This is a genomic window from Marinobacter psychrophilus (assembly GCF_001043175.1).
Lineage (GTDB): Bacteria > Pseudomonadota > Gammaproteobacteria > Pseudomonadales > Oleiphilaceae > Marinobacter > Marinobacter psychrophilus.
In genome coordinates, this window is record NZ_CP011494.1 from 1,266,956 (window position 1) to 1,497,641 (window position 230,686).

General features: G+C 53.4%; 186 protein-coding genes, 5 tRNA genes, 3 rRNA genes, 1 pseudogene and 1 riboswitch (2 of these 196 cut by a window edge). Of the genes and pseudogenes, 111 read left to right on the forward strand and 84 right to left on the reverse strand.

Annotated features, from left to right (window positions below; all coding sequences use genetic code 11):
- The 3 genes from ABA45_RS05630 to ABA45_RS05640 all read right to left on the reverse strand — a co-directional run.
- Positions 1-391 carry the 5' end (the start) of a BCCT family transporter gene (locus ABA45_RS05630; protein WP_048384667.1) on the reverse strand. 1,232 nt of this gene lie to the left of the window's left edge, so 391 of the gene's 1,623 nt are visible here — the first part of the coding sequence; its start codon is at positions 389-391; its stop codon lies beyond the left edge, outside the window.
- A gap of 77 nt (positions 392-468) precedes the next feature.
- On the reverse strand, positions 469-1,446 hold the full coding sequence (locus tag ABA45_RS05635; RefSeq protein WP_048384668.1) for a dipeptidase: 978 nt from the start codon (positions 1,444-1,446) through the stop codon (positions 469-471).
- A gap of 13 nt (positions 1,447-1,459) precedes the next feature.
- Positions 1,460-2,899 (reverse strand): aldehyde dehydrogenase family protein, encoded by a 1,440-nt coding sequence (locus ABA45_RS05640; RefSeq protein WP_048384669.1) that lies wholly within the window; start codon positions 2,897-2,899, stop codon positions 1,460-1,462.
- 112 nt (positions 2,900-3,011) lie between these two features.
- On the opposite strand from ABA45_RS05640, the gene ABA45_RS05645 reads away from it, so the two are divergent.
- Entirely contained in the window at positions 3,012-3,896 is an 885-nt protein-coding gene (locus tag ABA45_RS05645) for a LysR family transcriptional regulator (protein ID WP_048384670.1), read from the forward strand.
- A 124-nt stretch (positions 3,897-4,020) separates the two neighbouring features.
- Here the strand turns inward: ABA45_RS05645 and ABA45_RS05650 are convergent, their stop codons facing one another.
- From ABA45_RS05650 to ABA45_RS05680, 7 genes are all read right to left on the reverse strand, one after another.
- The gene (locus ABA45_RS05650; RefSeq protein WP_048384671.1) at positions 4,021-4,209 is read right to left on the reverse strand and encodes a YgaP family membrane protein; all 189 of its coding nucleotides are present in this window, start codon (positions 4,207-4,209) and stop codon (positions 4,021-4,023) included.
- Between the two features lie 336 nt (positions 4,210-4,545).
- On the reverse strand, positions 4,546-5,895 hold the full coding sequence (locus ABA45_RS05655) for a hypothetical protein (RefSeq protein ID WP_048388729.1): 1,350 nt from the start codon (positions 5,893-5,895) through the stop codon (positions 4,546-4,548).
- Positions 5,896-5,966: 71 nt separating this feature from the next.
- Positions 5,967-6,608 (reverse strand): 3-oxoacid CoA-transferase subunit B, encoded by a 642-nt coding sequence (locus tag ABA45_RS05660; protein WP_048384672.1) that lies wholly within the window; start codon positions 6,606-6,608, stop codon positions 5,967-5,969.
- Positions 6,595-7,278 carry a 3-oxoacid CoA-transferase subunit A gene (locus tag ABA45_RS05665; RefSeq protein ID WP_048384673.1) on the reverse strand — a complete coding sequence of 228 codons (684 nt, stop codon included), beginning with the start codon at positions 7,276-7,278 and terminating at the stop codon, positions 6,595-6,597. Before ABA45_RS05665 ends, ABA45_RS05660 begins: the two co-directional genes overlap by 14 nt.
- Before the next feature lie 27 nt (positions 7,279-7,305).
- Entirely contained in the window at positions 7,306-9,249 is a 1,944-nt protein-coding gene (locus ABA45_RS05670; RefSeq protein ID WP_048384674.1) for a TRAP transporter permease, read from the reverse strand.
- A gap of 77 nt (positions 9,250-9,326) precedes the next feature.
- Positions 9,327-10,484, reverse strand: coding sequence for a TAXI family TRAP transporter solute-binding subunit (locus ABA45_RS05675; RefSeq protein ID WP_048384675.1), 1,158 nt, complete (start codon positions 10,482-10,484; stop codon positions 9,327-9,329).
- 336 nt (positions 10,485-10,820) lie between these two features.
- Positions 10,821-11,699: an IclR family transcriptional regulator gene (locus ABA45_RS05680; protein WP_227506137.1), complete on the reverse strand. Its 879-nt coding sequence runs from the start codon at positions 11,697-11,699 to the stop codon at positions 10,821-10,823.
- 415 nt (positions 11,700-12,114) lie between these two features.
- Here ABA45_RS05680 and ABA45_RS05690 point away from each other — a divergent pair, with 415 nt between their 5' ends.
- The 5 genes from ABA45_RS05690 to ABA45_RS05710 all read left to right on the forward strand — a co-directional run bounded on the left by ABA45_RS05690 (position 12,115) and on the right by ABA45_RS05710 (position 17,665).
- Positions 12,115-12,732, forward strand: a complete 618-nt coding sequence (locus tag ABA45_RS05690; RefSeq protein ID WP_048384678.1) for a Crp/Fnr family transcriptional regulator — start codon at positions 12,115-12,117, stop codon at positions 12,730-12,732.
- Positions 12,729-15,596, forward strand: coding sequence for an intermembrane phospholipid transport protein YdbH family protein (locus tag ABA45_RS05695; RefSeq protein ID WP_227506138.1), 2,868 nt, complete (start codon positions 12,729-12,731; stop codon positions 15,594-15,596). The genes ABA45_RS05690 and ABA45_RS05695 overlap by 4 nt, the downstream gene beginning before the upstream one ends.
- 24 nt (positions 15,597-15,620) lie before the next feature.
- Positions 15,621-15,836 carry a YnbE family lipoprotein gene (locus tag ABA45_RS05700; protein WP_048384680.1) on the forward strand — a complete coding sequence of 72 codons (216 nt, stop codon included), beginning with the start codon at positions 15,621-15,623 and terminating at the stop codon, positions 15,834-15,836.
- A gap of 113 nt (positions 15,837-15,949) precedes the next feature.
- Positions 15,950-16,294 (forward strand): YdbL family protein, encoded by a 345-nt coding sequence (locus tag ABA45_RS05705; RefSeq protein WP_048384681.1) that lies wholly within the window; start codon positions 15,950-15,952, stop codon positions 16,292-16,294.
- 96 nt (positions 16,295-16,390) lie between these two features.
- Positions 16,391-17,665 carry a DUF5610 domain-containing protein gene (locus ABA45_RS05710; protein ID WP_048384682.1) on the forward strand — a complete coding sequence of 425 codons (1,275 nt, stop codon included), beginning with the start codon at positions 16,391-16,393 and terminating at the stop codon, positions 17,663-17,665.
- Positions 17,666-17,687: 22 nt separating this feature from the next.
- Here ABA45_RS05710 and ABA45_RS05715 read toward each other — a convergent pair whose 3' ends face one another.
- Positions 17,688-18,392: a dienelactone hydrolase family protein gene (locus ABA45_RS05715; protein ID WP_048384683.1), complete on the reverse strand. Its 705-nt coding sequence runs from the start codon at positions 18,390-18,392 to the stop codon at positions 17,688-17,690.
- A 329-nt stretch (positions 18,393-18,721) separates the two neighbouring features.
- Here ABA45_RS05715 and ABA45_RS05720 point away from each other — a divergent pair, with 329 nt between their 5' ends.
- From ABA45_RS05720 to ABA45_RS05730, 3 genes are read left to right on the forward strand one after another with little or no spacing between them, the layout of a single operon-like run.
- On the forward strand, positions 18,722-19,039 hold the full coding sequence (locus ABA45_RS05720; RefSeq protein ID WP_048384684.1) for a hypothetical protein: 318 nt from the start codon (positions 18,722-18,724) through the stop codon (positions 19,037-19,039).
- A 28-nt stretch (positions 19,040-19,067) separates the two neighbouring features.
- The gene (locus ABA45_RS05725) at positions 19,068-19,559 is read left to right on the forward strand and encodes a hypothetical protein (RefSeq protein ID WP_048384685.1); all 492 of its coding nucleotides are present in this window, start codon (positions 19,068-19,070) and stop codon (positions 19,557-19,559) included.
- Positions 19,560-19,874, forward strand: a complete 315-nt coding sequence (locus ABA45_RS05730) for a hypothetical protein (RefSeq protein WP_198147127.1) — start codon at positions 19,560-19,562, stop codon at positions 19,872-19,874. It abuts the gene before it with no gap.
- 187 nt (positions 19,875-20,061) lie between these two features.
- Here the strand turns inward: ABA45_RS05730 and ABA45_RS05735 are convergent, their stop codons facing one another.
- The 3 genes from ABA45_RS05735 to ABA45_RS05745 all read right to left on the reverse strand — a co-directional run bounded on the left by ABA45_RS05735 (position 20,062) and on the right by ABA45_RS05745 (position 23,426).
- The gene (locus ABA45_RS05735; protein ID WP_048384687.1) at positions 20,062-20,733 is read right to left on the reverse strand and encodes a DUF1826 domain-containing protein; all 672 of its coding nucleotides are present in this window, start codon (positions 20,731-20,733) and stop codon (positions 20,062-20,064) included.
- Positions 20,730-21,941, reverse strand: coding sequence for a zinc metallochaperone GTPase ZigA (gene zigA, locus ABA45_RS05740; RefSeq protein WP_048384688.1), 1,212 nt, complete (start codon positions 21,939-21,941; stop codon positions 20,730-20,732). Before zigA ends, ABA45_RS05735 begins: the two co-directional genes overlap by 4 nt.
- A gap of 258 nt (positions 21,942-22,199) precedes the next feature.
- Positions 22,200-23,426: a D-amino acid dehydrogenase gene (locus ABA45_RS05745; RefSeq protein ID WP_048384689.1), complete on the reverse strand. Its 1,227-nt coding sequence runs from the start codon at positions 23,424-23,426 to the stop codon at positions 22,200-22,202.
- A gap of 163 nt (positions 23,427-23,589) precedes the next feature.
- A riboswitch (glycine riboswitch) is annotated at positions 23,590-23,689 on the reverse strand.
- Between the two features lie 531 nt (positions 23,690-24,220).
- Here ABA45_RS05745 and ABA45_RS05750 point away from each other — a divergent pair.
- Positions 24,221-25,669, forward strand: a complete 1,449-nt coding sequence (locus ABA45_RS05750) for a tyrosine-type recombinase/integrase (protein WP_048384690.1) — start codon at positions 24,221-24,223, stop codon at positions 25,667-25,669.
- A gap of 253 nt (positions 25,670-25,922) precedes the next feature.
- Here ABA45_RS05750 and ABA45_RS05755 read toward each other — a convergent pair whose 3' ends face one another.
- Positions 25,923-26,834 carry a DUF2971 domain-containing protein gene (locus tag ABA45_RS05755; protein WP_048384691.1) on the reverse strand — a complete coding sequence of 304 codons (912 nt, stop codon included), beginning with the start codon at positions 26,832-26,834 and terminating at the stop codon, positions 25,923-25,925.
- 703 nt (positions 26,835-27,537) lie between these two features.
- On the opposite strand from ABA45_RS05755, the gene ABA45_RS05760 reads away from it, so the two are divergent.
- From ABA45_RS05760 to ABA45_RS05840, 16 genes are all read left to right on the forward strand, one after another.
- A complete protein-coding gene (locus tag ABA45_RS05760; RefSeq protein ID WP_157035526.1) occupies positions 27,538-28,152 on the forward strand; it encodes a hypothetical protein in 615 nt (204 codons plus the stop codon).
- A 492-nt stretch (positions 28,153-28,644) separates the two neighbouring features.
- Positions 28,645-28,860, forward strand: coding sequence for an MbcA/ParS/Xre antitoxin family protein (locus ABA45_RS05765; protein ID WP_048384693.1), 216 nt, complete (start codon positions 28,645-28,647; stop codon positions 28,858-28,860).
- Between the two features lie 203 nt (positions 28,861-29,063).
- A complete protein-coding gene (locus tag ABA45_RS05770) occupies positions 29,064-29,273 on the forward strand; it encodes a helix-turn-helix transcriptional regulator (protein WP_048384694.1) in 210 nt (69 codons plus the stop codon).
- Positions 29,274-29,616: 343 nt separating this feature from the next.
- A complete protein-coding gene (locus ABA45_RS05775) occupies positions 29,617-29,859 on the forward strand; it encodes a hypothetical protein (protein ID WP_048384695.1) in 243 nt (80 codons plus the stop codon).
- Positions 29,860-30,447: 588 nt separating this feature from the next.
- A complete protein-coding gene (locus tag ABA45_RS05785; RefSeq protein WP_048384697.1) occupies positions 30,448-30,651 on the forward strand; it encodes a helix-turn-helix domain-containing protein in 204 nt (67 codons plus the stop codon).
- On the forward strand, positions 30,644-31,432 hold the full coding sequence (locus ABA45_RS05790; RefSeq protein WP_048384698.1) for a hypothetical protein: 789 nt from the start codon (positions 30,644-30,646) through the stop codon (positions 31,430-31,432). The genes ABA45_RS05785 and ABA45_RS05790 overlap by 8 nt, the downstream gene beginning before the upstream one ends.
- Positions 31,419-31,967, forward strand: a complete 549-nt coding sequence (locus tag ABA45_RS05795; protein WP_048384699.1) for a BREX protein BrxB domain-containing protein — start codon at positions 31,419-31,421, stop codon at positions 31,965-31,967. Before ABA45_RS05790 ends, ABA45_RS05795 begins: the two co-directional genes overlap by 14 nt.
- A gap of 15 nt (positions 31,968-31,982) precedes the next feature.
- A complete protein-coding gene (gene brxC, locus ABA45_RS05800; RefSeq protein ID WP_048384700.1) occupies positions 31,983-35,420 on the forward strand; it encodes a BREX system P-loop protein BrxC in 3,438 nt (1,145 codons plus the stop codon).
- A gap of 59 nt (positions 35,421-35,479) precedes the next feature.
- A complete protein-coding gene (locus ABA45_RS05805; RefSeq protein ID WP_048384701.1) occupies positions 35,480-37,189 on the forward strand; it encodes an ATP-binding protein in 1,710 nt (569 codons plus the stop codon).
- Between the two features lie 110 nt (positions 37,190-37,299).
- The gene (locus tag ABA45_RS05810; protein WP_048384702.1) at positions 37,300-40,803 is read left to right on the forward strand and encodes an Eco57I restriction-modification methylase domain-containing protein; all 3,504 of its coding nucleotides are present in this window, start codon (positions 37,300-37,302) and stop codon (positions 40,801-40,803) included.
- A 1-nt stretch (position 40,804) separates the two neighbouring features.
- Positions 40,805-42,499: a DUF262 domain-containing protein gene (locus ABA45_RS05815; RefSeq protein WP_048384703.1), complete on the forward strand. Its 1,695-nt coding sequence runs from the start codon at positions 40,805-40,807 to the stop codon at positions 42,497-42,499.
- A 37-nt stretch (positions 42,500-42,536) separates the two neighbouring features.
- Positions 42,537-43,826: a hypothetical protein gene (locus ABA45_RS05820; protein WP_048384704.1), complete on the forward strand. Its 1,290-nt coding sequence runs from the start codon at positions 42,537-42,539 to the stop codon at positions 43,824-43,826.
- Positions 43,827-44,807 (forward strand): DUF3644 domain-containing protein, encoded by a 981-nt coding sequence (locus ABA45_RS05825; RefSeq protein ID WP_048384705.1) that lies wholly within the window; start codon positions 43,827-43,829, stop codon positions 44,805-44,807.
- Between the two features lie 25 nt (positions 44,808-44,832).
- Positions 44,833-47,175: a BREX-1 system phosphatase PglZ type B gene (pglZ, locus tag ABA45_RS05830; RefSeq protein ID WP_048384706.1), complete on the forward strand. Its 2,343-nt coding sequence runs from the start codon at positions 44,833-44,835 to the stop codon at positions 47,173-47,175.
- Positions 47,175-49,217, forward strand: coding sequence for a protease Lon-related BREX system protein BrxL (gene brxL / locus ABA45_RS05835; protein ID WP_048384707.1), 2,043 nt, complete (start codon positions 47,175-47,177; stop codon positions 49,215-49,217). The genes pglZ and brxL overlap by 1 nt, the downstream gene beginning before the upstream one ends.
- A gap of 776 nt (positions 49,218-49,993) precedes the next feature.
- A complete protein-coding gene (locus tag ABA45_RS05840) occupies positions 49,994-51,022 on the forward strand; it encodes an integrase domain-containing protein (RefSeq protein WP_048384708.1) in 1,029 nt (342 codons plus the stop codon).
- A 370-nt stretch (positions 51,023-51,392) separates the two neighbouring features.
- Here ABA45_RS05840 and ABA45_RS18255 read toward each other — a convergent pair whose 3' ends face one another.
- The 4 genes from ABA45_RS18255 to ABA45_RS05865 form a co-directional block, all read right to left on the reverse strand.
- Complete coding sequence (locus ABA45_RS18255) at positions 51,393-51,764, reverse strand: antitoxin Xre/MbcA/ParS toxin-binding domain-containing protein (RefSeq protein WP_053076129.1); 372 nt, start codon at positions 51,762-51,764, stop codon at positions 51,393-51,395.
- 174 nt (positions 51,765-51,938) lie between these two features.
- Entirely contained in the window at positions 51,939-52,145 is a 207-nt protein-coding gene (locus tag ABA45_RS05855) for a helix-turn-helix transcriptional regulator (RefSeq protein WP_048384710.1), read from the reverse strand.
- A gap of 375 nt (positions 52,146-52,520) precedes the next feature.
- A tRNA-Pro gene (locus ABA45_RS05860) sits at positions 52,521-52,597 on the reverse strand.
- Between the two features lie 155 nt (positions 52,598-52,752).
- Entirely contained in the window at positions 52,753-54,396 is a 1,644-nt protein-coding gene (locus ABA45_RS05865; protein WP_048384711.1) for an FMN-binding glutamate synthase family protein, read from the reverse strand.
- A gap of 149 nt (positions 54,397-54,545) precedes the next feature.
- On the opposite strand from ABA45_RS05865, the gene ABA45_RS05870 reads away from it, so the two are divergent.
- Positions 54,546-56,138: a BCCT family transporter gene (locus ABA45_RS05870; RefSeq protein WP_048384712.1), complete on the forward strand. Its 1,593-nt coding sequence runs from the start codon at positions 54,546-54,548 to the stop codon at positions 56,136-56,138.
- 116 nt (positions 56,139-56,254) lie between these two features.
- Here the strand turns inward: ABA45_RS05870 and ABA45_RS05875 are convergent, their stop codons facing one another.
- From ABA45_RS05875 to ABA45_RS05885, 3 genes are read right to left on the reverse strand one after another with little or no spacing between them, the layout of a single operon-like run.
- Positions 56,255-57,202 (reverse strand): alpha-L-glutamate ligase-like protein, encoded by a 948-nt coding sequence (locus ABA45_RS05875; protein ID WP_048384713.1) that lies wholly within the window; start codon positions 57,200-57,202, stop codon positions 56,255-56,257.
- A gap of 1 nt (position 57,203) precedes the next feature.
- Complete coding sequence (locus ABA45_RS05880) at positions 57,204-58,721, reverse strand: inactive transglutaminase family protein (RefSeq protein ID WP_048384714.1); 1,518 nt, start codon at positions 58,719-58,721, stop codon at positions 57,204-57,206.
- Complete coding sequence (locus ABA45_RS05885) at positions 58,718-59,548, reverse strand: ATP-dependent zinc protease family protein (protein ID WP_227506139.1); 831 nt, start codon at positions 59,546-59,548, stop codon at positions 58,718-58,720. Before ABA45_RS05885 ends, ABA45_RS05880 begins: the two co-directional genes overlap by 4 nt.
- 218 nt (positions 59,549-59,766) lie before the next feature.
- On the opposite strand from ABA45_RS05885, the gene ABA45_RS05890 reads away from it, so the two are divergent.
- On the forward strand, positions 59,767-61,173 hold the full coding sequence (locus ABA45_RS05890) for a DNA recombination protein RmuC (RefSeq protein ID WP_048384715.1): 1,407 nt from the start codon (positions 59,767-59,769) through the stop codon (positions 61,171-61,173).
- Positions 61,154-62,038 (forward strand): hypothetical protein, encoded by an 885-nt coding sequence (locus ABA45_RS05895; RefSeq protein ID WP_048384716.1) that lies wholly within the window; start codon positions 61,154-61,156, stop codon positions 62,036-62,038. The genes ABA45_RS05890 and ABA45_RS05895 overlap by 20 nt, the downstream gene beginning before the upstream one ends.
- Before the next feature lie 17 nt (positions 62,039-62,055).
- Here the strand turns inward: ABA45_RS05895 and ABA45_RS05900 are convergent, their stop codons facing one another.
- The gene (locus ABA45_RS05900) at positions 62,056-62,829 is read right to left on the reverse strand and encodes an enoyl-CoA hydratase (RefSeq protein ID WP_048388735.1); all 774 of its coding nucleotides are present in this window, start codon (positions 62,827-62,829) and stop codon (positions 62,056-62,058) included.
- Between the two features lie 203 nt (positions 62,830-63,032).
- On the opposite strand from ABA45_RS05900, the gene ABA45_RS05905 reads away from it, so the two are divergent.
- Positions 63,033-64,547: a fumarate hydratase gene (locus ABA45_RS05905; RefSeq protein WP_048384717.1), complete on the forward strand. Its 1,515-nt coding sequence runs from the start codon at positions 63,033-63,035 to the stop codon at positions 64,545-64,547.
- Positions 64,548-64,592: 45 nt separating this feature from the next.
- On the opposite strand, the gene ABA45_RS05910 is transcribed toward ABA45_RS05905, so the two are convergent.
- Complete coding sequence (locus ABA45_RS05910; RefSeq protein ID WP_048384718.1) at positions 64,593-66,050, reverse strand: protein adenylyltransferase SelO; 1,458 nt, start codon at positions 66,048-66,050, stop codon at positions 64,593-64,595.
- Positions 66,051-66,454: 404 nt separating this feature from the next.
- Between ABA45_RS05910 and ABA45_RS18430 the strand changes: the two genes are divergently transcribed.
- From ABA45_RS18430 to ABA45_RS05945, 6 genes are all read left to right on the forward strand, one after another.
- Complete coding sequence (locus ABA45_RS18430; RefSeq protein ID WP_198147068.1) at positions 66,455-66,820, forward strand: hypothetical protein; 366 nt, start codon at positions 66,455-66,457, stop codon at positions 66,818-66,820.
- Positions 66,807-66,992, forward strand: coding sequence for a hypothetical protein (locus tag ABA45_RS05925; protein ID WP_227506141.1), 186 nt, complete (start codon positions 66,807-66,809; stop codon positions 66,990-66,992). Before ABA45_RS18430 ends, ABA45_RS05925 begins: the two co-directional genes overlap by 14 nt.
- A gap of 362 nt (positions 66,993-67,354) precedes the next feature.
- Positions 67,355-68,170, forward strand: a complete 816-nt coding sequence (locus ABA45_RS05930; RefSeq protein ID WP_048384722.1) for an HAD-IIB family hydrolase — start codon at positions 67,355-67,357, stop codon at positions 68,168-68,170.
- A 20-nt stretch (positions 68,171-68,190) separates the two neighbouring features.
- A complete protein-coding gene (locus tag ABA45_RS05935) occupies positions 68,191-69,414 on the forward strand; it encodes a glycosyltransferase family protein (protein ID WP_014870435.1) in 1,224 nt (407 codons plus the stop codon).
- Entirely contained in the window at positions 69,411-71,141 is a 1,731-nt protein-coding gene (locus ABA45_RS05940) for a sugar phosphorylase (RefSeq protein ID WP_048384723.1), read from the forward strand. Before ABA45_RS05935 ends, ABA45_RS05940 begins: the two co-directional genes overlap by 4 nt.
- A 14-nt stretch (positions 71,142-71,155) precedes the next feature.
- Positions 71,156-72,325 (forward strand): tRNA-queuosine alpha-mannosyltransferase domain-containing protein, encoded by a 1,170-nt coding sequence (locus ABA45_RS05945; RefSeq protein WP_048384724.1) that lies wholly within the window; start codon positions 71,156-71,158, stop codon positions 72,323-72,325.
- Between the two features lie 39 nt (positions 72,326-72,364).
- Here ABA45_RS05945 and ABA45_RS05950 read toward each other — a convergent pair whose 3' ends face one another.
- Complete coding sequence (locus tag ABA45_RS05950; RefSeq protein ID WP_048384725.1) at positions 72,365-73,261, reverse strand: DUF1853 family protein; 897 nt, start codon at positions 73,259-73,261, stop codon at positions 72,365-72,367.
- 112 nt (positions 73,262-73,373) lie between these two features.
- On the opposite strand from ABA45_RS05950, the gene ABA45_RS05955 reads away from it, so the two are divergent.
- The 3 genes from ABA45_RS05955 to ABA45_RS05965 all read left to right on the forward strand — a co-directional run bounded on the left by ABA45_RS05955 (position 73,374) and on the right by ABA45_RS05965 (position 75,672).
- Positions 73,374-73,814 (forward strand): VOC family protein, encoded by a 441-nt coding sequence (locus ABA45_RS05955; protein ID WP_048384726.1) that lies wholly within the window; start codon positions 73,374-73,376, stop codon positions 73,812-73,814.
- A gap of 59 nt (positions 73,815-73,873) precedes the next feature.
- Complete coding sequence (locus tag ABA45_RS05960) at positions 73,874-75,235, forward strand: hypothetical protein (protein ID WP_048384727.1); 1,362 nt, start codon at positions 73,874-73,876, stop codon at positions 75,233-75,235.
- A gap of 62 nt (positions 75,236-75,297) precedes the next feature.
- Positions 75,298-75,672: a hypothetical protein gene (locus ABA45_RS05965; protein WP_048384728.1), complete on the forward strand. Its 375-nt coding sequence runs from the start codon at positions 75,298-75,300 to the stop codon at positions 75,670-75,672.
- 112 nt (positions 75,673-75,784) lie between these two features.
- On the opposite strand, the gene ABA45_RS19670 is transcribed toward ABA45_RS05965, so the two are convergent.
- A complete protein-coding gene (locus ABA45_RS19670) occupies positions 75,785-76,375 on the reverse strand; it encodes a cold-shock protein (RefSeq protein ID WP_048384729.1) in 591 nt (196 codons plus the stop codon).
- A 122-nt stretch (positions 76,376-76,497) separates the two neighbouring features.
- On the opposite strand from ABA45_RS19670, the gene ABA45_RS05975 reads away from it, so the two are divergent.
- Positions 76,498-76,716, forward strand: a complete 219-nt coding sequence (locus tag ABA45_RS05975) for a SlyX family protein (RefSeq protein ID WP_048384730.1) — start codon at positions 76,498-76,500, stop codon at positions 76,714-76,716.
- Positions 76,717-76,772: 56 nt separating this feature from the next.
- On the opposite strand, the gene dapE is transcribed toward ABA45_RS05975, so the two are convergent.
- Genes dapE through map form a run of 6 tightly spaced genes read right to left on the reverse strand, consistent with a single transcriptional unit; the run spans position 76,773 to position 83,979 of the window.
- Positions 76,773-77,921, reverse strand: a complete 1,149-nt coding sequence (dapE, locus tag ABA45_RS05980) for a succinyl-diaminopimelate desuccinylase (protein ID WP_048384731.1) — start codon at positions 77,919-77,921, stop codon at positions 76,773-76,775.
- A gap of 11 nt (positions 77,922-77,932) precedes the next feature.
- Positions 77,933-78,961, reverse strand: coding sequence for a 2,3,4,5-tetrahydropyridine-2,6-dicarboxylate N-succinyltransferase (dapD, locus tag ABA45_RS05985; RefSeq protein WP_048384732.1), 1,029 nt, complete (start codon positions 78,959-78,961; stop codon positions 77,933-77,935).
- Positions 78,962-79,016: 55 nt separating this feature from the next.
- On the reverse strand, positions 79,017-79,361 hold the full coding sequence (locus tag ABA45_RS05990; RefSeq protein ID WP_048388737.1) for an ArsC family reductase: 345 nt from the start codon (positions 79,359-79,361) through the stop codon (positions 79,017-79,019).
- Positions 79,361-80,566 carry a succinyldiaminopimelate transaminase gene (gene dapC, locus ABA45_RS05995; protein ID WP_048384733.1) on the reverse strand — a complete coding sequence of 402 codons (1,206 nt, stop codon included), beginning with the start codon at positions 80,564-80,566 and terminating at the stop codon, positions 79,361-79,363. Before dapC ends, ABA45_RS05990 begins: the two co-directional genes overlap by 1 nt.
- The gene (locus tag ABA45_RS06000; protein ID WP_048384734.1) at positions 80,563-83,208 is read right to left on the reverse strand and encodes a [protein-PII] uridylyltransferase; all 2,646 of its coding nucleotides are present in this window, start codon (positions 83,206-83,208) and stop codon (positions 80,563-80,565) included. The genes dapC and ABA45_RS06000 overlap by 4 nt, the downstream gene beginning before the upstream one ends.
- Positions 83,209-83,979, reverse strand: coding sequence for a type I methionyl aminopeptidase (map, locus tag ABA45_RS06005; RefSeq protein WP_014870448.1), 771 nt, complete (start codon positions 83,977-83,979; stop codon positions 83,209-83,211).
- A gap of 268 nt (positions 83,980-84,247) precedes the next feature.
- On the opposite strand from map, the gene rpsB reads away from it, so the two are divergent.
- From rpsB to ABA45_RS06085, 16 genes are all read left to right on the forward strand, one after another.
- On the forward strand, positions 84,248-84,991 hold the full coding sequence (rpsB, locus tag ABA45_RS06010) for a 30S ribosomal protein S2 (protein ID WP_048384735.1): 744 nt from the start codon (positions 84,248-84,250) through the stop codon (positions 84,989-84,991).
- A 127-nt stretch (positions 84,992-85,118) separates the two neighbouring features.
- The gene (gene tsf, locus ABA45_RS06015) at positions 85,119-85,988 is read left to right on the forward strand and encodes a translation elongation factor Ts (protein ID WP_048384736.1); all 870 of its coding nucleotides are present in this window, start codon (positions 85,119-85,121) and stop codon (positions 85,986-85,988) included.
- Positions 85,989-86,178: 190 nt separating this feature from the next.
- Positions 86,179-86,907 (forward strand): UMP kinase, encoded by a 729-nt coding sequence (gene pyrH / locus ABA45_RS06020; protein WP_014870451.1) that lies wholly within the window; start codon positions 86,179-86,181, stop codon positions 86,905-86,907.
- Positions 86,908-86,997: 90 nt separating this feature from the next.
- Complete coding sequence (gene frr, locus ABA45_RS06025) at positions 86,998-87,555, forward strand: ribosome recycling factor (protein ID WP_048384737.1); 558 nt, start codon at positions 86,998-87,000, stop codon at positions 87,553-87,555.
- Between the two features lie 66 nt (positions 87,556-87,621).
- Complete coding sequence (gene uppS / locus ABA45_RS06030) at positions 87,622-88,389, forward strand: polyprenyl diphosphate synthase (RefSeq protein WP_048384738.1); 768 nt, start codon at positions 87,622-87,624, stop codon at positions 88,387-88,389.
- Between the two features lie 24 nt (positions 88,390-88,413).
- Positions 88,414-89,256: a phosphatidate cytidylyltransferase gene (locus ABA45_RS06035; protein WP_048384739.1), complete on the forward strand. Its 843-nt coding sequence runs from the start codon at positions 88,414-88,416 to the stop codon at positions 89,254-89,256.
- A complete protein-coding gene (gene ispC / locus ABA45_RS06040) occupies positions 89,253-90,446 on the forward strand; it encodes a 1-deoxy-D-xylulose-5-phosphate reductoisomerase (protein ID WP_227506144.1) in 1,194 nt (397 codons plus the stop codon). Before ABA45_RS06035 ends, ispC begins: the two co-directional genes overlap by 4 nt.
- 39 nt (positions 90,447-90,485) lie before the next feature.
- Positions 90,486-91,835, forward strand: coding sequence for an RIP metalloprotease RseP (gene rseP, locus ABA45_RS06045; protein ID WP_048384741.1), 1,350 nt, complete (start codon positions 90,486-90,488; stop codon positions 91,833-91,835).
- Positions 91,836-91,877: 42 nt separating this feature from the next.
- A complete protein-coding gene (bamA, locus tag ABA45_RS06050; protein ID WP_048384742.1) occupies positions 91,878-94,199 on the forward strand; it encodes an outer membrane protein assembly factor BamA in 2,322 nt (773 codons plus the stop codon).
- 49 nt (positions 94,200-94,248) lie between these two features.
- Positions 94,249-94,746: an OmpH family outer membrane protein gene (locus ABA45_RS06055; protein WP_048384743.1), complete on the forward strand. Its 498-nt coding sequence runs from the start codon at positions 94,249-94,251 to the stop codon at positions 94,744-94,746.
- 52 nt (positions 94,747-94,798) lie between these two features.
- Positions 94,799-95,839, forward strand: a complete 1,041-nt coding sequence (lpxD, locus tag ABA45_RS06060) for a UDP-3-O-(3-hydroxymyristoyl)glucosamine N-acyltransferase (RefSeq protein WP_048384744.1) — start codon at positions 94,799-94,801, stop codon at positions 95,837-95,839.
- Positions 95,836-96,273 (forward strand): 3-hydroxyacyl-ACP dehydratase FabZ, encoded by a 438-nt coding sequence (fabZ, locus tag ABA45_RS06065; protein WP_048384745.1) that lies wholly within the window; start codon positions 95,836-95,838, stop codon positions 96,271-96,273. The genes lpxD and fabZ overlap by 4 nt, the downstream gene beginning before the upstream one ends.
- Positions 96,273-97,064: an acyl-ACP--UDP-N-acetylglucosamine O-acyltransferase gene (lpxA, locus tag ABA45_RS06070; RefSeq protein WP_048384746.1), complete on the forward strand. Its 792-nt coding sequence runs from the start codon at positions 96,273-96,275 to the stop codon at positions 97,062-97,064. The genes fabZ and lpxA overlap by 1 nt, the downstream gene beginning before the upstream one ends.
- Before the next feature lie 15 nt (positions 97,065-97,079).
- On the forward strand, positions 97,080-98,267 hold the full coding sequence (gene lpxB, locus ABA45_RS06075) for a lipid-A-disaccharide synthase (protein ID WP_048384747.1): 1,188 nt from the start codon (positions 97,080-97,082) through the stop codon (positions 98,265-98,267).
- A gap of 20 nt (positions 98,268-98,287) precedes the next feature.
- Positions 98,288-98,941 carry a ribonuclease HII gene (rnhB, locus tag ABA45_RS06080; RefSeq protein WP_406564648.1) on the forward strand — a complete coding sequence of 218 codons (654 nt, stop codon included), beginning with the start codon at positions 98,288-98,290 and terminating at the stop codon, positions 98,939-98,941.
- A gap of 88 nt (positions 98,942-99,029) precedes the next feature.
- Positions 99,030-99,106: transfer RNA gene (locus ABA45_RS06085), tRNA-Met, on the forward strand.
- Between the two features lie 629 nt (positions 99,107-99,735).
- Here the strand turns inward: ABA45_RS06085 and ABA45_RS06090 are convergent.
- Positions 99,736-100,824, reverse strand: a complete 1,089-nt coding sequence (locus ABA45_RS06090) for an ADP-ribosylglycohydrolase family protein (RefSeq protein WP_048384749.1) — start codon at positions 100,822-100,824, stop codon at positions 99,736-99,738.
- A 1,094-nt stretch (positions 100,825-101,918) separates the two neighbouring features.
- Positions 101,919-103,175, reverse strand: coding sequence for a glycerophosphodiester phosphodiesterase family protein (locus tag ABA45_RS06100; protein WP_048384751.1), 1,257 nt, complete (start codon positions 103,173-103,175; stop codon positions 101,919-101,921).
- Between the two features lie 302 nt (positions 103,176-103,477).
- Here ABA45_RS06100 and ABA45_RS06105 point away from each other — a divergent pair, with 302 nt between their 5' ends.
- The 3 genes from ABA45_RS06105 to ABA45_RS06115 are packed head-to-tail and all read left to right on the forward strand — an operon-like array spanning position 103,478 to position 107,060.
- Positions 103,478-104,437, forward strand: coding sequence for a TAXI family TRAP transporter solute-binding subunit (locus tag ABA45_RS06105; RefSeq protein WP_048384752.1), 960 nt, complete (start codon positions 103,478-103,480; stop codon positions 104,435-104,437).
- A gap of 20 nt (positions 104,438-104,457) precedes the next feature.
- Positions 104,458-105,015 (forward strand): DUF1850 domain-containing protein, encoded by a 558-nt coding sequence (locus tag ABA45_RS06110; RefSeq protein ID WP_048384753.1) that lies wholly within the window; start codon positions 104,458-104,460, stop codon positions 105,013-105,015.
- Positions 105,016-105,041: 26 nt separating this feature from the next.
- Positions 105,042-107,060, forward strand: a complete 2,019-nt coding sequence (locus tag ABA45_RS06115; RefSeq protein ID WP_048384754.1) for a TRAP transporter permease — start codon at positions 105,042-105,044, stop codon at positions 107,058-107,060.
- Between the two features lie 61 nt (positions 107,061-107,121).
- Here ABA45_RS06115 and ABA45_RS06120 read toward each other — a convergent pair whose 3' ends face one another.
- Positions 107,122-108,114, reverse strand: a complete 993-nt coding sequence (locus tag ABA45_RS06120) for a GlxA family transcriptional regulator (RefSeq protein WP_048384755.1) — start codon at positions 108,112-108,114, stop codon at positions 107,122-107,124.
- A 93-nt stretch (positions 108,115-108,207) separates the two neighbouring features.
- On the opposite strand from ABA45_RS06120, the gene ABA45_RS06125 reads away from it, so the two are divergent.
- A complete protein-coding gene (locus tag ABA45_RS06125) occupies positions 108,208-108,759 on the forward strand; it encodes a cysteine hydrolase family protein (protein WP_048384756.1) in 552 nt (183 codons plus the stop codon).
- Positions 108,760-108,828: 69 nt separating this feature from the next.
- On the opposite strand, the gene ABA45_RS06130 is transcribed toward ABA45_RS06125, so the two are convergent.
- Positions 108,829-110,946, reverse strand: a complete 2,118-nt coding sequence (locus ABA45_RS06130) for a NosR/NirI family protein (RefSeq protein ID WP_048384757.1) — start codon at positions 110,944-110,946, stop codon at positions 108,829-108,831.
- Positions 110,947-111,710: 764 nt separating this feature from the next.
- Here ABA45_RS06130 and ABA45_RS06135 point away from each other — a divergent pair.
- Positions 111,711-112,307: a CBS domain-containing protein gene (locus ABA45_RS06135; RefSeq protein WP_048384758.1), complete on the forward strand. Its 597-nt coding sequence runs from the start codon at positions 111,711-111,713 to the stop codon at positions 112,305-112,307.
- A 207-nt stretch (positions 112,308-112,514) separates the two neighbouring features.
- Here the strand turns inward: ABA45_RS06135 and ABA45_RS06140 are convergent, their stop codons facing one another.
- A complete protein-coding gene (locus tag ABA45_RS06140; RefSeq protein ID WP_157035527.1) occupies positions 112,515-113,309 on the reverse strand; it encodes a response regulator transcription factor in 795 nt (264 codons plus the stop codon).
- A 96-nt stretch (positions 113,310-113,405) separates the two neighbouring features.
- On the opposite strand from ABA45_RS06140, the gene ABA45_RS06145 reads away from it, so the two are divergent.
- The 4 genes from ABA45_RS06145 to ABA45_RS06160 all read left to right on the forward strand — a co-directional run bounded on the left by ABA45_RS06145 (position 113,406) and on the right by ABA45_RS06160 (position 118,718).
- The gene (locus ABA45_RS06145; protein WP_048384759.1) at positions 113,406-113,759 is read left to right on the forward strand and encodes a zinc ribbon domain-containing protein; all 354 of its coding nucleotides are present in this window, start codon (positions 113,406-113,408) and stop codon (positions 113,757-113,759) included.
- A gap of 258 nt (positions 113,760-114,017) precedes the next feature.
- Positions 114,018-115,124 (forward strand): porin, encoded by a 1,107-nt coding sequence (locus tag ABA45_RS06150; protein WP_048384760.1) that lies wholly within the window; start codon positions 114,018-114,020, stop codon positions 115,122-115,124.
- Positions 115,125-115,369: 245 nt separating this feature from the next.
- Positions 115,370-116,533 carry a nitric oxide-sensing protein NosP gene (gene nosP, locus ABA45_RS06155; RefSeq protein WP_048388741.1) on the forward strand — a complete coding sequence of 388 codons (1,164 nt, stop codon included), beginning with the start codon at positions 115,370-115,372 and terminating at the stop codon, positions 116,531-116,533.
- Positions 116,505-118,718 (forward strand): PAS domain-containing hybrid sensor histidine kinase/response regulator, encoded by a 2,214-nt coding sequence (locus tag ABA45_RS06160; protein ID WP_048384761.1) that lies wholly within the window; start codon positions 116,505-116,507, stop codon positions 118,716-118,718. Before nosP ends, ABA45_RS06160 begins: the two co-directional genes overlap by 29 nt.
- Before the next feature lie 57 nt (positions 118,719-118,775).
- On the opposite strand, the gene ABA45_RS06165 is transcribed toward ABA45_RS06160, so the two are convergent.
- The 5 genes from ABA45_RS06165 to ABA45_RS06185 form a co-directional block, all read right to left on the reverse strand.
- The gene (locus ABA45_RS06165; protein ID WP_014870491.1) at positions 118,776-119,453 is read right to left on the reverse strand and encodes a response regulator; all 678 of its coding nucleotides are present in this window, start codon (positions 119,451-119,453) and stop codon (positions 118,776-118,778) included.
- 311 nt (positions 119,454-119,764) lie between these two features.
- Positions 119,765-120,568, reverse strand: a complete 804-nt coding sequence (locus ABA45_RS06170; RefSeq protein ID WP_048384762.1) for an ABC transporter permease — start codon at positions 120,566-120,568, stop codon at positions 119,765-119,767.
- Complete coding sequence (locus ABA45_RS06175; RefSeq protein WP_048384763.1) at positions 120,565-121,290, reverse strand: ATP-binding cassette domain-containing protein; 726 nt, start codon at positions 121,288-121,290, stop codon at positions 120,565-120,567. The genes ABA45_RS06170 and ABA45_RS06175 overlap by 4 nt, the downstream gene beginning before the upstream one ends.
- Positions 121,287-122,261: a YVTN family beta-propeller repeat protein gene (locus ABA45_RS06180; protein WP_048384764.1), complete on the reverse strand. Its 975-nt coding sequence runs from the start codon at positions 122,259-122,261 to the stop codon at positions 121,287-121,289. Before ABA45_RS06180 ends, ABA45_RS06175 begins: the two co-directional genes overlap by 4 nt.
- Before the next feature lie 42 nt (positions 122,262-122,303).
- Complete coding sequence (locus tag ABA45_RS06185) at positions 122,304-123,479, reverse strand: ABC transporter substrate-binding protein (protein WP_048384765.1); 1,176 nt, start codon at positions 123,477-123,479, stop codon at positions 122,304-122,306.
- A gap of 313 nt (positions 123,480-123,792) precedes the next feature.
- Between ABA45_RS06185 and pedF the strand changes: the two genes are divergently transcribed.
- The 13 genes from pedF to ABA45_RS06245 all read left to right on the forward strand — a co-directional run bounded on the left by pedF (position 123,793) and on the right by ABA45_RS06245 (position 138,312).
- Positions 123,793-124,221 (forward strand): cytochrome c-550 PedF, encoded by a 429-nt coding sequence (pedF, locus tag ABA45_RS06190; RefSeq protein ID WP_048384766.1) that lies wholly within the window; start codon positions 123,793-123,795, stop codon positions 124,219-124,221.
- Between the two features lie 78 nt (positions 124,222-124,299).
- A complete protein-coding gene (locus tag ABA45_RS06195; protein WP_048388743.1) occupies positions 124,300-125,256 on the forward strand; it encodes a substrate-binding periplasmic protein in 957 nt (318 codons plus the stop codon).
- Between the two features lie 209 nt (positions 125,257-125,465).
- Positions 125,466-127,241, forward strand: coding sequence for a PQQ-dependent methanol/ethanol family dehydrogenase (locus ABA45_RS06200; protein ID WP_048384767.1), 1,776 nt, complete (start codon positions 125,466-125,468; stop codon positions 127,239-127,241).
- A 192-nt stretch (positions 127,242-127,433) separates the two neighbouring features.
- Positions 127,434-128,954 carry an acetaldehyde dehydrogenase ExaC gene (exaC, locus tag ABA45_RS06205; RefSeq protein WP_041635106.1) on the forward strand — a complete coding sequence of 507 codons (1,521 nt, stop codon included), beginning with the start codon at positions 127,434-127,436 and terminating at the stop codon, positions 128,952-128,954.
- Positions 128,955-129,268: 314 nt separating this feature from the next.
- Positions 129,269-129,340, forward strand: a complete 72-nt coding sequence (gene pqqA, locus ABA45_RS18445) for a pyrroloquinoline quinone precursor peptide PqqA (protein ID WP_007153157.1) — start codon at positions 129,269-129,271, stop codon at positions 129,338-129,340.
- Positions 129,341-129,396: 56 nt separating this feature from the next.
- The gene (pqqB, locus tag ABA45_RS06210; RefSeq protein WP_048384768.1) at positions 129,397-130,332 is read left to right on the forward strand and encodes a pyrroloquinoline quinone biosynthesis protein PqqB; all 936 of its coding nucleotides are present in this window, start codon (positions 129,397-129,399) and stop codon (positions 130,330-130,332) included.
- Positions 130,329-131,084, forward strand: a complete 756-nt coding sequence (gene pqqC, locus ABA45_RS06215; protein WP_048384769.1) for a pyrroloquinoline-quinone synthase PqqC — start codon at positions 130,329-130,331, stop codon at positions 131,082-131,084. Before pqqB ends, pqqC begins: the two co-directional genes overlap by 4 nt.
- The gene (gene pqqD / locus ABA45_RS06220; RefSeq protein WP_048384770.1) at positions 131,084-131,377 is read left to right on the forward strand and encodes a pyrroloquinoline quinone biosynthesis peptide chaperone PqqD; all 294 of its coding nucleotides are present in this window, start codon (positions 131,084-131,086) and stop codon (positions 131,375-131,377) included. Before pqqC ends, pqqD begins: the two co-directional genes overlap by 1 nt.
- Positions 131,374-132,531: a pyrroloquinoline quinone biosynthesis protein PqqE gene (pqqE, locus tag ABA45_RS06225; RefSeq protein WP_048384771.1), complete on the forward strand. Its 1,158-nt coding sequence runs from the start codon at positions 131,374-131,376 to the stop codon at positions 132,529-132,531. Before pqqD ends, pqqE begins: the two co-directional genes overlap by 4 nt.
- Positions 132,532-132,601: 70 nt before the next feature.
- Positions 132,602-134,407, forward strand: coding sequence for an alpha/beta hydrolase family protein (locus tag ABA45_RS06230; RefSeq protein WP_048388745.1), 1,806 nt, complete (start codon positions 132,602-132,604; stop codon positions 134,405-134,407).
- 49 nt (positions 134,408-134,456) lie between these two features.
- Positions 134,457-135,620: an alcohol dehydrogenase-like regulatory protein ErcA gene (gene ercA / locus ABA45_RS06235; RefSeq protein ID WP_048384772.1), complete on the forward strand. Its 1,164-nt coding sequence runs from the start codon at positions 134,457-134,459 to the stop codon at positions 135,618-135,620.
- Positions 135,604-137,352, forward strand: a complete 1,749-nt coding sequence (locus ABA45_RS06240; protein ID WP_048384773.1) for a PAS domain-containing hybrid sensor histidine kinase/response regulator — start codon at positions 135,604-135,606, stop codon at positions 137,350-137,352. The genes ercA and ABA45_RS06240 overlap by 17 nt, the downstream gene beginning before the upstream one ends.
- 210 nt (positions 137,353-137,562) lie before the next feature.
- Complete coding sequence (locus tag ABA45_RS06245; RefSeq protein WP_048384774.1) at positions 137,563-138,312, forward strand: CLCA_X family protein; 750 nt, start codon at positions 137,563-137,565, stop codon at positions 138,310-138,312.
- 29 nt (positions 138,313-138,341) lie between these two features.
- Here ABA45_RS06245 and ABA45_RS06250 read toward each other — a convergent pair whose 3' ends face one another.
- Entirely contained in the window at positions 138,342-138,701 is a 360-nt protein-coding gene (locus tag ABA45_RS06250; protein ID WP_227506147.1) for a hypothetical protein, read from the reverse strand.
- A 193-nt stretch (positions 138,702-138,894) separates the two neighbouring features.
- Between ABA45_RS06250 and ABA45_RS06255 the strand changes: the two genes are divergently transcribed.
- Both ABA45_RS06255 and ABA45_RS19280 read left to right on the forward strand, forming a co-directional pair.
- A complete protein-coding gene (locus tag ABA45_RS06255; protein WP_048384775.1) occupies positions 138,895-139,185 on the forward strand; it encodes a DUF6482 family protein in 291 nt (96 codons plus the stop codon).
- Between the two features lie 159 nt (positions 139,186-139,344).
- On the forward strand, positions 139,345-139,809 hold the full coding sequence (locus ABA45_RS19280) for a fibronectin type III domain-containing protein (protein ID WP_227506148.1): 465 nt from the start codon (positions 139,345-139,347) through the stop codon (positions 139,807-139,809).
- A gap of 36 nt (positions 139,810-139,845) precedes the next feature.
- On the opposite strand, the gene ABA45_RS06265 is transcribed toward ABA45_RS19280, so the two are convergent.
- From ABA45_RS06265 to ABA45_RS06275, 3 genes are all read right to left on the reverse strand, one after another.
- A complete protein-coding gene (locus ABA45_RS06265; RefSeq protein ID WP_227506149.1) occupies positions 139,846-141,483 on the reverse strand; it encodes a FecR family protein in 1,638 nt (545 codons plus the stop codon).
- A complete protein-coding gene (locus ABA45_RS06270) occupies positions 141,473-141,745 on the reverse strand; it encodes a hypothetical protein (RefSeq protein WP_048384776.1) in 273 nt (90 codons plus the stop codon). Before ABA45_RS06270 ends, ABA45_RS06265 begins: the two co-directional genes overlap by 11 nt.
- A 117-nt stretch (positions 141,746-141,862) precedes the next feature.
- The gene (locus ABA45_RS06275) at positions 141,863-144,037 is read right to left on the reverse strand and encodes a DNA topoisomerase III (RefSeq protein WP_048384777.1); all 2,175 of its coding nucleotides are present in this window, start codon (positions 144,035-144,037) and stop codon (positions 141,863-141,865) included.
- Positions 144,038-144,218: 181 nt separating this feature from the next.
- On the opposite strand from ABA45_RS06275, the gene ABA45_RS06285 reads away from it, so the two are divergent.
- Both ABA45_RS06285 and ABA45_RS06290 read left to right on the forward strand, forming a co-directional pair.
- On the forward strand, positions 144,219-144,569 hold the full coding sequence (locus ABA45_RS06285) for a BolA family protein (protein WP_048384779.1): 351 nt from the start codon (positions 144,219-144,221) through the stop codon (positions 144,567-144,569).
- Positions 144,566-145,186 carry an L-threonylcarbamoyladenylate synthase gene (locus ABA45_RS06290; RefSeq protein ID WP_048384780.1) on the forward strand — a complete coding sequence of 207 codons (621 nt, stop codon included), beginning with the start codon at positions 144,566-144,568 and terminating at the stop codon, positions 145,184-145,186. The genes ABA45_RS06285 and ABA45_RS06290 overlap by 4 nt, the downstream gene beginning before the upstream one ends.
- A 12-nt stretch (positions 145,187-145,198) precedes the next feature.
- Here ABA45_RS06290 and ABA45_RS06295 read toward each other — a convergent pair whose 3' ends face one another.
- Entirely contained in the window at positions 145,199-145,852 is a 654-nt protein-coding gene (locus tag ABA45_RS06295) for a hypothetical protein (RefSeq protein ID WP_048384781.1), read from the reverse strand.
- Between the two features lie 276 nt (positions 145,853-146,128).
- Between ABA45_RS06295 and ABA45_RS06300 the strand changes: the two genes are divergently transcribed.
- Positions 146,129-147,742: a methyl-accepting chemotaxis protein gene (locus ABA45_RS06300; protein ID WP_048384782.1), complete on the forward strand. Its 1,614-nt coding sequence runs from the start codon at positions 146,129-146,131 to the stop codon at positions 147,740-147,742.
- A 26-nt stretch (positions 147,743-147,768) separates the two neighbouring features.
- On the opposite strand, the gene ABA45_RS06305 is transcribed toward ABA45_RS06300, so the two are convergent.
- Entirely contained in the window at positions 147,769-148,851 is a 1,083-nt protein-coding gene (locus tag ABA45_RS06305) for a YeiH family protein (protein ID WP_048384783.1), read from the reverse strand.
- Positions 148,852-148,967: 116 nt separating this feature from the next.
- Between ABA45_RS06305 and ABA45_RS06310 the strand changes: the two genes are divergently transcribed.
- Positions 148,968-149,876: a LysR substrate-binding domain-containing protein gene (locus tag ABA45_RS06310; protein WP_084708282.1), complete on the forward strand. Its 909-nt coding sequence runs from the start codon at positions 148,968-148,970 to the stop codon at positions 149,874-149,876.
- Positions 149,877-149,890: 14 nt separating this feature from the next.
- On the opposite strand, the gene rnk is transcribed toward ABA45_RS06310, so the two are convergent.
- A complete protein-coding gene (gene rnk, locus ABA45_RS06315; RefSeq protein ID WP_048384785.1) occupies positions 149,891-150,274 on the reverse strand; it encodes a nucleoside diphosphate kinase regulator in 384 nt (127 codons plus the stop codon).
- Positions 150,275-150,716: 442 nt separating this feature from the next.
- Positions 150,717-151,358: a DUF938 domain-containing protein gene (locus ABA45_RS06320; RefSeq protein ID WP_048384786.1), complete on the reverse strand. Its 642-nt coding sequence runs from the start codon at positions 151,356-151,358 to the stop codon at positions 150,717-150,719.
- Positions 151,359-151,511: 153 nt separating this feature from the next.
- Here ABA45_RS06320 and ABA45_RS06325 point away from each other — a divergent pair, with 153 nt between their 5' ends.
- Positions 151,512-152,675 carry an ADP-ribosylglycohydrolase family protein gene (locus ABA45_RS06325; protein WP_048384787.1) on the forward strand — a complete coding sequence of 388 codons (1,164 nt, stop codon included), beginning with the start codon at positions 151,512-151,514 and terminating at the stop codon, positions 152,673-152,675.
- Between the two features lie 40 nt (positions 152,676-152,715).
- Positions 152,716-153,381 carry a membrane protein gene (locus tag ABA45_RS06330; protein WP_048384788.1) on the forward strand — a complete coding sequence of 222 codons (666 nt, stop codon included), beginning with the start codon at positions 152,716-152,718 and terminating at the stop codon, positions 153,379-153,381.
- Between the two features lie 570 nt (positions 153,382-153,951).
- On the opposite strand, the gene ABA45_RS06335 is transcribed toward ABA45_RS06330, so the two are convergent.
- The 6 genes from ABA45_RS06335 to ABA45_RS06360 form a co-directional block, all read right to left on the reverse strand.
- The gene (locus ABA45_RS06335) at positions 153,952-155,238 is read right to left on the reverse strand and encodes a glycine betaine ABC transporter substrate-binding protein (protein WP_084708283.1); all 1,287 of its coding nucleotides are present in this window, start codon (positions 155,236-155,238) and stop codon (positions 153,952-153,954) included.
- Between the two features lie 16 nt (positions 155,239-155,254).
- Positions 155,255-157,906: a molybdopterin-dependent oxidoreductase gene (locus ABA45_RS06340; protein ID WP_048384789.1), complete on the reverse strand. Its 2,652-nt coding sequence runs from the start codon at positions 157,904-157,906 to the stop codon at positions 155,255-155,257.
- 59 nt (positions 157,907-157,965) lie between these two features.
- Positions 157,966-160,668: a molybdopterin-dependent oxidoreductase gene (locus tag ABA45_RS06345; protein ID WP_048384790.1), complete on the reverse strand. Its 2,703-nt coding sequence runs from the start codon at positions 160,666-160,668 to the stop codon at positions 157,966-157,968.
- Between the two features lie 8 nt (positions 160,669-160,676).
- Positions 160,677-160,937, reverse strand: coding sequence for a Rieske (2Fe-2S) protein (locus ABA45_RS19285; RefSeq protein ID WP_227506150.1), 261 nt, complete (start codon positions 160,935-160,937; stop codon positions 160,677-160,679).
- A gap of 324 nt (positions 160,938-161,261) precedes the next feature.
- Positions 161,262-162,611 (reverse strand): cytochrome-c peroxidase, encoded by a 1,350-nt coding sequence (locus ABA45_RS06355; RefSeq protein WP_053076130.1) that lies wholly within the window; start codon positions 162,609-162,611, stop codon positions 161,262-161,264.
- Positions 162,612-162,620: 9 nt separating this feature from the next.
- Positions 162,621-163,745 (reverse strand): cytochrome-c peroxidase, encoded by a 1,125-nt coding sequence (locus ABA45_RS06360; RefSeq protein WP_048384791.1) that lies wholly within the window; start codon positions 163,743-163,745, stop codon positions 162,621-162,623.
- Positions 163,746-164,090: 345 nt separating this feature from the next.
- Here ABA45_RS06360 and ABA45_RS06365 point away from each other — a divergent pair, with 345 nt between their 5' ends.
- From ABA45_RS06365 to ABA45_RS06385, 5 genes and pseudogenes are all read left to right on the forward strand, one after another.
- Positions 164,091-166,487: a HEAT repeat domain-containing protein gene (locus tag ABA45_RS06365; RefSeq protein ID WP_198147070.1), complete on the forward strand. Its 2,397-nt coding sequence runs from the start codon at positions 164,091-164,093 to the stop codon at positions 166,485-166,487.
- Positions 166,488-166,553: 66 nt separating this feature from the next.
- Positions 166,554-168,782 (forward strand): two-component system sensor histidine kinase NtrB, encoded by a 2,229-nt coding sequence (locus tag ABA45_RS06370; protein ID WP_084708284.1) that lies wholly within the window; start codon positions 166,554-166,556, stop codon positions 168,780-168,782.
- A 4-nt stretch (positions 168,783-168,786) separates the two neighbouring features.
- Complete coding sequence (locus ABA45_RS06375) at positions 168,787-170,139, forward strand: sigma-54-dependent transcriptional regulator (RefSeq protein ID WP_048384794.1); 1,353 nt, start codon at positions 168,787-168,789, stop codon at positions 170,137-170,139.
- 204 nt (positions 170,140-170,343) lie between these two features.
- Positions 170,344-171,058: pseudogene (locus ABA45_RS06380) on the forward strand (XdhC family protein).
- Positions 171,042-171,671 (forward strand): nucleotidyltransferase family protein, encoded by a 630-nt coding sequence (locus tag ABA45_RS06385; protein ID WP_227506151.1) that lies wholly within the window; start codon positions 171,042-171,044, stop codon positions 171,669-171,671. The pseudogene ABA45_RS06380 and the gene ABA45_RS06385 overlap by 17 nt, the downstream one beginning before the upstream one ends.
- Positions 171,672-171,709: 38 nt before the next feature.
- Here ABA45_RS06385 and amt read toward each other — a convergent pair whose 3' ends face one another.
- From amt to ABA45_RS06400, 3 genes are all read right to left on the reverse strand, one after another.
- A complete protein-coding gene (gene amt, locus ABA45_RS06390) occupies positions 171,710-175,111 on the reverse strand; it encodes an ammonium transporter (RefSeq protein ID WP_048384795.1) in 3,402 nt (1,133 codons plus the stop codon).
- A gap of 293 nt (positions 175,112-175,404) precedes the next feature.
- The gene (locus tag ABA45_RS06395) at positions 175,405-175,980 is read right to left on the reverse strand and encodes a demethoxyubiquinone hydroxylase family protein (protein ID WP_053076131.1); all 576 of its coding nucleotides are present in this window, start codon (positions 175,978-175,980) and stop codon (positions 175,405-175,407) included.
- Positions 175,981-176,263: 283 nt separating this feature from the next.
- Positions 176,264-176,340 (reverse strand) — tRNA-Arg (locus ABA45_RS06400).
- 98 nt (positions 176,341-176,438) lie between these two features.
- Between ABA45_RS06400 and ABA45_RS06405 the strand changes: the two genes are divergently transcribed.
- Positions 176,439-177,152, forward strand: a complete 714-nt coding sequence (locus ABA45_RS06405) for a TIGR04283 family arsenosugar biosynthesis glycosyltransferase (RefSeq protein WP_048388761.1) — start codon at positions 176,439-176,441, stop codon at positions 177,150-177,152.
- The gene (locus ABA45_RS06410) at positions 177,142-177,783 is read left to right on the forward strand and encodes a TIGR04282 family arsenosugar biosynthesis glycosyltransferase (RefSeq protein WP_048384796.1); all 642 of its coding nucleotides are present in this window, start codon (positions 177,142-177,144) and stop codon (positions 177,781-177,783) included. The genes ABA45_RS06405 and ABA45_RS06410 overlap by 11 nt, the downstream gene beginning before the upstream one ends.
- A gap of 29 nt (positions 177,784-177,812) precedes the next feature.
- On the opposite strand, the gene ABA45_RS06415 is transcribed toward ABA45_RS06410, so the two are convergent.
- Both ABA45_RS06415 and ABA45_RS06420 read right to left on the reverse strand, forming a co-directional pair.
- Positions 177,813-180,737: an insulinase family protein gene (locus tag ABA45_RS06415; RefSeq protein WP_048384797.1), complete on the reverse strand. Its 2,925-nt coding sequence runs from the start codon at positions 180,735-180,737 to the stop codon at positions 177,813-177,815.
- A 1-nt stretch (position 180,738) separates the two neighbouring features.
- Positions 180,739-181,038 carry a hypothetical protein gene (locus ABA45_RS06420; protein WP_048384798.1) on the reverse strand — a complete coding sequence of 100 codons (300 nt, stop codon included), beginning with the start codon at positions 181,036-181,038 and terminating at the stop codon, positions 180,739-180,741.
- Positions 181,039-181,212: 174 nt separating this feature from the next.
- On the opposite strand from ABA45_RS06420, the gene ABA45_RS06425 reads away from it, so the two are divergent.
- Positions 181,213-183,198, forward strand: coding sequence for an SDR family oxidoreductase (locus ABA45_RS06425; RefSeq protein WP_048384799.1), 1,986 nt, complete (start codon positions 181,213-181,215; stop codon positions 183,196-183,198).
- 80 nt (positions 183,199-183,278) lie between these two features.
- Here the strand turns inward: ABA45_RS06425 and rnt are convergent, their stop codons facing one another.
- Positions 183,279-183,923, reverse strand: coding sequence for a ribonuclease T (gene rnt / locus ABA45_RS06430; RefSeq protein WP_084708286.1), 645 nt, complete (start codon positions 183,921-183,923; stop codon positions 183,279-183,281).
- A 47-nt stretch (positions 183,924-183,970) separates the two neighbouring features.
- Positions 183,971-185,002 (reverse strand): dihydroorotase, encoded by a 1,032-nt coding sequence (gene pyrC / locus ABA45_RS06435; RefSeq protein ID WP_048384800.1) that lies wholly within the window; start codon positions 185,000-185,002, stop codon positions 183,971-183,973.
- Positions 185,003-185,267: 265 nt separating this feature from the next.
- On the opposite strand from pyrC, the gene ABA45_RS06440 reads away from it, so the two are divergent.
- Positions 185,268-186,173: a flagellar protein MotY gene (locus ABA45_RS06440; RefSeq protein WP_227506152.1), complete on the forward strand. Its 906-nt coding sequence runs from the start codon at positions 185,268-185,270 to the stop codon at positions 186,171-186,173.
- Positions 186,174-186,189: 16 nt separating this feature from the next.
- Here the strand turns inward: ABA45_RS06440 and ABA45_RS06445 are convergent, their stop codons facing one another.
- A complete protein-coding gene (locus ABA45_RS06445) occupies positions 186,190-187,116 on the reverse strand; it encodes a histone deacetylase family protein (protein ID WP_048384802.1) in 927 nt (308 codons plus the stop codon).
- Between the two features lie 184 nt (positions 187,117-187,300).
- Between ABA45_RS06445 and ABA45_RS06450 the strand changes: the two genes are divergently transcribed.
- Positions 187,301-190,045, forward strand: a complete 2,745-nt coding sequence (locus ABA45_RS06450; protein WP_048384803.1) for a bifunctional acetate--CoA ligase family protein/GNAT family N-acetyltransferase — start codon at positions 187,301-187,303, stop codon at positions 190,043-190,045.
- A gap of 27 nt (positions 190,046-190,072) precedes the next feature.
- Here the strand turns inward: ABA45_RS06450 and rdgC are convergent, their stop codons facing one another.
- The 10 genes from rdgC to ABA45_RS06500 all read right to left on the reverse strand — a co-directional run bounded on the left by rdgC (position 190,073) and on the right by ABA45_RS06500 (position 201,077).
- Positions 190,073-191,026 carry a recombination-associated protein RdgC gene (rdgC, locus tag ABA45_RS06455; protein ID WP_048384804.1) on the reverse strand — a complete coding sequence of 318 codons (954 nt, stop codon included), beginning with the start codon at positions 191,024-191,026 and terminating at the stop codon, positions 190,073-190,075.
- 94 nt (positions 191,027-191,120) lie between these two features.
- Positions 191,121-191,321: a DUF2788 domain-containing protein gene (locus tag ABA45_RS06460; RefSeq protein ID WP_048384805.1), complete on the reverse strand. Its 201-nt coding sequence runs from the start codon at positions 191,319-191,321 to the stop codon at positions 191,121-191,123.
- A gap of 105 nt (positions 191,322-191,426) precedes the next feature.
- Positions 191,427-192,206, reverse strand: a complete 780-nt coding sequence (gene yaaA, locus ABA45_RS06465; protein ID WP_048384806.1) for a peroxide stress protein YaaA — start codon at positions 192,204-192,206, stop codon at positions 191,427-191,429.
- Positions 192,207-192,218: 12 nt separating this feature from the next.
- Positions 192,219-192,452: a glutaredoxin family protein gene (locus ABA45_RS06470; protein WP_014870683.1), complete on the reverse strand. Its 234-nt coding sequence runs from the start codon at positions 192,450-192,452 to the stop codon at positions 192,219-192,221.
- Complete coding sequence (locus ABA45_RS06475) at positions 192,452-193,201, reverse strand: YciK family oxidoreductase (protein ID WP_048384807.1); 750 nt, start codon at positions 193,199-193,201, stop codon at positions 192,452-192,454. The genes ABA45_RS06470 and ABA45_RS06475 overlap by 1 nt, the downstream gene beginning before the upstream one ends.
- A 79-nt stretch (positions 193,202-193,280) precedes the next feature.
- Complete coding sequence (locus tag ABA45_RS06480) at positions 193,281-193,946, reverse strand: HAD-IA family hydrolase (protein ID WP_048384808.1); 666 nt, start codon at positions 193,944-193,946, stop codon at positions 193,281-193,283.
- Positions 193,936-194,688, reverse strand: a complete 753-nt coding sequence (ubiG, locus tag ABA45_RS06485) for a bifunctional 2-polyprenyl-6-hydroxyphenol methylase/3-demethylubiquinol 3-O-methyltransferase UbiG (RefSeq protein WP_048384809.1) — start codon at positions 194,686-194,688, stop codon at positions 193,936-193,938. The genes ABA45_RS06480 and ubiG overlap by 11 nt, the downstream gene beginning before the upstream one ends.
- A 60-nt stretch (positions 194,689-194,748) precedes the next feature.
- On the reverse strand, positions 194,749-196,089 hold the full coding sequence (locus ABA45_RS06490) for a TRZ/ATZ family hydrolase (protein WP_048384810.1): 1,341 nt from the start codon (positions 196,087-196,089) through the stop codon (positions 194,749-194,751).
- 122 nt (positions 196,090-196,211) lie between these two features.
- Positions 196,212-198,392 (reverse strand): carboxy terminal-processing peptidase, encoded by a 2,181-nt coding sequence (locus ABA45_RS06495; protein WP_048384811.1) that lies wholly within the window; start codon positions 198,390-198,392, stop codon positions 196,212-196,214.
- Positions 198,393-198,581: 189 nt separating this feature from the next.
- A complete protein-coding gene (locus tag ABA45_RS06500) occupies positions 198,582-201,077 on the reverse strand; it encodes a DUF349 domain-containing protein (RefSeq protein ID WP_048384812.1) in 2,496 nt (831 codons plus the stop codon).
- A 189-nt stretch (positions 201,078-201,266) separates the two neighbouring features.
- Here ABA45_RS06500 and ABA45_RS06505 point away from each other — a divergent pair, with 189 nt between their 5' ends.
- Positions 201,267-201,740, forward strand: coding sequence for a regulatory protein RecX (locus ABA45_RS06505; RefSeq protein WP_048384813.1), 474 nt, complete (start codon positions 201,267-201,269; stop codon positions 201,738-201,740).
- A gap of 27 nt (positions 201,741-201,767) precedes the next feature.
- Here ABA45_RS06505 and mltF read toward each other — a convergent pair whose 3' ends face one another.
- Positions 201,768-203,219: a membrane-bound lytic murein transglycosylase MltF gene (mltF, locus tag ABA45_RS06510; protein WP_406564662.1), complete on the reverse strand. Its 1,452-nt coding sequence runs from the start codon at positions 203,217-203,219 to the stop codon at positions 201,768-201,770.
- Between the two features lie 333 nt (positions 203,220-203,552).
- Here mltF and purL point away from each other — a divergent pair, with 333 nt between their 5' ends.
- Both purL and ABA45_RS06520 read left to right on the forward strand, forming a co-directional pair.
- The gene (purL, locus tag ABA45_RS06515) at positions 203,553-207,458 is read left to right on the forward strand and encodes a phosphoribosylformylglycinamidine synthase (RefSeq protein WP_048384815.1); all 3,906 of its coding nucleotides are present in this window, start codon (positions 203,553-203,555) and stop codon (positions 207,456-207,458) included.
- A gap of 409 nt (positions 207,459-207,867) precedes the next feature.
- Positions 207,868-208,179, forward strand: coding sequence for a Nif3-like dinuclear metal center hexameric protein (locus ABA45_RS06520; protein ID WP_048384816.1), 312 nt, complete (start codon positions 207,868-207,870; stop codon positions 208,177-208,179).
- Here the strand turns inward: ABA45_RS06520 and ABA45_RS06525 are convergent, their stop codons facing one another.
- Positions 208,180-208,734 (reverse strand): NUDIX hydrolase, encoded by a 555-nt coding sequence (locus ABA45_RS06525; RefSeq protein WP_048384817.1) that lies wholly within the window; start codon positions 208,732-208,734, stop codon positions 208,180-208,182. It abuts the gene before it with no gap.
- 106 nt (positions 208,735-208,840) lie between these two features.
- Between ABA45_RS06525 and ABA45_RS06530 the strand changes: the two genes are divergently transcribed.
- The 9 genes from ABA45_RS06530 to rrf all read left to right on the forward strand — a co-directional run bounded on the left by ABA45_RS06530 (position 208,841) and on the right by rrf (position 217,276).
- A complete protein-coding gene (locus ABA45_RS06530) occupies positions 208,841-209,425 on the forward strand; it encodes an NUDIX hydrolase (RefSeq protein WP_048384818.1) in 585 nt (194 codons plus the stop codon).
- A gap of 58 nt (positions 209,426-209,483) precedes the next feature.
- Positions 209,484-210,017, forward strand: a complete 534-nt coding sequence (locus ABA45_RS06535; RefSeq protein ID WP_014870698.1) for a gamma carbonic anhydrase family protein — start codon at positions 209,484-209,486, stop codon at positions 210,015-210,017.
- Positions 210,014-210,196, forward strand: a complete 183-nt coding sequence (locus tag ABA45_RS06540) for a DUF1289 domain-containing protein (protein ID WP_048384819.1) — start codon at positions 210,014-210,016, stop codon at positions 210,194-210,196. Before ABA45_RS06535 ends, ABA45_RS06540 begins: the two co-directional genes overlap by 4 nt.
- A gap of 41 nt (positions 210,197-210,237) precedes the next feature.
- On the forward strand, positions 210,238-211,440 hold the full coding sequence (gene purT / locus ABA45_RS06545) for a formate-dependent phosphoribosylglycinamide formyltransferase (protein ID WP_048384820.1): 1,203 nt from the start codon (positions 210,238-210,240) through the stop codon (positions 211,438-211,440).
- A gap of 545 nt (positions 211,441-211,985) precedes the next feature.
- Positions 211,986-213,526, forward strand: a 16S ribosomal RNA gene (locus ABA45_RS06550).
- Positions 213,527-213,636: 110 nt separating this feature from the next.
- Positions 213,637-213,713 (forward strand) — tRNA-Ile (locus ABA45_RS06555).
- A 16-nt stretch (positions 213,714-213,729) separates the two neighbouring features.
- Positions 213,730-213,805, forward strand: a tRNA-Ala gene (locus tag ABA45_RS06560).
- Positions 213,806-214,170: 365 nt separating this feature from the next.
- A 23S ribosomal RNA gene (locus ABA45_RS06565) occupies positions 214,171-217,063 on the forward strand.
- A 99-nt stretch (positions 217,064-217,162) separates the two neighbouring features.
- Positions 217,163-217,276 (forward strand): 5S ribosomal RNA (gene rrf / locus ABA45_RS06570).
- Together the 16S, 23S and 5S rRNA genes with 2 tRNA genes alongside form the textbook arrangement of a ribosomal RNA operon.
- Before the next feature lie 124 nt (positions 217,277-217,400).
- On the opposite strand, the gene ABA45_RS06575 is transcribed toward rrf, so the two are convergent.
- From ABA45_RS06575 to ABA45_RS06610, 8 genes are all read right to left on the reverse strand, one after another.
- Positions 217,401-218,075 carry a sensor histidine kinase gene (locus ABA45_RS06575; protein WP_048384821.1) on the reverse strand — a complete coding sequence of 225 codons (675 nt, stop codon included), beginning with the start codon at positions 218,073-218,075 and terminating at the stop codon, positions 217,401-217,403.
- The gene (locus ABA45_RS06580; protein ID WP_048384822.1) at positions 218,072-219,733 is read right to left on the reverse strand and encodes a response regulator; all 1,662 of its coding nucleotides are present in this window, start codon (positions 219,731-219,733) and stop codon (positions 218,072-218,074) included. Before ABA45_RS06580 ends, ABA45_RS06575 begins: the two co-directional genes overlap by 4 nt.
- Before the next feature lie 8 nt (positions 219,734-219,741).
- Positions 219,742-223,248: a hybrid sensor histidine kinase/response regulator gene (locus tag ABA45_RS06585; RefSeq protein WP_048384823.1), complete on the reverse strand. Its 3,507-nt coding sequence runs from the start codon at positions 223,246-223,248 to the stop codon at positions 219,742-219,744.
- A 73-nt stretch (positions 223,249-223,321) separates the two neighbouring features.
- Entirely contained in the window at positions 223,322-223,825 is a 504-nt protein-coding gene (locus tag ABA45_RS06590) for a hypothetical protein (protein ID WP_048384824.1), read from the reverse strand.
- 95 nt (positions 223,826-223,920) lie between these two features.
- On the reverse strand, positions 223,921-225,687 hold the full coding sequence (locus tag ABA45_RS06595) for a sodium:solute symporter family protein (protein WP_048384825.1): 1,767 nt from the start codon (positions 225,685-225,687) through the stop codon (positions 223,921-223,923).
- Between the two features lie 5 nt (positions 225,688-225,692).
- On the reverse strand, positions 225,693-225,956 hold the full coding sequence (locus ABA45_RS06600) for a DUF4212 domain-containing protein (RefSeq protein WP_014870706.1): 264 nt from the start codon (positions 225,954-225,956) through the stop codon (positions 225,693-225,695).
- Between the two features lie 183 nt (positions 225,957-226,139).
- The gene (locus tag ABA45_RS06605) at positions 226,140-226,838 is read right to left on the reverse strand and encodes a 3'-5' exonuclease (protein WP_048384826.1); all 699 of its coding nucleotides are present in this window, start codon (positions 226,836-226,838) and stop codon (positions 226,140-226,142) included.
- 15 nt (positions 226,839-226,853) lie between these two features.
- Positions 226,854-228,770 carry a putative nucleotidyltransferase substrate binding domain-containing protein gene (locus tag ABA45_RS06610; protein WP_048384827.1) on the reverse strand — a complete coding sequence of 639 codons (1,917 nt, stop codon included), beginning with the start codon at positions 228,768-228,770 and terminating at the stop codon, positions 226,854-226,856.
- Between the two features lie 128 nt (positions 228,771-228,898).
- Between ABA45_RS06610 and smrA the strand changes: the two genes are divergently transcribed.
- The 3 genes in view from smrA to ABA45_RS06625 are tightly spaced (at most 40 nt apart) and all read left to right on the forward strand, a layout consistent with a single transcriptional unit that may run on beyond the window.
- Complete coding sequence (gene smrA, locus ABA45_RS06615; protein ID WP_048388766.1) at positions 228,899-229,483, forward strand: DNA endonuclease SmrA; 585 nt, start codon at positions 228,899-228,901, stop codon at positions 229,481-229,483.
- Between the two features lie 40 nt (positions 229,484-229,523).
- Positions 229,524-229,730 (forward strand): hypothetical protein, encoded by a 207-nt coding sequence (locus ABA45_RS06620; protein WP_048384828.1) that lies wholly within the window; start codon positions 229,524-229,526, stop codon positions 229,728-229,730.
- Positions 229,730-230,686, forward strand: partial view of a DUF3080 domain-containing protein gene (locus ABA45_RS06625; RefSeq protein WP_227506154.1) — the 5' portion only. 171 nt of this gene lie beyond the right edge of the window; the window shows 957 of its 1,128 coding nt (coding positions 1-957); its start codon is at positions 229,730-229,732; its stop codon lies off the right edge, out of view. The genes ABA45_RS06620 and ABA45_RS06625 overlap by 1 nt, the downstream gene beginning before the upstream one ends.

Consider the following 230,686-nt stretch of genomic DNA (forward strand, 5'->3'; position numbering starts at 1 on the left):
CCGGCGGGGTCACCACAAAGTGATAGATGGGCTCGCCTGCGGCGAAGAACACGCCGCCACCGGCCAGCAGGGTACACATAATAATAGACAACCAGCGAAAGGTGCTCATTTCCGGGCGGTCGAGATTGCCGATTTTGGCTCGGCCGGCAGGGCTGCAAGCAACGCCGATGGCAATAAAAAAGGTGGCCAGCAACAGTATCTGGAAGTAAGTGCCAAAGACTTTCGCGGTCCAGGCAAAGCCGGTACCAATGAGATCTGCGACGCCTTTCAGGTCAAACAATGAGAACCCGACAAACAGCACAATAAAGCCCACACTGAGTGCCAGTAATACTGGGTCGCCGAGTTGGGCAATAGAGTAATCACCGCCTGCCTTGATGTTGTTATTTTTCATCACGCTTACCTTTTTTTGTTAAGACACCCTGGTTTAATGGTTGGTGTTGCGCCCGCCAGTTTTCTGTTCGCCGGTCTTTAAATTGCCGGCGTGGTGCCCTCTTCAAGTTGTTTAAGCCAATTCAGGCCCATGATTTTTTGTACGTCGGTCTCGTTGAACCCTTTTTTACGCAACCCCTCTATAATGGCAGGAAAATCGCGATTGTCCTGAAACCATGTTAGCGGTCTTGGCCAGCCGGCGTTGCCTTTGTTGCCCTCGCCAAAATCCATTTCCTTTGACCAGCGCCCGTTGCGCATCCAATCCAGCACCGTTTGCGGCTGGCCTTGGCACAAATCTGTACCCAGCCCTATGTGCTCAATACCCATCAGATTGGCGGTATCGGCCACCATGTCGCAGAAGCTTTCCAGGGTGCAGTCCGGCCCGTCTTTCAGATGGAACGGGTACACCGAGAAGCCCAGCAGTCCGCCGCTTTCGGCGATGGCTTTTAGAACCTTGTCTGATTTATTGCGCTTCGCCGCATGGAACGTCGACGGATTGGCGTGGGAAATAATGACCGGCCGGGTCGACAGCTTGATGGCCTCCAGCGTCGATTTTTCCGAGCTGTGGGACATATCGATTATCATGCCGGTACGGTTCATTTCCGCGATAGCTTGGCGGCCAAAGCGGGTGATGCCGTTGTCTTGTGCTTCGTAGCAACCCGTTGCCAACAGGCTTTGGTTGTTGTACGTCAGCTGCATGATCATCAGGCCCATACGGCGCATGACCGCGATCATGTCGATGTCGTCTTCAATGGGTGAGCAGTTCTGCGCACCGAAGAAAACGCCGATGCGGTTGCTTGCGTGGGCACGCTGGATGTCAGCCGGCTCGTACACCGGCATGATCAGGTCCGAGTGCTGCTCAAAACGCCGATTCCATTCGCCAAAGCGGGTCAGGGTTTCGCGGGTGTTCTCGTGGTACACCAGCGTGGCGTGCACGGCGGTAACTCCGCCGGCGCGCATTTGCTCGAATATCTCACGGGACCAGTTGGAGTATTGCAGTCCGTCTATGGTCAGCATGACATGGCCCTCGTTATGCCCGCACGTAGCAGGTTTTTACCACGGTGTAGAACTCGCGCGCGTACTGGCCCTGTTCGCGGGGGCCAAAGCTGGAGTTTTTACGGCCTCCGAAGGGCACGTGGTAGTCGGTGCCTGCAGTGGCCAGGTTCACCATTACACAACCGGTTTCGGCACGGGCTTTGAAATCAGACGCCAGCTTCAGGGAGTTTGTAATAATGCCCCCGGTCAGGCCGTACTGGGTGTCGTTCAGAGTGGTAAGGGCGGCTTCATAATCCGCTACGCGGATAACGCAGGCGATAGGGCCGAACACTTCGTCGCGGTTAATGGCCATGTCGTTGGTGGTGTCGGTGAACAGCGCGGGCTCCATGTAATAGCCTTCGGTTGCCATTTCAACGCGGTTGCCACCAAAAACCAGGGTGGCGCCGTCGGCCTGGGCGCGTTCAATCCACGCCATGTTGGAGTCCAGCTGGCGTTTGTCGGCGATGGGCCCGATCTGAACGCCTTCGTGCAGGGCGTGGCCAACGGTGGCTTTTTCCAGGCGGGCAATCAGCTTGCTGACAAACTCGTCGTGAACGGCATCGGTCACAATCAGGCGTGACGAGGCCGTGCACTTCTGGCCGCTGCCAGAATAGGAGCCGTTAAAGGCGGCTTCTACGGCCAGGTCTACATCGGCATCGTCAACCACGATCAACGCATTTTTAGAGCCCATTTCGAGCTGGCATTTCACCAGGTTGGCAACGGTAGCAGACGCTATGCGGCGACCTACTTCCAGGGAGCCGGTAAAGGTCAGGGCCTGAATCTGCGGGCTGTTAATCAGGGCTTCACCGGTTTCGCCGCCGGAACCCATTACCAGGTTAAATGTGCCTGCCGGAAATTCCTGGCGGCTGATGATTTCAGTCAGCGCCCAGGCGCTGGCGGGCACCAGGTTGGCGGGTTTAAAGACGACGGCGTTACCAAACGCCAGAGCCGGTGCAATTTTCCAAACTGCGGTGGCCATAGGGAAGTTCCACGGGCTGATAACGCCCACCACGCCCAACGGCTCGCGGCGAACATCTATTTCTACGCCTGGGCGCACGGAGTCTGCACGTTCGTCAATCTGGCGCAGCACTTCGGCGGCGTAGTAATGGAAAAACTGACCGGAGCGATACACTTCGCCTTTGCCTTCGGCCAGGGGTTTACCTTCTTCCCGCGATAGTAATTCACCCAGCTCCTGCTGACGCGCAATCAGCTCGTCGCCAATGGCCATCAGAACCTTGTAGCGCTGTTCCAACCCGCTTTTGCTCCACTGCGCGAAGCCCTGTCGGGCGGCGCTAATGGCCTGTTGGGTCTGTTCGGCGCTGGCCTGGTCGTACTCGCCGATCACATCGGTCAGGTCAGACGGGCTGGTGTTGGTGATGCGCTTGGCGCCGGTGACCCATTGGCCATTAATGTAAAGTGGGTGGGACGTGCTCATGAAGTTCTCCTTTAGTCTTTGTACCTATACTACTGCGGGTGGCATAATAAGAATAATCAATAAATAAGATTTTTTGATAAGAAACCTTTATTGGTTCACTGGGGAAACCGGTATGCCGCCCGAGCTTAAAATCCAGCAGTTGCGCTATGTGATTACGGTGGTGGAAGAGGGAAGTTTTCACGCTGCGTCACGACGTTTGCACCGTACCCAGCCGGCGCTGTCGATGGCGGTGCGGGAGCTTGAGCAAAAGTTGGGGCAGAATTTGCTGGAGCGGGGCAGCAAGGTGCGTCTGACGCCGTTTGGTGAATATTGCCTACCAAGGTTTCGTGATCTGGTGAACCAGCACGACCGCATGACGCGGGACGTAGCCGCTCACGCAGATGGTCGCGAGGGACACATTCACATTGCCACAGTGCCGTCGGTGGCCAGCCGAATCATGCCGTCGTTTCTGGCGCGCTTTATTACCCGTTTTCCCGATGTGAATATCAGCCTGCACGACGAAAATGCCCATTACGTGTGCCAGATGGTGACTAACGGCGAGGTGGACCTGGGTATTACCAGTTTGTGGCAAAACAGTGAGGAGCTGCACTATCGCCATTTGTTCGAGGATAAAATTGGCGTGGTGTGTCGTCGTGACCACGCGCTGGCGCAGCATAAAACTCTGGATTGGCAGCACCTGCGCGGCGAAAAGCTGATTGGTAATGGTACCTCGCGGTTATTGATGAGCACGGCGGCGGCCGAATTGGTGGAGAACAGCGCCTTCTATATATCGAATATGATTTCTCTGCTAGCGATGCTTGAAGCCGGAGCCGGCGTGACCACCCTGCCGCAGTTGGCGTTCCCCGAACAGAGTGCCAGCTTGTGTTTTATCCCGCTGCACAATCCGGACGTAGTGCGCCGCATTGGTCTAGTGAAATCTGCCAACCGCACCTTGGCACCGGCGGCCCAAGCGATGGAGGCGTTTGTGCTGGAGCAGCTTTGGGCAGATGCGGTTTAGTGGGAAGGGGGCGGATTTGAAATTCGTCCCCGGTTGTTGCATCGATGTTTTACGGCAACGAAAGGCTGGCACAAAAAAAGCCGCAATGGCGTTACCCGTTACGGCCTTTTTGCACGCCTGGTGTTTACTGCGTTTTGCAGGTTTTAATGCCGAGCAGTGAGTAGGCAGGGCAGTTACCGATCAGCGCGGTGGCCAAGGGTACAACACCAAACCAGCCCCAAGACGTTTGTGGGCCGACAAATACCAGTGCCAGAAGGACAACGCCGATGAGTGCACGGATGATTCGATCTGCAGATCCTATATTAACGCTCATAGTCTGATCTCCTTGTATTGGAGCAGTACAACGCCGACGAGTTTACGAGTGATTCGATTCGCAAGTCGCATATTAACGGTCATCGTCTGATCTCCTTGTATTGAGGTAGTGCGACGATGCGAACTTTAGTCCTGCCGCCTTTGTAAGTCAGTGATAAAGTCACAGTGGAGGCTTGGGAAAGGTCTGCTGAGTCGTAACGGCTGTGAATTCTCAGGGGTTGGCGGTGGAAGGTGATGATCACAAGTCAATCTGGGAGCGAGGCGCGTCTATGCCGGGGCACTCCGCAACCGGTAACAAAGCAGTCGGTAAAACGTCCGGTTAGAGGCTACCGTCGGATCAAAGCCCAGTCTTCACCAGGGTAATGGCGGCAGCCAAGGCGCCTGCAAACAACAGGCAGCATACCGACAACGCCATATTCCAGCGCAAAGAGGCGACTTGGGCACTGTAACCGGTCAGGCGCTCCAGTAGCAGTGAATTGGCCGAGTACGGCGTACCCGCAGTGGTAAGGCCCCAGCCAGAGACCATGGCGATACCCAACCCAAGAACCGCGCTCACGGGCCAGATAGGCCCGAGCACACCGCCAGTCAGGGTGCCGATAACAATCGGGTTAAATCCAATCATACCGCCCAGAAAAAACACCGATGGAATCACGAATGCGACCATCGGATAGGCCCAGCCCGGCAGGTTGAACCCTGCACCCAACCACTGAATAGCAAAGGTGCTGATCAGTACCCCGAGAAAGGCTGAGCCTCCAACTATCACCAGTTCATTGCTTATCGGCGCCATCGACGGCAGGGTAATTTTGCTGCCCTGTAAACGCCGATGCGCCAATCCGATCACTACTGCACCGAGGCAACTCAGCGTCACCGCCCGCGAGTAGCTGAGATCAAAGTAGCCACTGAAGGCGAATGTGGCCCCGCAAATCGCCCCAATAACGGCGGCAAATCTCAGCCAGGGCGCCATACGGGCCAGCCTTGTGCTTTGCTCGGGTGCTTCGACAGGCTGGTATCCTGGTGATTCGGGTTCAAGAAACAGCGCCCCTATTAGCAGATAACTCACGGCCAGTGGCAGACTTATCGCAATAATTTGCCAGCTGTGCAGGGCGGGTACCAAGGTCACGGTCAGCACAATGGAAATCGATAGCGGTGAGAAAATCGGCGATGCGCCAAAACCGCGCAGTGCACCGCGAGACGCATTGCGAGTGATGGCAGAGTCGCCTTGCTGGTCTTTTTCACTCTGGATCATGGTGGCGACCACACCGACCGAGCCAAAATTCAGCGGCATCGACAGAAAGGCGGTGCCGAATGTCACGCTGTAGTAGCGGGCTAGCGGCGAGCCGGTAAACAGGCTCTTGGAAATCAGTCCCAGATCAGCGGATTTACCCAGCATGGAGGACAGCAGCATTACCGTTATGATGAGCGCCGTCAGACGGGTCATGCTGGTAGCCGCGCCGATCAGCGCACTCGGCTCAATAGCGATCGCAATGATCGTCATTATCGTGAGCAGGCCGAACAGCAACCGTGCTACCAATCGAAGGTCTCGCCAGCCCAGGATAATGGCGCTGAAGATCGCGATCGCACCCAAAACCCCGAGCTCCGGCAAAAATGACAGCACTCCGGCGCCCAAGGCCAGGTAGGTAAGCGTGGAGCGCAGGTTCAGCAGGGATGCGGCGGTATTCCGGCTCATGAGCTCAGGCGGGGCAAAACATCTGTCCATCCAGTGACCAAGAGGTATCTTCCTTTAAAGGTAATATTTCTCTACAACGGTGGTAATAACGTCGCCGCCGTCAGCGCCTGAACCTCAGCCAGGGTATTGTCGCCATAGAGTTCCCGCACCCGTAAACCCTCGTCGGTAACATCGATAACCGCGAGATCGGTGTAAATGCGCTTGACCACGCCTGCTCCGGTCAGTGGGTACTCACACTGCTCCAGAATCTTGGGCTCGTTGGTCTTTGTGGTGTGGCGCATCAGCACGAACAACTGTTTTGCACCCACCGCCAGATCCATGGCACCGCCAACAGCCGGTGGAAACTTGTCGTCGTTGGTGGCCCAATTAGCCAGATCGCCGGTTGCCGAAACTTGAAATGCACCCAGCACCGCAATATCCAGATGGCCGCCGCGCATCATCGCAAAGGATTCGGCGTTGTCGAAGTAGCAGCCGCCTTTGAGCAGCGTCACATACTGCTTGCCGGCATTGATCAGATCCGGATCAATTTTGTCAGGCTCTGGCGCCGGCCCCACGCCAAGAATACCGTTTTCGCTTTGATAAATAACCTGTTTATCATCAGACACAAAGTTGGCAACCGAGGTCGGCATGCCAATGCCAAGATTGACATAGGCGCCGTCTGGAATGTCCTGGGCCACCCGACTAGCCATCTCATTCATATTAAGCCGTATCATGTTGCTGTACCTTTTGAACCACTACGCGATCAACAAATATCCCCGGCGTCACCACGTGCTCCGGGTCAAGCTCACCGACCTCAACCACGGCGTTAACTTCGGCAATGGTGATTCGGGCGGCGGTTGCCATGATGGGATTGAAATTACGACCGGCTGTGTTGTAGATCAAATTGCCCCAGGCATCTCCCCGGTGCGCTTTGATCAGTGCCACATCAGCAGGCATGGCGGTTTCCAGCACGTAGCCCTTGCCATTGATCACCTTAGTCTCTTTACCGTCGGCCAGCCGGGTGCCATAACCGGTGGGTGTATAAACCCCACCCAAACCAGCACCAGCGGCGCGGATACGCTCCGCCAGGGTGCCCTGTGGCACCAGCTCCAGCTCAATTTTTCCCTCTTCGTAAAGGCGCTCAAACCAGATCGAGCCGGACGAGCGTGGGAACGAACACACCATCTTACGCACCAGACCGTCCCGCAATAACGACGCAATGCCTTCTTCAGCGGTGCCGGCATTGTTGGAAACAATGGTCAGCTCACGGGCACCGTGCAGGCGAAGCGCTTCGATCAGCTGCATCGGAATACCGGAATTACCGAAACCGCCGATCATCACAACACTGCCGTCTTCAATATCGGCAACCGCGGCTCGCAGGGATTCACAGATTTTGTTAATCACGATTGTTCACCATTGCATGGGTTGCGGTTAACCGGGTTTGAGCGACATAGGCCGCCGTACCCATTGGTGCCACGCGTAGATCAGTCCGGCCAGACTAAAGCCAATAGCATCCGTCACGATGTCGGGATAGATCAGCACGACACCGGAGATCATCACCAGTATTCGCAAGGGCCAGGCCAGAACGCCGACCCGGTAAAGATACCCCTCCATAGCGGAGGCCATCAGCCAGATCGCGGTTACGGCTGTCACCACAGAGACCAGAATGTCGCTCAGGGCGCCCTGAAGAATCAGCGACGGGTTAAGCACGAACAGGAACGGAAGGATGAATAGGATGCCCCCAAGCCGCATGGCATATAGCCCGGTCTTGCTGGCGTTAGCACCGGCAACGCCGGCAGCAGTAATCGCCGCCAGGGCAACCGGCGGCGTGATGTACGACATCATGCCCCAATACAGAATGAACAGATGGCTCGCCAGCGGATTCAGACCGGCATTGACCAGCGCGGGCGCCAGCAGAATGGAGAGGAAGATGTAGCACGCACTGACGGTCATCCCCATGCCCAACACAAAACTGGTCACTGCACCGGCCGCCAGCATCAGCGGGATGCTGCCATCGGCGTAGAGTAGCAACTCGCGGGAAAAGGCACCGGCCACCCCGGTGTAGGACAAACCACCGACCACCAGGCCAATGCCGGCCAGAATAGCCACCAGGTTTGAAACACTGGTGGTCAGATCCAGGATAAACGCCAGCGCGCGCTTGAGATTGAGCCGGTGCCGGCGCTTGAACATTGAGATGCCTAACAGCACCACTGTGGCGTAGTAAGGCGCATAGGCCTCCAGCCGCATGAACAGCAACATGTAGATCAGCATGGCCAGGCTGAACAGGTAGGGCCAACCGTCTTTCAGGGTCTCTTTCATGCTCGGTATGTCCGCTTCCGGCATGCCCTTGAGACCTCGCTTGGCGGCGTAGATATCAACCTGAAAAATCAGTGCGAGATAGAAAAGCAGCGCCGGCAGGAAAGCGGCAATGATGATCTCCGAGTATGGTACCCCCAGAAACGACGCCATGATAAAAGCCACTGCTCCCATAATCGGCGGCATAAGCGTGCCACCGGTAGAGGCGCAAGCCTCAATCGCAGCTGCGTAATGGGCGGGGTAGCCGGTCTTCTTCATGGTGGGAATGGTAATTGGGCCGGTGGTCAGGATGTTGGAGATCACGCTCCCTGACAGGCTGCCAAGAATACCACTGGATAACACGGACACTTTGGCCGGGCCACCGCGACTGCGGCCCATGAGTGCCGTGGAAAAGCGCATGAAAAACTCGCCCCCGCCGGTAACCGTCAACGCAGCACCAAACACCACAAAACCGATGACGAGTTGCGCCACCACCTGCATGGGAATACCGATAATGCTCTCGACACCCATAACGTGCGCACGAATGGTTTCGGCCAGGCCATATTCATTGCCCCACAGAAAACCGGGCATGGAACCGGCGTAAAGTGGGTAGGTGCCGAATAGTAACGCCACTGCAAGCAGCGGCCAGCCACCGCAACGACGAACACCTTCCAACACCAGTACCAGCAATACTGCAGAAGCAGCAGTCGCCTCGATTGGCGCCATATAATCCCAGCCCAGCTGGATCATGATCAAGCCGTGGTAGCCCAGGTAACCACAGGCGCCCAGAGCCGCCAGCGCCAGTGGCCAGTCGTACCAGGGGACCCGATGACGAGCTCCCGACCAAGCCGGAAAACAGAGGAAGGCAGCCGCAAGAAAAACACCGATCAGATAATAAAGGTAGGCGTTGCCCAGCGGCTGGAAACCGAGAATTTTCAGGTTAAACGTTTGGTTAATCGCCATCAGCAAACCCAGCGTACCCAGACCCATAGCGCACCAGTAGGCGAAGCCCTGGAGACGGCTAGAAGGAGATTCAGGCGCATTGGAAGGTTTGGCGGTGACGTCCGATGAGGCTTTCATATAGAGAATACTCTGGGAAAAGGGGCCAAACCGGAAGACTGCGGAGCGCTCCCGGTTGGCGCTTGTTCAGTTAAAAATCACAAGGAACTCAAAGTTTCCAGACGATGCTTTTCCCAGATAGTCGCGAACTCTTCGTCGCTTTTGCCTTCCGCTTCGGCCAAGGCCTTAGGCCAGGCATCCCGCAGTGCGTTCAGGCGCTCGGTACGCTGATCGTTCCAGGCCTGGTGCTCCTCGGTCCAGATACCTTTTTCTTTCAGGTAACGGATGGCGCCGGCGTGAAAAGGCACATCGATAGCCGGGGTGCCGGCTTCAGACAGGCGCCAGCGGGGCATAACCGCAGTGGCGTCCTTATACATGTCGTAGGTCTCATCCAGTGCCTTGATGAAGGTATAGACAAGCTCCGGATCAGTGTCCGCACGAACGGTCAGCACCGGGTAACGGTAAGCCAGAATATCCACCGGGTTCTCTTCGCTGATGCCTGCACCAATCGTCTCGGTGGAGGGTTGGAAGAATGGTGCCACTGCCTTCAGACGCGCCCAGCCTTCCGTGTCTTCAGCCGGCACTTCCAGCCAGCGAATGCCACGGGGCGATTCGGCCAACTCGTAGACATGACTTGGCGTGGTGGTGGTGCAGGAAGCATCAGCTTCATTGCGGGCTAGTGCGCTCATGGTGTTGCCGTAAGTGGGAAACATGATGGCTTCTACGTCGTCCCGGGTCAGACCGGCAAAGGCCAGGAATGCATCGCACTTGACGTTGATCGACGGGTTGCCTGCAACGTAGGCAAAGCGCTTACCTTTCAAGTCTTTCAAGGTTTTAATATTGGCATCGGCGGCGGTGAAAATACCGAACGACGACGGTCGGCCAGCAACAGCACGAAGATCCTGAGGGCCCCAACGGCGGGTGGAGAAGTCGTGGATACCTTCAGCCGCGAAAAACGTTTCGGTGGCCAGGAAACTGAAGTCGGCACGTTCGCTGATCAATGGCTGCAGGCGACCAATGGCAGAACCTGATGGTTGAATGCGTATACGGGTGCCGTATTTCTTACCAAACGCATCGGCAATGGCGGAGGCTTCGGCATAACCTGCCGATCCAACGTCATACGACGACCAGGTCATGGTGTCAGGCAGCGCGGTTTCGGCGCTGACCGCGGTCGCGCCGAGGGTCATCATGGTGGTGAGCACAGTCGCGGCGGTTGCTGTTAGCAACGGGCGGCGCAGAGCAAAGGAGTGAATCATTGAGGGTTCCCTACATTATTGTTTTACGGTCTTGAACTCTTTCTGCCAGCCCGGCATTGAATGCAATACCACAGCAAAAAAAACCGTGAGGCAGGCAGTGCAAATTGAAAGTAGACCGTAGTACTGACCCTAGTCAATAATTTTCTTAAACTGATGAATTATTTTATTGTATATTGAGAAAATAACTTAAAATAAATGAATGAATTTGCACAGAATTATTCAAATAATTCTATTTTTCTGTTAAAAAACAATTATTTATATTTTATTTTAAAATAGTTTTCTGTGAAATCAAGAACTACAAAGCAAATCTATAGTTTGCAGAGCGAAATACAGGGCTTACTCAAGCGAATGTTGGAAGTGGCTTCCAACACAGCTTCCAGTAAGCGCCGGGTGATCCACCGTTTGCGAGATCCACTGACGAATCTCATCTCGAATGACGCCGATAACGAGTTGCCGGCGCTCGGCGTGCATACGAGACACCACGGACGCAACACTGATAGCGACACGATGCTCGCTATCCGGCACTTTAAAAGCCACCCCAAGCGCTGCGACTTCCGGCACGATACGCCCGTTGTTAAATGCAAAGCCCAATCGGCGGCACTCGCTCAGGCCGTACCCCACCTCGGCCGGGGTAATGCCAGAGTAGCGTTCATAGCGCTCCTGGTTCTTTATCACCATCTGGTTACCTTCCTTAAGAGGCAAAGCGGCCAGCAGTGCCATTGCGCCTGCACCTATGCCCAGGGGCCTTCGTGCACCCGCCACTAGGGTATTGGCACTGATGGGATACGTGCCTTCGGCGAGGTCAATGCACACGGAATCGCGATTGGCGAGTATGGATAGGTAGGTGGATTCTTCGGTACGCCGCGCAATGCTGGCCAGCATCGGTCGCAGGTGGTGACGTAACTTTAAGTCCGGTGCTACCGCTTGTGCTGACTCGGCAATTTGCAGCAGCTCAAAGCCGACATGATAGGTTTTGGCGTAAGGATCAAAGTTGAGTAACCCTTCATGAGCCAGCGCTGTCAGCAGACGATGCGCTGTGGCCGTGTTCATTCCCACTTCCCTGGCAATGCGGGACAAGGTGCCTCCAGTCGGGAAGATTTTCGCAACCGTGCGCAAAAGCAGTGAGGCTTTCGCCAGCGTTGTGCTGGACGTGAACGGCCGAACTTTAGTCTGATTGTTTTCGGTGGTCATGGTTAATCTGTCTACTAGAGTCATTTGTTTTACCGGGCGGAAATTCGCCGGTAATTCATATTTACCATATGTTGATAAGATTATCTCAGTTAATAAGATAGTATCGGAATGATTGGGAAATCTGATATGAACAGGTCAAAAAAGACCGAAGTAGGAGCAAGAAAAGAAGACAAAATGGTTAAAAACGACGACATCAAAGCTTGGGTGCTTTTCGCAAACAGCGCCTGAGCGACTCCAAAAAGCCGTCTTTTTAGGGGGTCCGAGTTGCCCGGGAAGTGAAGCATTCCTTGGTCGATGCGGGCTATCATGAAGAAGAAGGTCTTCAGGCCCTGAAAGAGAGGGGCCGCGTCCGGCAACACAAATCAATGCTCAAAACGCTTCTGCCGCGTTGTCTTTTAGGCCAGCGCTGCGGTGAGTACCCAAAACCCAGGAAGGATTTATGTCGCAACACAGTATTCTGCACACCTTGGCGCCCCAGCTACGGCAGCAGTTTGCAGAGCAGACCCAAGTGATGACATTCCCGTCTGGCCAGGTTCTGTTCAATCCTGGCGAGCGTTGCCAAGGCTTGCCACTGGTGCTCAGCGGGGTTGTTAAAGTGCAGATGACCGGCGCTTCCGGCAACAGCATTGTGCTTTATCGCATGGGCGCGAACGATATCTGCACGCTGTCTATCGGCTGCTTGATGACCGGTTTTGGCTACCGCGCAGAAGCCAATGTGGAAGACGAAGCCGAAGTGATCATGGTGCCGCGGCCTTTGTTCGACCGGTTGATGGACCAATCTGACGGTTTTCGCCAAGGTATTATGGAATCTTATGGCCGCCGTTTGGATGATTTGATGCTATTAGTGGAAGAGGTGGCTTTTCGCCGTATGGATGAGCGCCTGAACGAATGGCTGCAAGCGCGGGCCGAGCGCAGCCCGCTGTTGATTACCCATCAGGATCTGGCTATTGAGCTGGGCACCGCGCGAGAGGTGGTTAGCCGTTTGTTGAAAGAACTGGAGCGTAAAAATCAGGTGCGTCTGGCGCGGGGCCGCATCGACATACTGATGGACAAATGAGGGAAGGCCTCCGAATGAACGCCGGGCGCAAACACAAAATCCGTCCGCGGGTGATTATTCTGCTATTGATTGTGTTGCTGGCGTTGCTGACAGGTGCTTTTTGGGTGAAGCATAGCTGGGAAGCGATGCTGGCGAAGAACAACATTGAGCAGGTTCAGTGGCGGGGTACCCGGTTGGGTCTGTACGGCGTGTCGGTCGCCGAGCTGACGGTTATTCAGCTAGGCCATGAACGCCGCCTTACAATAGACACTCGCGATATCACTCTGGGCTGGCGCTGGGGAGACGGCAGTCAGTGGCAGTGGAAAAACGGGTTGCTGCAGTTGAGTACTTTTAACGCGCAGCAAATGGAACTCGAGATTGTTGCGACAGAGCCTGCGCCAGCGGTTGATGCTTTTTCTGCCACACCCGCTTTCTCCGTATTCGAACACATGCCGCCGCAACTACCTCTCCAACTACCCTCGTGGCTGCCCTCACGCATCCGTGTCCAGCAATTTCAGGCCATTCTTCCTTGTGTCAGCGGCAGCTGCTTGCTGCAAGGGGCCTTGGATATTCAGCAAAGCGCGCAAGAAACAGGCAATGGTTTCCCTATAAATGCGAGTTTGTCTCTGGAGCACCAAGGGCATCGGGTCGATTTTGTTGCAGAATTCGCTGCTATTAAAGAACTCTCCTTGATTAAGGGGCCTGTTTCAGTCAAAGAAAAGGCCTTGATTGAAGGAAGTGCCTTGATGGGCAAGGATAGTGCTGCACCCGGTGAGCAGGGACTGCAGATGTCAGCAACCGTTGATATTGACCGTACGCGGAATCTGACTCTTGAAACACGCTACCGCCCGCTTGTGTCGGGCACAGAAATACACTGGCAAGGGTCGCTTGCTGTGCCGGAGCTGCCCAACGCAGAGTGGCTGATTGCCTGGGTGCAGAGCTGGACCCCGTTGCCCCGGGAGGCGAGTTTTGCCCAGCCAGAGCAGGGCTCGGTAAACGTCCGTTGGGATTTGCAGGGGCCACGCCAGAGCTTTTTCGCGAAGGCGACAGGCACGGTCAATGCCGAAGCCCGGGTGCCACAGCCCTGGCCGGTGCCGGGCTTGGGCAGTGTAAAGGGTAATTTGGCTCTGACGTTGGCGCTTAGCCAGGGCAACTGGCAACCACAAACCCTAAGCGCAGACCTGGTACTAACGCAGCCAGCGCAGTGGGCCGCGACATTGCCCGCGCAGTTGCGCCCGCAACAGCTAGAACTGTCTGTGCGCCCGGCCTCTGCTTTATCTGGAACGGCATCTGCACTGCCTGGCGTAAATGAAACGGGTGTAAACAAAAATGCAACGAATGCGCCCCTTCCGCTGCAAGTCGCCCTACGCAGCCGCGGCGCAGCTGATATTAACGTTGATGCCCACTTGGCTATTTCTACTTCGGCGCCCTGGCAGGTGCAGCTGGCCCGATCCCGGCTTACAGCAAACCGGGATCGGTTGGATATTGGCCAGTGGCGTATTGATAAGCCCAAACTGGATTTGCTGATGAGCGGCGAACTGACATTGACAGGGGCAAATCTGACCTTCGCACCATCATCTCGTGTTTCTGCCACTCAGGTTAAATCGCTGGACGGCGAAGATGCCGAGGCGCTTGAGCTACAAAATCCGCAATTGACACTGACTGGCAACAACCTGTCGGCAGGCTTCAACACCGCCCAGGCGACGTTGGAGAGCCTGTCATTTGGCGGGCCTTTGGACATAAGCGTTGAGCAAATAAAACATCCTCAGTTGCTGACGCAAGGCTGGAAATTTAACGGCAAAACGAAAACCGATACCAATAGCCTTCAATGGTCGGGAATAGCCAGAGCGAACAGCGGTACCTCCGCTAATATCGACCTAAAAGTTCCTTATGGCAGCGCGGCCTCGCAAGCCGTTGACATGAACGCGCAAACGCGTGTGAGCGGTAAACGGGAAATTGACGGCTTGGGGCGGGTGCTTGTGGCCTGGCCGGAATTGCTGGACGCCAGCGGCGGCACTATAAGTGCCAACGTGAACGCACAGCGGCTGCCCGGCCAACCGTTGGTTGTCGATGGCAAGCTGGTGTTTCTGGACGTTGGTGGTACCTGGGATCGCACCGCATGGCGCAACATGAATGGCACCGTTGAAGTCACGTTGAAGTCTGACCAGTTTCAGGTGTCGACATCGCAGTTGACCTTGGACGAAATCAATCCCGGCGTTCCAATCGGGCCCGTCGTCCTGGCCGGGGATTACCTTGCGCCAGCACAGCAGCCAATGGCGGGGCAGCTTACCTTAACCCAGGCCAATGCCGGTGCCTTGGGTGGGCAGTTGAACATCGCGTCGGGCCGTTGGGATTTGGCCTCAGCTCCGGTCACCGTGCCGCTGGAATTAGACCGTTTAGATCTGGCGCAGTTGCTACGGGTGTACCCGGCAGAGGGCCTGGCTGGCAGCGGAATGCTCAGTGGTTCCATTCCGCTGCTGATAGACTTGGCCACGGGTGTACGGGTGAAACGTGGCCGCCTGGGTGCGTTGGAACCGGGTGGCGAGCTGCAATTGAGTGCCGAACGGCTGCGCGCCCTGGGGCGAAAAAACGAAACCATGGAGTTAGTAACGAGAGCTTTGGAAAACTTTCGTTATTCCGCCCTCAGCAGCGATATTGATTACGACGAAAACGGCACCTTGATGCTGGGCCTGCATTTGCGAGGTAACAGCCCGGAGGTGGGTGATGGCCGTGCTGTGGTGTTGAATATTACGATCGAAGAAAATATCCCCGCCTTGCTGACCAGCTTACAGCTAAGCGGCCGGGTGACAGATGCGGTAGCCGAGCGGGTAGAAAAGCTGCTTGAAAAGCGCGAGCGCGAAGCGGCGGAAGACCTGATAAAGTAAGTGGCAATACAGGAGCATATTATTATGACGTACGCTGGTTTGAATGCTTTTCGCCCGCTAACGGCGATGCTTGCGGGCTTGTTGCTGGCTACTGTGGTGTCTGGTTGCACGCCCACGGTGCGGGTGCAGGCACCCCAAGAGCCGATTACAGTCAACCTGAACGTAAAGATTCAGCACGAAATTTATGTGAAGATCGATAAGGATGTGGACGAGTTGTTCAGTGAAAAAGGCCTGTTCTAGGTTCGCAGTCCTGTTACAAACATTGGACGATAGCGGGTGTAGGTACCAAACAATCGAGAGTGTGCGTACCCAAGAACAAAGTGTGTACGCATATGATAATCAAGGAGTTAAACATGACTATTTACCAGCGCATCGCTGCCTTGCTGTTAACGATGAGCCTGAGTATTCCAGCGTTTGCCATGAGCCTCGATGAAGCCAAAAATGCTCTGGATTCTGCAAAAAGCCAGGGTTTGTTGGGTGAAACGCCGTCGGGTTATCTGGCTCCGGTGACGCCTGATACCCGAGCCCGCGATATTGCAGAGGCCATCAATGATGCCCGTCGCGAAGCGTACACAGGCATTGCTCAGAAGAACGGCATTGCAGTGTCAAAAGTGGAAGCTGTGGCTGGCCAGAAAGCGGTTGAGAAAACTCCGGCCGGGCAATACATTGAAATGGACGGCCGCTGGGTAAAAAAATAAACCGGTTAAAGTTTGAGCGCTTGGTGCCGATACCCGTTGCAACAGATCCTGCTGTTTGTGAATTGCAGCCTGAACGTTTGAACGAGGTTTTTTGCCATGGTTTCGCCTTTATACGGTCCGCTTTTGCCGTCATCATCACAGCCATCACTTCAGTCGCGGTCTCAATCGCCGTCTCAATCAAGCGCCACCAACGAGGCACAGGCGCAACGCCGTGGCTCCCCGTTCTCTGGCCAGGTAAATAACGGCCAGGCCGGTGATGGAGCGAAAGCCACAGAATCTGCCAGCAAATCCCAGCCCCAGGTTATTCGCACGCCTGAAGATGCCATCAACGTGCTGCGTTCGCGCTTGCAGCAGCAGATGGAGCAAAGCCTGGGCAAGCTTGAAGGCCCCGGCGCCGCGGCAGCGCGCAATCTTGGCGGTGGCTTTCAGCCGCCGTCCGCCGCGGACGTGGCGGGCACTGTCCTGAGCTTTATTCAGCTGCGGCTGGAACAGGAAGCAGCGGCCGGAGCCGACCCTGAACGCCTGGCTAATCTAATGGAGCAAGCCCGCTCTGGTATTGAAAAAGGCTACGGCGAAGCCCGTGAGCAAATTGAAGCCTTGGGGTTGATGAATCCTAAGTTGGCGAGCGAGATTGATGACGGCTTCAACCGCATTCAGAACGGCTTGGACAAACTCGCCGAGCGCTTTTTGGGCCAGCCGGCACCCGCTGGCGGTGCCGAAGCGGTTAGCCGCAGCGGTATGCAGGTTGAATCCGCCTCCCGCGGCGCCTTCCGTTTTGAAGTGACCACTGCCGATGGCGACAAAGTGTCCATTTTGATGGAAGAGAGCCGTTACTCAGCGGTTCAAACCCGTTCAACAAGCAGCGAGAGTGGTGAGTCGAATTCACTGACTGCAATCAATGCTTCTGCCGGGCGCTACTCGTTCAGTGTGGAAGGTGATTTAGACAGTGGCGAACGCGAAGCCATTGCCGGCTTACTGGAACAGGCGCAGGGCGTTGCCGGGCAGTTTTTCCGCGGCGATGTTCAGGGTGCGTTTGAATCCGCACGGGGCTTGAATCTGGGCGGTGAAGAATTGGCCAGTTTCAGCCTGAACCTGTCTTCCAGCCGCACAGTATCGACCACGGCCTATGAGTCCACCTCTGGCCAGCCGTCGCTGGCCAGCCAGTTGAGGCCGTTGGCCGGGTTGGCTCAGGATGTTCGCGAGCTTGGGCAGGGTGGTATCGACAAGGGCCTTGATACCACCACGCTGAATGATCTGGTGCAGAGAATGCTGGACGACCAGCAAGATGCGATTAACGAAAGCGCGACCAGCGATCGCCCGATGATGGACGAATTCATTGGCGCCATCCTCAACGGTTTGCAGCCCGGTTAAGCTTAGCTCAACCCAGCTCAGCTCATCCCGCCAGGTGCTGAGCCAGAAACACCAGCGTGCGGCCGCGGGCCAACGCCGCCGCACGCTGGTTGTAAGCCGGTCGCCCCCAACAGTTAAAGCCGTGATCCACTTCCTCGTAGTTGTGAATGCTGGCGTGTTTCTGGCCGTTAAAAGCCCTGCGCACTTGATCGACGGCGCTGGTCGGTATTAATCCGTCTAGCCCGGCGTAATGGAACAATATGGGTTGGCTTATCTGCCCTGCCACGTTCAGATGGTTTTGAATCCCGCCACCGTAATAGCTGACAGCGGCGTCTGGCTTGCCGCTGGCGGCGGCCCGATAGGCCAACTGCCCGCCCATGCAAAAACCAAGCACACCCACTTTGCCAGACACTTGCGGCAATCCCCGTAGATGTTCAATGGCGGTCACAACGTCTTCTGCTGCCTGGCTGAAGTCGGTGCCTTTCATCAGTTCAAACGCTTCGGCGGTGCCCGCTTCGGTATAGCCCAGATTGGTTCTGGTTTGTTGGCGCCAGAACACATCTGGCGCCAGCACCACAAAGCCGTCCAGCGCATACTGCTCAGCCACGGCACGAATGTGATCGTTTACGCCCCATATTTCCTGAATTAGCACCAGGCCAGGGCCTGTCCCAGCTGGTGGCAATGCCAGGTAGCCGGAAAACGTTTTTTTATCGGCGGGTGAAATCGTAATCCATTTTTCTGATGTCATTTCGATGCCTTTCAATAGCTGCCGGTTAACATTAGGCGCCTGTAAACAGATGCCGGTGAAATATGGCGAAATGTGGCGTTCGAGTGAATTATTCTGCGAATACGTTGGTCACCATGGCTAGCTTTGGAGTGTTCGTCCATCATTGCAGCTAATAGTCCTCTGATGGAACAGGATCTCGCTATGCGTTATTTATGGTTTGTGGTTGCGCTTTTCCTGTGTTCAGCCGCGCCCTTGTCAGCCCAAGGCCAGCAATCCTCTTGCCGTGATTCAGGTTGTGAAGACACAGCGCAAGCTTCGCCAGCCCAGAAAAGCTGGCAGGCAAACCGATTGTGGATGAGTACGCCCAGGCCGGTGGCCGCGCTGAAATACGTTTTCCACTGCTGACCCAACCCGATTTGAGCGCAGACCTGCGGCCCTATATTCAGGTAGAAGATGCCCAAAGTGGCTCTTCTGTGCCTTTTGGCGTGCTCACTTGCGAAAAGCTGCTGCTGCTCACCGGGCTTGAACCAGTGACGGCCTACACGATCAGGTTCCGCAAAGGGCTGCCATTAAGTACGGGCTTGCTGGCATCGGAGCAGCTTAGCGAAAAAGGGTATTTCGACAATAACGAAAGCAAGCTGTTGCATCAGCAAGTGATTACGCTGTAACCGAATGTTCATGGCGAAGCCAGCCTGAATGTCGAAAGGTCGATATCGCGCGCAATTGCTGTTGGGTGAGACTCAATTGGCCAGCAGCCATTTTCAAGTGGAAGATTTCGTATCGGAAACCATGAAAGTGAACATTACCGGGTTACCGGCGTTTGCGGCTATTGATCAGGCGCTGGTCTTTTCAACCGAAAGCCTGTTTCTGTTTGGCGCGCCGGGTGCCGTTAGGCCCATTTCTGAACAGCTACCAGCCAATCCTACACGCCAGCCTTTCGACGCATTCGACGGCTTTGAACGTGGTGGGCTAGACGACAATTACCAGCAGCAAGCTCTGCGGGACTCGCAAACCCTGAAAATATCGGAGGCCGGCCTGGCGGATTTCGAATTCATCGCCAGTGCGTTTGAGTCCATCGCCAACAGCGAACTGCCCCAACGCGTAACGGTTGGAGTAGAGCTGGAAGAAGTCCCAGGCCGGGTGACCCGCCAAAAAGAATCGGTGTTTGTCGCCACCCAATCCAGCTGAATAGGGTTAAAGCCGGCCGCCGCCCAAAGCGGATATGGCAGCAGCCCCGAGTTTTTGCTGACCAGTGTGAATGCTCGCAGCGGTCAGGTTCATTCGGATGCCTTGCGCTGGCGGCTGATTGAGGAAGAGTGGGACTATTACTGGACTCGCAGCGTTGAAGACTGGGATTACCGCATTGAGTATTACGAGCAGGGCGTTCGCGCCAGCGGCATGGTTGGAGTGAACTCAGTCAGTAATCTTGGCCAAGCGACACTGACCTTGCTGGCTTTGAGTCACGGCCGTTACAAGTTGGAGCTGTTGCCGGAAATGGGTTAACCCGCCCAGACTCGCCAGCGGCAACATTGCCGTGAGCACAGGGCAACCGTTACTCGTTAAAGCCGAAGATTTTGGTTTGGCCGGTGGTATAAAGGCTCTGCGTGAAATAGCGGGTCTATCCTCTATAGCCACTGCCGTGCCGGTAACGGAAAATTTGGTGTTTCGGGTTAATAAATAGCATCAATTTTCATGGATTAGCGGGCGAAAGAAAATCAAAGGAGATCAGCAATCGATGCTCGTCGAGATTCATAGAAGGCGAACGATGAACCATACCCGCGCCTTCGTTACCTTCCCACAGTTCGCCTTTTAATAAAGCGACATCTCCCGGTAACAGCGTTTCGATATGGTTTCCCGAAGGGTACAGGCCGCTTTCTTCGTCGCTGAGCCCGCCGTTGCCGGCGCCAAGCTTGCTGCGATTGACACTTTGGTGGGGCAGCCAGTCAGTGCCTGTGCCCAGATAGGTGGTAATCAGACGGCAAGGTATTCGATCAACATGGAACCTTGGGCACATGGCACGGGTAGGCGTCGCAATGCGAAGGCCAACCATGTTGAGCTCAAATAGGCAGCCAAACATATCAACCAAAAAGCCGATATCTTTTTGCAGGTGAGGATAGGCCGCCAGATGGGGCAGAGCTTCTTCAACATTAGGCGTATTTGCCACGGATATTATGGTTCGATGACTGCTGATGCCTTTTTTCTGGCTCAGGGCCTGAACTTCCGCAATCAACTTGGCCCCCACGGGACGCCGCCAAACAGCCATGTTGACATCGTCTCGATAGATTTCAGCAAGGACATCAGGCAAGTCCCCAAAAACAGCTTGACGTGTTCGCGATAGATTTGGTGATGCCTTTACCGTCATACCTCGGCCTCCCAGATTGGAAACGGATCGGCCAAGTGTTGCCACTGAGTCGGCCCGGCTAGCAATTCATCGTCGGTCAGCAAGCAGTCGTCGAGCGCTTGGTTAAACTGCGACTGATCGAGATTTTGGCCTATAAACACCAATTCTTGTCGCATATCGCCGAATGGGTCTTGCCAGTTCTTCTGAATCTCGTTGAGGGAGTCTTCATCTTCCGGCCATTGGTCTTTTGGCACCGCCTTCCAGAACATACCGGCAAAACCATGGCGAGCCATGCCGCCTGCCTGGCTCCAGTGTCCAGCGAAGTCGGGCCGACTAGCGAGCCAAAAGTAGCCTTTGGAGCGAATCAGTTTGCCTTCGATACTGTTACTGTGCAGAAAGTCGTAAAACTTTTGGGGATGGAAGGGTCGGCGTGCAGTGTAAGTAAAGCTGCCGATGCCGTATTCTTCGGTTTCCGGCACGTGCTCGCCACGCATTTCCTTTAGCCATCCGGGAGCCTGCTGCGCGCGCTCGAAACTGAATTTACCTGTGCCCAACACTTGGTCGACATCTACCTGTCCTTTCTGGATAGGCACAATTTCCGCTTCGGTATTCAGCGCCTTCAGTATGGCGATCAAGCGTTTCAGTGTGCCTTCGTCAACCAGATCGGTTTTGCTGATCAGGATAACGTCGGCAAATTCCACTTGATCCACCAGTAAATCGGCAACGCTGCGCTCATCCTCTTCGCCTAGGTGTTCAGCGGTTTCCTGCAAGTCTTTGGCTTCGTCATAATCCGCCAGGAAATTCAGGGCATCCACGACTGTCACCATAGTGTCCAGCCGAGCGATATCAGACAAACTATTGCCGTCTTCATCTGCAAAGGTGAAGGTCTCCGCCACAGGCAAAGGTTCGGAGATGCCGGTAGATTCAATCAATAAATAATCAAATCGGCCTTCATCAGCCAGCTTGCGTACCTCCAGTAACAAGTCCTCACGTAAGGTACAACAGATGCAGCCGTTGCTCATTTCAATGAGCTTTTCCTCGCTACGGTTTAACTGCACCTCGTTTTTCACGGCACTGGCGTCAATGTTGATTTCGCTCATGTCGTTGACAATCACTGCCACTCGACGGCCCTCCCTATTGTTCAGCAGGTGGTTTAAAACCGTCGTTTTGCCAGCACCAAGAAAGCCCGATAAAACAGTGACGGGCAGTTTTTTACCAGTATTTCTCATAAAGCTCCGCTGCTTCTGATAAGAATTAAGAATGTTATAACATATCATAAGCCAGAGGCAAGAATAGGACAACGGTTGTATTGACAATACTTTTGACGGGGCACGAAGCTTCGCCTACCGAGTCGGTAGGCGAATTCGCACGTCTACGTTTATTTATAAAAATGCGGTATGTGGGCGTGACCCGGGTGAGGTGATTGTTCTGTACATCGCCTCATAGCAAGACTGAAAAACCGCCCGGGATCGAATGCTGTTTCAGTGTTATTGGTAAGCAGGCGCCGTTTCAACGGCCTCTGCCAGCATCTCGGCAGTAATGGGTGACAGCGTCCAGCCCAAGTGGCCGTGGCCAGTATTGTAGAATACCGTTGGCAGGCGACCCGGACCAACTCGCGGCATCATGGTGGGAAGCATGGGGCGCAGTCCTGCCCATGGCACAACCCGTCGGGTACAGACCCCGGGGAAGCATTGCTCAACCCAACGGGTGAGCGGGCGAATGCGGTCATCTCGAATGTTGCGATTGTAGCCGTTGAATTCTGCTGTGCCGGCAATGCGGAAACGATCATCGCCCAACCGGCTGGTGACCAGTTTGGTGGCGTCGTCTAGCAGACTAACGGTTGGCGCCGCTCGTCGGGAAGCTTCGTCGTCCAGCTCAACCGTGATGGAGTAGCCTTTTACCGGATAAATATTAACGCGGTCACCCAGTTTCGCAGCCAGTTCCCTGCTGCCAACGCCTGCACAAACCACGACACCATCGAAGGTGTTACGAATTTGTTGTTCGCCATCAAAAGATGTTATCCAGGCATGGGACTGATCTGCGCTCAGTTCAGTAACCGTGTGGCCGTAACACGTTTTGACACCGCGGCGCTGAATGGCATCTGCCAGCCCGCTGGTAAACTTGTGAATATCACCGGTGGAATCACTTTCGGTGAAAAAGCCACCGTAGAAGTTGCCAGCCAGGGTGGGCTCAATTGCTTTCATTTCATTGGGAGTGACTGCTCGGCGCTCCAGGCCTCCTGCTGCCAGTAATTTCGAGACGTTTGCCGCGTGGTCGAAGCCGGCTTTGTCGCGATAGATGTGCAGGATGCCCTGTTCCTTCAGGTCGAAATCGATGCCTTCTTCTTTTGCCCATGAAAACAGATGCTCACGGGCAGCGATCGCCAGGCGGGCGGTTTCGGTGGTGTTTTTTTCGTACTGGGGAATGGCCGCCATGAACTCAGTAAACCAGCTCAATTTGTGCCAGGAGGGCTTTGGATTAACCAGCAGCGGTGCATCGCTGTGGAACATCCATTTCATGCCTTTGATCACGGTCTGCCAGTTGTTCCAGACTTCTGCATTGGACGCCGACAATTGACCGCCATTTGCGAAAGACGTTTCCATAGCCGCATAACGATGCTTTTCGTAAACAGTGACGCCAAAGCCGCGCTTGGCCAAAGAATAGGCGGTGGTGATACCGGTGATGCCACCGCCAATAACTGCAATGTGCTTCATAACAATCTCCAGAGAGCGCCCAGCGTTAGTCAGCTACCTAAAATGGTAGAAGCACCCCTTCCGTCTCTGAACCTGAGAGATTCACAAGCCGGTGCAGTGAAACCGGCCGTTTGCTCCTTCGGTGTGCCGAGTGACGCAGTCATCGGCAGCTCTTCGGAAAGTTATCGTGTTAGCGGTCCTTTTTGCCTGAGAGTTTCCGGGGCAGTTGCTCCTTCGGCGCCGGCCACACAGCTGTGTGGCGCAGTCTCTCCCGCTAACACCTTTTGTCTGCAGTTTACGTCAGCTGGATGCGCAACAAAAAAGAGCAGGCTCGTTTTCCGCATTGGTTGAAGCAAGCGCTGATGTTGCTTCAGGAATTCATTTATTACAAGCCCGATTTGCGTCTGACAGTCGACCGCGCTCAACGAGCTTGGCCGAATTGGTTGAGTCACTCAGTACAAATGGTATACGAAACGGCGATGGGAAGAGCTATCTTAATAAACAAAAAAGCTCGGACCTTTTGGTGCCGAGCTAAGTTGTTGAAAATATGGTCGGGACGGTAGGATTTGAACCTACGACCCCTTGCACCCCATTGAGTTCGTGTAGTGTTTCTTTTCGGTTCATTCAGTTTCATTTCGTTTCCGTTTTAGCTTATTAACTATATGTTTTAATTGGTTTTTTGTAGAATTTTCTGTGTTGGAAAGGTTCAGGTGGTTTCAGGCTGTTTCATCGGTACCCAGCAAGTACCCACGCCAAAACCTGTACCCGACATGTACCCAAGATTCTTTAAAAACCAGCTATAACGGAGAGATGACATGGCAGTAAAAAACAAGGAACTCCTTCCTCGGAGTGCCGATTCGTCAGATAAAACCATCCAGAAAATGCGCGCTGAGCAGAAAGATGTCTACATCCACGATTCTGCTGTGACAGGTCTGGTTTTGCGCGTGACGCCGAGTGGCAAACGATTGTGGCACTTGAGATACAGCACTCAGGTTGGCTCCGGCCAGTGGGTTAGTCGAAAGCACTCTCTCGGGGCATTTGATGATGGCCTAAAAACACGTGCTGCACGTGAACTGGCAGAAGCCTGGCGAGTCCGCATTCGACAGGGAGAAGATCCGCAAGAAGAGAAAAAGCGCGTCGCTGAGGAGCGTAAGCAAACGGAAATTCGAGAAATTGCAGCGCAGAAAGCCATGAAAACATTAGGTGATGCTGCTAATGCGTATGCGATAAAATTGGCCAATAAACAAAGTGGGCATACTGATGGTGGCAAGCATGTTATGAGTATTTTGAACAATCACTTGCTCAGCCGTTACGGTGACATGCCAATAAAGGCCTTCAGGCGGGAACATATTTTTGATGTTGTAGACCCGATTCTTGCTCGTGGAAACAACGTCATGGCGAATGCTGTCCTGACCAATACGAAATCAATGTTCCAGTATGCTATTAAAAGGGAATTTATCAAATATTCTGTATTAGACTGTTTAGCGAAAAAAGATGTGGGAGGCCCGGATAAGATTAGGGAAAGGGTTCTTTGTGCAACTAAGTTTAAGCAAGATGAGTTGCGAGAGTTGTATATTATTCTTCCAAATGCAGGACTGGCATTAAATCAACCAATCGCAATCCATATTTTGTTGGGAACAGCTTGTCGAGGAATAGAACTTTTTAAAGCGAGGTGGGATCAAATAAACTTTGATAAGCGCGAATGGATCATTCCTTCAGAGAATGCTAAAAATGATGATCCGATTGCTGTTTTCTTGTCGGATTATTCTTTGTATTGGTTTAAGCAATTGCGTGAAGTCACAGGCTATTCTGATTGGATGTTCCCGGGGCGATCAACAAAACGGCCTTACATGCTTCCTAAAGTGCTCAGTAAGGCCGTTGGCGAGCGACAGCTTAGTCCGGATGTTCCGCCAAGAAAGGGAAGAACGAGAGATCATTCGACTCTAATACTGCCGGGAGGTCGCTGGACCGTTCACGATCTTCGACGTACTGCTTCGACAGAAATGCAAATGCTCGGAATTTCCCCACACATCATTGACGCGTGTCAGAACCACCGTCCCCCAGGGAGTGTTCAGCGTCGTTATCAACATGGCGAGGACACCGAGAAAATGCACATGGCGTGGGATTTATTAGGACGTTCATTAAACTCGATGTGTCGAGCATCACCTGTGAGTGTGCTGATGGCGCAAGTAGACGGAATTTCTAAACCCATTGATAACGAGCATCGAAGCGTGATGTGTGAGTGTTCAGCTACCGTTATGTAATGTTGGGATTGCAAGGTGGGGTTTAGATGTAACCTTACGGAAAACCCATCTTGAGGCTGAAGCAATAGCCTCAAGATGGGTTTTCCGGACGCTTAGGATTTAGCCTATGCTGTAACGATAAGCTAATACTGCGAACAAAGTCTGGATTTTTTTTATGAAAGTGGTGAGAGCCGTTTAACTTAGCGCCCATCCCAGCTCTGGTAGCCTTTAAAAATCTTTAGTCTTAAACTTTGAAACTTCTGAGTACACAAGCTCATATATGATTCGTGGTTCGATATTGGTGTTCTGATCTGCTGATCGGTAAATCATGAGGAAAGCCTAATTCTATTAGAGTTTCGCGAACATCCGCTTCCTCCAAAGTGCAGTTCCTGCCGAGCATTACTTCGCGTACCTGCTCAACCAAAAAATCATGTTTGTAATACAGGCGGCGACTGCCGTGCACTATTCTGTGCGCATAGTTCTCGGTCAGAAATCCTGGATCGAATAACTCATGATCCTGCTGAAAATAATCCCGAAAATTCTTGATAAGACGGATTTCTTTCTCTACCTGATAAGACTTCTTTTTTAAAGTGCACGCGGCGCGAATTAGATGAAACCCAACGGACAATACTCTTGTGTCTATTTTTGCTCGCGGTGGTAGTACGGACAAACATTTATCAATCAGTGCTTGTTCTGGATAGTCTTCGTATTGAACGTGTTCCAAAAACAGGTTCGGAATATCCCGAAGCACAATATTTGACGGTCTCCCTCCGATACTTTTTTTATTGGCTTTGCGCATCTCCATAATCCATTTATAGGCATCTCGGTCATCCGGGCGCTTGTGGATGCGGCAGAGTGTTATCGCGTCAAAGCCAATTGAAAGCCCAGTTGTGTCGCCTCCGTAGAGTCGCCAATTCGTCAGGGAATCTCTCTCATTGGAGAAACAGGCAATCCCAAAGCGTTCAGGTTTTATTTTGCAGAGCATGGAGCGAACGATAGGTTCCATTTCTGGGAATTCGAATTTCCCCTCCGAAATCATCCGTTCAAAAGACTCTGTAAAGTGGGTTATCTCAGTTTCGTCGTTTAGCGCAGTGGCTTCCGTCAACCACAGTTGTTTCGACTTCAAAACTAAGGGGAACGCTTCCTTTGACGTGTAGTGATAAATCGTTGGAATATCAACGCGCATCCTTGTCCTCCTCGTTGATTTAAAGATCTATAAATAATAATAGTATAATCCCAATTGAGACGCTGTCAGCTTAGAAAAAACGTAAGCAGCCGATTGTCAAACTCTTCTAATGATCGCAGATGTCCAGTTGTGCGGTAGCAACTCACCAATGGGTGTTCTTTTGCGCAGGCAGTCTCGTCAGCATATCTTTTCGATATGTTGACGAGACTGCCTATTCAGTTTGGCAGAATGCATTAGTGTCACGAGCGCAGTCCCACATTATCCGCTTCTCAGTGAACCCGCGAATAGCCAATTTTTGCGACCCTATTCCCAAGGCCGGGTCTGATTTTCCATCTAGCTGGTATCCATTGGCACTGCACCTTCGTCCAAGTAGCGCGTGAGGTCAGCACGGTCCATCGATTTTAGGCTGTAACCGAGGGCTTTGGCCGTGTCAGAGCAATCCAGCTCTTTCTGTGGGTGCGCCAACTGCTGCCTTCCGATCTATTAGCGTAAAAAACCTGAGGCAAGTTTGCGGTGCGATATCTGCCCCGCAGTTGAATTGCTGTTGGCAGCGCTACTAGGTGTCGTTAATAGACTACTGCTCTTTTCCTGCTGTTCATCACCGACGTAGTTTACCGCCTGACGTTTCGCGACTTAGAGGCCAGTACGCCACACAATCGAACCCGAGCAACACCAAACCACCCCACACAATATGGAAACCATTGTGAGCACAATGAACAAATTCCGCTTTATCAGCTCTGCCCCTAACACCGACCAACTACACGCCATCATTATTGAATCGCGGAACCACGAACAGGCTCTAGGCTCCATGCGGGCCAAGCTGACCCAGGACGAGAAAGTCGTGTCCGTCAATGTTCACCAGGATGGCAACTGGCTTGTGATCGAGGGGGAGCCACTAGAGGCAAGCCAGATCATCTCACACCCCGATTACGAGAACCCGGGCGCATTGATTGAAGGCCCGGCCATCGCATCCGAAGATGTTAAAAGCACTGCAGTGGTCACCCAACCCGAGAAACGCGGCAGGGGCTTCAAAGTCTCCGGCTCGCCCACACCTTCCCTGCCAAAGCCTGGCGCTATCGGCGTTTCCGGAGAACCGTTGATCGTGGTCATCATGGGGTCCGTAAGTGGACTGCTCCTCATTGCGGCACTGATTGGCGCTGTAGCGATTAACTGGTTATACGTACCCAGTGCACCACTCATGATGCTGACGCTCTTCTCTCCACCTCTGGCCGCCCTCGTAATCACCTTTATCCTGAAGTACCTCGCCGGTATCCTCGCCACACTGCTTCGCATGGAAGTAGCCAACAAAGCCGAATAAACGGAACCGCAGATACAATCAATTGATCAGGCCGGGAGGCGAAAGCCAACCGGTCTCATGTCAGAAGGGCGAAAGCTTTTTCTAGTTATTGGTGTTCGTTAGTCTAACGCGCCTGCCCCTCTGATCTACGGAACGACTTGTGCCATTAACAAACAGTCATCCAGTGCCCTTTGGGGCCGAGATAGCTCTGACAAACTCTGATTAAACTCAGCCTGTTTGTGAGGTCTGATCAGGTGGTCAATCGGCATGAGAACCGCCGGACAATGACTGCCACCCAGCGTGCACTAGGCAATTTAAATGGAGTAGCCCTCCACCGGACATCGGTACAACCTTCAAAAAATAACTGTGAAGCTATTTTCCGGGCTGGGAAGCCCCCGATGTTCGGTCTAAATGCGCGCAATTCGTAATTGGAGGCATATCAGCCAGTTTTTTTCTTGCAGCGGGGCCTAGTTATGAAAGACTGAGTTGGAATTCAAAGCTGGAGCGTTTGATATGAATGAAGAGAAGACTCTTGCTGAACTCCGGGAACTTACCTATCTGGAGGTTCTTGAACTGTTTGACGGAGACCAGGTCGCTGCTGGTCAGTGGTTATCATCATCCATTCGTGCCCTTGGCAACCACCCACCAATCTCGCTCATGGGAACTAAACCGGGCCTCCAAAAAATCCGGAATTTGGTAAGGAAATGGGGAGAGGGTGCAGTTTCATAGATGTGTCCCCCCCAGATCGGTAGTGGCAACAGATTGGAACTAGCACTCTACCACCAGAATTCACCGCGCCAAAAAATAAACCCCGTTTGATCAGTTTTCGACGAAATACCTGCCTTATTGCAATTTTCGCTTAATTACACCGCCCAACGATTGCTTGAGTTTCCGTAATATTGAACTGCATTCAATACTAATCGGAGACAAAGATGGAAAAACCAAAATTGCAAATGTACTTCACCGATACGGAAGTGGGGGACTACTCGGTATCCTCTGGCATCATCCGGCGCTGGGTACGTGAAGGCCAATTTCCTCAGGGAAAAAAGCTTAGCTCAGGGTCAACGCGGTGGCTAAGAGCCGATATTGAAAAATTCGATCAGGAGGTGCTTCGTCGAAATGATACGGCGTTCACGGAGTGAACGTTGCACCTAGGGCAAGGAATTCGTCTAGATTGGCAGGTTGTGAGGTGAGTCTCGTGACCGGGTAATATAAGTGGCAACATGCATGGCCCGAAATACCAGAACAGTCGTTATCCGCCAAAAAACACTGCTGGAGATGCCTCATCTCTCCAGCAGTCGTCTCTCTACTCTACCTTGTCGACTGCCGACAGAAACGTTCTTCGTCGTCGAGAGTCGACGAAAAAACTCTTTTAAAAACAACAATTTGTAACAAATCTACCTCTTGCACCTCCGATGATTTCCGATAGTTTTAAGGTGTACCCCGGATGCCGGGATTAACCTGAAATCATTAGAGGTAACCTATATGACGAACACTATTGAAGAAATCAACGAGCTGTTAATCCAAGCCCTCGCACTCGCCCAGAATATTGATCGTGTCAAAGAGATCGAGGTGGTTCTGACCTGCCACAAAATCCAGGGACAGGGGTTCGTACTCCAAAAGCAGCTTAATGAACAAAGCAGAACCAACTTAATCCCAAGAACTCCTCAGGATATTGGTGATCAGCTGGGCTCAATTAAGAAAAACACCTGGTTCAGGGTTGCTTGAACGAAATGTCCGGCAGGGACGCCGGACTCTATTTTGCGAGGTGATATTATGGAAATTCAAAAACAGGCAGAAATACTCCAGACAATCCTAACAGCCGACCCGGATATCAGTGAGATACATCTCATCTTCCACCTACGCTGGGACGACTGTACGGCTACCGTAGAACTTTTCTGGAGCGTCGATGAGCCAGACCGGCATTACATGGCCATTGATTTCGATATGAGGAACGACTGGTATCCTCTCGGAAGCTGATTCGTCGTTTTGCAAAGCTCTCCGCATGCCTTTTATGTGCGGGGAGTCTCCCGAACTCCTCGCAAGATACATACCATATTTATCGGCCCTCCTTGATTCAAAACACTCCTCGAACGTGAAACGCCTCATTAGGTTGTAAAGAGCGACTTTTTTGTCGCAGTACTGGCGTAAAATTCGTACAAACGCCCAACATTTTCGCTCTATGTAGGTCTATACCGGCCAATGCGGTTGTTACGTTTGAACTAGCGCTATATATTGGTTGCTCATTATTTTGGGCGCTTTCCAGTCGCCCAATCGCTTGTGAACAGCGCTATGCAAGAACAGGGGAACGAACCCATGACCGAACTGGATGATCGATGGTTGTCAGTCAGCGAAATCGCCAAGTATCTGGGGGTCAGCAACGATACGGTATACAGGTGGATTGACAAGCAAACGATGCCGGCTCACCGCGTAGGCCGGGCATGGAAGTTTAAAAAGGACGAAGTCGATGGATGGGTTCGCAATCGCGGCGCAAGCGATGGAAATAGCGCCAATGCCTAACGATAAACAGCTTGCCCGTTTTGGGTTTCGATTTGAGCGCGGCGGCACCCACAGCTCGCGAACCATGATGCTAGACGAATTGACGGCGCTACTGAGCTACGTTGATCGCTCAGAGGCAGAAAAGGCTGACTACCTGCACGCCATAGAGGCAGACAACTGCTTGGGCAAACGCTCAGGTAAAACTCGCCGCCTCACCTACAGGCACTTGGCAGAGTTGTATTCTCTCGACACAAACCATCTACTCTTCCGCACCTTGCTTTATTTCTGGCAGCGTGATGAAGAAGGAAGACCAATGCTGGCGCTTTTAGCAACTTACGCCAGAGACTCTATTTTTCGCACCAGTGCGTCGTTGATTCTCAAAGCACCGGAAGGCTCAATCATCACCCGTGATTCGGTCGAAGAACGTATAGACAGCCTGGAACCAGGCCGCTTCAGCAAAGCTACTCTAAAATCCACAGCCCAGAACATCAACTCCAGCTGGACTAAATCTGGCCACCTGACGGGGCGAAACAAGAAAACAAGAAGCCGGGCCATTCCGACACCGAGCAGCGCCGCCTATGCATTGTTGCTGGGTTACTTAACCGGCGCCCGTGGGCAAGGTTTGTTCAGCACTGAATATACAAAGCTGCTGGACTGCTCCAAGGAGCAAGTCATTGAATTGGCCGAACAGGCCTCCCGCAGGGGATGGATAACCTATAAGCGGGTTGGGAGTGTTATCGAGGTCTTGTTCCCCAGCCATATTAATCAGCAAGAACAGGAGTGGTTACGTGAGCAGGGTTAAACGCCTGATTCAATCGTATGGACGGCACATTGCTGTCCCCTGGCGAGATGACGCCGCAGCCGCTCAGCGGGTTATTTTCTGCGTCTATAACGAAAACGAAGAGCGATGGCTCAGAGCGAGGGTAGACGAATTTGAAATAGTCACCCGTCAGTCGGGACACGACTGGGCGTTGTTCGATCTGACCAACAGCTTCGCCAGTTGGCTAAGCACCCAACGGTATGCCAAAAGCTATTTCCAGAAACCGCACCTGCTGGCCACTGTTTTGCCCAAATACCTCGACTACATCGTCAGCGATTTAGAGCGTGTTCTGAAAGAGAAGAATGCAGACAACAACACCGTGGTAGCCGTACAAGGTGTTGGCTCCCTGTTCGGATTTCTCAAGGTCAAAGACGTTGTAGATAAGCTGGCGCCCCTGGTACAGGGGCGGCTGCTAGTTTTGTTCCCCGGCAGTTATGAAAACAACAACTACCGGTTATTGGACGGTTACGACGGGTGGAACTATCTCGCAGTGCCGATAACCGCAGACAAGGATTAAGGAAAGAGGCTGTTCATGAAGAATCGTGAGATTTATCAGAAAGATCCGACCACCCGCAAATTGGTTAACGAAGGGGTGGCCACTGTTAACGATGACACCACTAGTCAGGCCCTGGCGGTGCTCCGCTATGAGCTGGAAACCTTTGTGTGCGATGGCCAGTACGAAAAGGGCATGTCTCACATTCTGGAAACCTACCTGAAAAACATCGATCAGGCACAGCAGCCAGCAGTATGGGTAAGCGGGTTCTACGGTTCTGGTAAATCCCACTTGGTTAAAATGCTGCGAACTCTGTGGGTCGATAGCCAGTTTGAAGACGGTGCTACTGCCCGGGGCATCGCTAACCTGCCCCAAGGGGTCCGCGACCATTTACAGGAACTAAGTACCCAAGCTAAACGCCATGGAGGCTTGCACGCCGCATCTGGAACCCTCGGTTCTGGCGCCAGCGGCAGCGTGCGACTAGCGCTGCTGCGCATTTTGTTCAAGTCTGCAGGGCTGCCCGAGCAATATCCGGTCGCCCGCTTCGTGATGTGGCTGAAGCACGAGGGTATTTACGACCAGGTGCGCCAGAGCGTCGAGTCTAAAGGTTACGAATGGCAGGAAGAGCTGGATAACTTCTACGTGGCTGAAGGCCTGCATGAGGCTCTGGTTCAGGCCAAGCCTGCGCTGTTTTCGTCGCCCACATCCTGCGTGGAAACCCTCAACAACCTTCATCCGTTTGTTCAGGACATCTCCAGCGACGATATGCTCAAAGCAATCCGCCTGACACTAACCAAAGACGGTAAATTCCCGCTCACATTGATCGTTCTGGACGAGGTGCAGCAGTTTATCGGCGAAGACAGTCAGCGTTCCATCGCCGTACAAGAAGCCGTAGAGGCGTGCTGCAAAAACTTTGGCGGCAAATTGCTCTTCATCGGTACCGGCCAAACAGCCGTCACCGGCACCAGTAACCTGAAGAAACTCGAAGGCCGTTTTACCATCCGCGTTGAGCTGTCCGATGCCGATGTCGATGCGGTTATCCGGCAGGTCATTCTGGCCAAGAAGCCAGAAGCCAAGACACGTGTCGAACAAGTTCTGCAAACCAACGTAGGGGAAATCTCCCGACACTTGGCCGGCACTACCATCGGCCATCGCCAGGATGATTTGCCATATTTCCCCCAAGACTACCCGATTTTACCGGTACGCCGGCGCTTCTGGGAAAACACCCTGAGAATACTGGACCAGACTGGTACCGACAGCCAGTTACGCAACCAGCTCAGCATGATCCACAAAGTCATTCAGACCAACTTGGATGATCCGCTCGGCCATGTGGTACCGGCGGACTACCTCTACTTCGACTCCGCCGACAAGTTGCTTCAGTCTCGTATCTTGCCCCGCAAGGTGCATGAAAAAACCATGAGCTGGATAAAGGGTTCGGAGGATCAGCGCCTGATGGCTCGTGCCTGCGGTCTGGTTTTCCTGATCAATAAATTGGGCGGACAAAACAACGAAATCGGCATCCGGGCTAACGTGGACTCCCTGGCAGACCTGCTCGTGAAGGATCTTTCCAATGGTAGCAGTAGCTTACGTAGCAAACTGCCCGGGCTGTTGGACAACTGCGAACTACTGATGAAAGTGGGTGAGGAATACCGCATCCAGACCGAAGAAAGTGCCGCCTGGACCGACGAATTTCTCAGCCAACGCTCAGCACTCTCTAACGAAGCGCATCGTATTCACGCGGAACGCGATGACCGAATACGCCGGATGTTCGGCGATGTGACTCGCAAGCTGTCATTGATGCAAGGTGAAGCCAAAGTTACCCGGGATATTTACCCGGTGTTTGATGCCCAGCTTCCGAACGATGCCCGCCAGCGCATCTACGTGTGGATAAGGGATGGCTGGAGTGGTGATGAAAACTCCGTTCGGGCCGATGCTCGGCAGGCCGGCAACCAGTCGCCAACGATCTTTGTGTTTGTTCCCAAGCGTTCCGCAGACGACCTGCGCCACCACCTGATCGACTTCAAAGCGTCCAGTGCCACCCTGGATAAACGCGGCTCTCCTAATACGCCGGAAGGCACCGAAGCCAAAGCTGCCATGGAAACCATCAAACAAACAGCAGAGGGCAAAATCCGCGAGCTACTCAGTGAAGTTTTCTCCGGTGCCCGGGTATTTCAAGGCGGAGGTAACGAAATTCTCGGCAATAACTTGCAGGAGATGGTGCTAGAAGCGGCGAATAATGCCCTGCAGCGCCTGTATCCTAATTTCCATATTGCCGATCATAGTGGCTGGCAAAAGGCCTACGAGAAAGCCCAAAAGGGTGCACCAGATGCCCTTAAAGCTGTGGGTGACGACGGTGATCCCGCAAAGAACTCAGTGTGCAAGACTATTCTGGGCTTTATTGCTGGCGGCAAAAAAGGGACAGATATTCGCGATAACTTTGAGGGCTCGGGTTATGGGTGGTCGCGCGATGCTGTAGATGGTGGCCTTCAGATACTGCTGGTAGCAGGGGTGATTCGCGCCCAGGATGATCGCGGGCAGGTGGTTGAACCCTCCGCACTAGAACGCAAGAGCATCGGCAAAGCCTTTTTCAAAGTCGAATCGGCCAATGTCACGACACCGCAGCGCATCCAGATCCGCAAACTGCTGCAGAAAGTCGGCGTATCCGCCAAACAGAGTGAAGAGCTGGCCCATGTGCCGCTGTTTTTGCAGAAGGTGTCTGAACTGGCCGACAAAGCCGGTGGGGAGGCGCCCAAGCTGGAACGCCCGGACACCCAGTTCCTGGATGATATTCGACTGACCACCGGTAACGAACAACTATTGGCGCTCTATAACCGGCGGGATGAACTAATTCAAAGTATTGAGCGCTGGGAAAGCCTTGCCGAACGGATCCAGCAGCGTTGGCCCATCTGGACTACCCTCAAGCTCCTCGTAAACCACGCCAATGGCCTGAGTGATGCCGATGTCTACCGTACCCAAGTCAGCACTATCGAACAACAACGGCAACTGCTGGAAGACCCGGACCCGATCGCCCCGCTGATTGCCAGCCTGACCCAAAGCCTGCGGGATGCCCTGAACACACTGAACCACGACTACCAGGCCCGGCATAAGCAGGGCATGAAACGCCTGGAGACGGATGCTAACTGGCAGCAGCTGGAACCAGAACAGCGCAATCAGTTGCTCGCCAGGCAGAAACTGACCCTTGCCGACCAACCTAAAGTAGCGGTCCAGTCCACCGACGAGGTGCTGAACACCCTAGACCATTACTCCCTGGCCACGTTCGCCGACCGGGTAGCGGCCCTGCCCAGCCGCTTTGATAACGTAGCGGTATCCGCTGCTGAGCTGTGTGAACCGGAAATCCAGTTTGTATCGGTACCACGACGTACCCTGAAAACCGAGGCAGACATTGATACCTGGGCTGAAGAGGTGAAAGACCAGCTCAAAAACGCACTGGCAAAGGGCCCAGTCTCGGTCAAATAACGGTCAATCAAAGAAAGAACTATCAAAAAAGGACCGCCAAAAAGAGGACTGCCAAAGCCATGCGAACCCTCACTAATATTGAGGAACTGCTGCCAGAGCTGGATCACTGCATAGCCGATGAGCTGGAAGACCAGGATCTCGACTTCAAGCAGTGGGAACTGAAAAGCCACGACAACGCGGTAAAAACCGTGGTTCAGATGGCCGTGTGCATGGCCAATGGCGGCGGTGGCACCGTGGTGTTCGGCGTGGCCGATCGCATACAAGGCAGAAACAACGCCATTTTGGGTGTGCCACCGGAAATCGACGGGAATATGTTGAAAAAGGCGGTATACGACCAGACCGACCCGAAAATCATGCCGGTGTTTGAGGAATTGGCCGTACCCGAAGGCACAGGCCGCGTTTTGCTGATGCAGGTCCACCCCGGCATGCCACCCTATACCGACACCGCAGGCCGAGGCACCATCCGTGTCAGCAAAGACTGCGTGCCCTTAACCGGCACCGTCCGCCGCAAGATTGGTGTGGAAACCGGTGAAACCGATTACACGGCAGAGGCAGTTGCACCTGTAGACAACACCTTGCTGTCTGCTACTGCGCTGGAAGCCCTGCGCAATCAGGCCAGCAGAGAACGTGCGCCAGATGACCTGCTGAGGCAATCGGATGCCGAACTCCTATCCACTCTGGGGTTAATCAAACAGGGCAAGCTGACCCGTGCGGCCATCTTGCTGGCAGGTACTGAAGCGGCTATTCGTGAATACCTGCCCGGCCACAACTGGACCTTTCTGCAGATGACGTCCGATACGGACTACGGTATCCGGGAAGATCGCGTCAGCGCATTGCCTTTGTCCGTCCAGCGCATTGAAGAACTATTGGTACCCTTTAACCCAATCACCACCTATAAGCAGGGCATGTTCCACTACGAATACCGGACCTGGCCAGAAGTCGCCGTGCGCGAGGCCCTGATGAACGCGTTCTGCCATGCCGACCTGCGTATTGCCGGGCCGATAATGGTCAAGCTGTATTCAGACCGGCTGGAAATCAGCAATAACGGCGGATTTATCGCCGGCATTACCGCCAATAACATTCTGCACCACCAACCTGCAGCCAGAAATCCTTCACTGGTTGAGGCACTTACCCGCCTGCGCCTGGTTAACCGTAGCAATCTGGGCATTAATCGCATGTTTTCTGCGCTGTTGATGGAAGGTAAAGAGCCACCCCAGATCAGGGAAGTGGGGGATTCCGTGCAGGTGAGCTTTCCCAAACGCGAGTTGAACGCCACCTTCCGCTTATTTGTGGCAGATGAAAGCGAGCAGGGTCGCAAGCTGGGAGTGGACGAACTGATGCTGCTGCAGTACCTACTTCAGAATCCGGAGGTAGACACCAACACTGCCGCTACCCTATGCCAGCGTGGCGAAGCAGAAATACGCGAAAAGTTATCCACAATGGAGTCGGCCGGATACATCGAACACGGCGGTACCGGGCGGGGAGCTTACTGGTGTATTCAGCCCGAATTCTACAATCGCCTCGCCGAGGATGGCCAGAGTGGCGCCCGCCGACGAATCGACTGGGACGCCGCGAAAACGCGCGTGCTCAGCATTCTGATGGAGCGGGCGAAACGGGGCGAGCTGGGGCTGAGCAACAAGGAAATTCGACAGATCACACGTTTTGACCGCAACCAGGTGCATCGATTGATGACCGAACTTCGACAGGAAAACCCCAACCTGCAGCCACCGGGAAGAGGCAAATACGCGCGATATGAATTCAGGCAATGATGCATTAATTGCATTTGAGCATTAAAGACAGCATTAGATTTTTTTAACGCTCGATTTATTGCAGAGTGAGCAATGAAGCGAGCGTTATAGAACGAAAGGATGGAAAAAGTATGCAGCCACTGGACAAAATCCTCAGACACCAACTGGAACGCGCCGTTAAAAGCGCCCGCGACACCGCCGAAAACGGCGCTGGTGCCGCGCTAGGCCAGTTGGGCGTGGCCGACCCCACACCGGCCGCACACCTGGGCGATGCCGAGCGCGACCTGCGTCGCCGCCTGCGTGCCCATGGCCGCCAATTAGGGGACTCTCTGAACGGGGGTAAAATTCAGAGCATGGATCGCCTGGTGGAAGAAGTAGCCTACGAGCATTGGCACCGCATGCTATTTGCCCGCTTCCTGGCCGAAAACAACCTGCTGATGTATCCAGACCCGGACGACCCGGTCGCAATCACCCTGGAAGAATGCGGAGACCTAGCCGCCGACGAAGGCGCCGCCAACGGCTGGGAACTGGCAGCCCGCTACGCCGCCCGCATGTTGCCGCAAATCTTTCGACTGGATTCTCCGGTGTTCCAGCTCACCTTACCGCCGGAGCACCAGCAGAAGCTGGAACACCTGGTTTCCAGCCTGCCGCTGGAAGTCTTTACCGCCTCCGACAGCCTGGGCTGGGTATACCAGTTCTGGCAAGCCAACAACAAAGAGCGCATTAACAAATCCGAAGTGAAAATTGGCGCCCGGGAACTACCCGCCGTTACTCAACTCTTTACCGAGCCCTACATGGTCAGCTTCCTGCTGGACAACTCCCTGGGTGCCTGGTGGGCAGCCCGAACGCTCACGGAAGACGACCTCAAAAACGCGCAGAGTGAAGAAGAACTCCGCCAGAAGGCTGCCATTTCCGGTGTCCCCCTAGAATACCTACGCTTCGTCAAAATCCCCTCTCCCCTCGCGGGAGAGGGCCAGGGAGAGGGGGATAAGATTTGGACCCCCGCCGCCGGCACCTTCGACGCTTGGCCAGAAGAATTTGCCGACCTGAAAACCCTCGACCCCTGCTGCGGCTCCGGCCATTTTCTGGTGGCCGCTTTTATGATGCTGGTACCCATGCGCATGGCGCGCGATGGCTTGTCCGCGCAGGACGCCGTCGATGCAGTGTTACGAGAGAACATTCACGGCCTGGAGCTGGACCAGCGTTGTGTGGAACTGGCCGCTTTTGCCCTGGCTATCACCGCGTGGATTTACCCGAGCGCCGGTGACTATCGACCGCTGCCAGAACTGCATCTGGCTTGCACCGGCCTGTCTGTCAGCGTGGCTAAGGAAGAGTGGAAGCAGCTGGGTCTTGGTAAGCACAACCTCACCATCGCTCTGGACTGGATGCATGACACCTTCCAGGATGCACCCGTACTGGGCAGCCTGCTGAACCCGGCAAAGACCGATGCCGCCAAACTGGTGAAGTGGAAAGAACTGTCCAGCACACTGAACCAGGCGCTGGATACAGAGCAGCCGGAACAAGACGACAGCCAGCAGGAAGCCGCAGTGGTGGCTCAGGGGCTGGCTAAGGCAGCCACCCTGTTATCTGGCCATTATCAGTGGGTCATCACTAACGTACCCTATCTTGCCCGGGGCAAACAAAGCGACCGTCTGAGGGAATTCTGCGAGCTTAACTACCCAGAAGCCAAAAATGATCTTGCCACGGTATTTCTCGACCGCTGCCTGGAGTTCTGTACCCAAGGCGGCACGGCTAGCATTGTGTTACCGCAGAACTGGCTGTTCCTCACCAGCTATAAAAAGTTCCGCGAAAAGCTATTGGAGAACGATACTTGGCACTTGATTGCTCGCTTGGGCGAGGGTGGGTTTGATTCATCAGCAGCGGCCGGGGCATTTGTTGCAATGATTAGTCTCAGCCGTGGCAACAATGTTCAGACATCCGGCGGGCTGTTTGGTGATGCGGAAAATTCTAACCAGATACGTGGTGTGGATGTGTCTGAACTGCGAACGGCGGCTGAGAAGGCTGCGCAGTTGCTGGCTTCAGAGGTTAAGTCTGTAGAGCAGGTTAAGCAGTTGGAGAACCCGGATGCGAGGGTGACTTTGGAGGATTCTTCCAAATTAGAGTTACTGAGTACAAAAGCGATCTCGTCAATAGGCTTATCCACGAGTGATACGCCTCTTTTTGTTCAGTTTTTCTGGGAACATTTGTCGCTTAGTAATGGTTGGGAGTTCCATCAAAGTTGTGCTGAACGGACTACGCACTGGGCTGGTTGTGAGCGAATCGTCCTCTATGAAAATGGGCAAGGAATGATGAGAGAACTCGCTGCCAACCAGGACCTTGATAGAGGCAGGGATAGACAAGGAGTTAATGCTTGGGGGCAGTCAGGCGTTTCAGTTGGTTTAATGCGCAGTCTTCATTCGTCTCTTTATTTAGGTACAAAATTCGATAACAACATGGGGGTGCTAACACCGCGCGATCAGAAATTTTTGGAAGCTATATGGTGCTACTGTTCGTCTTCAAGTTTTAACGAGGAAATTAGGAGAATTGATCAAAAACTAAATGTTACTAATGGCACTTTAACGAAAGTTCCATTTGACATTGACTACTGGGACAAAGTCGCTAAAGAAAAATACCCCAATGGGCTGCCCAAACCATACGCCGATGCCCCTACCCAATGGATCTTCCATGGCCACCCCTGCGGCTCAGTCGTATGGGACGAGGAGCAAAAGTGGACTGCCGAAGGCCCACTGCGTACCGATAATACAGTACTGCAAGTCGCCGTAGCCCGCTTGCTTGGCTACCGCTGGCCCGTCGAGTTGGATGAAAAGATGGAACTGGCCGACGAGCAACGCGAGTGGGTGAATCGTTGCGAGTCGCTGCTGCCCTTGGCCGATGAAGACGGCATTGTCTGCATTCCCCCGGTGCGAGGCGAAGCCTCCGCCGCTGATCGTTTGCTTAATCTTCTGGCTACCGCCTACGGCGAGGCCTGGTCTAACGACGTACTGGCAGAACTGCTGAAAAATGTAAGCCATGCAGGCAAAACTCTGGAAACCTGGCTGCGGGACAAGTTCTTCACCCAGCACTACAAACTGTTCCAAAACCGTCCCTTTATCTGGCACATCTGGGACGGCCTGCCCGATGGTTTCTCTGCTCTGGTCAATTACCACAAGCTGGATCGCAAGAACCTAGAAACCCTTATCTACACCTATCTGGGTGACTGGATCAGCCGCCAGAAACAAGACATTAACAACAGTATCGACGGCGCCGAAGAACGCCTCGCCGCTGCTGAAGCCCTGAAGAAAAGCCTGGAGCAGATTCTCGAAGGCGAAGCACCCTACGACATCTTCGTGCGCTGGAAACACATAGAACAACAACCTATCGGTTGGGAGCCAGACCTGAACGATGGCGTCCGCCTAAACATCCGCCCCTTTGTGACCGTGGACGACGTTAAAAAGAAAGGCGCCGGCATCCTGCGCGACAAAGCCAACATCAAATGGACCAAAGACCGTGGCAAGGATGTGGAATCCGCGCCCTGGTATCACACCTTTGGTGGTGAGCGTATTAACGATCACCATCTGACTCTGGTCGAGAAATGGGCTGCGCAAGAACAAAACAACAAAGGGAAGGATGTCTGATATGGCTAAGAAGATCAGTGGCGCTGAGTACCCATTGGCGAAAATTTTCAGCTCCGAGTTTGAATATGCCATCCCTTCTTACCAGCGCCCCTATGCGTGGACGGTGGATCAGGTATCTGAGTTGTTTGATGACCTCTACGATTTTTATTGTTCAGAGCCGGGTGAGGGATATTTCCTCGGCAGCATCGTGTTGATCAAAGAGGAAGGAAAACCGGCCGCAGAAGTCATAGATGGCCAACAGCGGCTGACAACGCTCACCATATTGCTTGCGGCATTGGCTGCGCGCTCCGCTGCTGATGACCGCGCCCTTCTGAAAACCTATCTTGTAGAGGCCGGAAACAAGTATGAGCAGTTGGCCGCAAAGCCACGCCTGACGCTTCGTGAGCGAGATAAAGATTTTTTTGCCAGGTACGTGCAAACCCTTCAGTTTGACGAACTGCTTGAGCTTAACCCTGAGTCTCTTCAGAACGAATCTCGAAAAAACATACAGGCCAACGCCCGTTTATTGCTGAACCGTATTGACCGGTCCTTTGGTGGCAATACGTCTTCACTTGAGGGCTTTGTTGGTTTCTTGCTGCAACGATGCTTTCTGGTAGCGGTTTCAACACCCAGCCAGCAGTCTGCATTTCGCGTTTTTTCGGTTATGAACAGCCGTGGTCTTGACCTGCAGCCCACTGACATCATTAAGGCCGACATTATCGGCGCGATTGAAACCACGGAAGAACAGGAACTTTATAACGAGAAATGGGAAGACATGGAGGTTGAGCTAGGGCGTGGCGGCTTTAACGATCTGTTCGCCTACGTTCGGATGCTTTATGCCCGCGAAAAAGCTAAGAAAGCGCTGTTGGAAGAGTTTCGCCAACATGTTTTGTCTAATGTGGCATCGCCTAAAGCTCTTGTGGATGATGTACTGGAACCCTATGCGGAGGCCTTATCAATTCTGCGTACTGCAAGCTATCAGGCTGAAGTGGATGCTCAGAAAATCAATGCTTACCTGCGTTGGCTCAACCGGATAGATAACTCCGACTGGGTGCCATCGGCCATGCTGTTCCTGGCGCAGCAAAAGAACAGGCCCGACTACGTGCTGTGGTTTATGGAAAAGCTAGAGCGACTGGCCGCGTGTCTTCACTTGACTGCAAGGAATGTAAACGAGCGCATCGAACGGTATTCGACTCTGATCTCAAGTTTGATGGATACCCATAACATTGATAACCCCGTACAGGCTGTTTTGCTTACTGAAAGCGAAAAGAAAGCGATGCGCAACGTGCTGAATGGCGATATCTACACGCTCACTGCCAGAAGAAGAAACTACCTTATTCTGCGTCTGGATTCGTTTCTGTCAGACGGAGCCGCAACTTATGACGCCAGTCTTTTAACGATTGAGCATGTGTTACCGCAGACCGTAGACGAAGGTAGCCAATGGGAAATTGACTGGCCGGAATCGGACGAGCGCGAGGCGTGGGTCCATCGGCTGGCGAACCTCGTGCCTTTGAATAAACGCCGAAATTCACAGGCCCAGAATTACGATTTTGATCGCAAAAAGAATGCCTATTTTAAAGGCCGCTCGGGTGTTAGTTCCTATACGCTGACGACACAAGTTCTGAATGAACAGGAATGGACGCCGGACGTTGTATTGAACAGACAAGAAGAGCTTATGGGGCTTCTTGCGGAGAAGTGGGAGCTGACAGCGTGTTAATAGGTTCCCACGAAATTTTTGAGCTGGGAACCGTGAAGTGACTACGGCTGCCAAACTTACTAAGTGGGCTCAGAAGAAACCTCTGATCTTGATCCGTCTCGATGAGGCGCAGTCAGAATTTTTGCACAATTCGAGGCAGGGGTTCGAGCAACTAACATTGATAAAACCCCACTCTGCACTTCAGGCTGTCAAGTTGCCAACGCTTTGTTTGCTGGAGATTCACGAGGACGATGCATCAAAGTGTTATCTAGCCACCGCAACCGGCAAAGCTGCGGTGAGCACATTTGATACGCGGCTAACTCTCAAAAAGTTGATAGCGGTGAAACCAGACTCACTGCAAATCTTGGAGACCCTAGTTGCCGACGCTCGTATGAAGCGCTTGTTGAATGATCGCCTCCCTGACAACGGGGAAATAAAAAACCTTTCGCCCAAGCTCAGTGCGTACCTAGTAGGAATTCTGGCTGCTGATTCCCGCAACCAAGCTGCAATGGAAATGGCCCTTTCCCAGCTTCCACAATTGAGACGAAGAGACGATGCCAGCTGGGCGCAGGACGATGCCATTCATGCGGCAATGTCTGCTTTTGGAATCCGGAGCGGTGTCTTACCGGATCAGATCGTCCTGAAGAGTGGCGCCTCATCTGGCCTAGGACTAATTGGAGCTCACCTCTACGAGGATAATGTGGTGCATCATGATGCATTGCGATTGCCTGGATTCGATGCAATTTCATCTGATGTGACAGGAAGAGCTGTTTTCCGAAAAAGCGATGAGCAGCTTGTGATTTACACAGCCAATAAATTGCCTTTGGAAAAAATGCTTGGCGTTGACCTCATATATGTCAACGAAACGCGGGGCAGCATTGTGATGATTCAATATAAAATGTTGGAACAGCACAGACAAAATCAAACGAACACTGACTGGATATTTCGGCCTGACCAGCAGTTACGTGATGAAATAGCCAGAATGCGCATTCCGAACATTGAAAATACCCCAGACGACTATAGGCTTAGTCGCAATCCATTTTTCTTCAAGTTTGTAAAACGCAAAATTGTAGATGACTCTCATCAGTCGTTTTTCGTGTCAATTGGTCATCTAAACCAGATTCTGGCTTCCCAAAACGCAAAAGGCCCAAGGGGTGGCGTTCGAATAAGTTACGAGGCTCTGAGAGGGACTTACCTCCGTGAAGCCGACATGCTTAGCTTGATCCGTTCAGGATATGTTGGGACGCACAAGGTGGAAACAGAGGCACTTCACACGATTATTCATGAGGTGGCGAAAGGGAACAATGCCATCGTGCTCGCATGGCAGCAGAAAATTCAGGAAAATTGAATGGGTAAGCGGATTCGGCGTGTTGGTTCCATCAAAGGTGAACTCCTCAAGAAGTCTCGTGAAGCAGCTCTTGCTTCTGTTCAAATTTTCAACAATCCGAATATCAGCTTCAAATCGGAATCCTATGTGGTTTTGATGATTATCGCTTGGACGTATCTTCTCCATGCATATTTCAGGGGTCAGAAAATTGAGTATCGATATTCGCAACAGAGAGGGCAGCGCCGTGAATTCGACAAAACCAAACATGGTGCTTACAAGTACTGGGAGCTTGAGCGCTGTTTGAATGATGCCCATTCTCCACTCGACAACGATACGACTAATAATCTGCGTTTTCTGATCGGATTGCGCCATGAGATTGAGCACCAGATGACAACACGGATAGATGATGTCTTGAGCGCTCGTTTTCAGGCATGTGGGCTGAACTATAACGAATACATAAAAAAACTGTTTGGGCCCAACAACGGTATTGAAAAACACCTATCGTTTAGTCTGCAGTTTTCAACGATATCTACTGAACAAAAAGAACTTCTTGAAGACCAGCCTGGCCTACCGGCTAATATTGAGGGCTATATTAAAAGCTTCGATGACAGTCTTTCTGACGACGAATTTTCCAATGCTCACTATGCTTACAGAATTTTGTTTGTGGCAAAAACGGCTAATAGGAAGGGGCAAGCAGATCGAGTGATTGAATTTGTAAAAAGTGACTCTGCCTTAGCTGAAACCGTAAACAAGGAATATGCCGTTATTAAAGAAACGGAAAAGACAAAGTATCTGCCATCGCAGGTCGTAAGTTTAATGAAGGCAGAGGGATATCCCAGATTTTCAATCCGCTATCACACGGAACTATGGCAGGCTCTCGATGCCAAGAGTCCCTCTCAAGGCTATGGGACATTGGTAGCCGGAAAATATTGGCATTGGTACCAACGCTGGGTCGATGAAGTCAGAAAACACTGCCATGAGAACAGGAAGCGCTATTCATGAGTCAATTACCCTTGGGACAAACCGCATGAAACTGTTAGACCATCTCTCGAAAGCTGTAAGAGAGGCTGGAGTTTACAATCCGGACATCCAAGTCGCTCCAGCCTGTATCTTATGGCCAGACCGAGATCGGCAGTGGGAAGCCGTAATTCCGGTGCTGCAAGCGGAACTGCCGGAACTTATGGTTTTGGGCGACAACGCACCTGAAAAGTGCACCGGCCCGGCTATCTGGCTACGCTACGCCATTTCAGGCTTTGCTGAAGATATTGAGCTACCGAAGGGCAAAGCACCGATTCTATATCTGCCGGGTGTTAGCCGGCAGGATCTGCGGGCAGTGGAAAGCTGCCCGGATGAGCTGAAGCCTTTGGCAGAGCTGCAATATCGGGGGGTGATCTGGTCTCAGGTTAATGCTAAAGACTGGACCATTTTGGCCTACTTGAAATCTGACCAGGGTGGCTTGGGCCTGGATGTCGCTCAAGACAGCGAAAGCCGTCACGCCATGCAGCTGGCACTCTACCGTTTGCTGGATGAAGAGGTGGAGCTACTGCGGGGCAAACGGCTGGATAAAGACTACTTCAACACGCTGCTGACCGGGGGTGATCCCATTCGGGACCTGTTGTTGTGGCTGGACCAGGGCGAGACGTTTCAGGCCTCACGGGGTGAAAACGAGTGGCAGGCTTTTGTTTCGGTATGTCAGTCCCAGTTGGCGTTCAATCCCCAGCAAGACGGTATTCTGGCCGGTTGTAACAAACTCGCCAACCACGAAGGCCCCTGGCAGGCCGTGTGGGAACGCTTTCGTGAAGCGCCTAACCGGTATCCCCACATTCCGGACCAGATCCGTAAGTGTCAGCCGCCGTCTTTCGATTTATTCGCTGATGAATCCGTAGCCGGTGGCTGGCCACAGTGGAACCAGAGCCAGGAAGAACACTTGCGCCGGGATTTGCTGGCACTGAGTAATATGCCGGCCCATAAAGCTATGGCCCAGCTGAAAGAGCTTGAGCAGGTACACGGTGGCCGCCGTGCAGTGGTGTGGGCCGAGCTGGGTGAGGCGCCTCTGGCGCTGGCGTTGAAGCACCTGGCCTCAATGGCAGACCATGCCCAAACGGCACTAGCGGCCGGTACAGTGACAGATCTTGCCAACGGGTATGCAAGTACAGGCTGGAAAGTGGATGACAGCGTGATGCGTGCCCTGGCCAACGTGAACGGCTCAGAGGATCTCGCAGCAGTTACCTCAGCAATCCGATCCGTTTATCTGCCCTGGATTGAGGACTCGGCGCGTTACCTGCAAAAACATGTAGATGGTGACAGTTATCCGGGAGGCTCTTACCAGAGTGCGCCGTCTCTCCCAGCGATCCAGGGCGATTGTGTTCTTTTTGTGGATGGCTTGCGATTCGATACCGGCAAGCGCCTGGCCGAACGATTGGGCGCGGCTGGCCTAGAGATTGCGGAAACTGTGGTTTGGACAGCGCTGCCAAGCGTGACCGCCACCGGCAAGGTGGCCGTTTCTCCAGTACGGGACAAAATCAGAGGCGACGATAGCAGTGCTGATTTTGAGCCGGCTGTGGCCGCGACAGGCCAGTCTCTAAAGGGTGGCTATCACCACAAGAAACTCCTTAAAGATGCGGGCTGGCGAGTGCTGGATCGAACTGATAATGGCGATGGCCAGGGTTACGCCTGGTGTGAGTTCGGCGACATCGATCATGAAGGCCACGACCGGGGCTGGAAACTGGCTAAACACTTGGACAACCTGCTTCAGGAAGTTCAAACCCGAATTACCGAGTTACTGGCCGCAGGCTGGAAGCGTGTTCGCGTGGTAACAGACCATGGCTGGCTGTTATTGCCCGGGGGCTTACCAAAAACAGAATTACCCAGCGTGCTTGCAGACAGCAAGTGGGGCCGCTGTGCCGCCCTCAAACCAGGCGTGGAGACACAAGAACGCTTATTCCCCTGGTATTGGAACCCAAGCCATTATTTCGCCCTTGCTGATGGTGTGAGTTGTTATAAAAAGGGTGAAGAATACGCCCATGGAGGCCTGAGCCTGCAGGAATGTTTGACCTTGCAGTTGGTTGTGACCGGCGGCGCAGCATCCCAGGCGGCGATTGAGTTTACCGATGTAGTTTGGAAGGGCCTTCGCTGCACAGTGGCGGTGGAGGGCCAGTTCAAAGGATTGAAACTGGACGTACGCACCCGTGCAGGGGAAGCCGCCAGCAGCGTGGTGTTGAGCGCCAAAGCCCTGAAAGAAAGCGGTAGCGTATCGGTTGTAGTGGAAGATGAGGATCTGGAAGGCAGGAACGCCGTGGTGGTGTTATTGGATGATAACGGGGCTCTGGTAGCTCAAACCGACACAAGGATTGGCGGGGGAGGTGTGTAATGGAATTGGACAATATTGATAACAAAGCAGTAGCCGCTTTAGACGGTTATCTGGTGCGCAAAGACCTGGTACGAACGTTTAGCCGCCAGTTTCCGGTGCCGACCTATGTGGTGGAGTTTCTGCTGGGGCGTTACTGCGCGAGTACCGACCAGGAAGAGATCGATGAAGGCCTGGAGATTGTTCAGCGGCAGCTCAAGTCTCGCACGGTAAGGGCGGGTGAAGAGGAGCTGTTCAAAGCCCGCGCTAGAGAGAATGGTGAGGTTAAGATTATCGACCTGATCACCGCTCGCCTGGATGCCAAAACCGACAGTTATATTGCGACATTGCCAAGTCTGCGCCTGACGGATGTTCGTATTTCGCCGGAGTTGGTGAATGAGCATGAGCGCATGCTGACCGGCGGCTTCTACGCTGAACTAACCCTCAACTACGACGCCGCTATTGCCCAGGAAAATAAGGGCCGGCCTTTTGGACTGGAGTCTTTGCGGGAGATTCAGCTCTCCAAGCGAGATGTGCTGGATACCTTGGCGGACGCGCGTAAGAGTTTCACCACAGATGAATGGAAAACCTTCCTGCTACGCTCCATCGGTATTGAGATAGATGAGTTATCCAATCGACAGGTGGATGCCATGCTGTTGCGCATGGTGCCCTTTGTAGAGCGCAACTATAACCTAGTGGAGCTTGGCCCACGGGGCACTGGTAAAAGTCATCTTTTCCAGCAGGTTTCACCCTATGCGCACTTGATTTCCGGCGGTAAGGCGACGGTCGCCAAGATGTTTGTGAACAACTCAAACGGACAGCGCGGCCTGGTCTGTCAGTACGACGTCGTTTGTTTTGACGAGGTTTCCGGCATCTCCTTCGACCAGAAGGATGGCGTGAACATCATGAAGGGGTTCATGGAATCCGGTGAGTTTAGCCGCGGCAAGGAAAGCATCCGCGCAGACGGCAGCATCGTGTTGGTGGGTAACTTCGAAGTGGATGTAGAGCATCAGCAGCGCATCGGTCATTTGTTTGGCCCCATGCCACCAGAAATGAAGGACGATACCGCCTTCATGGACCGTATTCATGCCTTCCTGCCGGGCTGGGATGTGCCTAAAGTCAGTAAAGAACTGCTGACCAATCATTTCGGTCTGGTGAGTGATTTCCTTTCCGAGTGCTGGAGCCAACTCCGTAATCAGAGCCGCCTCAGCGTGATTCAGAACCGGGTGTTCTTCGGTGGAGCTTTGTCGGGACGAGACACCAATGCGGTTAACAAAACCATCAGTGGGCTACTGAAACTCTTGTATCCCGGCGAAGGACAGGTTCCCGACGAAGATATTGAGTGGGCAGTGCGGATCGCTATGGAAGCCCGACGCCGGGTGAAAGAACAACAAAAGCGTATTGGCGCTGCAGAGTTTCGCAACACTCACTTCAGCTATGTGATGGGCGAGGACGGTGTGGAGAAATTTGTATCCACTCCCGAGTTGCATAGTGAAAATAGCATTGGCGACGATCCGTTGGAGCCTGGACAAGTGTGGACTATCTCTCCCGGAACCGGAGAGGAACACCCAGGCCTTTACCGTATCGAAGTTAATGAAGGGCCAGGGTCTGGTGTGAAGGTTCTAAATAAGCCCGTGCCGCCAGCATTCAAAGAAAGTGTTGGCTACGCCGAACAGAACCTCTATGCCCGGTCAGTTCAGTTGGTAGGTGATAAAGATCCCCGCCAGCACGAATTCACCATTCAGCTACGGGCGTTTGATGCCTCAAAATCCGGTGCCAAACTTGGTATGGCCTCACTGCTCGCGTTGAGTACCGCACTGGTTAAAAAGAGCGTTCGTGGTGGCCTGATCATTGTGGGCGAAATCAACCTGGGTGGCTCTGTCGAGCCTGTGCATAACCCGGTGACCATCGCGGAGATCGCGGTAGAGAAGGGCGCAACAGCGCTGTTGATGCCCGTTTCCTGTCGGAGGCAGTTGTTTGACTTGTCTGATGAAATGGCAACAAAGATTGATATTCAGTTTTATTCTGATGCCCGGGATGCGTTGATTAAAGCGATGGTGGATTAGAGATTGAATAAATCACAGAAAATCACGGTTTTTTGAGTTTACGCTGAAAACTAGAGTTTACCCCGCTTGATACTAACTTGATTTGGGGTAGACTTTAATTTCGGTAGTACGTGGTAGCTGGCTACGCAAACAAACAGCATTTTTTCCTGCACCGCTGCAGGGCATATCTAAAAATCTTCTTGATCACCTCCCCAAAAGCAGCAGACTTTGTCTCTGCACATTCCAAACGGCCAGTATTTTCTGGCAACGCACTGCAACGCCATGCTCATCTTTTTACCAGCCTATGCTGTGTTTACCTAATGAGATGGCAATGTAAAAAAGGACTGAAATTGCTTTGGTGTCAAAGGATTACAGGCCCTAAACAATGACCGGAACTTGCGGAAAAGCCCTACGTTAACCCCGCAACCGAGCAGCAAGGAAAAGCTTTCGACGCCAATCATCGTCGGTTACTCACCTGTTTCAGTTATCCCACCGCCCTCGGGCAATCCCCACCTTGCGTTGTCACGCTGATTTCGTTGACGCCGCGCCTCGTCCGCCTGGTCGATTCTCGACTGGGGCCGGTTCACGGCTTCGTGATGGTGACGAAATAGTGCTGTGTACAGCAGCACGCTGGATGCTCCCACCAGTCAGGCTCTCAGCCGGGCTTTTCACACTTAATGTGGCCCACGGGGCGGAGCATCAGCGCGGGGGCCTGCTCTGCCCTGAGGGTCACAAGGAGCTTTATATATGGCTCGCCGCGCACATCTGTACATTCATTTGATAATCAGGAGATAACCATGAGTAACAAACAGGTAGGGAAAGGGCGGCGGTCTTCCCCGAAAAAGAACCCCAAACGCCAGAAAAACTATGGCAAAGGGGAGAGTTTGGGCTATGCAGCCAATGTTGCCCTCGATGATTTTTACACCCGAGCATCGCACTTCAGTACCCGCGCCACTCACAAGCAGCGAGCGAAAGCGTTCGTGAAATACTGCAAGCGACAAAAAATGCGTGATGTTCGGGATATTGACAAGCCGTTTGTTTTGCAGTTTGGCGCCTATGTCAAAACCCGACTCGAAGTAGGCTATTGGTGGCCGGATGGGAGCATTGATAAGCCGGTCAGCGTTGCTTACGCACACAACTTGATCAGCACCGTGAATATTTTGATGCGCGCGTTTCGCGGCGATGACGAGCTGAAAGTTTCTGCCCGAGAGGTGCTTGGTGTGTGTCGGAACTCGATGCGCACAAGAGAAATACAGGCCGATATTGTCGATACGCAACATGCAGCAAACCTTGCCATTGCGAAAGGGTTTGAGCGGGGTGCCGCTGTAATGATGTTGGATCGCGCCTGGGGTATGCGAGTGCGGGAGGCTATTCTGCAGGATCTGGATCGAATGAAACGGGAGGTCCTCGCTACGGGTGAGGCCGCCATACTGGAAGGGTGTAAAGGCGGACGGAAATGCAGGAGCCGTACGATTAAGGTCAACGAGTTTCGACTGGAGGCGCTGAACTATGCAATCGAAGTTCGACCGCAGGGGTCACGGAACCTGTTGTCGGAAACCGACACAGTGAAACGTTTTCTGCTGAGAGAACTTAACCCGTGCAGGCCGCTGCTAAAAAGCGCTGGCGTACCGACATTTCATGAGCTGCGGGCTGGGTTTGCCCAGGATATCTACGAAGAAGTCATGCAAGGCCCCAGTCCTCTGAAACAGCCTATACGCGATAAGGTAATGGACAGGGTTGCCCGTGATGAAGTGGCCCGTCAACTTGGTCATAACCGTCGTGGTGTTGCAGGAGCTTACGTGGGAGGGGTGCGCAATGCGGCTTGATCATATTTTGAATCAGATTGATTTCGGCAAATTGAGGCCGATGGAGCGCACTCGCTACATTAACCGTATTAAGAACGTTGTGTCGGTAATTGAGGAACGTTTTCCTCACGTACAGCGCCCAGAACAGATTCAACTCAAACACGCGCAGTACTACCGGAATATCTGGCTGCCGGCACACTCCCCATCAATGCGCACGCAGGATGAGCATATGCGTGCTCTGGGGCTGCTGGTAAGGGCTCTGGGGCGGGACGACAGTTGGCTGGGAAAGCTGGGCCTCACGAGTCATTCGTCGACGGGTGGGAGGCCCACACAGATCAAGATTCGAAATTCCAGAAAGCACTACAGATGACAGAGGGGGGTGCTTTGGCTATCAGTTGAAAACACCATGCTCCAGGCGCCCGATAACATCAAGCATCTTACGAACGCTTTCGGCAGACTCCATGCAGTCGACGGGCCGTTCATATCCAATGGCGCGAAGTGGGCGATTGAGCCAAGCATCGGCAGCACCTAAATCGCCTTCGAACAGCTGTTGAGATGCTGCGACTAGGTCGGCTTGCAGTTCGCCGAGAGTTTTGTCTGGTTGCTTCATGGCGTTGAGTGCCTCTGTGTCGTCCATACTCAGCATAACGTCGAATGCGGACAGACGACACATTTTAGTCTGTGAATCTTGTGTCAAAACCAGTACCTGGGATTCGATCCAGGCCAAGTAATCTGCATCGGTGTATTTTTCAGGTCGTGCCATTGTAGTTCTCCTATAAGTTAATTAGTAAGTACATTCAAAGCTCACTTACTAATTAACCTTCGGATTGATGTTGTCGTTTCGTGAGAGTTGATGAGAAGGTCATGGTAGTGCCCGCTCAAAACTGTGGACGGTAGTCCTGGCAGCTCTTGGAGCGTTTTTGGCTTTTTGAAGTGACTAAACTTCCACCAACTCATTTTGTCGCCGAACTTTCTCGTCGTGCTGTTCGAGGTCTGACCTGTGCCAGCGGCTAGATCCGGAGCTGAGTTTCAAGGGGTGAGGGAATTTACCTTCCCGAACCCAGCGCCAGATGGTGAACCGGGACACTGAGTAATAGTTCCCCACCTCAATATCTGTGAAGTACATCTGCAGTTTGATTTTCATTTTCATCACCGTTTGGTTTGTGGGTACAGCTTAATATTACGGAGATGCAACCGGTGTTTGGGACGTGTAACTTTCTGGAAAATGCAATTAGACGAGAATGTCGTAAATAATTTATGCGGGATCGGTAAATCTGGGGAGTAAACTTTGGATAGCATGCAATAGCTGAAGAGGGCCGCGTTTTGGTCGCGACTTTAGTGCATGCTAAAGTAGCAATGACGGAAACAAAGAAAGCTTGGATGAAAACGAGATGCTTCGGCTCGATGTCACAAGCAGTGACACCAAGAAAATGGCGGTTTTGGGTTTGTGTACCCTACAAGTACCCAGCCAGAAACGAAAAAGGGCACACCCGAAGATGTGCCCTAAGTCGTTGATATATGGTCGGGACGGTAGGATTTGAACCTACGACCCCTTGCACCCCATGCAAGTGCGCTACCAAGCTGCGCTACGCCCCGATTTGCTAATTTATGCCTGTTCAAAACGATGTTTTGGTGGCACCGGCCATTGAGACTTAAAGAGAAATCTCAGTGGCTTAGCGGGAGCGAATATTACACGAGCGAATTCCAAAAAGAAACACCAACAGGCGAAATTATGTGGGTTTTAGCGCGCATTAACGTAATTTTGTTTCCCGCAGTTTGGACACGAATTCGGGTGGAACGAAGCTATCCGGATTGGATGCTCCCCAGTACTTGTCGAATACGGTCAGACCGGTGTCACCTTGCAGCAGTGCGCCAGGCTCGATAAACGGAAACAGGTCCAGATAAGAGCTAACCTCGGTTTTCGATACCCGGCGAATGATGTGTTCCGGGCCTAGCTCGGAGGTGTGGTTCAGCCCACCCGCTTGTAGCAGATTTTGTAGGGCTTCCATGGTGTTTTTATGGAAGTTGTAAACCCGTTCGCTTTTCAGGGGTACATCGATTTTTTCACCGCGTCTTGGGTCTTGAGTAGCAACGCCGCTAGGACAGCGGCCGGTGTGGCAGTTCATGGCTTGAATACAGCCCAGCGAGAACATATAGCCGCGCGCTGAGTTACACCAGTCGGCGCCAAGTGCCAGTGTGCGGGCGATGTTAAACGCCGATGTAATTTTTCCAGCGGCGCCGATTGCGATGTCTTCACGCAGATTGCAACCTACCAGGGTGTTGTGCACCAGTAGCAGGGCATCGGTCATTGGCATGCCCAGGCGGTTGATAAACTCAAGCGGTGCCGCGCCAGTGCCACCTTCGCCGCCATCTACGACGATAAAGTCAGGCCGTCTTCCGGTTTTCAGCATGGCTTTTACAATGGCAAACCACTCCCACGCGTGACCCAGGGCGAGCTTGAAGCCCACCGGCTTACCTCCAGACAACTCACGCAACTGATCAATAAACTCCAGCATTTCGATGGGCGTCGAAAACTCTGAATGCGCTGCAGGTGATACGCAGTCTTTACCCACTTCAACGCCACGGGCTTCAGCAATCTCCGGTGTTACTTTTGCACCGGGCAAGATACCGCCGTGCCCTGGTTTGGCGCCTTGAGATAGTTTGAGTTCAATCATTTTTACCTGATCGAGTTGGGCGTTTTCAGCAAAGCGTTCGGCATTAAAGCTGCCGTCTTTGTTGCGGCAGCCGAAGTATCCGGAACCGATTTCCCAAACCAGGTCGCCCCCTGGCTGGCGGTGGTAGCGGCTGATAGAGCCTTCGCCGGTGTCGTGGTAGAAGTGGCCTTTTCTGGCACCGGTGTTCAAGCTGAGGATGGCGTTCGCCGACAGTGAACCAAAGCTCATGGCCGAAATGTTGAATACGCTGGTGCTATAGGGCTTTGCGCAGTTTTTGCCGACGGTAATGCGAAAGTCACAGGTGTTTAGCTGGGTAGGAGCTATTGAATGGCTCATCCACTCAAAGCCTTCCTCATACATATTCAGCTGAGAGCCGAACGGGCGCTTGTCGAGAATGTTTTTTGCACGCTGGTACACAATGGTGCGCTGCTCGCGAGAAAATGGTCGTTCGTCGGTGTCGGACTGGATGAAGTACTGACGGATTTCCGGGCCAATAGCCTCAAACAGATAGCGGAAATTGGCCATAATCGGGTAGTTGCGGCTAATCGTATGGCGACGCTGTAACAGATCGTAGGTGCCAAGGGCTGCAAACAGGCCAAATGCCAGAGGAATCAGATAGGCGTCACCAGTCCACGCGCTGACAATCAGCGATATCAGAAATCCGACGAGGCTCAGCGCATACGCGGTGTACCGCAAAGGGAAGGTCTTACATCTGTTCATAGGCTCCTCGCCACGACTTTGATGTTTTGAGCCCAAAGCATTACCATATTGGGCTTGTTATTTTTTAAGGCTATTTGTTGCATTTATCGGTCGAAATCCTTACTCGGACAGCCTGAATGTAATGTTAATGACTGAAAGAGGCGCCAATTGTGGGCAAAATTGTAAGAGACGAATATCAAACAGATTACGTAGCCGGGCAGGATAATATCCAGCCGTTTGGGCTAGACCTTCACGCACCTGTGTTTCCGATAACCGCCATTATAGTGGTGTTATTCATTGTCGGTACCCTAATGTTTCCCGCTCTCGCCATAGAACTGCTCGATGGTGCCAAGCTTCAGATTATCAACACATTTGACTGGTTCTTTATGCTCAGTGCAAACGTGTTTGTTATTGTCTGTATAGCACTGATTTTTATGCCCGTGGGCAAAATCAGACTGGGTGGAATGGATGCCAAACCGGATTTCTCTACCCTGTCCTGGTTTTCGATGCTGTTCGCGGCGGGTATGGGTATTGGCTTAATGTTTTGGGCGGTGGCAGAGCCAGTCGCCTATTATACCGGCTGGTACGGCACGCCGTTTAATGTCGAACCCAACACGCCTGAAGCTTTGGGCCTGGCCATGGGCGGCACCATGTTTCATTGGGGCCTGCATCCTTGGGCGATCTACGCCATTGTGGCCTTGTCACTGGCGTTTTTCTCGTTCAACAAGAATATGCCGCTGACCATTCGTTCCGCCTTTTTCCCGCTGCTGCGTGACAAGGTGTGGGGCTGGCCCGGGCACATCATCGATTCTTTGGCGGTGATTGCGACTATTTTTGGGCTGGCAACGTCTTTGGGTTTTGGTGCCCAGCAGGCCGCTGGCGGTTTGAACTATTTGTTTGGTGTGGGTTCAGGTATCAATGTACAGATGGCGATTATTGTGGGTGTTACCGCATTGGCGCTGTTATCTGTGCTGCGTGGGTTGGACGGCGGCGTTAAGGTGCTAAGTAATATCAACATGGCCCTTGCGGGTATCTTGCTGTTCTTTATTATCTTTGCCGGTCCGACCATGTCGATTCTGGAAACCCTCTGGATAACCACCACCAGCTATGCGACCAACGTGGTTGCCTTTAGTAATCCGTTTGGCCGCGACGATGAAGTTTGGATGCAAGGCTGGACGATATTCTATTGGGCCTGGTGGATCTCCTGGTCTCCATTTGTAGGCATGTTTATCGCGCGGGTTTCTCGCGGTCGCACCGTGCGTGAATTCATCATCGCAGTGCTGCTAATTCCCACGGTGATTACCGCCGTATGGATGAGCGCGTTCGGCGGTGCGGCGCTGGAGCAGATTCAGCAAGGCGTGGGCGCTCTGTCTAGTGAGGGCTTGACCGACGTCAGCCTGGCGACTTTCCAGATGTTCGCCAATCTTCCGCTGACCGGTATTATTTCCTTTATTGGCATTGTGCTGGTACTGGTGTTCTTTATCACGTCGTCGGATTCCGGCTCGTTGGTTATCGACAGCATTACCGCCGGTGGCAAAACCGATGCGCCCACGGCTCAGCGTGTGTTCTGGGTGGTAATGGAAGGTGCTATAGCCGCTGTGCTGATATTCGGTGGTGGCGATGATGCGCTAGGCGCTATTCAGGCTGCTTCGATCAGTGCCGGCCTGCCGTTTACGCTGATTCTGTTGGTCATGACGTGGGGCTTGCTGAAAGGTTTGACCCTCGAGCGCAAGCTGCTGATTCAGAGCGGGGAAATGACGTAATTTGCTGAGAGATTGGCGGATTAAATCGTAAAAAGCCGGAAAGCGTGTATGCGCTTTCCGGCTTTTTTTTGGCTGAGCAGATGCGCGCTGGGCCTGTCAACGCATGCCGATGTGCTCTAGCGCTTGTGAAATTCTTCCATTGCAAAGCGAGCGCGGTCACCGGGGGTGAAGTGGGGGCGTTTCAAATTTTCAATGGCACGCAAGCGCGGCAGTAGGCCGCAGCCGTTGGCCATTTGAATGGCCAGCCCGGGGCGCGCGTTTAACTCCAGCAGCAGCGGGCCTTCCTCCACATCCACCACCAGGTCTACGCCCATATAGCCTAGCCCGGTCGCCTCATAGCAGCGGGAGGCCATTTCCAGCATTTCATCCCAGGCGACAATATGGATATTGCCCAAAGATAAGCCGGTGTCCGGGTGCAGAAGAATGGGGCGGTTGAACTGAACCGCGTTCAGACTTTTTCCTGTGCCGATGTCTAGGCCCACGCCCACAGCGCCTTGATGCAGGTTGGCCTTGCCGTCTGACGCTTTGGTGGCAAGCCGCAGCATGGCCATTACCGGGTAGCCCTGAAACACGATAATGCGGATATCTGGAACGCCTTGAAACGAATAGCGAGCCAGATCCGGTGTGGACTGCACCAGGTTTTCGACAATGGCCACGTCAGAGGCGCCCGCCAGCGAATACAGCCCCGCCAGAATGTTGGTCAGGTGCCGTTCCAGTACATCCACGCCAATACGGGCGCCGGAGGCTTTGACGAATTCGTCGCCATCGCGCCCGGTGACAACGGTGATGCCTTTGCCGCCAGATCCTTTGGCCGGCTTTATGGCAAAGCCCGCCAAATCCGCGGACATTTCACGGAAGTGGGAAATTTCGTGTTGTTGGCGAACCACCTGCAGAAGCCGCGGTGTTTTTACACCGTACTCGGCCACCACCAGTTTGGTTTTCAGTTTGTTGTCGACCAGCGGGTAGGCTGAACGATCATTGTAGCGGGCAATATAGTCTACATTGCGCCGGTTCATGTTCAACATGCCCAGGCGGTTCAGCGTAAACGGTGATATCCAGCCCATATTAGTCGTAAACCTTCATTGGTGTGAAACGGCGCAATTCGCTGAGTTTGTAGCCGGTGTAATTACCCATCAGCAGAATCAGGCCCAGAATAACCAGGTGCAATTCGGGGAAGTTGAAGGTCAAGTGTCCAGCCAGCGGTGCGCTCATCAGCAGGTAAGCGCAAATGGCGACAAACAGACTTCCTGTGCCTTGCCTTATGACTTCCCGTGCGCCTTCCTCCTCCCACAAAATCGACATCCGCTCAATGGTCCAGGCGATGATAACCATGGGGAAGAAGGTCACCGTCATGCCGGTATTAAAGCCCATCTGATAACCGACAACGCTCAAACCGGCGGTAATGAATATCACCAGGATGATCAACGCCGAGATCCGTGAAACCAGCAGCAGGTTCAGGCTGGAAAGGTAGCTGCGCATTAACAAGCCAATGGCGACCACCGACAAAAATGCCACTAGCCCGGGTATCAAAGTGGTCTGCACAAACGCTACCGCAATCAGTACGGGCATGAAGGTTCCGGACGTGCGAATACCGATCAACATGCGCATGAAGGCCACCACCAGTGCCCCCAAAGGCAATAACAGCAGCATGCGGAACATGCCTTGCTCTTCAATTGGCAGTTCGTAAAAACTCAGAAAGCCGAGCCCGGTTTCTTCAGATTGCATGGCTGCCAGCTGAATGGCGGGAATGGTCTGGCGCAGCATAGAGAAGCTGATCTCGGAGTTGGCGCCGCCCACCACGTCCAACAGCGACGCGGATCCCTGGCGCCACAACAACAGGTCTTCCGGTACGCCCTGTTCAGCGGTGCGGGGGTCAAAGGTCAGCCATTCTTCGCCGGTGTGAATTTGCAGGAACGCCAGCAGCGGCTGGCGCCGGCGAGCGTCTTCCAGCTTCAGGCCATCGGCCGCGCGAGCGGGTATGCCAGAGAAATTCAGCATATCGACCAGTAGGTCGAGATAATTTTCGCCGGTCGTTAAAAGGGTGGTGTTTTGGGCACCGGTATCTGGTTGCATCAGCCGAATCAGTTCGCGGGTCATGCTTTGTGGGTTACTGGAGCGTTGTTTGGCCTGCTCCAGTATTTCCCGAACAGCAGTGGCTTCGGGTTCTGCCCAAAACACAGTGCGTGCCACCGGTTTTACTTTAGCGGGTATGCTGCGAACGTCTGGGTCTGGTATCAACTGGACTTTGTAATACAGCGTTTGTGGACCGGTAACGTCGCGCTTGGTCCACTCGGCGCGGCGCATGCCAGCTTGCTCCAGAATAGAAAAACCGTAGCCGGGGGAGGCTGCTAGTTCGCTCAGAGTATGGAAACCCGGAGGCTGATCGGGCACGTTCAGTGCAGCCGTTACGGCGCCGCCTGTGGCGTCAAAATCCACCCGCGCTTCTACCATCCAAACCGGCCGTTGTTCGCCGGTCAGCCAGGGAATTCCCAGTTCGATGTGGCGCCATACGGCGAGGGAAATGCCAGTAGCAATAATCAGAAAAATCGCAATATAGAACGGTGTGCGCGACCGGGTACTCATAGCGTGTCTCTGATAGCATCGCGGTAGCTGCTGTTACCGTTGATCATGGTGTCGGGCAGTTCGGTAGCAAACTCTTTGCCGACATCAATCAGCATCACATCGCGCAGTACGTTGCGGCCAATCAACACCTGATGGGTAAGGTGCGAACGGTCGGTCAGAGTGAATTCGGCCACTTGCGTATGGTTGCCTATCACAAATTGCAATTCCACCACTACCCGGCGTTCAGGGTCGTCGACGTTTGATTGGAGAATTTTTACCCGTCGCGAGATCTCTTTTTCCAAGGTCAGCAGCCCTTCACTGCCGGGTACGGGCACATCGAAGCGTACCCAGTTGCTGCCGTCGCGCTCGAATCTCACAATATTTCGTGCATCAATGGAAGAGGTCTCGGCGCCGCTGTCGACCCGGGCGTCGTAAACAGTTTCTGCCGCGGTCAGGAAGAGCTTTTCAACTTCGCCGACAATGAGTTTGCCTTTGAGCTGGCTGGCCACGGCCTTGGCTGCGGTGGCCGCGGGGCAAGCCTGCCGTTTCGGCACGGGGGGGCATTCTGGTGCTTTAACTTGGGCGCTTATGGCTTGTAGAATGATTTCGGTGGACGCAGTTTGATCGTCGATTGTTTGCTCAAAGCGTACCTTTGCATTGTTTTCCATGGTGACCAGAGTCGCCCGCTGGTTTTGCACCGAGGCGTTCACGGTTTCCAGATTGGATTTGGGTACCATAAAGTACTGATCTGCCGAACAGCCGGCCAGGCCCGTCAGTATAACCAGCAATGGCAGTGCCAACGGGACGCTGCCATTAGGCTTTGACCCCATGAAACCCTTGAAACCCATGAACTACCCCCGAGGAAAATGACAAAAAAAAGTGCCAGAACTGACAGGTCAGCGGCACAAAACGACTGTGTGATGGTGTTTGGGCTCAGTATACAACAACTCATGTTAGCGATTTGTTTACAGATGATTAAGGCGACGTGTATCCCGTCAGCAACAATGGCAAATGAATAGGTTAAACTTGTCAGCGAACGGTTCTAATGGTTATACCGCAGGAGTAAATGCCCGTGCTTGAAACTTTCAGCCAATGGGTGGCTGACCAACCCGTGCTTGTGCTCTCGCTGATGGTGGCGATTTCAATTCTGGTACTGATACTAGCCGGATTGCTGCAGCGTGCAGGGCAAAATAACCGCCGCTTGTTGGCCGACTACAACGATCTTAAATTAGCACTAAGAGAGCAGCAGATTATGCTGGCCCATGAGCGTCAGTCGGCGGCGGAGAAATTGGCACTTCTGGAACACAATCGCGATGCGCTAAAACATGAATTCGAGAATTTGGCGAACCGTATATTCGATCAGAAAAGCGAGCGTTTCAGTCAGCAGAACAAAAGCAGTATAGATACGCTGTTAAAACCGTTTCGTGATCAACTCAGCGATTTTCGACAGCGTGTCGAAACAGTACACACCACCGAAACCCGCGACCGCCAGGCTCTGCGCAGCGAAATAAAATCGTTGCAGGAACTCAATCGGCAGATTACTGAAGAAGCCTCTAATTTGACCCGAGCGTTAAAAGGCGATAAAAAAATACAGGGTAACTGGGGCGAGTTGATTCTGGAGCGGGTGTTGGAAAGGTCCGGGTTGCGCAAAGGTATTGAATACGAGACCCAAGGCAGCTATCGCGACAGCGATAACCAGCTGCTGCGGCCAGATGTGGTGGTGCACCTGCCGGATAACCGCAACCTGGTGGTAGATTCCAAGGTGTCGCTGATGGCTTACCAGCAGTGGGTTATCAGCGACGAAGGCAGCGCCCGTGATGCGGCGCTAAAGCAGCACATGGACGCCGTGCGCAATCACATTCGCAGCCTGAGCGATAAAGATTACAGCCAGCTCAACGGTTTGCGTTCACCAGATTTCGTGTTTTTGTTCATGCCCATTGAACCGGCTTTTGTGGCAGCTTTCCAGCACGATGACAGTCTGTTTTCAGAAGCTTTTGATCGTAAGATTATTGTGGTGACGCCCACCACCTTGCTGGCCACTCTGCGCACCATCGAAAACATCTGGCGTTACGAGCGCCAGAGCCAGAACGCCCGACTGATTGCGGAACGAGCCAGCGCAGTTTACGATAAATTACGGGTATTTGTCGAAGCTATGGAGCGCCTTGGCGGCCAGTTGCATACCGCGCAGGGCAGCTACGATAGTGCGATGAATACCCTGACCCGCGGCCGCGGCAACTTGATTTCACAGGCCAACCGCTTTGTCGAATTGGGAGTGCGGGTGAAAAAAGAACTGCCCAAGGCCGTCACCGAACAGGCCGAAGTCGACCCTGAAGCTGACTTTGGCCTTGATTCTGCCTTTGACTCGGAACCGGCCCTTGACCGTAACAAGAACGTCTCCGACACGCCGGGGAACACTGAGCCGGGCGCCGGCGAATCCATTGAGGAAAACAGTTATGGCAGCAACACCGTTTAAATTTTTTGGTTGCCGGGCGTTGCTCGTGTGTGCCGTGTTGTACGCGGGCAGTGCTATTGCGCTGCCCGTGGAACACGAAATTCGCCGCTTGATGCTGGCAACCGAGCAAGCACTGGCCGCCGAGAACTGGGACGACGCCAGTGAATATCTGGGGCGTTTGCAGCAGCTAGACGGCGAGCGCCCGGTGGATTTTTATTTTTACCGCGGCCGAGTGATGCAAAAGTCGGATCTGTTAAACGAGGCTCAGGACTCGCTTGAGGTATATGTCACTCGTGCAGGCAAAGAGGGCCAGTACTACGAACAAGCGCTGGAGCGCATTACCGAGATAGAAAAACGGCGCAAAGACCGTGCCTTGGCAGCGGTGACCAACAATCCGGCAACACCGTTGCAGCCGCGAATAGCCATCATTGAATCCGCTGGAGGGCAAAGTGCGGCTGATCTGAAAAAACTGTATTTGGCAGACAGCGAGGAGCAGGCGTTATTGATGCATCTGAACAGTGTGTTGCAGTTGTCAGGTTGGCGTGAAGACAGAGCTATTGTGCAGTTAGACCAACCGGCAGACATTCGCTACCAGGTTGAAAAGCGCAACAGCAGCCTGCTGATTCAGCAGACTACCCGTCAGCAAGGCACCATGCTGCGCAAAAGCCAACAGATTGACGTTTACGGCATTAGCCCGTTGGTCAAATGGGATTGCGAACCAAGCCTGGCCACTTGCTGGGTGTATGATCCCAGAGATGGTTCGCGGTTGTTTCAGTTAGGCGTTAACCAAGGCCAGGCAGAAGACATTGCTCGCACGCTGGGACGTCTCATTCGCAACCTGCAGGCCGCTGGTAAGCAGGTGGCTTTGCCACCTGTGTCCAGTTAAGTGCTGTTTTAGCAAACTCAGCTAAAGCGTGAGAAGTCTGGTTTACGCTTTTCGACAAAAGCACGAAAGGATTCGGCTGCCTCCGGCGATTTCAGGCGTTCACCGAACAGCGCGCCTTCTACCCGCATAGTTTCTTCCAGAGCTTCCATGTTCGGCCGTTTTAGCAGTTCTTTGGTCGCGCGAATAGCCGCTGGTGCTTGTGCAGCCAGTTTCTGACAGGCCTCCCAGGCTGCGACTTCTGTGTCACCAGGTTCGCACACGCGATTGATGATGCCCAGGCGTAAAGCCTCTTCTGCACTAAAACGACCACCTAGCATCAGCAATTCAGCAGCCCGCACACGGCCAATCCACATCGGCAGTAAAAGGCTGGAGCCACCTTCGGGACACAGGCCAAGGCTGGCAAATGGCATTTGGAAAGCGGCGTTGGTGCCTGCCATGACCATATCGCAGTGCAGCAGCATAGTCGTGCCAATGCCTATCGCCGGCCCGTTAACCGCCACAACCACTGGTTTGGTAGCGTTAACCAGCACAAAGAGGAAACGGCCTACTGGAGTCTCGCGGAAATCACCGGGTAAGCCCTTGGTGAAATCGTTAAGATCGTTACCGGCGGTGAAGCACTCATTGTTGCCGGTAAACAGAATGCAGCGAATGTCCTTGTCGGCCTCGGCCTGATCGATTGCATCGGCCATGCTGGTGTACATAGCTTGGGTAAGGGCGTTCTTGCGCTCCGGGCGATTTAGGCGAACAATTAAAACCTGGTCCTTTTTCTCAGTCAGAATACGGTCTGTCACGGTGTCTCCCAATACTTCTTTGTTAGTTTGCAATGCATCTTAACCGCTTTTCATCGCATTCTTCACCAATTTTAACGTTTTTAAATCATCAGAAAGCACAGCGAATTGGCCTGCAGTCGCATCCCGCGCGTGGATGAATTTCTGGTAAACTTTGCCCTCTGATTTGCCAATATATTCTTAAAACGACCGTTGATGAGGCGACTATGACCACCCTGATCCGCCAGGAAGACCTGATTGAAAGTGTAGCCGACGCGCTGCAGTTTATTTCCTACTATCACCCGAAGGATTTTATTCAGGCGGTGTACGAGGCTTATAAAAAAGAAGAATCCCAAGCGGCGAAAGACGCTATGGCGCAGATTCTGATTAACTCGCGGATGTGTGCCGAAGGCCACCGCCCGATCTGCCAGGATACCGGTATTGTGACGGTGTTCGTGAATGTGGGCATGAACGTGAAGTGGGATTTTGAAACCTCGCTGGATGATGTCATCAACGAAGGCGTGCGTCGCGCTTATACCCATCCGGACAACATGCTGCGGGCGTCGATATTGGCAGATCCGGACGGCAAGCGTGAGAACACAAAAGACAACACACCCGCCATCATTCATTACAAAATTGTGCCGGGCAACACCGTAGACATTCACGTGGCGGCCAAAGGCGGTGGCTCTGAAGCCAAGTCTAAGTTTGCTATGTTGAACCCGTCAGATTCGGTGGTGGACTGGGTGCTGAAGATGATCCCGCAAATGGGCGCAGGTTGGTGTCCGCCTGGCATGTTGGGTATCGGTATTGGCGGCACCGCTGAAAAAGCCATGGCAATCGCCAAAGAAGCACTGTTGGAGCCTATCGATATTCAGGAGCTTAAAGCCCGTGGTGCATCAAATCGCGCTGAAGAGCTTCGCTTGGAGCTGTTCGAAAAAGTAAACGAACTGGGCATTGGTGCCCAAGGCTTGGGTGGCCTGACCACAGTGCTGGATGTGAAAGTGAAAGATTTCCCTACTCACGCGGCCAACAAGCCGGTGGCGATTATTCCCAACTGCGCAGCCACCCGTCATGCGCACTTTGTGCTGGATGGCAGTGGCCCGTCACTGCAAACTCCGCCGAGCCTGGATGACTGGCCGGAAATTACCTGGGAAGTGGGCGAGAACGTGCGTCGGGTGAACCTGAACACGGTTACTCCGGAAGACGTAAAGGACTGGCAGCCGGGTGAAACTGTGTTGCTGTCGGGTAAGATGCTGACCGGCCGTGACGCTGCCCACAAAAAAATGGTGGACATGATCAACAACGGTGAAGAGCTGCCGGTGGACATGAAAGGGCGTTTTATTTACTACGTTGGCCCGGTGGACCCGGTACGCGAAGAAGTGGTCGGCCCCGCAGGCCCTACCACTGCGACCCGCATGGACAAGTTCACCCACACCATGCTGGAAAAAACCGGTCTGACCGGCATGATTGGCAAAGCCGAACGTGGCCAGGCGGGCATTGACGCCATTCGCGAATTTGGTGCGGTTTACCTGATGGCGGTAGGCGGAGCAGCGTATCTGGTGTCAAAAGCTATCAAACACGCTGAAGTAGTGGCCTTCCCGGAACTGGGTATGGAAGCCATTTACGAGTTCGACGTGGAAGACATGCCGGTGACGGTTGCGGTGGATTCCCGCGGATCTTCCGTGCACCAAACAGGACCGGCTGAGTGGCATAAGAAAATCATCGCTGCTAAAGCTGTTTAAATTGAACCGGGGACAGATTTGAAATCTGTCCCCTTCATCGAGTGCTCAGCTGGAACAGCTTATGCCCATGCCCTTGCCCCAGTCTGGGGGCAGGGCAGCGTAGCGTTCTTCGTACTGGGTTTGTTCGTCAAACGGTTTCTTTAGCACCGTCAGCAGCTGCTCCAACGGCTGGTAATCCCCGTTTTGCGCCTCCAGAATCACCTGCTGGGCCAAATAATTACGCAAAATGTATTTCGGGTTTACCCGGCCCATGGCGTATTCCCGGGCATCGTGAGCCTGGGTTTCCTGCTCCAGCCTTTGTTCGTAACGGCCAAGCCAGGCATCCGCAATGGCGCGGTCGGTAAACAAGTCGCGCACTGGCCCGTGGCCGCGGCCATACAGCGTCGACAGGCCGCGGAAGAAGCGGGTGAAGTCAACCTTCTGTTCGTCCAGCATGCTAAAGGTGTCCATAATCAGATGCATGTCGCTGTCATCGTCCTGCTGCAGGCCGAGCTTGTTCCGCATGTTCTGCAAAAAACGCGTGTTGTAGGCGCTTTCATAGTGTTTCAAGCCTTCGTGTACGGCGTCTTCACCCATTACCGGCAGTAATGCTCGCGCCAGGTAATGGCAGTTTTCGAAACCCATCTGTGGCTGGCGGTTGTAGGCGTAGCGACCGCGCTCGTCGGTGTGATTGCAGATGTAGCCGGCGTCAAAATCGTCCATAAAGGCGTAGGGGCCGTAATCGAAGGTGTCGCCAATAATCGACATGTTATCGCTGTTCATAACACCGTGGCAGAAGCCCACGGTTTGCCAGTCGGCGATCAGCCGCGCGGTGCGGCCAACCACGGCTTCGAGCCAGCGCTGATGGCGCTCGGTTTCAGGCAGTGTGATCAGCTCCGGGAAATACAGCGATATTACGTGCTCCAGTAGCGTCTTTACGGTGTCGGGGCCCTGGTGATGAGCGGCGAATTCGAAGTGGCCAAACCGGATGTGGCTGTGGGCTACTCGCATAAGCGCTGCGGCGGTTTCAATGGATTCGCGGCGTACCGGGTCTTTGGCCTTAACCATAAACAGGGCGCGGGTGGTGGGAATGCCCAGCCCGTGCATGGCTTCGCTGCACAGGTACTCGCGAATGGTAGAGCGCAGCACCGCGCGGCCATCTCCAGAACGGGAGTAGGGCGTCATGCCTGCGCCTTTCAGATGCCAGTCCCAGCGCTGGCCGTTTGGCGCGACGGTTTCCCACAGCAATAGCCCGCGGCCGTCGCCCAGGTCCGGGTTGTACATGCCGAACTGGTGGCCGGTGTACTTCATGGCGACCGGTTCCATGCCTTCCAGCAGCTCTGCGCCACCACCAATTTTTTCCCACTGGGCAGGGTTGTCACTGTGAAAACCCAGTTCTCGCGCCAAATCGTGGTTAAAACACACCATCTTTGCGTCTCTAAGCGGGCTGGGCTGCACACGGGTGAAGAAGCTCTCCGGGAGTTCCAGGTAACGATGCTCTACGCGAAAACCGTTGCTGCTCATAAAACCTCTACTCCCGTATGGCATAAACTCTGCTGAATTTTTTAGTAACCCATTTCTCAACGATAGAAATTTTAACGCGTCTGCCAGTGCGCTTAAACCCTTTATCTTGACCACTCACCCTGGCCTGACCCTTCCGCTGTCGGACTTATTCTGGATGGCGTCGCTATTCCACAGCTTGGCAGCCAAATTTACCAATGGGCCAGCGACCAGTCAGTCAGCAGCACCAGCACTTCGAAAAACAGTGCATAAGGCACTCGATAATGGGTGCAATAGTTTGCGAGACGCCGTGCAGTTTCTGTTCGCAGCATTGCCCAACCTGGCCGGCGGCAATGCCGCCACTGAACCCGCATTTCCGATGGATCAAGGATGAACCGGCTTCTTGCCCCTAACTACAGTTCGTTCACTTGCTGCCAGTTCGCTACGGCAGGGGAGAAGTCGTACCTGTTGATGCCGGTCCAGGCTACCCCTTCGCGCTGACCTCCCGACCGGTTGGTTATCGCCTTCTGAAAAATGGTCATATTTATGTATTGGATGCCGGTGTGGGTGGAGACGCCGGTGGAGATACAAATAGGAAGAAGCTCCACGAGTATCTGCATAAAAATGGTGAACTGACCGGACAAAACGGCGGCAAGCTGGAGTACCCGACCTCGCATACGCTGTACGTCGCTTTTTCTGAGATTGCGTGGACGGCGCAGAGAAAATCGCAAGTACTGGACGATTCCGAACCGACTGGTGGAGTGGGAGGTCAAAAAGATCATGCGCATGGTTAAAAAGACGCTTCCCAAAGCAATGTCTGAGTGGTCGGAACCACAGCCTGAAAAGCAGTGGGCAAAACCCAGTGACGGGCTGAAATATCAAGGCAGGCGCGTGCTGCAACTGCAACAGGCCAACCCTCAAAGGCCCATTATCGAAATCTTTGCTCAAATGAGCGAAGAAACTTAAATCAATGTTCAGGGAGAACATGAGGACTGAGGCAATGGATGCGACCTGCCTTCCCCGTCTTTTCTGTTATGCATCAACCTCTTTGTTGCGCTGACTGCTTTAGCTTGGGCGATATTCAATATGGCCGCTTACCTGGTACACAGCCCGTATGGCATGAATTCTGCAGGACCAAACTGTCTATTTGCCGCATTATCAACGGCAGGAATCTGAACGGGCCTGCCATTATACTTAAGTCATCCGTGGATTCGCTGATCGAGCGGGAGCGACTCATCGGAACACACGAAAATGGCCCGTTTTTAATGGGCGCGCACTGAATGAGGGCGTTGCCCTCACTTTTAGGCTTAACGCCCAAGGAGTCTGCCGTGACCAAGCCGCGACTGATTATATTTTCTGATCTTGATGGAACCCTGCTCAATTATGACCGCCATTGCTGGCAGCAGGCATTGCCAGCGTTGAAGCGGGTCGCAGCTGCTGGTATTCCACTGATACTGAACTCCAGCAAAACCGCTGCGGAAATTCGTGAAATACGTCAGCAACTGGAAAACACCGACCCTTTTGTCGTTGAAAACGGTGCGGTCGTCGTTATCCCTGCGGATACTTTCGGAAACCACAGTGAGAAAATCGTCCGTTTTGGGGCATCCAGAGCAGAGGTTTTAAAGGTACTGGCCGGGCAAAGGACCGGTGGCGCACGTTTTCGGAGTTTTTCGGATATGTCGGATGACGAGCTGGCGCAATTAACGGGGCTGGACCCTGCATCAGCCGCACGGGCCAGGGAGCGCGAAGGAACCGAGCCGCTGCTGTGGGAAGGCAGCGAAGACGAACGGTCACGTTTTGATGCAGCCTTACGTGCTGAAAACCTGCGGCTGGTAAAAGGCGGTCGGTTCTATCATGCCATGGGCATTTTTGATAAAGCCGATGGGGCCCGTTTTTTGCTGGATAAATACAGAGAGCAATACCAGAAGCAGTATGGTGACCAGCCAATAACGGCCATTGCCTTGGGCGACAGCCCCAACGATCAGCAAATGCTGGAGGCCGCAGACATCCCGGTTGTTATTCGCGGGGTAAATAGCGATGAGGTGCAGTTGCCTTCCGAAAAGCATGCGATGCGCTCCCTCAAGCCAGGCCCTGAGGGTTGGAACGAGTGCGTACTCAATCTGCTGTTTGAGTACGGATACTAGCACTGCAAAGGAGGTTTGCCATGGGTGACTTTTATCAGAACGGCATTATCACCACGCTGCATAATCTTGTTCGCCGGCCGGTAGAAGATCTGGAAGCCGAGCTGATGACTTTTCGCAAGTCCCGACCCATGTCGCTGGTGTTGCCTTCGCTGTATTCCGAATTGGAAGGGCCGGCGTTAAAGAACATTGTGCACGAACTCACCAAGGTTCCCTATCTGGACCAGATCGTTATCGGCCTGGATCGGGCCAATGAAAAACAGTACCGCCACGCTCTTGAGTACTTTTCTGACCTGCCACAGAATTTTAAAGTGCTGTGGAACGATGGCCCGCGCCTTCGTGCTATTGATCTGAAACTTAGTGAACAGGGTTTGGCGCCGACGGAAATGGGTAAGGGCCGCAATGTCTGGTACTGCTTCGGTTATGTGTTGGCTTCCGGAGTGAGTGAGTCGGTCGCGCTGCACGATTGTGACATTCTGACGTATTCGCGGGATCTGGTGGCGCGCCTGATTTACCCGGTGGCCAACCCCGGCTTTAATTATATGTTCTGCAAAGGCTATTACGCACGAGTCGCAGACGGCAAGATGAACGGGCGAGTGAGCCGTTTGCTGGTGACCCCGCTGATCCGTGCACTGAAGAAAGTGTGTGGCCCGAATGAATTTCTGGATTATCTGGACAGTTACCGTTACCCACTGGCCGGGGAGTTTTCCTTTCGTACCGATGTGATCAACGACCTTCGAATTCCAAGCGACTGGGGGCTGGAGATTGGCGTGCTATCGGAAATGAAGCGGAATTACGCCACCAACCGGTTGTGTCAGGTGGATATTGCTGATGTGTACGATCATAAGCATCAGGAACTCTCACCGGAAGACGCCAGTGCCGGCTTGTCCAAAATGAGCATCGACATCGCCAAGGCGCTGTTCCGCAAATTAGCCACCAACGGCGAAATTTTTTCCAGTGAGAAATTCCGCACCATCAAAGCAAGCTATTTCCGCATTGCGCTGGATTTTGTGGAGACCTACCAGAACGATGCGATCATCAACGGCTTGACGTTTGACCGCCATAAGGAAGAGAAAGCCGTCGAGCTGTTTGCTCAAAACGTGATGCACGCTGGCGCCTATTTTTTGGATAACCCTATGGATACCCCGTTTATTCCGAGCTGGAACCGGGTCACCAGTGCCATTCCCGATATCAAAGAGCAGCTGCTCGAGGCCGTGGATCTGGACAATGAGGAGTATCGGGCATGAGCCAGGTGTTGAAATCCAAGCTGGTTAGCATGCTTGAGGCTGTTTATCCGGCGCTGGATTGTGACTTTCTTGCTGAGCGGCTACTGACAACAATGGGGTTGCGTCCAGATCAGCCTCCGCCGCCGGCGCATCAGAGCCACTGGAGTGAATCGGATGTGGTGCTGATTACCTATGCGGATACTGTGCAGCAGGGAGAGGAGAAACCGTTAGCGACCTTGCACCAGTTCCTGAATCGACACTTTTCTGACAGCGTGTCCGCCGTCCATATCCTGCCCTTCTTTCCTTACAGCTCCGATGACGGTTTCTCGGTAATGGATTACCTTGCTGTCAACGAGTCCCACGGTGGGTGGGAGGACATTGAGGCCATCGCACAAGACTTCAAACTGATGGCAGACTTGGTGGTCAACCATATGTCAGCCCGTAGTCGTTGGTTTGAAAATTTCCGTAAGCGAATAGACCCTGGTAAGGACTATTTTTTTGAGGGAAACCCCGGCGACGATTTGAGCGCCGTGGTCAGGCCGCGCACATCACCGGTTCTCACGCCGGTTCAGACAGACGATGGCGAGCGTTATGTATGGTGCACTTTTAGCGAGGATCAGGTCGACCTTAACTTTGCCAACCCGCAGGTTCTGATCGAGTTTGCGGCCATTATCCGTTATTACCTTGAACGCGGCGTTGTTATCTTTCGGCTGGACGCCGTCGCTTTCCTTTGGAAAGAGCCTGGTACGTCCTGCATTCATCTGCAACAGACCCACGAACTGATCAAGATTTTGCGTTTGCTGATGGAGCACCATAGCCCGGATGCGGTGGTGATTACGGAAACCAATGTGCCCAATCGCGAGAATCTCACCTATTTCGGCAACGCCAACGAAGCCCATGCAATCTATAATTTTTCTTTACCGCCGCTACTGATCAATACGCTGGTAACAGGTGACTGCAAACATCTGAAAACCTGGCTGATGAGTATGCCGCCGGCGCAGATGGGCACCACCTACCTCAATTTCATTGCGTCCCACGACGGGATTGGCATGCGTCCCACAGACGGCTTGCTGACCGAGGAGGAAAGACAACGGTTCATCAATACCATGAACTCGTTCGGCGGGAAGGTGTCTTATCGGCGCACGCCCGACGGCCGGGATCAGCCCTACGAAGTGAACATTGCCCTGTACGATGCGTTAAAGGGCACCGCCGGGAACGGTGCAGACCATTGGCAGCTACAGAGATTTATGTGTGCGCATACGGTGATGCTCGCTTTGGAGGGGATACCCGCTTTTTACATACACAGCTTGCTGGCAACGGAAAACGATACCGCGCGGGTTGAGCATACCAGCCGTTTGCGTTCCATCAATCGCAGCCAGTGGCAGCTTGGCGATCTGGAACGGGAGCTGGATAACCCGCTGAGCCACCACAGCAAAGTCTGTCACGAACTGAAACGCCTGATTGCGATTCGCCGCGGGCAAGCGGCATTTCATCCCAATGCGACCCAGTTCACCTTGCACCTTGGGCTAAAGCTGTTCGGCTTCTGGCGCCAAAGTATGCGGCGGGATCAGTCTATTTTCTGCATTCACAATATCAGTGACGAGATACAGCAGGTGGCGCTTAGTGATATCAACCTGATTGGCACAGATCATTGGTTTGACTTGATCTCGGGTATGCCCATAGAGAACCTGTCGGGCAGTATCACACTTAAGCCCTATCAGAGTGTCTGGTTGTCTAATCGCAAGTAGGGCAGAATGCCTTCATGCCCAAAACGCTTGCCCTTCGACAACCCAGAATACTCCTGCTTTCGGCTTATGACGCAGGCAGCCATCGTTGCTGGAGAAAGCAGTTGGTGCTTAGCCAGCCGGAATTTGAATGGCATGTGCTTGCCCTGTCGCCGAGATTTTTCCGCTGGCGGATTCGAGGTAACGCGCTGACCTGGCTGAGCGAGCCGCTGTTGAAGGAGCATTGGGACCTGCTGTTAGTGACGTCCATGGTTGATCTGGCGTCAGTTCGGGGTTTTCATCCGAACCTGGCCCATACGCCAGCGTTGCTTTATATGCATGAAAATCAGTTTGCCTATCCGGCATCCGATGGCCAGCACAATAGCATTGATCCTCAAATGGTGAACTTATACAGCGCTATTGCTGCCGATACCGTGCTGTTCAACAGCGACTGGAACCGGCGCAGCTTTCTCGAGGGTGTTGAGCAACTCTTCCGGCGATTGCCCGATGGTATCCCGGAGGGAACTCTCGAACTCATCTCCGCGAAATCCCGGGTTCTGCCGGTCCCCATCGACGACCCTGTGTTCCTCAGTGAAGCGGAACGCCAGAGCCTTGAGGCGGGCGAGCGTTTATGGCGCAATGGCCTTGAGCCCGAGCCTGGTGCATTACCCCTCAGAATTGTGTGGGCGGCGCGCTGGGAATACGACAAGGGTCCTGATCGGCTGCTCGCGATTCTGCAGGAGCTTGAGCGCAGAGCGTTGAGTTTTCAGGTCTGTGTCCTTGGTGAAAGTTTCCGCAAAGTCCCTGAAGCCATGACGACTATTCAACAGCAGTTTGCTCACCGACTCGTGCAGTTTGGGTACGCATCGAGCCGCAGCGAGTATTACGAGTGGCTGGGGAGTGCGGACGTGATTCTTTCAACCGCGTTACATGAGTTTCAGGGGCTGGCGGTGCTTGAGGCGGTGGCCGCTGGCTGTGTGCCCATTGTGCCGGCAAGGGAAGTCTACCCGGAGTTGTTTGCACCGGAATACTTGTATCCGGACTGTGGCGACGACATTCCGGCCGAGGCGGCTCATGCAGCGACGTTGATTGAAAAGCAGGCTGTGGATGGCCATGGTGATCGATTAACAGTGCCAGGTGTGCAGCGTTTCAGCCTCGGTGCATTAAAGCCGAAATATGAGGCGTTACTGTTAGAAGCACTCTTTTGAAGCCGTGAATATTGAGCTCTTACGAGAGAATGCAGCCATTCACGGCCAGGTTTCCGGCACAACAAACACCCGGTCTGTTTCCAGCCAGCTTCCCGTTTGGTGATCTCGCCGCATTATGGCGAACAGCTGCGGAACCACTTTGCTCTCAACACGTTTCAGTGCTTCCAGAACATGTTCGATATCCGGCTGTTCGCTTTGACACCAGTTGCCAATCCAGTGAGGTTTGTTGAGTACAACCCAGTGTGACGTGTTCAAGGCTCTTGCGTCATGGGCGTACATCCAGCGCCCGCGTAAATGGTCCGCTGGAACATAATCCGGGGTTACCACGAGCTGGTCGTCTGGATAGAAAAGATACCCTGGCATAAATATTCGCGGAGTCAGCGGGCCTGTTATATGGGATTCTGCGAGCAGGGCAAGAGTTTCCGGTAGCAGTGTGCGGCGGCTCTGTTGTTCCAACAGGCTGGTTGTTTTCACGTCCAGCCGGTCGCGAGCGTTGGGGCCGTACCAGAGTGTTGAGCCCGTGAGTTCAGACACGCCGAGATAGAACTTGATAGCGATCTCGTGGTGTTCAATGCGGTCGTTTGTCCGGTTGTCGACCACGAAATCCAGTTCGCCAATGGTGCGCCCGCGTGATTGGATCTGCTGGTTTTTTAGCAGAATTGGCCAGCCGAGCAAGTCCTCGAGCAAAACCTGATACAGCCGCTCGAAATAGAAGCCTAATCTGCGCTGTGGCGGTTCAAACAGTATAGGTGGTGCCGTTTTTGTGTCCTGATCCCAGGCTTTAAGAATATGGGTATAGCCCGAGGGCAGATACTGTGCCGGTGTAAAAGTGACTGGCGAGCGCATCAGCTGCGGGGTTTGGCACAGCCATGCGAGATGCCTGATGGCCGGCGTTCGGTAACTGTTGATTAAAGGAAAGACGTGGTTTGCATCCATTCGCCCAGAATACCGTAAACTGTTCGTTAATAAAGGTGCGAGTGTTCTGCGGGGCGGCCGCCGAACCGAGAAGACTTGCTGCATTAAGCAATAGAAAAGAACGGGAGAAAGTATGCAATACCTTCACACGATGATCCGGGTGAGCAATCTGGATGACACCCTGCATTTTTTCTGTGACTTGCTGGGAATGAAAGAAGTCGGTCGAAAAGACAGCGAAAAAGGCCGTTTTACCCTGGTATTTCTCGCTTCGAGAGACGACGAAGAGCGAGTGAAAGCCGATCGCGCACCGTCGTTGGAACTGACCTATAATTGGGACCCGGAAGAGTACAGCGGCGGCCGAAACTTCGGCCATCTGGCCTATCGGGTCGACGACATTTATCAGTTGTGCGGGCACCTGCAAGCCGGCGGCGTTACCATTAATCGCCCGCCCCGTGACGGCTATATGGCATTCGTGCGCTCGCCCGACGGTATTTCTATTGAGCTGCTGCAGAAGGGTGAGGCGCTTGCACCCCGTGAACCCTGGGCCAGTATGGAAAACAGCGGTAGCTGGTAAGGGGCACAATAATCAGCGCGGAAAAGGAATCCTGCGCTTGGCATACAAGGAGAGTAAGAATGGAAGATTGGCAAGGATGCCTGGCACCGCAATGCCAGAATGCGCTGGCGAATGCGCGCGCGCTGGTATTAAAGCGCGGCGGAGCGGCGATTACCGTTGAAGATTTTTTGCTGGCTCTGCTTGACAGTTGCCAAAGCCTTAGTCGTTTTTTGACAACCTGCAGTATCGACCTTGATGAGTTGACGCGCACGGTGCAGTGCGAACAGCCGGTTGTTACCGGGGTGTCTGCGGAAGGTTTACTGTCTAGCCAGCTGGTGCATTGGTTTGCCAGAGCGCGTGAGTTGAACGACGCGCCCTGGTTAGACTGGCCGGTGCTGCTGCAAACCCTTACCCACAAAACAGAACGCTTGCAGGAAAAAGCGTACGTTGCGGTGTTGGAACGGGTGTCGACCTGGCCACCCAGCGTCGACGAGCTGACAATGAAGGCAGCGTCTAACTCTGCTGGTGTGCCCATGGTGGTGGCACAGGTGGATTGGATTGAGCTTGCCCATACCGTAGCGGTAGACATCAGCACAAACCCTAAAACGTTGTTGTGGGTGAAAGGCCCTCGGGGCGGTGGTAAAACCTGCTGGCTGGAAAGTGTATTGCCATTGCTGGGTATCGACTACAAGCGACTGAATTTGCGCTGCGAGTCAGACGTGCTGACGCTTGCTGAAGGCGCCCGTCACAGGCTGCGCTCGCTTCAACACTGCGGAGGGTGGCCGCTGTTGGTGATGGACGGCCTGGCGCCCCAGGATCTTTTGCAGCTGGTGGGCCGGCCTGGCAGTGTCGTGGGCGACGTACTGGCCGCTTGGGGCGGGCCCATGTTGCTGCTGGCTGATGAGCGCATAAAAGCCAAGGCGCAGCATATTGGTCAACTACAGCTGTGTCTGGGTCGCTCGCTGACCAGCATGATATTGCCGCCCTGTGGCGCTGGCCAGCTCTACGCTATTGTGGTGGCTCATCAGCCGGCGATAGAGCGCCAGTGGAATATAGAGCTGGAGCCTGCGGCGATTGATTTCGCTGTTGCGCAGTGCCACCGGTTCGAATGCTGTCCGGGCGAGCTGCTGGTGTGGTTTAAGCGCGCGGCTGCGAGCCTGAATCTGTTTGCCTTGCGTGGTAGCAGCGAATCTGTCGCTCTAGCAGCACAAATTCAAACTCTGGAGTGTCAGCGCCTGGTGGCTCATGCGCGCCAGAGCGGTATTGGCGAGCCGGACCTGGCGCTGGAAAAGCTGGTTTGGCAACAACAGGTCGCAGCAAACGACTGGCATCAGCGTCATGCACGCGGAAGCTTGCGAAAGCTGGGCGTTGCTGATTTGCAGGCCGAGCTGAAATGTCGGCTTGCAGCGAATTTAGCGGGCGTTCACACTGTTCACCACTAGGCGCAAGGTCGCAGGTGTTGAGCCCTTGTCATCAGTTTTAAAATTGTTGGGAGATTGTTTGGGTGCAGGATTTGGAAATTTATATACGCGACCTTGAAGCCGGGGCAGTATCGCGCTGGTTGTCTGATCAATTAGGCCAGGTGTCGCTGGATGACGAGGTCATAACCGGTTTTGTGAAAGGTTACGCCCGTTACGATGGGCAGACGCTGTCGTTGTCGCTTTACCCGGGTGCTGGTGGCAAACGCTTTACGTGTCTGGTGATTGAGGGGCCATCGCTGCCCTGGAACAGCGATTTGGATTGCGCTCGCAGTGCTTGGCGCGCGATCGGTGGTGAGCTACGTTGCAGCCCGAGTAATTGGGCCGAAGGCGACGACGCCACTGAAGAGAGATGGTGGCGAATTGATGAGCGTGGTGAGCTTCCGGCCATATGGAATTAATAGAAAAGCGGAATTAGTAGAAGAGTGAATTAGTAAAAGAATAGAAAAAAGGGATGGGGCTTTTGGCCCCATCCCTTTTTTGTTCTAACAGCGAAGGAAAACGTGGTGTAGATTACTCGCTGAGAATTGACACGTTATCGGCCTGCAGGCCTTTGTCGGCGTCAATTACGCTAAAGCGCACCAGCTGACCCTGGCGCAAAACGCGGCGACCACTGCCACGAATAGCGCGGAAGTGAACAAAGATTTCATCACCGCTGTCGCGAACAATAAAGCCGAAGCCTTTTTTCACGTTGAACCATTTAACGGTGCCGTCTTCGTCGCCCTCAGGGGTGTTGTCGTCGAAGTCGTCATCGTCATCGTGGTGCATGTTACCGCTTTTTTGAGCCGGTACATGGGCACGACGAGGCGTTGCGGGTGCGCGAGGTTGAGCGGCTTTAGCGGGTGCAGCGACCGGTCGTTTGGTGCTGACCACAACGGTGATAAAACCAGCGATGGCAAATATCACCACGGCAATCACGTAAGCGGCAATGCCCTGGGCGCTGCCCAGAACGAAGGGGGTGCTGTTGGCCACGGTACTGGTTTCAGACTGGGACAGAATCTGGAACAGCTCCGGGGAAAAGGAAACCAGCAAAAAGCCGAGAATAAAGGGAGCGGGAATCGCGATCAATAAGGCAGCAACGATCGCTTTGGCTGGATTACGCATGTGAATTGAAAATCTCCTGAATGATAACGCTAACGATAAATAACCGGATATGGGGTAAAATGACACTTCCGGCTGCATGAAGGCGGCATCTTAACAGATAACGGCAGGAACTCACTAAAACCATGACGGATAAACGACTGGAACATCGGCTTGACGAGCTGGAAATGCGGATTGCGTTTCAGGATGACGTAATAAACACGCTGAGCGAGCAGATGGCGACTCAAGAGCTGGAGCTGCGTCAGCTGTGGGAAGCCAAACAGCTACTGCACAGGCAGTTGAAAGAAGTGTCTGGCTCTAACCTTCGCAGTGAAGAAGAAGAAATCCCGCCGCCCCATTATTGAAGCGGCAGAGCGTTAACGCTTTACATGGCCACTGTATGCGCCAGGCAAGGTACTTTTCAGGCCAATAACTCCACTAGAATTTCTTCGTAAATTTGCGACAAGGTATCCAGGTCGTCTGCGCTGACGCATTCATTTACTTTATGAATGGTCGCGTTTATGGGGCCCAGTTCCACCACCTGAGCACCCGTAGGCGCGATAAAGCGGCCGTCGGACGTGCCGCCAGACGTAGACAGCTCGGTTTCACGGCCGCAGACTCTGGCAATGGCCGCTGTTGACGCTGACACCAGCGCGCCTTTGTCGGTCAGAAACGGTCGGCCACTCAAATGCCACTGCAAATCGTAATTCAGCGAGTGTCTCCCCAATACTGCCACAACCCGCTCCTCCAGGCTTTCGGCGGTACTTTCCGTACAATAGCGGAAGTTGAAGTGCACCAGGCATTCGCCGGGAATCATATTGCTGCCGGTGCCTGCCTCTACCTTGGTAATCTGGAACGTGGTGGGCGGAAAGTAATCGTTGCCGTTGTCCCAGAATTCCTGCGCCAGATCGTGCAGCGCCGGAGCCACCTTATGTATTGGGTTTTCGGCCAGGTGCGGGTAAGCCACATGGCCTTGCACGCCGTGAACCGTCAAGTAGCCATGCAATGAGCCACGGCGGCCATTTTTGATCGTATCGCCCACATTAACCGTGCTGGACGGCTCGCCGATCAGGCACCAGTCGATCTTTTCGTTGCGGGCTTCCAGGGTTTCAATTACTTTTACCGTGCCATCACCAGCGGGACCTTCTTCGTCGCTGGTGATCAGCAACGCGATGGAACCGCGGTGGTTCGGGTGCTTGCCCACAAAGCGTTCGCAGGCGGTAACAAAGGCCGCCAGGCTGCCTTTCATATCAGCGGCGCCGCGGCCGTGCAGCATGCCGTCTTTTATAATCGCTTCAAATGGTGGAATTGCCCAGTTTTTCTCCGGGCCCGTGGGCACGACGTCGGTATGCCCGGCGAAAGCCAGGACAGGTTCTTCCGAACCTTTCCGAGCCCATAGATTGTCGGTGGTGCCAAAGCGCAGGTTTTCCTCGGCAAAGCCCAGGGGTGCAAGGCGCGACATCATCAGCGGCTGACAGCCGGCGTCGTCGGGTGTCACCGACGGCCGGCGAATCAGATCCATTGCCAGCTTTAGGGTCGGTGACAGGGCCTTGTTGGGTATAGCAGTCATAAAGGCCCCGATCAGTTGTTGGCGTGCAGTTCGTGGTTCAGCTCAATGGCCGACTTGTTGGTTTTACATTCTACTGCACCGTTTTCACTGTTGCGACGGAACAGCAGCTCTGACTTGTTGGCCAGATCGCGGGCTTTGATGACTTCCACCAATTTGCCTGCGTCGTCTAGCAGCGCCACTTTGGTGCCGGAGGTCAGGTACAAGCCGGCTTCTACGGTGCAGCGGTCGCCCAGGGGAATACCAATACCGGCGTTGGCGCCAATCAGGCAGTTTTCGCCCACTGAAATAATGATGTTGCCGCCGCCAGACAATGTGCCCATGGTGGAACAGCCGCCGCCCAGGTCAGAGCCTTTGCCTACCATTACGCCGGCTGAAATACGGCCTTCGATCATGCTGGTGCCTTCGGTACCGGCGTTGAAGTTGATAAAGCCTTCATGCATGACGGTGGTGCCCTCGCCCACATAGGCGCCCAGGCGAACTCGTGCGGTGTCGGCAATACGCACGCCCTGGGGCACTACGTAGTCAGTCATCTGCGGGAACTTATCTACCGATTTTACTTCCAGAGTGCGGCCTTCAAGGCGCGCTTGCAGCTGGCGTCCAGGAAGTTCGGCCAGATCAATGGCGCCTTCGTTGGTCCAGGCCAAATTTGGCAGCAGGCCGAATATGCCGTCTAGTTTCAGGCTGTGGGGCTTTGTCAGGCGGTGAGATATCAGCTGCAGCTTCAGGTAAACCTCGGGCGTGCTGCTGGCGGTATCGTCGGTTTCCAGTAAGGTGACGACGACTGGGCGTTCGCTGCTGGCGGCTTTTTCGGCTAACGAGGCCTGTTCGGTCTGGCCAATTTGACGCAGGCTGCTTGCCAGCTGGCTAAGTTGCTTGGTGTTGGCGCTGATGGCCTGATTGCCACCCTGAAAGTCTAGAACGCTGCGAACTGCGTCTAGCAGCGTTTCATCGGGGATTATCAAAGGCTGTTGATAAAAAACTTCCAGCCATTCGCCCTGATTGTTCTGTGTGCCAATACCAATACCGAATGCAAAGCTCATCGGGTGTGTGTTCCTGTTTTGTCAGTGAATTGTGTTTTGTGATGTCAGGCTAATGTCAGTGATTAAAGCGCGCTGCCCAGTCGTCGGCATTAAAGCCGACCGTCACCGCACCTTGAAACTCCACCACGGGCCGTTTGATGATAGAAGGGTTTTCCAAGATGACGTAATGGGCGGAAGCCGCATCGATGCCCTCACGAATGCCCTCTGGCAATTTGCGCCAGGTAGTGCCGCGGCGGTTTAGCAGGGCCTCCCAGCCGGCCGAATGCTCCCAAGCGGCAAGCAGCTCGCTGCTCAATCCGTCTTTTTTGAAATCATGAAACTGGTATTCAATGCGGCGCTCGTCTAGCCATTTTCGGGCCTTTTTTACCGTGTCACAGTTGCGGATGCCGTACAGTTTTATCACGAATTTGCTCTTACAAAAGCCACAATTCGCTCCGCAGCTTCGACGCACTCCTGCAAAGGCGCCACTAACGCCATGCGTATGCGGTTTTCACCCGGGTTGTAGCCATCCACAGTGCGCGACAGGTAACGTCCTGGAAGCACGTGTACATTTTGTTGCGCCGAAAGCTCACGGGCAAACACTTCGTCATTCATTCCCGCCGGAGTTTGCGGCCATAAATAGAACCCGGCGTCTGGAAAATCGACGTCCATCACCTGGCGTAAAATAGGCACGACGGCTTCAAACTTGGCGCGATAAGCGCGGCGGTTTTCTTTTACGTGCTCTTCGTCGCCCCAGGCGGCAATGCTGGCCAATTGGTTGTGGATGGGCATGGCGCAGCCGTGGTAGGTGCGGTATTTCAAGAAGCCTTCAAGAATGTGCGCATCACCGGCAACAAAACCAGAGCGAAGGCCTGGCAGATTGCTTCGTTTAGACAAGCTATGGAACACCACGCAGCGGGCAAAATCGTTGCGGCCAATGGCTGCGCACGTCTGCAGCAAGCCTTCAGGAGGGTTGGCTTCATCCGGGTAAAGTTCGGTGTAGCACTCATCGGAGGCCACAATAAAGTCGTGCTCATCAGCCAATTCAAGCACCCGGACCAGGGTGGCGCGTGGAATAACTGACCCGCTTGGGTTGCCCGGCGAGCATAAAAACAGAACCTGGCACTGCTGCCAGACCTGCGGGTCAATGGCATCAAAATCCGGAATGAAGCTATTGCTGCCGTCGCAGGCCAGGTAAACCGGTGTGGCACCGGCCAGGAAAGCTGCGCCTTCATAGACCTGATAAAACGGGTTTGGGCTGACCACTGTGGCTGCTTTGCTACGGTCGACCACCGCCTGCACCAGTGAGAAAATGCCTTCGCGGGTGCCGTTCACCGGCACTATATGGTGGGCTGCGGTTAGCGAGCCTGGTGCCAACGCAAAGCGTTTTGTGGCCCATTGGCTGATGGCTTCGCGCAGCTCGTCGGTGCCTTTTGTGGTGGGGTAGTTACCAAGCCGGGCTAGATTGTCTGCTACTACCTGCTTTATAAACTCCGGTGCAGGGTGCTTGGGCTCACCAATACCCAGGGAAATGGAATCCAAGTGCGCGGGCCCGGTCACGCCGGCTTTCAACTTTGCCAGTTTTTCAAACGGGTAGGGGTGAAGTCGGTCTAAATCGGGGTTCATCGAATGTTATCCAAAGTTTTACACAAGTCGTCCTGCAAGGCCTGGCAGGCAGCGGGGTCGCAAAGCGCGTTACCGTTCTCGTCGGTCACAAAGAATACGTCTTCCACTCGTTCGCCTAGCGTAGCAATTTTTGCGGTGGTCAGGCGTACCTTGTGCTCCAACAGAACCTGCCCTATCCGGGCCAGCAGGCCGGGGCGGTCGGGGGTGATTACTTCCAACACAGTGCGCAGATTAAAGCTGTCGTTAGACAGCAGTACCTCAGTGGGAAAAGCAAAGTGCTTCAACTGCCTTGGCGTGCGTCGGTGGATAATGTCCGGGTAGTCCTCGGGGTCGTCCAGTTCTTCAATCAGCCGACTTCTTACCCGTTCTTTGCGATCCGGGTCTATCCCCAGGGGTTGGCCGTGGTCGTCCAGCACCACGTAGGAGCTGATGGACCAAGGCCCGTCACTGGAGCTAATACGGGCATCCACAATATTCAGATTCAATTGCTCCAACACCGCAGTCGTGGCGGCAAACGAAGCGGTGCGGTTTTTCATATAAATGATGATCTGTGAATAACCGTCAGTCGGACCACCGCGGGTATCACGAATAAGCACCAGTGGGTCTGCATCATCGCCATGGCGGATAATGGCCGCGGTTTGCCAGGCGATGTCGATGGTGGAGTCCTGAAGAAAATAATCTTCGTCTACCGTGTTCCATAGATTATCAATCTGGACGTCGCTGAAATGCTGGGCGCGCAGAATCTCACGGGCCTCGGATTGTGTAGCGTTGACCCACTCCTGACGATCTATGCGGGTATCAGTGCCGCGGCGCAGAGCCCTTTCTGTTTCTACATACAGCTGCCTTAGCAGCGAGGCGCGCCACGTGTTCCAAAGTTTGGGGTTGGTGGCGCTAATGTCGCATACGGTCAGAATGTACAGGTAATCCAGGTGCGCCTGGCTGAGCACAGCGCGGGCAAACTCGTGAATGATGTCCGGGTCAGAAATGTCTTTGCGTTGGGCTGTCATCGACATCAGCAGATGATTTTCCACCAGCCAAGACGCCAGTTGGGTGTCGCGATCGCTCAGATGGTGGCGCTTGCAGAAGGCTTCGGCGTCAATAGCGCCCAGCTCTGAATGATCGCCACCGCGACCTTTGGCTACATCGTGATAGAGCCCGGCAATAAACAGAGTTTCCAGTTTTGGCAGACGATGAATCAGCCTTGAGGCTAGCGGGTAGTCTTCACTGTTGGTGGAGTTGTGCAGGCGCACCATGTTACGGATAACGCCCATTGTATGCGCGTCCACCGTGTAAATATGGAACAGGTCGTGTTGCATCTGCCCGATAATGCGGCCAAATTCCGGCAAGTATCGGCCCAGCACGCTGTATTTCTTCATGGTAACCAGAGTTTGATCGAGCTTGTCTGGCGTACGCAGCAGTTCCATAAACAACGATGTGACCGCCAAATTCGCGCGAAAGGCGTCGTCAATCAGGTGGCGGTGGGCCCGCAGTGAACGAATAGTGGTAGCGCGTATGCCGCGAATAGCCGGGTTCTGCGCCATTAGTACAAACAACTCCATAATCGCGAAGGGCGCGTAGGCGAATACTTGGTTGTTGATGGCTTCAATATAGTGATTGCGAATCTGGAAACGCTTGTTAATGGGCTGTATAACGTCTTCCTGTCCACTGCCCAAAATGGCCTCATCATAATGCTGCAAAATCACGTCGGTCAGCTCGGCCAGAGCCAACACTGCGCGGTAGTACGATTGCATCATCAGTTCAACGCCCAGGCGCTCGCCTTTATCCTGGAAGCCCAGCATATTGGCCAAGCCGCGCTGATAGTCAAATAGTAGGCGGTTTTCATTGCGTTTGGCCAGCAGCTGCAGCCCGTATCGAAGCCGCCACAGCAGGGTCTCACCCTTGCGCAGAACCTGGTGCTCGTCTTCGGTCAGCACGCTGAACTGGGTTAGGTCAGCCGTGCTGTGCAAGCCGAAGTGGCGTTTGGTTATCCAACCGATGGTCTGGATGTCGCGCAACGCGCCGGGGGCGCCTTTTATATTAGGTTCCAGATTGTATTCGGTGTTGCTGTACTTGGTGTGGCGCTCTTCCTGCTCTGCACGCTTGGCAATGAAATACTCGCGGTCGGTGCTTATTTCATCTGAGAAAGCCAACTCTGACAGTTCCCTGCGTAAATCGTCTGGCCCGGCGATGGTGCGGGTTTCCAGCAGGTTGGTCAGAATGGTGATGTCGCCGCGAGCGGCATCGGTACTTTCGTCAATGCTGCGTACGCTGTGGCCAATGTCCAGCTTCAAGTCCCACAACAGGGTAATGAACGCGCCAAGGTCATCACGCCATTCGGGGGCGGTGCCCGTGCGGGTCAGAATCAGCAAGTCAATGTCGGAGTAGGGGTGCAGCTCGCCGCGGCCGTAACCGCCCACGGCAATTAACGCCACGTTGTTGGAGCGCGCTAGCGGATAGCGATTCCAGATATGGAGCAACACGGTATCGACCGTGTCAGAGCGTGCTTTTACCAGTGCTCGAATATCCGCGCCCTGTTCAAAAGCGGCCGCGTCTGCCTGCTGTCGCTCCTGCAACAGCGTGCGGGCGGCGGAAACCGGTGAAGCGTCATGGCTAATGCGGTGTTCCAGCTCGCCCGCTGCCATTTAAAACGACTCTTCTTTGCGTTTGGTCAACACTTCATGACCGTCTGCAGTCACCAGAATGGTGTGTTCCCACTGGGCTGAAAGTTTGCGGTCTTTGGTGACCGCGGTCCATTCGTCTGGCAGCAGTTTGGTGTGGTACTTGCCTTGATTGATCATCGGTTCGATGGTGAAAATCATTCCTTCCTTTAGCTCCAGGCCTGTGCCGGCTTTGCCGTAATGCATTACCTGGGGCTCTTCATGAAACACCTGGCCAATGCCGTGGCCACAATAGTCACGAACCACAGAGAACCGGTGCTTTTCAGCGTGCTGTTGGATTACATGGCCTATATCGCCAAGGCGTGCCCCGGGCTTAACCAGTTCGATACCTTTATACATGCACTCTTGGGTAATCTGGATCAAGCGCTCGGTGCCGGGCTTGGGTGTACCAACCGCCCACATTTTACTGGTGTCGCCGTGGTAGCCATCTTTTATAACGGTGACATCAATATTGATGATGTCACCGTCTTTCAGCACTTTTTGCTCGGTGGGAATGCCGTGGCAAACCACGTGGTTCACCGATGTGCAGATGGATTTCGGGAAGCCCTTGTAGTTCAGCGGCGCCGGAATAGCTTGCTGCACGTTCACAATGTAGTCGTGGCAGAGCTGGTTTAGATGTTCGGTGGTCACGCCGGGTTTGACGTGCTCGTGGATCATCTCCAGAACTTCCGCGGCCAGCTTTCCGGCTACGCGCATTTTTGCTATGTCTTCCGGGGTCTTAATGGTGACCTGCATCAGCTTTCCTATTAAAATAAATGAATCAAGCTGCTATTTTAAGGCTCATGGGCACAAGGTACAACTTCAGAGAACAAGCGGCTTCAGCACAAAACTAATGGCATTGTGCGCCATAAATATGGTATAAACGCGCCCGCTGGAAACGAATCCAGCAAATTCACACACGAGTCGACACGTTGCTCCAGGGTGCCTGCGGTTGTTGAAACCGCACATAGGTTGGTGCAATCGGATTCGTGGAGGTCTAACCCGAAGTCACAAGGTAACTATAATGGCTCAAGTACATATGCGTGACCTGCTTAAAGCAGGTGCTCACTTTGGACACCAGACCCGCTACTGGAATCCAAAAATGTCGAAGTACATCTTCGGCGCCCGTAACAAGATTCACATCATTAACCTGGAACAGACCGTTCCGGCTATGAACAATGCTCTTAAATTCGTTGCGCAGCTGACCGAGAACAAGAACAAGATTCTGTTCGTAGGTACCAAGCGCGCCGCTGCGAAGATCATTAAAGAGGAAGCAGAGCGTTCAGGTCAACCTTTTGTGAACCACCGCTGGTTGGGCGGCATGCTGACCAACTACAAAACCATTCGTCAGTCGATTCACCGCTACCGCGAACTGCAAGCGCAGAGCAAAGACGGTACTTTTGACAAGCTGACCAAGAAAGAAGCGCTTGAGCGCAGCCGCGAAATGGACAAGCTTGAGCGTTCTATTGGTGGTATCAAGGATATGGGCGGCCTGCCCGATGCCTTGTTCGTGATAGACGTTGACCACGAGCGTATCGCTATCAAGGAAGCCAACAAGTTGGGTATTCCTGTTATTGGTGTGGTTGACACCAACAGCAACCCTGACGGTGTTGATTATGTAATTCCGGGTAACGATGACGCCATCCGCGCTATCCAGATTTACGTGAAAGCGGTTGCCGACACCTGCCTGGAGTCGGTCAACGTTGGCGCAGACGAGTTTGTTGAAATTAGCGAAGAAGCTCCAAGCGCAGCACCTGCTGCAGAATAAGGCTTGAGTGCCTGCTGTAGAATAGAGCTTGAGAGCAACGCTTGATTTGCTCTGAGATTCAAAGCGTGCCCGGACAGGTTCCGGGCAGGTTTTCCTACCGAATTCGGAAATTTTAAGAGGACCCGACATGGCTGCTATTACCGCTGCAATGGTCAAAGAGCTGCGTGAGCGCACCGGCCTTGGCATGATGGAATGCAAAAAAGCTTTGGTTGAATCGGAAGGCAGTGTAGACGCCGCGATTGAAGAGCTGCGCAAATCATCTGGCCTGAAGGCTGCTAAAAAAGCCGGCCGTACCGCCGCTGAAGGTGTTTCGCTAATCAAGATTTCAGACGACCACACCGTGGGCCTGATTTTGGAAGTGAACTCCGAAACCGACTTTGTTGCCCGCGATGATAACTTCATCAATTTCGCCAACGAAGTGCTAGAAGTTGCGTTCAAAAAGAACGAAACCGACGTTGCTGTGTTGATGGCGGGCGATCTGGAGTCCAAGCGCGAAGCGCTGGTCCAGAAAATCGGCGAAAACATCAGTGTACGTCGCATTGTGCGCATTGAAGGCGCGGTTGTGGGCGGCTACGTTCACAGCACCAACAAGATTGCGGCCGTGGTTGCTTTGACCGCAGGTGACGCAGAGCTGGCCCGCGATATCGCCATGCACGTTGCTGCGGTAAACCCGCGCATCGCCAAGCCTGAAGACATGCCGGTTGAAGAGCTGGAGCAAGAAAAGGCGATCATCAAGGCGCAGCCGGATATGGCAGGCAAGCCGGCTGAAATCGTTGAAAAAATGATGGGCGGTCGCATCAAGAAATACTTGGCTGAAAACAGCCTGATTGAGCAGCCATTCGTTAAAAACCCGGAGCAAACCGTGGGTCAGCTGGTGACAGCGGCCGGTGGCGAGCTGATTGGTTTCCTTCGAGTAGAAGTAGGCGAAGGCATTGAGCGGGAAGAAGTTGACTTTGCTGCCGAGGTTGCTGCCGCATCCGGTATCAACAAAGGCTGATTTCAGCTTCGGAAGCTGCCTGATTGATCGGTAGCTTCGTTCAAGTCTGCCACGTTAGCCGGTTTTCCGGCTCTCGTGGCGGGCTTGTATCTGAGATGTCCCTTTTTTTGCCGAGGGTTATGTCAAATACAAGCCTGCCGCATCGCGCCGCCGCTTTGCGCTGCAGCCAATAGACCAGAAGGGGATCCGCATGTCGACAACGTTCAAAACTCAGCCCAGATACAAGCGTATCCTGTTAAAGCTCAGCGGTGAGGCCCTGATGGGTGATCTTGGTTTCGGTATTGATCCCAAGGTTCTGGACCGCATGGCGCTGGAAATTGGTGCGCTGATTGGTATTGGTGTGCAGGTTGGCCTGGTAATTGGTGGCGGCAATCTGTTCCGTGGCGAAGCCTTGAGCGCTGCTGGTATGGACCGCGTTAGCGGCGACCACATGGGCATGTTGGCCACCGTAATGAACGGTCTGGCCATGCGTGACGCCCTGGAACGTTCCAACATCCGCACCCGTGTTATGTCTGCCATCCCCATGAGTGGTATTGTGGAGCATTACGATCGCCGCCGCGCTGTGCGCGATCTTAAAGATGGAGACGTGGTTATTTTCTGTGCAGGTACCGGCAACCCCTTCTTTACTACCGATTCTGCGGCCTGCTTGCGCGGTATCGAAATTGAAGCCGACGCGGTGCTGAAGGGCACCAAGGTAGACGGCGTGTATTCAGCCGACCCCTACCTGGACAGCACGGCGGTAAAATACGATTCTCTGACTTATGATGAAGTATTGGATAAAAAATTGGGCGTGATGGACTTAACAGCCATCTGTCTGGCGCGCGACCACGGTATGCCGTTGCGGGTATTCGATATGAATAGCCCCGGCGTTCTGACCCGCATCGTGACAGGCGAAAAAGTAGGTACTCTTATTGAATAACCGATTGAATAGTTGATTGACTGATCGATCGGACAGTTGATTGAATAATCCGGCAGGGTCCGGTTTTACGAAAAAATCGAGGGTTGGCAAGTGATTAACGAGATCAAAACGGAAGCTGAAACCAAAATGACCAAGAGCATCGAAGCTCTGGCGTCAGCGTTTAACAAAATCCGAACCGGCCGCGCGCATCCTTCCATTCTGGACAGCGTGATGGTGAACTATTACGGCCAGGAAACGCCGTTGAGGCAGGTAGCCTCGGTAACTGTGGAAGACAGCCGTACATTGACGGTGTCACCTTGGGAAAAGAACATGGTTCCGCAGATTGAAAAGGCCATCATGACCTCTGATTTGGGTCTTAACCCGTCAACCAGCGGTGATCTTATTCGGTTGCCTATGCCGATGCTGACCGAGGAAACCCGTAAAAATATGGTCAAGCAGGCCCGCGCTGACGCAGAACACGGCCGGGTTTCAGTGCGCAACGCCCGTCGCGATGCCAACAGCACGTTAAAAGAGCTGCTGAAAGACAAAGACATCAGCGAAGACGACGAGCGTCGCGGCGAGGAAGAAGTGCAAAAACTGACTGACCGCTTTATTGCGGAAGTGGAAAAGTTCTTGAAAGCCAAAGAAGAGGATTTGATGGCGGTTTGATGCCGGCATCTTGAGGATACAACACTCACGGTTGCCATAAGGCGCGGTGGCCGCACAGGGGATCTTATGACCGCAACTGTTTCCGCAGCAATTCCGGAATCGGCACCAAACCGGCCCAAACATGTTGCCGTTATCATGGACGGTAACAATCGTTGGGCCAAGGCCCGACGTCTTAAAGGTGTGGCCGGTCACAAGGCGGGCGTTGACGCCGTCCGCGCCGTGGTGGAAACCTGTGCCCGCGAGGGCGTTGAGGTTGTTACTCTGTTTGCGTTTTCCAGTGAAAACTGGCGCCGCCCGCAAGACGAAGTCTCCGCATTGATGAAACTGTTTGTGTTTGCGTTGGAGCGCGAAGTGCGCAAACTGCATCGCAACAACATTTGCTTGCGTCTTATTGGTGAACGCTCGGCATTCAGTCCGCTGTTACAGAATTTGATGGCGAAAGCCGAAACACTCACCGCTGACAATACAGCGATGACTCTCGTCATCGCCGCCAATTACGGTGGCCAATGGGACATCACGGAAGCCACGCGTAAAATTGCCAGAAAAGTCGCAAGCGGTCAATTGCAGCCATCGGATATAACCGAAGACCTGATTCAAAGCCACTTGAGCTTGGGTGATTTGCCTACGCCAGACTTGATGATTCGTACCGCCGGCGAACAGCGCATAAGCAATTTTATGTTGTGGCACCTGGCGTATACCGAGTTCTATTTCTCGCCGGTTTTTTGGCCGGACTTCAAGCAACCGCAGATGCAGGAAGCGCTGGCCGTTTACGCCGCAAGGCAAAGACGTTTTGGCCAGACGGATGACCAGGTTGCGGCCCGATCGTCGCTCTGATAACACAGCAAGAGCAGGTTCACTGTGCTTAAAACCCGAATAATTACTGCGCTGATTCTGGCGCCCATTGCTATTGGTGGCGTTTTCTTTCTGCCACCTGTGGGTTTTGCGATTTTTACCGCCGCGCTGATTGCCCTGGGTGCCTGGGAATGGGCCAATATGGCGGGGCTTATAAATCAGCCTGCACGCGTTGGCTACAGCGCCGCTGTATTGCTGTTATTGGCGGCTCTATACACAATGACTGCACAGGGTGTGCTCTGGTTAGCGTTGCTTTGGTGGCTGGCCGGTTTTGGTCTTGTGGCGTCTTATCCCAAAAATTCTGCGCGTTGGGGATCTGTTTCTGCACGGGCGACCATGGGCCTGCTGGTGTTGGTGCCGGCTTGGGTTGGCTTGAATTATTTGCGCAACGGCGAGTTCAAATTTGCGTTGACCGATAACAACCTGTTGTTGATTCTGTATGTGTTTGCGCTGGTGTGGGTGGCAGACATTGGAGCGTATTTTTCTGGTCGTAAATTTGGCAATGCCAAGCTAGCGCCTCGGGTCAGTCCGGGTAAATCCTGGGCCGGAGTCTGGGGCGGCTTGGCAGCGGTTGCGGTTTTTGCACTGGTGGTCAGTCAAACACTTGGCGCCGGGGCTGGGCAATCGGTTGCTTTGATTATTGTTTCCGTTGTGACCGCCGTTGTGTCGGTGCTGGGTGACTTGTTCGAAAGCATGCTTAAGCGCTTTCGCGGCATTAAAGACAGCAGCCGGTTGCTTCCCGGACACGGCGGTATTATGGATCGCATAGACAGTCTGACTGCGGCTATACCCATATTTACCCTGCTTGTTATTCAACTTGGTTGGCTTAATGTTGGGCACGTCTCTTGATGCAACGCCGTCATCTATCAGTACTGGGGGCCACCGGCTCTATCGGTTTAAGTACGCTGGAAGTAGTGCGTCGTCACCCACAGCGTTTTTCAGTGTACGCTCTGACAGCTTGCTCAAGCGTTGAAGCAATGGCTACTTTGTGCCGTGAATTTGAACCAGCCATTGCGGTAATGGCTGATGGGCCGGCGGCTGAAAAATTACGCGAGGCCTTGTCTGACTTACCGCATGTAAGAGTGTTGGCCGGTGAAGCCGGCCTGAGTGAGGCGGCGACTAGCCCGGGAGTTGATACGGTGATGGCGGCCATTGTGGGTGCGGCTGGTTTGCCGTCGACTCTTGCCGCGGTGCGTGCTGGTAAGCGAGTTTTACTGGCCAACAAAGAAGCGCTAGTGATGTCCGGGCGCTTGTTCATGGACGCTGTAGAGGAATCGGGCGCTGAATTGCTGCCCATTGATTCCGAGCACAACGCCATATTTCAGTGCATACCGGCCGGCCGTATTCGCCAGCCCGATGCCGCGGGCATCACCCGTATTTTGCTGACCGCCTCAGGCGGGCCTTTCCGTGAAATGCCAGCGGCGGACATGGCACTGGTAACGCCTGAGCAGGCATGCGCCCACCCCAACTGGTCCATGGGTCGAAAAATATCTGTTGATTCTGCCACCCTTATGAATAAAGGGCTGGAGTTGATCGAAGCCTGTTGGCTGTTCAATATTTCGCCGGAAAAAATTGAAGTGCACGTTCATCCGGAGAGTATTATCCACTCTATGGTTGAATACGCCGACGGCTCGGTACTGGCGCAGTTGGGCAGTCCGGACATGCGTACGCCGATTGCTAACGGCTTGGCCTGGCCAGAGCGTATCGATGCTGGCGTAGCACCGCTAGACCTGTTTGCTATTGGCCGACTTCACTTTGAGCGCCCTGATACCAAGCGTTTTCCGTGTTTGCGCCTGGCCGCAGAAGCCTTTAAAACAGGAGGTACCGCACCGGCAGTGCTCAATGCCGCCAACGAGGTCGCGGTGGAAGCTTTTTTACAGGGCAGGGTTCGCTTTACTGACATCCCCGCTATCATAGGTCAAACCTTATCCGCCGTTGCTGCCGTTCCGGCCGACAGCTTTGACATAATTTTCAGTAAAGATTCTGAAGCGCGGCAGTTCGCCTACGCCTGTGTGACAAAACTGGCGTGCGAAAAGTAGAGTCGGATTTTTACGATAGCCATCATTCCAAGGGGCGCTATGCAAATCATTGAGACCATTCTTTCGCTGGTGCTAACGCTGGGTATTCTGGTGACCATCCATGAATACGGGCATTTCTGGGTAGCCCGCCGTTTTGGCGTAAAGGTTCTGCGTTTTTCGGTGGGCTTTGGGAAACCTCTGTGGTCTTGGTATGACCGCCATGGCACTGAGTTTGCCGTGGCTGCGATTCCGTTGGGTGGCTACGTAAAAATGCTGGACGCCCGCGAAGGTCCGGTGTCGCCGGAGCTGATCGATCAGGCTTTTACCTCGAAGTCGCCGTATCAGCGGATTGCAATAGCGGCTGCCGGCCCCGCAGCCAACTTTATATTTGCCATCGCCGCTTACTGGCTGCTGGCGGTGGTCGGCGTGACCACGGTTGCGCCTATTGTTGGTTCGGTAACACCGGGCTCAGTGGCTGAGCGTGTAGGCCTTGCACCAGGTATGGAGTTGACGGAAGTTGACGGTCACGGTGTTAGCTCTTGGCGCAGCGTTAACATGCGCCTGCTGGAGCGCGCCGGCGAACATGGTACAGTGAGCTTCGCGATAACCGGCGGCCAGGGCCAAGGCTTATTACAAGGCGAATTGGGCGGGTGGAGTCTAAGCACCGACACTCCAGACCCACTTGGCGAATTTGGTATCGTGCCCAACCGCCCGGCTATACCGCCGGTGCTGGGGGTGATCTCTGCAGGCGGCCGTGCCAGCGCTGCCGGCCTTCAGTCGGGTGATCGCATAATCGCGGTAGATGGCGATCCAGTCGAAGACTGGTTTGGCCTGGTTGAGCATATTCGCAAATCGCCAGAGCAGAGCCTGGTGCTGCGTTTTGAGCGCGAAGGCGCCGAACGCATGCTGAACATTGTTCCCGCGGCAAAAACCGCAGACGATGGTGAAACCATTGGCTTGATCGGGGCCGGTGTTCAGGTACCGGAGTGGCCGGAAAGCAGCCTTCGCGAAATTAGCTATGGTCCGCTGGCGGCGTTTCCGGTTGCGGTTGAAGAAACCTGGGCAGACACTCGCTTGACGCTGGTCGCTATCAAGAAAATGCTGACCGGATTGTTGTCGCCAAGCAACCTGAGCGGGCCTATTACCATTGCCCTTGTTGCCGAAGCCAGCGTGAGTTCCGGATTTGAAGATTTTGTGCGGTTTTTGGCCTATTTGAGTGTCAGCCTTGGCGTGCTGAATCTGCTGCCAGTGCCGGTGCTTGATGGTGGTCATATTTTGTACTACACGATCGAGGCGATCCGTCGTAAACCGGTGTCTGAGCAGGTGCAGGCCATTGGATTACGAATTGGTATGGCTTTGATACTGACTTTAATGGTGTTTGCCCTTTACAACGACCTTATGCGGTTGTGAGAATTGCGGCCCCTTAGCGCATTAACCAGGCGAAATATTTGAATGAGACTTACTCTTCTAGGTTTAGCCGTTGGCCTGACAGTGGCCACACTCGGCATGAAACCCGCGCTTGCGGACACATTCACAATATCGGACATTGAAGTTGAAGGCCTTCAGCGCGTATCTGCGGGTACGGTTTTTGGTTCCTTCCCGATCAACATTGGCGAACAGGTTGACGGCGCCGAGCTGGCAGATGCCATAAAGTCGCTGTTCCGTACAGGCTTGTTTACAGACATCCAGGCCAGCCGTGATTCTGGTGCGCTGATTTTGACCGTGCGCGAGCGCCCGTCGATCAGCGCCATCAAAATTGACGGCAACAAGAATATCGAAACGGATATTCTTAAAGACGCGCTTTCGGGGGCAGGCCTCGAAGAAGGCCAGGTTTTCCGCCGTGCAACACTTGAACGGCTAGAGCTGGAGATTCTGCGTTCGTACATTGGCCAAGGCCGGTATAATGCTCGCGTTAAAGCCATGGCCAATGAGTTACCCAGCAACCGCGTTGATATCAGTCTTGATATTAACGAGGGCAGTGTTGCCGCGATTCATCACATTAACTTGGTTGGTAACCTGGAATATAGCGATGATGAGCTAAAAGACCTGCTTGAGCTGCAAAGCACCGGCTGGTGGAACTCTATTACTAACTCTGACAAGTACGCCCGAGAGCGTTTGAGTGGCGACTTGGAAACCCTTCGGTCGTTTTACCTAGACCGCGGTTTTCTGGATTTCAGCGTAGAATCCAGCCAAGTGTCCATATCGCCAGACAAGCAAAAGGTGTTCATCGTTATCGCACTGAACGAAGGTCGCCAGTACACGCTGTCTGACATTCGCTTACGCGGCAACCTTATTGTACCGGAGCAAGAATTGCTTGATCTGATCCCGGTAAAAGTGGGCGATGTGTTTTCGCGTGCCCAGATGACTGCTATTTCCGACAGTTTGTCATTCCGTCTGGGTCGGGAAGGCTACGCGTTTGCTGATGTGAACGCGGTACCTGAAACGTCCGAAGACGGGACCGCAGCGGTGACCTTCTTTGTCGAGCCGGGCAAACGCGCTTACGTGCGCCGGGTGAACTTCTCGGGCAACGTGTCCACTCGCGACAATGTGTTGCGCCAGGAAATGACCCAGATGGAAGGTGGCATTGCGTCCACTGACCGGATCGAATACTCCAAGGTTCAACTTGAGCGCCTGGGCTTTTTCAAAGGCGTAAATGTGGACACCGTGCCGGTGCCAGGCACAGATGATTTGGTAGACGTAAACTACAGCGTTGAAGAGCAGCCCACCGGTAGCCTGTCTGCCTCTGTTGGTTTCTCTCAGGATTCCGGTATTATCCTTGGCGCCAGTGTTTCTGAAAATAACTTTTTCGGAACTGGTAAGCGGGTGTCGTTTGGGGTAAATCTTAGCGACTCTGTCAAGAGTGCCAATGTGTCTTACCTCGATCCGTATTATACCGTTGACGGTGTTAGTCGCGGTTTCAGTGTGTTTGCCCGTGAAACGAACTACGAAGAAGAAGATATCTCGTCCTACCTGTTGGATGAATACGGTGCGCGCGTTACTTTCGGCTATCCCATTGATAGCATCACGCGCTTGAATTTCGGCGCCGGTTACACCCTGTCAAAAGTGAAAGAGGGTATCTTCAGTGCTCAGGAAGTGAGAGATTTTATTGCCGAAGAGGGTGATGCCTTCAATAACTTTTTCTTGTTCGGCAGTTGGCGACAGAGCACCTTGAACCGCGGCGTTCTTCCTTCGGATGGTTATAGCCAATCGCTGTCGCTAGACGTTGCGGTGCCGGGTAGTGATCTGACCTTCTATAAGGTTGGGCACAAAACCGACTTCTACTTCCCGTTGACCGACTCCCAGCGCTGGGTTCTGCGTACCCGCACCGAAATTGGCTACGGTGATGGTTATGGTGACCGTACCGTGATGCCGTTTTATGAGCATTACTATTCTGGCGGTTTTGGATCGGTTCGTGGCTTTCGAGCCAACTCTCTGGGTCGCCGCGCGCAGAATAGCAATCCGCTGGACCTTTCCGATCCCGATCCTTTCGGTGGTAACCTGCTCACAGAAGCGGGTGTGGAGCTGATACTGCCAACACCTTTTGCTGGCGATACTCGCTCAATGCGCACCTCGATATTCCTTGATGGCGGCCAGGTATTCGACACAGATCGTGATTTTAGCCCGAACCTCGGTGAAGTACGTTTCTCCGCGGGTATCGGCTTCCAATGGATTACCGCGGTAGGTCCTCTGGCGTTCAGCCTGGCTAAACCGTTGAACGACGAACCTGGTGACGATACCCAAGTATTCCAGTTCTCATTGGGTCAGACGTTCTAGCATGTTTTCAAACGAGATTTATCATAAAAATGAAACAAGGAGAAAATCGATGCCCCGCATAACCTTGATTGTGGCTGCTGCCGTAATGGCGCTGTCGTTTCCTGCCATCGCCGACACCCGTATTGGTGTGGTGGACCTGCGCCAGGCCTTGTTTGCGTCGAATAGCGCAAAAATCTTCAGCGAAAAATTGCAGCAGGATTTCGCCGGTGACGAAGTAGAGGTCCGTGAAGCGCAGGAAAAAGCGCGGGCGATGCAGGACCGTCTGCAAAAAGACGGTGCCATGATGAATGACAGTGAGCGGGACAAACTGGCCGGCGAGTTCCAGCAGACCGTGCAACAGTTCAATGCCATGAAGCAACGCCTGGACACTACCGTGTCACAGCGCAAGCAAGAGTTCCTTGAAGCGGCCCGCCCGCAGGTGGATGTGGCGGTTAAAGAACTGCTGGACGAAAACGACTTGGATTTGATTTTACCGAGCGAAGCCGTGGTCTACGTGAAGCCTGATTTGAATCTGACCGAGCAGCTTCTGGAGAAATTGAACCGTTAAGTCGGGTTGCTATGAACCCTTACTTTAACGGCGTAGTTCCAGGAGACCTGCGATGATAGCACCGTCTTATCTACTGGGTGATATCGCCCGCAAGCTGGGCGCAGACCTTAAGGGCAACCCACAGCAGCGCATCACCGGGCTGGCCACCTTGCAGTGCGCAGGCCCCGAGCAAATCAGCTTTCTGGCGAATCCGTCGTACGGCAAACATGTTGCCACCAGTCAGGCTGGTGCCATTATTATTTCGCTCGAATCTGCTGCGCTGGCCACCTGTAGCGCGCTAGTGATGGATAATCCCTATCTGGGCTACGCCCAGTTGAGCCATTGGTTTGACACCACGCCGAAAGGGCCAGTCGGGGTTCATCCCAGCGCGGTGATTGACTCCTCTGCACGCATCGGAGCCGGGGTCAGTATTGGCGCCCAAGTAGTCATTGAGGCGGATGTAGACATTGGCGATGGCGTGGTGGTTGGCCACGGCTGCGTAATTGGCGCCCGCACCCGTGTTGGGTGTGACAGTCTTCTGCGCCCCCGGGTTACGTTGGCCCACGACGTGGTCATCGGTCAGCGTTGCCATATTCTAAGCGGCGCGGTTATTGGCTCGGACGGCTTTGGTTTTGCCAACGAGCGGGGTGTTTGGCACCGCATTGCACAGATTGGCCGGGTAGTTCTTGGTAATGACGTAGAAGTGGGCGCTAATACCACCATTGACCGCGGCGCGTTGGACGATACGGTGATTGGTGACGGCGTAAAACTTGATAACCTTATTCAGATCGCCCATAACGTTCACATAGGCGATCATAGTGCGATGGCCGCTAAAGTGGGTATTTCCGGAAGTACTCGCATTGGCAGCCACTGCATGTTCGGCGGTGCGGCCGGTGTGGCCGGGCACTTGACCATCAGCGACGGTGTGCAACTCACGGGTATGACACTGGTAACCGGCGACATCAGCGAACCGGGCGTTTATTCGTCTGGAACCAGCGCAGAAACCAACCGGCAATGGCGCAAAAACGCAGTGCGTTTCCGTCAGCTGGACGCCATGGCCAGACGGCTAAAAGAATTGGAAAAGAAATCAGAGGGCCGAGGCCGATCAACATGATGTACATTAATGAAATTCTTGAATACTTGCCGCACCGCTACCCGTTTTTGCTGGTGGACCGGGTAACCGACATTGAAAGCGGCAAGTCCATCAAGGGCTACAAAAATGTCTCGTTTAACGAGCCGTTTTTTGAAGGTCACTTTCCCGACAACCCGATTATGCCGGGTGTGTTGATTATAGAAGCAATGGCCCAGTTGTCCGGTATTCTGGGTTTTGTCACTGTCGGTCGCAAACCGGTTGACGGCTTGGTGCAATATCTGGCGGGCGCCCGCAAGGTGCGTTTCAAGCGCCCGGTGCGGCCAGGCGATCAGCTATGCATGGAGTCTGAAGTTGTTTCGACCAAGCGCGGTATCTGGAAATTCGAGTGCCGTGCCCTGGTTAATAACGAAGTGGCCTGCGTGGCAGAAATCCTGACAGCAGAGCGAGAAGTTTGATGGCGACACGTGAATGGACCGGAGTACATCCCCAGGCGATTGTTGATGCCTCGGCCAAGCTTGCAGATAACGTGACCGTTGGGCCCTGGAGTTACATAGGCCCGGGTGTCGAGATCGGGGAAGGCACCGAAATCATGTCCCACGTGGTCATCAAAGGACCGACCGTTATCGGTCGTAATAATCGAATTTTCCAGTTTTCCAGCGTTGGCGAAGAATGCCAGGACAAAAAGTACGCTGGTGAACCTACCCGCCTGGTGATTGGCGACAACAACATCATTCGTGAAAACTGCACCGTTCATCGCGGCACCGTGCAAGATCAGGGCGAAACCCGCATCGGCAACGGCAACCTGCTGATGGCGTATGTGCATGTGGCCCACGACTGCGTGCTGGGCGACAACGTCATACTGGCCAATTGCACCACCCTTGCCGGCCACGTAACCGTGGATGACTACGCCATACTAGGCGGCGGTACCATGGTGCATCAATTCTGCCACATTGGCGCCCACAGCATGGCAGCTGGCGGCAGCATCGTGCTGAAAGACATACCGGCATACGTTATGGCCAGCGGCCAATCTGCGGAGCCCCACGGCATGAATGTGGAAGGCCTGAAACGCCGCGGTTTTGGTAAAGAGATTCTGGTCAGTCTGCGTAGAGCCTATAAGGTAATTTATCGCCAGGGGCTAACCACCGAGCAAGCCATCAACACGCTGGCAACCAACTTTGCTGACTTGCCAGAAATCACACCGTTGATTGAATCGCTGCGCCGGGCCGATCGCGGCATCATTCGCTGACCGGGTAGGCTGACAGTGCGAAACCCTGAATCCGGCATCACCTTTGGCATCATTGCCGGTGAAGCCTCTGGTGATATCCTCGGTGCAGGACTGATTCGGTCCTTGCGCAAACGCTATCCCAACGCCCGTTTTGCCGGTATCGGCGGTGAAGAAATGATGGCCGAAGGCTTCCAGTCTTTGGTGCCCATGGAGCGTTTGAGCGTTATGGGGTTGGTCGAGGTGCTGAGTCGTATTGGCGAACTGGTGCGCATTCGCCGCCGCCTGCTGGATTTTTTTCTGACCACCCCTCCTGCGGTGGTGATCGGTATCGATTCCCCAGATTTCACTTTGGCAGTAGAGCGCCGCTGCCGCGAGGCCGGCATACCTGCGGTTCATTATGTCAGCCCATCGGTGTGGGCCTGGCGTAAAAAGCGCATCTTTAAAATTGCCAAATCCGTTGACTTAATGCTGACCCTGTTTCCGTTCGAAACCGATATTTATCGTCAGCACAACATACCGGTAGCGTTTGTCGGCCACCCTCTGGCGGACCGCATTCCAATGCGACCGGACACCGCTCAGGCGCGGGCAGACTTGGGGCTGGAACTCGACAGGCCCGTTCTGGCCATATTGCCAGGGAGCCGTGGGGGAGAAGTAGAACGCCTGGGTACGCTCTTTCTAGAAGCTGCGCGCTGGTTACAGCAGCGCGTCCCCGATCTGCAACTGGTGATCCCTTGCGCTAACCGTGAGCGCGAAAAGCAGATTCGTGGCATCACCGAAGCTCTGGAGCTGAGATTGCCAGTGACCATTGTGAAAGGCCGTTCACGGGAAGTCATGGCGGCTTCTGATGCGGTATTGCTGGCTTCTGGCACCGCTACCCTGGAAGCCATGCTGCTGAAAAAGCCCATGGTGGTTGGTTACCGGCTGAGTGACTTAAGCTACAAAATACTGTCGCGTATGGTGCAGATACCCCACATCGCCTTACCGAACTTACTCGCTCGCCAGGAGCTGGTGCCAGAACTCCTGCAAAACGCCGCTACGCCGGAAGCGCTGGGCGCCGCCGTGCTCAGCCAGCTTGATGACACCTCAAAGCGCGAGCAGTTGATTGAATCCTTTACCGAGCTGCATCTGACCCTGCGGCAGAACGCTGATGAGCAAGCGGCCACGGCCATTGAGGCTCTGCTGGCTGGTGGCCATAACGACAAGGCGCGATTGTTTGAAACTTGAAACTGCAGGGGCTTATGATTGTGGCCATTAAAACCCCCTTTCCGCTGTTTGTGTGTGACTACCAGGGCGAACTTCTGGCTGGCGTTGACGAAGTAGGGCGCGGCCCGCTGATCGGCGCGGTTGTCACCGCCGCCGTGATACTGGATCCGGCTCGGCCCATAAAAGGCCTGGCCGACTCAAAAAAACTCAGCGAGAAAAAGCGCAACCAACTGTTTGGTGAAATCATCGAAAAAGCCACCGCCTGGAGTCTTGGACGCTGTGAAGCCGAAGAGATTGATCGCCTGAACATCTTCCAGGCCACCATGGTGGCCATGACCCGCGCCGTTGAGGGACTGAACCCGCAACCCGAGTACGTGTTGGTAGATGGTAATCGCTGCCCTGATTGGCGCTGGCCCGCGGCGGCTGTGGTGAAAGGCGATATGCGAATAGCCGCCATCAGCGCTGCCTCCATTCTGGCGAAAGTAACCCGGGATCGCGAATTACAGGCGCTAGACCAGCTTTACCCGGGATACGGCCTGGCCCAACACAAAGGTTACCCAACCCCGGCTCATATGGAAGCGCTGGCACGCCTGGGCGCTACGCCCCAGCATCGCCGCTCGTTTCGCCCGGTTAGAGAAGCTCTGAACACCGTCGGCGACTTTAATCCCGACGCACAAGACGATTTGTTTGTATAAGGCGTTGACAACCCGCCAGTCGGGTATTAGTATACGCGCACATTGATTGAGGCGAGTTTGAAACGGCGCCTCACCAATACCAGTTTGATGCGGGATGGAGCAGTCTGGTAGCTCGTCGGGCTCATAACCCGAAGGTCGTAGGTTCGAATCCTGCTCCCGCTACCATATAGTAGAAAAAAGCCAGATCAGTGATTCACTGATCTGGCTTTTTTTGTTTTTGGGGGTCAGAAAATTGGTATGACGCATGCAAACCAGCACCCTAAATTCCTTCCGCCTTTTTATTCCAGCCTACGTTTTGTAGTAGTCGATAGTGTCGTGGTTCAATGATTCCGGGTAGCGAGAATCTCAACAATTGAAAAACGGCGATTCGGGAAGAAACGATGTGGGAGCGAATCCTGCGGCCGATGCAGTTTAGACTCCATACTTCGCAGATTTTGCAAACCAACGGTTCCCGAGTGTATCAGTAGCCGACAATGCGGTTTGCAGCTGATGAGTGCGGTCACATGGTCTCATACGCACGCAATGTGGTTTGGGCAGTGCGGATAAAATAATTCAACCTGATCGAAAAACCGTGATGATTGAGTTCGTCTGCTCGAAAAGTGCAAGTCGATAAAACTACATGCTCTCGAAGATTCCAAGCGGGCAATTTCCAGATTTGCAAGAAGCGGCAGCGATAATCCTGTGGCTGTGTTCAACAGAGAACAGTTTCACCACCGCTGGAGTGTTCGACCTGTCCGGCGGACGCGCCATTTATTAGTCTTTCACGCGTCCGATGTGCTTGCCAACGGCCATCATTAGCCGCCTCCACTGATCCGTTGCGCCAATTCCAGGATTTCGTCCCGGCGATTCAATCTGTTAATGAAACGCTCGGGAATTTTATCGATACCGACGCTTGCGCCAACAAGCGCTCCGGTGAGCATCGCCCGTGTCATGTTCTGACCACCGCCGTTAATTGCGTGCAGTACGGCGCTCTCGAAATCCTGTTCGAAACGCGCAGCGAGGTAGTAGGCTGCCGGCAGCTGGTGATAGATCGCGCAAGGCATTCCGTAGACGATCGATACTTTCGAAGCGGGTTCGATCGTTACGCCTGGATCGTGTGCTGCGCATGCCATGTAACCCGGGCTCAGAAGCGCGTCGGGCGATGCAAATACACCGTCGAGTGACGCTTCAATATCGCCTGGCTGTGGAGGTTGCAGGTCGTCACGCACGATCGTGTGAAACGGCAGGTCGCCGGCTTTGACCTGCCGCATCAGAGTGCTGGAGATGTCGGCGTCGAGTCGGCGACCCTGCAGTAGCTGCGCAAGGACGGCACAGAACGCGACGGTCATCGATTGCACAATATCGCCGGACTGCGTCAGTGCCGTGTTTGACACGACGGCTTTGGCCATTCGTCGAGGCTGGCGCGCATAGCGAATAGCGAGTGGTAGCACGCGCTCGAGCGCTTCGGTGTTGTCGGCCCGCCCGGCGACGTCGCCCCAGGATCGGCCATCGCGGACTCGGGCGTTCCAGGCGTCACGAATCGACTGACTTGTGTAACCACCCGGTCCTGAGACGGGTGTGCCGTCGAGATTGGGGAACAGCTCCTCATCAAGTCGTCTGCAGAAATCTGCTTCGTCGTAGCCGTCACAGTCGATGAGCGAGTGGGCCATCAGCAGCATCAGGATGCCTTGCTGTGACGAGTCGCCGGCTTTTGACCCTGCGTGATAGCGTTCTGGCTGCGGATCGGTGTAATCGTCGATCCATTCGCCGTAGTCACGGACCTGCTCTTCGAGATTGTAATACCAGTGTGGGCCGAGACCAAGTGCATCGCCGACGAGTGCGCCAACGAAGGCGCCGGCTGCTCGCTGTTCGAACGAGAGGTCATTGGGGGGGGTAGGGTGCATGAGGGTCTACTCTTTCTTCAGCTTGTCTCGGAATATTACGCCTGGCCTAGGGTAGCCGGCAAGAAACGGACTTCATTGTACGCAAGGCACGTCCGAACCGTTGATTGTTATAGAGCTTCCGATGAATCAATGTATCGTATGCAAGCATCCGATCCTGCTATTCGCAAGCTGTTGAAGTCTGCATTTATTTATCACGCTACCGTACAATAAAATCCGCTTCTTGAATGCTCAGCAACTTCTCCAATTAGCGACCAATATTCAGCGCCAAATACCGATCAAAGTCATGAACAGCGGTAATCCTCCCATTTTTTGAATGCACTACTCCGGTTTGCTGGGGTGATTACCATCTCCCCAGCAAACCACGTAATAGAATACTCATTCATTACTGAGGCTGAATAGTCCGGCCCCGGATGATTGGGCTTCAGAATATATGTGGACGACGTGCCCGCTTCTGGCTTATAGATTTCGTCCTCTCCCAGATCGATCAACATCTTGTGTTGAGCTCCGGCCAGTGACATCCGCTTTGGAGAGTCTTTCTGTAGAGAGGATCTGGGAAGGTTCCTGATTCGTTGGCTCAGCTGTTCGTTGGTCAGCCTTCTGCGCCCAGTTGGGAGGTCTAACGAACATTCGTATTCGAGTAAATTCAGAGCGCCGGCAGACTCGTTAGCGTATGAAAATTTCCAGATGTTTTCTTGCTTAGACAGGACGCCTACCGTTTTTCCGTTGTGATAAACCACCAGACTTCTCATGTTTTACGGCCCGATGAGATTGGGCTTGAATCCTTAGCTTCTTGTTTTTTTTCGCGAGGTGAGAGTGGCTTCATTTCCGTTGCTTTCAGTTGTTCGTATTTCGGCAACGCTATGTCGAATGTCAGGTGGATTCTTAATTCGTCGAGCGAGCGTATAAAACGACCGAATTCGATTCCAAAAAAATAATTCGGCGTGTCCTTGTGTCTGCATCCATCGATCATGTGAGGCTTGCACACGATCTAGCATGAAGGCCCAGCCCATAAATGGCAGTAAACGAACCATATTCCGGGTGTCGTCTACGCTATCGATGGTGCTGTTCCCTTAATGCCAACCCGTGAATCACCTTTAAAGTCCCATACAGTTGGCGTAGTAGGTTGTGGTTGCAGGCCAATCCGAGAAAATCCCGGTGACACCGACATCCTGAGCCAGCACATCAATCACCGTAAAGGTGTCGCCATCATTGTTAATAGCATCGGTGATGCTCTGATGATACCAGCCACCGCCGTTATTGAGCGGCCCGCTGCGTTCCACTGTCCAGGCAATCAGGTCAAGGCCTGCAGCTTTGGCGTTGATGGCGTATTCCGACGGTACGATCTTTTGTTTGTCGTCCAGGGTCAGCATTTTCCAGAGCGCGGGTGCCAGAATGGGAACCCCTTGCTGGACCAGATTTTCCATGTACACCATGGAAACGTTGTTCGGCTCATTCGGCTTCTGATCCAAAAATACGGCCTGGCGACCAAACTCCGGCATTTGATTGACCCAGAAGATAACGTCATCCAGTAGGAAGGACTGTGGCCATACATCTTCTGGGCTGACCCCGGCCTCGATGTATTCATTGATCATTTGGCGGGCATAGTCTTGTTGCGAATAGCCCCCGCTATAAGGCATATCTACCACTGGTGTTTTCAGTTCTGGAGTGAACTTGACGCCGAGCTCCTTGAACAGTTCGATGCTTTCGCGATGACTCAACAGGGTGCCTCGAGTTGAATACAGGTCTGTACGCCAATCGGCGGTACCGCCAAGGTACGCTTCGGGTGTCGTGGCTTCAGGGTCAGAGGCATCCATTTTCCCTCTGAGGGATTTGAATTCAGCCAGTGTAATGTCGCTGGTGCGACATTCAGCCCGGGCCGGTGTGTCGGTGGCCGGATCGGCGGGCACAAAGGGCTGGGTGCATTTGGCGTTCAACTCCGGCACGGCCACGATGTTGGTGGTGGTGTGCAAATCATTTTGGGCATGACGACAGACCAATTCCCGGTCTTTGGTAAAGGCAACGTCACACTCGACAATTCCGGCCCCCATTCTGGCGGCTGCAACATAGGATTCGCGGGTATGTTCGGGAAATTGCAGGGGCGCGCCGCGGTGGGCAATGGAGAAATCCGACGGTGCCAATAGCTTCGACTCGCACGCCTGCAGCGTGTTTTTCAGTTCGCCGGCATCCATATTATTGATCAGATAGTAAGGCCGGGGGCCAAGTTGAACTAACGCTTGGCTGCTTTCGGTGGCTGTGGCTTGGTGTGCGTCAGTCTTGGTATCGGCGGTGCTGCATCCGGATAGCGCCGTTAGTGAGCCGATGAGGAGGGGCAGAGTAAACGCAAGTTTCATCACAGAGTCCTTTAATGGCTGGGTTGGGCGCCTTCCTAGGATTGCCCTGTTTTTACCACAGTGTAGTGGCCATAAACTTGGGTCACAAGGTGTCGTGGCCAAAGCCATCGTGATCATGATTTCCTTCTCTTTTAAATGAAATGACAGGGCGCTCTTTTGTTACAAGACACCAGCACCCAAGACGTGCTAATTTCTCCATCGTTGCTTCTACTTACCTGTTAATGGCAAAAAGAAGCCGAGGATTTAACACCTCCTTTATCGTCAATCATAATTATAAGTCCAATAGGGCGAAGGAAACGTTCATGCGAATTCTAAAATATGCAGTTGCCGTATCCATGCTGGTTGTTGCGCTCCCCTTGAGCGCGCAACAACTCTCGATCGCTACCGGTGGCACCGGCGGCGTTTACTATCCTATCGGCGGTGGCTTCGCCGAAATGATCAATAATCATATCGAAGGAGCCAAGGCGACTGCTGAAGTAACCGGCGCCTCGGTTGAAAATATGGGTCTGATTATGCGTGGCGATGCGGATCTTGCGCTTGCACTCGCAGACACGGTCTATCAAGCGTACACCGGCACTGATAATTTTGAAGATCGCCAGATCAAGAATATTCGCGCGTTGGCGTCGGTTTATCCCAATGCCGTGCAGCTGGTGACTCTGGCGGAATCGGATATTAAGTCTATTGTGGATCTGAAAGGTAAGAGGGTGTCAGTGGGCGCACCGGGCAGCGGTACAGAGCTCAACGTGCGGGCATTATTGGAAGCGAATGGCATCAGCTACGGCGATTTCGAGCCGCAGCGTCTGAATTTCAATGAAACGGCTGATGCGATCCGTGATGGCGATATTGACGCCGGTTTCTGGAGTGTAGGCCCGCCGACCAGTTCAATTCTTAACCTTGCCGCAACGCGCGATATCCGCCTGATTAGCCTCTCTAGTGAAGAAGTCGCCAATGCACAGAATGAAGTAGCGGTTTTTGCGCCGTATGAGCTGGCAGCAGGCATGTATGACGGTATGGAAGAAGCGGTTCAGACCATTGGCATTCCGAACGTGCTCGTTGTGAATGCGGATATGGACGAAGAGTTAGCCTATAAGCTGACGCGACTGCTGTTTGAAAACACAGATGAGCTGATTGCTGTTCACCCCGCGGCGAACGACACCACCGTGAAGTTCACTATGGACTCCACTCCAGTGCCTCTGCACCCGGGTGCGCTTCGTTACTTCGAAGAAGTTGGCGCTGTGATTCCGGATCGTCTGCGCCCTTAACTGCGAAGGGTCAACTATCTATGCAAAGGCAATGCGGCACTGTTCTGCCACGCTTTGCGTTCGCCAAGCGTTTGCAGACTGCTCTGCTGTTGATTTGTTTGCCGCTCGCCGGAGCCGGGGCATCTCCCGCTCCGGCGATTTCGTCTGACCGCCTTCAAGTTGTTACTGAGCAAGGCGAAATGCTGGTCGATATCGCTGTTCTACCGGGAATGCGCTGGTGCATTGAATGGAACCACTCGGTGAAAAAATTTGCCGTGTTGGACTGTTATCGAAACGTTGCCGGTGTGATGCAGTTAGAACGAAGTCACCAGCCCGATTTTGCGGCGGGTTTAGGCCATACGGTAGGGCGGGGTGAGCAAGTCTCTGACGGAGAAGGCGGCTACTGGATCAATGAGATTGACGAACCAGTGGTCAATAATCAATACGTTTTGCGCGTGGGCGCTAATGCGGTAAATCACCGCGTGGTATGGCTGGTAGGCGATCACCGTCGAGAAGTGAGTCTGAGCGACCAGGCCTCGGGACAGCGCGTTACTGTTCAACTTATCAAACCCCCACCGCCCAGCGTGAATTATAAGTAAGCCAGACAACGTCTGATGAGGACTTCATGAACGAATCCAAGCAACCGCCGACCATAATGCCGAGGGGAAAGGTGATTCAACCCCGCGCGGTGTTGTGGGCCATCACCATTGTAGCGGTGGGTCTTTCCCTGTTTCAACTCTATGCCGCGGGGCTTCAGCCCTTAGGGCTTTTTTATCAGCGCAGCATTCACTTGGCGCTCATCATGGTGCTGGCGTTTTTAATGTTTCCAGCCTTCGGCCCAAACCGCAAACGCGGGGTAACGGGATGGGGCCTGGACGTAATATTTTTAGCCGGTGCAATGCTGACGGGCGGCTATTTAGTCCTCAATTTGGATCAGATTTTCAGCCGTGCGGGTTTTTGGAATAGCACCGATATTCTGGTCGGTTGTATCGCCACAGTGACCGTATTAGAAGCCAGTCGCCGTGCAGTGGGTTTCGGCATGACTGTGATTGGCCTTTTGGCCATTATGTACGCGTTTGCAGGCCCGCGAGGTGAGCTGCCGTGGTTGGGCGAATGGATGCCGGGTATTCTGGAACACAGGGGCTATAACATTGATCGTGTTGCCGGCCAGCTCTATCTTGGGCAAGAGGGCATCTTTGGCTTGCCGCTGGGTGTGGCGGCGACCTATATCTTTATTTTTGTATTGTTCGGAGCTTTCCTGGAGTGCACCGGTGCCGGTAAATTCTTTATTGATATGGCCTATGCAGCCACCGGTCGCCAGCGCGGCGGGCCCGCCAAGGCGGCGGTGTTAGCCTCGGCTGGCATGGGGTCTATTTCCGGTAGCGCCATTGCCAACGTGGTCACCACGGGCGCCTTTACCATTCCGTTAATGAAGAAACTGGGCTATTCGGCCAAACAGGCGGGCGGTATCGAAGCCGCAGCCTCTACTGGCGGGCAAATTATGCCGCCGTTGATGGGCGCAGGTGCCTTTTTGATTGCTGAGTACACCAATACGCCGTACTTGGAAATCGTTAAAGTCAGTATCCTGCCCGCGATTATGTATTTCGCCACGGTTTATCTGTTTGTGCACATCATTGCCCTTAAGCAGGGTATGCAAGGGCTGCCCAAAGAAGAATTGCCGCAAATGCGTCAGGTAATGAAAGATGGTTGGCACTTCCTGCTTCCGTTAGCCATGCTGGTTTGGCTGCTGGCGATGAGTATGTCGCCGATGCGGGTGGGTTTCTACGCGGTGGTGACGATAGTGGCGGTAGCCGTGTTGCGCTACTCGGTGTGGTTTTTTGTCCTGGCGCCTCGGCAGGGGCAACCGGTGACGGTTACCGCCGTCAAAGATATTTTGCGTGCCGGCCTGGCCAAGCTTATAGAAGGTTTGGAGCTAGGTGCGCGCAATGCGGTGGCGGTGTCTATGGCGTGCGCGGTCGCTGGGATTATTGTCGGGGTGGTGGGTTTGACCGGCTTAGGTCTGAAATTCTCCGCCATGATGCTGGCCTTCTCTGGCGGCAACCTTGTCTTAGCCTTGGTGATGGTGTTGTTGGCCAGCCTGGTTCTTGGTATGGGACTGCCTGTTACCGCCAGCTATATTGTATTAATTGTGCTAGTTGGGCCTGCATTGACGGCTGAATTCGGTGTGCCACTGTTGGTCGCACACTTGGTGGTGTTCTGGTACTCCCAAGACTCCAACGTAACGCCGCCAATAGCCTTGGCAGGATTTGCCGGGGCGGCTATTGCGGGCAGTAAACCGATGGAAACGAGCTTCCAGGCGTGGAAGTTTGCCAAAGGGCTCTACCTGATTCCGCTGTTTATGGTCTTTAATCCAGAAATCATTATGGGCGGCCCCGTGCTTTTGGTGGCTTGGAATGCAGTTATTGCCATTCTGGCATTAGGGGCCTTTGCGGCAGCGTTGGAAGGGTATTTGTTTACCAAAATGTCGTGGCTGCCTCGTCTGGCTATTACTGCGGCAATTTTTGGTGTGTTTTACCCCAGTCTGATGACTGAAATTGCCGGTGTGGTGGTGATGATGTTTGTCATTTCTGCTAACTGGCTGGCGAGCAAGCGCGAAGCAACCGCAACAGCCGTAAGTGTTTAATAGCTGCTAGGCGATGACTGTGTAAGACAGATTTGTTACTTGAAAAGCCCAGGCCCGTAATTTACCGGTCTGGGCTTTTGTGTTTTTTGCCGGGAACTTCTTTTCGGTAACGAGCGAAGCGTTCTCTGTACTGGCTCGGTGTCAGCCCGGTTTTTTTCTGGAACATTCGGCGAAACGCACTTATATCCTCATAGCCAACTTGCCAAGCTATTCGCTCGATGGTTGTTGCGGTGTTTTCCAGTTTTTCCCGGGCTTTATGAACCCGTTGTTGCTGCAGGTATTCCGCCGGTCGTAGCTGTGTGGCTTTTATAAAACGACGGATGAACGTTCGCTCCGTAAGCGCGGCCATCGCCGCCATCTGCGTAATATTTAATGGCTGGTCATAGGCCCGGTGAATATGGTGCTGCACGTGAAGGATGGCCCGGTCGTTGTGGTCCAGCACAGGTATAAAGCTGCGGTAGTAGCTTTGCTGGCGCACGCCGGTATCAACCAGTAAAAATCTGCCCAATGCCTGCACCACCGTTGGTGGCACATAGCGCCCGATCAGGTGCAGTCCAAGGTCCATCCAGGACATTACCCCGCCGGCGGTAACCAGGTCTGGATCTGTTATAAGCAATGCATCGGTGTCCAGTTCGATGGTTGGATATGCACAGCGGAAAGCGCTTTCCAACTGCCAGTGCGTGGTGGCGCGACGCCCCTCCAGCAGGCCTGCTTGCGCCAGAAAAAAAGCACCCGCGCAGGCCGAGCTGATGACGACACCCTGTCTGTGCCAAGTAGCTAATTGGGCGCCGATGATGGGTTGCGGATCAAGATAAGCTTGGCCGTCGAGTATTGGCGGAACAATGACCAGAGCTGGGGGCACAGCCCCGGGATCTATCGAAATAACCTGTTCCTCATCCAACTGCCAACGGCTGACGCTGAAGGTAATGTCAGGGGTGCTTTGAAGTTCACCAAGAATGCGATTGGCACTTTGAAACAGGTCTATCAGCCCGTAAACGGCTGAAAGTGCGGTACCAGGCACAACCAGGATGGCGACATTGACGGTTTGCAACATGTCAGTTTTTACCTTTTTATTGTCAGTATTGCCACCCGTGCAGGCTAACGGAGCACGTTAGTATAAGCAGTACCAATCTAACTGGAGAGACACATGACCAAGACCGCCCTGATTATCGTCGATATGCAGAATGACTACTTTCCCGAGGGCAAATGGACGCTGAACGGCGTTGAGGCTGCTGCCGAAAACGTTGCAAAGGTGCTCGCTTATTTCCGCGAACGTCAGCAACCCGTGATTCACGTTCGCCATGAATTTGCCTCCAGCGACGCTCCGTTTTTTGTGCCGGGCACTGACGGCGCTAACATTCGCGCCAGCTTGGCACCGGCAGACGGTGAGTTCCAGGTTCTGAAGCACGAAGTAAACAGCTTCAAAGGCACCAAGCTGCAAGCTCTGCTGCAGCGCGAGCAGATCACCCATTTAGTGATTGCGGGTGCGATGAGTCACATTTGCATCGACGCCATCACCCGTGCTGCCGGCGACATGGGCTACGCCAACGTTGTTTTGCACGACGCATGTGCAACGCTAGACGCCGAGTTCAATGGCGTTAAAGTGCCGGCGGAGCATGTGCACGCAGCGTTTATGGCCGGCTTGGCATTTGCTTACGCTGAGGTTATTGCCACAGATGCTTTTTTGACACGGGCATAAGGTGAGCTGTATCCGTGGCCCACACAAGGCGGTGACGTTTCTTCATAGCGTAGAGGCTTTCCCGGGCCGTTAAGAATTGCCAGCGTCGGTGGCCAGTATGTAGGCTTGGCGCTGGTGTTTTTTATTCTGCAGGCGCTTGTCAACGCACTGTTCGTCGTCGTTGAGTATCACCACGCATTCCAGGCATTGAATGCATTCGTCGTAATCAATTCTTCCGTCTTTGCGAATGGCGTTAATGCCGCAGGCGTTCTTGCAATGCTGGCAAGGGGTGCCGCACAACTCGACCCGGTCCAGCCAGTTGAAGAGCCTTAGCCGGCCGATGATCGCCAATCCGGCGCCCAGTGGGCATAAGTAGCGGCAATAGAATTTGTTGATAAACATCCCGATAACCAGCAACCCGACGGCGTAAACCACAAACGGCCAGTGACGTACAAAAAGCAGGGTAATGCTGGTTTTGAAGGGTTCCACTTCGACCAGCTTCTCAGCCAGCGCAAGAGAATAAAACGCCGTGCCCAGCAAGCCAATCAGAATAGGGTATTTGATCAGAATCAGGCGCCGATGCCACCGCTCTGGCACTTTGATCTGACGCAGGCGAAGCTTTTCGCCCAGCCAGGCGGCCATCTCCTGAAGTGCACCAAACGGGCATAACCACCCACAGAACAAGCCGCGGCCCCAAATGAACAGGCTGATAAAGGTGTACACCCATAAAATGAAAATAATAGGGTCGAGTAGAAACACATTGAGAGAAAAACCATCCCAGATCGCCAGAAAAAGCGTGTAAATATTAACCACCGACAGCTGGCCCTGAGCGAAAAAGCCAATGTAAAACAGGGTAAAAAACAGAAACCCCCAGCGAAAACGGTGTACTCGTTTTGGGTGGCGGCTTAATGTTTTTTGGCGAGCGAAAAAAACCGTCAACACTGTGAGCGCCGTTAACAAAATGGCGATTTGCCACCAGCGCTGCTTCCACAGGCCGATCCATATAGGCTCGCGTTCATCCATAAACGACGGAGCAGGTTCTACCGTTTCAAACAAATCCGTGTTGAAGCGAACAGGTACATCCATAATGATGCTGTCTCGCACCAAGTGGTTACGGGCAAGTTCGATGTGAACATTCAACGTGGCATCGGCACCGGGACTAAAGCCAGCGCTTCCGCCCATGCGGAAGAAGTTGTGGGCTACCAGGTCGGGCATGCCGGCGGCCTGTAGCTTCAGGCCTTGGCCGGATAGGTTCAAGTCGCGCATTTCCACAGCCAGCCCATTCTGACTCAGGCTAAGCCGCTCTGGGTTGCTGCCGGGTATAAAGCTTTCGGATATGTGGGGAAAGGCTCCGCCGGACAGCACCAGCATTACTTGCGCGCCCGGGTCTATATACGCCATTAGCTTTTGATAGCCTTGGTCTCCCAACAGGTTTCGGCCTACCATAGGGGCGTTGATATAGCCGAAGAACAGTTCGGTGAAGGGGCTGTCGTCAGTCCCTTCAAAACCCTGAGGATAGTCCGCAAGTGGGCGGCCGAACTCAGATTCAATGGCGTCACGGCTCAGTTTCCAATGGCCAATGTAGCCTCGCTCGACTAGCTGTTGCCAGCTGAGCCTTTCAAAGAAATCTGGTTTTGCCCGTGTTTGAGCGGTCTGCACAAACCCCGCGAGTTTGCTGCGGGCTACTTTCAAAGCCGATGACAGCAAGGTGTCATTAATAATAAGAACGGAGACTGTGGCTTTGCTGACACCGTCAAAATACACCATATTGCCGTCACTGGTTCGCTTTGGGCGGCCGGTATTGGATGTGTTTATAATGATTTGTTCCCGCAGTGACTGCCCTTTGTATTGATTAACAAAGTCGAACAGTGGTTCTTCTCCCAAGCCATGCAAGAACACCGGTTCGTGATGATTCAGTACTTTTACGCCAGTAAAGCGGCCACGGTTGTCCATGCCGACCAGCATGCTGATGGGCTGGCCTGCGAAGCCCTGAAGCCTGCTTAAATCGATCGACTCATAGGCATAGCCTAGTAGCTCTTGCAGCTGATAAACGGGATAAACGGGGAAGTCTGCCAACTTCTCTTCAATAACCGTTGCCGACGGAAACAGTTCCATTATCAGCGCTTTTTTGTTTTCGGAGAGTTCTGCCTGAGCTGTGGAAAAGCAGCTAAAGAAGCAAATAATAAGGAGCGTGATGCGCCCAACCATGGGTTACCCCTGTTATTTTTCTAATAATAAGTCCTATGCTATTGGATTTGGGTTTTGGTTCAATGCGACCTCAGAGTCAGCCGTCTGCTACTTTACGACTAGTTCTCTTAGAAAAGAGCTGCTGACTCATCGAGCCGAGTCGCTTTTGGTTCATGCTGTCTCCGGCACCGCAAACCCTGTCCGGATACAGCGCCGCGAACGGCTAGAGAATCCGAAGGCCGTGGGTGCAAATGTCGGCTCAATAGATTGCGTGCTTTTCCATTAGCCAGCTTGTATTGTTACTCAGAATCAGACTTACTACAGATTGTAATCCAGACATTGGTTAGGCAATTAACGGTGAAATGATGACCAGTCGCCACGAACAAAAAGTCAGTTTGACAGGCCTTGTTTTCGCATTGCTTGGATTGACCTTTGTCGTCTGGACATTAGTATCCGCTGCTCCTCCAGAACAGGGTAAACCGGTTGCAACTGACGTTGCTTTGGGCGACTGGCAGGGCACGGTGGAATCAACCGAGGGGGCCTCTTCTCTTGGGGATGCGATACCGCAGCCTTCTACTATTGGCTTTCCGTCTCTGGCACTTACTTCCCATGCTCTGCACGTTTTGGCTTTTGAAAGGCCGCCTTCACGACTTCTTAGTTACCCCGGCCAGTCACAGGCGCCGCCCCCCTCACGGCTTTAGACATTTGCGAACACGCGGATTTCACGTGCCTGTATCTGGGCAGGTTGTATCTGACGGAATGATCTTTAGTAATGAGGAATTACCATGAGCAATCAATTGCATGTTATGGCTGAACAACCGGTCAGTGCCCGTTTTCGGCTTGCGTCTCGGACGCAAAATACTCTTACCCACGACGATCTTGCAACCGAACTGCTGAAAGACTTCAACAGGCAAAGCCCGCTAACCGTCCGCTCATCAGAGGATATCCATGCGATCGGGAAAAAGCTGGAGCTTTCCGGAGAAACCTTGTGTGTGGTTATTAATCGCAAGGACGATGTGATCGGAATGCTGCACATGAAAGACCTGATCGGTTCCTTACCCATGAGCCTTGCCAGCCAGCGTGGAAGCTCCATCGCTGACCTGGTGGCACAGGATGTCATGCGTCCGGTTTGGAGCCTGCCAACGCTTGGTTTCAAAAAACTGCAAAACCTGACCGTCGATGACTTGCTGTTCACTTTCAGGGAGTTGCATTCGGACTATCTTCTAGTCATAGAAACGGTTGCCGGTGAAGAGGATAAAGTTGTCCGCGGGCTTTTGTCTGCTGACGAGCTCAGCCGTCGCCTTGGTGTTCCGGTGAACACCACACCTCGTCCAGAGTCATTCTCTGACATCGTTCATGCTGTTCGGAAAACCTTGGGGTAAAACGCTCATGGCGGTGCGTCTGATGCGCCGGCCATCCTAAAAAAGGCAGGCCAGTTGTTTACTGGTCTGCCTTTTTTATTTTGTGGGTGGCAGTGAACATTACGACAGACTTGTTTAACCGTTCTTTGCCAGCTCACGCCTCTGACGCCCATTGCGAAAAATAGGCAATTTTGCAGGGTCGAGTGTCTTTAATTCTGATGGCACCCGCTATTTTGTCGCCAGAAGACGAATGGCACTGGCCGCAGCAGAGGTTCGGTTTTCAACGCCGAGTTTGCGAAAAATCTGCTCCAGATGCTTGTTCACGGTGCGCGGGCTCATGTCCAGAATCTGTGCTATTTCCCGGTTGGTTTTGCCATTGGCAATCCACAGCAATACGTCGGATTCGCGCAGCGTCAACTGGAATCGCTCCCTCAAAGCCGCGGTCGCGCTGGACTTATTCTGCGGTGTTTTCAGCCGCAGCAGGTATTCCCGCCCGTCCATCAGAGCCAAGTATTCCACCGAGTGTTGGGTGTCTAAAGCGTTCAGCTGCATTTGATGCCCCGGGTCTGGGTTGTGGCTAAGCCACTCCGCGAGTTTGGCACGAATGGGCTGAAAGTCCGGATGACAGGTGTCCGGCAGGCAGCGGCACACCTGTGGCGTGCTCCATAGAAGATTTCCGTCCCGGTCTACTGCAAACAGGTTCTGGCCGGCGGTGTCCAGAGCACTGCGTGCGCTCCTCGCCATCCGTGCATTGGCCAGGTGCACGTCCATGCGCGCTAGTAATTCTGCGGTGTTAATGGGTTTTGTGACGTAATCCACTCCTCCGGAGTTAAGGCCCATGACCACGTGTTCGGTGTTACTCAAACCGGTCATAAAAATGATGGGTACATCGATGAAAGCGGGGTTTTCCTTGAGCCGCCGGCAGGTTTCGAAGCCGTCCATGTTGGGCATCAGGGCATCCATAAGGACCACGTCCGGGGTGATATTCCGGCTGATGTTCAGGGCCTGGCTGCCAACCGGCATCTTTGACTTCGATATCAACCCGTGTGCCGAAGGGCCGAAGAAAATGGTCACTGGCGGAATGGATTTACCGCTGTCGAAAGACAAGGAGTAAGCGCAATGCCTGTGTATGACTATAAATGTCGGGAGCACGGCCTGTTTAACACATTGGCGACCATGGCAGACGCCGCTAAGCCGGCGGATTGCCCTAGCTGCAATGTGCTATCGCCGAGGGTGATTGTGTTAGCTCCGCACATTGCAAACATGGACACCACGAAGCGGGCGGCGATGGAGCGGAATGAGCGTTCCCGCCATGAGCCTGTGTTTTCAACCGCCGACCGCCGGGATAATGACAAAGAACACAGCCGAAGTTGCGGCTGTGGCTCACCCAAACCCGGGAAGTCCCTGCTGTTTTACACCGCTGACGGGAAGAAAATGTTCCCTTCCATGCGGCCGTGGATGATCAGCCACTGATCAACAGCTGTTGATTCGGTTTAACAAGTTGCCCCTTCGGGGGCTTCTTTTGTTATGGCGTTTGTACGCAGTAGTCGAAATGCTCTTATCCCAAAGTGCAGATTTATAAGCCCTCCCAAATACGCATGAAACCGACTCCCCCGGCGAATACCTCGGTTATCTGCGTTCACCGATTATGGAGTTTAAGCGAAAGAGTTCGCTTGCGGCGCCGCTAAGACAGCGCCTGGTTCTGAATGTTCAAACATACCCGGGGAAATTATGAATAATAATAAAATCAGACGGTCAGGCTTGTTTATTGCGATGGTGGCTGCAATGGGCGTCAGTGCAGCGGCGAATGCGGCGGTGGAGTTGTATAACGAAGACGGCACTTCTTTTTCTGTTGATGGTTATTTCAACGCGTTTTACGTAAATCGTGACAACAACGTAAACAATACCCGCGATTCCCGCGTGAAAATGGGTTTTTTGCCAAACACCATAGGCTTTAATTTCAGCAAAGAAATGGGCGATCTCACTCTGGGTGGTCGTTCGTCATTCTGGACATCGATCAATGACAGTCTAGACGACGGTTTAGCAACAGATACCGCGATTGATGTTCGTCAGTTCTACGCCACCGTTGACGGCGATTTTGGGCAGGTGCTATTGGGTAAAGATTTTGGTCTGTACGCCCGTTCTAACATTTTCCTTGATGAAATTCTGATGGGCTTCGGTTCTCCAGGTACGGCGGGAGGTGTGTCGTTCGGCAACATTCGCGCCGGCTACCCGTACCCGTTACCGTCAGCCCAGATAACGTATCGCGCGCCAGAAATGTTCGGTTTTAAACTTGCTGTTGGTATTCTGGATCCGGCGGACACGGTTACCGGTACCAACGATGAAAACGCAGCACCACGCTTTGAATCTGAAGTCACTTATGCCACTTCTGTGAGCAACATAGCGCTTACCGGCTGGGTTAATGGCCGTTATCAATCTGCGGAAAATGGCAGTACCACCGTTGATAGTACTGGCGTTGGTTACGGCCTTAAAGTGTCGCTTGCCGAGTTGACTCTGGCGGCGTCTGGTTTTACTTCAAAAGGTGATAATCCGGTATTGATTAGCAACTCTGCGGTGACTGAAGACGATGCTGACGGATTTTTAGTGCAGGCTGCCTACGCTTTTGGCGCCAACCGACTGGTGCTGTCGTACGGCGAGACGGACGCGGAAATTCTGGACTTTGAAACCGAGAGCACTACCTTCGGCTTCTTCCACGATGTGAACAGCAATTTCAAGTTGGTGGCGGAATACAATATGTTCGAGCAGAAAAATCGGACGACCGGTGTAACCAGTACCGATGCGGACACCATCGCCCTTGGTGCGATTGTGATGTTCTGATCGTGCTGGACCACAAGGGGGTAGAGTCGTGGCTTTGCCGCCTTGTGTTTGTTGCTGGCTAGAACTAAAGTGCTGGTTTTCTAGCGGGTGTACTGATCTTGCTGTTTGGCATTGATAAAGGAGCTTTATAATCAATGGCTTACGATAATTTTGGTGCGCCCGTAAAAAGCACTGAAGTTGCATTGGCGAACAGGCTGCAGTCCGTAGAATGTGGTAGAAGATCTTTTTCTGCGGAATTACGCCCTATGCAGCCAGTAACGACTCAGCCCGCCGTTCGTGTAGCCAGTACGTGCCTTCGCGAGCCGGTTTTGGCAGCGAACAGTCTGGCCAGTCAACTCAGCCACTCGTACTTGGGTTACGTTCTGTTTTTCTGTTCTGCAGAGTACGACCTGGAGCGGCTTGGGCCGGCTTTGCAGCAGGTGTTTCCGAGTGTGCGCCTGTCGGGTTGCACCTCGGCCGGCGAAATTACCGCCCGTGGTTATGATCGGGGGTGCATCACAGCCATTGGCTTTGACAGTCGATTCTTCGCGATCGACTGCGCGCTGATTCGCGAAATGGATCGGTTTTCGCTCCTTGACGCGCAAAATGTTATTGATGGCCTGCTAACGAACTGCCGCAACGCCCGCCTGGCGCCCATCAAAGGCAATACGTTTGCCATCACCTTGTTAGACGGGCTCTCAAGCCGTGAAGAGTTGGTGCTTGCGACGCTGAATGCGGCGCTTGGCAGCATTCCTCAATTTGGCGGATCCGCCGGCGATGACGAGCGTCTCTCCAACACCTATGTATTTCATGATGGCCTCTTTCACGCTGGCGCAGCCACAGTGATGTTGGTGAATACGCCTTTAGACTTTCGGGTATTTTCCAGCCATCACATGACAGAAGGGAAGGAAAAGCTGGTTGTCACGCGTGCCTGCTCTGACAGCAGAACGGTGTATGAGCTAAACGCCGAGCCTGCCGCAGATGCCTACGCCCGAGCGGTTGGGGTATCGACTGACGAATTAGACCGCACGGTATTCGCACTGCGCCCACTCGGTGTGAAAGTCGGAGGTCACTATTTTGTGCGCTCCATTCAATGCGTTAACCCTGATAAAAGCCTGACGTTTTATTGCGCCGTCGAGACCGGAATTGTGATGACGTCTATGGATCCGCAGTCGCTGTTAGACAGCGTGCGTGAACAGCTTGAAATTTCCGAGAACATTGTTGGAACACCATTAATCACCATCGGTTGCGATTGTTTTTTACGCCGCCTTGAAGCCGAAATCACCGGTAAATCAGAAGAAGTATCGGTGTTTTTAAGGCAGCACAAGGTGGTCGGCTTTAATAGCTATGGCGAGCAGTTTAACGGTATGCACATTAACCAGACATTTACGGGGGTGGTTATTGGTCAGCCTGACACCGGTTCCTTGTAACGATCAGGCACACCCGAGCGCGGCGCTGATTCGCCGTATTGATCTGCTGGAAGCTGAAAATGGGCGCCTGCGCAAAATTCGTGATGCGCTGATTGTCAGGGTGGAATCTGGCACGGCCCAAAAACCTGAACCTTACGCTGCGTTTGAGCACTCTGTGGTGCTTGCGGAACAAGTGCGTGAACGCACCGAAGCGTTGAATGATGCCATGGACGAGCTCCGTGGCAGCAACAAGGCGCTGAACCGGGCCCGCGAGGAAGCGGAAACAAGCCGCCAGCGTCTTAGCGATGCCATTGAAAGCATCGCTGATGGTTTCGTGTTGTTTGACCATCGCCATCTGCTGGTGCAGAGCAATAGCCACTTTCGCAGTTACTGGCGGCACGCTGGTGTTGCCATGCCGACCCCGGGTACGAGTATCGAAACCGTTCGAAGCCTGGCGTTCGCGTCGGGTTTGATTGTCGAGGAACAACGTGAGCCCGATTCAGACGGCGTGGTGTTTTTGCTTTCAAATGATCGATGGGTGCAAATGACTGAAAGACCCACCCGAGAGGGCGGTTTGGTAGTGCTCTATTCCGATATCACCGATGTAAAAAACAGTGAAATGGCACGCCGAATCAAAGCGCTTGAAGAGAGCGAACGTTGGATTCGTGTTGTCACTGACCATGTGCCGGCCCTGATCGCCTATGTCGGCGCCGATTTGAGCATTCAGTTCTGTAACCAGGTTTACGAAACCTGGTATGGCCGTGACGGTGAGTCGCCTCTGGGCAAACGCCTTGATCACGTCCATTCCGAAGAGCTGTATCAGCGGCTGCTGCCGCAGATGCTGGAAGTGTTAGCTGGTCATAATGTTAACTTTGAATTTGAAGAAGCCGGCGAAAAGGGCCAGGTGCGTCATATGCTGCGTTCTTACGTGCCGAACTTCGACGAGCAAAATGACGTTGTCGGCTTTTTTGTGCTCATTCGAGATATTACCGAACGTCGTAAAACGGCACTTGCCCTAGAGCAGGCCCATGATGATCTTGAACGCCGCATCAAGGAGCGCACGTCGGCTTTGACCGAGGCGAAGCAGGAAGCGGAACAGGCTAACCTGTCAAAAACCAAATTTTTGGCTGCTGTCAGCCATGATTTACTGCAACCCCTGAATGCCGCCAGGCTGTTCACCAGTGCCTTGCTAGAGCAATCGTTTGGCCCGAGAGCCGAAAGCCTGGTGCGCTCGGTCAGTACCTCTTTGGATGACGTGGAAAGTCTGCTGGGTACTTTGGTGGACATTTCCAAGCTGGACGCTGGCGTTATCAAGCCAGACGTAACCGCGTTTGATCTGCGTGATTTGTTGAATAATATCGCCCGTGAATGCCAGCAAATGGCCATTGCCGAAGGCCTGGTTCTGGACTTTGTGCCATCTTCGGTCGTTGTCGAGTCCGACTCCCAGCTATTGGCTCGCATTCTGCGAAATTTTCTGACCAACGCTATTCGCTACACCAGTAATGGCCGAATTTTGCTTGGCTGCAGGCGCCAAACGGGGCACGTGCTGGTGCAAGTTTGGGACACTGGGCCAGGCATTCCGCACGATAAACTCTGCGAAATTTTCCAGGAGTTCAAACGAATTCGCCCGGAGGGATCACGCCCCGACAAAGGTCTGGGCCTCGGCCTTGCCATTGTGGAAAAAATTGCGCGAATGTTGGATCACGACATTACGGTGTCGTCGGTGGAAGGCCAAGGCTCGGTGTTCAGTGTGCGGGTGCCTTTGGGGCAATTGCAGCCTAGGTGTACAACCACGGAAGTGCAGTACGTGGCAGCCCGACATGGCATGGAGGGCGCCAGGATTTGGGTCATCGATAACGATCGCGCGATCTGCGACGGCATGAAAACTCTGTTGGAAGGCTGGGATTGCCGGGTAACCTGCGCCATTTCACTAGCAGATCTGGAGCGCCAGCTTAATCCGGCGACCAGCCCGGTGGACCTGATACTGGCGGACTATCACCTTGATAATGGCGAAACCGGAGTGGACGTTGTCGCCAGCGTTAACAGTCGCCGGCATTACCCCACGCCGGTGGTGATGATTACTGCCAACTACACCAACGAACTGAAGCAGCAAATCCGTGACTTGGGTTACGTGCTGATGAATAAGCCAGTCAAGCCACTGAAACTCAGGAACACGTTAAACCATTTGATCGGTGGGCCAGTGTGAATGAAGCACTTAAATTACCACGTAAACGGAGGGGTGCGCGCTCTGTAAGGCGGCTGGTTAGCGCTTCAAATATTGACTGAAGTCGACATCGCTGGCGGACAAAATAGCCTGCACCCGATTGTGTACACTGAGTTTGCGCAATATTGCAGAAACATGAGCTTTAACGGTGGTTTCGGCAATATTGAGATTGTAGGCAATCTGCTTGTTGGATTCACCCTTGGACATTCGCTCGAGCACCAGTAATTGGCGCCGGGTCAGAGAGTTGAGCAGCTCGGGGGAAACCGGGTTGTCATCGTTACGTCTGCGCCGCCCTGTGCTTTCTTTGCCGGTGCGGATGATGTCAGAGGGTAAATATACGTTGCCGTTGAGTATTTGTTGAATGGCTTCCGTCATCTTGACCCGGGGCGAAGATTTGGTGATAAAGCCTACGGCGCCGTAGGTAATAGCCTGCAACACCACCTGCTTTTCTTCCTCGGCTGACACAATCACCACCGGAATGGTGGGCGCTTCGTTACGCAAAGTAATCAGCCCGTTAAGACCGTGCATGCCCGGCATATTCAGATCCAGCAGGATCAGGTCTAGATCGTCATTTTCCTTGGCGATTATCAGCGCACTGTCCAGATCGTCGGTTTCGAGAATTTCGCTGCCTTCAAAACCTGACGCGATAACACTGCTAATCGCTTCGCGAAACAGTGGATGGTCATCGGCAATCAGGATCTTGTAGGCTGGCTCCATGAACGTCTCTACCTGTCTTCTTTCGCTATTGGGGTCTGCTATGGGTTTATCATAGCCGGTTTGAAGCGAGTGTGTGGCATGCAGCTTGGTTAGCATAGCGATCTCGGGGCAACGAGTTTCCTGCGGCCAGTGTGGCCTTCGGACCTCTGGATTTTATTGTAATGAATTAATTACACGTTATATCGGTGTTGAGCTGAATGCGACCATCGCACCAAAAAACAGGCACCAAAGTACAATTTTACGCGTCGCTCTGGTTCGAATTGGGTCTTTGTTTCAGGAACATCGCCTGTTGCCCTGGCGCAGCTCAATATTCAGGTTGGCTTAGCGCCCAGTATTTTGGTTCGCTGCGGCTGAAAGCCAGCCGTGGCCAAAATAACCAGTACCACGGTAACGCCCGCACTTACTCCCCACGCTAAAGGGCTCCACTGCAAATACAGCGAGAAACGAATGGTTTCCACCGCGTGGGTAAACGGGTTGAACTGGCACACCCAATACAGCCAGGGGCTGGCTTCCTTCATGCGCCATAGTGGATAGAGCGCGGAGGACATGAAAAACATCGGGAAAATGACAAAGTTCATCACCCCGGCAAAATTTTCCAGCTGCTTGATCCAGGTGGCAATCAGCAGGCCCAGCGCGCCCAGCATTAAGCTCGTTAAAACCAGTGCCGGCAGCACGGCAAGGTAACCCCACACCGGCGGTTCCACGTCCACCAACAAGGCAACAAATAGAAAAATATAGACCTGAATCACCGACACCGCGCTCATGGCCAGCAGTTTTGTGACCAGCAGGAAGGGCCGTGGCAGAGGGCTCATCAACAGCACCCGCATGCTGCCCAGCTCGCGGTCGTACACCATTGATAACGCGCCCTGCATGCTGTTGAACAGAATGATCATGCCGCACAGGCCCGGTGCAATGTAGGTTTCGTAGGTGATATAGGTTTGATAGGGCGGAATAATGGAAATGCCAAGGACGGCGCGAAAACCGGCGGCAAACACCACCAGCCACAGCAGTGGGCGCACTAACGCGCTGGCAAACCGGGTGCGTTGTTGCCAAAAGCGCAGCCATTCACGGGTTTGAATGCCGGCAAAGCAATGCCAGTAGGCTGCGGGTTTCATGAGCCAACTCCGGTGAGCAATTCAAAGGTTTCAGCCAGGGTAGTGGTGCCTGACCGGCTGCACAGTTCTTGCACGGGGCCATCGGCTAGCAGCCTTCCCTGGTGTAAAATCAACACCCGGTCTTGTGCTGCAACCTCTTCAATCAGGTGGGTGGCCCAGAGCACCGTCAAGTTATCGTCTGCGCACAGTTGGCGAACGTGGTCGTTCAGTGCCTTGCGGCTAGCGATGTCCAGCCCCGCAGTGGGTTCATCTAAAAGCAGCAGTGTCGGTTGATGCAGCAAAGCACGGGCAATTTCTACCCGTCGCCTATGGCCCCCGTTCAGCGTCCTTACGGGATCGCTGGCCCTGTCCAGCAAACCGAAGCGCTCCAGTTCGTGGTCGCCCCGTAGCCTCGCCTGTTTGCGTGAAAGCCCATGCAACGCGCTGTGATACATCAAGTTTTGGCGCACGGTTAAATCGAGATCCAGCGCGTTTTGCTGAAACACCACGCCGATCTGGCGCATGGCCTCGGCGGGGTGTTTTTTTAGAGACTGTCCGGCGAACAGGATGCCACCCTGCTGCAACGCCAAGAGCCGGGTCAACAAGCCAAAAAGAGTCGACTTGCCAGCCCCATTGGGGCCTAGCAGGGCGTGGAAACATCCGCTGTCGAGCGCAAAGCTGATGTCGGTCAGTACCGGTTTGCTGCCGTAGCAAAAACCAATATTCCGTGCTGTCAGTGTCATGAGTTTGGGTCGATAACCACACCCCAGGGGTAGCGGCCTACTTTGATGGATTTAATGACTTTCATATCCTCCAGATCAATAACCGACACATCGCCAGACACACCGTTGGTGGTGTAAAGCTGGGTTTCGTCTTTGTTTAAATCCAGCTGCCACACTCGGCTGCCCACCAGCAGGTAGTCCAGCACTTGGTAAGTTTTGGCATCTACCACAGCCACGTGATTAGAGGGACCTAGGGCGACAAAAGCGTACTTGCCATTAGAGGTTAGCTTAATCCCCACGGGTTGCACCCGGTCTTGATTTACGCCGGGCACTTTGAACGACATTTCATGAATTTGCTCGAGTTTGTCCACATCAATAATGTGCACGGTGCCGCCGATTTCGGCGGAGGCCCAGGCGACCTTACTGTCTTTGCTGAATTCCACGTGGCGCGGGCGCTGGCCAACCACAATGTTCTTCTCGATTTTAAACGTTTCGGTGTTGATCCAGTGCAGCATGCTGGTGGTTTCTGAGGTGTTTACTGCCCATTTTCCGTCCGGGCTTACGGCCATGCCTTCGGGTTCAATGCCTACCTCTATCTGGGCCAGAACCACTTTGGTGTTTACGTCCACCACGGTCACAATGGCGTCGTCTTCGTTGGCGATATACAGATGCTTGTTGTTAGGGTGCAGCGCGAACTGCTCCGGATCTTCACCCGAGGGCAGGGTGTCGATGATTTTGCGGGTCGCAAGGTCCAGCACCTGAACGGTATCGTCGTCGCTGGCACAGATGTACAGTTTGGTGAAGTCTTTGGACAATAAAATGCCCCGCGGCCGCGCGCCAACGTTGATGGTTTCAATAACTTCCATTGTTTCTGTGTCAATAACAGACAGTGTGTTGTCCTTTTCATTGGACACATAGGCCACGCTTGCCATCGCAGGCACGGACAATCCGATCAGGGCGGCAAAAGCGGTTTTTCTGAGCAGCAATTTCATCGAGGAGCTCCTTGTTATTCTGAATGGCGAGCGATCAGGCGGTCAGCCGTTAATACGACACGTGCTTTCTGGCTCATCAAAACCGAGGGTATCCATTTCCGTAAGCGGATGAATAAAGCCTTCAAACGGCGCGGTTGCCACCAGCCCCCGTGGGTGCACCAGCGGAATAGGCTGGCGCAGCTGGCCATTCCACAGGCGATAAGTCAGCTTCCGGCCCTTAAAAGCCGCCAATTGAAAACGCTCACTGAAGATAAGCTGGCGAACGCTGCGGGCATCGGCACTACCAATCTGTGTGACAGCGGTGCCTATAGAGCGCACGGCGGCCCAAGCGGCATAATCTGCACTGTTCATATCGCGGCCCGCCAAATCATTGAAACGGCTCTGCAATTGCGCTGCGCCCCAGCTTTCTACTACCCGGTGCCAGGCTACGGGTGACATGCCCTGAGTGCCTACCACCGGCCGTGGCAGCCATGTGTTAAACGGCACGTACTCGCCAAAATCACCGCGCACGTCGGCCACCACCACCGCATCGTAATCTTTGGCTTGAGTGAATAATGGCAATTCCTTGGAGGCCGTGCGGCGCAAATCGGCATCAAAGGTCCAAGGCCTGTCTTCAATGATTTTCACTCCAAAGCGCTTGGCTGAGCGGCGAAAGGCATCGGCCCAGGCCACATCGGCTTCGGTCGGGCCTGTGATTAGAAACACCTCGTTCCAGCGCCGTAGCTGCAGCCACTGGCTAAGGGCATCCGTGAGCATGGCGTAACTGGGGATGCTGTGCAGCAAGTTGTCGTGGCACTCGCGGGTGCGCAGTGCGTCGTCTGCAGCCCCTGCGTTGAATACCAGTGTGTCGGCCGTGGCTTTGTCCATCATGGCGGCCAGCGTGCTGGCAGGTACGTTGACCACAAACAATTGCACACCTTCTTGCTGGAGATTTTCAAACGCAAGAATGGCGGCCTGTTCCGAATCAGCCACGTAGGGGGTCAGTTCATAGCGGTGGCCGATGAATTTTCCGGTGGTGCTGTTGTCAGCCATAGCCAGTTCGGCGCCCCGCAGGCCTGCATCCGCTGGCTCGGGAAGCACGTTTGATAGCACCGGGCCTGAGTCTGGCGTCAACTGCACGTAGCCGACGTTTACCTCAACCGTGTCTGCCGCAACGGAAGGTAATTGAGCCAATGTGATAAACAGAAACGTGGCGATCAGGGATACAGATCGAAACATGGGGCTCTCCGGCTTTTTTCTTGTGTGATCAGCTTAGTGAAGGGGAAAAGTCCCGGGAATATTCAGAAAGTAGGAAACTGGCAGTACTAAAGGACTGTTCCGCTCATAGGAAGCCTGCTTAGCATGGTGATAACGCTTGCGTTGGCTCCCTCGCGTTTTGGCCTTAGTGCAGAGTGTACTACTACTAAGGAACTAAGCCGAAACCTCCAAAGTGGCATTCGGATTTGCTGACGAGTTTTTTACACTTATTACATTAACTGGCGTCACACAAATCCAATAGCCAGAGCACGGGGAATTAACAGAGGTAACAACCATGGCAATCTCTTTTTCACTTAAAGCACTGGCAACGGCGGCCTTGTTAGGCGCAGCGGGTTTGGTTATCGCGCACGGCAACGTCACCCCGCAAGCGGTAGATACCGGCGATCTACCGACGCTGGGCGCTGACATTTTGGTTGAAAATCCGTTCCGCGAGGGCGGTTCCCACGGTGGGGCAAGCGCCTTGGCCGTTCAGATTGGCGAAAGCGCCTACGCCGGCAATTGTGCTGCTTGCCACGGTATCCGGGCGATGTCTGGGGGCCTGACGCCAGATTTGCGCGAACTCGAAGAATGGGACGACGAGTACTATATGAGCCGGGTCCAGAATGGCACCGATCGGGGCATGCCGTCGTGGAAAAAAACGTTGGATCAGAATGCGATCTGGGCCATCAGAACGTATGTTGAATCCTTGCCAAAGCCTGAGTAAAGGGTGCCAGCCAAAGACGTTTTCTGTTTGTTACCGGGCTGGGCACCGCGCCGGTTTTTTGCTGTTGGAGAGAAAGCAATGAAAGCGCTGTTACGATGTCTGGTAATGATGCTGGTGTTTCAAACCGGTGTAGCTCAGGAAGTGGATGACGGCGACATGCTGCTGAACCGGCCTGCTGAGCGTAATTACGACATTATTATTGAGTCCGGTTATCTGAAAGTGGGGCTATATCAGAATTTTCCACCCTATTCTTACCTGGTGAACAGCGAACCCCAGGGTATTGATGTGGAGCTGGGCAAACGCATTGCTGCCGCTATGGGTGTGGAATTCAGGGTGCACTGGATTGTGCCGGACGAAAACTTGGGGGACGACCTGCGCAATAACGTCTGGAAAGGGCACTATTTGGCCAAGCGACGCTTGGCAGACGTAATGATGAGGGTGCCTTACGACAAACAATACGCCTACATGCAGGATTCTACGGGCGAGTACATGAACGAGCAGGTTGTGCTGTTTGGTCCCTATCAGCAGGAAACCTGGCAAATCGCCTACAACCCGCAAAAGATGGATTCGGTGGAAACCATCGCCATGTTTCAGTACCACCCGATTGGTGTAGAAATCGACACCTTGCCGGCCTTCTACCTGACCTCCGGACTGAACGGCCGTCTGCGCGACCAGGTACGCCACTACACCAACGTTGATGAGGCATTCAACGCCATGCGTAATGGCGACGTCAGCGCCGTTATGGGCATGCGCGCTGAAATTGATCATGAGTTGTCGAAAGCCGAAAACAGTGGGTTCAGGCAGGCGGGTAATGCTTTTCCCGGTATTGGTAAGCAAGTTTGGGATGTGGGGATGGCCATCAAGAGCTCACACCGACAGCTGGGCTATGCGCTTGAGGAGATTGTTGGCAACATTGTTAAGTCGGGGGAGATGGCAGGGTTGTTTGCCGACGTTAACCTGCGCTACAGCGTGCCCGAGTATTATCAGGCGTTCCTAAGCGAAGAAGCGATTGCGCAGGCTGAAGGTAAACCCTAGTACCCGTTGCGTATGGCTTACTATCGCAATTTTGGTTTAAACCCACGCCTCTGACGTGGGTTTTTTGTGGGTAGTACGACCAAGTGATGAGGAAACCACGCCCGGGGACTGATTGTTGATTGCAGCGGCAAAGCAAAGAATCTGTATAGAGGCGGGAAAATTTCCCGACTTACCGAAAACCGACAACAAGAGACTCGGAGAGAGCAACCATGAAATCGAATAGATTCGGCATCCGCATTGCCGTCAGTGCCCTGGCTTTAGCCGTTTCCTGCGGGGCCCAGGCGGTAACCGACGAAGACATTCTTAATGACGCCAACACGCCTGAAGACATCGTCAGCTATGGCATGGGTACTCAAGGGCAACGATTCAGCACCATTGAAGATCTGAATACGGAAAACATCCGCTATTTACAGCCCGCGTGGGCGTTTTCTTTTGGCAGCGAAAAAATGCGCGGTCAGGAATCCCAGCCGATGATTAAAGACGGCGTGATGTACGTAACCGCCTCTTATTCAAGGGTTTACGCCGTTGACGCAAGAACTGGCGAAGAAATATGGCAATACGACGCTCGCCTGCCGGATGGCATTATGCCTTGCTGCGACGTGGTCAACCGCGGCGTTGCCTTGTACGGCGACAAAGTCTATTTCGGCACTCTGGATGCCAAACTGGTGGCCTTGAACAAAGACACTGGCAAACCCGTGTGGATTAAAAAAGTAGCAGATTACCAGGCAGGCTATGCCATTACTGCAGCCCCTCTGGTGGTGAAAGGAAAGTTGATTACCGGGGTGTCTGGTGGTGAGTTTGGCATAGTGGGTAAAGTGGAAGCCTACGATCCGGAAACCGGTGATCTGGTTTGGACCAGGCCCACGGTAGAAGGTCACATGGGCTACGTTTATAAAGATGGTAAGGCTATTGAAAACGGTATCTCTGGCGGTGAAGCGGGTAAAACCTGGCCTGGAGACATGTGGAAGAACGGCGGCGCGGCCACGTGGCTGGGCGGCACTTACGACCCCGACACCGATTCGTTATTTTTCGGTACTGGCAACCCGGCGCCCTGGAACTCGCATTTGCGCCCGGGCGATAACCTGTTCTCGGCTTCTCGCCTTGCCATTGATCCAGACGACGGCAGTATCAAATGGCACTTCCAGACCACGCCCCACGACGGCTGGGATTATGACGGTGTTAACGAGCTGATTTCGTTCAACTACGAAGAAAATGGCAAAACCGTGATGGCCGCGGCTACCGCTGACCGCAACGGCTTTTTCTATGTTTTGAACCGTGAAAATGGCGATTTCATTCGCGGTTTTCCATTTGTAGACAAAATCACCTGGGCAACCGGGCTTGACCCAAAAACCGGTCGACCGATTTTTGCCGAAGGTGGACGCCCGGGTGACCCGTCGTCAGCCGAGGGTATGAAAGGTGAAACAGTGTTGGCGCAGCCATCGTTCCTTGGTGGTAAAAACTGGATGCCGATGGCTTTTAGCCAAGACACGGGCCTGTTCTACGTGCCTTCCAATGAGTGGTCTATGGACATTTGGAACGAGCCCGTATCCTACAAAAGAGGCGGAGCGTATCTGGGCGCAGGTTTCACCATCAAACCAACAAATGATGATTACATTGGCGTTTTGCGAGCTATGGATCCAAAAACCGGTGAGGAAGTGTGGCGTTATGAAAACCCGGCACCCTTGTGGGGTGGGGTAATGGCCACCGCTGGCAACCTGGTGTTCACTGGCACTCCGGAAGGCTTCCTGAAAGCATTTGATGCCAAAACCGGCGAAGAACTCTATAAATTCAACACCGGCTCAGGCGTGGTAGGCACCCCGGTGACCTGGACCATGGATGGCGAGCAGTTCGTTTCGGTAGCATCGGGTTGGGGCGGCGCAGTTCCGCTTTGGGGTGGTGAAGTGGCCAAAGTAGTCAAAGATTTCAACCAGGGCGGTATGGTCTGGACTTTCAAGTTGCCGAAGGATCGTGTTGCCAGCAAGTGATTCCTGAGTGTGATGAGAGCAGGCGCCAGTGGGCTGGAGTTGCTGATCAGCCGGCTGGCGCCAACTAGTACTAAGGGATGAGTTTTTCACCCCTATCGCATCATTCACCGATAAAGGTTTAGTATCTACATTGGGTGGGTGAATACGAAAGCCCACGTTGGTGAGCAACAAACACAAAAAAGGGTCGAAACCATGATCTATGCACAACCAGGAAAGGAAGGTTCGGTCGTTTCTTTCAAAGCGCGTTATGGAAATTACATTGGCGGCGAGTGGGTTGCTCCAGTCAAGGGGCAGTATTTCGATAACATCACGCCGATTACCGGTGATGTAATTTGTGAGATTCCCCGTTCCACAGCCGAAGACATCGAGCTGGCATTGGATGCTGCGCACAAGGCGGCGCCGGCCTGGGGCCGAACGTCGGTACAGGAGCGTTCCCGCATTTTGCTGAAAATAGCGGACCGCATAGAAGAAAACCTGGAGTTGCTGGCGGTTGCAGAAACCTGGGACAACGGCAAAGCCGTTCGTGAAACCCTGAACGCTGACATTCCACTGGCCGCTGACCACTTCCGCTATTTTGCCGGCTGTATCCGTGCTCAGGAAGGCCATATGGGTGAAATCGACCATAATACCGTGGCCTATCACTTTCATGAGCCGCTGGGTGTGGTTGGACAAATCATCCCTTGGAACTTTCCTATTCTGATGGCAGCGTGGAAGTTGGGTCCTTGCCTGGCGGCCGGTAACTGCACCGTATTAAAGCCGGCCGAGCAGACGCCTGCGAGCATATTGGTGCTGATGGAGCTCATTGGCGATCTATTGCCGCCGGGCGTGCTTAACGTGGTTAATGGTTACGGTATTGAAGCCGGCCAGGCGCTGGCGACCAGCAAGCGTATTGCGAAAATCGCCTTTACCGGCTCTACACCGGTGGGTTCTCACATTCTGAAGTGCGCTGCTGAGAGCCTTATTCCTTCCACCGTGGAACTGGGTGGAAAATCACCAAACATTTACTTCGCAGATGTGATGAAAGCCGAGCCGGAATTCATCGACAAGTGCGTGGAAGGTCTGGTTCTGGCGTTCTTCAACCAGGGTGAAGTGTGTACCTGTCCGTCCCGCGCCCTGGTGCAGGAAGACATGTATGACGAGTTTATGGAAAAAGTGGTTGCCCGCACCAACGCAATCAAGCGTGGTAATCCGCTGGATACCGATGTTCAAGTAGGCGCTCAGGCCAGCAAAGAACAATTCGACAAGATTCTTTCATACCTTGAAATTGGTAAGCAAGAGGGCGCCGAAGTACTTACCGGTGGCGGTCGTGAGCACCTGGAAGGCGAATTTGCTAACGGCTTCTACATCCAGCCCACGTTGTTTAAGGGCGATAACAAGATGCGGGTGTTCCAGGAAGAAATCTTCGGCCCGGTTGTGGGGGTAACAACCTTCAAAACCGAGGAAGAAGCGCTGGCCATCGCTAATGACACCGAGTTTGGCTTGGGCGCAGGTGTCTGGTCCCGCGATACTAACGTGGCTTACCGCATGGGTCGCAACATACAGGCCGGTCGGGTTTGGATAAACTGCTACCACGCGTATCCTGCCCACGCCGCCTTTGGTGGGTATAAGAAGTCCGGTATCGGACGAGAAACCCATAAGTTGGCGTTGGATCATTATCAGCAGACCAAGTGCATGTTGACCAGCTACGATATAAATCCGTTGGGCTTTTTCTAAACACGGGGTTGCGCGCTGAATGTGTGAACTGCCCCCGGCTTTCGCCGGGGCTTTTCCTTTTGAAGGGCCCTTGTGGGTCGTTGTGTGTTGTTCTAATTTAGGCCTTCGTGGGCCTTTTTTGGTTTTTGTCGCGCTGCATTCTTGGACGGCTGTATTTTCAGGGCATCGCAATTGCAACTTAAGGCGCGCCAAAAACAGTGCGAAAGTACCATATTGGTCATTTGCTGCTACCTTTACGATGGGATTCAGGGAAGAGGTGAAAGAGCCGATATTCCCTTGATGCGCAAACAATCACTATAAAAGAGGTATGCATTATGTGGACAAAGCCAGCTTATGAAGATCTGCGTATTGGTTTCGAAGTCACTATGTACTTCGCCAACCGCTGAAGTCTGAAGTAGCCAGCGCTCCGGCGCTGGCTGTTTTACTTCCGGAGCTTCTGCTTATGTATATTCAGGTTCTTGGTTCAGCGGCAGGCGGCGGTTTCCCCCAGTGGAACTGCAATTGTGCGAATTGCGACGGTTTGCGAAAAGGCACTGTTAACGCCCACGCACGCACCCAATCATCCATAGCGGTTAGTGAAGACGGCGAACGCTGGATTCTCTTTAACGCCTCCCCCGATATTCGTGCCCAACTGGCATCGTTTCCTGCCATGCAGCCGGCGCGTGCGCTGCGCGACACCGGTATTGCAGCCGTCCTTTTGATCGACAGCCAGGTGGACCACACAACCGGCCTGCTGACCCTGCGTGAAGGTCTACCGCTGGACATCTGGTGTACCGCACAGGTGCACGAAGACCTTAGCTCTGGTTTTCCTCTGTTTCCGATGCTGGAACATTGGAACGGTGGGTTACGCTGGCAAGAAATTGCCCTTGGTGACGGCGCGGCCGAAGGCTTTGTTATTCCCTGTGCGCCGAATCTGAAACTGACCGCTATTCCGCTGCTGAGCAACGCGCCACCGTATTCGCCTCGCCGCGACCAGCCGCACCCCGGTGACAATATTGGCGTGTTTATCGAGGATACACGCACCGGAGCTACCGTGCTTTACGCACCGGGGCTGGGCAAGCCTGACGAGCATATACTTCAATGGATGCGCCAGGCAGATGTGTTGATGGTCGATGGCACGGTATGGCATGACGACGAAATGATTCGCCAGCAAGTTGGCACGAAAACGGGTCAGGACATGGGCCATTTGGCCCAGAGTGGCCCTGGTGGCATGATGGAAGTGCTGGACACTATGATGGCCAGGCGCAAGATTCTGATACACATCAACAACACCAATCCGATTCTGAACGAGGACTCCGCCGAGCGAGCGCAGCTGGCGCTGCACGGAATCGAGGTGGCCTGGGACGGAATGCATATAGATCTGTCGGGGACGCCATGAACGCCATTGTGAACACCACCCTGAATCGCGCGGATTTTGAACAGGCGTTACGCAATAAGGGCCGGCTCTATCATATTCATCACCCGTATCATCAGGCCATGTATGGCGGCCAGTGCAGCCCTGAGCAAATCCGGGGCTGGGTGGCCAATCGCTATTATTATCAGGTAATGATACCGCGCAAAGACGCGGCCATTATGGCCAATTGCCCCGACGCTGGCGTGCGCAAACAATGGTTGCTGCGCATTCTTGACCACGATGGTCACGACGGTGATGTGGGCGGCATTGAAGCTTGGCTGTGCCTTGCGGAAGCCGTGGGGCTGACTCGGGAAGAAGTGATTGACCAGCGCCACGTGCTGCCCGGCGTGCGTTTTGCGGTGGACGCCTACTTGAACTTTGCGCGCCGCGCGACTTGGCAAGAAGCGGCCTGCTCCTCGTTGACCGAGCTGTTTGCGCCAGAAATCCACCAGTCTCGTCTGGACAGCTGGCCACAACATTATCCGTGGATTGATGAGGCCGGCTATAGCTACTTCCGTAAGCGCCTTTCAGAAGCCCGCCGCGATGTGGAGCATGGCCTGGCGATTACGTTGGAGCATTTCACCAGCGTTACCGAGCAGGCTCGCGCCCTCGAGATTTTACAGTTCAAACTGGACATTCTGTGGAGCTTGCTGGACGCCCTGACCATGGCCTACAGTCACAAAACGCCGCCGTTCCATACGGTTACCGATCAGCAAGTCTGGCACAGGGGGCTGTGATGGCAGACTCAGCAGCCGTTGGGGTAGCAGCTGGAAGCGTGCCCCGTTTCCGCCGTGGCTTCCGCTTTCAATGGGAACCGGTACAGAACGGCTATGTGTTACTCTACCCTGAGGGCATGGTGAAGCTTAACGAAAGCGCCGGCGCTATTCTGCGCGAAGTGGACGGCCAGCGCTCCGTGCAGGACATTGTTAGTGCGCTGGAACAGGCCTTTCCCGAGGCCGGGTCGTTGGCGGACGATGTTAACGAGTTTCTGCAACACGCCCGCGAACAACATTGGATCGAACTTTCATGAATATGCCTTCATCCATGCTGACCGGCCAGAAAGTGGCCACCATTGGGCCACCGCTATGGTTGCTGGCGGAGCTGACCTACCGCTGCCCGTTGCAGTGCCCGTACTGTTCAAACCCATTGGATTTCGCACAGACCGAGCGTGAACTCAGCACGGAAGAATGGGTGAAAGTGCTGCGCCAAGGGCGAGAGATTGGCGCGGCCCAGTTAGGGTTTTCCGGCGGTGAGCCGCTGGTGCGTCAAGATCTTCAAGAGCTGATTGCTGAAGCTCGGCACTTGGGCTACTACAGTAATCTGATTACGTCGGGTCTGGGCCTGACTAATGCCAAAGTAGAGGCCTTCGCCAGCGCCGGGCTGGACCATATTCAGGTCAGTTTTCAGGCCTCAGACCCAGAGCTGAACAATGCTTTGGCCGGTTCTCGCAAGGCGTTTGAACAAAAGCTGGCAATGGCACGGGCGGTGAAAGAAGCCGGCTACCCCATGGTTCTGAACTTTGTGATTCACCGCCACAATATCCATCAGATGAACGACATTATGGCGCTGTGTGAGAGCCTTGAGGCGGATTTCGTAGAGTTGGCTACCTGCCAGTATTACGGTTGGGCGTTCAAAAATCGCGAAGGGCTGATGCCGTCACGATCGCAGTTGGAGAAGGCCGAGCGTGAAGTGAATCAATATCGTGCTCGCCTGCTGCACGACGGTTCGGCCATGAAGTTGATTTTTGTCACCCCCGACTATTACGAGGAGCGCCCGAAAGCGTGTATGAATGGTTGGGGCAGTCTGTTTTTGACAGTGGCACCGGACGGTGCAGCGCTGCCTTGCCACAGCGCGCGTTTGTTGCCCATCGATTTTCCCAATGTGCGCGATAACGATTTAAAACACATCTGGTACGATAGCCCGGGCTTCAATCATTATCGCGGTGACGGCTGGATGCCGGAACCGTGTCAGTCCTGTGATGAAAAAGAAAAAGATTTCGGTGGCTGCCGCTGCCAAGCTTTCTTGCTAACCGGTAACGCCGATAATGCCGATCCGGTGTGCAGCAAATCGGCCCACCACGACCGTATCCTTGCGGCACGCCAGGCCGCCGACCATGCCACCGCAGGCATTGAGGAACTGACCTATCGCAACGCAGGTAACTCCCGCATGTTCTTCCGCAGTTAGTCAGCCGTCAGTCAGAGGCTTACTGAGCGCCACCGAGGCTTGTGCTGGTTATATCCAGCGCAGCGGTTTGGTGGCGTCAAGCGCTGGCGTATTCTGGCTACAAAACGAACCCGAAACTGGCGCTAGCCGGATATGGCACCTGAATGATCAAGGGCTAGTGTTGGCGTTGGGTACGAATCTGCGGAATCTTCGCAGTCAGGTAAATGGCTACGGCGGTGGGGTCCTGGCTGCCGCACCGGGCGGCGTGTTTGCCGTTAGCAACGATCAACGCATCCACTTTATTTCCTTGGGTGTAGAGCAAAGCCAGGCGCTGACGACCGATACTGCCGCCTATGGCGGATTGCGGGCTGATCCAATGCGGCAAAGGGTGCTGGCGGTACGCGAAACTGGGAAGGGTGTGGCGAATGGTCGCCAACAACTGGTGGCGGTGGCTCGCGATGGCACGCTGACGGTGCTGCACCAGAGCGAAGATTTTTACAGTGCGCCTGCGTTGTCGGCAGACGGCCGACAAATTGCTTGGGTGAGCTGGCAACTGCCCGATATGCCCTGGCTGCAAACCCGTGTGTGGACGGCGAACATAACGGTTAATGGCACACTGGAAAACCCTCGGGCGCATAGCGCTCCCCAACCCGCGTCTATTCAGCAGCCAGTGTTTGCGGGGCAGGACCTTTGGGTTATGTCTGACCATGAGGGCTGGTGGCAACCTTGGCAACTCGACACCCAGAACCCCGTGAGCCTCTGGACAAAAGCCGCGGTGCTCGAATGTGACCACGCCAATGCACCCTGGCAGCTGGGTGAAGTTCACCACTGCCCGCTACCGGGCGGAGGTTGGGCTCGCACTCATTATAACCTCGGCCGCGGCGAGCTGTGGTTGTCGGGCTTTGGCCATCCAGACCCTATACGGATTGCGCCGGCGTTCAGCGATTTTCGCAGTTTGTGCACCAGTGGCGACTTTCTCTATGCCATTGCGCGTTCTTCGGACCACCTGGATGCAGTGCTTCGAATAGACCCGCAAAGTGCTGAGGCGAGTGTCGTGGCCGGTGGCGAACCAGCGTTGCCCGGGCACGTTTTGGCGCAGCCAGTATCGTTTCGAGTCACGACCCTTGCACAGGAAACGACTGCGCCACAAGGCTTTTTATATTCGCCTCTGACATCCTGTAACTCGCCACCGGCACTGATTTTGGTTGCCCATGGTGGGCCAACCTCCGCGGCTTATCCGGTCTTCAACCCTTTGATTCAGTTCTGGTGCCAGCGAGGCTTTGCCGTGGCGGAAGTGAACTATCGTGGCAGCACCGGGTATGGCAGGGCGTTCCGGCTTTCACTGGCGGAGCGCTGGGGTGACATTGATGTGGAAGACATGGCGCGGGCTGCAGATGCCCTGGTTGCCGCAGGCCACGCCGATGGTAACCAGGTGTTTATCCAGGGCCGCAGTTCTGGCGGTTATACCGCATTGATGGCCTTAAGCCTGAGCCAGCGCTACAGAGCTGGCGCCAGCCAGTTCGGCGTGACCGATCCTATGCAACTGCGGCGTATGACCCACCGCTTCGAATCCGGTTACCTGGACTGGTTGTTGGGATGTCCCAAACGGCATCCGCAACGCTGGCAGGAACGGACGCCGCGATTGCGCGCGGCAATAATGGCAGCGCCAGTGATTTTTTTTCAGGGCGGGCAAGACAAAGTGGTCGTTCCCGAACAGACCCGCACGATGGTCGCGGCCATGGAACAAGCCGGTCAGAAGCCAGAGCTTCACTGGTTCCAGGACGAGGGCCACGGGTTTGTACAACAGGCGAATCAGGCGGCCATGCTAGAGGCACTTTATAGCTTTTATCAACGGCATGGTCGAAACACCGATGAATGCATAGAAAGCTTGAGTTAAACTCTCGGGTATTACTTACAAAAATAAACTTAACGTCGAGTGCTTGTTCATGGGTCACGACATTTCCGCTTTAAGAAAATTTGTCTCGCCAGAGATCGTATTCGGAGCCGGATCAAGGAAGTCTGTCGCTAACTTTGCCAGTAATTTTGGCGCAAAACATGTATTTCTGGTTTCCGATCCCGGCGTCGCGGCTGCCGGCTGGGTGGGCGAAATCGTTAACTTGCTGACCGATGCCGGCATACGTATCACAGTTTACACGGGTGTTTCGGCGAATCCTCGCGTCGACGAGGTTATGGCCGGTGCCGAGCTCTACAAATCCTCCGAGTGCGATGTGATTGTGGCCATTGGCGGCGGTAGCCCCATGGACTGTGCCAAGGGCATCGGTATTGTGGTCAGCGATGGCCGCAATATTCTGGATTTTGAAGGGGTGGACACCATCGTAAACCCGCCGCCACCGATGATACTGATTCCGACCACGGCTGGAACCTCGGCTGATGTGTCACAGTTTGCGATCATTTCTGACCCTGCCCGTCGCTTCAAATTTTCCATTATCAGCAAAGCGATTGTGCCAGATGTTTCGCTGATTGATCCCGAAGTGACCGAAACCATGAGCAGCTATCTTACTGCCTGCACCGGCGTTGACGCCTTGGTGCATGCTATAGAGGCATATGTGTCTACAGGCAGCGGTCCGTTGACCGATTCTAACGCGCTGGAAGCGATCCGGCTGATTAACCGCAATTTGGAGCCATTAGTGGCTAATACCGCCGATGCGTATTTACGCGAGCAGATCATGTTGGCGTCTATGCAGGCCGGTCTGGCGTTTTCCAATGCCATCTTGGGTGCGGTCCACGCTATGTCCCACAGTTTGGGGGGTTTTCTGGATTTGCCTCATGGACTATGCAACGCCGTCTTGCTGGAACACGTGGTTGCTTACAATTTCCACTCTGCGGAAGAGCGCTTTCGTCGTATTGCAGAAGCGATGAATATCGACACTCGTGGCATGAGCCAGACCGAAATTCAGAAACGCTTGATGAGTCGCATTATTCAGCTCAAGCGCGCCGTGGGGCTAGAGGCCAAGTTGTCAGAGTTGGGGGTCAGGGTGTCTGATATTCCATCTCTCTCTGGTTTTGCATTACAGGACCCGTGTATTTTGACCAATCCTCGCAAGTCGTCACTCAGAGATGTTCAGGTTGTGTATGAAGAAGCCCTTTGATGACGACCGTGGTTATGAGGTGGGTGATTTGTTGGGGCTGGGTCGCCAGTCCGTGCGCAAGAACTACTACCTTGCGCTGCAAGACCGCCTTAAGGAGTTAGAGCAAGAGCGTAATCGCTATAAGTGGCTATTTGAAAAGGCACTTCACGGTATTTTTCAGGGTGATTTACGCGGTGGTTTTCTGGCCTGCAACCCGGCCATGGCCAAACTCTGCGGTTACGTCAGTGCTGAAGACCTGCAAGCCCGGGTTATTCGCTTGCGTGAACAGCTTTTTTGCAGCGCCAATGAGTTCGATGCATTGCGTCAGGAACTGCTCGATAGGGGGAGTCTGAGCGCCCGCGAAATTCGCCTGCGTCGCGCCGATGCGACGCCTGTCAATGTCGCCATCACCCTGCTCAGGCGGCCAGATCTAGGGCCAGAAGTGGTTGAAGCGTTTGTGGCGGATATAACCGAGCGAATGCAAGCGCAGCAGAAGATGGTGCAGGTCAACGCAGACTTGGAGCGCCGGGTAGAAGAGCGCACCCAGGCGCTGCAGAACGCCAACGTTGGGCTGCATTTCCAGATTGCAGAACGAGAAAAAGTCGAGCGCGAACTGGTTATTACAGCGCAAGCCGCGCGCGATGCGAATCGCAGCAAAGACAAATATCTGGCAGCGGCCAGCCACGATTTGCTGCAACCCCTGAATGCTGCGCGCCTGACCATATCGGCGCTGCAGGAAAGCGCGCTGCCGGCGGAAGAGGCGAGGATGGTGCACCAGGTGCATCGCGCGCTTGAAGGTGCCGAAGACTTGCTGGCGGATTTGCTGGATATCTCAAAACTGGACCAGCAGGCCATGATGCCGGATTTGATACTGACCGATGTTGCCGCTCTGGCCGAAAGCCTGGGTGAAGAATTCGAAGCGGTGGCGACTAATGCTGGCGTGCGGTTCCACGTTCGCACTATTCCGGCGTTGATAAAAACCGATCAGCGCATGCTTACCCGCATTCTTCGTAATTTATTGAGCAACGCCTTTCGCTACACCCTCAGCGGCCGTGTTCTGCTGGCATTGAGAGCCCGCCGCGACAGCCTGCGTATTGAAGTGTGGGACACCGGTGTGGGTATTGACGAAAGTAAACTGAAGGATATTTTTACCGAATTTCATCAATTGTTGCCGCAAGGAACCGGCGGTCGCCAAGGTGCCGGGTTGGGGCTGGCGATTGTTGAACGAATGGTGTCGGTATTGGGCTACCAGATAGACGTGATTTCGCGGCCGGGCAGAGGTTCGCGGTTTGCGTTGGTGCTGCCCGTGGACATGCAATCAGCCCGTCGGGCCACGTTGCCGGCCGCTGAAGTTGTGCCCAGCTTTGTTCACGGCTTCGCTGGTATTTTGGTCATGGTGATTGATAATGAGCCGGCCATACTTGCCAGTATGAAGCTGTTGCTGGAGCGCTGGGGCTGTTTAGTCATCGCCAGTCCTGACGAACATCAGGCTTTGGAGTATTTGCGGCAGACAAATAACGTACCCGCCGCGCTGCTCGCAGATTACCACTTGGATGATGAAAAAACGGGTTGGCAGGCCATTTCAGCGATACGGACGCTACTGGGTACGCCTGTGCCAGCGGCCTTGATTACCGCAGACCGGGGCGATGAACTGCGCTCGCTCATGCGGGCGCAGGGGTTGCCGATTTTAAACAAGCCGGTAAAACCCAACCGTTTGCGGGCGTTGCTGACGAGTTTGTTGTCTGTGCAATAACGCAGTGTCCCCGATCGTTTGCACCACCGGCTTTATGTGACGAACGAGCCGCTGCTATTAAGCCAGGGTTGTTCTGTACATAAGACCAAATTGGTCATTGAAAGTGACTTTGGTCGAACACGACCTTCGTTGGTTTTTAGTTTGCAGATTTGACCCATCTGCGATTTCACTTCAGAATACTGTATATATAAACAGTAATCGGTGAAAATCATGATGACCTCCACCGCGACATCGTTCGTCACGATCAGACGCCAGTTTGATTTTCGCAGTATTGAAGTCGGTCGCTGGGTTACGCCAGAAGAGCGTGATTTTGCGGCAGTGCGCTTCTACCAGGCGCTGTGTGATTTGATGACAATTCTTAAGAGTCCAGAGCTGCTAATTTCGTTAAGGAGCACGCTTAGCCTCCAGTACGGCATTGGTGGGCGCCCCGGCGTGGCTGCACACTATATTCCGGCGACACGGCAACTGGCGCTGGCTAAAAATGCCGGCGCAGGTAGCTTGGCCCATGAGTGGTTTCATGCTTTCGACCATTATATGGGCAACAAGGCCTTTCACGACCCGGTCAAGAACGGCTTTGCATCTGGTGCATGGCTTGACAGCAAAAAACAGAAACAACATCCATTAAACAAATGTCTGGAACACTGCTTTCGCACCATTTTACTGAACGAGAGCGGCACTCAACCCAGTGATCAGTTTCAGTGCTCGCAACAAGCAGACAAGAAACTGAAGTTGCTGTACTACGCTCGACCGGAGGAGCTCTGCGCACGGGCTTTTGAAGCCTTTGTCGAAGACAGCAGGCCCAGCAACAGGTTTCTGGTGAGTGGCACTGTTTATTCGGATGAGGCAAAAGCGGGGCTGTACCCAAGGGGCCAGCACAGAGCGGCGATCAACGAAGCGTTTGGAAACTACTTCCAGGCCTTGGGTAAAGCGTTATATCGGGAACAGACCCAAGCTCAATGAGAGCGGTAATCGCTCTGGTTGCGCCTGCATCAGCTTTCGGAAGAAAGGCGTTTTGAGTTATCGATAGCACGTTTAAGAAGGGGTTCAAGGATGCGCAAGCTGGTTGTCCACCAAGGGGTGTGGCCACCGGATAGCGTATCTAACCACGCCATTTGCACCTCTAGCCCTGTGTCCCAAAGCGCAGCGAGTTTTTCTGCGACCATGCGGCGGTTTTCCAAAATAACTTTTGGATTTGAGGGAGCGTGCGTCAACAGCATGCCAACACGCAAATTTATGGTTGATAGCGCGACAGGCCCGGCATCCATGAGCATGCAGCTCAATTTCCAAACATCGGATCTAGCGTCGGGTGTTATTGGAATTATTGCGGACAGGCGATCAATCGCGAACATTTTGCATTCCAGAAGTGGGTTTTTGGGAATGCAACTGGCGAGAGTGCAGACCTTTTTATCGAAATGGATACGACAAACGGATGCTTACCCGGCTGCTCAGATGACTAGTGTAACACCATTCTCAACCTTCCGAATGATCTGCAATTCAGAAGCTGGCGTAAATTTTACTCAACTCAATGCGAGAGCATCGTCTATGCACATGACACTTGGCGAACTGAAATCCCGCAGGCACGAACCCATCAGCCTGGTTGAAATTGTGTCCATGGAGGGTCGGTATTACATGGTTCGCTTTTATATTGGGGGTTCGGGCTATATTTTGGCTAATGATCAGGATAAAGCGGTGTTGTTTGCAGGTGCTTGCGTTGCACGTGAAGTCATGCGAGGTTTTATTGTGGCGGAGTTCGACCTGATTCCGCCAACTGGAACGGACGAGATGATCGGTATGCCAGACTCCAGCTCTGAGCCTATGCGGGTTCAGTTTTAGCGAATTGCCAGGCTGCCTTCGTTATTTTTCTGGTTTTTTGGCGCAATTTGGTACGGCCAACAATTATGGCGATTTCGGCGTATCTTTTGAGGACTGCCTAACATCATACATCCACCACTTTTGTTACAATGCAAAAAATGGTGACAAAGTGGTGTTAAAGTGAAAAATCGGATCAGCAGCGTATCGTATCGAAGCCTGGTTTTTGGCGGAATGTTGATTTTGTTGTCGGGCTGTGGCGGTGGTGGAGATGAGTCGGATACTGCTGGTGTAGCGAAGCCAAGTGCGGTGGTGGCTACGGCAAATACGACCGCAGTTAGTCCGGCGCGTAGCACAGAAAGTTCTCCCGCGAATCAGGCGACTTTGAGTTGGAGGGCGCCTGTAACACGAGTAAATGGTGATACTTTAAGTGGTCAAGACTTGGCCAGCTACGAAATTCGTTACGGCACCAGTGCCGAAAACCTCAATCGCTCTGCAATCTTTGACGGCGCGGCCGGTCTGATCGACATGTCTTACACCATTGAAAATCTGTCTGCTGGTACCTGGTATTTCACTGTCCAAGCGAGAGATGACAATGGGCTGCTAAGCTCACCTTCAGCCGTTGTCAGCAAGACTATCTCCGTCTAACAGGTCACGCTGCATACATTGATGCCTATTCAACCGTCAATCGATATATATTTCCCTTGCCGGACCCCAGCGGCTTGCCAATGGCCCGTCAGAAAGTGCTTTTAGCCGCACAAAATACCGCTTTCCGGGAATCAGGCGCAAGCCTGCATTAGTTCCCGGTATATCTGCTTCCTTGATAATCGGATAAAAATCCGGGTCTGCAGAAAGCTGCAAACGATACTTGGTGGCTGTTTCCACTGATTCCCAGAATATTCGCACCTGCTGATCCAAGTAGTTTATTGAGATGATTTTCACCGGTGGCAAACTGCCGTCAATGATCAGACCGTGGACGTTGCTGGTGGCAGTGGAGTCGCCGCCGGCTTCGGTTTTAACCCGCCAGTAATACTGGCCGGGAGACAGTTGTTGCGATAGCTGCGCTTCGCTTTGTTGTGCCCACTCGCTGGTTGCTACCAGATTTTCGAACTGCGGCGTGGCTGAAATCTGAATTTGGGCGATTTCGTTGTCGCCGTTTAGGCCCCAGCTAAATTCGGGCTGATTGGTGGTGGTCTTGCCGTCGATAGGCTCTAACAATTTGGCGGCGCGGGCTTGAAGGTCAACGTTGAATGGCACAACCGCAGGCAAACCCGCTATGCCCTGATAGTCTAATGCCGCGAGCTGAATTTCATAGTGGCCGTTGTTCAGCCGGCTTATGTCAAAACGGTTACCAGCCAGTGTGCGACTGTCTACCCATCGCCCGCTGCCGGTATCAAAAATATCCAGCCTGTGAGTTTTCGCAAGGCTTTGCCATTGTAGTTCTGCGGGCAGCTTACGCAGAATGGCCGGCAGGTTGGCAACGGTGGGTGGTGGTGCAAGTTTGTACAGGCGAGCATCGCCGCCGTGCTGTGTGGTTACGTGGGCGCCATAACCCGCTGGCACGTCTACGGAGTGCCCCTGTTGGCCAAAATGAACGTCGCCATTAATAACCTGCAAATTCGTGCCCCGATCGTTTGCCTGAATCGCAAACTGAGTGCCATCCACCGCGGCTGTTGCCGAGGGAGTCTCAATTTCGAAACGGCTGCCACCGCTGACCACTTCCTTTACGTTGGTAAAAACTTCGCCACGATTCAGCCTCAAGCGGGTATCAATCATGCCTGGCTTGCCAAACTGGGTCATGCGGTTAAACGCCAGTCTAGAATGTGGTGACAGGCGGATTTCAGAGCCTTCGGCCAGGGTGACAGTGGTGTTACCGGAGCCAGACAGTAACTCGTCACCCGCGCGGATCAGTGTGTTTATAGTCAGTGGCCGGCGCTGGCCGTTGCTGGTTAGCAGTTGTACCCGACCAGATACAGAGGTTGCACGGGCGGGCTGTGGCTGGTGTTTTAACCAGTTCATAGGAATGCGCATCTGCTCGCCTGCTACCGGCAGCAGAGCGTCGTTCAGGCTGTTGTGTTTTAGCAATTGCTGGGCGTTGTGGGGTGGGGCCAGTAACTGCGTGGCTAGCTGCTGAACGCTGTCGTCTTTTTGCAGGGTGTAAACCCATTCAGCGAGTGCCGTGCCCGAGCTGTTTGCGGGCACACCCGAGCCCATCGCAAGGGGCAAGTGGGCTTGTAACGATGTGTTGTAAAGTAGCGTAACTAAGAGCAGTGGTAAAATACGCACGACTAAAAGACTACTACGCAGCATTTTATCCGTCATAGGCTGCCATCACCTGCGCTGGCACTGCAGCTTTGTATAGCTTTTGGTCTTTACGGCTTTGTGCTTGCTGGCTGCGATGCGACAGGCCGGACATGCCCGAAATCTGACAGTTCAGCACCAGTAAATCGTTATTGTTGTGCAGTACAACACTCAGAAAATGCTGACCTGTTTCGAAAGCATCGCAACTCTGACGGCGTCTGCAAATAATGCCCTGTTCATGCTGAGATTGCTCCGGCCCATCCTCAAGCAACGCAATGCGCATCTAGCTCTCCTGCAACAAGTAAGTGGCTGTTCAGCAAGCGGTCTTCCGGCGTTATTTGTTCTAACGCTCGTGAACTCTAAATCAGTGTCGCAAAATCCGGCATCGGGCTCCGTTCCATTATATAGCCGGTTTTGTTGGCAGGTCAGGTTTTCCGTTTACATCATTTACTGTTTGACGGCAGGCAGGGAAGGAGCTGCAGCCCCAAAACCAACCTTTTTTACTTTTACGCCTGACCAAGGGCGAAAAACAGAATGGGCAGGGAACCGGTTTTTGGCTGCTACCATCTTCTGGACTGTGGTCCTCCAACGGGCGGGTGCCTTTGCAACCCGGGTAGCGGCCGCAGGCGTAAAAGGCGCCGAATTTGCCCTTGCGCTCAACCATGCCTGCGCGGCACTTGGGGCAGTGTGGGGCATCGGGGTTGGTCGTTACCTCGGCCGCGTCAGGAGCTAGCGGTAACGGGCAACCAACAAATCCCTGAATTTCTTGTTTCAGGGAATCTAGAAACTGTTGCGGCTGCGCGTCGCCGCGATGAATAGCTTCTAATGTGGCTTCCCAAACGGCGGTGCGGTCGGGTTTGCTGACAGAGTCTGGCAGCGCGTTTATTAAGGTTTTACCCTTATCGCTGGCGCGGATGTGGCGGCCATCACGAAATAGGTAGTCGCGCTTGAACAGGGTTTCCAGAATAGCGGCGCGGGTAGCTTCGGTGCCCAGTCCATCCGTTTCGCGCAGCGTTTTTCGCAGTTCCGGGTCGTCAACAAAGCGCGCGATGTTAGTCATTGCTGCCAGCAGCGTCGCGTCAGTAAAGTGTTTGGCGGGCTGGGTTTGTTGCTGCAACACCTGAGTGCCGTCACACAGTACCGGATCGCCGGTGCCCAGCCGAGGCAGTGCGGGTTTTTCAGATTTGGTTTTGGCGTCGCGCAATTTCAGTTCAAGCGCTTTCCAGCCGGGCTGTAAAACAGTGGTTTCTGAGGTGCGGAACAGGTGGTCGCCTAACGTTACTCCCAATTTGCCCTCGCGATGGATGGCATCTGCTGCAAATTGCATTAAGTAATAGCGACTGATCAAATTGTAGATCTGGGCTTCTTTTCTAGATAGCGTGGCACCCGCGTTACTCCGGCTAGTGGGAATAATGGCGTGGTGGGCGTCCACTTTTTTGTCATTCCAAGCTGCGGTTTTTCGTTGTAAATCGGCTGTGTTGCAGGCGTCGGCAAGGTCGGTATCGACCTTGCCGACAGCGCTTATAACCTGCTGACGTTGATTGTAATGTTCCAGCGGTAGGTAACGGCTGTCAGATCGTGGGTAGGTAATGAGTTGGTGGCGTTCGTACAGACTCTGCGCGGTATCCAGCACTTCTTTAGCGGCCATGCGGAACAATCGACCGGCTTCGATTTGCAACGCCGAAAGTGACAGGGGCAGTGGTGGCGGCTCTGAGCGGTCGCGAAAGCGGGATTCGCAGATTTTGCCTGGTCTCCCCTCAACCGCGGCGGCGACCTGTTCCGCTGCGTTGCGATCCAGCAAGCGGTTTTCGCTGTCCAGCAGGTGCTGGTAATCTTTACCTGGCACCCAGCGCGCGCTAAAAGTGCGGGTGTCAGAGTCTTCTTCCATGCCGTGAAAATAGGCTTCCAGCGGGAAAAAGTCTTGGGGCTGAAACTGTTCAATGTGCTGGTCGCGTTTAACCACCAGGCCTAACACTGGGGTTTGCACCCGGCCAACGGAGTAAACGCCCTGCTGGCCTTTTGTTTGATAGAGCAGAGTATAAAAACGGGTAAGGTTCAAGCCGTAGAGCCAGTCTGCGCGCTGGCGTGCCAGGGCCGAATCTGACAGCCGGAGGAAGTCACTGTTATCGCGGGTCTGCTTGAGTGCTTTGGCTACCGCGGCAGGGGTTAAATCGTTAATCAGCAGGCGCCTTACGGGCGCATCCGTGCCCACGTAGCGAATCACTTCGTCTACCAGCAGCTGGCCTTCCCGGTCCGGGTCACCGGCGTGGGTGATTTCGCTGGCTTTGCGAATCAGCGATTTCAGTACGTTAAGCTGGGCGGCAACGCCGGTTTTCGGAGTGAGCTGCCATTTTTCCGGGAACATCGGCAGCTGGTCGGCGCGCCAGTTCTTCCAGGCCGGGTTATAGCTGGCGGGTTCGGCGGGCTCCAGTAAATGGCCGATACACCAGCTGACCGTAACCGCACTGCTGCCATTACCGCAGCGAATCCAGCCCTGACCTTTTTGTTGGGGTTGGGGCAGGGCAGCGGCGATGGCGCGGCCAAGGCTGGGTTTTTCGGCTATATAAAGATGCATGGTGTTCCCGTTTGGCTTGAAACTGACGTGGAGTGCGAATTTAAGATTGAATTTAAGAGTGGCCCGCTACCCGTGTTCGCTGCGAATGTGGCGGTTCGCCGCAACGCTGTCAAGGTTGTCGGGTTTAGCGATGGATATATAGTAGACTGTTGATATACAAGCAACGAAGAGTGAGTGAGTGATGGACGTGCAGAAAACAATCGAGGCCAAGTTGAGCCAGGCTTTTGATTCCCAGGTGATGATGATCGAGAACGAAAGCCACAAGCACAACGTGCCGCCTAATTCGGAAAGCCATTTCAAGGTGACCTTGGTATCGCCGGCATTTTTGGGGCAATCAAAGGTGAAGCGCCACCAGGCGATCTATCAAGTGCTGGCTGCAGAGTTGGCTGCTGGTGTGCACGCGCTGGCTATGCACCCTTTCACGCCTGAGGAATGGGCTGCACAAAATCAGTCCACACCCGATTCCCCAAACTGCTTGGGCGGCTCAAAAAATGACCCTGGGGCAAGCTTCAACAAGAGGGCTGATTCATGAGTCAGTTTTTTCAGATTCATCCGGATAATCCGCAAAAGCGCCTTATTAATCAGGCGGTGGATATTCTTCGCAAAGGCGGCGTTATTGCGTACCCGACCGACTCGGGCTATGCGTTAGGCTGCCATTTGGGTGACAAATCTGCTTCTGATCGTATAAAACGCATTCGCAAGCTGGACGACAAGCACAACTTCACCTTGGTTTGCAGGGATTTGTCAGACATTGGTACTTACGCCAAGGTCGACAACACCACCTACCGTATGCTGAAAACCTACACGCCCGGTGCTTACACCTTTATTCTGGATGCCACCAGCGAGGTGCCACGGCGTTTGTTGCATCCCAAACGCCGTACCATTGGCGTCCGTGTTCCTGACAACGCGGTTGTGCACGCACTTTTGGGCGAGTTTGGTGAACCCATCATGAGCAGCACGCTGATACTGCCCGGCGAAACCGAGCCAATGACCGATCCAGAAGACATTCGTGACGCGCTCGAACACGAGTTGGATTTGATTATTGACGGTGGTTTCTGCGGTATGGAAGCCACCACGGTGGTTAATTTCACCAGTGGCAGCCCGGAAGTGACACGGGTAGGCAAGGGCGACCCGTCGCCGTTTCAGTAAATTTATTCCAGATCAGGCCCGAGCGTTGAAGCTCAACGCGTAATCCCGGGCTGTGTTGGCAGAGGCCACTGACACAGCTTCGGCGTTGCGGCGCAGCGAGTCGTAGCGGTGCACCAGATCTTGCAGGCCGTTGAACTGCTGGTTCTCGCTGACCAGTGTGTTCAGTAGCGAGTTGCTCACGCCGTAGGCTTTTCCCAACTTCAGAGCATTGTCCATAAAGTGCAGCGTAGGTTCGTTTACACTCATGCGCCGGAACGCATCCTGAAACGCGGTGTTTACGTTCAGGTCTCCGGCAATGCGTGCAAACGCCGGGTTCTGGCCTTTGCCCTCTACCGCGATGTTTCCCTGCCTGTCATTTTTGATGTGAATCGCCGTTGCCGGGGGCATGTTGTACTCGGCAAGTTTGTGCCGCAGCGTTTCTCTTATAAAGGCAAGATCTTGCCCGACGCTTTTCTTATAATCCGTAATCGCTAGCTTGCTTACCTTGCGAGTCGAGTCGTCTTCTTTGCTTTCAGAAGGTGTGAACCGGTCTGCCCCGGACTGCGCGGTTAGCTCTGCATTGCCTTGAACGCGGCTGCCAGTACTAACTGAAGGAGCAGGTTGACGTTTTTCCAGCGCCGTGTGTAATTCGCTGCCGGCACGAAGCAGGGTAGACAGTAATGACATGGCGGTGCCCTCCGGCTGCAGTGTTGAGTTCGGCGCACAAGCTTTGTCGCCACTGTAATTACACAAGCAAGTAGCGGGCCAGCTCGAGTTTAACGTGATTGTACGTTAAATTGACTTGGGTCAAGTGAGTCCCAAGGGTTTTGCGGTAGGTTCATTGTTTTTGGCCATCACCCTTAACAAGCAGCACCGGTTGAAGTTCCTGATTCGTGCCCCCCCCCCCGTCTTTGCGGCTTGAATTCTCGTTGTCGTCGAAACCATCAACAAGCCAGGTTAACTATGAAAAAACACTTTTCCATTCGTTTTATGCTTCTTTTAGCACTTGCGACGGCATTTTCACTGGTGCTCGTGTTCACCGTATTTTTTAGCGCACAGTCTCAGCGTGAACACGTGGAAGAATTCAGCCACAAATATGTAGACGGCTTGGCGAAATCTTACTTTGATGCGCTCAACACGATGATGGTGACGGGCACCATGAACAATCGTGAAATTCTGCGTGAGAAGGTGATGGCGCCGGAAGACGTGCTGAACGTGCGAGTAGTGCGCAGCGATCACCTGAATGAGGTTTTCGGCAGCGGTAACGTTGCAGAACAAATGCGCGGCCCACTTGACGAGAAAGCGTTGGCAGGTGAGCGTATAGAGCGCTACTCAAGCAATGAAAGCGGCCGGGTTTACACCTTGATTGAACCGGTGATTGCGAGAGCAGATTACCAGGGTGTGAATTGCTTGGGGTGCCATCAGGCTCGGGATGGGGATGTGTTGGGTGCCATCCGTATCGAATATTCCATGGCTGAAACCGATGCACGGTTGCAGGCGCAGTTGCTGACCAGTGCTGGCAGTCAGGCGGTTCTGTTATTGGGGGTATTTGCAATTACCGCATGGGTGTTGGGGCACTTGGTGTTTTCGCGCTTGCGCCGTTTGCGTGACCGCATGGATGAAATATCCCGTAACTCGGATTTGACCCTTGAGCTGGATGTGGTGCGCAATGATGAGATTGGCTTGGTGTCCAATGCGTTCAACCGCATGATTAGTAAAATGCGAGACAGCATGAACCAGGTTATGGTGAGTGCCGAGCATGTTGAGCAAGCCGCGCGTGATATTGCTAGCAAGGCCGGCGCCAGCGAACGGGAGGTGTTAAGCCAGCGCGACAACACCGATCAAGTGGCCAGTGCGACTACGGAAATGGCAGCATCAGCGCTGCAGGTGCGGGAAAGCGCCATTACCACCACGCGAAAATCGGTGGCTACGGCCGAAGCAGCCGGGCTTGGTGAGGAGCTTGCGCAAAGTGCGGTTGGCGGCATTGAAGCACTAAATGTCGAGGTGCAAAACGGTGCCCAGCGTATTGAAGCTTTGAACCAGCGCACCGCGAAAATGACGACGATGCTGGAGACCATTTCCAATATTGCTGATCAAACCAATCTGTTGGCATTGAACGCGGCTATTGAGGCCGCGCGAGCTGGCGAAGCCGGCCGCGGATTCTCTGTGGTTGCCGATGAAGTGCGGGCTCTTGCGTCGCGGACCCAGGTGTCTACGGCTGAGATTCGCGACACGATAAACGCCCTGAAAGAAGAAGTTGCGGGTTGTTTTTCGACCATGCGCGGTGCGTCAGACCGTGCCAGCCAGCAGGTAGATTCCATTTTGAAAGTACAGGCCGAGCTGAAAATCATCGCCGAAGCTACCCGCGAAATTACCAGCCTGAACCAAGGAATGGAAAGCGCCGCTAACGAACAAAGCAATGTGTCTGACCTCATCAATCAGAACGTGATTGAAATCAGTCGGTCCGCCGAGCAAACGACATTGGAAGCCCAGCAGACCGCGCAAATAGCGGCTGAATTGCTGGTAATGGCCGAAAACCTGCGCCAGACAATTGATCAGTTCAAGCTTGTACCATAGGCCACTGAGCCTTGGTTAGAGATGGCTTAGCTGATCAGCAAACGGTTTAGGACATAGCCGCCAACTGTCAGGAAGGCAAACAGACAGCCGGCCAGTATCAGTGGGCGCAGTCCCGCACGTCGTATTGCAGATACCTGTGTGCTCAAGCCCAGTGCTGTCATCGCCATGGATAGCAGGAACAGGTCGACATGGCGAATGGCGTTGGTGGCCATAGAGGGCATGGCAATCACAGAGTTAACCGCCGCCGCCGCCAGGAACAGAACCGCAAACCAAGGAATGACCAACTTCTGCCGTTCCTTTTTGCCAACGCCGGCGTTTGCACTGCGACTTGGCAGGCGTATGTTGGCCAGAATAAGCAGGAACGGCGCCAGCATCATTACCCGCACCATTTTTTCAATAATGGCGCTGTTGGCCGCTTCAGTGCTAATTGCCTGGCCCGCAGCGACGACCTGCGCAACCTCATGAATGGTAGAACCCACGTAAATACCATACTGGTGCTCTGTCATATTCAATAGCGGATACATCAATGGGTAAAGAAACATGCTGATGGTGCCAAAAATTACCACCGTTGCGACTGCGACAGATACCTGATCGCTTCTGCCTTTAACCACGGGCTCGGTCGCCAAAACCGCCGCCGCACCGCAAATAGAGGCGCCTGCGCCGATTAAAATGGTCGTTTCTTTTTCCATCTTCATCCAGCGCCGGCCAATCAGCTGCGCCATCGCAAAGGTAGAGGCAATCATTGTAGCGTCCAATAACACGCCGTTAACGCCAACCGCGCTGATTTGCTGAAAAGTGATGCCAAAACCATAAAGAATAATGCCTAGCCTTAGCAACAAGCCCTTTGCCAAAAATATGCCATTGGCCAGAATAATGGGTTGATTGCGCAGAACCGTATTGCCCGCCACAATACCGAGAACGATTGCCAGCGTAAGCGGGCCCATGCTCATCCGCTGAAACCAAGATTGTTGGGCTAGAAAAAACGCTGCGCCAGCCAACGTAGCTACTAGCGCAAGACCCGGCACAATCTGCTTTTTTGGGGATTCTGCTGCTGTGCCTTTTGTGATTTTTGTGTCTGCTGCCGCTGTTTGTTGCTCTGCAGTATTCACCAGCGTTCTCCGAATAACATTGAGATAACGCTACCTTACGCCCACGTTATGACGTGATCGAATATGCTTTTATTAAACGCTTATAAGCTGAGGTTATAGTGTTAAATCTGCATCTAATGAGGATTTTTTATACGGTGGTGCAGGAAGGCAGTTTTTCCGGCGCGGCTACTGTTTTGCATATTAGCCAGCCTGCGGTATCTCAGGGCGTGCGTGAGCTGGAAAGCCAGCTGGGGCTGACGCTGGTCGATCGTATGCAGTCGCGCAAAAGCCAGCATAGTCAAAAAGTTCAGCTGACCGCCGGTGGTAGCGCGGTATTTGATCATGCTCGCGGTATTTTTGCGTTGGAAAAAGCCGCCGTGGATGACATAGAAGCCCGGGTAGGTGCGCATATTGGCAACTTGACACTGGGCGCTAGCACCACCGTGGCCGGTTATTGGCTGCCGGCGGCGATTGCCGAATTTGCGCGCCGGTATCCGAACATTAATATGAAGGTGCGCGTGGCAAACACTCGGGTAATCAGCGAATGGCTGTTGGATTGTCAGTTGGACCTGGCGATCGTTGAAGGGGATGTGGAAGACCCGCGAATTGAAAGTCGCCATTGGCGTGATGAAGGCTTATTGCTGGTGGCCGGCACGGAGTGGGCTCAAGGCGAAGGTGCTTTGGAGCGACTGAACAGTGGCTGCTGGGTTCAACGGGAAGAGGGGTCTGGAACGCGCTCTGTTTGCGACCGCTTACTAGCAAGCCTGGGAATTATACCGAAAACTACCTTGCAGATAGCGTCAAACGAGGGCATTGCTCGCTGCGTTACCAACGGCATGGGTTTTGCGCTTTTGCCCAGGGTGGTCGTCAACGAATTGCTGGAGTTGGAACGGTTACAGGAAGTGGCGCTACCCGGCGCTGAACAGTTGAGCCGGTCACTGTGTGAATTACGATTCCGTGACCGTCCTTTGTCGCCATCGGCCCAAGCGTTTTCTGATATTTTGCACAACAAAGCCTGGGCGATAAGTGGGGGCGCCGATTACTAAGGCGCGGGGCAAACCTATTTCTCGCGCTGGACCGAAATGATCTTCAGGTGCAGGTCTTTGCGACCGCGCACTGGCCATTTGATGGATTCGCCCACGCTCAGACCTAGCAGCGCCGAGCCAGCTGGGGCCAGAATGGATATTTTACCGTCGCCGTCGCCCATTTCGTGGGGGTAGACTAGGGTTAATTGGTGCTCTTTTTTACTGTCTTCGTCTTGAAAACGCACAGCTGTATTCATGGTAACCACTGTGTCGGGTATATCTGCCAGCGGCACTAGAGTTGAACGGCTGAGCTCTTCATCCAGCGCCGCAGCAGTTTCTGAGTGGCCCTGTTTTTCAATCATGCTAGACAGGCGGTTAAAATCTTCTTCAGCAACCAGAATCGCTGGCAATTCAGACATCGTAATCTCCAGAGAATAAAAAGTATAAAGCAACGCAAAGATCGAACGTCGAACCTGACGTTAAAAGAGCGGGTTCGGCGAACAGTAAGAAAAGTGAAAGAGTAACTTTACACATTAGCCTGGCGGAAAATGCAAAAGTATAAACAGTTCAACTCGAGAAGGAAATCGCTCCCAGCAGGACCTTTTACGCGGGAATACAGTGAAATTTTGGCCTGTAAAAGCTTGGAGTCAATCTATAACCTTTTGCCAACTTCCACAAGCCTTGCATTGTTGAATCTATGACTGGTTCTGCGGGGAAAATCGGAACTTTATCGTTCGACGCCAAAGCACAGCGGAATAATTCAGATGTCTACATTATGATCGAACTCACTATTCTAGCGCTGGCGCTCAGTATGGACGCGGTCGCAGTTGCTGGGAGGCGCTGTGCACATTTTGATTGGCTTTAAAGCGCTTCTGGTTCGGTGGTTGTGCGCCACACCAGCAGCTGATTGTTGGCGGGCATGGTGCGGTCTTGCGCCAGAACCATACCGTGGCTTTGTGCCAGTTCGATCAGGCTCTCAATATTGCGAATGCCCATGTGCGCCGCGTGACTTCGAAGGTGCTGGTCAAAACTCTGATTGCTGGCGCTGGTAAAGTCGCCGTTGTATTTGAACGGCCCGTAAAGACAGAATTGCCCGCGCTCTTCGTTCTCCGGTACGGCTGAATCCGCCAGGCCTCTGCCCACGCCCGCAAACATCGCCTCTACTTCGTGCCAGGCCATGATGTGGGCGGTGTTAGCTGAAAATACACCGCTGAACTCCATCAACGGCCAAGGCTCCTGGCTCACATTCAACGCAATGGGGTTGCCAATATTGGGCAGCCCGGCATCGATCAGCCAGGGCTGGCACAGTTGGTAATGATTGGGATGGTCACTGGTCTGCCAATAAAGATGGGGCAGGTGAGTGGCGAAGTGCACTGCGTGTTGCCCCGTCCCGGTGCCAATTTCCAAGACGGTGGTTGGCGCTGTGAAAACCTGTCGCAGTGTGTCGAGTATCGGTCCCTTGTTGTTGTCGCAAGCTTGAGAAAACGGCTTCTTCGGATGCATAGTTTGTCCTTATGGGCGTTGGCAATAGAGCGATCTGACCAATCTGTAAAGATACATCGCAGGGCGAAGGGCGTAAAAGCAGTAAGCGCACTCTACAACAATGCCACTTATCTTTTTCACAGCAATGGCACTTAACTGAAGGAATTCGATTTTATGACCTCATTCCAGCTTTCGCTGATGCAAGAGCGCGCTCGCGCCGCACTTCAGAATTTATTTATAGCTGACGCCTTAGCTATGCCTGTGCACTGGTATTACCGGGTGGGCGATATTTTCGCCGCGTTTCCAAACGGTGTTAGCGCTTTTGATGCGCCGCCAGAATGGCATCCGTCGTCTATTATGTCTCTGCACTCTACCGCTCAGGGTGGCCGCAAGGCCGTAGCCAAGGCGGCGCCAGATGTGGTTGGCGACGTCATACTCAAAGGCCGCCGCCAACACTGGGATCGCGCGAACGTGCACTATCATGTGGGTATGGCCGCAGGCGACAACACCCTGAACGCCCACTGTGCAAGGTTACTGATGCGCACCTTGGCAGAGGCTGAACAGAGCCGTGGCGATGCAGAGGGTGTGGGAAGTGGCGCAGAGAATGCTGGTAAAACGCAGAGTAGTGCATATAGCGTGGATGATTTTGCCGCTCGCTACGTCGATTTCATGACAGCCGATGCGCCACAACATCCGGACACTTACGCTGAGTCTTACCATCGTGGTTTTTTTCACAACTACGCTCAGGGCTTGCCACCGCGCAAATGTGGAGCTGTAACTCACGACACAGCCTCTGTCGGCGGCTTGGTCACCATTGCGCCGCTGGCGCTGCAAAGCCTGTTAAACGGCCTTTCATTAGAACAAGTGCAAGCGCAATGTCGAGAGCATTTGTTTCTAACCCACCCCAGCGACGAGTTGGCGTTGATCTGTGATGCATACGTAAGCCTGGTAGCGCAGCTGTTGCTTAGGCCCGACGGCGATCAGCCCACCAATGAGCAACTGCTGCAATCTGTTCCGGCGCGCACGCGCAAAGCACTATTGGACGTGATTGAAAAGCAGGCCCCAGATTCCGACGTGGTGGGCCGCATGCTATCCCCAGCGTGTTATATTTCCGACTCCTGGCCGGCGTTGTTATACTTTTTGTGCCGCTACCGCGATCAACCACAACAAGCCTTGCTGGCCAATACCAATGTCGGTGGCGACAATGTTCATCGTGGGGCTGTGCTGGGCGTTCTGTTGGGTTTGTTGCGCGGCCAAAGCGAGCAAGTGTGGTTTTCGCACTTGGTAGATGCAAACGCAATTGATCAGGAAATTCTGCAACTGGTGGCCACGAATTGATCTGGTCGCGGTTGCCACACCATAATCTTCAAGGCCTTGCATGCAACAGCGACTGATTCATCGACGCCTGACATTTTTTCTCCAGATTATTTTGGTAGCCGAAATACTGGCCGCCATCTGGCAGCAACAGTGGCTTGCGATGGTGCTTACCATTGGCATTTTGCTGATTACTCTGGCGCCTCTGCTCATTGGTCGTTTTTTTCATGTTTTTATACCGCCTGAATTTGTGCTTCTTGCCATTCTGTTCGTGTTTGCGTCGCTGTTTTTAGGGGAGGTGCGCGGTTACTACACTCGTTATTGGTGGTGGGATATTGCCCTGCACACCAGTTCTGGCTTCTTATTGGGCATTGTCGGTTTTTTGCTTGTGCACGTAATGAACGAAGTCGAAGATATTAATCTGCACATGCGCCCCGGTTTTGTCGCGTTTTTTGCTTTTCTGTTTGCCGTGGCCATCGGTGCCTTGTGGGAAATCTTTGAATTTGCCATGGACACTGTATTTGGTATGAACATGCAAAAACCCATGCTGGGCGATCCCTCAGGCCTGACCGACACCATGTGGGACCTGATCGTAGACACTCTGGGTGCGCTGGTTATCTCGATTTTGGGCTATCGCTATGTCAGAACCGGTAAGAACGAATCGTTTCTGGAGCGTTGGATACAGGATTTTGTAAAAGGGAACCCGAGTATGTTCAATCGGGATGAGTAGCATCGGTGTGACTGCTACTGTCGTTATTTTGGCGGACGTCACTATTCGGGGTGGTTAGAGATACACAACAGGAGTCACTAATGCGCAACATTACGAACAAAATGATTGGTCAGGCTTTGTCCGCCGCAACAACCCTAACGCTCTCTGGCCTAAGCGCTCCCGTTTCGAAGCTGTGAATGGCAGCGTGGTGGTGAGTTATCGGTTTTAAAACATACGCAGGTAAAGCGCCGATTCTGCAAAAAAACTAAACCGTTGGCTGAACCCGGACCGCGCAATGGCAGAGGGTTGATGGACTTCTGATACTACCAACTGAGTGATGGACGACGATACCGTGAAGAGCCATTTATGGGGTTTGACTTTTCGTTATCGGCAGAGGGCTCCATCGAGTGGTGTCAATGGCAGGTATGTCAAATAAGCGGTCATTTCTACCTGTCAAAAATGAAGGAGACGATATAAGGGGATGTTTCGATAAATTCAACAGAATTGTCATTTTCTGATTTTTTAATTATTGCTTTTTTGAAAGACGGGGGCGTTCAAAACTTTGAATTGTTTGAGCGCCCACCTAGTTTCTTACTGTGACAGAATCCACGTTACCAGCGTTTCAGTGTCTGCATCGCTAACACTAGGGTTAGGTGGCATTGGAACTTCGCCCCAATTACCCGCACCTCCGTTTTTAACTTTAGCTACCAGTGTCGCAACTGCGGTTTTATTGCCTTTGTACTTGGCTGCAATGTCTTTAAATGCAGGGCCAACAATTTTATTTTCGATTCCATGGCAGGCCATACAGTTTTTGCTTTTTGCTAGCGCTGAGGCATCGACTGTTACAGCAACTGTAGTAGCAGCCTCTGTTTTTACGGCCTTTGTCTCATTGAGTTTGACAGAGCCAGCACAAGTTGGCATCCATTGCTTCCAAACTGCCTGGTTTTCACTAATCCAGCGGTTTGCGGCTTCCTCCGGACTCATTTCATCGACTTCGGCGTAAGCGGCAGCGGCACTAATTTGGTCGTTATTGAAGTTGATGTTTTTAATCAACTCAAATCCACATGACCATTTTTCAGGGAATTCGCTCCAAACGGCTTTTTTCAGCCATCCCTTTTTGGGGTTGCCACAATCGTGTTTGAGTTGGGGGTTTTCGCCCCATCCAGCATCCGTTTCGCAGTTTTCGTGAAACTCCGGAAATTCCACAAACTTACCGGAGTATTTGCTATCGGTCCAATTGGGTGTCCAGTTGTATACTAGGATGGGCCTTTTATCAGCAATTGCTTGGTCTAGTTCCGCCCTTAAGCTTTGTCGATTAATCACATTAACGACTTTATAGTTTAAACCTAGAGCCTCAATGCGCTCGCGGTCGGGTCTTTCCCAATCTGTTGGGCCTGCTAAATAACGTCCTAGTGGTTTCGTTTCAGGAGTACTCAACTTGTCGGCACACTCATTCAAAGCCTTCCAGTCGGGCAGCCCCGGGCAAACCTCTTCTAGATAATCTGGATACCACCACTCTTCGCGCGTTATCGATTGGTGAGATCCAGCGTCAATTATACGTTTTCTGGAAACTTGACGTTCAAATGGCGCTTCCATCGTTCCCTGCCAAACTTCGACCTGATAATGCAGTTTACCACTACCCATCAGGGGGAACTGACGTTGTGCATCAGCTTGATGATATTCGACGTTATAACCGATTTGCTGCAATAGTTTACCGCTAACATTCGCCAATACACGCTGACTAGCCCAGTTATTCAGCGAGATTTTTATTGGCTCGGCTGACTCACCTGCCTGAGCAACTGTAGAGAACGAAGCTAAAGAGGCAAGGCATCCACTTAGAGCAATTTTTAATAGTGGTTTTGTATATTTTCTACTCATGTTTATGCTCTCCTTATCACTTCGCATCTTTGGCATGTTTAAACAAGAAATCTAGGACAGTCTTACGCTCATCTGTGTTCAATCCTGCGCGTGGGAACATACTTTGAGTGATACCTTCCCATTGCTTCTTAGTATAATCACTAGGCTCACGAGGTACATGACACAGTGTGCAGCGATTATAAAAGAGCTTCTCACCCGGCGTCATATCTGCGCCTGCAGATGACTTAATCTCCCTGGAACGCGTAGCTATATCCAATGCAGTAATATCTATTACTGCATTTGAGTATAAAACTTCGGGTGGGTGATAAGCCATATTTTCGCCTTCAGGGTCAGTACACTTCTTAACCCAAGCAACACAAGTATTTGCTGCAGTAGCCTGGCTGAGATTGCTACTTGCTTGGCTTGAGGTAAGAATGTTCACCGCGCCACTATTACAGCGACCCTTGCTGTCTAGCGATAACCACACACCCTCCTGGATGCTGAGTACGCCTTTCATAATTTTATCCCATACCTTGGCACCACCGATTAGCGCGCCGCGATCGTTATACACTTCAATAAGATCTCCATCTGTAATACCACGCTCTGCCGCGTCTTCGGGATTAATGAAGATGAACTCGCGTCCTTTGATATTATCAATGTGACGGATTGAGGCATTCGCCATCTGAGAGTGCAAACGCATACGTGGATGCGGACTGACGACGTGCAGCTGGCCCTCTTTTGCATTGCCTAAATATTCAAACGGCTCCATCCATGTAGGCATTGGTGGGCAATCTTCAATATTGAAAGCCGCGATGGCATCGCAATACATTTCTATTTTTCCTGAGGCGGTGTGCAATGGGGTTTTGACTGGATCTTTATAAAAGTCACCATGGCGAACCCAGTGTCGAGCTTCTTCTGGTACTTTAACCGGCGCAACGCCTTTTTCCCAAAACTCTTCAAATGGCATCTCGGCAGAACTATTTTTGTAAGCGCGCTCAATAATTTGCATGACGCTAAAGCCTTCGGTAAAGCTCTGCTCGACTCCAAAGACTGCGGCTAAACGGCGGAAGATTTCGAAATCGTCCAGACTTTCGCCAACAGGCTCGATAACTTGACGCATAGCGTAGATTTTATCGTTACTGTAAGTTCCGCCAGAGGTAATATCATTGCGTTCTAAAGAGCTAGTGGCTGGTAATACAATATCTGCATATTGCATTGAAGCAGTCCACCACGGATCTTGACAAACAATCGTGTCGACTTTCTTGCGTAAAGCAAAGATCAACTCATTGGTATCTTGCTGATGGCTTAAGTAGTTCACACCCGCGTTGTAGATCATTCTTACCCGAGGATAATTATATTTTTGTCCATCGCGATAGAAAGGCGCACCAGGGTTGGTTAACATTTCGGTGATACGTGAAGCAGGGCAGCGGGTTTTAACCGGGTTACGACCTTGTGGTAGACCGGTAGGCATAGTGCCTCCAGATTGTGGCATTCCACCGCCACCGTAATGCCAACTAAAGCCAACGCCTTCACCCGGTTTACCAATCTTGCCGGCTATAGCGGCAAAGTTAATGATCGCCCAATGTGTCATTTCACCGTGGCTAGCACGTTGTAACGACCAAGCACCGGCAAACTGAGTACGTTTACTAGCAAATAATTCAGCCATTTCAACAATTTTTTCAGCTGGAATACCTGTAATTTCAGATGCCCATTCCGGCGTTTTCTCAAAGCCATCATTGCTGTCTTCGCCCATTAGGTATTTTTCTACCTTGTCGAAGCCTACAGCATATTTAGCCAAGTATTTTTTATCGTGTTTATTTGATTTAACCAAGTGGTAAGACATAGCGAGGAATAAAGCGACATCGGTATTTGGTATGATCTTTACCCACTCCGCATTCATTGTATCGTCGGTCAAGGTTTGTTGCGGGTTAATACTGACAGATTTAACGCCCGAATCCCGGATTTGCTCCCAGCGTGGATACATCTGGTGATCGGCAACACGGTATTCAATACGATTATTCTTAGTTGGGTCAACGCCTACCCACACAAATACTTCGGTATTATCGCGAATTTCTTCCCATGAGGTTTGCGCGGAATAGACTTCCATATCGCCAATGATATGCGGCAGACTGATTTGTGATGCACCACCCGAATAGTCGCCCGTGGTGGTGGTGCAACCGCCGATTAATCCGAACAAGCGACCTTGTAGTACGTTCGGGCGCAATGCACCCGCGTGGCTCCAACCGCCATAAGAACTACTGAAAACCGCTTCGTTATCATAACGCTCAACGGTCTCTAGAACGGCGTTTGCGGTTAACGCAAGCGCTACGTCCCAACTGACTCGCACAAAAGGCTCTTTACCGCGCAACTCGGGATGAATAAAACCACCGACATTCTCCAAATAAGATTTTCGCACCATCGGGTACATGACACGTGTACGGTGATAGGTGCGGCTTAGTACACCTTCGGTAAGCATCTTGGTGGGCATGGCGTCGATGTCTTTTAACGGCTGAACCCCAATGAACCTTCCATTTTTTACCACGGCCTTGAATGGACCATAGTGCGAAGCATGCGGGATTAACACGGTATCATCACCAAAAACTGCAGTGGCGCTGAATAAGGTTAAACCGGTGGCGTAAGCGGCAGTTGCGGCTGACGCTTTAAGAAACTGACGACGCGATACAGACATACAATATTCCTCAGTAATTACTCGGATACTGACAAGCTCTCTGCCGAGTGCGAGGAGTGCTAGACGATATTTCTAGGTGCGAACGAGAAGCTTCGGAACTCTTTCTTGTAAGCGGACTCGCCGATTTTGCGCACCTTGGCAACACCCATTTTGAAGTTATAGTTACCGCTAATATTGTCGACCACGCGAACGGTCAGCGAGTTACTGGGCTGGCGCATATCGAGCATGTTGGCGTAAAGCACACCTTTTTTGACAGCGGGAGTAACAATCGCAACTGCTGTTACTGCTGCCGTGTCCAGCTCAATATGTCCTCGCTCCATCAACGTGCTGAATTGAAAGTGGCTCTCGTCTATGCCGAGGATCGTATCCTTGAACACTGGAACTCGATCTGAATACATCATAACCCGGTCCCCTGCTTCGATACCCCGCGCGGCTGCGTCATCAGGATGAATTTCCACCCAGTTTTCTGGCCAACGTTGGGCGGTGTATGCTCGCCGCTCGACGTCATCGAAACCGGACTGCCAGATCTCATTGATTCGTCCGTTGCTGAACCAGAGCTCATCGGTTTTCGGTTGTAGCCACTCGTGAAGATCACTGAAGAGGCCCCATGGGTGCTTCTGAAGGTTGATCTTTCCCGTTTGCGTGTTAAATCCGGTCAGTTTCTTACCAAGCACGTTGGCGCCTACAGCGCCGTTTGTCAGCCCCATTTCTTCTAGCCGCTTGGCGTCCGTTGCCAAGGCCACATCGTGCAGACGCTTGGTGCCAACCAGCTTGCCGGTATCGTAGTTGTAGAAAACCGGTCCCTGGATGCCATCGGTACCGAATTCACGCATCTTTTCGTGAAGTGTCTTGCCTTCCTTATGGGCAGCAACTTTCACCATGAAGAAATCTTTTCGGCTACCTCGGGTGAAACGAGCCGCTTCCTCGGCTACTTCATTGCTGTTTTCCCAGTCAAATCCATCAAACCCCATACGTTGGGCCAACTGACTGATGATCCACCAGTCCGGACGTGCCTCGCCGGGCGCATCATTGAATTTCTGGTAGAGTCTCAGCCGCCGTTCACCATTAGCCCGGATAAAGTTTTCCTCACCCCACCCAGCGGCCGGGAAGACAATATCAGCGAACTTGGCACCAATTGGGTCACGCAGATAAATATCCTGATTGATAACCACCATGCCACCGGAATCGCAGCGTGCTTTAAGTGTTTCAATGATCCCCTTCTCATCGTAGCTATGAACCTGATTCGGATTTGCGCTGACTAGCTCCCAAAATTTGCGCTGAAGCCCTTGCGAACCCGCCATCGACTGAATCCAGGTAGTGCCGATAACATGAGCGAATCTCGTGTGGCCTGAATAGGTCCAACGATCCGTGTCAAGCGCGCGGCGCCGACGCCCGGGAAGCTTTTCGGGAGACTTGTTGCGCGGCAACTTGCCGCCAGAGACTCCACCACGTTGATGGCCACCCAAGCGGCCGATAACTTGTCCCTCTCGTCCTCCCGTGCCAATGATAGTGGCAAGTGACGCTACGGCGTTGGTATTGGCTGTGTTGTTCGACCAGTAAAAGCCCTTTTCAATAGCAATGGACGCTTTTGGTCGCTTGCCATCCTTTGGCTTCGCAAGCATTTCAGCTGCCTGATAAATTTTTTCTACGTCAATGCCGGCGTAACGGGCTGCGTAATCTGGGTCGTACTCGTCCTGTTCCTTATTCCAGGTTTTGTAGTCCTCGAACCCATCGGTTTGGAACAATCCCCAAGTGGTGCGCCACTGCCAAGGGGTGTTGCGTGTGCCTTGACCAAAACCGGAGCTGGATTCAAATTTGCTGTTGACCCACTTTTGGATCCATTCGCTGTCCTCCCAGCCATTTTCCATAATGACCCGTGCAATGGCTCCCACTACCAACGTATCCGTGCCAGGATAAACATCCAGAATTAGCGCACCTTGCTTTTTCAGCCAGGCTATTCCGGCGGTTTCCCTAGGGTTGAGTATGATCGTCTTCATACCCCGGCGCACGGCAGGCATGATGTACTGAGTGAAAAGTATGGTTTTTGTTTCGTATGGATCTGTCCCTGCAATCATCAGGACGTCCGCTGAACCCCAATCATCAAAACTGGGCCCGAAATTGTCAAAACCTGCGTCCCTGAAACCGGGGGTAGAGGTGACGTCAGAAGGCGTGTCATGAAACGCGAAATTAGGCGTATTAACATGCCGAAACGCGTATTTAGTGATGGCATAAGTGTTTTCAATGTACTGATATGAGTATGTCTTGATGCCATAAGCATCAGCACCGTGTTTATCCAGCACGTGCCTGCCAACGGCAGCCGCGACATTAAGTGCCATGTCCCAGCTGACTGGCTGCAAGGTGCCGCCAATGCGCATCAGAGGGCTTGTCAAACGATCCCGTGTCCCAGTTGAGGGGTTATAGACCTTTTGAGCAATGAGGCCACCCCGCATACTGGAATCACCGTTTTTGTTAACCGCGTTGGTGTCTTTGTCGGGCACAACAATGATGTTGTGGGGTTTGTCGTTGTGCATCACCACATTATGCTGAGCGGGGGCCACCCAAGACTGCAACGGAGCACTCGGAAACGCGATACCAAACGCGTTCTCTTCAGCTTTCATTCCACCGCCAGCCTTTTCCAATGGCCAGCGGTATACCTTAAAGCCACAGGCTACAACGCAGTAGTCGCAGGCGGTGGTTAGCACATCCGCATCGGTCGGTGGCAGCGGAGCTTGATCTTCGGGAATATAGAACTTTGTAGTCATCGTGATTCCTACCCTGCGGAAAGGTTGTCAGTACGGCCAAATAGAAGCCCCATGATGCCAACGGCATAAATCTCATCGCCATCCAGCTCTAGCAGGACCTGAGGAAGACTCTCGTAGGCCTGACCAGACACAATAATGCCGTGCCGACGAACATCGAAAAGCGACAGATGGAATGGGCATTGGCCCAAGGTACGGTGATGAGGGCCCGTTGCTTTGTAAGTGCCGTTGAGTGGCCCCCCCCTGGTGGGTGCACATATAACTGAAGCCAACAACATCACGCTCCGAACCTATACCACCGCCGCACTGAACCCCTGTTTTGACCAGCATCGACTGAGTATTTCTGCCGTCATCGGGGTAATTAAAATCGACCGGTTGGTTGTCCTTCAGCTCACTTAAGCGAGCGACAAGCTTACGCGGGTAACCTGTTACCCTGGCCGGAACCGATTTGGCTTCAGCGGTTCCCGGGAACAGAGACACGCTGATCGTGCTGGCTGCAACCGCTGCGGTGCTGCCGTAGACCAGAAGTTGACGACGGGACAGCATGCATTTGCCATGGGCACGCGCCTCTTTATGGGTGTTGTCCTTGGACACGCTCATTTTGAAGCCTCCAACAGTTCTTGTTCAGTGAATAAAGGAGCGTAATCGGGAAGTTCCGGCCTTTCCATTGTCAGTCGCTCGCCGCTGAATGCTCCGAGAAACGCAACTAGATCGGCTTTTTCCTGAGGTTCGAGCCCAAGTGGCTTGATTAGTGGGCTCTTGGTTTGAGAGAAATCAGTGGTACGCCCGTCCTCGGTAACACCACCCCGGTCATAGAAATCCACGACCGCCTCCAGAGTTGGAATGGTTCCGTTGTGCATGTAGGGCGCTGTGTATTTTGTATAACGCAGGCTTGGAGTTCGGAATACTCCCTTCATGGAGGGAATCTTTCCCCGGAAGTAGGCGCCAGGATCCGCCTTGAGATCACGGTACAGCGTTTCAGATACACCTTTGCCATACAGCTCGAAGCGGAAGGTTATCTGGGCAAGGGCATCATTCTCCCAGCGCGTCTGGGGAGGAACACCGGTGTTGTAGTACTTCTCATCAGACGCCAGTGCACCATTGTGGCATTGTAGACAACCTGCTTTGCCTTCAAACAAGGCTTCACCACGAACTTGTTGCTCGGTCAGCGCTGTCTCGTCGCCAAGTAGGTAACGGTCCAGCGGGGTATCACGTTGCACAAGGATTCGTTCGAAAGCGGCGATTGCATTCCAGGCGTTGGCAAGCCCAGGCCATTCGTCACCAAACACAGCCCGGAATCGTTCCCGATACTCAGGAATGATGGCCAGACGGGCCTCCATCATGTCTTCCTCACCGTTTCCGGCAACAGCGCCTCTAGCGGCGCTTCGAGCCTGAGCTTCAAGAGATTTTGACGATCCGGCCCAGAATAGTTTTCCGTAGTACGCTGAGTTGACGATGGTTTGACTGTTTCGCCAGTGCACAGTGCCTGGATAACCCATACTGATGTCGGTAGGAAAATCCCAGCCGGTTGAGGGAAGGTGACACGCGACACAGGCGGTTGACGTATCTCCACCAAGACGTCCGTCGAAGAAAAGCAATTTTCCGAGCTCGACTTTTTCGGCTGTCATCAGATTGTCTGCCGGCACCGGAACAGGGCCAAGAGCTGCCAAAGGAGGAACAGTACCTGTCTCAGCTCCCGGTGGGTCGTAATCCATAGGCAACTGTTGTGTTGCATGCTTTAACATTTTAACAAGTGCGCCGGTGCTTACGGAGGTCTGTGAATTTGCCTGAGCTGCTGTCTCAGCCTGCTTGGCGTTCAACTCCACACAGGTTACGGGCCCGGCAATTAACAACATGGTGGTCGCGAAGAATGAGATCCTGATCTGCCGTCGCGCTTGTCCGCCGTTGCCGGCCAACATGGATATTGGTATCGCTTTTATGTTCACGAGGCCTCCTTAATTGGACGTTTTGCGCCAATTGGTCATTGGTTGGTAGCTGAAGTTCTTGTTTTCCAGCACGAAATCGGCAGTTTCCAGAGAGTCACCGGAAAGCGATTTTAGAAAATTCACAAGATCGCTCTGCTCCTTGGTGGACAGTCCCAAAGGCTTCAACAAGTCACTTTTTCGCGTATCCGCTTCGCCTCCAATGTTATAAAACGCAACAACCTCCGGTAGGGTCTTGATCATCCCGTTATGCATGTAGGGCGCTGTGTAGGTAAGTTCCCGAAGGGTCGGGGTCATGAACTTGCCTTTGTCACTACCGTCCACTTTATGGGATTGAACATGCGCGCCCAGATCCCGTTTGATGTTCATCAGGTTTTCATTCCCCATGAACTTGTTATAAGCGAGAAAGGCTTGGTAGCGGTCTGGATCCAGAAATACATCAAGATTCTCTGGAACGCCTGTATTGTGGGCCTTGCCGTCGGAGAACAGCGGACCGGTATGACATTGCACACAACCGGCTTTGCCCTTGAAAAGCTCAAAACCACTTTTTGCCGAGGGCGATAACGCCCCGTTATCAAAACTGCTATTGCGGGATGTCAGGGTCTTCAAAAATTCCGGTATGGCTTTGCGAACCAGTCCATTGGATGGCTCAGCCCCGTAGACCTCCTTAAACATGCTTACATAAACGGGATCTTGCTTGAGGCGTTCCTGCATTAACCTCATATCCATGTTCATCAGATAGCTTTCGGTGATCATTTCTCGGGTAACGTCGTTCAGGTTGGTTCCCAGGCGGCCGTCGTGCATCCAAGTTGTCTTCAGCGCAGTGTTGATTAACGTGGGTGAATTGCGGAAATGTCCATTCCCGCGGTAACCCGGAGATAACGAGTCTGGATGAGAAAAACCGTGCTCAGGTTGGTGACAGGTGGCGCAAGAAATAGAGGCGTCGCCTGAGAGTCTTGCGTCGTAAAACAATCGCTTACCCAAATCGGCTTTTGCCGAATTCACCTCCGGAGTTTGTAGCGGCGTCCCAGGGGACATTGTTTCGGCGGCAAGTGAAGTGGTGCCCATCGAGAGCACCAAGCTCACTACCCCCGATGATAGCCGCATGAGTATTTTCGAGATTGGTATCAATTCCATGAATTTCTCCTTTGTTAGGTTCGCCCTCGATCCAGTAAATGCGAATTTCATACCACTTAAATAAAAATTTGAATAATCCATTGCGAACAATGCCTTGAGCATGATCTCTGGATTTTCAAAGGCAGAGTCCTCGCCTCTGGTCGCACGTTTTGTTTAATCCGGATCAAACGAGTTGAATGATTCGTTCAAATTACGCCCACTTACCGCGTACGCGTCCCTCAGGCAAAACGCTATCAACGCACCAATACCCTGAGTTTTCGCAAATTTCGTACAGCTGGTACGAATAATGCTGCATCTTTCCGATATTGTTTCACTTCACTCGTAAAGGTCTCGGGAATGCGCGCTATGAACGTATCCAGTCTTCCTCGCAAAGCGTTAATACCAGAACTGTTAAATCTTTTGAAAGAAGGCCTCCCCGAGGAACGCGTCGATTGCGCTAGATTGCTGGGGCGTTGGAAGCACCATGAAGCAAAAGAAGCCCTGCAAGAGTATCTGGGCGACCCGGAAGAAGAAGTGTGTGTTGCCGCCGCCGAGGCCATGGGATCCTTCGCAGATCCGTCGGTGATTGAACTGTTGGGGCAAATGGCCCGTGAACATCCAGACGGCGAAGCCAGAATTGCCGCCGTTCGGGCACTGGCCCGCATAGACGCTCCTGAAGCGCATGCCGCATTGCTGACGCTGATCAACCTGGCAGAAGCAAGCGAGGGGATGGAAGAGGGCTGGAATCATGCTTGGGATGTTCAGCGGGAGGCTATTTCTCTTGTTGACGGATCGCTGGCACACAAAGCAGTCCCGACCTTGATGGATTTGTTAATAGAGCAAGAAGCGGATGACCTGGAGCCAGAAATACTTGAAGCGCTTGCACGATCCGGTTCCGCAGCAGAGAACGCCTTTTGGCAGTTGCTTTCACATCCGTTGCCGCGATTACGACGTCGCGCTGCCCGGGCGATAAAAAAGTGGCAGAACAAGTCTGCCCCCGTGATTCTTTTTCGATTTCTACGAGACCAGCACCCCCAAGTCCGGATCGAGGCGTTGTCAAGTCTGGCGTTCAGGACCGAGACCGCCTATTTCCGTGACATTCTTCTTTGCCTGGAAGATCGGGATACAGGGGTTCGAAGCGCAGCGATTAGTGCTATACAGACCATCACTGACAAGCTCGGCAAACAGGCGCTTGATGAGATTGGCTCAGACAGATTGAAGAAATTGTTCACAGACGATGACCCTCGAATTCGTTGTCTGGGTTGGCATTTACTCGCTAGACAAGACGAAGCTATTGAGGAAGATATGGCGCTGTGGCTTGAGCAGCATGTGGAAAATCTTCATTCTGATGAAATAGTGACTGCACTGGGTGCGATTCCACAGCTTGCTGTAAGCCGTCAATGGCACCGCCGGGTATTCGAGATGTTATGGCTCAGATGGGGCCGAGAAAGTGCTGAGCTGGCGACAGCCATGGCAAGGCAGTGGCAATGTTTACCCCTGGATGAAACGGATGGCGATAAGTTCCTGGAGCTATTGGCAGCGGAACAGGCCTGTGTGCGCCTCGCCGCCATTAACAGCCTGGTACAGTGCACAACCGGTCAGCAAAAAGCTTTGGCTGTTCATTGGCTCGGAGACATCTTGCATGGAGAGCCGGACTTACTTTCCCAGCCTTCAAATTCGAAAACGGAGCAGGCGGATGATGATCGTTTGATTCCGCTCCGTGACGAGGATGCTACCAGCGCAGATGACGAGTCTTCATTAATTCAGCACATTATGGATCGGGAGTATCCAGAGCACGATGACGGGCATTCCGAGCCGCTCATGCACGCAAGTGAAGCTCCAAGATCAACTCTTGATGCAGTCGCCAGAGCCAACATAGACGAAAACCTTGCAACAGCAATTCAGGAAAACGATCAGGACAGCGAGCTGGAAAACATGCTGACCGACTTGCCGGGAGAAATGTCCGCGTTTTCACAGGTGGTTCGCGAGCACGTCGAAGCTGGCGACAGATTGTGCCTCACAGGCCGTAAAAAAGCGGATTTTCCAGACGCGTCCAACGCTATCTTGGTCATCCGGGCCCTCGGTGGATCTGACTCTGGTTTCGCAGTGAGATGGCTTCGCGAGCACTTGCTGACGTCTGACATTGGTGTGCAAGCCGAAGCAGTCAGTAGCTTAGGACGAATCGCACAGCGGCGCCCTGACCTTGGTGAGTTAAGTAGCTGCCTTGGGCCCCTTGCAACACTTCTCACGGCTGCCCCCCCTGCTGTTAGGGCCGCCTGTGCCAACACCCTCGGTTCTCTTGGCCATCCAACGGCCTTGCCGTTGCTGCTCGCGGCTTTGGAGGATACACATGCTCCTGTCAGGGTGGCGGCTATATCCGCCGTTGCTTCTTGCTTGTCCACGCAGCAAGCCGAGTTCGAACAACGGCATGATGTTGTTCTGGAAAATCTGGAATCTCGACAGGTGTTCGATAGCTTGCACCAAGCCCTTAAGGACCCTGAACCGGAAGTTCGTGCAGCCGCCCTGCGAGTTCTGGTCGAAAAACGTGGAGAATCGATCCGCCAGTTGCTGATCGATACTGCGTTAAATGACCCTGATCTAACCGAGTCGGCCAGTCGATTGTTGGCGCGCATGGAGCCGGAAACAACGGTTGAGAAACTGGCGCCCATCGTCAAAGAGTCAAATCGGGTAAGGCGTTCTGTTGCTCTACGTTTGTTGCTTGAAATAACAAAACGTGAATTTCACCCGGAGGCAATATGGTGACTTGATTTGCGTCAAGTACGCTTGCTGACTAAACTAAAGCCAATTTCGTTAAACCATCGGATATCGATGATGTTTCACAAATTCAAAAGCGGCAACACCTGTCAATCGAAGCCGCTTTGTTTAGAAACGCTAAAATTCTTCATACCGAGTCTCTTGTTGCTTGCTATAGCGCTGGGCATACACTATGCCGTTATAGTCCACGAACAGAATCTGCTGATCGCCCAAGAAGAGTCTCTAAAAGTCGAGCAGACCAGAAAGAAATTGGAACAGAAGATTCTGCGTATGCAAGCCGACACTCTTCGTTTTGCGGAGCTTGTCGGCCATCAAACGGAGAAAATGACCACTAATAGAGATGCCCTAGCGCGTCAATTCAGCCATATAATGGCGTTTAAGCCACAATATATGCAGGTGCGCTTTTTATCATCCAACGGTGCTGAAAAAGTCCGCCTTGAGCGGACAATAAACGGCGTCAGCCGCCAATTGAATCATCTTTTGCAAGATAAATCCCATCGTCGCTATTTTCAAGAAGGCATTGTTTTACAACCAGGTACGGTGTATCTCTCTCCACTTGACCTCAACGTTGAGTGGCACAGCCCTCAACCTGAAAAATTAACGATGCGAATGGCTACCCCGGTGTCGGCAGACAACGGGGAAAAGGTTGGTTTGCTTGTGATCAACTATGACGGTGTTGCGCTTCTTAAAGAGCTGCTGAGCGTTTTCGAGGATACCCAAAAACCCAGCACGCCGTTCGGCACTTTTCGTCTCGTAATCAACAACTTTACCGTTGAGTTCACCAGGTCAGACGACCAAGAAATCCAGTTCACGCTATTGGAGTCGGAAGAGGACTCTTTGGATACAAAATTTTCTTCAAACAGGCGGAAAGGCCCTGATGGAGGGCAGGTATGGCAACCGGAAGAACGCCTCACCACTTACTCAAGCTTATCGCCGCTGGACGGCATTGCAAATTCTACATGGTGGGTTAGCCATTCAATCGTGACAGGAAGAATGTACAAAACGAGCTCTGCGTTTTTTGGCAGCCTTCCTCTTTACATCGCTTTACTGATCATTCTGGGTGTTGGGTCACGCTTGCAGGCCGGCCACCGACTCGCCGCACGCCACGTGCAGGATGAACACCTGCATCAATTAACCCGCATCGTTGAGCTGAGTCCGAGTGCCATTATGCTGACGGATTCCGACGCTCGAATCTTTTATACAAACACCGCTTTCACACAGCTAACGGGTTACCAAAGTAGTGAGGTCAAGGGGTATACACCACGTTTTTTGCAATCTAGTACAACAAATCAGGAACAATACGGGAAACTCTGGGACACGCTGAAACAAGGAAAACCCTGGCACGGCGAGTTCCACAATCGAAGAAAGGATGGAAGCTTATTTTGGGAAGCTGCTCTGATCTTTCCCATTCGTCACCCTTGGAGCCGTCAAACGTGTTACGTCGCCATCAAACAGGATATCTCTAATGAAAAGGCGTTGCAGGAAAAGCTAAAACAGGAAACCCTGGTCCGTTTCCACCAGGAACAACTTGCCAAAATAGGCCGAATGGCCAACATGATTGCCCATGACCTGCGAAACCCGCTGACATCCATCAAAATAAGCCTGCAAATGGCTCAGCGTAGGGCTCAGAATTCTGTGGACCAACCTTCCAGACACGATACGCTTTGGGGGTTAGCACTAAATCAGGTCGAATATATGGAGCGCATTCTGGATGACATCCTGAATTATTCCAGTCAGGGCCAGTTGCACGTGCAAAATCTTGATACGAACATGCTGCTGAGCCGCATTATAGATGAAATGCAAGGTCCACTTCGCAAAGCAGAGGTATCGGTAAACTGGAGCCTGGCGCCTCAGTTACCTACCATGATTGCGGACCCGGCAAGATTACGCCAAGTCTTCCAAAACCTGCTAAATAATGCATTGCAAGCGACCGAAAGTGCGCGAGGCGAACGATTTATTGGCATTGAAACCCGGTTTGGTCTGGAAAACGAAAGTCCTTACCTCATGGTGACGATCACTAACAATGGCAAACAAATGGATGGTCACACCAAAAATAATGCTTTCGAGCCTTTCTTTACAACCCGTGCAAAAGGCACCGGGTTGGGGCTGGCTATTGTTAAAAAACTCGTAGACCGACATGGTGGGCAGGTCACGATAGACAGCCTTAATGGTATCGTACAAGTGTGTGTGGTTTTGCCGTTATGCCCCACTTCTGAAATTCTTACAGAAAGCAGCGATAGGAGCGGTAACGCCCTTATGTATGCGGTAAACGAGGAGCTGTGAGATCATGGCGCGCATTTTAATTATCGATGACGACGCATCAATACGACAAACTTTACAAGCGTTTCTGTTAGAAGAAAGCCACGAGGCCCAGGCCTGTGCCTCAGTCGAGGAGGCCCTGAGATTCGGCAATTCCGAGTGCCCGGAATTAATACTTCTTGATGTCCGCCTTGGGGGAATGAGTGGGCTGGACGGCTTGTTGGTTCTTAAGGTTCAATACCCGGATTGCCGTATTTTAATAATGACCGCTCACCACGATATGGAATCTACCATCCAAGCCATGCAGCGGGGAGCGGATGACTATCTTCACAAACCCCTTGATCTGGATGAGCTTGAGGTCGCAATAAATCATTCTCTGGCAATGCTCGAATCGAACTCAATGAACGGCGGTCTTGATGTGCCGTTACAATATACTCCCGGGATGGTTGGCAGTAGTCCCAAGATGCGAGAGATTTACAAAACCATCGGGCTAATCTCTTCGACACTGGCTACGGTGCTAATAACCGGAGAAAGTGGCACTGGTAAAGAGCTCATCGCCAGAGCGATACATGACGCCGGCGAGAGATCTTCCGGCCCATTCGTGGCCGTTAACTGTGCTGCTTTATCGGAAAACCTGATTGAATCGGAAATGTTTGGTCACACTAAGGGCGCTTTTACCGGTGCCGTTGAAAATCACCCTGGTAAGTTTACCTTGGCACAGGGAGGTACCTTGTTCCTGGACGAGATCGGGGAGTTGCCACTTTCGCTACAGGCGAAACTATTACGTGTTCTGCAGGAAAAAGAATATTCTCCGCTAGGCTCAAAAAACGTGTTGAAGGCGGATTGTCGTATTATAGCGGCGACCAATATCGATCTCCCCAGTGCCATCAAAGCAAAGCAATTCCGGGAAGATCTGTTTTACAGACTTCAAATAATTTCGATTTGGGTTCCATCGTTGCGGGAGCGGCCTGAAGAAATTCCAGAGCTGGTAAAATACTTGGCCGCAAAGGCCAATTATTACCTGAAGAGTAAGGTCAGGCGGATAACGCCTGAGGCGCTCCAGTGTCTGCAAAATTATGCCTGGCCCGGTAACGTTCGTGAACTGGAACACCAGATTTTTAGAAGTGTCACTCTTTCGCAAAGCCCGAATCTGGATGTATACAGTCTGTCGGATGAACTCCAACAGATGTCCGGTGTCTTTAAGGAATCGGCCGAAGACCTCAGCCCGGAACAACTCTCATTGGCAGACGTTGAAAGAGCTCACGTTTGCCAAGTACTTGACACTACCCAAGGTCATCGCGGAAAAGCATGCGACATTCTTGGTGTTTCAAGGCCTCGACTGCAACGAATGATAGAGCGTTTCAATCTCGGAAGTACCTGAAAAATTCTATTGCTGCGTCAGTTAATGACCATCACCATCGCTATTGGTGCCCACTGGTATAAAGTTCGAGCCGCTACGAAATGCGAGCAAAATGCATTATTGTTCGGCGTGACGCTGTGGTGCGTTCAGGAAAATTGGGTGGGACGAGTGAGTTCCAGTTCGACCCTTTGCCATGATGGATGACAGTAGAGGAAAGCCGGTATAATGCAGTCCGTTGATCCTTATGTTATTGATCATGCTTTTAACTGGAGTAAGTCCGGGAACACTAATTGGCTGTGCACCGTATTGGCAACCTATGGCTCACCACCACTCGCCCCGGAGCCTTGCTGGTGGCTCGTCAAGATGGCCGGCATGTGGGGTCACTTTCTGGCGGCTGTGTCGAGGAAGACTTTCTAGAACAGTTGCAATTTGGGAGGTTTTCCTCAGCCAACGAGGTCATTCGTTACGGTGATAATGACGCAGAAGAAGAGCGATTGAAGCTTCCTTGCGTTGGCGTACTTGAGGTTCTGGTTGAGCGTTTTCCGCCTTTTGAAGAACACCAGCAACAGCTGTGTCAATTGCAGTAATCGTTGCTTGGGCAGTAGCGTTGCATACGAACAGTCAACCTGGAAACGGCAGAAGTCGGCCTTCTAGCGGACACCGGCGAAGGCCTCCGAATAGAAAGGTCGGGGGCTATTGTGCGAGTCAGATTCGGCCCGGTGCGCCGACTGGTGATTGTGGGTATTTCGCCGGTGTCAGTAGCGTGTGAGGATTTTGCCACGACATTGGGTTTTGACGTTATTGTTTGTGACCCCGGGGAAGACGTGTTGCCCGCATTCATATGCCGATAGGACTGAATATTGGCAGTAAAACACCCGCCGAGATCGCGCTGGCCGTGATGACCGACATTGTCCGAATTTATTATGGCCGAGATAGATAACATGGAAATGCCTAAAGAGGCAGCCAATGGAGATGTGATTGCCGTTGTGCTGGCCGCAGGCCGTTCACAACGTTTTGGTTCTGATAAACGCCTGACACCTTTCGCGGACGGCGAGACTTTGCTGAGCCAAACCCTGTCTGCCGTGCTTCCTGATTTTCCGCATACTTATCTAGTAATAAAAGCAGAAGATGACCCGCACGTATTGTTATCGCAGGCGTACTTAAACCAAGTGCACATCCTAAGAGCTCCTCAAGCCAATTGTGGCTTGGGTAATAGCCTTGCGGATGCCTTTCAAATGCTTCAAAACGCTCATGGCCTTGCGGCAGCCATTTTTCTCGGCGATATGCCTTGGTTATCACCCGCAACATGTCAGAAATTAATCACTTTGGCGACAGCAGAAAACATTGTCCGTCCACGGTATAAAAGCCAAGTAGGGCACCCGGTTATCTTTGGTCGCAATTTTTGGTCAGAGTTGCGAAAGGTCAAAGGAGAGGACGGGGCGCGAGAGTTTTTTAAACATCATATCCAACACTGCATCTGGGTGGACGTGGATGATGCTGGAGTGACTCTGGACATTGATTATCCCGGTGACCTTCAAAAAATAGGCTTGTGATGAAACCTGTCGGTGAAATAGTTTTTAGGTCGCCACGTTCAGCGGAGCATTACATGCGCATTCCCCAGGCTTTCTAGCGGTTGTGGTCGGCCCAGATGGTAGCCTTGGGCATAATCTACGCCCAGCTGGCGCAATACCTCAAGGGTGGCGCCATCCTCTACAAACTCGGCAACGGTCTTTAAACCCATGATGTGCCCGATGGTATTGATGGAGTCTACCATTGCCCGGTCGATCGGGCTCTGCGCCAACTCACGGATAAAAATGCCATCAATTTTGAGGTAATCTACCGACAGATGCTTCAAATACCCGAAGGATGACAGGCCACTGCCAAAATCATCCAGGGCAAACTTGCAACCTAGAACTCTAAGCTCGCTGATAAAATCTTGGGCCTTTTTTAGGTTCGCCATAGCGGTTGTTTCGGTGATCTCAAAACAGACCCGATGGGCCGGCACCTGGTGTTTAGTCAACTGCTCGCGAATGGTTTGCAGGCACTCGGGGTGGCCGATGGAGGCCCCGGACAGGTTGATCGAACAATGCAGGTCAAGATGACTGCCACGCAACTGGCCGCCCATCCAGACTAAGGTGTTACGGATGACCCAGAGGTCTATCTGCGGCATCAGGTTAAACCGTTCAGCCGAAGGCAGAAACGCGCCGGGCGGCACCATGTGCCCCCGCGCATCCTTAAGCCGCAGTAGAATCTCATAGTGGGCCGGGCTAGCGTCCGCCTGATCCAGTGCCATGATAGGCTGGCAAAACAGACGGAAGTGATCTTCATTGAGGGCTTGTCGAATGCGGTTAACCCACTGCACTTGATCGGTCTGTAGTTTGACTTCGCTGCTGTCCGGCAGGTGCAGGTGCACCCGGTTACGCCCCAGGTTTTTCGCTAAATAACAGGCAGTATCCGCTTTGCTCAGCATGATACCCAGATCACCGCAGGGTTGGGTCAGGTGCACTATGCCGATACTGACACCCACGGCAAATACTTGACCACCCCAGGAAAAATGAAATCCACAAACCGCTTCGCGCAGTTGCTCTGCAATTTCTTGGCCCTGGTTTAAAGGGCAGTGACTGAGCAATACACCGAACTCGTCGCCGCCCAAGCGTGCCAGGATGTCACTTTGGCGCAGCAGGGGTTTGAGGGTGTTGGCCAGTTGTTTCAATAATTCATCGCCGGCCTGGTGTCCGCAAGTGTCGTTGACGATCTTGAACTGGTCCAAGTCCAGATAGCAGAGCAGATGCTCACTGGCATTGTGCTCGACATCCTGAATCAGGCTCTGTAGGGAACGCTCAAACTCGCGCCGGTTGATCAGCCCAGTGAGGGGGTCGTGTATCGCCTGAAAACTCAGTTGCTTCTGCAACAATTTACTGTGGGTAACATCCTGCATCACCACAACCCACCCCACCGGTTCACCTGCATGGTTGTGCAAGGGAGCCGGGGTCAGTTCAATATCGGAGGGCTTGCCTCTTTTTTTAATCAACTGCAGGCATTGCTTTTTCTGTTGTTGAAACAGGGGCAATACCGCCATGTTGTCCCCTTCGATACTCTTTAAACACAATATTTGCTCGGCCGGTTTACCAAACGCCTGCTGGGAGGACCAGCCAGTTAGCGCGGCGGCAATGGGATTTAAATAAACCGTGTGCATTTGTGCATCAAACGTAATGACACCCTCGGTAATCGCTTCAAGGGTTACCTGAGCCAGCTCCGAGTGCCGGTGCAACTGCTCCTCAATGCGCTTGCGCTCACTGATATCCCGGATAACGGCGCTGTATTGTACGCCCGCTTCGGTGGGGCTGGCGGCCGTGGTGACTTCGATGTAGAAGGGTTGATCATTAGCCCCCCGCGCGATGAGTTCATGGGGACCGACGTTTTCGCTGGCGGCCAGGCGCGGCAAAATCTGTTCCGGGCTGGCATGGGTATACAGGGCGCTATTGTTTCTGTGCAACAATAATGCCGTGGACTGGCCTATCAGTTGCTCCCGGGTGCGCGCAAACAGATGCTCCGCGCCGGGATTAACACTGGAAATAATTCCTTTGCTGTTGAAGGTGATCACCCCATCGCGGATGTCGCGCACAATCAGGCGGGTGCGGGTGATCACTTGGTTTAGCCTGGCCATCACCCGATTATATTGGGCTGCGATCAGCCCGACTTCGGTGAAAGGTTCAGCGTGAACCTTATGTTGCAGGTCGCCGCTTTTCTCCTGCCCAGCCATAGCCTGTAACAGGTCTACCAACTCGGTTCGGGCCCCATGTTCAGATACGTTAAGCCCGTCTCGCTCCCCTTCTACACTGACCCTGAGAGGCATCAGTTGTTTGAGCAGCCACAGAAACACAAGGGCCAGAGAAAAGCTGAACAAGCCGATGGCCACAATGCCAAAGAGCTGTGCCTGGAACTGTCCACTGAAGGATAAGCCGGTTTGCAGCTGTTCCGCTCGGCCAAAAAACGCCACTGCCAACGTTCCCCAGATACCTGCCACCAGATGTACCGGGACGGCGCCAACAGGGTCATCCAGTTCAAATTTGAGTAACAATTGTTCTGCTGCCAGCATGCAAAGACAGCCTAGGGCGCCAATGACCATGGCCGCCAAGGTTGAAACGCTGTGCACGCCAGCAGTGATGGCCACCAGCCCGGCCAGGGTGCCGTTGATCGTCATGGTCGTCACCCGGTGGCGGCCAGACAAGCAATAGCTGATCAACAAAGCGACCATGCCGCCTGCCGCCGCAGCCATCAGGGTATTGACCATGATACCGGGTACTCGGGCATCAAACGCCAGCACACTCCCACCGTTAAAGCCTAGCCAGCCGATAATAAAGAACATCAGGCCCAGCATAGCCATGGGTAGGTTACTGCCGGAAATTTCTCGGACCTGGCCGTCTTTGAAACGTCCTTGGCGCGGGCCGATGACGATCACCGCCGCCAAGGCCACCCAGCCACCGACACCATGCACGACACTGCTGCCGGCAAAATCCACAAAGCCCTTTTTCTGGAGCCAGCCATTACTGCCATTGAATATGCCGCTCCAGCTCCAGTGTCCCACTACCGGATAGATTACGCCGGCAATCAGAATGGTGATCAGAACATAGGTAATAAAGCGGCTGCGCTCAGCAATGGCGCCGGACACGATGGTAGCGGCGGTGGCGCAGAAGGTCATCTGGAAAAAGAAAAAGCCCGCATCCCAGAAACCCAGCTGACTGAAATCGGTTGCGACCCAGCGCCAGTCCAGAGCCCAGGCACTGTGCTCCCCGAACATCAAGTTAAAGCCGATGAACCAGTAAACCGCCATCACCACCAGCAGATCAAAGGCGTTTTTCAGCGCTACGTTAATGGCATTTTTGCTGCGGGTCAGGCCCGACTCCAGGCACAGAAAGCCTGCTTGCATGGTGAGTACGAGAATGCCGGCCAGAATTAGCCAGAGCAAATCGATGGCTTCTTTTTCGCTCATAGCACGTTACTCATACTGCGCTCCTTGAGTTTGCCTCAAAGTAGTAAGCAATATTTGAGCCTGAACGATAGAAGTCTGTTGAACACAGGTTCTGGTTCACTGAAACAGACAAGGGTTAAAGAAACTTGCCTTCTTTTGAGGCGGTGATGGCGAGGGAGCCCTGTTATAGCGCAAGTGGCCGAGCACTGATCTTTTTCGCTGTGAGGCGAGAGAGGAGTGCCGGAACTTTAGTGGTCAACTCATTCCGAGCATTCGGTGAAGTGTTCAGTTAGCCACAACTGATGGCCGCTTACCTAAAGGAATCGCGCCAAACTGACGGCGCTGCGGGAGCCTCCGCCCACCATGGTCGTCCAAAGACTCATGCTGGCTGTCGGTTTCCCGGTACGCCTCTGGGCTGCGTCATCTCTGTGTGCCACCTCATCCAGGCGGCAGGTTTCAAACAGATCCAGTATCGCCCGCTCGGACTCGCGATGAACGCAAGGGCTGAGCGACTGGATCTGGGCCTGGTAGTGCAGGTCAACAAAGGTTTCGACGGCTTCGATGGTGGCAAAGACAGCGTTTTTGCCTATTAAAGAAGGCAGAAACCCAGTCAGAAATCCTGCCAATCGCCATAGCGGCAGGATCAGGCTGCGGCGGTAACAAACACTGAGGTCATCGAACATACCCAGGTGCTGCTGCTCGGTTTGCAGATGTTCCCTCGCGAACTCCAGCAGCGCTCCGGTCGGCCGTGCGGCCAAGATGCCACGATATATCCACACCGCACCGGTTTCGCCTGCGTGACTGCACCTCAGCTCTTGCTGGAACTGTCGGCTTACGCCCGTTCTCGCAAGACTATCCTTATGCTTCTGATCAATCAGTAATGGGGTCATATGTCCGTCGTCTTGAAGAGGCCTAGGATATTACGAGCCAAGCTTGCCGTGCGATGACTCGACTTTGATTAATGCGCCTATATTTGAACGATGGACGATGATCAGCGGCGTTACTGTCCCAACTCCAGAGTAAACTGTCAAAACCACTAACCGGGTATGATGATTTGCCCCATAAGCGGTGGATGCTCTAGGATTTCAGTGGATGCCAGTGGACTTGAATTTGTTAAAAAGTGCTTTAAAACGGGGGATTTTGGTTCTTGACGGGTCTTAGCGGACTGTCAAATGGTGCCCTCGGCAGGACTCGAACCTGCTACCTTCCCCTTAGGAGGGGGACGCTCTATCCAGATGAGCTACGAAGGCATAATGCCAAGAAGGGCGGTATGATAACGGGCTGAGGCGCGTGGCTCAAGGCTTTGCGCGGGTTGTTTATTATTGGACGCGGTGTAACCAATACTGTGATGACGGATTTGAAAACGAATGTAAGGCTGAGCGTCGTTGTGCCGGTGTGGAATGAGGCTGTAGTGATTGGCGCTTTGTTGCAGTCGCTTCAGCCGTTGCGGGCGGTAGGCCACGAGGTGATTGTGGCGGATGGCGGCAGCACCGATGGCACGCAAGACTTGGCCCGGCTTTTGTGTGATCAGCTGGTGAGTGCGGAGTTAAGGCGGTCGGCGCAGATGAATGCCGGTGCGGCGGTTGCCCATGGTGACGTGCTGTTGTTTCTGCACGCCGATACGCAGTTGCCTGCGGATGCCGTGCAGCAATTGCAGGCATTTGTGCCAACGCTGAACGTGTGGGGTCGATTTGATGTTCGCTTAAGTGGCTCGCGGCCGCTGTTTCGTGTGATTTCCTGGTTTATGAATAAGCGTTCGCGGTTGACCGGTATTTGTACCGGCGATCAGGCGATGTTTGTACGCCGCGATACCTTTGACGTCTTGGGGGGCTTTGCACCTCAACCGTTAATGGAAGATGTTGAGTTGTCGCGGCGTTTGCGTGATGTGTCGCGTCCTTTCTGTATAGCAAGCCCGGTAACGACAGACAGCCGGCGCTGGCAACAAAGAGGCGCTTGGGCAACAATTTTGCTGATGTGGCAGCTGCGCTGGCGCTATTGGCGCGGCGAGTCTGCTGAGTCTTTGGCCCAAGCCTACCAATCGGATGTTCGTAATGCCCAATAATGAAAACAACTCTGACCAAACGCTGGTCATGCAGTTTGCCAAATGGCCTGAAGCCGGCAAGGTAAAAACGCGTTTAATACCCGCACTGGGCGAACAGGGGGCTCTGGCGGCGCATTGCGAGTTAACTCAGGCGGTGCTGGATAATTTGCTGGCGACGGCTTTACCGCTGCAGTTTTGGTGGGACTGTCATCGTACGCCCCCTGCAGAAGCCGCTGAGGTGATGAAAAAGTTGCAAGGGCAACGTGTACAGCAGCGTTTTCAGAGCGATGGCAACCTGGGTGATCGCATGGCCGCGGCTTTATGTGGTGCTCTATGTAGCCACAAATACGCCATCATTGTAGGCAGTGATTGCCCGTCGGTGGATGCAGCTCATGTTCTTCTGGCCGCTGAGAAGCTGATTCACGTTGATGTGGTGTTAGGGCCATCGGAAGACGGTGGCTATGTGTTGATTGGCGCACGCAAGGTGGTGTTTGGCATGTTGGATGGCATTCACTGGGGTAGCGAGCATGTTCTGCGGCAAACCCGTGAGAAACTGGAGAGTGCGGGGTTAAGCGTTGAATTGTTGCCCATGCGCTGGGATGTGGATGAGGTTGAAGACTGGCAGCGGTTTCAGCGCGATGTTGCTCGCTGAAACCGTCGCCAGTCTTAGACAAAGAGTTTTTAGCGCGCCGCGACCGGTGGCTGGGCTCTGAGTTTCTGCATTTGCTCGTCCGCGTTGCCGCGACTGGCTGGCGCGGTCTTGTCTGCTTCTGCGTTTACACCTGCGCTTTGGCCGTTCGAGGTGACCAATAACGCTCGCTCACGTTGTTCCAGAGCGGTTCGAAAGGTGCTTTGCAATTGCGCTAGACTGACATTTTCAATCGCTGCTGCTAATTGTTCGCGGGAGTCAAAATGGCTATTGCCGCGGTCAATTTCACTCCAGAAGCGCCCGGAGATATCGCCTAGTTGGCGTTCTTGTTCCAGTATGCCGCTAATGACTGCCTGCTTTTCTTGTTCCAACTCTTTGCTTCCAAGGCCTGCTAGGGTACTGGCGAAGCTTTCCATAAACTCGTCCACAGCGGTATTAATGGCCTGCGGACGGGTGTCTGGAGATTGCACGATTAATGCAAGCGCCGGAGTTTCCAGCATTTCGAATGACGTTGCGTAAACGATGTAGCCCAGTTGGCGCTGGGTGCGAATGTTCTCGTAGAACGGGCTACGGATAATTTGAGTGAGTAGGCGATACTGCGCGCGCTCTGCCAAGCTGGTATTCAGGCCTTGCAGGTACAGGGCATAGCCGGTATCCGGGTGGCTTATGTTCATTTTCACGCGGGTTTCGCCTGCGGGAATCTGGCGTATGCGGCTGCGCTCTACCTTCGTGTACTGGCTGTCGGCCATGATCAGAGCCCGTGCCTGTTGGACCATGTTCAACGCAGACGCGGCGCTGAGGTTGCCGTGAACCAGCATGACAGGGTCCAGGCCCGTCATTAGCTGTTGCTGGAAGGCTTGAAGGTCATTCAGGGTGACTTCTTGAGCGGCTTTTAGCTTGTCTTCGTTCTGCCAGGCGCCCTCAAGAAGTGCGGTTTGAATGTAGTCGGTAATCTGTTCGCTAGGGCGATTACGGGATTGATTCACCAAGCTGTCCACCAGGTTCTGGCGCGCGATGTCAAAGCGTTGTTGGGTCAGTTCCGGGTTAGCGACCTGTTGCAGAATCTGGCGTAGCAGCGTGCTTGTTTGGTCGCTGTAGCCACCCACCCTCAGTGTTAATCCACGTAGATGGGGGTAAATACTGAAGTCCAGCCCGGCCAAGCGCGCGGAATAGGCCCAAGCGTTCAGGTTGGTGTTCAGGGCGTCTGTCAGCAGTCGCAGCAGCACCGCGTTGCGGGCGGACTCTCGTGCCAAGGGTGTGCGCAGGCTCAGGTATACGTTGGCTTTGGGGGTGCCGAAACGGGTGTCGCGTGCGTACCACAGTTCAATTTCGCCATCATTATTAACACCATCATTGGCACCAGCACTCAGCAGCTGTTCAGGCTGATTCATGGTGTCGCCACTGAGCATGGCAAGGTTTTCCGGTATGAAGGGGTTAGCTTGCGGCAGCGCAAGCTGGCTGGCCAGGGCGGCGCTGGCGGGTTGGTTCAATTGTTGAGCACTCAAGGGCTCCTGCTGCCACTGGGTGTTATACCACTGCGTAGCGCGAGCCTCGCCCAGATCGGGTTCGGGTTGTAGCACAAAGAGCAGCAGGTTATCTGGAGTGAGTTGCTCAAGAATCTCGCGGTACTGGCCGGGCGCATAGCTTTCTAGCAACCAGGGCGCGCGCAATATATCGGCTGCTGGATAATGTTGCAGTTGCCCGGCCAGGCGCATCACTTGATGTACGGGATCGCTTTTTTCGTTAAAACGGAAATCAATGTCGGCCAGCTTGCGCATTTCTTCAAAACGTTGCTCGCTGATGCCGTTGTCGCGCACTTTATCGATGTAAGCGAACACCAGTGGAAGAATGGTGTTTTGCTGTTCCAGGCCTTGTTTGGTTAGGGCCATGGAGATTTCCAGTGTGGCACCATCGCCGGTGTCCATTCCCAAGCCCGCCGACAGGCTTTCGGCCAGTCCCGCGCGTTTCAGCACGTCAAACAGGCTGCCTGGGCCCTCATGGCCCAACAGGTTGGTCACATAGCGGGCTGGTTTGGTGCGGTATTGATCCTGCTGTGAGGCAATAGGGAATACCAGGGACATGTTGCGGATGTCTTTCAGCGACGCCACGGTCACTTTTGTGGGTAGTTGCTCACGATCAACCAAAGGTGCGCTGTGGCGCTTCTGCGTTAGCTTGCGGTCTTCAATAGCGTCGAAGCGGCCGCGCACCAGTTGTTCCAGACGATCCAGCGATTGCGGTCCGTAAACCGCAAGATTCATCAAGTTGGCAGAGTAATGTTGCTGCCAAAATTCGACCAGGTCTTCACGCAACGGCCGTTGTTCGCTGTTTTCCAGTGTGGTCAGATTACCCACAGCAAACTGGTGAAAGGCGTGCTCGGCAGGCGTAACCGCTTTGCGAACTGAAAAAAAGCGGCGGCCGTCTTCTTTGAGTTTGGAGCTGTATTCGGAATGCACCGCGTTGCGTTCGCGATCGACCAGTTCGGCGGTGAACAGGGGTGCGGAGAATTGCTGGGCGAAACGGTCCAGAGCCGGCTCTAGAAATTCGGCCTGTACATCAAAGAAATAGTTAGTGTCCTGGAACGCAGTAAAGGCGTTGTGGCTGCCGCCGTGACTGGCGATGAACTGTTGGTACTCGCCGGGTTCAGGGTATTTCTCGGTGCCCAGAAACAGCATGTGTTCCAAGAAGTGAGCCAGGCCCTCGCGATCTGCGGGGTCGTCACCGCTGCCAACGGCTACATTTAACGATGCGGCGGCTTTGTCTGCACTTTTGTCTGACACCAGTAACACTCGCAGGCCGTTATCCAATTGTAAATAACGATACAGGTTGGCGTCGTTGGGGCTTTTTGTCAGTTCCTGCGCGGCAAGGCTGAATGAACTGGCGACTAACAGATATAAGAAAGTCAGGGCTGCTGGCCAGAATCGGTTTCGGCGTGTTGGCCGCGTCAGGGTAGGCATCATTTCAGTGCATCCTTGTTTTGCCGTGGGTCTGTGGTTGTTGATCTAACGTTTTTCGCGCCAGGTCGACGGTTTTGTCTGCGCTGAGCTCTCCAGAGGCAATGCGTTCCAATACTGTTGCCATAACTGCAACATTCTGGCGTTGGCTTTTGAATTCGGCTTGAAAAGCGGTGTCTATGGCTTCGTAAACTGCTTGAATTTTCTGCTCCCGATCGCCAGCATTGGCTGCGGTGTCGTTGATGGCTTTCAGGCAGGCGCGCGCGATCGCGATGTAGCGTTCGGCGTTGGGGTTTTTCTGGGACATGACGTTATTCCAAACAACAGATACGATGGGTAACAGACGCGGGTATGCGTCGAAAGTTCCTAATTATCGCATTGATGCCTATAAGTTGCTAAAACCTAAATGCTTTAGGTCTTTATACGCAAACACTGCTATAACTTGTCTATACAATAACGTAACAATTAAGGTGGACTCTGCATGAATTATTTTGTAACAGGCGGCACCGGATTTATCGGTCGGTTTTTGATAGCCAAGTTGCTGGCGCGCGGCGCTATCGTTCATGTACTTGTACGAGAGCAGTCGGTGCAAAAGCTGGAAGATTTGCGGGAGAAGCTGGGCGCTGATGAAAAGCAGATCAAGGCGGTGGTCGGTGATTTGACGGTCCCAAGCCTTGGCCTTGATAAAAAAACATTGAAGCAGCTGAGTGGAAAGATTGATCACTTTTTTCACTTGGCGGCCATTTACGATATGTCTGCCAGTGAAGAGTCACAGCAAGCCGCCAACATTGATGGCACTCGTGCTGCTGTGGCCGCAGCCGAAGCGCTCGAGGCCGGGATTTTTCATCACGTGTCGTCGATCGCAGTAGCAGGTCTGTTTAAAGGCACTTTCCGTGAAGATATGTTTGCCGAGGCCGGTAAGCTTGACCACCCTTATTTTCGCACCAAACACGAGTCTGAGAGGGTGGTGCGCGACGATTGCAACGTGCCGTTCCGTATTTATCGTCCCGGTCTGGTGATTGGTGACTCCGCTACCGGCGATATGGACAAGGTAGACGGGCCTTATTACTTCTTCAAGATGATTCAGAAGATCCGCGGCGTGCTGCCTCAGTGGGTGCCCACTATAGGTATCGAAGGGGGCCGCCTGAATATTGTGCCGGTGAATTTTGTGGCAGATGCGTTGGATCATATCGCCCACCTGCCAGACGAAGACGGCAAGTGTTTCCACCTTGTGGATTCTGACCCGTACAAGGTTGGTGAAATACTCAATATATTCTGTGAGGCGGGCCACGCACCCAAGATGGGCATGCGTATTGATTCGCGCATGTTCGGATTTGTGCCGCCGTTTATTCGCCAGAGCCTGAAAAATTTGCCGCCGGTTAAGCGAATGAGTCGCGCTTTGCTGGATGATCTGGGTATTCCTGCATCGGTGTTGTCTTTTATCAATTACCCCACCCGCTTTGATGCGCGCGAAACCGAGCGCGTGTTGCAGGGCACCGGTATAGAAGTGCCCCGCTTGCCAGACTATGCACCGGTGATATGGGATTACTGGGAACGCAATTTGGACCCCGATTTGTTCAAAGACCGCACTCTGCGCGGCACGGTGGAAGGTAAAGTATGCGTAGTCACCGGCGCCACCTCCGGTATTGGCCTGGCGACAGCGGAAAAGCTGGCGGATGCGGGTGCGATTTTGGTGATTGGAGCGCGTACCCAGGAAACCTTGGACCAAGTGAGCGAGCAATTAAACGCGCGAGGCGCTGATGTGCACGCTTATCAGTGTGACTTTGCGGATATGGACGCTTGTGACCGGTTTATTCAAACCGTTAGCGAGAACCACGGTGCGGTGGATGTGCTGATAAACAATGCCGGCCGCTCCATTCGCCGCTCGTTAGATAAGTCTTTTGACCGTTTTCATGATTTTGAACGCACCATGCAGCTGAACTATTTTGGTTCGTTGCGTTTGATTATGGGCTTTGCGCCGACCATGTTAGAACGTCGCCGTGGCCATATCATCAATATTTCGTCTATTGGCGTGCTGACTAACTCGCCGCGCTTTTCGGCCTATGTGGCGTCTAAATCGGCCCTGGATTCGTTCAGCCGTTGCGCCGCTGCGGAGTGGTCAGACAGACACGTTTGTTTTACCACCATCAACATGCCGTTGGTGAAAACGCCCATGATAGCGCCCACTAAAATCTACGATTCTGTGCCCACACTGAGTCCGGAAGAGGCAGCGGACATGGTGGTGAATGCGATTGTTTACCGGCCCAAGCGCATTGCGACGCGGATGGGCGTGTTTGCACAGGTACTAAACGCGGTGGCACCCAAGGCCAGTGAAATTCTAATGAATACTGGTTACAAGATGTTTCCGGATTCGATGCCTAAAAAAGGCAAAGAGGTGATCGCTGAAAAGGGTGCATCCACCGATCAGGTGGCATTTGCAGCCATTATGCGGGGTATTCACTGGTAGCAAACACTGTAGGGTGAAGTCACTGGTAATAAAAAAGGCGGTGCATTGGCACCGCCTTTTTTTGTCATTTTGCAATAACACTATTCGAAAGGCGGGGGTGGGAAGCCCCCAAGTTCCTGCCAGCGATTAACAATACTGCAGAACAGATCAGCGGTTTTTTCTGCGTCATAGGCCGCCGAGTGTGCTTCTTTACTATCAAACGGGATGCGCGCCAGTTTACAAGCCTGGGCCAGCACCGTGTGGCCATAAGCCAGGCCCGCCAGGGTGGCGGTATCAAACGTCGAAAACGGATGAAACGGATTGCGTTTGATGTCTGCGCGCATGCTGGCGGCAAACACGAAGTTGTGATCGAACGTGGCGTTGTGCCCCACAAGAACCGCACGTTTGCAGTCAAAGGCCTTCATCGCTTTGCGTATCGGACTGAATATCTCACTCAGGCCTTCGCGTTCTGGCACAGCTTCACGCTCTGGGTCCCACGGATCTATGCCAGTAAAGTCCAGCGATGACTGCTCGAAGTTAGCGCCTTCAAACGGGTCTATCTGCTGCAGGTAAGTTTCGCCACGGTGCAGAAAGCCGTTTTCGTCCATGGTGACCATCACCGCTGCTATTTCCAGCAAAGCATCTTTGGCGGGGTTGAATCCGGCCGTTTCAACATCGACGACAACAGGAAGAAATCCGCGAAAGCGACGGGACATGGGGTGCATTTGGCTGTTTTCTTCGATCACTCAAACTCCAACGATAGCGCTATGTGAAAAGGTAATGTAATAAAGGATTACGCCAGGCGCCAGTAAATGGTTTCACCGGCGGCCAATGGCACTATGCTACCACCGGCAAGCGGTAATTCATCAGGCATGGTCCAGGGCTCGCGTATTAGGGTTATGGTGTCTGTATTACGCGGCAGGCCATAAAAATCGGCACCGTTGAAACTGGCGAACGCTTCAAGTTTATCCAGCACGCCCAATTCCTCAAATACTTGTGCGTACAGGTTAATAGCACCAAACGCCGAGTAGCACCCGGCGCAACCGCAAGCCGTTTCTTTGTGGTCTTTGGTGTGGGGTGCGGAATCAGTACCCAGAAAAAATCGTTTGTCGCCGCTGGCCACCGTTTCTCGCAGCGCCTGTTGATGCCGATTGCGCTTAAGAATGGGCAGGCAGTACAAGTGAGGCCTTATACCGCCAACCAGCATGTGGTTACGATTGTACATCAGATGCTGGGGAGTGATGGTGGCTGCCAGATTGTCACCTTGGTGCTGACGCACGAAGTCGGCGGAATCTGCGGTGGTGATGTGCTCTAAAACCACTTTCAAGGTGGGAAACGCCGCCAGTGTAGGCGCTAGAACCCGCTCCAGAAATACTTTTTCACGATCAAAAATGTCGATGTCGGCATCGGTCACTTCGCCGTGCACCAGCAGCAGCATGCCGCAATCGGCCATAGCCTGCAGTGCTGGAAAGATATTGGCTACATCGGTTACGCCGGAATCCGAGTTGGTGGTCGCTCCGGCCGGGTATAGTTTGGCAGCCACTATGCCCTGCGCCTTGGCTTGTCGCACGCACTCTGGCGTGGTGGTTTCGGTCAGGTACAAGGTCATCAACGGTTCGAAATGGCTGTTACCAGCCGCGCTGCGAATACGCTCGGCATAGGCCAGCGCCTGGTCGGCAGTGGTCACCGGCGGCATCAGATTGGGCATGATAATGGCGCGGCCGAATACTGCAGCGGTATTCGGTACTACATCGTTCAATATAGCACCGTCACGAACGTGCAGGTGCCAGTCGTCTGGGCGGGTAATCGTCAGTTTCTGGGTCATGATTGCGAGTCACTCATTAAAAAACCGATGTAGCGTACTATGCGCGAAAGATGCATTGCGGCGCCGAAAAATTGGAAATATTGTAACAGAAGGTTGCGCGGTTTGTTCTACTCAAGAGACCTTAGATGGTACTGGCTGCGTTATAAAAATGGGTGGCAACCTAAAGATGCAAAGCGACTGGCCGATACCTAAGGAAACCGTGCGTTGAGCGGTCACCCGGTGTGGCCATGACGCCCCCCAAAGGTAGTGATCAATGGCGTTGCGAATGAAATTGTTGACCCGTTGTTTGCCGGTAGCCTTGATGGTTTGCCCTTTACTAAGCGCTCCTGCGCTGGCAACCAGTTTTGGCGCGGGCATCGAAAACAGCCAGTGGTATTTGTCGGAGTCGGTCTTTGAATGTGCGCTGGTACACGAGGTGCCTGGCTATGGTCGCGCAACCTTCCGCCACCGCGCGGGTGAAAGCCTGCTTTTTTCGCTGGAAGCCGACACACCGCTAATGCGCCCCGGCAGAGGGATGCTGGTGGCGGAGGCGCCAAGCTGGAGGCCTGGCGTTGCGCCGCGGTCATTGGGCCTGGTGACAGTTCCGGAAGGCAGCCGTGCGGTCGTGCTAAGCGCAATCCAGAGCATGCAGGTTGCGTATGGTTTGCTGGATGGCCTTTCGCCGACACTCACCCGGCAGTCCTGGTTCGATGCTCAACTGGTGCGGGTGCACGTGTCGAACATCAATTTTGCTTCGCCATTTCAAGGCTATCTTGCCTGTGCGGGTAATCTGTTGCCGGCCAATTTGGATCAGTTGCAGGGTTCGCAGATTTTGTTTTCTTCGGCCAGTGTGGCATTGAACGACGCTGACAGGCGCAGCCTGGATAAGATTGTGGCCTATGTACTGGCCGACTCAACGGTGACTGCGGTATTGGTGGACGGACATACCGACAGAACGGGAAGCCGGATTGATAACCGGAAGTTGGCGCAAGATCGCGCCGAGGTGGTGGCGGGTTATCTGAAAAGCCAGGGTGTCGCAGAAAGCAAAATTACGGTGCGCGCTCACGGTGACCAATTTTCTGCGTCAGGAAATTCAGCGCAAAACCGGCGTGTTGTTATTCGCATGGAGCGAGAGGGCGATAGCACGCAGTTGCAGCAGGCCAGCGTTACCACTGAGCCTGACTCGGGTTAATGGCGCCGGCGCGGATTCACCTTACCGCGTGCAGCACTTCTAGATGGGTGGCCACGCTTTCCGCAAGAGCCTTCAGGTGATACCCACCTTCGAGTGTTGAGACAATCCGGTCATTGGCGTGGTCTTTGGCAACGCTCGTTAGCATTTCGGTTATCCAGCGAAAATCCTCTGTTTCCAGATTGAATTCGCCCATCGGGTCTAGCTTGTGCGCGTCAAAGCCTGCGGAAATCAATATCAGTTGTGGCTTGAAGTTCTGCAGCAGTTTCAGCCAGCCAGCTTCCACGGCGTGGCGATAATCCAGTGCTGAGCAATCCGCCGGCAGCGGAATATTAATGATGTTCTCAGCCTGGCGGTGTACATGAGTGTGCGGGTAAAACGGGTGCTGGAAACTTGAACACATAAGAATGCGTTCATCACCGCCGACAATGTCTACGGTGCCGTTGCCTTGGTGAACGTCAAAATCAATAATCGCGACTCGTTCAAGGCGGTGAAAGCTCAGTGCGCGCATGGCCGCCAGGGCCACGTTGTTGTAAAAACAGAAACCCATGGATTTGCTGCGTTCGGCGTGGTGGCCAGGCGGGCGGGCGCACACGAACGCATTGGTGATCTGGCTGCTCATCACCATATCAACTGCCTGAATGTTGGCCCCGGCCGCCAGGCGCGCAGCGCGCAGGGTATCGGGCGTCATTGCGGTGTCTGGGTCGGTGAACACGCGGCCACGGGTTGGCTGCATCATGTCGAGTTGCTTTAGATAGCTTTCGGGGTGAACAGTCAGCAGTTGATCGCGGGTAATTTCATCCGGGCGAACGTAGTCAAGATCCTGGGCGAGTGCGGTGTCTGCCAGGTAACTTTGAATGGCGGCAATGCGCTCAGGGCGTTCTGGGTGCTCTGGGCCCATATTGTGTTTGTTGCCGTCGTCGTGGGAAAAAAAGGCCGTTGTCATAATACGTTGGCTGCCCCTCTGGGTTATTGTATTTTTTTAATGATATCAGGAAAAAATCGGTTGCGGTCTTTCTTTGGTCTAACCCTAATTGTAGTCAAAATTACGCCAATTGACGTTTTGCACCCATTTATCAGCGCCTAAGATACACTGATCAGGATGACTCTGATCCATAAGGAACCTGCGCTTGAGCACTCGATACCTGGAAAGCCTGTTTAATCCCGAGTCTATTGTGGTTGTGGGTGCTTCTGAGCGTGCTGACAACCTGGGCGGTATGGTTTTACGCAACCTGTTGGGTGGCGATTACCCTGGCAAACTGCTTGTTCTGAACCCGAGCGATTACGAGAACGTTCACGGCGTGGCCTGCGCAAAAAGTGTTGCCGATATGCCGTTCGTGCCGGAATTGGCGATTATTTGTACGCCGCCGAAAACCGTACCGAAAATGATCCGGCGCTTGGGCAAGGCTGGTGCACGTACCGCCATTGTGATGACTGGTGGTATGTCGCGCAGCCACAGCAAAACTGGCCGGCCGTTGATGTATTCGGTCCGCGACGCTGCTCGTGAAAGCGGAATCAGGGTGCTAGGGCCCAACACCATTGGGCTAATGGTGCCGGCACGCAAGTTGAACGCTACCTTCGCCCACATGGGTGCCGTTCCGGGTCGGGTGGCTTTTGTTGGCCAGTCGGGCACCATTGCCAGTGCGGTGCTGGATTGGGCTTTTGCCCGCGGTGTCGGTTTCTCATATTTTTTGACACTGGGCGATGGCATGGACATCGACCATGATGACCTTATCGATTACCTGGCCCAAGATACCCGCACCCGCGCCATTTTACTGCACCTTGAGAGCGTGCCTAACCCGCGCCGTTTTATGTCATCGGTGCGGATAGCGTCGCGCACAAAACCGGTTATTGCCTTGAAGTCTGGTCGGGTGCCGGAATCGGAATGGTTCGTTCACGAACTGCCGGCTGGCATCAAACACAGCGACCCTATCTACGATGCCATGCTCAAACGCGCCGGTGTGCTGCGGGTAGATGGCCTGGGGCAGATGTTTGATGCTCTGGAAACGCTGACTCGCATGAAGCCTCTGCGCCGTGAATCATTGGTTATGATGGCCAACGGTGTTGGGCCGGGCGTGCTGGCAGTAGACCGTTTGGCGTATCTGGGTGGTGAACTCGCGACCTTATCTGAATCGGCCATTAAGGCTTTGGCAGAGCTGCTGCCACCGTATTGGACGCGCCGTAACCCTATTGATCTGGGTTACAGCGTCTCGCCGGAGCTTTACGCAGAAGTACTGAAAATTCTGTCGAAAGAACCAGAGCTTGCGAACGTGTTGGTGATGTACGCGCCAAGCCTGGCCGGCGATAGTCGCGAAATTGCCAACTCGGTGATCCAGGCCATAAAGGGCACACGGCTTAACGTATTTACCTGCTGGCTGGGCCAGAGCACGGTGATGGAATCCCGTGAAGAATTTTATCGCGCCGGCGTGCCGTCGTTCTTCAATCCGGAAAAAGCGGTGATGGCGTTCATGCAGCATGTGCGTCATCAGCGAGTGCAACGCCTGCTGACAGAGACCCCGGAATCGTTTACTGATCATTTGTCAGACCACAGCAAAACCCGCCGGGTGATTGTGAATGCGTTGCGTGCCGGGCGTCATTATTTGACTAATGAGGAAGCGCGCGGCGTGCTCAGTGATTATAACATTCGCGCCATAGACACACTATTTTGCGACGATGTAGATGAGGTGCTGGGGGCATTCTCGGTAGAGCGTCGGCCGATGGATATTACCTTGGTGCACGAGCAGGCCTGCCATCCGTTTCAGTCTTACAGTCCCAATCAGAAACGCTACAACTGCACCATGCCTAAGCTTAACAGCGAGGCAGCCATTATTGATGGCTGTCAGAGTTTGTTGGAGGACTACGGCGAGCATTTTCCGGAAAGCGGTTTTTTGGGTTTTGCGGTGCAGTTCTCCTATCAGCATGTGGGCGGGATTGAGTTCAGCGTCGGCATCACCCGTGATGCGCTGTTCGGTCCCTTGGTAGTGTGCGGTGCTGCTGGCGCCCAGATCAACGTCATGACCGACCGACAGATTGCATTTCCGCCGTTGAATATGGTGCTGGCGCGCGAGCTTTTACGGCGCACCTATATGTACAAGCTCCTGAAAGAGCACAGCCTGGAACCGGAACATGATATTCGCGCTGTGTCGGAAACCCTGGTGACTCTGTCGCAAATTGTGATCGACATTCCGGAGATTCAAGGGCTGGAAATTTCGCCGCTGTTGTTTAACGACGAAGGCGCGGTGGCCGTTAATGTGGCAATCAACCTGTCTAACGAGCCGGGCAAACGGATTATTCAGCCTTACCCGCGGGAGCTTGAGGAGTGGATAGTGCTGCCAAGATCCGGCCGTCGTGTGATTATTCGGCCGGTGCTTGCAGAAGACGAGCCTGCCCATCGGGCGTTTCACGAACTGCAGTCACCGGAGTCTATTCGCTATCGGTTCTTCCAGTATCGCAAGCATTTTTCCCGCGAAGACGTGGCGCAGATGGTGCAGATTGATTACGACCGCGAGATGGTGTTCATTGCCAATGCGGCCCGCGAAGACGGCGAAGGCGAAGAAACCCTGGGTACCGTGCGCACCTGGACCGACGCAGATAACTTGCGTTGCGAGTTTGCGGTGATGGTACACGACAAAATGAAGGGCGAAGGTTTGGGCAAGACGCTTATGGGGAAAATGATCGACTACTGCCGTGCCCGTGGCACCGCGGAAATGGTGGGGGATGTACTGCCAGACAACCGGCCCATGCTGAACCTGGCCGAGTATCTGGGCTTTCACATCAAGTTCAATCAGAATGAGGAAGTGATGGACCTGAGCCTGGTATTGAACGAACCTGAAAAAGACTGGCAGAGGGAGCGATTAAACAAGGGCGGCCATTGATCCTTCAATCACGCCGCCCGTTTTGGATTACTCGCTGACCGGGGCAGGGCGGTCTTCGCCATCTATTAAAGCCGAGCGGTCTTCGCCGCCTAGAGCTTCGAGCAGCCCTGGAATCAGCTTTGCGAGTTCCAGGGTCATCAAGCTAAAACTGGCGTCGAATTTCGCCAGGGCGTCGTCAGCGTCAACGTTGTCCAGCTGTTCTTGCAGAGTTTCACCGAACTTGAGGCGACGAATGCCCAGCTCTTCGTCGAGCACGAACGACACGTTGTCGTCCCAGGTAATGGCCAGTTTGGTGACTTGCATGCCAGCCTGAAGATGGTTTTGAATTTCATCCGCCTGCAAGTTCATGCCTTTACAACGTACAACGCCGCCGTCTTCCGCTGGGTCTTTCAGCTCGCATTCATCGCCCAGCTCAACTTGCGCCGGTAAATCAATGGATTCGTCCAGCCAGCCAGTAAAGGTGAAGACGGGCGCCTGTTCCACGGCGGGCGGCCGCACGGGCAAAGACCCGATGCTTTTGCGCAGCGCCGAAGCGATTTCTTCGGCCTGTTTGGCTGACCCCGCATCCACCACCATTACGCCATCCTTCGGTGCCAGATAGGCGAAACTGCGGCGGTTTTTGGAAAACGCTTGAGGCAGCATTTCCAGCATGACCTGTTCTTTTAGCTCGTCTTTTTCCTTGCGGCGTACTTTTCGGCCCTGATCAGTCTCAATGACTTCGGCGCGCTCTTCCACCAGTTCCTTAACCACCGAGCCGGGCAAGATCTTGTCTTCCCGGCGCAGTGCAATCAGGTGATAGCCATTGGCACTGTGCACCAGAGTTTCACCATGTTTGCCCAGTGGTGCTACCCAGCCCTGGCGTGTGGTTTCTTGAGGCCCGCAGGGTTTGAACGTGTCTGCCTGGAGCTTTTCTTCCAGTTCATCGGCGGTGATATTGAAGGGCTTGGTAAAACGAAAAACACGGGCATTGCGAAACCACATACTGGAAGCATCCTTGAGTCAAAATCAGATCGTGCAGGGGTAGAAAAAAGCAGATGTTGAATTGTAAAAGGTTCAACTGCAATAGATAGCGCCGCTATATCTGGATGATTTCAACCAGCACGGTTTTGATGACAAAGCCCAGCACGCCCGCTCCCATGATAGTAAACATCATAAAAGTGCCGAATCTCCCTGCTTTGGATTTTTTGGCCAGATCCCAGACAATAAGGCCCATCCAGACGATAAGCCCGGTCAATAGGACAGCCATGGAAATTTTTGAGAATACCGCTTCGTTCATAAACAGTCCCCTTGAAAGTTTAAAATCAGCAACAGTTAACTTTGCTCCGGCTTAAAGTGCTCCGGGCAAAGAGTATTTGGGTTATATAGCCGCCAAGCCGCAGAATCAGGCCTTGGTTTGCTCCTCGCGCAGGAAGATCCAGTTGTTGGCATCAGACTGCTCGGGGCTGAAGTAGTAGCCGTCAAGGTCAAACTTTTTCAGGTCGTCGGCTTTGGTGATGCCATTTTTTATGGCGTAGCGGCACATCAGTCCGCGGGCTTTTTTGGCATAAAAACTGATGATTTTATATTGGCCATTTTTTTGATCTTTAAAGTTGGGGGTGATCAGCCGTCCTTCAAGGTCTTTCTTGTGCACCGCTTTGAAATACTCATTAGATGCCAGATTCACCAGTACGCCGTCGTCGTCATTTAGCAGACGATTGACCTCTTGAGTGATGGTGTCGCCCCAGAACGCATAAAGGTCTTTACCGTGCTGGTTTTCAAATTTTGTACCCATTTCCAGGCGGTAGGGCTGCATCAGATCGAGCGGTTTGAGTACCCCGTAAAGCCCGGATAACATGCGCAGGTGTTTTTGCGCGAACTGGAACTCGCTGTCACTGAAGCTTTCCGCATCCAGACCGGTGTAGACATCACCCTTGAACGCAAGAATTGCCTGGCGGGCATTGCTGGGCGTGAACGGCGTGCTCCAATCACTGAAACGCTCGGCGTTCAGCTGTCCCAGCTTGTCGCTAATGCTCATCAAGTTGCTGACTTGGTGCGGCTCCAGTTCTTTGAGCTGGTCAATCAGCTCCCGTGCTGGCTCTAGGAAGTTGGGCTGGGTATGGTGTTCGGTTGCCAGCGGGCTTTTGTAATCCAAAGTTTTCGCAGGGGAAATCACCATCAGCATGTCAGGTAAACCTCATTGTAAAAAGCTAAGAAGCTGGTCTTGGGTAAATGGCCAGCTTAGTTCATTGCCGGTGTCGCTGCGGCGTAAAACCGGTATGCGAGTGCCGTAGCGGGCGACCAACTGCTCTGATTGGGCAATATCTACCACGTTCACGGGTATTGGCTGTGGAGTAGGGGTGTTGACCAATAGCGCCTCTGCAAGTTCACACAAATGGCACTGGGCGGTGGTATAGAAAGACAGATCCATTATTTTGGCTGGGCGTCTAGCTGCTGTCCGTTAACCCCTGCGCTGTCGCATCCCATCAGGTACAGGTAAATGGGCATCAATTCTTCCGGTGCCCGGTTTTGCTGGGGGTTTTCCGCCGGGTACGCGTGTGCTCGCATGTTGGTGCGGGTAGCACCCGGGTTCAGGGTGTTAACGCGAATGTTATTTCGCTCGTCATCGAGCTCGTCGGCCAGTAGTTGACTTAACCCTTCCACCGCAAATTTTGATACTGCATAGGCACCCCAGTAGGCCCGCGCGGATCGCCCTACGCTAGACGAGGTAAAGATCATTGATGCATCACCGGACTTGCGCAGCAACGGTATCATTGCACGGCTCAGCAGGAACGGCGACATGCTGTTGACCTGCATCACCTTGGCCCATTTTTCCGGGTTGTACAGTTCCACCGGGCTTCGATCGCCCAAAACCGCGGCGTTGTGCAGCAGGCCATCGAGTTTGCCGAAATTGTCTTCCAGGGTCATCGCCAGTTCTTCGTAGTCTTTGATGGCGGCGCCATCAAAGTTCATGGGAACTATGGCGGGATTGGGATAACCGGCGTTCTCAATTTCGTCGTACACAGATTCCAGTTTAGACACGGTGCGGCCAACCAGTATCACCGTTGCGCCGTGGGCGGCGTAAGCGATAGCCGCTGCGCGGCCAATACCACTGCCTGCGCCGGTGACCATAATAACGCGATCTTTTAGTAAGTCGGCGGGGGCCTGGTAATTCTGCATGACCTGTCTCCGTTTAGGAAAAAGTGTACGACAATACCCGATGGGTTACTTGCCCACCGGTATCGGCATATAACGACTACTATTGTAACAGCTTTGCGAGTTCGCTGACGCTATCGACGGTATAGTGGGAACCCCATAGATCCGCTTCTTCTGGCTTCTCGATATAACCGTAGCGCACGGCGATGGTGGTCATGCCAGCGTTAATACCGGCGTCTATGTCGCGCTTGTGGTCGCCCACATAAATAGCTGTTTGAGGCCGTACATTCACTTCTTTGCAGGCCAGAAACATCGGTTCCGGGTGAGGTTTGCGCTGGCTCACGTGGTCTGGGCAGATTAGGGTGCCACAGCGTTCCGTCAGACCTAGGGCGGCCACCACGGGCGCAGCGAAACGCACCGGTTTGTTGGTCACTATGCCCCAGGGAATAGCCCGCTGCTCCAAATTGCGCAGCAAGCTGTCCATACCTTCGAACAGGCAGGTGTCTATGGTCATGCTCTGTTCGTAAAGGTCGAGAAATTCGGTGTGTTTCTGTTGGTAGCCGTGATCGTCCGGCTCTAGCCCAAATCCTACACGAACCATCCCACGAGCGCCGTTCGATACCATGCAGCGAATATACGGCACCGGCAATTCAGCAAGGCCGTAGGCAGTGCGCATGCGGTTTAGAACACGGACAAAGTCCGGCGCGGTATCAATCAAGGTGCCGTCCAAATCAAACAGCACTGCTGAGGGAGTCAGTTCAGGCTTCACGGGTATCCTTTGCATGCATCATATAATTGACATCAACATTGCGGCCAAGCTTGTACACCTTGGTCAACAGGTTATAAGTCATTCCGGTCAGCTCACGAATATCCAGGCCGACATTGCGTAGGTGGTCTGACATTTCTGACGGACGAATGAACTTTTTCCATTCGTGGGTGCCTTTGGGCAGCAGGCTCAACACGTATTCAGCCCCGATAATGGCAAATAGAAACGATTTCGGGTTGCGGTTGATGGTAGACACAAACAGATGGCCACCGGGTTTTAGCAGGCTGGCGCAAGCGCGAATGACCGAGCCCGGATCTGGCACGTGCTCAAGCATTTCGAGACAGGTAACAACGTCGTATTGGCCGACGTGCTGTGGGTCGCGGGCCAGTTCTTCCACGGTAATTTTTTGATAGTCGACTTGAACACCACTTTCCAGCCCGTGCAGGCGCGCCACGCTTAGCGGTGCTTCGCCCATATCGATACCGGTCACGTGGGCGCCACGGCGGGCCATGCCTTCTGATAGCAAGCCGCCGCCGCAGCCAATGTCGATGACTTTTTTACCGGGCAGAGACACGCGTTCGTCGATGTAGTTCAGGCGCAACGGGTTAATGTCATGCAGGGGTTTAAATTCGCTGGTGGGATCCCACCAGCGGCTGGCCAGTGCTTCAAATTTGGCGATTTCGTTACGATCCACATTACGGTTCAAGTTGGAGTCTGAAGGGTGATCTGAATTGGGAGTAGTCATGTTTGCCTGCCTGGTGATGCGATTTGGATACGGTTACACAAAGCTCGTCGTGTGGCCATTTTAACCGGCTTTATAACGCCCAATGCGTTCAGCCCAGTCTGCCACGCGCAGCATAAGGTCGGGTACATCAATGCGTGTTAGTTCGCCATTTTGTACCTGTGGCACTCCGTTGATCCAGCTGTGGCTGACAGCACGACCGTGCAGGCTGTAAACCAGGTGCGAAGCAGGATTGTATACTGGCTGCAAAAACGGGTCGCTAAGATCAACGGCAATGATATCGGCGCACTTGCCGGCCTCCAGTGAACCCAGATCTTGTTCCCGGCCCAAGGCTTTTGCGCCCTGCAAGGTGGCCATGCGCAGTGCTTGGTGAGCTGAAAGCGCGGCAGGGTCACCGGCCAGATGTTTGGCCATCATCGCGGCGCTACGCAGCTCGCTGAACAAGTCTAGGTCGTTATTGCTGGCAGCGCCGTCAGTGCCTATGGCGACATTAACGCCAGCTTTGCCCAGGCGCTGGACAGGACATTGGCCGCTGGCCAGTTTCATATTGGATTCCGGGCAGTGGACAACGTGGGCGCCGCTGTGCAATAGGTGTTCGATGTCGCTGTCATCAACTTGGGTCATGTGTACGCACTGGGTGTCTGGCCCCAGCACGCCCAGCATCGCCATTCGGCTGACTGGGCGCTGACCTGAGTGCTGTTCGGCGTTTTGCACTTCTAGCGCGGTTTCGTGTAGATGGATCTGTAGTTTTACGCCGGTCTTTTTCTGCAAAGCGACGGCGCCAGCCAGTGTGTCATCGCTAGCGGTATAGGGCGCATGGGGGCCTATGGCGGGCATAATGAATTCATCGCCCTGCCAGGCATTGATCAACTGCTCGCCCTTGCGCAGGTATTCTTCCGGACCACTGCCCCAGCAGGTGGGAAAGTCTAACAGCGGAAAGCAGATTTGTGCCCTCATGCCGGCATCAGCGGCGCATTGGGCGGCAATCTCAGGGAAAAAATACATATCCGAAAAGGTGGTAGTTCCGGTGCGCAGCATTTCCGCCATGGCCAACTGGGTGCCATCGGCAATAAACTGCTCGCACACAAATTTGCCTTCCAATGGCCAGATGTGGTCGTTCAGCCAAGCCATTAGAGGCAGGTCGTCAGCGACGCCGCGGAAGAGCGACATGGCGGCATGGCCGTGCAAATTGATGAGCCCTGGCATCAGCACATGATGCGGCAGATCCAGAGTTTCGCGGGTGCGGTAATGAGTGTCGGCCTCGGCCTGGGGCAATACTGCAACAATATAACCGCTATGTACAATCACCGCGTGGTGATGCCAAACCTGATCCGCCGGTTCGATGGGAATCACCCAGCGGGCGTTGATACGGGTATCAGCCGCGATAATAGTCTCTGCCGTCATGAATCAGCCTTTCAGGCGGAGCGCAGTGAACGGCGCACCGGCAATAGGTATCAGCGCTTTGGCGGCCGCGGTGTTGAATTCCACCGCAGCCGCCACAGCGGATACGTTCGGTTAGAACCCGATTAGAGCTCGGTTGACGCCTGTGCAGTTTGTGCTTTGGACGTTAGCGGCGAGCCCATCGCCGGCAGCGCGGCCGTGCGGCGGTCCAGTTCAAGCATGTCTGCCATAATTTGGCCGCCTTCGCGGATAACAAAATCCGTTTCTTCATCATTGGATTTCAGGTCAGCAGCTTGCAAGTCCTGCCAATCGTCCAGCTCTTCCATGGAGTCGAATGGCGTTTCGCCGATCAGTTCACGGCGGGCGTTGGCAATGGTCAGCCGGGTGCGTTCGATTTGTTTATGCTGTTGCTGGCGTTCGTCCATATTCAGGCTAACCGAGTTCTGCTGGCGTTGCTGTTTCAGAAAGTCGATTTCCTGTTGTAATAAACTAAACTCTGGGCTGGCGTCAAAGCGCTTGTCGTGGCGCAGGCGCAATTCGTCAATTATGTTGCTAAAGTCAAAATATTGGGTATGGTCAACTGCGTCAATTTGGTCCCAGGGTAGGGCATGGTCCAGCGCATCTTCTCCAATAAGAGTGTTGTCGATGCGCGACGGAATTTCGATGTCGGGCATAACGCCTTTATGCTGGGTTGAGCCGCCGGAAACCCGGTAGAATTTGGACTGAGTGATTTTCAGCTGGCCGTGATTCAACGGCCGCACTGCTTGTACAGTGCCTTTGCCGAAGGTTTGAGAGCCTACGACCAGGCCGCGGCCATAATCCTGAATGGCGCCGGCAAAAATTTCAGACGCAGATGCGCTCATTCGGTTTACCAGCACCACCATTGGCCCTTTGAAGGCAACATCCGGGTCTTCATCGTTTAAAATCTGCACGTCGTTATTAGCGTTGCGAATTTGTACGGTTGGGCCGCTGTCTATAAACAGTCCCACCAGATCGTTGGCTTCGTGCAGGGCTCCACCGCCGTTGTTGCGTAGATCAATGACCAATCCTTCAACACCTTCAGCCTGAAGCTCCTCCAACAGTCTGCGCACATCGCGGGTGGTGCTTTTGTAGTTGCGATCGCCGGCCTGCATGGCTTGGAAGTCGGCGTAAAAGGTAGGAATGGTGATGGCGCCGACCTTATAGCTTTGACCGTTGCGATCGAGCTCTATCACTTTTTTGCTGGCGCTCTGTTCTTCCAGCTTGACCTGATCGCGCTTGATAGCGATGGCTTTGGTAACGGTTTCATCGGCCGCGCCAGACGGAATGACTTCCAGAGTGACCACGGAATCACGCGGTCCGCGGATTAGATCGACCACTTCATCCAGACGCCAACCGATCACGTTGACAGGCGTTTCGCCTTCTTGGGTGACCGATACAATCCGGTCTGCGGGTTGCAACTGACCTTGCTGAAATGCTGGGCCACCGGGAACCAATCGCACCACTTTGGTGTATTCGTTGTCTCCTTGCAGTACAGCACCGATACCTTCCAGCGAAAGGCTCATATTAATGTTGAAGTTCTCGGAGGTGCGCGGTGAAAAATACGACGTGTGTGGGTCCCACATGCCGGCAAAGGCGTTCATGTAGGCCTGAAACGCATCTTCGCTGCGGGCTTGGTAAGCGCGCTTGAGCTGGGCTTCGTAACGCTGCCGCAAAGTGTCTGTTAGGGTGTCGTCGTCGCTACCGTTCAGGCGTTGAGCCAGCACGGCATTTTTGATGCGTTTGGTCCATAGTTCGTCTAGCCGGACACTGTTAGCAACCCAGTCGCTGTCAGAACGGTCTAGCAATATGCTGTCGTTGCCGCCGAAGTCTAAGTTGCCAACGCCTTGGTCCAGCAAGTTCAGAGCAAAATGCAGACGCTCGATGATTCGTTTTTGCACTAGATTGTAAATGTCGAATCCTGGCTGCAACTTACCGGTGCGCAGGGCCGAACCCAAGTGATCTCGAATATCGACGAAACCGTCCAGATCGTCTTGGGTCAAATAGACCTTCTGACCGTCCAGATATTTCAGATACGTGTCGAAGATGTCGCCAGACAAATCATCGCTAACCCGTAAGTCGCGAAAATGAGTGAACTGAAGTTGCCTTGCAATCAGTATGTTGGCTCGCGCTTGATCGATGGTGGGCGTAACCGGCTGATAGCTTTGGAGCGACTCGCTGCTGGCGGCGGCCCCGAAAGACACGGAAAGCGAAATCGCGAGCGCCAACGCTTTTACGTGCTTGCTGCGGGCTACGCGCTGTGAGCAAAGTCTTTCCACAATGGACATAGAACCTACCTAACCGAGTTAAATGCTGGTGGTCGCGGTCAACATACTCAACCAGCGACTTGTTTAATGATTGTAGGCAAGCGTTACACGCCTGGCTATAGATGTACCTTTGCGCCAAGTGACAATCCATTCATCACTATTACGGCGCAAAGGTGTATGCGGATGATTGTGTCTGCTTGCGCAGAAACCTTAAACCAAGCTTTCAAGCGCATTTACCATGCGTTGTTCCAGCTCTTTGGAGGCGGCGGCGGAGGCCGGAGCCAAGCACCATAATGCTACCAGCTTTTCGGCATCTGTGAGTGGGCTGGTCGATTGTTCGGCGGCGCCAATACTCTGTGCCAGTCGCTGCACCTGAATCTCCAAGCGTTTACGCTGGTCTGCTGCGGGTGACGGCTGGTCGGCGAGTATTTCGGTACGGATAGCCAGTTCCTGAAAATCGATGGGCTGATCGAGCTGATTAAACTTTGTCCATTCCAAGGGAACGTCGGTTCTATCGATAGGAGCTTGGCCGCGGGCCTGAATGCATCCGGTCCATTGTTGCAGGCGAGCAATCAGTTCTTGCCGCTGTTTGGCTGTGTGCAAGCGCTGGCGCACATCGCTGTAGCGGTCGCGGGTGCTGGTAGACAGCGCTTCTGGATTGTAGATGGCCAGTTCGGTCCAGATGGCGTTGAGTTCATCGCTGTTTGTGCTTGCACTCAGGGCCTGGTCGGCGCGTTCCAAAATGTTGGTTACTTGCTCATCGGCTGCCATAACGGCTTGCTTTTGGCGGCTATTTTCTTGTTCACGACGGGCAAAAATGGCGTCGCAAGCTTGGCGGAATGCCTGCCAGAGTTTGCGGTCTTCGCGATGACGGGTAATCCCGATAGCCTGCCAATGGCCTTGTAGTTCCTTGGCTTGCGCCATGGCGTCGGTCAGCGGTTCGGCGCTGATCAGCTCTTCAGCGCTGGTAACGATGGCCTGCTTTAGAGCTTCGTTGCGCTGCCGTTCATCGTTCAGTTTAGCGTCCAGCTGTTTCAGTAACTCGTCGAACTTTTTTTGTAACGGACGATTGTCGCGGAATTCTACCGGCCATGCGGCCTTCCATTCCTGGCGTGCGGTTTGATGAATACGCTCGGTCACTTTCCAGTCAATATTAGACCAGTCGGCCTGAGCTACAAATTCCTGCAGTTGTTGGCAGATCAGTTGGCGTGTGGCCAGGTTGGCATGCTTTAGATCGGATTTTGCGGCGAAGTAAGCTTTGCATGGTTCGTAGGCGGCATCGGACGCCTGCCTGAAGCGTGCCCATAGCAACCTGTCAGAAGAGCCGCCCAGGTTTTTCCATTCTTCTTGCAGCTCTTTGATGTGAGTCGCCTTGGCTTCTGGATCAATAGGCTGCTCTGCCAGGTGTTCCATTTGTTCGCACAGTGCGATCTGCTTGGGTGTGGTGGCAAAGCCCTGCCAGTCGCTGAGTTCGTTACACTGGCCTTGTAGCAATTGAGTGCGCGCAAAAAATGGTTTCTGGTGCCGGGAATCGAGTTTTTTGGAAATTTGCTGGACGTTTTTTAGTAGCTGCTTGGCGGGCTTCAGCTGTTTGTTCTCGAGTGCGCTATCAAGCTCCGTAAGGAGCCTGTCCAGATCTGCTGAAAGGCTGTTCTGACGTGGCAAGTCTGGCTGTTCGACCGGTTCTGCTTTCTTGCGTTGTTTAGCCAGCGTCTGTAACACAATGATGGGCTCGGGCCGCGGAAACGTCGTTGGCCAGTCCAGTATGACGAGCAGGGCTTTGGCCTGTTCTGCTGTCTCAACGCCAAGCTCTGCATCATCTATGGTTCCGTCACCTGGAACTGCGTTGGTCGCCAGTTTGGCGATTTGTTCTTGCACCTGCGTAAGCCGCTCGTGTGCTTCTACATAGGCGCGCAGAGCGGCGCTGGCTGTGTTGTAGCGGCTTTGCTCGGGTGCGCTAACGTCGGTATTTTCACTGGCTTCAAGCCAGCGGTTGAGCTGGGTTTTCAGCAGTGCGTCCAGAGCTGTCAGCGTGGGCGGCTCGCGGGTGTCGTCGATTTTTAATTGGATCAGCGTTTCGTCCAGTAGCGTCAAGGTTTGCTTGCGCTGGTCGAGTTTTTCATCCTGTTGCTGTTTTTGTAGCTGCTGTTGCTGCCCTTGGCGAATGCGTTCACGGCACTGATGGGTAGCGCCCAGAAATTCTGTAATCTGCTCGTTACTCGCGTCAATCTCTACGCTTTTCCACTGTTTGATCAGCGTGTCCAGACGTGGCTCGTACAGGGTGTTGTCTTCACTGCGGGCTTGGTCCTGCGCTTGTTGAATCAGCTGCTGTCGCTTTTCCTCCAGTTCATTCTGTGCGGCTTGGACGTCGCGCAGCTGTTGAAGCGTTTGGCGGACTATTTGGAAAACCCCTTTGTCCCGGCCTTTCGCCTGGCGGATAACGTCGTGTAGCAAGTCTTCGTCGCGCAGGTCGCTGGCGGCACGGCTGCGAACTTCAGCGGTTAATCCGCCAATGGCCAGCTCTGCAAGTTTTGTTTGTGCTGGCATGCCTTGTACGGCTTCGAGCTGCTTCGCAATCCGGGCGTCGCGATCCTCTTTTGCAGATTTTGCAGCCTCCGCCTGCTGAAGCTGTTTGTTGACCGCCGCTGCGGGTGTTTTCAGCTTTGTTGTACGGGATTTGAACAATCTGCGAAGAAGTGCGGCCATGGATGTTTTCCTTAAAGTATCTTTCTGGTTGATACCAGTCTGCGGTGTCGGGCAAAGTGTGCCGCTACCGTTCTTCAGCACCCGTTGAGGTTGGCGCTGGACGCTTGGATTTCTAGGTACAAAGCTACCGGGCGTATAGAACGCGAGCGCTAGTCTAGCGTTTTGTGAAGCGATGCGGAAATAGATGTCATGGCAAAATCTGAAAATGATCAGGATGACGATTATAAAGCCCGCTCTGTGGCGCTGCGCCTGCTGGCCCGGCGTGAACACAGTCGGCTTGAACTTACTCGTAAGTTGTTGCAGCGTCAGTTGTCAAAAGCGGTTATTGAGACGGTGCTGGATGACTACCAAGAGCAGGATTGGCTGAGCGATGAACGCTTTGCCGAAGCCTATGCGCGGCAGCGTATTGAGGCGGGTTACGGTCTGTTGCGCATAACGGGTGAATTGATGCAACGTGGCGTGTCTGAAAATGCTGACACTCTGCAAACAATGAGCTCGGAAGATTGGTGTGACCAGGTCGTACGACTGCGCCGTAAGCGATTTGGGTTGTTAGATTTGCGCGGCCAGTTGGAGGAACGCTTGCGCCAGATGCGTTTCCTCCAACGCCGTGGATTTACTCATGAACAGATTAATGCTGCGCTGGATGCGGTAGAGCCGGCATGAATGCTAAAGGCACGGAGTTTCGAAAGATCAAAGCGTAGGTGGTACGTCAGTCAATTGCTCTGGTAAAGCGGCTTGAATTTCTGGCGCGGCCATCAGTGCCTCGCCATTGTTGCCAGACGGTGTTGAGGAGTCATCGGCTAAAAGGGTATCTGGTGTTGCAGCGGGTTCGGTCATGCGCACCAGGACATCGTAGTAGCGGCGGATGTTCTGTACATAGATCACTGGCTCGTGGCCGCGGGCATAACCAAACTTTGTTTGGCTGTACCATTCTTTTTGCGTCAGCAGTGGCAGAAATTCTTTTACATCCAGCCAGCGATCCGGATTCCTTCCTGCCTGTTCGGTCAGTATGCGTGCATCCTCCAAGTGGCCAAATCCAACGTTATAAGAAGCCAGAGCAAACCAAGTGCGGTCGGGCTCCTCAATACGGTCGGGAATCTGGTCATGCACAATATTTAAATACTTGGCACCGCCGCGAATGCTCTGCTCAGCACTGAGGCGATTCTTGACGCCCACGTATTTTGCCGTTGAGCGAGTAAGCATCATCAGTCCACGGACGCCGGTGGGCGAGGTTGCTCGAGGTCGCCAGTGGGATTCTTGATAACCAATGGCTGCCAGAAGCCTCCAGTCCATGGCAAATTGGTCGGCGTAAGTGCGAAACAAGCTTTCATATTTCGGCAGGCGTTTCTCGGTGTGGCGCACAAATGTTAACGCGCCAACGTAGTTCAGCCGGTCCAGATGACCGTAAAAACGCTCGGTGATCTGCTCCATGGTGCCGTCTTCGGCAAGCACTCCAAAGAATTGCCCTGCAGCATCAATCAATGACCGGTCCTGCATTGCAGGAAACAGCCAGGCCAGTTCACGAGGCGGACCCAGCGGTATCGCTTCTTTCACATCGGGAAAAAAAACGTGGTTCAGCGCCAGTTCGTTGGATGACACCACCGCGTATGGCAACTCACCGGTTTCGACCCGTGCCAGTAAACCGGCGGCATCCAGGCCCGGGTGAACCTGCCAGGACAACTGAGGGACATCAATTCGCGCCTCTTCTAGTTGTGGTTCGTGATTGCTGTCGGCCACTATGTGCAATGTTTTTTCTGCTAAATCGGCAAGAGCTTCGGGCTTGGGAGAATCGCGGTGATACACCACCACTGACTCTACTTCTATACCAGTCGCCAGTGCCCGCATCTGACCTTGGAACTGTTTTTGCCCTGATAGCCCCGCTAACCCTATGTGGGCGAAGTCTTGGGCCAGCACAGATAGAATTTCGGTGTTGTCTTCGGCAACGCGAATCCTAAGCTCTACGCCCAGGTGTTCTGCGAATAGCTGCACCAGTTCGTAGTCATAGCCGGTGGGACCGTCGCGACCTTTGTAGTAAATTGAGGGTGCAACCCGGGTAATGACATGCAGTACACCTTCGGCTTTGATTTGTTGCAGGGTTGTTGGCCGTGAGCAGGCACTCAAAACCAAGGTAAACGCCAGCATTGCTACCATGGCTGAGCCCCGGCGGACTCGCTCGGGCAACGATAACCCCCGCCGGGAAGCGAGCTGCAACTGAGTGTTTGCCGGCAAATTCGTTATCTCCGTAGGGTTTCAAGCGGATGAGCGGCCAATTTCTGATTGTCTGTCTTGGTGCCGATAGGTTTTTGCAATCATCTACGTTGTGCGTGGTCCGGTCAATTAAAGAGCGATCAGCGGCATCCTTGATGGCGTTGTTTAGTAAGGTGCTGGATCGCTGTATCCCAGAGGCGCTTTCGAGTATGATGCGCGTTCAAAATGTCTCCCAAACCCCCGCTACGCGCGATACAGGTTGCTACCATGCTTGAACTTCGCGGCGCACCAGCGCTATCACCTTTTCGTTTCAATAAATTGCACGCCTGCCTGAAAGGCAGTGTCCCCGAAATTGACCATGTGTACGCCGAGTTCATGCATTTTGCCGATTTGGATGGCGACTTGTCTGACGCGGAACAGGCGATTCTTGATCGCCTGTTGAGTTACGGCCCAAGCGTGTCCGTAGAGCAGCCCGAAGGCGTACTGTTTCTTGTGGTTCCCCGCCCTGGCACGCTTTCGCCCTGGTCATCCAAGGCAACCGACATTGTGCGCAACTGTGGCTTGCGTCACATTCTGCGTATTGAGCGGGGTATTGCTTACTATGTCCGTTCGGCGAAGAAGTTAAGCCTGGAACAGCGGGGAAAAATTGCGGCGCTTTTGCACGACCGCATGACAGAAAAAGTATTTCACGAGATGGGCGGCGCCGAGTTGCTGTTCAGCCACGACGAACCTCGCGAGTTGGGTCGCGTGGGTATTCTTGCCGGCGGACGTAAAGCACTGGTGGACGCCAATCGTCGCTTGGGTATGGCGTTGGCGGACGACGAGATTGATTATCTGGTGGCTGCGTTCTCTGATCTGAAGCGTGACCCCACAGACGTTGAATTAATGATGTTCGCTCAAGCTAATTCCGAGCACTGTCGCCACAAGATTTTCAATGCGTCTTGGGACATCGACGGCAAAAAACAGCAGAAATCTCTGTTCGAGATGATTCGTAACACCTACGAAATGAACAGCGAAGGCGTGTTGTCTGCTTACAAAGACAACGCCTCTGTTATTGCCGGGAGCCGTGGGGGCCGCTTCTTCCCGGATTCGAATACCGGTGTTTACAGCTACAATCAGGAAGACATACACATCCTGATGAAGGTGGAAACCCACAACCACCCTACAGCGATTGCACCATTTTCTGGAGCTGCCACGGGCGCCGGTGGAGAAATCCGTGATGAAGGCGCAACCGGGCGTGGTTCCAAGCCAAAAGCCGGCTTGAGCGGGTTTACCGTTTCTAACCTGAATTTGCCGGGCGACATCCAGCCCTGGGAAATTGGTTATGGCAAGCCAGATCGTATTGCCTCCGCGCTGGACATCATGATTGAAGGCCCGATCGGTGGCGCGGCTTTTAATAACGAATTTGGCAGGCCAAACCTCACGGGCTATTTCCGTACCTTTGAAGCCAAGGTTGCAGGCCCTGCAGGCGAAGAAGTGCGCGGTTACCACAAGCCGATCATGATTGCCGGCGGCCTGGGCAACATTCGAGCCGAGCATGTTGAGAAAGGCCACATTCCTGTAGGCGCCAAGCTTATTGTTCTGGGTGGTCCGTCTATGCTGATTGGCCTTGGCGGCGGAGCGGCATCCTCTATGGATTCTGGCTCCAGCAATGAAAATCTGGATTTTGCCTCGGTACAGCGTGGCAATCCGGAAATGGAGCGCCGTTGTCAGGAGGTGATTGATCGCTGCTGGCAGATGGGTGACACCAACCCGGTTTGCTTTATTCACGACGTTGGCGCCGGTGGCTTATCAAACGCCATGCCGGAGTTGGTGAAAGACGGTGGTCGCGGCGGTAAGTTTGAGTTGCGTGAAATTCCCAGCGACGAGCCGGGTATGTCGCCGCTGGAAATCTGGTGTAACGAGTCCCAGGAACGTTACGTTATGGCCGTGGCGCCAGAAAACCTGGAGTTGTTTGATGCGCTCTGTCGTCGTGAACGTTGCCCTTATGCGGTGATTGGCGAAGCCGCTGAAGAGCACCACCTGGAATTGGCGGATTCGTACTTCAATGATAAGCCGGTCGATCTGCCGATGGATGTGCTGTTTGGCAAGGCTCCGCGTATGCATCGCAGCATCACTCGTTCGTCATTTACCAAACGCTTATTCGATTCCACTCGGGTGGACTTGCACGAAGCGATTCGTCGCGTGTTGCGTTTGCCGTCGGTGGGTTCCAAGAGTTTCCTGATTACCATTGGCGACCGCACCATTACCGGGCTTGTAGCACGGGATCAGATGGTGGGTCCGTGGCAGGTTCCAGTTGCAGACGTAGCGGTAACCGCCAGTTCCTTTGACGTGCGCAGTGGCGAAGCTATGGCCATGGGCGAACGCACGCCGGTTGCCGCGGTCAACGCGCCGGCATCTGGCCGAATGGCGGTGGGTGAGACTCTGACCAATCTGGCTGCGGCGCCTATCGCCAAGCTGTCAGATGTGCGCTTGTCAGCAAACTGGATGGCAGCGGCTGGTCACCCTGGGGAAGATGAGAATCTTTATGAAACCGTGCGGGCGGTGGGTATGGAGCTTTGCCCAGAGTTGGGTATTACCATACCCGTTGGCAAAGATTCGATGTCCATGAAAACCGTGTGGGAAGAAAGTAGTGGTGAGCAGAAAAGCGTTACGGCGCCACTTTCGCTGGTGGTCAGCGGCTTTGCGCCGGTTACCGATGTGGGGCTGACACTAACGCCGGAGCTTCAGCTGGACGTTGGCGATACCGATCTTATCCTGATAGACCTCGCTGCAGGCCAGAACCGCCTTGGCGGTTCTGCGTTGGCCCAAGTATATGGCCAAGTTGGCGCAATAGCGCCGGACCTGGACGATCCGGAAGATATGAAAGCGTTTTTTGCGGTGATTCAAGGCCTGAACGCTGACCGAAAACTGCTCGCCTATCACGATCGCTCGGATGGCGGCCTTTTTGTCACTCTGGTTGAAATGTGCTTTGCCAGTCGTGCCGGTATCGACATCAAGCTGGACGGAGTGGCGGAGGATGCCTCGCAGTTCGCCCGCGAACTGTTCAACGAAGAATTGGGTGCGGTGATTCAAGTGCGCCGCGACGATACCGAATTCGTGCTGCAGCAGTTTTCCGCAGCTGGACTAGGCAACCATACAATTGTTATTGGTGAGCCGACTTCGGAGGCTCGTGTACAGATGAGCTTTAACGGCGAGTTTGTAGTGGATGAGCCGGTGCTCGATTTGCAGCGCCTTTGGAGCGAAACCAGCTTCCGTGTTCAATCGTTGCGCGACAACGAAGACTGCGCACGGGAAGAGTTTGACAACCTTCTGGATGCCAAAGACCCGGGTTTGCAGGTAGTAACCACGTTTGATATCAATGAAGACATCAGTGCGCCTTTTATCAACATTGGTGCGCGACCCAAAGTAGCCGTGTTGCGAGAGCAGGGCGTAAACGGCCACGTTGAAATGGCGGCGGCGTTTGATCGTGCCGGTTTCACCGCTGTTGACGTACACATGAGCGATTTGTTGTCTGGTCGAATGTCACTGGAAGGCTTCAACAGCCTAGTGGCTTGTGGCGGCTTTTCGTTTGGTGACGTTTTAGGCGCCGGCGGAGGCTGGGCCAAATCCATACTGTTCAACGATCGTGTGCGTGACCAGTTTGCGGCTTTCTTCAACCGTCAGGACACCCTGGCTCTGGGCGTGTGTAACGGCTGTCAGATGCTGTCTAGTCTGCATGAGCTGATCCCTGGCAGCGAAGGCTGGCCGCGCTTTGTTCGCAATCAGTCAGAGCAGTTCGAGGCGCGCCTGGCTATGGTGGAGGTGTTGCCTTCACCGTCGGCCTTCTTCGAGGGAATGGCAGGTTCGCGTATGCCTATTGCCGTCGCACACGGCGAGGGCCGGATCGAGTTGAGCAGCGACATCTCGTTGGCGTCGCTGGCAGAAAGCGAACAAATCGCTTTGCGCTACGTCGACAATTACGGCGCCGCTACTACACGCTATCCGTTTAATCCTAACGGTTCTGAGGCTGGCGTGAACGGTTTCACAACTCGTGACGGCCGGGTAACGATCATGATGCCGCACCCGGAGCGCGTATTCCGCGCAGTACAGCATTCCTGGCAACCAAAAGGTTGGGACGAAGACGCCCCGTGGCTCCGGATGTTCCGTAATGCGCGGCGCTGGTTTGGCTAAGTTGTTGGTGTAAAAGCCGGGCTTTTGTCAGCTTTGTTAAAGGAGCTGGCGGATGCCCGGTTTTTTTTGCCTGAAATTTGTGTTGTTTGGGGATATCAAGAGAAAAAACTGCATAATTTTCAAAAAAAACTCTTGACTGGTAAATTTTATGCACATTTTCGGGCATTCACTGTATGTTCTGTAAACAACCCCATGATTTATCATGATAATTTCAGTAGTCAAATTTAAGTAGTTGATAAATAACGATTATTTTTAGTCGGCGATTTTGTCACCAATCTGTCTTAAAGGCAGTAATGGCGGGGTTTTTGGGGCGCTACTTAAAAACTTTCCCCAGAGTTATCCACAGATTCTGTGGGTAACTTTTTTGAATTTTCAGGTGTTTAGAATTTGACCGTCTATGAGGGATTCTATGTATAAGATTTGCTACTTTGTGCCAGAAAGCCATCTTGACGAAACCAAACATGCATTATTCGGCGCTGGAGCGGGGCGTATTGGCGATTACGATCAATGTGCCTGGCAAATATTAGGGCGAGGGCAGTTTCGACCACTGGACGGAAGCCAGCCATTTATCGGTCAAGCGGGTGTGCTGGAAACCATCGCAGAGTACAAGGTGGAGCTGGTGTGTGCTGAGGGCTGCGTGAGAAATGCCATTGCTGCATTAAAGGCGACGCACCCCTACGAGGAGCCCGCCTACGAAGTGCTTGCTTTAACGCAGTTTTGATCAGGCCTTTCGGGATTTCGCCATAGGGTGACGAATACTGTCAACGTGAACCTCGAACGTCTGCTTTTTCATATCATTTATAAGAAGCTCAAGGGTTTTACGCACAGTCGGAAACGACAGTTCGTCCCAAGGGATGTCTGAAAGCTCAAACAATTGTGTTTCCAGTGATTCCTCACCTGCTCCATATTTACCGTCAATCAGCGTGGCGCGGTAAAATATGTGTACCTGATCAATGTGTGGAACGTCGAGTACGACGTAAAGGCCCTCAATGTTAACCTCCGCGAGAGCCTCCTCACGGGTTTCGCGAACAGCCGCTTCTACGGTTGTTTCTTGATTTTCCATAAAGCCTGCAGGCAGAGTCCAATAGCCGTAGCGAGGCTCTATGGCGCGGCGACACAGCAGAATACGGTTGTCCCATACCGGCACCGTGCCTGCGATAATGCGAGGGTTCTGATAATGAATAGTGTTGCAGTGGGTGCACACGTAGCGGTGACGATTGTCGCCCTCGGGGATCCGCTGCTCTACCTGTTCACCACAGTCACTGCAGTATTTCATAGCTTTCCCCGTATACTGAGAGTAGATATCATAAAGGCCGTTAGTTTAACCATTTGAGCCACCTTAGCGCCATGGCGCCTGTGATTGAAGCATGCCAGGAGATACTTTGAAGCACTTGTTACATTCCCGGTTAGCAGGCTACCGGCCTAACGAACTGGCGCTGGACTATCCTGAAGCTGGTATTTTGGTGCCTATTACCGACAACAGCGGTAATCCGGAGATGTTGTTCACTTTGCGATCTGCCCATCTCAAAACCCATCGTGGCCAAGTAGCGTACCCGGGTGGAAAGCGCGACCCCGGAGACGAAAACCTGATGATGACGGCTCTTCGAGAGACCCATGAGGAAATAGGTTTGCCGCCAGACCAGGTGCAGATTGTGTCGTCGCTAAGCCAAGTTGCATCTCATGCACGTATTCTTGTAACACCATACGTAGGCGTGGTACCCGAAGACCATCCCTTACGCCCTAATCCCGCAGAAATCGAAAGTGTGTTCCGTGTCCCCATAGCCTGGTTTCTGGAAGACCGGCGTGAGCGTACCGATGCGTTACCCTTTATGGGTGGCATCATTCATGTGCCCTGCTACCGCTGGGAGAAATACCAGATATGGGGTCTGTCAGCCGTAGTGCTGGTCGATTTTATGAACGCTGTGTACGATGCCGGTATTGATCTGGAACGACCGCCCTCGCGTTAATATGATGGTGTGAGTCGGTGTAGAAACCAACAGAGACGGCATACTTCAAGAGGAAATTATGTTTTACAAATTGAACGACAGAGTTCCGGTGCTAGAAGGGAGTGGCCATTTTGTTGCCGATAACGCCTCGGTGATCGGCAGTGTTCGCTTGTTAGACAAGGCCAGTGTGTGGTTTAACGTGGTGATTCGCGGAGATAACGAGCTGATTACACTTGGCGAGCAGAGCAATGTGCAGGATGGTGCCGTATTGCATACCGACCCAGGATTACCGTTAAACATCGGCCGTGGCGTAACTGTGGGACACAAAGCCATGCTTCACGGCTGTGACGTGGGCGATTATTCGTTGATTGGCATCAACGCAGTTGTGCTGAACGGTGCCAAAATTGGCAAACACTGCTTGATAGGAGCGAATACGCTTGTCCCGGAACATATGGTCATACCCGACGGCTCTCTGGTGATAGGTTCGCCGGCACGGGTAAAACGCCAATTAAGTCCGGAGCAGCAAAAGATGTTGGAAATGGCCGCGCTCAGTTACGTCAAGAATGCTGCGTACTATTTGGACAATCTGCAACCCTGTGAGCCCGAGCGATGAGCGTTGCTAATAAAGTCAGGTCGCCTTGTGTCAGTATTTGCGCACTTAATGAAGAGGGCGTGTGTATTGGCTGCCATCGTTCTGGCGATGAAATTATGAGTTGGATGCAATTGAACAACGACGAGCGGCGCGAGGTATTGCGTTTGGTTGCCGAACGCGAGAAAAAAGCTTTAATCTGAACCCGGCTGCTGGCCGTTCAATATCATCCGATGGAATCGTTATGGAACAAAAAATAGCTGACGTCACTTTGGGAACACCGTTAACAGACACCGCGTTCAAAGTTCTGTTTTGCGGTGCCGGTGAGTTGGGCAAGGAAGTTGTCATAGAGCTGCAGCGCTTTGGTGTAGAAGTTATCGCCGTTGATCGTTATGCAAACGCACCCGCGATGCAGGTTGCCCACCGCAGTCACGTTATCGATATGTTGGATGCTCAGGCATTACGGCGAATTGTCGAGCTTGAAAAGCCGAACCTGATTGTGCCGGAAATTGAAGCCATTGCTACCGCAGAGTTAGTTAAGCTCGAAAATGAAGGTTTTACGGTGATTCCGTCGGCAAGGGCTGTGCATTTAACCATGAATCGGGAAGGCATTCGTCGGTTGGCAGCTGAAGAGCTGGAATTGCCGACGTCGCCCTTTCGGTTCGCAGGTACAAAAGAAGAGTATTTGGCGGCGGTGGAGGAGGTCGGGTTGCCATTAGTGGTGAAGCCGGTGATGAGCTCGTCTGGTAAAGGGCAATCAACTGTAACCCGCGCCGAGCAGATCGAGGCTGCGTGGGATTATGCTCAAAGCGGCGGTCGTGCTGGCAAAGGAAGGGTGATTGTTGAAGGTTTTGTGGACTTCGAGTATGAGATCACTCTGTTGACGGTGAAGTACCGCGATGGCATATCGTTTTGCGATCCTATTGGCCATCGTCAAGAGGATGGCGATTATCGCGAATCCTGGCAGCCTCAGCCGATGTCGGATCTGGCGTTTGTGAGAGCAGCTCGCATTGCTCGTACGGTGGTTGAAAGCCTGGGTGGTTTGGGGGTTTATGGCGTAGAGCTTTTTGTTAAGGGCGACGACGCTTGGTTTTCGGAAGTGTCGCCGCGGCCTCACGATACGGGTTTGGTAACGTTGATCAGTCAGGACCTTTCTGAATTTGCTTTGCATGCGCGGGCAATTCTCGGGTTGCCGGTTCCTTCTATACGTCAATACGGCCCTGCGGCATCGGCGGTTGTGCTGCCGGTAGGTGACTCGAAGCGTATCCGGTACAGTGGTATGCAACTGGCACTGGCTGAGCCTGATACACAGTTACGTCTGTTTGGTAAGCCGGAGCTGACCGGTCGACGTCGTATGGGTGTTGCACTGGCGCTGGCTGGCTCTATTGATGCTGCACGGGAAAAAGCGAGAAACGCCGCAAGTGCTATTAAAGTGTCTCTGGACTAGTTAAAGTATCTTGGTAGTTGGAGGTAGCCATTTATGGATGCCTGGAAGGTGGTTCAAGGCCAGTTTAAAGTTTTTTGATAAAGTTCAGATTGGCTGTTGACGTGTACCGAGAAGTCTGTAGAATGCGCATCTCGCTTGAGGGACAGCCGGTTACAGAGAGGCAGGAATCGAGCGAGAACTGTTTTGTAAGACGTTGAAAAGTTTAGGAAATCTGATTTAAACTTTGAACGCGAAAACGGTTGACACGGTTCGGATACGCTGTAGAATGCGCCTCTCGAATCAAGCATTACCAGCCGGTTGATTCGGTGGTTTTGGAAAGAAGATCTTCCGGAGCGGCTCGAAATAAACGGTTGACAGGAAAGCGAAACGATGTATAATTCGCCTCCTGATTGAGCCACGGCTCAAACGCTCTTTAAAAAATTAACCAAGTAATTCGTGTGGGCGCTGACTGGAGTATTTCGGTAAGAAATACCAAGTCAACGACTCGTCAAGAATTGAGTTTTTGTACTTGAGCAGATTTAAGATCTTCGGATCTTGTATGATTTAAACTGAAGAGTTTGATCATGGCTCAGATTGAACGCTGGCGGCAGGCTTAACACATGCAAGTCGGGCGGAAACGATGGTAGCTTGCTACCAGGCGTCGAGCGGCGGACGGGTGAGTAATGCTTAGGAATCTGCCTAGTAGTGGGGGATAGCCCGGGGAAACTCGGATTAATACCGCATACGCCCTACGGGGGAAAGCAGGGGATCTTCGGACCTTGCGCTATTAGATGAGCCTAAGTCGGATTAGCTTGTTGGTGGGGTAATGGCCTACCAAGGCGACGATCCGTAGCTGGTCTGAGAGGATGATCAGCCACATCGGGACTGAGACACGGCCCGAACTCCTACGGGAGGCAGCAGTGGGGAATATTGGACAATGGGCGCAAGCCTGATCCAGCCATGCCGCGTGTGTGAAGAAGGCTTTCGGGTTGTAAAGCACTTTCAGCGAGGAGGAAGGCCTTAAGACTAATACTCTTGAGGATTGACGTCACTCGCAGAAGAAGCACCGGCTAACTCCGTGCCAGCAGCCGCGGTAATACGGAGGGTGCAAGCGTTAATCGGAATTACTGGGCGTAAAGCGCGCGTAGGTGGTTATGTAAGCGAGATGTGAAAGCCCCGGGCTCAACCTGGGAACGGCACTTCGAACTGCATGGCTAGAGTGTGGTAGAGGGTAGTGGAATTTCCTGTGTAGCGGTGAAATGCGTAGATATAGGAAGGAACACCAGTGGCGAAGGCGGCTACCTGGACCAACACTGACACTGAGGTGCGAAAGCGTGGGGAGCAAACAGGATTAGATACCCTGGTAGTCCACGCCGTAAACGATGTCAACTAGCCGTTGGGGATCTTGAATCCTTAGTGGCGCAGCTAACGCACTAAGTTGACCGCCTGGGGAGTACGGCCGCAAGGTTAAAACTCAAATGAATTGACGGGGGCCCGCACAAGCGGTGGAGCATGTGGTTTAATTCGACGCAACGCGAAGAACCTTACCTGGCCTTGACATGCAGAGAACTTTCCAGAGATGGATCGGTGCCTTCGGGAACTCTGACACAGGTGCTGCATGGCCGTCGTCAGCTCGTGTCGTGAGATGTTGGGTTAAGTCCCGTAACGAGCGCAACCCCTATCCCTAGTTGCTAGCAGGTAATGCTGAGAACTCTAGGGAGACTGCCGGTGACAAACCGGAGGAAGGTGGGGATGACGTCAGGTCATCATGGCCCTTACGGCCAGGGCTACACACGTGCTACAATGGCGCGCACAGAGGGCTGCAAACCCGCGAGGGGGAGCCAATCTCACAAAACGCGTCGTAGTCCGGATCGGAGTCTGCAACTCGACTCCGTGAAGTCGGAATCGCTAGTAATCGTGAATCAGAATGTCACGGTGAATACGTTCCCGGGCCTTGTACACACCGCCCGTCACACCATGGGAGTGGATTGCACCAGAAGTAGTTAGTCTAACCTTCGGGAGGACGATTACCACGGTGTGGTTCATGACTGGGGTGAAGTCGTAACAAGGTAGCCCTAGGGGAACCTGGGGCTGGATCACCTCCTTAAACGATGCCGAACGCTTCGGTCAGAGTCCACACGAATTACTTGGTTGATTAATTAAAGAGAGCAAAGGGTCTTTCAGGCCCAGCGGTCTTGTTGAAAAACAAGCGAAACCGGGTCTGTAGCTCAGTTGGTTAGAGCGCACCCCTGATAAGGGTGAGGTCGGTGGTTCAACTCCACCCAGACCCACCAGACTTGCATAGCTTTTGGGGCTATAGCTCAGCTGGGAGAGCGCCTGCCTTGCACGCAGGAGGTCAGCAGTTCGATCCTGCTTAGCTCCACCATTATACAAGTGGTCTGAATAATCTGAGAACCCTGAGAACCCTGAATGTCCTGACTTCGGTCAGTGTACAGAAAAAAGTATTTCAGTTTAGCGTCCGCTAAGTCTGAAGTTCTTCTTTCTGATCACTGGGTCAGATTTGCTCTTTAACAAATTGGATGAGATAGAACACGAATACTTTTCTCTACGGTCTTTGAGGAAAGTGTTCAAGTGATAACGATTTTTTCAAGCGTTATCCGGTGTTGTCGTTGAAGTGGTTGTTTATAACTTCGAGTGACGGTCTCTAATGTTCCCTGGAACACTCTGTTCGACTTCGGTTGAGCGGCGGTGGGCTTGAGTCATTGGCGATCAGTTGTCTTGGGGTTATATAGTCAAGCAACTAAGCGCATACGGTGGATGCCTAGGCAGTCAGAGGCGATGAAAGACGTGGAAGCCTGCGATAAGGTTCGGGGAGCTGGCAAACGAGCTGTGATCCGGACATTTCTGAATGGGGAAACCCACCCAGTTTAGGCTGGGTATCTTACACTGAATACATAGGTGTAAGAGGCGAACCGGGAGAACTGAAACATCTAAGTACCCCGAGGAAAAGAAATCAACCGAGATTCCCTAAGTAGCGGCGAGCGAACGGGGACTAGCCCTTAAGCTAGACAACTGGTAGGAGAAGGCTCTGGAAAGTGCCGCCATAGTGGGTGATAGCCCTGTATCCGAAACCTGAGTCTAGTGAAATCGAGTAGGACGGGGCACGAGAAACCTTGTCTGAATATGGGGGGACCATCCTCCAAGGCTAAATACTCCTGACTGACCGATAGTGAACCAGTACCGTGAGGGAAAGGCGAAAAGAACCCCTGTGAGGGGAGTGAAATAGATCCTGAAACCGTATGCGTACAAGCAGTCGGAGCAGACTTGTTCTGTGACGGCGTACCTTTTGTATAATGGGTCAGCGACTTATGTTCAGTGGCGAGGTTAACCGTTTAGGGGAGCCGTAGGGAAACCGAGTCTGAATAGGGCGAATTAGTCGCTGGGCATAGACCCGAAACCGGGCGATCTATCCATGAGCAGGTTGAAGGTTGAGTAACATCAACTGGAGGACCGAACCCACTGTCGTTGAAAAGCCAGGGGATGACTTGTGGATCGGAGTGAAAGGCTAATCAAGCCCGGAGATAGCTGGTTCTCCCCGAAAGCTATTTAGGTAGCGCCTCGGACGAATACCACAGGGGGTAGAGCACTGTTTCGGCTAGGGGGTCATCCCGACTTACCAACCCGATGCAAACTCCGAATACCTGTGAGTACTATCCGGGAGACACACGGCGGGTGCTAACGTCCGTCGTGAAGAGGGAAACAACCCAGACCGCCAGCTAAGGTCCCAAAATTCCAGTTAAGTGGGAAACGATGTGGGAAGGCTCAGACAGCTAGGAGGTTGGCTTAGAAGCAGCCATCCTTTAAAGAAAGCGTAATAGCTCACTAGTCGAGTCGGCCTGCGCGGAAGATGTAACGGGGCTCAAACTGGATACCGAAGCTGCGGCTGCATACTTTGTATGCGGGGTAGGGGAGCGTTCTGTAAGCCTGCGAAGGTGAGTTGAGAAGCTTGCTGGAGGTATCAGAAGTGCGAATGCTGACATGAGTAACGACAATGCGAGTGAAAAACTCGCACGCCGGAAGACCAAGGGTTCCTGCGCAACGCTAATCGGCGCAGGGTGAGTCGGCCCCTAAGGTGAGACCGAAAGGTGTAATCGATGGGAGACGGGTTAATATTCCCGTACCTTGAGTCACTGCGATGGAGAGACGGAGAAGGCTAGGTAAGCCGGGCGACGGTCGTCCCGGTTTAAGCGTGTAGGGAGGGGACTTAGGCAAATCCGGGTCCTCAATTCTGAGACGTGATGACGACTGCCCATGTGGCGGGAAGTTATTGATGCCATGCTTCCAGGAAAATCTTCTAAGCTTCAGGTGATTTGAGACCGTACCCCAAACCGACACAGGTGGTCAGGTAGAGAATACCAAGGCGCTTGAGAGAACTCGGGTAAAGGAACTAGGCAAAATGGTGCCGTAACTTCGGGAGAAGGCACGCTGGTGGTATGTGACACCCCTTGCGGGTTGAGCAGAAGCCAGTCGAAGATACCAGGCCCCTGCGACTGTTTATTAAAAACACAGCACTGTGCAAACACGAAAGTGGACGTATACGGTGTGACGCCTGCCCGGTGCCGGAAGGTTAATTGATGGGGTTAGCATTCGTGCGAAGCTCTTGATCGAAGCCCCGGTAAACGGCGGCCGTAACTATAACGGTCCTAAGGTAGCGAAATTCCTTGTCGGGTAAGTTCCGACCTGCACGAATGGCGTAACGATGGGGGCGCTGTCTCTACCCGAGACTCAGTGAAATTGAAATCGCCGTGAAGATGCGGTGTATCCGCGGCTAGACGGAAAGACCCCGTGAACCTTTACTATAGCTTCACAGTGAACTTTGAACATGTTTGTGTAGGATAGCTGGGAGGCATTGAAGCGTGAACGCCAGTTTGCGTGGAGCCAACCTTGAAATACCAGCCTGGCATGTTTGAGGTTCTAACTCTGTCCCCTTATCGGGGATGAGGACACTGTGTGGTGGGTAGTTTGACTGGGGCGGTCTCCTCCTAAAGCGTAACGGAGGAGCACAAAGGTGGGCTAAGTACGGTCGGACATCGTACGGTTAGTGTAATGGCACAAGCCCGCTTGACTGCGAGACAGACACGTCGAGCAGGTACGAAAGTAGGTCATAGTGATCCGGTGGTTCTGTATGGAAGGGCCATCGCTCAACGGATAAAAGGTACTCCGGGGATAACAGGCTGATACCGCCCAAGAGTTCACATCGACGGCGGTGTTTGGCACCTCGATGTCGGCTCATCACATCCTGGGGCTGAAGCCGGTCCCAAGGGTATGGCTGTTCGCCATTTAAAGTGGTACGCGAGCTGGGTTTAGAACGTCGTGAGACAGTTCGGTCCCTATCTGCCGTGGACGTTGGAGATTTGAGGAAAGCTGCTCCTAGTACGAGAGGACCGGAGTGGACGAACCTCTGGTGTTCGGGTTGTCACGCCAGTGGCATTGCCCGGTAGCTATGTTCGGATAGGATAACCGCTGAAAGCATCTAAGCGGGAAGCCCCTTCCAAGATGAGATCTCCCTGGGCCCTAGAGGCCCCTGAAGAGCCGTTCAAGACCAGGACGTTGATAGGTTGGGTGTGTAAGCGCTGCGAGGCGTTGAGCTAACCAATACTAATTGCTCGTGCGGCTTGACTATATAACACCCAAGACAATTGCGGATATCGCAACGAAAAAATTATTATCACGGCCCTTAAAGCCAATGTTCTATCTCATCCCCCAGTGATCAACCGTTTTGTCTGACGACCATAGCGGCCTGGTACCACCTGATCCCATCTCGAACTCAGAAGTGAAACAGGCCTGCGCCGATGGTAGTGTGGTTCGCCCATGTGAGAGTAGGTCATCGTCAGACTCTTATTGCTAATTGCCCCGATAGCTCACGCCGTCGGGGCTTTTTTTTGCCTGAAATACAGCAGGCAAAGGTCTAATCTGTACCCTAGTATGTTCCCTGGTAAAATCCGTCTTCGATTGTTTGGTTATGGCAACCAGATTTCGAATACACCGCCACCAAACTGCCCGCCATTCAACAGCTTGATAAAACCTTTGCGGCCACCTGCGTTGTGAAGAGCGGCTATGGCATTGGCGAAGTAGAGCCCCAAGTGTGTATTACCCCCGCCAAAGTCGATACTGTGGTCCATTTCCTGACGCAGCATAGATTCTGTAAAGCCCGGCCCATCGTCGTGTACGCTAATCACCAGATAGTCCTCGCAATAGACTGCATTCAGGCATATCTCATGTTTAGCGTAGCGAACTGCGTTACTTACACTGTTGTCCAGTACACTAGCGATTAACTGATGATCAAAATACCCACTGATGTATTGGGCAATGTTTTGGCAGCTAATATTTTGGCCATCGATTATTGAGACATAGCGAGCAATGGTATCGTCCAACAGGTCGCGTACAAAATGTTCTTCGGTGTGCGCGCTCAGCATGTTTTGCTGCAAGCGATAAGACCCAAGCAGGCGCACCAGGTCGTTGTGAATACGCTCGGCTTGGTATTGTAAGATATTGAGGTTTGCGCTGGATGAACCACTGGCTTGCTGTTCATCGCGCAGGTCTTCTAATGACGACAACAATACCCCGAGTGAATTTTTCATATCATGGATCGATGCCGCAAGAATCAGCGAAAAGTCTGCGCTTGGCCTTGTCATGGTAACAGCGCCTCCACGCGTTCCTTTAGGGCGCTATAGCGCTCGAATTGACTGTGACTCTCCTGCAAACTCGACAGACGCTCCAGTGCCGACCGGCATAGAACGGCCATCTCAGGCTCCTGCTCTAGAGATTTATGACGTTTCAGAATAACCTGTATCAGATTCAGGTTCAGGGCAATTTGGTCAGGTACAATTTTCAGAGCAGCTGAAAAGCCTCCAATAGCTTCGTCAATTCGATTGTTTTGAAAATCGTCTATTGCTTCGTGATTCAAACTACGAGCCTGTAATTTTTGACGGAATCCCACGGGCTCATCCAGAAGGCTTTCCACTTTACGCTGAATATCGGCGTCTGAACGATACCGGTGTGCCAACTGCGCCAGTCGATTTTTGGCTTCTTCTTTGCTGTTGAGTAAAAACAGGGCTTTTGCGTAGTCTATTTCGGTATCTGCCGAAATGGTAGGCGGCACCGGCGTTAGTTCTTGCCGTACCTTGTCTAAGAGTGCTTGAGAGTCTGCCAGACATCCTTCCGCCGCAAGCAGCCGGCATCGCAGAATGCGGCTGCGAATAGACAGGTTTGCTTCGTTGGTAAAGCGTTTTTCCATAGCTGCCAGCGTTGTATTGGCTTCTTTGATCTGCGCGGCAGTAACTTGCGGGCTAGAACTCTTGTCCAAATTGCTATCGGCGGATTCGCTAAGATCAGCGAGTGCGCTGGACAAGGCAAGGTAGTGGTCGGGGCTTTCATGAATAGAATGTTGGCTCAGACTCACTGTTCGTCGCCAGGCTTTTACCGCTGATTCCATGTCTGCGTTCATCTCCGCCTGCAGAGCCAGTTTTTTCTGCCGCAGCAAAGCATTGGGTGAATGTTGGACGGCAGCTTCCAATATTTGCTGAGATTGTACCGGGTTGCCCATGGTCGCAAGGCCCTCGGCAAGAAGATCATAGGCCTCCATGCAATCTGGGTTGCTATTTACCAAGCGTTGAAGGTCAAGCACCGAATCCTCACCTTTACCCTTAGCTAACAATACACGGCACCGGCCTAGAAGAGCCCAAGGTATATCGCGTGAGATTAGCGTGTCGTTATATATTGACTCGGCTTGATCCAGTTCGCCGAGCCGGAAATAAAGGTCACCCAAGGTTTTCAATAGCCACGTGTTGTAGCGTGGCTGTGTTTTCTGCGCTTGCAGGCACAAGGCCACGGCTTTTTCATAATTATGTCGGTCAAGCTCGCGGTTTATGGGCAGCAACGCTTCCCGCTGTTGCAAAAGACTGCTCAGACGAGTGTGCAGAACCGCGCGATTAATTGGCTTGGCGAGGTACGCATCTGGCTGGCAATCCCTTGCTGCTAATACCATGTGACGCGATGTTTCCGCTGTAATCATCATAAATACGGCGGTGTGAGACAGCAGCTTGCGAAACCGCAATTCTTCCAGAATCTGCTGGCCATTACGATCATCACCGAAGTTGTAATCGCAAAGCAATATATCAACTTTGTTATAAGAGCAGTAATCGATGGCCTGCTTGGCGCCAGACGCCAGTTCGATTTTTTCAGCACCGCAACTGCTGAGCATGGTGCGCATCGACAGACGGAAGCTATCGACGTCATCCACGACCAGATAGCGCAGTTTACCGAAGGCAGCGGGACGTAGAGTGGTTCCCATTTGCGGACCTATTTTAAAAGTGTATTCACCATAGCACGCAGAGCAGCCGGCTTTACGGGTTTATAAAGCACATGATAGCCGCGGTCGGTCGCGTCATCTCTTACCTCTTGTGCCATATAGCCGGTAATCAGGATGCCGGGCAGGCGTTTGTCCAGAGCTACGCGCAGCGTGTCCATGGCGTCCAGACCGTTCTTGTCGTCGTCTAGCTGATAGTCGGCAAGCAGAATGTCGGGAATGCCCGTGCCCAATTTTGTCATGGCGTCGTCCAGGCTTTCAGCAGCTGTTATCTGGCATTGCCAGTTACTCAACAGCGCCACCATCCCTTGAAGAATAGCGGCATCGTTATCAATACATAGCAGATGGCGTCCTTTCAGACTGGATACTCGCCGAGCCGGACCGTGTGCCTGTAACGGCAGGGGTGTTAGCTCCTCAGCGGCCATTCTGGGCACCGTAATACTGAATACACTGCCACGACTCTGCCGCGACTGAACCGTCACCGGATGATTGAGCATACCGCTGATGCGGTCGACGATGGCAAGGCCAAGGCCCAGACCTTTCTTGTCACGCCCATGCTGGAAACGGCGGAACTCTTCAAAAATCTGGGTTAGCTGATCGTCCGGAATGCCTGGCCCTGTGTCCCAGACTTCAATGCGCAGGTAACCATCTAGGCGACGACAGCCCAGCAGGATGCGGCCCTTGGGTGTATAGCGTATAGCATTGGACAGGAAATTCTGGATCACCCGGCGCAAAAGCTTTGCATCTGAGCGGATCCAGGCGGAACTAGGTACCACATCCAGTTCAAGATCTTGATCTTTGGCGATGGCAGAAAAATCGTTTGTCAGCCGGCGGATGATATCGCTGATCGGGAATACGCTGATGTCCGGCTCCAGAGCACCGGCATCCAGTTTGGAGATATCCAGCAAAGTACTGATAATTTCTTCGGCCGCACCCAGTGAGCTGTCGATGTGTTCGACCAATTGCTGGCACTCGGCACTTTGGGATTTACCTTGTAGGGCAGAGGTAAACAGGCGTGCGGCATTTAAAGGTTGAAGCAGGTCGTGACTGGCTGACGCGAGAAATCGTGTTTTACCGTGATTGGCTTGCTCTGCCACAGACTTGGCCGTGAGCATCTGTTCGTTGATCACCTGCAGTTCCTGGGTTCGCTCTTTGACCCGTTGTTCCAGATAGATATTGGTTTCTTTCAGCGCCTGTTCAGTGCGGCGCATGGGTGTTATATCCTGAAATGTCGTGACATAGCCGCCGCCGGGAATTGGCGCGCCTTCAATACGGATAAACGTGCCATCGGGCCGCTGGAGCTCATAGGAAACACGCTGGCCTTGGGTCATGCTGACAATGCGCTCGGCAACGATTTCATCAATTTTGCGGGCCGACAGGTTTGCGTTAGTCAGGGTGTAGCGAAGCAGGTCAGCCGCCGGTCGTCCCAAGCGTACAAAACTCTTGGGGTAATTGAACAGTTCAATGTATAGGTGATTCCACACCACCAGCTCCTGCTGATGATTCACCACCGACACGCCAAGGCTGAGGTTTTCAATGGCCGAATGCAGTAGCTCTCGGCTAAACGTCATCGCCTGTGAGGCCTCATCCACAATGCTGACGACGTCTTCAATCTGCATGTCGCGACCGGTCAGGGTCGATTCCAAAACCACACGCGCGGTTGAACCGCCGATAATCGATGCTAACTGGCGCTCTATGTACTTCATAAAATGTGTTGTTGCCGGCCGCTGTGAGTAAAGGCGGATGGCATTGCGGCGCTCGTAATTGCGAAACACCGTTTCTGCGCGCTCGTCGCCCATGAAGCGATCAGCCAGAGCCTGCAGGTCGGAGGTCAGAATTTCACCCTGCCAGGTCTGCTGGTGAGGGGTTTCGCCGCGGCCGAGTGCGTCTTGAAAATAAGTGGCAATCTGTATTTTTTCACGTACTCGTTGGCGGGTCAGTAAAGACAGCACAATATAAATCGCGGTATTGGCCCCCAGACTCCAGATTATACCGTGGCTAATTTGGTCCAAATCGGTACCAAACAACGCCGTGGGTCGGGTCCAGCTCATGCCCCAGAGACCTTGCTGAACAAGTGTGTCGTTGATCCAGCCGGTAGATGCCAGTGCAGGCAGAAGCAGCGTGTAGAGCCATAGTATAAAGCCTATAAACAGACCCCATACCGCTCCGTTGTGGTTACCACCGCGCCAAACGATTCCGCCTACCAACGCAGGTCCAAGTTGCGCCGCAGCAGCGAACGACAGTAACCCGAAGGCCGTTAAACTGGTGTCTTCGCCTGCCATCCGATAAAAGCCATACGCTGTTAGTAAAACAGCGCAAATTGCGATGCGGCGGATGCTAAGTAGCAGGTAGCTCAGGTCTGCCTTGCGATTCATTCTGGGGCGAAAGAATTTCAACAAAGCTGGCATGATGATTTCGTTGCTGACCATAGTGGCGACCGCAACTGAGCACACAATCACCATCGCCGCCGCTGCGGAGCCGCCCCCCAGAAACGCCAGTACTGCAAGCCAGGTATTGCCGGTCAGTATGGGCAACTGAAGCGTCATAATGTCAGGGTTGTAGTTGGCGCTATCCGGCACTAGCAAGCTGGCAGCTGCAATCGGCAGTACAAAAGCGCTAGCGATGATCAGATAAATAGGCATAGCCCAGCGCGCAGTCTCGAAATCGCGAGGATCGCTGTTTTCAACCACCATAACGTGGAACTGCCGCGGCAGGCAGACAATGGCTACCCCGGCGACAAGGGTTTGGGTAATAAACGCGGTCAGATTCAGGTTTTGGGTTGTCAGCACTCCGATGATATCGGCCGCGGCCACTCGCTGTGTGAGATCGCCAAAACCATTGAAAAAACCAAACAGCACAAACAACCCAACCGCTGAAAACGCCACCAGTTTGATTACAGATTCAAACGCAACGGCTTGAATCATGCCGCGGTGATGTTCTGTTGATTCCAGATGGCGGGTGCCAAATAAAATGGTAAACAGAGCCAGAGCCAACGTGATGTACCAAGCTGAATCGCTCCAGGCGGCGTTACTGAGTTCCTGAACGCTGCCCTGGGGGCTGGACAGCACCGCAAAGCCCATGGCGATGGCTTTTAACTGCAAGGCGATGTAAGGCACGCTGCCGATTAGCGCGAAGACGGCTATCATCGCTGCTAATAACTGGGATTTTCCGTAGCGGGAAGCGATAAAGTCGGCTATGGAGGTGCTGCTGTTGCGCTTGCTGATATGAATGATGCGGCGCAACAGCGGTGCAGCGAACACGAATACCAGTAACGGCCCAAGATAGATGGGCAAAAATCCAAGACCTTCCTGGGTGGCGCGACCAACGGCTCCATAAAAGGTCCAGGAGGAAAAATACACGGCTAGAGACAGCGCGTAGATGTGAGTCCTGGCCAGGCGATGCCGGTATAGCCCCGGGTGGCGATCGCCTGCCCAAGCTACAAAAAATAGCAGTGAAATGTAGGTGATGGAGATCAGAACGAGCAGCCAGGCGCTTATCATAACGTTCGCTATTCCAGGGCAATGGGGCGCTTGCAGGCCGACATAGGCGCCAGCGTGACGTGCCCTCTATTCATCAGCGGCATACGGTAATCAGTAAGCGGTCGTCCGGTGTCAGTATCTTCATGTTATCAAGGCTGGGGCGGCCATCTGAGGCAAGTGGCAACAGCTCACGATCGGTGCAATTGAGTACATGTACTCGGTGAGAAACGGAATCAGTCAGTTTTTGCTCGAAGCGGTAGAGGGTGAAAAGAACAACATTGTCGTCATTGGCGTTGCGCTGCACGCTGTTGATATCCACCGTCGAGAACGCAGTGACATACGGAAAGGCAAAGCTCCAGGGGCGCCAGAGCACGGCTTGGCTTTCAGTATTGACCACGACCGCTTCCGAAGGCAGCTGTGCCTGTTTAAAGTCGTACCAGGTGTACTCGCCCTGAATCAGATAGGCCATCATGCCAGCCCCGGCAAAGACCGGAATAATCCACTTTGGCAGGCGTTGGCGGGTTAGGGAGCGAAGCGCTAATGCGATCCCTGCAGCACCTAGGCCGCAGACAACGGTCGCAACAAGTGTCCAAAACATATGGTTTTCCTTAAAAAAGAAACGGGCTCCTTTTTCAAGGAAGCCCGTTTGGTTTCAATTGCTCAATGTTACCACTGATTTAGCAAAAGCTTGTGTTAGTGGCCTTGAGCTTCGCCCGCACCGCGTGGGTAACGAACACTTTCCACCAGTTCCTGGATCTCGATGGGCGGCTCTTCAGTCGCGTAGGACAAACCGAAGGCTACCGTAAAGTTGACGACGGCACCAATCGCACCGATCGACAGTGGGGAAATCCCGAATACCCAGTTTGCCGGGATATCGGCCAGGTTGTTGGTGCCCGGGATGAACAACCATCCTTTGTACACAAAGATGTACGTCAGGGTGAAGGCCAGACCGGCCAGCATACCGGCAATCGCGCCTTTGTTGTTCACTCGCTTGGAGAAGATCCCCATCATCAGAGCCGGAAAGAGTGACGCAGCTGCGATACCGAAAGCCAGTGCCACGACCTGAGCGGCGAACCCGGGAGGGTTGGCTCCCAGGTAGGTGGCCACAACTATGGCAACCGCCATGGATATCCTCGCGGCCAGCAACTCTCCCTTATCCGTAATGCCGGGGTTGATTGATCCCTTTATCAGGTCGTGACTGACGGCCGAGGATATCGCCAGCAACAGTCCCGCCGCTGTTGACAGTGCCGCTGCTAGACCACCCGCGGCGATCAATCCGATGACCCAGCCGGGCAGGTTGGCAATCTCGGGGTTGGCCAGTACCAGAATGTCCCGGTTCACCTCCAATTCGTTACCATTCCAGCCACGGGATTGAGCGGTTTCTTCAAACGCCGGAGTGTCGTTGTAAAGCTGAATCCGGCCGTCCTGGTTCTTGTCTTCATAAGTGATCAGACCGGTCACTTCCCATGACTTGACCCATTGCGGACGGTTATCGTACTCGATAGGAGCAGCCGCTGTTCCATCAGGGTAGATGGCGGTCATCAGGTTCAGTCTGGCCATGGAGGCTACGGCCGGTGCAGTCAGGTAGAGCAGGGCAATGAACACCAATGCCCAGCCAGCAGACCAGCGTGCATCGGCAACCTTCGGAACTGTAAAGAAGCGAATGATGACGTGTGGCAGACCGGCCGTACCGATCATCAGTGTCAGGGTAAACAGAACCATGTTCAGCTTGTTGTCCACGTCTGCCGTGTACTCGTTGAAGCCAAGGTCGGTGATGACCTGATTCAGCTTGGTGAGAATCGGCAGCCCCGAGTCAATGTGGGTGGAGAACAGGCCCAGTGCCGGTATAGGGTTACCGGTCAGTTCCAGCGAGATAAACACCGCGGGGATGGTGTAGGCCATAATCAGAACGCAGTATTGAGCCACCTGAGTGTAGGTGATGCCCTTCATGCCGCCCAAAACAGAGTAGCTGAAAATAACCACCGCTGCGATCATCAGACCGGTTGTAGAATCTACTTCGAGGAAGCGGGAAAAGGCCACGCCAGCACCGGCCATCTGGCCGATAACATAGGTCAGAGAGGCCACGATCAGGCAGACAACGGCGACGAGGCGCGCTTTGTTACTGTAGAAACGGTCACCGATGAACTCGGGCACAGTGAACTTGCCAAACTTCCTCAGGTAAGGAGCGAGCAGCATGGCAAGCAGCACATAGCCGCCCGTCCAACCCATCAGGAAGGTGGAGTTGGCGTAACCACCCGCGGCGATCAGGCCCGCCATGGAGATAAAAGACGCCGCTGACATCCAGTCTGCACCTATCGCCATACCATTGGTGATTGGGTGAATCCCGCCACCGGCAACGTAGAAGTCGCTTGTGCTTCCGGCTCTTGCCCAGATAGCAATGACGATGTAGAGGAGGAAGGAACCCCCTACGAAGATAATGTTAATCGCAAATTGGCTCATTGTTATTATTCCTCGCCTACGCCGAATTTTTCGTCAATCTTGTTCATGCGCCAGGCATAGAAAAAGATTAAAACGATAAAGGTGAGAATGGATCCTTGTTGGGCAAACCAGAAGCCAAGATCGGTTCCGCCAACCGCGATGCCAGATAGCATGGGGCGAAGCAGAATGCCAAAACCGTATGAAACCAAAGCCCATATAATAAGGCTTCCGTAAATCAGGCGGAGGTTCGCCTTCCAGTACTGCTCAGCGTTTTCGCTATGACCTGACATAGAGTACTCCTGTTATTATTGTGGAGTTTGCGGTGTTACCGTATTGACTTTGCTGTAATGCGATCATTAGTGATATTGGCAAAAGGTCTAAAATTCTGAATTTTGACGGGTTTACGGTTGAAATTTGAGAGCTGGCGCAAACGCTTCAGCTCAATATTCGCCGTGGCTTCGCAAAGGGCACTGCTAAAGCCGTTGTATATTTCTCAGGTGGCGCTGATAACGCAATTTGTCGCTGAGTTGGGCCAGGGTGTGAATGCCCTGCTGTGCCGCTTTGTTGAGAGCAATCAACGTGAGTTCGGCGGTGACCATAGCGTCAGCTGCCGCTTGATGACGGTTACTGGCCTGCAAGCCGAAGGTGTCAGCCCAGTTGTCCAAGCCCTTGCCCTGCTCATTGGCTCTTGGAAAGAAGGTAGGCATTAGCTCTGCAACATCGAGCCAGACGTGATTTTCGCCGTAGCCGAGCTCCGCGCGCAGGGTTTTCTCAAGAAACTTCTGATCAAACGCCGAGTGATAGGCCAGAATAGGGTCGCCATTCATCCAGTCCAAAAGGTGCAGCAGAGCATCTTCGGTTTCGTAGCCGTCGGTCAGTGCTTCGGGCCCAATACCGTGAATCAGTACGGTTTTACGGATATCCAGCTCTGGCCGGCGCAGTATCAGGTCAAACTGGTCGTCAAGCGGTATGGAATTGTTATTAATGGCTACGGCGCCTATGGCGATCACCTGATCTTTGGCTGGGTTCAGTCCTGTGGTTTCCAGATCGAGCACGATTAACCGCGAGGTCATCAATAGCTGTTTGCCAATCGTTTTGGGGTTCGGCAGGTTGGCGGTGTCTATACCGCCACGCTTTTTGCGTTCCAGCCACTGTTTCAGAAAGTCGATCATGTTCAGGCCCCGGGGCTAGAGCTGGTAGGCCAGTTCCAGCTTCTGTTGCAGGCGCTGGGCCTGGCGGAAAGATTCGCGGAGTATTCGGCGGTCCAGCGGGTTCAAGTCATCTGGATCAATGTAGTTGGTTAGCGGTTCTTTGTTTTCGAGCATTTCATTGTGTGCCCGCATACGGATGGCCTGTATCAGGCTGTAGGCTTCTTTCCAGGCGTTGGCATCTTTTGCGTCGAACACTCCTTTGCGAGCCAGTTCATCCATCCGCTCCAGGGTATTCGCAGCCCCTACACCGTTAGCCAAGGCGAACACCCGCACGGTTTCAACGAAGGGTGCCAGGCCCTGACGTTTGAGATCTAACGCGTGTTTTTTACCATCGCTGACATAGCGAAAACTGCGGAACATGGTCAGTGGCGGCTTACGGGTAAAAGCGTTGCCCGCTAGCATCTTCTGGAATAGCGGATTGTTGCCGATACGCTTCAGAACTGTTTGGAATAGCTCGTGCAATGGTTCGCTGGGGCCAAAAACCGCGCGCATGTCGAGGAATATAGACGAATATACCAGGTTCTGCGGTGTCGAAGCATCGATAAAGTGCACGAACCAGCGGTCCCATTCGGCGCCGCTCAAGCACAGTTTTGGATTGCTGGCCATAATATTGCCCTTACACAGAGTGAACCCACATTCCGCCAGCTCGTCGTTCACGATGCGCGCGAACGGCAGCAGTTTCTCCCGTACTTGATCTTCCGTCATACCTTTCGGCGTGGTAAACAATATGCCGTTGTCCTGATCGGTCAACAGAGTCTGCTCCTGGCGACCCTCGCTGCCGAACGTCAGCCAGGTGAACGGTATGCCGGGATCGTTTTTGGCGATGTTCAGTTCTAATACACGGCGCACGGTGACGTCGTTCAAGGTCGTGATGATTTTCACGATCTGGCCGGAATCGGCGCCGTGGGCCAGCATCGAATCAACCAGGTGCGAAACATCCGCGCGCAGGCTAACCAATGTGCGCAGGTGAGTTGCGGTGCCGATGGTGCGGGCTAGATTGACCAGGTCTACCCGCTGCAGTGCAAACAAATCCCGTTCTGATACAACGCCAATTAATCTGTTCTCGTCGTCTACCACACAAATGTGGGCAAAGTGATGCTCCGCCATTAGCATGGCGGCTGCAAAGGCGTTTTCTTTGGCTAACAATGAGCAGGGGTTCGGTGTCATAACGTGCCGAATCGGGGCGCTCAGGGGGGCTTTTTCTTCGGCAATCAGTGTGCGCAAGTCGCGCAATGTGAAAATGCCCACCGGATGTCGGTTGTCGTCGGTGATCACAATACTGCCTACGTTGCTTTCGTGCATACGCGCCACAGCTTTGTGCACGGGCAAGTCGGGCGTGCACACAATGGGATTACGTAGGGCAAAGCGTTCCAGCGGGGAATCTAACGTAAAATTCGAACCAATCGATGCCATGGCGCCGGACTGTATGCGTTGATTCACCTGATCGAGAAGGCTGCTAACGCCGCGCAGGCAAAAGTCGCGGAATGTATCGCTTTGAGTAAACAGGATGACAAAATCTTCATGTTCAATGTTCAGGCAAAATGTGTCGCCCACCGATCGGTGCAGCGTGCGAGTAGGCCGCTCACCCACAAGTGCTGCCAGTGGAAAACAGTCCCCCAGGCCAATCTCGAAAGTGGTTTCGGTGCGATCGTCCCTACTATTCAGTCTCTCGCCACGAATCCGCCCCTGCTTTACAACGTAAAATTGGTTAGCAACGCCATCGTCTGCAGACAAAACCACCTCGTCATTAGCGTAAAAACGTAGGGTAGAATGCTCTGCAAAGTGCGCTAGATGATTTTCATCCATATTAGAGAAAGGTGGATGATTTTGTAGAAAAGCCATAATGGCCCGGGTATTTTGTGGGCGATTCTGGTCTTGAGAGGCTGCTGCCATAGTCGGTTTCACTTTGTCGACGACGGGTGAATTTAGTTACAGTCAATTGCAGGCGCCGCCGGATTACTTTATGGCATCGCAGGCCAGTGGTAAAGTTCACCGCATTAGGAACCATTGATAATATTGTCATGACTACCAAAGAAGATCGACTGCGTTTTCTCGCTGAAATGGGCGATGTGAAACGTATAAAACGGCCAAACAAAGCCGATGTTGTGGTGCCTCGCGAGTTGACCCCGGGCCACCTGGAGCGCCAGCGGGCGGCCATCGCGTTACCGCTGAAAGACACCAATCCGCTCACGGCAGACATGGTTGAGCCTTTGACCGCTCAGGATATTCTGAGCTGGAAGCGCCCCGGCGTTCAGAACGGTGTGTTTCGCAAACTGCGTCTGGGTTACTACCCCAGCGAAGCCAAGCTGGACTTGCACGGAATGACGGTAGACGAAGCCCGGCGCCAGGTGTTTGGCTTTGTTAATGACTGCATGCGCTATGATCTGCGCACCGCAACGATTATGCACGGTAAAGGCGAACGCAACCGCGACGGTATCGCTTGGCTTAAAAGTTACCTTGCCAAGTGGTTACCGGAATTGGAGCCGGTGCTGGCGTTTCATACAACGCAAAAGCACCACGGCAGCACCGGCGCCATTTACGTTATGATTCGCAAGAGCGATCGCGAAAAACAGAATAACAGGGAAGCTCACGACCGGCGTGATTAAGCGTCGCCGATGGCAATCCAACTATAAATCGGAGAAGTGTATGGCCTATTTGCTAACAAAAAAGACCGCTTTGATCTTCGTTTCTTTGATCGTCTTGGCGGGCTGCAAAGATCGCATAATCTGGGAAGATAACGGCGCTATAGAAAAAGCTACCGAAAATCGGGAAATCTGGGACACCAACGGCAAAGTGGGCAATGACGATCGCCCGATTTGGGTTAATAAAGACGGCGAAAAAGTCATAAAGTAATGAAAACACCTCGGGCCTTTGGAATAGTGCGCAAAATCTCGGCCAGGGCTTCTCTAACGGTGCTTGCAGCCATCTTTCTAACTGCCTGCAATCCGTTTGATGCAGCGCGACCCATGATGGACGAATACGTTGAGCGCCTGGGCCGTGTGTTGGAGACCGACCCTCAGTTCAGCGAGCTGGTTCCAGCCCCTATTTTGCCGCGCCGCCGTGAACGGGTTCTGGACATGCCCGAGCTGGAACTCGGAATGTTAGACTTTCTGTCGCTCTACGGCTGTGATCTGCAGTTTGTGGTCGGTGAGAAAAATTCCATCATGGGCAAGGTTATGCAGCCGCTGAACCGTTTGCGGTACGAACTGCGTTTCATTGCCAGCGCTGGAAAATGCCTGCAAAGCAGTGTTGATGATGGGGATGAAAAGCTGCAGGACACGTTGCGGCAAGCCATAAGTAGTAAACGCGAGAACCTGCCTATTGCGCTTTGGAACGCAACCTGGGGTGTCGAAGAAGTAGAGAACCTGTTTACCACTAGTAAGGGATTTTATCCGGTGATTGCCGAGAATCGGCTGTCGGACCTTGCCCGTGAAGCAGCCCAGTTAGAACGCGCTGCGCGGAGTCTTCTTAGTGGCGAATTGAAGCAGAATCTGGATTTTGCCGGGGCCGTGCAACAACGTTGGCAGGCCGAGTATCACGCCGGCCAATTGATCAATAGTGCCCTGTTGGTGGCGGCGAGACTGAATGATGGTACAGCGGTGATTAAACGCCGGTTGGCGCAGCGCCCCCTGTGCTTGAATGGCAATCCCAACAATCAGTCCACCATCGTGCAGGGTATGTTTTTCAGTATTTACATTGGCAAGGTGCAGCCGTATCTGGCGGACCTGCGCCGTGCCCGCATCGAGCTGTTGGAGCCGTTGGCGCAGCTAGCGCAGATTCAAACCGCCGTAATGCCGCAGAGTTTTCAG

Bases quoted from the DNA above. Each gene is read 5' to 3' on its own strand.
- ABA45_RS05635 (WP_048384668.1), bottom strand. From the start codon at position 1,446: ATGCTGACCATAGACGGACTGCAATACTCCAACTGGTCCCGTGAGATA.
- ABA45_RS05640 (WP_048384669.1), bottom strand. From the start codon at position 2,899: ATGAGCACGTCCCACCCACTTTACATTAATGGCCAATGGGTCACCGGC.
- ABA45_RS05645 (WP_048384670.1), top strand. From the start codon at position 3,012: ATGCCGCCCGAGCTTAAAATCCAGCAGTTGCGCTATGTGATTACGGTG.
- ABA45_RS05650 (WP_048384671.1), bottom strand. From the start codon at position 4,209: ATGAGCGTTAATATAGGATCTGCAGATCGAATCATCCGTGCACTCATC.
- ABA45_RS05655 (WP_048388729.1), bottom strand. From the start codon at position 5,895: ATGAGCCGGAATACCGCCGCATCCCTGCTGAACCTGCGCTCCACGCTT.
- ABA45_RS05660 (WP_048384672.1), bottom strand. From the start codon at position 6,608: ATGATACGGCTTAATATGAATGAGATGGCTAGTCGGGTGGCCCAGGAC.
- ABA45_RS05670 (WP_048384674.1), bottom strand. From the start codon at position 9,249: ATGAAAGCCTCATCGGACGTCACCGCCAAACCTTCCAATGCGCCTGAA.
- ABA45_RS05675 (WP_048384675.1), bottom strand. From the start codon at position 10,484: ATGATTCACTCCTTTGCTCTGCGCCGCCCGTTGCTAACAGCAACCGCC.
- ABA45_RS05680 (WP_227506137.1), bottom strand. From the start codon at position 11,699: ATGACTCTAGTAGACAGATTAACCATGACCACCGAAAACAATCAGACT.
- ABA45_RS05690 (WP_048384678.1), top strand. From the start codon at position 12,115: ATGTCGCAACACAGTATTCTGCACACCTTGGCGCCCCAGCTACGGCAG.
- ABA45_RS05695 (WP_227506138.1), top strand. From the start codon at position 12,729: ATGAGGGAAGGCCTCCGAATGAACGCCGGGCGCAAACACAAAATCCGT.
- ABA45_RS05700 (WP_048384680.1), top strand. From the start codon at position 15,621: ATGACGTACGCTGGTTTGAATGCTTTTCGCCCGCTAACGGCGATGCTT.
- ABA45_RS05705 (WP_048384681.1), top strand. From the start codon at position 15,950: ATGACTATTTACCAGCGCATCGCTGCCTTGCTGTTAACGATGAGCCTG.
- ABA45_RS05710 (WP_048384682.1), top strand. From the start codon at position 16,391: ATGGTTTCGCCTTTATACGGTCCGCTTTTGCCGTCATCATCACAGCCA.
- ABA45_RS05715 (WP_048384683.1), bottom strand. From the start codon at position 18,392: ATGACATCAGAAAAATGGATTACGATTTCACCCGCCGATAAAAAAACG.
- ABA45_RS05725 (WP_048384685.1), top strand. From the start codon at position 19,068: ATGTCGAAAGGTCGATATCGCGCGCAATTGCTGTTGGGTGAGACTCAA.
- ABA45_RS05735 (WP_048384687.1), bottom strand. From the start codon at position 20,733: ATGACGGTAAAGGCATCACCAAATCTATCGCGAACACGTCAAGCTGTT.
- zigA (WP_048384688.1), bottom strand. From the start codon at position 21,941: ATGAGAAATACTGGTAAAAAACTGCCCGTCACTGTTTTATCGGGCTTT.
- ABA45_RS05745 (WP_048384689.1), bottom strand. From the start codon at position 23,426: ATGAAGCACATTGCAGTTATTGGCGGTGGCATCACCGGTATCACCACC.
- ABA45_RS05750 (WP_048384690.1), top strand. From the start codon at position 24,221: ATGGCAGTAAAAAACAAGGAACTCCTTCCTCGGAGTGCCGATTCGTCA.
- ABA45_RS05755 (WP_048384691.1), bottom strand. From the start codon at position 26,834: ATGCGCGTTGATATTCCAACGATTTATCACTACACGTCAAAGGAAGCG.
- ABA45_RS05765 (WP_048384693.1), top strand. From the start codon at position 28,645: ATGAATGAAGAGAAGACTCTTGCTGAACTCCGGGAACTTACCTATCTG.
- ABA45_RS05770 (WP_048384694.1), top strand. From the start codon at position 29,064: ATGGAAAAACCAAAATTGCAAATGTACTTCACCGATACGGAAGTGGGG.
- ABA45_RS05775 (WP_048384695.1), top strand. From the start codon at position 29,617: ATGACGAACACTATTGAAGAAATCAACGAGCTGTTAATCCAAGCCCTC.
- ABA45_RS05785 (WP_048384697.1), top strand. From the start codon at position 30,448: ATGACCGAACTGGATGATCGATGGTTGTCAGTCAGCGAAATCGCCAAG.
- ABA45_RS05790 (WP_048384698.1), top strand. From the start codon at position 30,644: ATGCCTAACGATAAACAGCTTGCCCGTTTTGGGTTTCGATTTGAGCGC.
- brxC (WP_048384700.1), top strand. From the start codon at position 31,983: ATGAAGAATCGTGAGATTTATCAGAAAGATCCGACCACCCGCAAATTG.
- ABA45_RS05805 (WP_048384701.1), top strand. From the start codon at position 35,480: ATGCGAACCCTCACTAATATTGAGGAACTGCTGCCAGAGCTGGATCAC.
- ABA45_RS05810 (WP_048384702.1), top strand. From the start codon at position 37,300: ATGCAGCCACTGGACAAAATCCTCAGACACCAACTGGAACGCGCCGTT.
- ABA45_RS05815 (WP_048384703.1), top strand. From the start codon at position 40,805: ATGGCTAAGAAGATCAGTGGCGCTGAGTACCCATTGGCGAAAATTTTC.
- ABA45_RS05825 (WP_048384705.1), top strand. From the start codon at position 43,827: ATGGGTAAGCGGATTCGGCGTGTTGGTTCCATCAAAGGTGAACTCCTC.
- pglZ (WP_048384706.1), top strand. From the start codon at position 44,833: ATGAAACTGTTAGACCATCTCTCGAAAGCTGTAAGAGAGGCTGGAGTT.
- brxL (WP_048384707.1), top strand. From the start codon at position 47,175: ATGGAATTGGACAATATTGATAACAAAGCAGTAGCCGCTTTAGACGGT.
- ABA45_RS05840 (WP_048384708.1), top strand. From the start codon at position 49,994: ATGAGTAACAAACAGGTAGGGAAAGGGCGGCGGTCTTCCCCGAAAAAG.
- ABA45_RS18255 (WP_053076129.1), bottom strand. From the start codon at position 51,764: ATGGCACGACCTGAAAAATACACCGATGCAGATTACTTGGCCTGGATC.
- ABA45_RS05855 (WP_048384710.1), bottom strand. From the start codon at position 52,145: ATGAAAATCAAACTGCAGATGTACTTCACAGATATTGAGGTGGGGAAC.
- ABA45_RS05865 (WP_048384711.1), bottom strand. From the start codon at position 54,396: ATGAACAGATGTAAGACCTTCCCTTTGCGGTACACCGCGTATGCGCTG.
- ABA45_RS05875 (WP_048384713.1), bottom strand. From the start codon at position 57,202: ATGGGCTGGATATCACCGTTTACGCTGAACCGCCTGGGCATGTTGAAC.
- ABA45_RS05880 (WP_048384714.1), bottom strand. From the start codon at position 58,721: ATGAGTACCCGGTCGCGCACACCGTTCTATATTGCGATTTTTCTGATT.
- ABA45_RS05885 (WP_227506139.1), bottom strand. From the start codon at position 59,548: ATGGGTTTCAAGGGTTTCATGGGGTCAAAGCCTAATGGCAGCGTCCCG.
- ABA45_RS05890 (WP_048384715.1), top strand. From the start codon at position 59,767: ATGCCCGTGCTTGAAACTTTCAGCCAATGGGTGGCTGACCAACCCGTG.
- ABA45_RS05895 (WP_048384716.1), top strand. From the start codon at position 61,154: ATGGCAGCAACACCGTTTAAATTTTTTGGTTGCCGGGCGTTGCTCGTG.
- ABA45_RS05905 (WP_048384717.1), top strand. From the start codon at position 63,033: ATGACCACCCTGATCCGCCAGGAAGACCTGATTGAAAGTGTAGCCGAC.
- ABA45_RS05910 (WP_048384718.1), bottom strand. From the start codon at position 66,050: ATGAGCAGCAACGGTTTTCGCGTAGAGCATCGTTACCTGGAACTCCCG.
- ABA45_RS05925 (WP_227506141.1), top strand. From the start codon at position 66,807: ATGCGCATGGTTAAAAAGACGCTTCCCAAAGCAATGTCTGAGTGGTCG.
- ABA45_RS05935 (WP_014870435.1), top strand. From the start codon at position 68,191: ATGGGTGACTTTTATCAGAACGGCATTATCACCACGCTGCATAATCTT.
- ABA45_RS05940 (WP_048384723.1), top strand. From the start codon at position 69,411: ATGAGCCAGGTGTTGAAATCCAAGCTGGTTAGCATGCTTGAGGCTGTT.
- ABA45_RS05945 (WP_048384724.1), top strand. From the start codon at position 71,156: ATGCCCAAAACGCTTGCCCTTCGACAACCCAGAATACTCCTGCTTTCG.
- ABA45_RS05950 (WP_048384725.1), bottom strand. From the start codon at position 73,261: ATGGATGCAAACCACGTCTTTCCTTTAATCAACAGTTACCGAACGCCG.
- ABA45_RS05955 (WP_048384726.1), top strand. From the start codon at position 73,374: ATGCAATACCTTCACACGATGATCCGGGTGAGCAATCTGGATGACACC.
- ABA45_RS05960 (WP_048384727.1), top strand. From the start codon at position 73,874: ATGGAAGATTGGCAAGGATGCCTGGCACCGCAATGCCAGAATGCGCTG.
- ABA45_RS19670 (WP_048384729.1), bottom strand. From the start codon at position 76,375: ATGCGTAATCCAGCCAAAGCGATCGTTGCTGCCTTATTGATCGCGATT.
- ABA45_RS05975 (WP_048384730.1), top strand. From the start codon at position 76,498: ATGACGGATAAACGACTGGAACATCGGCTTGACGAGCTGGAAATGCGG.
- dapE (WP_048384731.1), bottom strand. From the start codon at position 77,921: ATGACTGCTATACCCAACAAGGCCCTGTCACCGACCCTAAAGCTGGCA.
- dapD (WP_048384732.1), bottom strand. From the start codon at position 78,961: ATGAGCTTTGCATTCGGTATTGGTATTGGCACACAGAACAATCAGGGC.
- dapC (WP_048384733.1), bottom strand. From the start codon at position 80,566: ATGAACCCCGATTTAGACCGACTTCACCCCTACCCGTTTGAAAAACTG.
- ABA45_RS06000 (WP_048384734.1), bottom strand. From the start codon at position 83,208: ATGGCAGCGGGCGAGCTGGAACACCGCATTAGCCATGACGCTTCACCG.
- map (WP_014870448.1), bottom strand. From the start codon at position 83,979: ATGCAGGTCACCATTAAGACCCCGGAAGACATAGCAAAAATGCGCGTA.
- rpsB (WP_048384735.1), top strand. From the start codon at position 84,248: ATGGCTCAAGTACATATGCGTGACCTGCTTAAAGCAGGTGCTCACTTT.
- tsf (WP_048384736.1), top strand. From the start codon at position 85,119: ATGGCTGCTATTACCGCTGCAATGGTCAAAGAGCTGCGTGAGCGCACC.
- pyrH (WP_014870451.1), top strand. From the start codon at position 86,179: ATGTCGACAACGTTCAAAACTCAGCCCAGATACAAGCGTATCCTGTTA.
- uppS (WP_048384738.1), top strand. From the start codon at position 87,622: ATGACCGCAACTGTTTCCGCAGCAATTCCGGAATCGGCACCAAACCGG.
- rseP (WP_048384741.1), top strand. From the start codon at position 90,486: ATGCAAATCATTGAGACCATTCTTTCGCTGGTGCTAACGCTGGGTATT.
- bamA (WP_048384742.1), top strand. From the start codon at position 91,878: ATGAGACTTACTCTTCTAGGTTTAGCCGTTGGCCTGACAGTGGCCACA.
- ABA45_RS06055 (WP_048384743.1), top strand. From the start codon at position 94,249: ATGCCCCGCATAACCTTGATTGTGGCTGCTGCCGTAATGGCGCTGTCG.
- lpxD (WP_048384744.1), top strand. From the start codon at position 94,799: ATGATAGCACCGTCTTATCTACTGGGTGATATCGCCCGCAAGCTGGGC.
- fabZ (WP_048384745.1), top strand. From the start codon at position 95,836: ATGATGTACATTAATGAAATTCTTGAATACTTGCCGCACCGCTACCCG.
- lpxA (WP_048384746.1), top strand. From the start codon at position 96,273: ATGGCGACACGTGAATGGACCGGAGTACATCCCCAGGCGATTGTTGAT.
- ABA45_RS06090 (WP_048384749.1), bottom strand. From the start codon at position 100,824: ATGCACCCTACCCCCCCCAATGACCTCTCGTTCGAACAGCGAGCAGCC.
- ABA45_RS06100 (WP_048384751.1), bottom strand. From the start codon at position 103,175: ATGAAACTTGCGTTTACTCTGCCCCTCCTCATCGGCTCACTAACGGCG.
- ABA45_RS06105 (WP_048384752.1), top strand. From the start codon at position 103,478: ATGCGAATTCTAAAATATGCAGTTGCCGTATCCATGCTGGTTGTTGCG.
- ABA45_RS06110 (WP_048384753.1), top strand. From the start codon at position 104,458: ATGCAAAGGCAATGCGGCACTGTTCTGCCACGCTTTGCGTTCGCCAAG.
- ABA45_RS06115 (WP_048384754.1), top strand. From the start codon at position 105,042: ATGAACGAATCCAAGCAACCGCCGACCATAATGCCGAGGGGAAAGGTG.
- ABA45_RS06120 (WP_048384755.1), bottom strand. From the start codon at position 108,114: ATGTTGCAAACCGTCAATGTCGCCATCCTGGTTGTGCCTGGTACCGCA.
- ABA45_RS06125 (WP_048384756.1), top strand. From the start codon at position 108,208: ATGACCAAGACCGCCCTGATTATCGTCGATATGCAGAATGACTACTTT.
- ABA45_RS06130 (WP_048384757.1), bottom strand. From the start codon at position 110,946: ATGGTTGGGCGCATCACGCTCCTTATTATTTGCTTCTTTAGCTGCTTT.
- ABA45_RS06135 (WP_048384758.1), top strand. From the start codon at position 111,711: ATGAGCAATCAATTGCATGTTATGGCTGAACAACCGGTCAGTGCCCGT.
- ABA45_RS06140 (WP_157035527.1), bottom strand. From the start codon at position 113,309: ATGCCGGTTGGCAGCCAGGCCCTGAACATCAGCCGGAATATCACCCCG.
- ABA45_RS06145 (WP_048384759.1), top strand. From the start codon at position 113,406: ATGCCTGTGTATGACTATAAATGTCGGGAGCACGGCCTGTTTAACACA.
- ABA45_RS06150 (WP_048384760.1), top strand. From the start codon at position 114,018: ATGAATAATAATAAAATCAGACGGTCAGGCTTGTTTATTGCGATGGTG.
- nosP (WP_048388741.1), top strand. From the start codon at position 115,370: ATGCAGCCAGTAACGACTCAGCCCGCCGTTCGTGTAGCCAGTACGTGC.
- ABA45_RS06165 (WP_014870491.1), bottom strand. From the start codon at position 119,453: ATGGAGCCAGCCTACAAGATCCTGATTGCCGATGACCATCCACTGTTT.
- ABA45_RS06170 (WP_048384762.1), bottom strand. From the start codon at position 120,568: ATGAAACCCGCAGCCTACTGGCATTGCTTTGCCGGCATTCAAACCCGT.
- ABA45_RS06175 (WP_048384763.1), bottom strand. From the start codon at position 121,290: ATGACACTGACAGCACGGAATATTGGTTTTTGCTACGGCAGCAAACCG.
- ABA45_RS06180 (WP_048384764.1), bottom strand. From the start codon at position 122,261: ATGAAATTGCTGCTCAGAAAAACCGCTTTTGCCGCCCTGATCGGATTG.
- ABA45_RS06185 (WP_048384765.1), bottom strand. From the start codon at position 123,479: ATGTTTCGATCTGTATCCCTGATCGCCACGTTTCTGTTTATCACATTG.
- pedF (WP_048384766.1), top strand. From the start codon at position 123,793: ATGGCAATCTCTTTTTCACTTAAAGCACTGGCAACGGCGGCCTTGTTA.
- ABA45_RS06195 (WP_048388743.1), top strand. From the start codon at position 124,300: ATGAAAGCGCTGTTACGATGTCTGGTAATGATGCTGGTGTTTCAAACC.
- ABA45_RS06200 (WP_048384767.1), top strand. From the start codon at position 125,466: ATGAAATCGAATAGATTCGGCATCCGCATTGCCGTCAGTGCCCTGGCT.
- exaC (WP_041635106.1), top strand. From the start codon at position 127,434: ATGATCTATGCACAACCAGGAAAGGAAGGTTCGGTCGTTTCTTTCAAA.
- pqqB (WP_048384768.1), top strand. From the start codon at position 129,397: ATGTATATTCAGGTTCTTGGTTCAGCGGCAGGCGGCGGTTTCCCCCAG.
- pqqC (WP_048384769.1), top strand. From the start codon at position 130,329: ATGAACGCCATTGTGAACACCACCCTGAATCGCGCGGATTTTGAACAG.
- pqqD (WP_048384770.1), top strand. From the start codon at position 131,084: ATGGCAGACTCAGCAGCCGTTGGGGTAGCAGCTGGAAGCGTGCCCCGT.
- pqqE (WP_048384771.1), top strand. From the start codon at position 131,374: ATGAATATGCCTTCATCCATGCTGACCGGCCAGAAAGTGGCCACCATT.
- ercA (WP_048384772.1), top strand. From the start codon at position 134,457: ATGGGTCACGACATTTCCGCTTTAAGAAAATTTGTCTCGCCAGAGATC.
- ABA45_RS06240 (WP_048384773.1), top strand. From the start codon at position 135,604: ATGAAGAAGCCCTTTGATGACGACCGTGGTTATGAGGTGGGTGATTTG.
- ABA45_RS06245 (WP_048384774.1), top strand. From the start codon at position 137,563: ATGATGACCTCCACCGCGACATCGTTCGTCACGATCAGACGCCAGTTT.
- ABA45_RS06250 (WP_227506147.1), bottom strand. From the start codon at position 138,701: ATGTTCGCGATTGATCGCCTGTCCGCAATAATTCCAATAACACCCGAC.
- ABA45_RS06255 (WP_048384775.1), top strand. From the start codon at position 138,895: ATGCACATGACACTTGGCGAACTGAAATCCCGCAGGCACGAACCCATC.
- ABA45_RS06265 (WP_227506149.1), bottom strand. From the start codon at position 141,483: ATGACGGATAAAATGCTGCGTAGTAGTCTTTTAGTCGTGCGTATTTTA.
- ABA45_RS06270 (WP_048384776.1), bottom strand. From the start codon at position 141,745: ATGCGCATTGCGTTGCTTGAGGATGGGCCGGAGCAATCTCAGCATGAA.
- ABA45_RS06275 (WP_048384777.1), bottom strand. From the start codon at position 144,037: ATGCATCTTTATATAGCCGAAAAACCCAGCCTTGGCCGCGCCATCGCC.
- ABA45_RS06285 (WP_048384779.1), top strand. From the start codon at position 144,219: ATGGACGTGCAGAAAACAATCGAGGCCAAGTTGAGCCAGGCTTTTGAT.
- ABA45_RS06290 (WP_048384780.1), top strand. From the start codon at position 144,566: ATGAGTCAGTTTTTTCAGATTCATCCGGATAATCCGCAAAAGCGCCTT.
- ABA45_RS06295 (WP_048384781.1), bottom strand. From the start codon at position 145,852: ATGTCATTACTGTCTACCCTGCTTCGTGCCGGCAGCGAATTACACACG.
- ABA45_RS06300 (WP_048384782.1), top strand. From the start codon at position 146,129: ATGAAAAAACACTTTTCCATTCGTTTTATGCTTCTTTTAGCACTTGCG.
- ABA45_RS06310 (WP_084708282.1), top strand. From the start codon at position 148,968: ATGAGGATTTTTTATACGGTGGTGCAGGAAGGCAGTTTTTCCGGCGCG.
- rnk (WP_048384785.1), bottom strand. From the start codon at position 150,274: ATGTCTGAATTGCCAGCGATTCTGGTTGCTGAAGAAGATTTTAACCGC.
- ABA45_RS06320 (WP_048384786.1), bottom strand. From the start codon at position 151,358: ATGCATCCGAAGAAGCCGTTTTCTCAAGCTTGCGACAACAACAAGGGA.
- ABA45_RS06325 (WP_048384787.1), top strand. From the start codon at position 151,512: ATGACCTCATTCCAGCTTTCGCTGATGCAAGAGCGCGCTCGCGCCGCA.
- ABA45_RS06330 (WP_048384788.1), top strand. From the start codon at position 152,716: ATGCAACAGCGACTGATTCATCGACGCCTGACATTTTTTCTCCAGATT.
- ABA45_RS06335 (WP_084708283.1), bottom strand. From the start codon at position 155,238: ATGAGTAGAAAATATACAAAACCACTATTAAAAATTGCTCTAAGTGGA.
- ABA45_RS06340 (WP_048384789.1), bottom strand. From the start codon at position 157,906: ATGTCTGTATCGCGTCGTCAGTTTCTTAAAGCGTCAGCCGCAACTGCC.
- ABA45_RS06345 (WP_048384790.1), bottom strand. From the start codon at position 160,668: ATGACTACAAAGTTCTATATTCCCGAAGATCAAGCTCCGCTGCCACCG.
- ABA45_RS06360 (WP_048384791.1), bottom strand. From the start codon at position 163,745: ATGGAATTGATACCAATCTCGAAAATACTCATGCGGCTATCATCGGGG.
- ABA45_RS06365 (WP_198147070.1), top strand. From the start codon at position 164,091: ATGAACGTATCCAGTCTTCCTCGCAAAGCGTTAATACCAGAACTGTTA.
- ABA45_RS06370 (WP_084708284.1), top strand. From the start codon at position 166,554: ATGATGTTTCACAAATTCAAAAGCGGCAACACCTGTCAATCGAAGCCG.
- ABA45_RS06375 (WP_048384794.1), top strand. From the start codon at position 168,787: ATGGCGCGCATTTTAATTATCGATGACGACGCATCAATACGACAAACT.
- ABA45_RS06385 (WP_227506151.1), top strand. From the start codon at position 171,042: ATGGCCGAGATAGATAACATGGAAATGCCTAAAGAGGCAGCCAATGGA.
- amt (WP_048384795.1), bottom strand. From the start codon at position 175,111: ATGAGCGAAAAAGAAGCCATCGATTTGCTCTGGCTAATTCTGGCCGGC.
- ABA45_RS06395 (WP_053076131.1), bottom strand. From the start codon at position 175,980: ATGACCCCATTACTGATTGATCAGAAGCATAAGGATAGTCTTGCGAGA.
- ABA45_RS06405 (WP_048388761.1), top strand. From the start codon at position 176,439: ATGACGGATTTGAAAACGAATGTAAGGCTGAGCGTCGTTGTGCCGGTG.
- ABA45_RS06410 (WP_048384796.1), top strand. From the start codon at position 177,142: ATGCCCAATAATGAAAACAACTCTGACCAAACGCTGGTCATGCAGTTT.
- ABA45_RS06415 (WP_048384797.1), bottom strand. From the start codon at position 180,737: ATGATGCCTACCCTGACGCGGCCAACACGCCGAAACCGATTCTGGCCA.
- ABA45_RS06420 (WP_048384798.1), bottom strand. From the start codon at position 181,038: ATGTCCCAGAAAAACCCCAACGCCGAACGCTACATCGCGATCGCGCGC.
- ABA45_RS06425 (WP_048384799.1), top strand. From the start codon at position 181,213: ATGAATTATTTTGTAACAGGCGGCACCGGATTTATCGGTCGGTTTTTG.
- pyrC (WP_048384800.1), bottom strand. From the start codon at position 185,002: ATGACCCAGAAACTGACGATTACCCGCCCAGACGACTGGCACCTGCAC.
- ABA45_RS06440 (WP_227506152.1), top strand. From the start codon at position 185,268: ATGAAATTGTTGACCCGTTGTTTGCCGGTAGCCTTGATGGTTTGCCCT.
- ABA45_RS06445 (WP_048384802.1), bottom strand. From the start codon at position 187,116: ATGACAACGGCCTTTTTTTCCCACGACGACGGCAACAAACACAATATG.
- rdgC (WP_048384804.1), bottom strand. From the start codon at position 191,026: ATGTGGTTTCGCAATGCCCGTGTTTTTCGTTTTACCAAGCCCTTCAAT.
- ABA45_RS06460 (WP_048384805.1), bottom strand. From the start codon at position 191,321: ATGAACGAAGCGGTATTCTCAAAAATTTCCATGGCTGTCCTATTGACC.
- yaaA (WP_048384806.1), bottom strand. From the start codon at position 192,206: ATGCTGATGGTGATTTCCCCTGCGAAAACTTTGGATTACAAAAGCCCG.
- ABA45_RS06470 (WP_014870683.1), bottom strand. From the start codon at position 192,452: ATGGATCTGTCTTTCTATACCACCGCCCAGTGCCATTTGTGTGAACTT.
- ABA45_RS06475 (WP_048384807.1), bottom strand. From the start codon at position 193,201: ATGCAGAATTACCAGGCCCCCGCCGACTTACTAAAAGATCGCGTTATT.
- ubiG (WP_048384809.1), bottom strand. From the start codon at position 194,688: ATGACTACTCCCAATTCAGATCACCCTTCAGACTCCAACTTGAACCGT.
- ABA45_RS06490 (WP_048384810.1), bottom strand. From the start codon at position 196,089: ATGACGGCAGAGACTATTATCGCGGCTGATACCCGTATCAACGCCCGC.
- ABA45_RS06495 (WP_048384811.1), bottom strand. From the start codon at position 198,392: ATGTCCATTGTGGAAAGACTTTGCTCACAGCGCGTAGCCCGCAGCAAG.
- ABA45_RS06500 (WP_048384812.1), bottom strand. From the start codon at position 201,077: ATGGCCGCACTTCTTCGCAGATTGTTCAAATCCCGTACAACAAAGCTG.
- ABA45_RS06505 (WP_048384813.1), top strand. From the start codon at position 201,267: ATGGCAAAATCTGAAAATGATCAGGATGACGATTATAAAGCCCGCTCT.
- mltF (WP_406564662.1), bottom strand. From the start codon at position 203,219: ATGCTGGCGTTTACCTTGGTTTTGAGTGCCTGCTCACGGCCAACAACC.
- purL (WP_048384815.1), top strand. From the start codon at position 203,553: ATGCTTGAACTTCGCGGCGCACCAGCGCTATCACCTTTTCGTTTCAAT.
- ABA45_RS06520 (WP_048384816.1), top strand. From the start codon at position 207,868: ATGTATAAGATTTGCTACTTTGTGCCAGAAAGCCATCTTGACGAAACC.
- ABA45_RS06525 (WP_048384817.1), bottom strand. From the start codon at position 208,734: ATGAAATACTGCAGTGACTGTGGTGAACAGGTAGAGCAGCGGATCCCC.
- ABA45_RS06535 (WP_014870698.1), top strand. From the start codon at position 209,484: ATGTTTTACAAATTGAACGACAGAGTTCCGGTGCTAGAAGGGAGTGGC.
- ABA45_RS06540 (WP_048384819.1), top strand. From the start codon at position 210,014: ATGAGCGTTGCTAATAAAGTCAGGTCGCCTTGTGTCAGTATTTGCGCA.
- purT (WP_048384820.1), top strand. From the start codon at position 210,238: ATGGAACAAAAAATAGCTGACGTCACTTTGGGAACACCGTTAACAGAC.
- ABA45_RS06575 (WP_048384821.1), bottom strand. From the start codon at position 218,075: ATGACAAGGCCAAGCGCAGACTTTTCGCTGATTCTTGCGGCATCGATC.
- ABA45_RS06580 (WP_048384822.1), bottom strand. From the start codon at position 219,733: ATGGGAACCACTCTACGTCCCGCTGCCTTCGGTAAACTGCGCTATCTG.
- ABA45_RS06585 (WP_048384823.1), bottom strand. From the start codon at position 223,248: ATGATAAGCGCCTGGCTGCTCGTTCTGATCTCCATCACCTACATTTCA.
- ABA45_RS06590 (WP_048384824.1), bottom strand. From the start codon at position 223,825: ATGTTTTGGACACTTGTTGCGACCGTTGTCTGCGGCCTAGGTGCTGCA.
- ABA45_RS06595 (WP_048384825.1), bottom strand. From the start codon at position 225,687: ATGAGCCAATTTGCGATTAACATTATCTTCGTAGGGGGTTCCTTCCTC.
- ABA45_RS06600 (WP_014870706.1), bottom strand. From the start codon at position 225,956: ATGTCAGGTCATAGCGAAAACGCTGAGCAGTACTGGAAGGCGAACCTC.
- ABA45_RS06605 (WP_048384826.1), bottom strand. From the start codon at position 226,838: ATGATCGACTTTCTGAAACAGTGGCTGGAACGCAAAAAGCGTGGCGGT.
- ABA45_RS06610 (WP_048384827.1), bottom strand. From the start codon at position 228,770: ATGGCAGCAGCCTCTCAAGACCAGAATCGCCCACAAAATACCCGGGCC.
- smrA (WP_048388766.1), top strand. From the start codon at position 228,899: ATGACTACCAAAGAAGATCGACTGCGTTTTCTCGCTGAAATGGGCGAT.
- ABA45_RS06620 (WP_048384828.1), top strand. From the start codon at position 229,524: ATGGCCTATTTGCTAACAAAAAAGACCGCTTTGATCTTCGTTTCTTTG.